Annotated in this window: 220 protein-coding genes, 5 tRNA genes and 2 pseudogenes (2 of these 227 running past the window's edge); 118 read left to right on the top strand and 109 right to left on the bottom strand. The window is 60.7% G+C overall.

The window, feature by feature from the left end:
• From R5M92_RS15620 to R5M92_RS15590, 7 genes are all read right to left on the bottom strand, one after another.
• Positions 1 to 113, bottom strand: the start of a protein-coding gene (locus R5M92_RS15620) for a copper chaperone PCu(A)C (protein ID WP_346796887.1). 364 nt of this gene lie to the left of the window's left edge; the window shows 113 of its 477 coding nt (coding positions 1-113); it begins with the start codon at positions 111 to 113; its stop codon lies off the left edge, out of view.
• A gap of 93 nt (positions 114 to 206) precedes the next feature.
• The gene (gene cysZ / locus R5M92_RS15615) at positions 207 to 944 is read right to left on the bottom strand and encodes a sulfate transporter CysZ (RefSeq protein WP_346796886.1); all 738 of its coding nucleotides are present in this window, start codon (positions 942 to 944) and stop codon (positions 207 to 209) included.
• A 100-nt stretch (positions 945 to 1044) separates the two neighbouring features.
• On the bottom strand, positions 1045 to 1770 hold the full coding sequence (gene phoU, locus R5M92_RS15610) for a phosphate signaling complex protein PhoU (RefSeq protein ID WP_346796885.1): 726 nt from the start codon (positions 1768 to 1770) through the stop codon (positions 1045 to 1047).
• A 43-nt stretch (positions 1771 to 1813) separates the two neighbouring features.
• Positions 1814 to 2587 (bottom strand): phosphate ABC transporter ATP-binding protein PstB, encoded by a 774-nt coding sequence (pstB, locus tag R5M92_RS15605; RefSeq protein WP_346796884.1) that lies wholly within the window; start codon positions 2585 to 2587, stop codon positions 1814 to 1816.
• Positions 2588 to 2652: 65 nt separating this feature from the next.
• The gene (pstA, locus tag R5M92_RS15600; protein ID WP_346796883.1) at positions 2653 to 4056 is read right to left on the bottom strand and encodes a phosphate ABC transporter permease PstA; all 1404 of its coding nucleotides are present in this window, start codon (positions 4054 to 4056) and stop codon (positions 2653 to 2655) included.
• On the bottom strand, positions 4053 to 5183 hold the full coding sequence (locus R5M92_RS15595) for an ABC transporter permease subunit (RefSeq protein WP_346796882.1): 1131 nt from the start codon (positions 5181 to 5183) through the stop codon (positions 4053 to 4055). The genes pstA and R5M92_RS15595 overlap by 4 nt, the downstream gene beginning before the upstream one ends.
• A 56-nt stretch (positions 5184 to 5239) precedes the next feature.
• Positions 5240 to 6148 (bottom strand): phosphate ABC transporter substrate-binding protein, encoded by a 909-nt coding sequence (locus R5M92_RS15590; RefSeq protein ID WP_346799404.1) that lies wholly within the window; start codon positions 6146 to 6148, stop codon positions 5240 to 5242.
• A gap of 157 nt (positions 6149 to 6305) precedes the next feature.
• Between R5M92_RS15590 and R5M92_RS15585 the strand changes: the two genes are divergently transcribed.
• Positions 6306 to 6725, top strand: coding sequence for an acyl-CoA thioesterase (locus R5M92_RS15585; protein WP_346796881.1), 420 nt, complete (start codon positions 6306 to 6308; stop codon positions 6723 to 6725).
• 49 nt (positions 6726 to 6774) lie between these two features.
• On the opposite strand, the gene R5M92_RS15580 is transcribed toward R5M92_RS15585, so the two are convergent.
• Both R5M92_RS15580 and R5M92_RS15575 read right to left on the bottom strand, forming a co-directional pair.
• Complete coding sequence (locus R5M92_RS15580; protein WP_346796880.1) at positions 6775 to 7185, bottom strand: rhodanese-like domain-containing protein; 411 nt, start codon at positions 7183 to 7185, stop codon at positions 6775 to 6777.
• Between the two features lie 152 nt (positions 7186 to 7337).
• The gene (locus tag R5M92_RS15575) at positions 7338 to 7682 is read right to left on the bottom strand and encodes a DsrE/DsrF/TusD sulfur relay family protein (RefSeq protein ID WP_346796879.1); all 345 of its coding nucleotides are present in this window, start codon (positions 7680 to 7682) and stop codon (positions 7338 to 7340) included.
• A gap of 114 nt (positions 7683 to 7796) precedes the next feature.
• On the opposite strand from R5M92_RS15575, the gene R5M92_RS15570 reads away from it, so the two are divergent.
• The gene (locus R5M92_RS15570; RefSeq protein ID WP_346796878.1) at positions 7797 to 8453 is read left to right on the top strand and encodes a metalloregulator ArsR/SmtB family transcription factor; all 657 of its coding nucleotides are present in this window, start codon (positions 7797 to 7799) and stop codon (positions 8451 to 8453) included.
• Positions 8454 to 8634: 181 nt separating this feature from the next.
• Here R5M92_RS15570 and R5M92_RS15565 read toward each other — a convergent pair whose 3' ends face one another.
• From R5M92_RS15565 to hexR, 3 genes are all read right to left on the bottom strand, one after another.
• Entirely contained in the window at positions 8635 to 9723 is a 1089-nt protein-coding gene (locus R5M92_RS15565; protein WP_346796877.1) for a TRAP transporter substrate-binding protein, read from the bottom strand.
• A 124-nt stretch (positions 9724 to 9847) separates the two neighbouring features.
• Positions 9848 to 12046, bottom strand: a complete 2199-nt coding sequence (gene uvrD / locus R5M92_RS15560) for a DNA helicase II (protein ID WP_346796876.1) — start codon at positions 12044 to 12046, stop codon at positions 9848 to 9850.
• 80 nt (positions 12047 to 12126) lie between these two features.
• Positions 12127 to 12981 carry a transcriptional regulator HexR gene (hexR, locus tag R5M92_RS15555; RefSeq protein WP_346796875.1) on the bottom strand — a complete coding sequence of 285 codons (855 nt, stop codon included), beginning with the start codon at positions 12979 to 12981 and terminating at the stop codon, positions 12127 to 12129.
• Positions 12982 to 13229: 248 nt separating this feature from the next.
• Between hexR and R5M92_RS15550 the strand changes: the two genes are divergently transcribed.
• Positions 13230 to 13451 carry a PA3496 family putative envelope integrity protein gene (locus R5M92_RS15550; protein ID WP_346796874.1) on the top strand — a complete coding sequence of 74 codons (222 nt, stop codon included), beginning with the start codon at positions 13230 to 13232 and terminating at the stop codon, positions 13449 to 13451.
• 132 nt (positions 13452 to 13583) lie between these two features.
• On the opposite strand, the gene R5M92_RS15545 is transcribed toward R5M92_RS15550, so the two are convergent.
• Entirely contained in the window at positions 13584 to 14927 is a 1344-nt protein-coding gene (locus R5M92_RS15545) for a sodium-dependent transporter (RefSeq protein WP_346796873.1), read from the bottom strand.
• 195 nt (positions 14928 to 15122) lie between these two features.
• Positions 15123 to 15977, bottom strand: coding sequence for a DUF72 domain-containing protein (locus R5M92_RS15540; protein WP_346796872.1), 855 nt, complete (start codon positions 15975 to 15977; stop codon positions 15123 to 15125).
• Positions 15978 to 16075: 98 nt separating this feature from the next.
• Between R5M92_RS15540 and R5M92_RS15535 the strand changes: the two genes are divergently transcribed.
• Genes R5M92_RS15535 through aroQ form a run of 3 tightly spaced genes read left to right on the top strand, consistent with a single transcriptional unit; the run spans position 16076 to position 17390 of the window.
• A complete protein-coding gene (locus R5M92_RS15535; protein WP_346796871.1) occupies positions 16076 to 16465 on the top strand; it encodes a fluoride efflux transporter FluC in 390 nt (129 codons plus the stop codon).
• Positions 16466 to 16518: 53 nt separating this feature from the next.
• Complete coding sequence (gene crcB / locus R5M92_RS15530) at positions 16519 to 16938, top strand: fluoride efflux transporter CrcB (RefSeq protein WP_346796870.1); 420 nt, start codon at positions 16519 to 16521, stop codon at positions 16936 to 16938.
• Complete coding sequence (aroQ, locus tag R5M92_RS15525) at positions 16938 to 17390, top strand: type II 3-dehydroquinate dehydratase (RefSeq protein ID WP_346796869.1); 453 nt, start codon at positions 16938 to 16940, stop codon at positions 17388 to 17390. The genes crcB and aroQ overlap by 1 nt, the downstream gene beginning before the upstream one ends.
• A gap of 58 nt (positions 17391 to 17448) precedes the next feature.
• Here aroQ and R5M92_RS15520 read toward each other — a convergent pair whose 3' ends face one another.
• Positions 17449 to 18228, bottom strand: coding sequence for an IclR family transcriptional regulator domain-containing protein (locus tag R5M92_RS15520; protein ID WP_346796868.1), 780 nt, complete (start codon positions 18226 to 18228; stop codon positions 17449 to 17451).
• A gap of 249 nt (positions 18229 to 18477) precedes the next feature.
• Between R5M92_RS15520 and R5M92_RS15515 the strand changes: the two genes are divergently transcribed.
• From R5M92_RS15515 to R5M92_RS15500, 4 genes are all read left to right on the top strand, one after another.
• Positions 18478 to 19464, top strand: a complete 987-nt coding sequence (locus R5M92_RS15515; RefSeq protein WP_346796867.1) for a tripartite tricarboxylate transporter substrate binding protein — start codon at positions 18478 to 18480, stop codon at positions 19462 to 19464.
• A gap of 77 nt (positions 19465 to 19541) precedes the next feature.
• On the top strand, positions 19542 to 20048 hold the full coding sequence (locus R5M92_RS15510) for a tripartite tricarboxylate transporter TctB family protein (protein WP_346796866.1): 507 nt from the start codon (positions 19542 to 19544) through the stop codon (positions 20046 to 20048).
• A gap of 67 nt (positions 20049 to 20115) precedes the next feature.
• Entirely contained in the window at positions 20116 to 21618 is a 1503-nt protein-coding gene (locus tag R5M92_RS15505) for a tripartite tricarboxylate transporter permease (protein ID WP_346796865.1), read from the top strand.
• A 19-nt stretch (positions 21619 to 21637) separates the two neighbouring features.
• Positions 21638 to 22864 carry a CaiB/BaiF CoA-transferase family protein gene (locus R5M92_RS15500; RefSeq protein WP_346796864.1) on the top strand — a complete coding sequence of 409 codons (1227 nt, stop codon included), beginning with the start codon at positions 21638 to 21640 and terminating at the stop codon, positions 22862 to 22864.
• A gap of 49 nt (positions 22865 to 22913) precedes the next feature.
• Here R5M92_RS15500 and R5M92_RS15495 read toward each other — a convergent pair whose 3' ends face one another.
• The 4 genes from R5M92_RS15495 to R5M92_RS15480 form a co-directional block, all read right to left on the bottom strand.
• Positions 22914 to 23672, bottom strand: coding sequence for an SDR family NAD(P)-dependent oxidoreductase (locus R5M92_RS15495; protein ID WP_346796863.1), 759 nt, complete (start codon positions 23670 to 23672; stop codon positions 22914 to 22916).
• An 87-nt stretch (positions 23673 to 23759) separates the two neighbouring features.
• On the bottom strand, positions 23760 to 24050 hold the full coding sequence (catC, locus tag R5M92_RS15490; protein WP_346796862.1) for a muconolactone Delta-isomerase: 291 nt from the start codon (positions 24048 to 24050) through the stop codon (positions 23760 to 23762).
• Positions 24051 to 24071: 21 nt separating this feature from the next.
• Complete coding sequence (locus R5M92_RS15485) at positions 24072 to 24368, bottom strand: YciI family protein (protein ID WP_346796861.1); 297 nt, start codon at positions 24366 to 24368, stop codon at positions 24072 to 24074.
• A 27-nt stretch (positions 24369 to 24395) separates the two neighbouring features.
• A complete protein-coding gene (locus tag R5M92_RS15480; protein WP_346796860.1) occupies positions 24396 to 25730 on the bottom strand; it encodes a short-chain fatty acid transporter in 1335 nt (444 codons plus the stop codon).
• A 172-nt stretch (positions 25731 to 25902) separates the two neighbouring features.
• Between R5M92_RS15480 and R5M92_RS15475 the strand changes: the two genes are divergently transcribed.
• The 6 genes from R5M92_RS15475 (at position 25903) to R5M92_RS15450 (ending at position 31775) form a co-directional block, all read left to right on the top strand.
• The gene (locus R5M92_RS15475; RefSeq protein ID WP_346796859.1) at positions 25903 to 26808 is read left to right on the top strand and encodes a 3-hydroxyacyl-CoA dehydrogenase NAD-binding domain-containing protein; all 906 of its coding nucleotides are present in this window, start codon (positions 25903 to 25905) and stop codon (positions 26806 to 26808) included.
• Complete coding sequence (locus tag R5M92_RS15470) at positions 26805 to 27833, top strand: cyclase family protein (RefSeq protein WP_346796858.1); 1029 nt, start codon at positions 26805 to 26807, stop codon at positions 27831 to 27833. The genes R5M92_RS15475 and R5M92_RS15470 overlap by 4 nt, the downstream gene beginning before the upstream one ends.
• A 280-nt stretch (positions 27834 to 28113) precedes the next feature.
• The gene (locus tag R5M92_RS15465; protein WP_346796857.1) at positions 28114 to 28932 is read left to right on the top strand and encodes a CoA transferase subunit A; all 819 of its coding nucleotides are present in this window, start codon (positions 28114 to 28116) and stop codon (positions 28930 to 28932) included.
• 5 nt (positions 28933 to 28937) lie between these two features.
• Positions 28938 to 29705 carry a CoA-transferase subunit beta gene (locus R5M92_RS15460; protein WP_346799403.1) on the top strand — a complete coding sequence of 256 codons (768 nt, stop codon included), beginning with the start codon at positions 28938 to 28940 and terminating at the stop codon, positions 29703 to 29705.
• A gap of 11 nt (positions 29706 to 29716) precedes the next feature.
• Positions 29717 to 30934 (top strand): 3-oxoadipyl-CoA thiolase, encoded by a 1218-nt coding sequence (gene pcaF, locus R5M92_RS15455; protein ID WP_346796856.1) that lies wholly within the window; start codon positions 29717 to 29719, stop codon positions 30932 to 30934.
• 13 nt (positions 30935 to 30947) lie between these two features.
• Positions 30948 to 31775, top strand: a complete 828-nt coding sequence (locus tag R5M92_RS15450; RefSeq protein ID WP_346796855.1) for an alpha/beta fold hydrolase — start codon at positions 30948 to 30950, stop codon at positions 31773 to 31775.
• Positions 31776 to 31822: 47 nt separating this feature from the next.
• On the opposite strand, the gene R5M92_RS15445 is transcribed toward R5M92_RS15450, so the two are convergent.
• A complete protein-coding gene (locus R5M92_RS15445; RefSeq protein ID WP_346796854.1) occupies positions 31823 to 33523 on the bottom strand; it encodes a methyl-accepting chemotaxis protein in 1701 nt (566 codons plus the stop codon).
• 376 nt (positions 33524 to 33899) lie between these two features.
• Here R5M92_RS15445 and mscL point away from each other — a divergent pair, with 376 nt between their 5' ends.
• Positions 33900 to 34388 carry a large-conductance mechanosensitive channel protein MscL gene (gene mscL, locus R5M92_RS15440; RefSeq protein ID WP_346796853.1) on the top strand — a complete coding sequence of 163 codons (489 nt, stop codon included), beginning with the start codon at positions 33900 to 33902 and terminating at the stop codon, positions 34386 to 34388.
• A 4-nt stretch (positions 34389 to 34392) separates the two neighbouring features.
• Here the strand turns inward: mscL and R5M92_RS15435 are convergent, their stop codons facing one another.
• The 11 genes from R5M92_RS15435 to hemC form a co-directional block, all read right to left on the bottom strand.
• Complete coding sequence (locus tag R5M92_RS15435) at positions 34393 to 35058, bottom strand: nitroreductase (protein WP_346796852.1); 666 nt, start codon at positions 35056 to 35058, stop codon at positions 34393 to 34395.
• 73 nt (positions 35059 to 35131) lie between these two features.
• Complete coding sequence (locus R5M92_RS15430; RefSeq protein ID WP_346796851.1) at positions 35132 to 36352, bottom strand: ABC transporter substrate-binding protein; 1221 nt, start codon at positions 36350 to 36352, stop codon at positions 35132 to 35134.
• 94 nt (positions 36353 to 36446) lie between these two features.
• Entirely contained in the window at positions 36447 to 36926 is a 480-nt protein-coding gene (locus R5M92_RS15425) for a MarR family transcriptional regulator (RefSeq protein ID WP_346796850.1), read from the bottom strand.
• Positions 36927 to 36997: 71 nt separating this feature from the next.
• Complete coding sequence (gene aliB / locus R5M92_RS15420; protein WP_346796849.1) at positions 36998 to 38137, bottom strand: cyclohexanecarboxyl-CoA dehydrogenase; 1140 nt, start codon at positions 38135 to 38137, stop codon at positions 36998 to 37000.
• Between the two features lie 23 nt (positions 38138 to 38160).
• A complete protein-coding gene (locus R5M92_RS15415) occupies positions 38161 to 38943 on the bottom strand; it encodes an enoyl-CoA hydratase-related protein (RefSeq protein WP_346796848.1) in 783 nt (260 codons plus the stop codon).
• Between the two features lie 48 nt (positions 38944 to 38991).
• Positions 38992 to 39759, bottom strand: a complete 768-nt coding sequence (locus R5M92_RS15410) for a glucose 1-dehydrogenase (protein WP_346796847.1) — start codon at positions 39757 to 39759, stop codon at positions 38992 to 38994.
• Between the two features lie 35 nt (positions 39760 to 39794).
• Entirely contained in the window at positions 39795 to 41444 is a 1650-nt protein-coding gene (locus tag R5M92_RS15405; protein ID WP_346796846.1) for an AMP-binding protein, read from the bottom strand.
• 294 nt (positions 41445 to 41738) lie between these two features.
• Entirely contained in the window at positions 41739 to 43001 is a 1263-nt protein-coding gene (locus tag R5M92_RS15400; RefSeq protein WP_346796845.1) for a heme biosynthesis HemY N-terminal domain-containing protein, read from the bottom strand.
• Entirely contained in the window at positions 42998 to 44542 is a 1545-nt protein-coding gene (locus tag R5M92_RS15395; protein WP_346796844.1) for a uroporphyrinogen-III C-methyltransferase, read from the bottom strand. The genes R5M92_RS15400 and R5M92_RS15395 overlap by 4 nt, the downstream gene beginning before the upstream one ends.
• A 16-nt stretch (positions 44543 to 44558) precedes the next feature.
• Complete coding sequence (locus R5M92_RS15390; protein WP_346796843.1) at positions 44559 to 45335, bottom strand: uroporphyrinogen-III synthase; 777 nt, start codon at positions 45333 to 45335, stop codon at positions 44559 to 44561.
• Positions 45332 to 46276 (bottom strand): hydroxymethylbilane synthase, encoded by a 945-nt coding sequence (gene hemC, locus R5M92_RS15385; RefSeq protein WP_346796842.1) that lies wholly within the window; start codon positions 46274 to 46276, stop codon positions 45332 to 45334. Before hemC ends, R5M92_RS15390 begins: the two co-directional genes overlap by 4 nt.
• A 213-nt stretch (positions 46277 to 46489) precedes the next feature.
• Between hemC and argH the strand changes: the two genes are divergently transcribed.
• The 7 genes from argH (at position 46490) to R5M92_RS15350 (ending at position 52586) form a co-directional block, all read left to right on the top strand.
• Entirely contained in the window at positions 46490 to 47893 is a 1404-nt protein-coding gene (gene argH, locus R5M92_RS15380) for an argininosuccinate lyase (protein WP_346796841.1), read from the top strand.
• A 38-nt stretch (positions 47894 to 47931) separates the two neighbouring features.
• A complete protein-coding gene (gene lptM, locus R5M92_RS15375; protein ID WP_417339173.1) occupies positions 47932 to 48033 on the top strand; it encodes an LPS translocon maturation chaperone LptM in 102 nt (33 codons plus the stop codon).
• On the top strand, positions 48034 to 49305 hold the full coding sequence (gene lysA, locus R5M92_RS15370; protein WP_346796839.1) for a diaminopimelate decarboxylase: 1272 nt from the start codon (positions 48034 to 48036) through the stop codon (positions 49303 to 49305). It begins immediately after the preceding gene.
• A complete protein-coding gene (dapF, locus tag R5M92_RS15365; protein WP_346796838.1) occupies positions 49305 to 50138 on the top strand; it encodes a diaminopimelate epimerase in 834 nt (277 codons plus the stop codon). The genes lysA and dapF overlap by 1 nt, the downstream gene beginning before the upstream one ends.
• 63 nt (positions 50139 to 50201) lie before the next feature.
• Positions 50202 to 50912 carry a DUF484 family protein gene (locus tag R5M92_RS15360; protein WP_346796837.1) on the top strand — a complete coding sequence of 237 codons (711 nt, stop codon included), beginning with the start codon at positions 50202 to 50204 and terminating at the stop codon, positions 50910 to 50912.
• Positions 50905 to 51819 (top strand): tyrosine recombinase XerC, encoded by a 915-nt coding sequence (locus tag R5M92_RS15355; protein ID WP_346796836.1) that lies wholly within the window; start codon positions 50905 to 50907, stop codon positions 51817 to 51819. The genes R5M92_RS15360 and R5M92_RS15355 overlap by 8 nt, the downstream gene beginning before the upstream one ends.
• A complete protein-coding gene (locus R5M92_RS15350) occupies positions 51819 to 52586 on the top strand; it encodes an HAD family hydrolase (protein ID WP_346796835.1) in 768 nt (255 codons plus the stop codon). The genes R5M92_RS15355 and R5M92_RS15350 overlap by 1 nt, the downstream gene beginning before the upstream one ends.
• Here R5M92_RS15350 and yihA read toward each other — a convergent pair.
• Entirely contained in the window at positions 52559 to 53203 is a 645-nt protein-coding gene (yihA, locus tag R5M92_RS15345) for a ribosome biogenesis GTP-binding protein YihA/YsxC (protein ID WP_346796834.1), read from the bottom strand. The genes R5M92_RS15350 and yihA overlap by 28 nt on opposite strands.
• Positions 53204 to 53574: 371 nt before the next feature.
• On the opposite strand from yihA, the gene R5M92_RS15340 reads away from it, so the two are divergent.
• The 8 genes from R5M92_RS15340 to dtd all read left to right on the top strand — a co-directional run bounded on the left by R5M92_RS15340 (position 53575) and on the right by dtd (position 60346).
• Entirely contained in the window at positions 53575 to 54195 is a 621-nt protein-coding gene (locus R5M92_RS15340; protein ID WP_346796833.1) for a c-type cytochrome, read from the top strand.
• Positions 54196 to 54355: 160 nt separating this feature from the next.
• Complete coding sequence (locus R5M92_RS15335; protein ID WP_346796832.1) at positions 54356 to 54985, top strand: thiol:disulfide interchange protein DsbA/DsbL; 630 nt, start codon at positions 54356 to 54358, stop codon at positions 54983 to 54985.
• Positions 54986 to 55094: 109 nt separating this feature from the next.
• On the top strand, positions 55095 to 55919 hold the full coding sequence (locus R5M92_RS15330; protein WP_346796831.1) for an endonuclease/exonuclease/phosphatase family protein: 825 nt from the start codon (positions 55095 to 55097) through the stop codon (positions 55917 to 55919).
• Between the two features lie 101 nt (positions 55920 to 56020).
• Positions 56021 to 56569, top strand: a complete 549-nt coding sequence (locus tag R5M92_RS15325; protein WP_346796830.1) for a TRAP transporter small permease subunit — start codon at positions 56021 to 56023, stop codon at positions 56567 to 56569.
• A complete protein-coding gene (locus R5M92_RS15320; RefSeq protein WP_346796829.1) occupies positions 56569 to 57984 on the top strand; it encodes a TRAP transporter large permease subunit in 1416 nt (471 codons plus the stop codon). Before R5M92_RS15325 ends, R5M92_RS15320 begins: the two co-directional genes overlap by 1 nt.
• A gap of 55 nt (positions 57985 to 58039) precedes the next feature.
• Positions 58040 to 58864, top strand: coding sequence for a bifunctional hydroxymethylpyrimidine kinase/phosphomethylpyrimidine kinase (thiD, locus tag R5M92_RS15315; RefSeq protein ID WP_346796828.1), 825 nt, complete (start codon positions 58040 to 58042; stop codon positions 58862 to 58864).
• 124 nt (positions 58865 to 58988) lie between these two features.
• Positions 58989 to 59834, top strand: a complete 846-nt coding sequence (locus R5M92_RS15310; RefSeq protein ID WP_346796827.1) for a universal stress protein — start codon at positions 58989 to 58991, stop codon at positions 59832 to 59834.
• Positions 59835 to 59908: 74 nt separating this feature from the next.
• Positions 59909 to 60346 carry a D-aminoacyl-tRNA deacylase gene (gene dtd, locus R5M92_RS15305; RefSeq protein WP_346796826.1) on the top strand — a complete coding sequence of 146 codons (438 nt, stop codon included), beginning with the start codon at positions 59909 to 59911 and terminating at the stop codon, positions 60344 to 60346.
• A 9-nt stretch (positions 60347 to 60355) separates the two neighbouring features.
• On the opposite strand, the gene R5M92_RS15300 is transcribed toward dtd, so the two are convergent.
• Positions 60356 to 62311: an ATP-binding cassette domain-containing protein gene (locus tag R5M92_RS15300; RefSeq protein WP_346796825.1), complete on the bottom strand. Its 1956-nt coding sequence runs from the start codon at positions 62309 to 62311 to the stop codon at positions 60356 to 60358.
• Between the two features lie 26 nt (positions 62312 to 62337).
• Between R5M92_RS15300 and R5M92_RS15295 the strand changes: the two genes are divergently transcribed.
• The 7 genes from R5M92_RS15295 (at position 62338) to R5M92_RS15265 (ending at position 68491) form a co-directional block, all read left to right on the top strand.
• Positions 62338 to 62910: a TIGR02444 family protein gene (locus tag R5M92_RS15295; RefSeq protein ID WP_346796824.1), complete on the top strand. Its 573-nt coding sequence runs from the start codon at positions 62338 to 62340 to the stop codon at positions 62908 to 62910.
• 206 nt (positions 62911 to 63116) lie between these two features.
• Positions 63117 to 64133 carry a TRAP transporter substrate-binding protein DctP gene (gene dctP / locus R5M92_RS15290; RefSeq protein WP_346796823.1) on the top strand — a complete coding sequence of 339 codons (1017 nt, stop codon included), beginning with the start codon at positions 63117 to 63119 and terminating at the stop codon, positions 64131 to 64133.
• A 98-nt stretch (positions 64134 to 64231) separates the two neighbouring features.
• Entirely contained in the window at positions 64232 to 64810 is a 579-nt protein-coding gene (locus R5M92_RS15285; protein WP_346796822.1) for a TRAP transporter small permease, read from the top strand.
• Between the two features lie 30 nt (positions 64811 to 64840).
• Positions 64841 to 66124 carry a TRAP transporter large permease gene (locus tag R5M92_RS15280; RefSeq protein WP_346796821.1) on the top strand — a complete coding sequence of 428 codons (1284 nt, stop codon included), beginning with the start codon at positions 64841 to 64843 and terminating at the stop codon, positions 66122 to 66124.
• A gap of 20 nt (positions 66125 to 66144) precedes the next feature.
• Complete coding sequence (locus R5M92_RS15275) at positions 66145 to 66588, top strand: universal stress protein (RefSeq protein ID WP_346796820.1); 444 nt, start codon at positions 66145 to 66147, stop codon at positions 66586 to 66588.
• A 164-nt stretch (positions 66589 to 66752) separates the two neighbouring features.
• The gene (locus R5M92_RS15270; protein ID WP_346796819.1) at positions 66753 to 67433 is read left to right on the top strand and encodes an FKBP-type peptidyl-prolyl cis-trans isomerase; all 681 of its coding nucleotides are present in this window, start codon (positions 66753 to 66755) and stop codon (positions 67431 to 67433) included.
• Positions 67434 to 67438: 5 nt separating this feature from the next.
• Positions 67439 to 68491, top strand: a complete 1053-nt coding sequence (locus R5M92_RS15265; RefSeq protein WP_346796818.1) for a PHB depolymerase family esterase — start codon at positions 67439 to 67441, stop codon at positions 68489 to 68491.
• A 22-nt stretch (positions 68492 to 68513) separates the two neighbouring features.
• Here R5M92_RS15265 and R5M92_RS15260 read toward each other — a convergent pair whose 3' ends face one another.
• Both R5M92_RS15260 and R5M92_RS15255 read right to left on the bottom strand, forming a co-directional pair.
• A complete protein-coding gene (locus R5M92_RS15260) occupies positions 68514 to 69104 on the bottom strand; it encodes an SCO family protein (RefSeq protein WP_346796817.1) in 591 nt (196 codons plus the stop codon).
• Positions 69105 to 69106: 2 nt separating this feature from the next.
• Positions 69107 to 69613 carry a hypothetical protein gene (locus R5M92_RS15255; RefSeq protein ID WP_346796816.1) on the bottom strand — a complete coding sequence of 169 codons (507 nt, stop codon included), beginning with the start codon at positions 69611 to 69613 and terminating at the stop codon, positions 69107 to 69109.
• A gap of 102 nt (positions 69614 to 69715) precedes the next feature.
• On the opposite strand from R5M92_RS15255, the gene R5M92_RS15250 reads away from it, so the two are divergent.
• Positions 69716 to 70633 (top strand): AEC family transporter, encoded by a 918-nt coding sequence (locus R5M92_RS15250; protein ID WP_346796815.1) that lies wholly within the window; start codon positions 69716 to 69718, stop codon positions 70631 to 70633.
• Positions 70634 to 70856: 223 nt separating this feature from the next.
• Here R5M92_RS15250 and R5M92_RS15245 read toward each other — a convergent pair whose 3' ends face one another.
• From R5M92_RS15245 to R5M92_RS15235, 3 genes are all read right to left on the bottom strand, one after another.
• A complete protein-coding gene (locus R5M92_RS15245) occupies positions 70857 to 72692 on the bottom strand; it encodes a hypothetical protein (RefSeq protein WP_346796814.1) in 1836 nt (611 codons plus the stop codon).
• Positions 72676 to 73953 carry a hypothetical protein gene (locus R5M92_RS15240; protein ID WP_346796813.1) on the bottom strand — a complete coding sequence of 426 codons (1278 nt, stop codon included), beginning with the start codon at positions 73951 to 73953 and terminating at the stop codon, positions 72676 to 72678. Before R5M92_RS15240 ends, R5M92_RS15245 begins: the two co-directional genes overlap by 17 nt.
• Before the next feature lie 161 nt (positions 73954 to 74114).
• Complete coding sequence (locus tag R5M92_RS15235) at positions 74115 to 75014, bottom strand: LysR family transcriptional regulator (protein WP_346796812.1); 900 nt, start codon at positions 75012 to 75014, stop codon at positions 74115 to 74117.
• A gap of 64 nt (positions 75015 to 75078) precedes the next feature.
• Between R5M92_RS15235 and R5M92_RS15230 the strand changes: the two are divergent.
• Positions 75079 to 75933: pseudogene (locus R5M92_RS15230) on the top strand (DMT family transporter); the annotation flags it as partial.
• A 58-nt stretch (positions 75934 to 75991) separates the two neighbouring features.
• On the opposite strand, the gene trmB reads toward R5M92_RS15230, so the two are convergent.
• Genes trmB through thiS form a run of 3 tightly spaced genes read right to left on the bottom strand, consistent with a single transcriptional unit; the run spans position 75992 to position 77776 of the window.
• On the bottom strand, positions 75992 to 76735 hold the full coding sequence (trmB, locus tag R5M92_RS15225; RefSeq protein ID WP_346796811.1) for a tRNA (guanosine(46)-N7)-methyltransferase TrmB: 744 nt from the start codon (positions 76733 to 76735) through the stop codon (positions 75992 to 75994).
• 15 nt (positions 76736 to 76750) lie between these two features.
• A complete protein-coding gene (locus tag R5M92_RS15220; RefSeq protein WP_346796810.1) occupies positions 76751 to 77548 on the bottom strand; it encodes a thiazole synthase in 798 nt (265 codons plus the stop codon).
• A 27-nt stretch (positions 77549 to 77575) separates the two neighbouring features.
• Complete coding sequence (gene thiS, locus R5M92_RS15215) at positions 77576 to 77776, bottom strand: sulfur carrier protein ThiS (RefSeq protein ID WP_346796808.1); 201 nt, start codon at positions 77774 to 77776, stop codon at positions 77576 to 77578.
• 138 nt (positions 77777 to 77914) lie between these two features.
• Between thiS and R5M92_RS15210 the strand changes: the two genes are divergently transcribed.
• Positions 77915 to 78286 carry a DUF423 domain-containing protein gene (locus tag R5M92_RS15210; protein WP_346796807.1) on the top strand — a complete coding sequence of 124 codons (372 nt, stop codon included), beginning with the start codon at positions 77915 to 77917 and terminating at the stop codon, positions 78284 to 78286.
• A 34-nt stretch (positions 78287 to 78320) separates the two neighbouring features.
• Here R5M92_RS15210 and R5M92_RS15205 read toward each other — a convergent pair whose 3' ends face one another.
• The 3 genes from R5M92_RS15205 to R5M92_RS15195 all read right to left on the bottom strand — a co-directional run bounded on the left by R5M92_RS15205 (position 78321) and on the right by R5M92_RS15195 (position 80567).
• Positions 78321 to 79316 carry a serine hydrolase gene (locus tag R5M92_RS15205; protein ID WP_346796806.1) on the bottom strand — a complete coding sequence of 332 codons (996 nt, stop codon included), beginning with the start codon at positions 79314 to 79316 and terminating at the stop codon, positions 78321 to 78323.
• An 89-nt stretch (positions 79317 to 79405) separates the two neighbouring features.
• On the bottom strand, positions 79406 to 80161 hold the full coding sequence (locus tag R5M92_RS15200; RefSeq protein ID WP_346796805.1) for a glutaredoxin: 756 nt from the start codon (positions 80159 to 80161) through the stop codon (positions 79406 to 79408).
• Positions 80162 to 80261: 100 nt separating this feature from the next.
• Positions 80262 to 80567, bottom strand: a complete 306-nt coding sequence (locus tag R5M92_RS15195; protein WP_346796804.1) for a hypothetical protein — start codon at positions 80565 to 80567, stop codon at positions 80262 to 80264.
• Between the two features lie 35 nt (positions 80568 to 80602).
• Here R5M92_RS15195 and tnpA point away from each other — a divergent pair, with 35 nt between their 5' ends.
• From tnpA to tnpC, 3 genes are all read left to right on the top strand, one after another.
• Positions 80603 to 80971 (top strand): IS66-like element accessory protein TnpA, encoded by a 369-nt coding sequence (gene tnpA / locus R5M92_RS15190; protein ID WP_346796483.1) that lies wholly within the window; start codon positions 80603 to 80605, stop codon positions 80969 to 80971.
• The gene (tnpB, locus tag R5M92_RS15185; RefSeq protein ID WP_346796484.1) at positions 80938 to 81303 is read left to right on the top strand and encodes an IS66 family insertion sequence element accessory protein TnpB; all 366 of its coding nucleotides are present in this window, start codon (positions 80938 to 80940) and stop codon (positions 81301 to 81303) included. The genes tnpA and tnpB overlap by 34 nt, the downstream gene beginning before the upstream one ends.
• 80 nt (positions 81304 to 81383) lie before the next feature.
• Entirely contained in the window at positions 81384 to 82934 is a 1551-nt protein-coding gene (tnpC, locus tag R5M92_RS15180; RefSeq protein ID WP_346799379.1) for an IS66 family transposase, read from the top strand.
• A gap of 252 nt (positions 82935 to 83186) precedes the next feature.
• Here tnpC and R5M92_RS15175 read toward each other — a convergent pair whose 3' ends face one another.
• The gene (locus tag R5M92_RS15175) at positions 83187 to 84311 is read right to left on the bottom strand and encodes a glycosyltransferase family 9 protein (RefSeq protein WP_346796803.1); all 1125 of its coding nucleotides are present in this window, start codon (positions 84309 to 84311) and stop codon (positions 83187 to 83189) included.
• Positions 84312 to 84541: 230 nt separating this feature from the next.
• Between R5M92_RS15175 and R5M92_RS15170 the strand changes: the two genes are divergently transcribed.
• From R5M92_RS15170 to R5M92_RS15150, 5 genes are all read left to right on the top strand, one after another.
• Entirely contained in the window at positions 84542 to 85204 is a 663-nt protein-coding gene (locus tag R5M92_RS15170) for a response regulator transcription factor (RefSeq protein ID WP_346796802.1), read from the top strand.
• Positions 85201 to 86607, top strand: coding sequence for an ATP-binding protein (locus R5M92_RS15165; protein WP_346796801.1), 1407 nt, complete (start codon positions 85201 to 85203; stop codon positions 86605 to 86607). Before R5M92_RS15170 ends, R5M92_RS15165 begins: the two co-directional genes overlap by 4 nt.
• 265 nt (positions 86608 to 86872) lie before the next feature.
• Positions 86873 to 87487, top strand: coding sequence for a Spy/CpxP family protein refolding chaperone (locus tag R5M92_RS15160; protein WP_346796800.1), 615 nt, complete (start codon positions 86873 to 86875; stop codon positions 87485 to 87487).
• 71 nt (positions 87488 to 87558) lie between these two features.
• On the top strand, positions 87559 to 90072 hold the full coding sequence (locus R5M92_RS15155; protein WP_346796799.1) for a heavy metal translocating P-type ATPase: 2514 nt from the start codon (positions 87559 to 87561) through the stop codon (positions 90070 to 90072).
• On the top strand, positions 90069 to 90314 hold the full coding sequence (locus tag R5M92_RS15150) for a hypothetical protein (RefSeq protein ID WP_346796798.1): 246 nt from the start codon (positions 90069 to 90071) through the stop codon (positions 90312 to 90314). The genes R5M92_RS15155 and R5M92_RS15150 overlap by 4 nt, the downstream gene beginning before the upstream one ends.
• A 56-nt stretch (positions 90315 to 90370) precedes the next feature.
• Here R5M92_RS15150 and R5M92_RS15145 read toward each other — a convergent pair whose 3' ends face one another.
• The 7 genes from R5M92_RS15145 to R5M92_RS15115 form a co-directional block, all read right to left on the bottom strand.
• The gene (locus tag R5M92_RS15145) at positions 90371 to 90739 is read right to left on the bottom strand and encodes a cation transporter (RefSeq protein ID WP_346796797.1); all 369 of its coding nucleotides are present in this window, start codon (positions 90737 to 90739) and stop codon (positions 90371 to 90373) included.
• Positions 90740 to 90820: 81 nt separating this feature from the next.
• On the bottom strand, positions 90821 to 91642 hold the full coding sequence (gene lgt / locus R5M92_RS15140; protein WP_346796796.1) for a prolipoprotein diacylglyceryl transferase: 822 nt from the start codon (positions 91640 to 91642) through the stop codon (positions 90821 to 90823).
• 183 nt (positions 91643 to 91825) lie between these two features.
• A complete protein-coding gene (locus R5M92_RS15135; protein WP_346796795.1) occupies positions 91826 to 92596 on the bottom strand; it encodes a copper resistance protein B in 771 nt (256 codons plus the stop codon).
• A gap of 9 nt (positions 92597 to 92605) precedes the next feature.
• Positions 92606 to 94450, bottom strand: a complete 1845-nt coding sequence (locus tag R5M92_RS15130) for a copper resistance system multicopper oxidase (RefSeq protein WP_346796794.1) — start codon at positions 94448 to 94450, stop codon at positions 92606 to 92608.
• A 66-nt stretch (positions 94451 to 94516) separates the two neighbouring features.
• On the bottom strand, positions 94517 to 95824 hold the full coding sequence (locus R5M92_RS15125) for an ATP-binding protein (RefSeq protein ID WP_346796793.1): 1308 nt from the start codon (positions 95822 to 95824) through the stop codon (positions 94517 to 94519).
• Between the two features lie 10 nt (positions 95825 to 95834).
• Positions 95835 to 96500 (bottom strand): response regulator transcription factor, encoded by a 666-nt coding sequence (locus R5M92_RS15120; RefSeq protein WP_346796792.1) that lies wholly within the window; start codon positions 96498 to 96500, stop codon positions 95835 to 95837.
• Between the two features lie 9 nt (positions 96501 to 96509).
• Positions 96510 to 97001 (bottom strand): copper-binding protein, encoded by a 492-nt coding sequence (locus tag R5M92_RS15115; protein ID WP_346796791.1) that lies wholly within the window; start codon positions 96999 to 97001, stop codon positions 96510 to 96512.
• 256 nt (positions 97002 to 97257) lie between these two features.
• Here R5M92_RS15115 and R5M92_RS15110 point away from each other — a divergent pair.
• Positions 97258 to 98432, top strand: a protein-coding gene (locus R5M92_RS15110) for an IS3 family transposase (RefSeq protein ID WP_346795833.1) whose coding sequence is annotated in 2 segments (ribosomal slippage) — positions 97258 to 97513 and positions 97513 to 98432 — 1176 coding nt in all. Because the reading frame shifts where the segments join, the coding sequence is not laid out codon by codon here.
• The gene (locus R5M92_RS15105) at positions 98429 to 99799 is read left to right on the top strand and encodes a heavy metal sensor histidine kinase (RefSeq protein WP_346796790.1); all 1371 of its coding nucleotides are present in this window, start codon (positions 98429 to 98431) and stop codon (positions 99797 to 99799) included. The genes R5M92_RS15110 and R5M92_RS15105 overlap by 4 nt, the downstream gene beginning before the upstream one ends.
• A 2-nt stretch (positions 99800 to 99801) precedes the next feature.
• Here R5M92_RS15105 and R5M92_RS15100 read toward each other — a convergent pair whose 3' ends face one another.
• On the bottom strand, positions 99802 to 100476 hold the full coding sequence (locus tag R5M92_RS15100; protein ID WP_346799401.1) for a heavy metal response regulator transcription factor: 675 nt from the start codon (positions 100474 to 100476) through the stop codon (positions 99802 to 99804).
• A gap of 336 nt (positions 100477 to 100812) precedes the next feature.
• Here R5M92_RS15100 and R5M92_RS15095 point away from each other — a divergent pair, with 336 nt between their 5' ends.
• From R5M92_RS15095 to R5M92_RS15075, 5 genes are all read left to right on the top strand, one after another.
• Positions 100813 to 101358 carry a cytochrome c gene (locus R5M92_RS15095; RefSeq protein ID WP_346796789.1) on the top strand — a complete coding sequence of 182 codons (546 nt, stop codon included), beginning with the start codon at positions 100813 to 100815 and terminating at the stop codon, positions 101356 to 101358.
• 12 nt (positions 101359 to 101370) lie between these two features.
• Positions 101371 to 101826 (top strand): DUF305 domain-containing protein, encoded by a 456-nt coding sequence (locus tag R5M92_RS15090; protein ID WP_346796788.1) that lies wholly within the window; start codon positions 101371 to 101373, stop codon positions 101824 to 101826.
• Positions 101826 to 102380 (top strand): hypothetical protein, encoded by a 555-nt coding sequence (locus R5M92_RS15085; RefSeq protein WP_346796787.1) that lies wholly within the window; start codon positions 101826 to 101828, stop codon positions 102378 to 102380. The genes R5M92_RS15090 and R5M92_RS15085 overlap by 1 nt, the downstream gene beginning before the upstream one ends.
• A gap of 224 nt (positions 102381 to 102604) precedes the next feature.
• A complete protein-coding gene (locus tag R5M92_RS15080; RefSeq protein ID WP_346796786.1) occupies positions 102605 to 102754 on the top strand; it encodes a hypothetical protein in 150 nt (49 codons plus the stop codon).
• Complete coding sequence (locus R5M92_RS15075; RefSeq protein WP_346796785.1) at positions 102751 to 103188, top strand: DUF411 domain-containing protein; 438 nt, start codon at positions 102751 to 102753, stop codon at positions 103186 to 103188. The genes R5M92_RS15080 and R5M92_RS15075 overlap by 4 nt, the downstream gene beginning before the upstream one ends.
• Positions 103189 to 103252: 64 nt before the next feature.
• Here the strand turns inward: R5M92_RS15075 and R5M92_RS15070 are convergent, their stop codons facing one another.
• The 3 genes from R5M92_RS15070 to R5M92_RS15060 all read right to left on the bottom strand — a co-directional run bounded on the left by R5M92_RS15070 (position 103253) and on the right by R5M92_RS15060 (position 105406).
• The gene (locus R5M92_RS15070; RefSeq protein ID WP_346796784.1) at positions 103253 to 103669 is read right to left on the bottom strand and encodes a PaaI family thioesterase; all 417 of its coding nucleotides are present in this window, start codon (positions 103667 to 103669) and stop codon (positions 103253 to 103255) included.
• A 198-nt stretch (positions 103670 to 103867) separates the two neighbouring features.
• Entirely contained in the window at positions 103868 to 104668 is an 801-nt protein-coding gene (locus R5M92_RS15065) for a hypothetical protein (RefSeq protein ID WP_346796783.1), read from the bottom strand.
• A gap of 72 nt (positions 104669 to 104740) precedes the next feature.
• Complete coding sequence (locus R5M92_RS15060) at positions 104741 to 105406, bottom strand: hypothetical protein (protein WP_346796782.1); 666 nt, start codon at positions 105404 to 105406, stop codon at positions 104741 to 104743.
• A gap of 378 nt (positions 105407 to 105784) precedes the next feature.
• Between R5M92_RS15060 and R5M92_RS15055 the strand changes: the two genes are divergently transcribed.
• Entirely contained in the window at positions 105785 to 107086 is a 1302-nt protein-coding gene (locus tag R5M92_RS15055) for a carbohydrate porin (RefSeq protein WP_346796781.1), read from the top strand.
• 116 nt (positions 107087 to 107202) lie between these two features.
• On the opposite strand, the gene R5M92_RS15050 is transcribed toward R5M92_RS15055, so the two are convergent.
• Both R5M92_RS15050 and R5M92_RS15045 read right to left on the bottom strand, forming a co-directional pair.
• The gene (locus tag R5M92_RS15050; protein WP_346796779.1) at positions 107203 to 109377 is read right to left on the bottom strand and encodes a malate synthase G; all 2175 of its coding nucleotides are present in this window, start codon (positions 109375 to 109377) and stop codon (positions 107203 to 107205) included.
• A gap of 205 nt (positions 109378 to 109582) precedes the next feature.
• Positions 109583 to 110119 (bottom strand): DUF4142 domain-containing protein, encoded by a 537-nt coding sequence (locus tag R5M92_RS15045; RefSeq protein ID WP_346796778.1) that lies wholly within the window; start codon positions 110117 to 110119, stop codon positions 109583 to 109585.
• Positions 110120 to 110250: 131 nt separating this feature from the next.
• Here R5M92_RS15045 and R5M92_RS15040 point away from each other — a divergent pair, with 131 nt between their 5' ends.
• The 8 genes from R5M92_RS15040 to R5M92_RS15005 all read left to right on the top strand — a co-directional run bounded on the left by R5M92_RS15040 (position 110251) and on the right by R5M92_RS15005 (position 116670).
• Positions 110251 to 110427, top strand: coding sequence for a periplasmic nitrate reductase, NapE protein (locus R5M92_RS15040; RefSeq protein ID WP_346796777.1), 177 nt, complete (start codon positions 110251 to 110253; stop codon positions 110425 to 110427).
• Positions 110428 to 110438: 11 nt separating this feature from the next.
• On the top strand, positions 110439 to 110948 hold the full coding sequence (napF, locus tag R5M92_RS15035) for a ferredoxin-type protein NapF (protein WP_346796776.1): 510 nt from the start codon (positions 110439 to 110441) through the stop codon (positions 110946 to 110948).
• Positions 110949 to 111018: 70 nt separating this feature from the next.
• Positions 111019 to 111366 (top strand): chaperone NapD, encoded by a 348-nt coding sequence (locus R5M92_RS15030; RefSeq protein ID WP_346796775.1) that lies wholly within the window; start codon positions 111019 to 111021, stop codon positions 111364 to 111366.
• Positions 111347 to 113842, top strand: a complete 2496-nt coding sequence (napA, locus tag R5M92_RS15025) for a nitrate reductase catalytic subunit NapA (protein WP_346796774.1) — start codon at positions 111347 to 111349, stop codon at positions 113840 to 113842. Before R5M92_RS15030 ends, napA begins: the two co-directional genes overlap by 20 nt.
• 12 nt (positions 113843 to 113854) lie before the next feature.
• A complete protein-coding gene (locus R5M92_RS15020) occupies positions 113855 to 114355 on the top strand; it encodes a nitrate reductase cytochrome c-type subunit (protein WP_346796773.1) in 501 nt (166 codons plus the stop codon).
• A gap of 8 nt (positions 114356 to 114363) precedes the next feature.
• On the top strand, positions 114364 to 114966 hold the full coding sequence (locus R5M92_RS15015) for a NapC/NirT family cytochrome c (RefSeq protein WP_346796772.1): 603 nt from the start codon (positions 114364 to 114366) through the stop codon (positions 114964 to 114966).
• A gap of 49 nt (positions 114967 to 115015) precedes the next feature.
• Positions 115016 to 115342 (top strand): hypothetical protein, encoded by a 327-nt coding sequence (locus tag R5M92_RS15010; protein WP_346796771.1) that lies wholly within the window; start codon positions 115016 to 115018, stop codon positions 115340 to 115342.
• Between the two features lie 281 nt (positions 115343 to 115623).
• Entirely contained in the window at positions 115624 to 116670 is a 1047-nt protein-coding gene (locus R5M92_RS15005) for an alpha/beta hydrolase (protein ID WP_346796770.1), read from the top strand.
• Here the strand turns inward: R5M92_RS15005 and R5M92_RS15000 are convergent.
• Positions 116570 to 118078, bottom strand: a complete 1509-nt coding sequence (locus R5M92_RS15000; protein ID WP_346796769.1) for a YifB family Mg chelatase-like AAA ATPase — start codon at positions 118076 to 118078, stop codon at positions 116570 to 116572. The two genes, R5M92_RS15005 and R5M92_RS15000, sit on opposite strands and share 101 nt — an antisense overlap.
• Before the next feature lie 234 nt (positions 118079 to 118312).
• On the opposite strand from R5M92_RS15000, the gene R5M92_RS14995 reads away from it, so the two are divergent.
• On the top strand, positions 118313 to 120334 hold the full coding sequence (locus R5M92_RS14995) for a TonB-dependent siderophore receptor (protein WP_346796768.1): 2022 nt from the start codon (positions 118313 to 118315) through the stop codon (positions 120332 to 120334).
• 28 nt (positions 120335 to 120362) lie between these two features.
• Here R5M92_RS14995 and R5M92_RS14990 read toward each other — a convergent pair whose 3' ends face one another.
• From R5M92_RS14990 to R5M92_RS14970, 5 genes are all read right to left on the bottom strand, one after another.
• Complete coding sequence (locus tag R5M92_RS14990; RefSeq protein ID WP_346796767.1) at positions 120363 to 121244, bottom strand: ABC transporter substrate-binding protein; 882 nt, start codon at positions 121242 to 121244, stop codon at positions 120363 to 120365.
• A 143-nt stretch (positions 121245 to 121387) separates the two neighbouring features.
• Complete coding sequence (locus R5M92_RS14985; RefSeq protein ID WP_346796766.1) at positions 121388 to 123487, bottom strand: TonB-dependent siderophore receptor; 2100 nt, start codon at positions 123485 to 123487, stop codon at positions 121388 to 121390.
• A 225-nt stretch (positions 123488 to 123712) separates the two neighbouring features.
• Positions 123713 to 124687 carry an AraC family transcriptional regulator gene (locus tag R5M92_RS14980; RefSeq protein WP_346796765.1) on the bottom strand — a complete coding sequence of 325 codons (975 nt, stop codon included), beginning with the start codon at positions 124685 to 124687 and terminating at the stop codon, positions 123713 to 123715.
• 44 nt (positions 124688 to 124731) lie between these two features.
• On the bottom strand, positions 124732 to 126867 hold the full coding sequence (locus R5M92_RS14975; protein ID WP_417339012.1) for a TonB-dependent receptor: 2136 nt from the start codon (positions 126865 to 126867) through the stop codon (positions 124732 to 124734).
• Between the two features lie 144 nt (positions 126868 to 127011).
• Complete coding sequence (locus tag R5M92_RS14970) at positions 127012 to 127335, bottom strand: accessory factor UbiK family protein (RefSeq protein WP_346796763.1); 324 nt, start codon at positions 127333 to 127335, stop codon at positions 127012 to 127014.
• A gap of 434 nt (positions 127336 to 127769) precedes the next feature.
• Between R5M92_RS14970 and R5M92_RS14965 the strand changes: the two genes are divergently transcribed.
• Positions 127770 to 128108: a P-II family nitrogen regulator gene (locus tag R5M92_RS14965; protein ID WP_346796762.1), complete on the top strand. Its 339-nt coding sequence runs from the start codon at positions 127770 to 127772 to the stop codon at positions 128106 to 128108.
• 48 nt (positions 128109 to 128156) lie between these two features.
• Positions 128157 to 129407 (top strand): ammonium transporter, encoded by a 1251-nt coding sequence (locus R5M92_RS14960; protein ID WP_346796760.1) that lies wholly within the window; start codon positions 128157 to 128159, stop codon positions 129405 to 129407.
• A 73-nt stretch (positions 129408 to 129480) separates the two neighbouring features.
• Here R5M92_RS14960 and R5M92_RS14955 read toward each other — a convergent pair whose 3' ends face one another.
• Entirely contained in the window at positions 129481 to 130362 is an 882-nt protein-coding gene (locus R5M92_RS14955) for a DMT family transporter (protein ID WP_346796759.1), read from the bottom strand.
• A gap of 192 nt (positions 130363 to 130554) precedes the next feature.
• Here R5M92_RS14955 and glnK point away from each other — a divergent pair, with 192 nt between their 5' ends.
• Positions 130555 to 130893, top strand: coding sequence for a P-II family nitrogen regulator (glnK, locus tag R5M92_RS14950; RefSeq protein WP_346796758.1), 339 nt, complete (start codon positions 130555 to 130557; stop codon positions 130891 to 130893).
• Between the two features lie 80 nt (positions 130894 to 130973).
• Here glnK and R5M92_RS14945 read toward each other — a convergent pair whose 3' ends face one another.
• The gene (locus R5M92_RS14945) at positions 130974 to 131750 is read right to left on the bottom strand and encodes a ferredoxin--NADP reductase (RefSeq protein ID WP_346796757.1); all 777 of its coding nucleotides are present in this window, start codon (positions 131748 to 131750) and stop codon (positions 130974 to 130976) included.
• Between the two features lie 206 nt (positions 131751 to 131956).
• Here R5M92_RS14945 and R5M92_RS14940 point away from each other — a divergent pair, with 206 nt between their 5' ends.
• Positions 131957 to 132883, top strand: coding sequence for a LysR family transcriptional regulator (locus R5M92_RS14940; RefSeq protein ID WP_346796756.1), 927 nt, complete (start codon positions 131957 to 131959; stop codon positions 132881 to 132883).
• Between the two features lie 40 nt (positions 132884 to 132923).
• On the opposite strand, the gene R5M92_RS14935 is transcribed toward R5M92_RS14940, so the two are convergent.
• The 6 genes from R5M92_RS14935 to phnD form a co-directional block, all read right to left on the bottom strand.
• Entirely contained in the window at positions 132924 to 134807 is a 1884-nt protein-coding gene (locus R5M92_RS14935; protein ID WP_346796754.1) for a methyl-accepting chemotaxis protein, read from the bottom strand.
• 108 nt (positions 134808 to 134915) lie between these two features.
• Entirely contained in the window at positions 134916 to 135344 is a 429-nt protein-coding gene (locus R5M92_RS14930) for a host attachment protein (protein WP_346796753.1), read from the bottom strand.
• A 76-nt stretch (positions 135345 to 135420) separates the two neighbouring features.
• A complete protein-coding gene (phnE, locus tag R5M92_RS14925; protein ID WP_346796752.1) occupies positions 135421 to 136230 on the bottom strand; it encodes a phosphonate ABC transporter, permease protein PhnE in 810 nt (269 codons plus the stop codon).
• The gene (gene phnE / locus R5M92_RS14920) at positions 136224 to 137036 is read right to left on the bottom strand and encodes a phosphonate ABC transporter, permease protein PhnE (protein ID WP_346796750.1); all 813 of its coding nucleotides are present in this window, start codon (positions 137034 to 137036) and stop codon (positions 136224 to 136226) included. The genes phnE (R5M92_RS14925) and phnE (R5M92_RS14920) overlap by 7 nt, the downstream gene beginning before the upstream one ends.
• Entirely contained in the window at positions 137023 to 137829 is an 807-nt protein-coding gene (gene phnC, locus R5M92_RS14915) for a phosphonate ABC transporter ATP-binding protein (RefSeq protein WP_346796749.1), read from the bottom strand. Before phnC ends, phnE (R5M92_RS14920) begins: the two co-directional genes overlap by 14 nt.
• 67 nt (positions 137830 to 137896) lie before the next feature.
• Positions 137897 to 138898: a phosphate/phosphite/phosphonate ABC transporter substrate-binding protein gene (phnD, locus tag R5M92_RS14910; RefSeq protein ID WP_346796748.1), complete on the bottom strand. Its 1002-nt coding sequence runs from the start codon at positions 138896 to 138898 to the stop codon at positions 137897 to 137899.
• A 179-nt stretch (positions 138899 to 139077) separates the two neighbouring features.
• On the opposite strand from phnD, the gene R5M92_RS14905 reads away from it, so the two are divergent.
• The gene (locus R5M92_RS14905) at positions 139078 to 139686 is read left to right on the top strand and encodes a histidine phosphatase family protein (protein ID WP_346796747.1); all 609 of its coding nucleotides are present in this window, start codon (positions 139078 to 139080) and stop codon (positions 139684 to 139686) included.
• 81 nt (positions 139687 to 139767) lie between these two features.
• On the opposite strand, the gene R5M92_RS14900 is transcribed toward R5M92_RS14905, so the two are convergent.
• The 7 genes from R5M92_RS14900 to hemE all read right to left on the bottom strand — a co-directional run bounded on the left by R5M92_RS14900 (position 139768) and on the right by hemE (position 147355).
• Positions 139768 to 140496, bottom strand: coding sequence for an amino acid ABC transporter ATP-binding protein (locus tag R5M92_RS14900; protein WP_346799400.1), 729 nt, complete (start codon positions 140494 to 140496; stop codon positions 139768 to 139770).
• A gap of 60 nt (positions 140497 to 140556) precedes the next feature.
• Positions 140557 to 141657 carry an amino acid ABC transporter permease gene (locus tag R5M92_RS14895; RefSeq protein ID WP_346796746.1) on the bottom strand — a complete coding sequence of 367 codons (1101 nt, stop codon included), beginning with the start codon at positions 141655 to 141657 and terminating at the stop codon, positions 140557 to 140559.
• Between the two features lie 25 nt (positions 141658 to 141682).
• On the bottom strand, positions 141683 to 142873 hold the full coding sequence (locus R5M92_RS14890; RefSeq protein WP_346796745.1) for an amino acid ABC transporter permease: 1191 nt from the start codon (positions 142871 to 142873) through the stop codon (positions 141683 to 141685).
• Between the two features lie 85 nt (positions 142874 to 142958).
• Positions 142959 to 143987: an amino acid ABC transporter substrate-binding protein gene (locus R5M92_RS14885; protein ID WP_346796744.1), complete on the bottom strand. Its 1029-nt coding sequence runs from the start codon at positions 143985 to 143987 to the stop codon at positions 142959 to 142961.
• Between the two features lie 288 nt (positions 143988 to 144275).
• On the bottom strand, positions 144276 to 145289 hold the full coding sequence (locus tag R5M92_RS14880; RefSeq protein ID WP_346796743.1) for an amino acid ABC transporter substrate-binding protein: 1014 nt from the start codon (positions 145287 to 145289) through the stop codon (positions 144276 to 144278).
• Between the two features lie 90 nt (positions 145290 to 145379).
• The gene (gene speE / locus R5M92_RS14875) at positions 145380 to 146243 is read right to left on the bottom strand and encodes a polyamine aminopropyltransferase (RefSeq protein WP_346796742.1); all 864 of its coding nucleotides are present in this window, start codon (positions 146241 to 146243) and stop codon (positions 145380 to 145382) included.
• The gene (gene hemE, locus R5M92_RS14870; protein ID WP_346796741.1) at positions 146240 to 147355 is read right to left on the bottom strand and encodes a uroporphyrinogen decarboxylase; all 1116 of its coding nucleotides are present in this window, start codon (positions 147353 to 147355) and stop codon (positions 146240 to 146242) included. The genes speE and hemE overlap by 4 nt, the downstream gene beginning before the upstream one ends.
• 288 nt (positions 147356 to 147643) lie before the next feature.
• On the opposite strand from hemE, the gene ribA reads away from it, so the two are divergent.
• The 4 genes from ribA to trhA all read left to right on the top strand — a co-directional run bounded on the left by ribA (position 147644) and on the right by trhA (position 150844).
• Complete coding sequence (ribA, locus tag R5M92_RS14865) at positions 147644 to 148222, top strand: GTP cyclohydrolase II (protein WP_417339171.1); 579 nt, start codon at positions 147644 to 147646, stop codon at positions 148220 to 148222.
• A gap of 171 nt (positions 148223 to 148393) precedes the next feature.
• Positions 148394 to 149563, top strand: a complete 1170-nt coding sequence (locus R5M92_RS14860) for a zinc-dependent alcohol dehydrogenase (RefSeq protein WP_346796739.1) — start codon at positions 148394 to 148396, stop codon at positions 149561 to 149563.
• Positions 149564 to 149586: 23 nt separating this feature from the next.
• Positions 149587 to 150126: a hypothetical protein gene (locus R5M92_RS14855; RefSeq protein ID WP_346796738.1), complete on the top strand. Its 540-nt coding sequence runs from the start codon at positions 149587 to 149589 to the stop codon at positions 150124 to 150126.
• A gap of 40 nt (positions 150127 to 150166) precedes the next feature.
• Positions 150167 to 150844, top strand: a complete 678-nt coding sequence (gene trhA / locus R5M92_RS14850) for a PAQR family membrane homeostasis protein TrhA (protein WP_346796737.1) — start codon at positions 150167 to 150169, stop codon at positions 150842 to 150844.
• A 37-nt stretch (positions 150845 to 150881) separates the two neighbouring features.
• On the opposite strand, the gene djlA is transcribed toward trhA, so the two are convergent.
• The 4 genes from djlA to R5M92_RS14830 all read right to left on the bottom strand — a co-directional run bounded on the left by djlA (position 150882) and on the right by R5M92_RS14830 (position 154839).
• On the bottom strand, positions 150882 to 151643 hold the full coding sequence (gene djlA, locus R5M92_RS14845) for a co-chaperone DjlA (protein ID WP_346796736.1): 762 nt from the start codon (positions 151641 to 151643) through the stop codon (positions 150882 to 150884).
• Positions 151644 to 151706: 63 nt separating this feature from the next.
• A complete protein-coding gene (dxs, locus tag R5M92_RS14840; protein WP_346796735.1) occupies positions 151707 to 153632 on the bottom strand; it encodes a 1-deoxy-D-xylulose-5-phosphate synthase in 1926 nt (641 codons plus the stop codon).
• A gap of 11 nt (positions 153633 to 153643) precedes the next feature.
• Positions 153644 to 154540: a (2E,6E)-farnesyl diphosphate synthase gene (gene ispA, locus R5M92_RS14835; protein WP_346796734.1), complete on the bottom strand. Its 897-nt coding sequence runs from the start codon at positions 154538 to 154540 to the stop codon at positions 153644 to 153646.
• Entirely contained in the window at positions 154534 to 154839 is a 306-nt protein-coding gene (locus tag R5M92_RS14830) for an exodeoxyribonuclease VII small subunit (protein ID WP_346796733.1), read from the bottom strand. Before R5M92_RS14830 ends, ispA begins: the two co-directional genes overlap by 7 nt.
• Positions 154840 to 155102: 263 nt before the next feature.
• Between R5M92_RS14830 and serA the strand changes: the two genes are divergently transcribed.
• The 5 genes from serA to ybiO all read left to right on the top strand — a co-directional run bounded on the left by serA (position 155103) and on the right by ybiO (position 161202).
• Positions 155103 to 156347, top strand: coding sequence for a phosphoglycerate dehydrogenase (gene serA, locus R5M92_RS14825; protein WP_346796732.1), 1245 nt, complete (start codon positions 155103 to 155105; stop codon positions 156345 to 156347).
• Positions 156348 to 156505: 158 nt separating this feature from the next.
• A complete protein-coding gene (locus R5M92_RS14820; protein WP_346796731.1) occupies positions 156506 to 157306 on the top strand; it encodes an enoyl-CoA hydratase in 801 nt (266 codons plus the stop codon).
• A 96-nt stretch (positions 157307 to 157402) separates the two neighbouring features.
• Entirely contained in the window at positions 157403 to 158233 is an 831-nt protein-coding gene (locus R5M92_RS14815; RefSeq protein WP_346796730.1) for an IclR family transcriptional regulator, read from the top strand.
• A 6-nt stretch (positions 158234 to 158239) separates the two neighbouring features.
• Positions 158240 to 158671: a YqaA family protein gene (locus tag R5M92_RS14810; protein ID WP_346796729.1), complete on the top strand. Its 432-nt coding sequence runs from the start codon at positions 158240 to 158242 to the stop codon at positions 158669 to 158671.
• Between the two features lie 131 nt (positions 158672 to 158802).
• The gene (ybiO, locus tag R5M92_RS14805; protein WP_346796728.1) at positions 158803 to 161202 is read left to right on the top strand and encodes a mechanosensitive channel protein; all 2400 of its coding nucleotides are present in this window, start codon (positions 158803 to 158805) and stop codon (positions 161200 to 161202) included.
• Between the two features lie 207 nt (positions 161203 to 161409).
• Here the strand turns inward: ybiO and R5M92_RS14800 are convergent, their stop codons facing one another.
• Positions 161410 to 162408 (bottom strand): IS5 family transposase, encoded by a 999-nt coding sequence (locus R5M92_RS14800; protein WP_346795917.1) that lies wholly within the window; start codon positions 162406 to 162408, stop codon positions 161410 to 161412.
• Positions 162409 to 162634: 226 nt separating this feature from the next.
• On the opposite strand from R5M92_RS14800, the gene R5M92_RS14795 reads away from it, so the two are divergent.
• Positions 162635 to 163759, top strand: a complete 1125-nt coding sequence (locus R5M92_RS14795; RefSeq protein WP_346796727.1) for a methyl-accepting chemotaxis protein — start codon at positions 162635 to 162637, stop codon at positions 163757 to 163759.
• On the opposite strand, the gene R5M92_RS14790 is transcribed toward R5M92_RS14795, so the two are convergent.
• Complete coding sequence (locus R5M92_RS14790; protein WP_346796726.1) at positions 163698 to 164465, bottom strand: SDR family oxidoreductase; 768 nt, start codon at positions 164463 to 164465, stop codon at positions 163698 to 163700. The two genes, R5M92_RS14795 and R5M92_RS14790, sit on opposite strands and share 62 nt — an antisense overlap.
• A 155-nt stretch (positions 164466 to 164620) precedes the next feature.
• On the opposite strand from R5M92_RS14790, the gene folK reads away from it, so the two are divergent.
• The 19 genes and pseudogenes from folK to ureG all read left to right on the top strand — a co-directional run bounded on the left by folK (position 164621) and on the right by ureG (position 181992).
• Positions 164621 to 165091, top strand: coding sequence for a 2-amino-4-hydroxy-6-hydroxymethyldihydropteridine diphosphokinase (folK, locus tag R5M92_RS14785; protein ID WP_346796725.1), 471 nt, complete (start codon positions 164621 to 164623; stop codon positions 165089 to 165091).
• 249 nt (positions 165092 to 165340) lie between these two features.
• Positions 165341 to 165688 (top strand): annotated as a pseudogene (locus R5M92_RS14780) (ABC transporter substrate-binding protein); the annotation flags it as partial.
• A complete protein-coding gene (locus R5M92_RS14775; RefSeq protein ID WP_346799398.1) occupies positions 165643 to 166404 on the top strand; it encodes an ABC transporter substrate-binding protein in 762 nt (253 codons plus the stop codon). The pseudogene R5M92_RS14780 and the gene R5M92_RS14775, both read left to right, overlap by 46 nt.
• A gap of 2 nt (positions 166405 to 166406) precedes the next feature.
• Positions 166407 to 167189: an ABC transporter ATP-binding protein gene (locus R5M92_RS14770; protein WP_346799396.1), complete on the top strand. Its 783-nt coding sequence runs from the start codon at positions 166407 to 166409 to the stop codon at positions 167187 to 167189.
• Between the two features lie 43 nt (positions 167190 to 167232).
• Positions 167233 to 168003, top strand: a complete 771-nt coding sequence (locus tag R5M92_RS14765) for an ABC transporter permease (protein WP_346796724.1) — start codon at positions 167233 to 167235, stop codon at positions 168001 to 168003.
• Between the two features lie 106 nt (positions 168004 to 168109).
• On the top strand, positions 168110 to 168862 hold the full coding sequence (locus R5M92_RS14760) for an outer membrane protein OmpK (RefSeq protein ID WP_346796723.1): 753 nt from the start codon (positions 168110 to 168112) through the stop codon (positions 168860 to 168862).
• A gap of 332 nt (positions 168863 to 169194) precedes the next feature.
• The gene (urtA, locus tag R5M92_RS14755) at positions 169195 to 170562 is read left to right on the top strand and encodes an urea ABC transporter substrate-binding protein (protein WP_417339004.1); all 1368 of its coding nucleotides are present in this window, start codon (positions 169195 to 169197) and stop codon (positions 170560 to 170562) included.
• A 72-nt stretch (positions 170563 to 170634) separates the two neighbouring features.
• Positions 170635 to 172239, top strand: a complete 1605-nt coding sequence (gene urtB / locus R5M92_RS14750) for an urea ABC transporter permease subunit UrtB (protein WP_346796722.1) — start codon at positions 170635 to 170637, stop codon at positions 172237 to 172239.
• Between the two features lie 3 nt (positions 172240 to 172242).
• On the top strand, positions 172243 to 173388 hold the full coding sequence (gene urtC / locus R5M92_RS14745) for an urea ABC transporter permease subunit UrtC (protein WP_346796721.1): 1146 nt from the start codon (positions 172243 to 172245) through the stop codon (positions 173386 to 173388).
• Positions 173385 to 174221: an urea ABC transporter ATP-binding protein UrtD gene (gene urtD / locus R5M92_RS14740; RefSeq protein WP_346796720.1), complete on the top strand. Its 837-nt coding sequence runs from the start codon at positions 173385 to 173387 to the stop codon at positions 174219 to 174221. The genes urtC and urtD overlap by 4 nt, the downstream gene beginning before the upstream one ends.
• Positions 174221 to 174919: an urea ABC transporter ATP-binding subunit UrtE gene (gene urtE, locus R5M92_RS14735; RefSeq protein ID WP_346796719.1), complete on the top strand. Its 699-nt coding sequence runs from the start codon at positions 174221 to 174223 to the stop codon at positions 174917 to 174919. Before urtD ends, urtE begins: the two co-directional genes overlap by 1 nt.
• A 151-nt stretch (positions 174920 to 175070) precedes the next feature.
• Positions 175071 to 176438: a diguanylate cyclase gene (locus R5M92_RS14730; protein WP_346796718.1), complete on the top strand. Its 1368-nt coding sequence runs from the start codon at positions 175071 to 175073 to the stop codon at positions 176436 to 176438.
• Positions 176439 to 176630: 192 nt separating this feature from the next.
• A complete protein-coding gene (locus R5M92_RS14725; RefSeq protein ID WP_346796717.1) occupies positions 176631 to 177515 on the top strand; it encodes an urease accessory protein UreD in 885 nt (294 codons plus the stop codon).
• Positions 177516 to 177540: 25 nt separating this feature from the next.
• Positions 177541 to 177843, top strand: a complete 303-nt coding sequence (locus R5M92_RS14720) for an urease subunit gamma (RefSeq protein ID WP_346796716.1) — start codon at positions 177541 to 177543, stop codon at positions 177841 to 177843.
• Between the two features lie 12 nt (positions 177844 to 177855).
• The gene (locus R5M92_RS14715; RefSeq protein WP_346796715.1) at positions 177856 to 178176 is read left to right on the top strand and encodes an urease subunit beta; all 321 of its coding nucleotides are present in this window, start codon (positions 177856 to 177858) and stop codon (positions 178174 to 178176) included.
• Positions 178173 to 179900, top strand: coding sequence for an urease subunit alpha (ureC, locus tag R5M92_RS14710; RefSeq protein ID WP_346796714.1), 1728 nt, complete (start codon positions 178173 to 178175; stop codon positions 179898 to 179900). Before R5M92_RS14715 ends, ureC begins: the two co-directional genes overlap by 4 nt.
• A gap of 210 nt (positions 179901 to 180110) precedes the next feature.
• Positions 180111 to 180635, top strand: a complete 525-nt coding sequence (gene ureE, locus R5M92_RS14705) for an urease accessory protein UreE (RefSeq protein WP_346796713.1) — start codon at positions 180111 to 180113, stop codon at positions 180633 to 180635.
• A complete protein-coding gene (locus R5M92_RS14700) occupies positions 180625 to 181326 on the top strand; it encodes an urease accessory protein UreF (protein ID WP_346796712.1) in 702 nt (233 codons plus the stop codon). The genes ureE and R5M92_RS14700 overlap by 11 nt, the downstream gene beginning before the upstream one ends.
• Positions 181327 to 181353: 27 nt before the next feature.
• On the top strand, positions 181354 to 181992 hold the full coding sequence (ureG, locus tag R5M92_RS14695) for an urease accessory protein UreG (RefSeq protein WP_346796711.1): 639 nt from the start codon (positions 181354 to 181356) through the stop codon (positions 181990 to 181992).
• A 23-nt stretch (positions 181993 to 182015) separates the two neighbouring features.
• Here the strand turns inward: ureG and R5M92_RS14690 are convergent, their stop codons facing one another.
• Entirely contained in the window at positions 182016 to 182942 is a 927-nt protein-coding gene (locus tag R5M92_RS14690; RefSeq protein WP_346796710.1) for a YihY/virulence factor BrkB family protein, read from the bottom strand.
• Between the two features lie 417 nt (positions 182943 to 183359).
• Here R5M92_RS14690 and R5M92_RS14685 point away from each other — a divergent pair, with 417 nt between their 5' ends.
• Complete coding sequence (locus tag R5M92_RS14685) at positions 183360 to 185138, top strand: methyl-accepting chemotaxis protein (RefSeq protein ID WP_346796709.1); 1779 nt, start codon at positions 183360 to 183362, stop codon at positions 185136 to 185138.
• A gap of 83 nt (positions 185139 to 185221) precedes the next feature.
• Here R5M92_RS14685 and R5M92_RS14680 read toward each other — a convergent pair whose 3' ends face one another.
• From R5M92_RS14680 to R5M92_RS14670, 3 genes are read right to left on the bottom strand one after another with little or no spacing between them, the layout of a single operon-like run.
• Positions 185222 to 186484, bottom strand: a complete 1263-nt coding sequence (locus R5M92_RS14680; protein ID WP_346796708.1) for a TRAP transporter large permease — start codon at positions 186482 to 186484, stop codon at positions 185222 to 185224.
• Complete coding sequence (locus R5M92_RS14675) at positions 186481 to 186981, bottom strand: TRAP transporter small permease (RefSeq protein WP_346799393.1); 501 nt, start codon at positions 186979 to 186981, stop codon at positions 186481 to 186483. The genes R5M92_RS14680 and R5M92_RS14675 overlap by 4 nt, the downstream gene beginning before the upstream one ends.
• Positions 186982 to 187002: 21 nt before the next feature.
• Positions 187003 to 188031 (bottom strand): TRAP transporter substrate-binding protein, encoded by a 1029-nt coding sequence (locus R5M92_RS14670; RefSeq protein WP_346796707.1) that lies wholly within the window; start codon positions 188029 to 188031, stop codon positions 187003 to 187005.
• Between the two features lie 292 nt (positions 188032 to 188323).
• Here R5M92_RS14670 and R5M92_RS14665 point away from each other — a divergent pair, with 292 nt between their 5' ends.
• Complete coding sequence (locus R5M92_RS14665; RefSeq protein WP_346796706.1) at positions 188324 to 189709, top strand: FAD-binding oxidoreductase; 1386 nt, start codon at positions 188324 to 188326, stop codon at positions 189707 to 189709.
• Between the two features lie 45 nt (positions 189710 to 189754).
• Here the strand turns inward: R5M92_RS14665 and R5M92_RS14660 are convergent, their stop codons facing one another.
• A complete protein-coding gene (locus R5M92_RS14660; RefSeq protein WP_417338999.1) occupies positions 189755 to 190618 on the bottom strand; it encodes a LysR family transcriptional regulator in 864 nt (287 codons plus the stop codon).
• A gap of 197 nt (positions 190619 to 190815) precedes the next feature.
• A complete protein-coding gene (locus R5M92_RS14655) occupies positions 190816 to 191811 on the bottom strand; it encodes a TRAP transporter substrate-binding protein (protein ID WP_346796704.1) in 996 nt (331 codons plus the stop codon).
• A gap of 153 nt (positions 191812 to 191964) precedes the next feature.
• Here R5M92_RS14655 and R5M92_RS14650 point away from each other — a divergent pair.
• Positions 191965 to 192041, top strand: a tRNA-Arg gene (locus R5M92_RS14650).
• 162 nt (positions 192042 to 192203) lie between these two features.
• Here the strand turns inward: R5M92_RS14650 and R5M92_RS14645 are convergent.
• The 5 genes from R5M92_RS14645 to R5M92_RS14625 form a co-directional block, all read right to left on the bottom strand.
• Complete coding sequence (locus R5M92_RS14645; protein ID WP_346796703.1) at positions 192204 to 192905, bottom strand: SprT family zinc-dependent metalloprotease; 702 nt, start codon at positions 192903 to 192905, stop codon at positions 192204 to 192206.
• Positions 192902 to 196276: a type I restriction endonuclease subunit R gene (locus R5M92_RS14640; protein WP_346796702.1), complete on the bottom strand. Its 3375-nt coding sequence runs from the start codon at positions 196274 to 196276 to the stop codon at positions 192902 to 192904. Before R5M92_RS14640 ends, R5M92_RS14645 begins: the two co-directional genes overlap by 4 nt.
• Positions 196277 to 196536: 260 nt before the next feature.
• A complete protein-coding gene (locus R5M92_RS14635) occupies positions 196537 to 197499 on the bottom strand; it encodes a hypothetical protein (RefSeq protein WP_346796701.1) in 963 nt (320 codons plus the stop codon).
• Positions 197496 to 198182, bottom strand: coding sequence for a hypothetical protein (locus tag R5M92_RS14630; RefSeq protein ID WP_346796700.1), 687 nt, complete (start codon positions 198180 to 198182; stop codon positions 197496 to 197498). Before R5M92_RS14630 ends, R5M92_RS14635 begins: the two co-directional genes overlap by 4 nt.
• Positions 198183 to 198489: 307 nt before the next feature.
• Positions 198490 to 198786, bottom strand: a complete 297-nt coding sequence (locus R5M92_RS14625; RefSeq protein ID WP_346796699.1) for a DUF262 domain-containing protein — start codon at positions 198784 to 198786, stop codon at positions 198490 to 198492.
• A 474-nt stretch (positions 198787 to 199260) separates the two neighbouring features.
• Here R5M92_RS14625 and R5M92_RS14620 point away from each other — a divergent pair, with 474 nt between their 5' ends.
• From R5M92_RS14620 to R5M92_RS14610, 3 genes are all read left to right on the top strand, one after another.
• On the top strand, positions 199261 to 200259 hold the full coding sequence (locus tag R5M92_RS14620) for an IS5 family transposase (RefSeq protein WP_346795917.1): 999 nt from the start codon (positions 199261 to 199263) through the stop codon (positions 200257 to 200259).
• Positions 200260 to 201047: 788 nt separating this feature from the next.
• The gene (locus R5M92_RS14615; RefSeq protein ID WP_346796698.1) at positions 201048 to 201953 is read left to right on the top strand and encodes a sugar nucleotide-binding protein; all 906 of its coding nucleotides are present in this window, start codon (positions 201048 to 201050) and stop codon (positions 201951 to 201953) included.
• Complete coding sequence (locus R5M92_RS14610; RefSeq protein WP_346796697.1) at positions 201950 to 202684, top strand: lysophospholipid acyltransferase family protein; 735 nt, start codon at positions 201950 to 201952, stop codon at positions 202682 to 202684. The genes R5M92_RS14615 and R5M92_RS14610 overlap by 4 nt, the downstream gene beginning before the upstream one ends.
• Positions 202685 to 202790: 106 nt before the next feature.
• On the opposite strand, the gene fabB is transcribed toward R5M92_RS14610, so the two are convergent.
• Together fabB and fabA are read right to left on the bottom strand one after the other, a co-directional pair.
• The gene (fabB, locus tag R5M92_RS14605; RefSeq protein WP_346796696.1) at positions 202791 to 204014 is read right to left on the bottom strand and encodes a beta-ketoacyl-ACP synthase I; all 1224 of its coding nucleotides are present in this window, start codon (positions 204012 to 204014) and stop codon (positions 202791 to 202793) included.
• Positions 204015 to 204026: 12 nt separating this feature from the next.
• Complete coding sequence (gene fabA, locus R5M92_RS14600; protein WP_346799392.1) at positions 204027 to 204542, bottom strand: 3-hydroxyacyl-[acyl-carrier-protein] dehydratase FabA; 516 nt, start codon at positions 204540 to 204542, stop codon at positions 204027 to 204029.
• Between the two features lie 328 nt (positions 204543 to 204870).
• On the opposite strand from fabA, the gene R5M92_RS14595 reads away from it, so the two are divergent.
• Positions 204871 to 206721, top strand: a complete 1851-nt coding sequence (locus R5M92_RS14595) for a putative bifunctional diguanylate cyclase/phosphodiesterase (RefSeq protein ID WP_346796695.1) — start codon at positions 204871 to 204873, stop codon at positions 206719 to 206721.
• A gap of 53 nt (positions 206722 to 206774) precedes the next feature.
• On the opposite strand, the gene phrB is transcribed toward R5M92_RS14595, so the two are convergent.
• From phrB to R5M92_RS14580, 3 genes are all read right to left on the bottom strand, one after another.
• Positions 206775 to 208181 (bottom strand): deoxyribodipyrimidine photo-lyase, encoded by a 1407-nt coding sequence (gene phrB, locus R5M92_RS14590; RefSeq protein ID WP_346796694.1) that lies wholly within the window; start codon positions 208179 to 208181, stop codon positions 206775 to 206777.
• 11 nt (positions 208182 to 208192) lie between these two features.
• On the bottom strand, positions 208193 to 209110 hold the full coding sequence (locus R5M92_RS14585) for a MerR family transcriptional regulator (RefSeq protein ID WP_346796693.1): 918 nt from the start codon (positions 209108 to 209110) through the stop codon (positions 208193 to 208195).
• A gap of 127 nt (positions 209111 to 209237) precedes the next feature.
• Positions 209238 to 209624, bottom strand: coding sequence for a CbiX/SirB N-terminal domain-containing protein (locus tag R5M92_RS14580; protein WP_346796692.1), 387 nt, complete (start codon positions 209622 to 209624; stop codon positions 209238 to 209240).
• Positions 209625 to 209990: 366 nt separating this feature from the next.
• On the opposite strand from R5M92_RS14580, the gene R5M92_RS14575 reads away from it, so the two are divergent.
• Positions 209991 to 210896, top strand: a complete 906-nt coding sequence (locus R5M92_RS14575) for a TIGR01777 family oxidoreductase (RefSeq protein WP_346796691.1) — start codon at positions 209991 to 209993, stop codon at positions 210894 to 210896.
• Positions 210897 to 210927: 31 nt separating this feature from the next.
• Here R5M92_RS14575 and rapA read toward each other — a convergent pair whose 3' ends face one another.
• Together rapA and R5M92_RS14565 are read right to left on the bottom strand one after the other, a co-directional pair.
• Positions 210928 to 213876, bottom strand: a complete 2949-nt coding sequence (rapA, locus tag R5M92_RS14570; protein WP_346796690.1) for an RNA polymerase-associated protein RapA — start codon at positions 213874 to 213876, stop codon at positions 210928 to 210930.
• A 113-nt stretch (positions 213877 to 213989) separates the two neighbouring features.
• Positions 213990 to 214796 carry a TlpA disulfide reductase family protein gene (locus R5M92_RS14565; RefSeq protein WP_346796689.1) on the bottom strand — a complete coding sequence of 269 codons (807 nt, stop codon included), beginning with the start codon at positions 214794 to 214796 and terminating at the stop codon, positions 213990 to 213992.
• A 167-nt stretch (positions 214797 to 214963) separates the two neighbouring features.
• Here R5M92_RS14565 and R5M92_RS14560 point away from each other — a divergent pair, with 167 nt between their 5' ends.
• Together R5M92_RS14560 and R5M92_RS14555 are read left to right on the top strand one after the other, a co-directional pair.
• Positions 214964 to 215206 carry a hypothetical protein gene (locus R5M92_RS14560; protein WP_346796688.1) on the top strand — a complete coding sequence of 81 codons (243 nt, stop codon included), beginning with the start codon at positions 214964 to 214966 and terminating at the stop codon, positions 215204 to 215206.
• 148 nt (positions 215207 to 215354) lie between these two features.
• On the top strand, positions 215355 to 216563 hold the full coding sequence (locus R5M92_RS14555) for an ABC transporter substrate-binding protein (protein WP_346796687.1): 1209 nt from the start codon (positions 215355 to 215357) through the stop codon (positions 216561 to 216563).
• Between the two features lie 97 nt (positions 216564 to 216660).
• Here the strand turns inward: R5M92_RS14555 and R5M92_RS14550 are convergent, their stop codons facing one another.
• From R5M92_RS14550 to typA, 6 genes are all read right to left on the bottom strand, one after another.
• A complete protein-coding gene (locus tag R5M92_RS14550; protein WP_346796686.1) occupies positions 216661 to 217977 on the bottom strand; it encodes a branched-chain amino acid ABC transporter permease in 1317 nt (438 codons plus the stop codon).
• Positions 217977 to 218981, bottom strand: coding sequence for a branched-chain amino acid ABC transporter permease (locus R5M92_RS14545; protein ID WP_346796685.1), 1005 nt, complete (start codon positions 218979 to 218981; stop codon positions 217977 to 217979). The genes R5M92_RS14550 and R5M92_RS14545 overlap by 1 nt, the downstream gene beginning before the upstream one ends.
• A 16-nt stretch (positions 218982 to 218997) precedes the next feature.
• Positions 218998 to 219702 carry an ABC transporter ATP-binding protein gene (locus R5M92_RS14540; RefSeq protein WP_346796684.1) on the bottom strand — a complete coding sequence of 235 codons (705 nt, stop codon included), beginning with the start codon at positions 219700 to 219702 and terminating at the stop codon, positions 218998 to 219000.
• A 36-nt stretch (positions 219703 to 219738) separates the two neighbouring features.
• On the bottom strand, positions 219739 to 220509 hold the full coding sequence (locus tag R5M92_RS14535) for an ABC transporter ATP-binding protein (RefSeq protein WP_346796683.1): 771 nt from the start codon (positions 220507 to 220509) through the stop codon (positions 219739 to 219741).
• A 38-nt stretch (positions 220510 to 220547) separates the two neighbouring features.
• A complete protein-coding gene (locus R5M92_RS14530; RefSeq protein WP_346796682.1) occupies positions 220548 to 221987 on the bottom strand; it encodes a sodium-dependent transporter in 1440 nt (479 codons plus the stop codon).
• A gap of 269 nt (positions 221988 to 222256) precedes the next feature.
• Positions 222257 to 224107: a translational GTPase TypA gene (gene typA, locus R5M92_RS14525; protein ID WP_346796681.1), complete on the bottom strand. Its 1851-nt coding sequence runs from the start codon at positions 224105 to 224107 to the stop codon at positions 222257 to 222259.
• A gap of 314 nt (positions 224108 to 224421) precedes the next feature.
• Here typA and R5M92_RS14520 point away from each other — a divergent pair, with 314 nt between their 5' ends.
• The 7 genes from R5M92_RS14520 to secE all read left to right on the top strand — a co-directional run.
• Positions 224422 to 225405, top strand: coding sequence for a biotin--[acetyl-CoA-carboxylase] ligase (locus tag R5M92_RS14520; RefSeq protein ID WP_346796680.1), 984 nt, complete (start codon positions 224422 to 224424; stop codon positions 225403 to 225405).
• Positions 225402 to 226241, top strand: a complete 840-nt coding sequence (locus R5M92_RS14515; RefSeq protein WP_346796679.1) for a type III pantothenate kinase — start codon at positions 225402 to 225404, stop codon at positions 226239 to 226241. Before R5M92_RS14520 ends, R5M92_RS14515 begins: the two co-directional genes overlap by 4 nt.
• Before the next feature lie 120 nt (positions 226242 to 226361).
• Positions 226362 to 226445 (top strand) — tRNA-Tyr (locus R5M92_RS14510).
• 96 nt (positions 226446 to 226541) lie between these two features.
• Positions 226542 to 226615, top strand: a tRNA-Gly gene (locus tag R5M92_RS14505).
• Positions 226616 to 226669: 54 nt separating this feature from the next.
• Positions 226670 to 226744: transfer RNA gene (locus R5M92_RS14500), tRNA-Thr, on the top strand.
• A gap of 175 nt (positions 226745 to 226919) precedes the next feature.
• A tRNA-Trp gene (locus tag R5M92_RS14495) sits at positions 226920 to 226995 on the top strand.
• 86 nt (positions 226996 to 227081) lie between these two features.
• Positions 227082 to 227159: the 5' end (the start) of a preprotein translocase subunit SecE gene (gene secE / locus R5M92_RS14490; protein ID WP_346796678.1), read on the top strand. The gene runs 291 nt beyond the window's last position; the window shows 78 of its 369 coding nt (coding positions 1-78); it begins with the start codon at positions 227082 to 227084; its stop codon lies beyond the right edge, outside the window.

The raw sequence follows: 227159 nt of genomic DNA, 5'->3' as shown, positions 1-227159 counted from the left end.
GTGGCAAAGGGGTGGGCCAGGTGAAGACCGGCATGGTTGACCTCATGGGCCAGGGCCGCTCCGCTGGCGAGCAGGCAGAGCGTCAGGGGCAGGGCGACGAATGGAAATCGCATGGAGGCATCCTTATAGGGTCAAGCAATCAATTGACGGGCAGGAAGAGTTCTGCCGCAGTATAGCGCTGGCGTACGCAGCCACGTGTCACTGAGTCATGATGCCACGCTGACCGCGCCGCGTTGGCCACGATAATGGCGATCCCACATCAGCACCGACCCCGCCACGGCCCCCGGCAACAGGAACAGGTTGGCCAGGGGAATCCAGGTGGCCACGGTTATCACCCCGCCATAACTCAAGCTCTGCCACCAGCGAGCGGAGAGCCTGGATCGCATGTCGGAAAAGCTGACCTTGTTGTTGTCCATGGGGTAATCGAGATAGGTGATAGCCATCACCCAGGCGGAAAACAGCGCCCACAGTACGGGCGCCATCAGGTTAAGGCCGGGTATCCAGCTGATCACGAACAGCAGGGCGGCGCGCGGCAGGATGTAAGCAAGCTTGATCAGCTCCCGGCCGATGGCATCGATAGCCGTCTTGGCCAGCCCACGGTCATCCAGGGGCTCGCGTCCGGTTGCCTGCACTTCCACCTTGGCGGCCAGAAAGCCATAGAAGGGCGCCGCCACTATGTGCGTCACCAGAGTGAAGGTGAAGAACACCACCAGTACCAGGCTGGCCACGAACAGCGGCCAGATCAACCACTCCAGCCAAGCGAGCCAGCTGGGCACCATGGCCATCCACCCGTCCAGCCAGCCGCCGAAATAGGTGAACACTACTTTCAGCATGATGGCGTAGACCAGAGCGTTGACCACGATCGGGAGGAAGACGTAGCGGCGCAGGCCGCGACCATAGACGAGGCGAGTACCCTGGCTCAGGGCGGTAAAGGCATCCAGCACGGTTTTCTCCGCAAAAGCACTTAATCACTTGAAGAACATGAACACGAAAATCAGGCTGCCGGGGACAGCCTGAGCATTGCAGTGCGATTGCGTTGCCGGGTCAAGATTTTTTCAGCGCATTTTGTTCGATTTCGTCGAGATCGGTATGACGAATATCCAGGCCCTTGACCAGGTAGACGACATGCTCGGCGAGATTGTCGGCATGGTCGCCGACCCGCTCCAGGGCGCGCAGTATCCACATAACGCTGAGAACGGAACTGATCGAGCGCGTATCCTCCATCATGAAGGTCATCAGCGAGCGCATGGCGCTGCCGTACTCGTCATCCACCGCTTCGTCCTCGCGCACCACCTGCATGGCAAGCTCGGTATCGAAACGGGCGAAGGCGGTCAGGGCGTCGCGCAGCATCTTGCGCACGTGCTCGCTGATGTGACGCACTTCGACCAGGCCGCGTATGGAGCTGCCGCTTTCGCTCAAGCTGAGGGCATTGCGCGCGATCTTGCTGGCTTCATCGCCGATCCGCTCGAGGTCGGAAGTAGCGCGAATCACCGCCAGCACCAGGCGCAGATCGGAGGCGGCGGGCTGTCGGCGCGCCAGCACCCGGGTGCATTCATCGTCGATCTGCAACTGCAGGTCGTTGACCTGTCGGTCGTTGTCGCGAACGTGCTCGGCCAGCCGGGTATCGCCTTCCAGCAGGGCGTGAACGGCGTCCTGCACCTGTTTTTCCACCAGCCCGCCCATGGCCATGAGGTGGGTCTTGAGCTCCTCGAGCTCCTGGTTGAACTGGCGGGAAATATGCTGGCTGTGAGTATCGCTGGTGATATCCATGAAGTTCTCCTCGGGCTTGGCCCGTTGTAAACGGTGGTGGCGTTCAGGCCAGGCGACCGGTGATGTAGTTTTCCGTGCGCTGTAGACGCGGGTTGGTGAACACGCTGTCCGTGGGTCCATGCTCCACCAGCTCGCCCGCCTGCAGGAAGGCCGTGTAGTCCGACACGCGAGCCGCCTGCTGCATGTTGTGGGTGACCAGTACCAGGGTCAGTTGCGACTTGAGATTGCGGATCAGCTCTTCGATCTTCAGTGTCGAGATCGGGTCCAGGGCCGACGCCGGCTCGTCGAGCAGCAGCACGTCGGGCTGTACGGCCAACGTCCGGGCAATTACCAGACGCTGCTGCTGCCCTCCCGAGAGCGACCAGGCGGAGCTGTGCAGGCGATCCTTGACCTCGTGCCACAAGGCCGCCGACTCCAGCGCCCATTCGACGATATCGTCGCGCTTGCGCTTGGGCAGCCGGCCCTGCAAGCGCAAGCCGAAGGCCACGTTCTCGTAGATCGACATGGGGAACGGATTGGGTGTCTGAAACACCATGCCTACCCGCCGACGCAGTTCGGCCACCTCCAGATACGGTGCATGAATATCCTCTCCCTCCAGCCGGATACAACCCTGTTGGGTCACGCTCTCATTGAGATCGTGCAGCCGGTTGATCGCCCGCAACAGGGTCGACTTGCCGCAGCCGGACGGGCCGATGAAGGCGGTTACCCGGTGACGCGGAACCTGCAGGCTCAGCTTGCGCAGGGCCGGCTTGCCGTCGTAGGCCAGGCTGAGATCACTGATTTCCAGACAGCACTTGGCACTGGAAAATCGCGTCATCGGCACTCCGTGAAGGGCGGAATCGACAGGTGGTGCTGGAGATGGTACTGGAAATGGTGCTCGCATCAGGTACCTCGCTGGCGCAACTTGAGATGATGACGCAGAAATATTGCAGTCAGGTTAAGCACCACCACAATCGTCACCAGCAGCAGCGCCGTGGCGTAAACCAGAGGAAGCGCGGCCTGGACGTCGCCACCATGAAAGGCGGTATCGAAAATATGGTAACCAAGGTGCATGAACTTGCGCTCGAGATGGAGATAGGGAAATTCGCCGTCCAGCGGCATCTGCGGGGCGAGCTTGGCCACGCCGACCAGCATCAGGGGCGCGACTTCCCCCGCGGCGCGAGCGACGGCGAGAATCATCCCGGTGAGCATGGCGGGCGCCGCCATGGGCAGCACGATCCGGGTCAGCATCTCCAGGCGCGTGGCGCCGAGTGCCAGGGCGCCTTCGCGCTGAGCGTCGGGAATCCGTGCCAGGCCCTCCTCGGTGGCCACGATCACCACCGGCAGGGTGAGCAGCGCCAGGGTCAGCGAGGCCCAGAGCAGCCCGCCGGTGCCGAATGTAGGCGAGGGCAGGGTGTCGCTGAAGAACCACTCGTCAAGCTGCCCGCCGATGCCGTAGACGAACACTCCCAGGCCGAACACGCCGTAGACGATGGAGGGGACTCCCGCCAGATTGCGCACGGCGATGCGCACCAGGTGGGTCAGCCGCCCCTGGTTGGCGATTTCATTGAGGTAGATGGCGGCCAGCACCCCGCAAGGCGTCACCAGCACCGACATCACCAGCACCATCAGGATGGTGCCGAAGATCGCCGGCCATACGCCGCCGCGAGTGTTGGCGGCGCGGGGCCCCTGGCTGAGAAAGCGCCACACGTCCCGGCTCCACACGGCTGTCTTCTCCCAGAGTGACATGGCGTTGGGACGCAGCGCCTGGTGGATACCTTGAACGGGCTGCGCAATCCGCGTGCCGTCAGCGCTTTCCAGTATGGCGACAGCGGCGCTCGGTGCGGCCTCTGCTGCCGCCAGATGTTCCTCGAGTGCCTGCCAGGCCGCTTCGCCCTCCAGGCGCTCCCCGGGGGTTTCCAGGGCCACCACCCGGCCGATGAAATCGCCCCACGGGGTGCGGTCGAGCAGGACCAGATCCTGCGGGGTGGAACGCCGGGCGATGTTCGCCACCGCCACCCAATTCCATAACGCTCCGTCGATGTCACGATTGGCGCTGTAATAGAGGCGCTCCTGGCCGGCTTCGGCGGGTAGTGCTACCTCGCGGACGGCCTGCCCCGCCAGTACCCGGCCGTCATGCAGGGTGACCTGCTCGATTGGTGCAGGCCAAAAATGGCCCAGCCCGCGTCCGGCCAGCAGTACCAGCAACGCACCCAGCATCAGCAGGCTGAGGGCTACGCCGGCGGCGCTCAGCCATGGCCATACCCCTTCCGTGCGGTGATGCTTGCCCCGGCTAGCCGATATCATGGCCGGCCCTCCAGACGTCGGTAGCGCCGCCGCAAGCGTTGCCGCACGACTTCCGCCAGCGTATTGACCAGAAAGGTGAACACGAACAGGAGCAGGGCGGCGAGGATCAGCAGGTGATAGGTCACGCCGCCGGGAGCAGCCTCGGGCAGCTCGATGGCGATGGCCGCCGCCATGGAGCGCATTCCCTCGAAGGGGCTGGCGCTGAGCAGCGCGGTATTGCCGCTGGCCATCAGGACGATCATGGTTTCTCCCACCGCCCGTCCGGCGCTGATCATCACCGCAGAGAAAAGCCCTGGTCCGGCGGCGGCAATAGCCACTTTCCACAGTGCCTGCCAGCGAGTGGCACCCAGGGCCTGAGCGCCCTCCATCAAGTGCGCTGGCACGTCGGCCAGGGCATCTTCCGCCAGAGCATAGAGCCCCGGAATGACGGCGAACCCCATGGCCACGCCGACAATCATGGCATTGCGGGTGGCGTAGTCGATGCCCCAGCGCTGATCGAGCCAGAAGCGCAGGTCCTCCACTCCGAGAAACGATGCCAGTAGCGGCGCCGCCCACAGCGCCAGCGCCAGCATGGCGGCGAGCCAGGCGACAAGCCACAGCCCCGCGCCGCTCAAGGGCAGCCGCCGCCGCCAACCGGGCGGCAGGCGATACCAGACGAAGGCGAGCAGCAGCACACTGCACGGCAGCCATATCGCGACACCCAGGGCACTGACCAGGTGACGCTCCACCCAGGGAGCCAGCACCAGCCCGGCGATAAAGCCGATCACCACACCGGGGACCGCTTCCATGAGTTCCAGCACCGGCTTGATGCGGCTGCGCAGATGCGCGGACATGAACATCGCCGAGTACATGGCGGCGCCCAGCGCCACCGGTACCGCGAAAAGCAGGGCAAAGAGAGCGGCTTTCAGCGTGCCCCACGCCAGCGGGGTCAGCTGGGCGAGTACGGACAACTCCCCGAGGCGTAAAAGCGGCAGTGTCTCCCACAGCAGAAACAGGCCGAGAGCCAGCAAGGCCACGAGCACGCCGATGCCACCCGCGGTGATCAAGCCGGTGGCGAAGCGATCGCGAGCCGAGCGTAGACGCCGGGCACGCAAGGTTGGGCGAGAAGCGCGGGTATCGGGTGACATGGGCCGCCTGGATGAACGGGGAAAGCTATATAGCGTCACACTAAGACATTTTTATGTCATTCCGGTGACAATAATTCAGGTAAACGCTGCGTGTCGCGCATGGCGTCGGTCAAGGGCACGAAGCCGGCCGCCTGGGCGATACGTTGCCCCTGGGGAGACAGTATCAATTCCAGCAGGGCGTTTTCCACGGCGGGCAGCGATTCGTCGGGGGGCAGGTTGACGTACAGATACAGAAAGCGTGTCAGCGGATAGGCGCCGCTCTGGATCGTCTGTGGCGTGGGGGGGATCGCCCGACCCGCCGCATCCTCCACCGCCAGGGCGCGAACCGCGGGAGTCAGGTGGTTATAGCCGGTATAGCCCATGGCGCCGGGGGATTCCCCTACCGCGGCAACGACCGCCGAGGAGCCGGGATGTTCGCTGATATCGGCGCGAAACCGCCCTTCGCAAAGCCCCTCCTGGCGGAACAGCCCGTGAGTGCCGGACGCCAGGTTGCGCCCATGCAAGGCCACCTTGCCATAGGGCCACGGGTGCTTGAGCGGCAACTGCTCCCAACGTGTCAGCGCGGTATCGGCGCCGCAGCGTCGCGTGGTGGAGAACAGTGCATCGATCTGTTCCAGGGTGAGCCGGTCGAGCGGGGCGTGACGGTGGACCACCACGGTCAGGGCGTCCTGAGCCACCTTGAGTGCCAGTGGGGGATAACCGTAGCGTGCCACGAAGGCATCGTGCTCCTCGGCGGTCATGCGCCGCGACATCGGTCCCAGTCGGGTAGTGCCCGCCAGCAGCGCGGTAGGTGCCTCGGCGGAACCTCCCGCCTTGAACTGCAGGCGAATTCCGGGATGGCGGGCGTTAAGCGCCTCTCCCCAGCGCAGCATCAGTTCCGCCATGGTGTCCGAGCCCACCGCGCCCAGGGTACCGCTGATGGAGTCGTCAGCGTGGCTGCCAAAAGGCAGGCAGAGCAGGACCAGGCTGAACGCCCAGCATCGCCACCCAGCCGTGCGGGGTGGAAAAAACGCGACGCGGTTATTCAAACGTTTCCCCTCCTATGGTTTACTGCGCTGCGATCAACGATAGGTATTGCACTGCAACCTTTAGCCACAACAATAACTTGCAAAGCGAAAAAACATGAGCGTACTTGATACCGACCTGGACGATGTTCCTACCCCGCGCGGTCAGCTTACCTTGAAATTACTGGCTTCCCGTCAGGATGCCAATCTTTACGGCGATATTTCCGGGGGGTGGCTGGTCAATCACATGGACCAGGCCGCTGAATTGGCGGCGGGACGTGAGGCGGGGGGGCGTACCGCCACGGTGGCGATCGAAGCGATGGACTTTCTCAGTCCGGTCCGCGTGGGCTCGATGGTCAGCGTGTTTACCGATGTGCGTGAAATCGGCCATAGCTCGATCAAGATCGACGTGGAAGTCTGGGTGCGTCCGCCGCTCGGTCGCTCTCTGGACGATCGCCAGAAGGTCACCGAGGCGCGCTTCGTGATGGTGGCCCTGGACGACAACGGCCGCATACGCGCGGTACGCGGCGAGGGGTAAAGTCTGAAGTCGCTAGCTACGTTTGGTCAATCTGCCCGTACCGCGAACGCTATACTGTCTCGGTCTCTATTCCGGCATCGATAAGCTCCTCGAATCCACCCATGTTGAACACGGGTCCAAACCCCATGTCGAGGAGCGTCTTGCCGGCGAGCGCCGAGCGGATGCCCACGACACAGTAAACCAGAATCGTCTTGCCCTTCTGGAATCTGGGGTCGTAGTGAGGCCCCTCTGGATCGACGCTCAACTCCAGCATTCCGCGCGAGACGTTCACTGCGCCTTTGATCTTGCCGCTCTTCTCCACCTCGGACAGATCACGCACGTCCACCACGAGCACGTCTTTGGAGCGAAGCTTTTCTGCTGCTTCGGCGGGCGAGAGCTTCGGTACCGCGATATCGGCCTCAGTCAGCAGGTCCTTGAAACGAACCGGCTCGGCTTTGTGAGACTGGATATGGTCGTTCATGTTTCACCTCCAATTATCGTTCCGATCAGGTGGCCACCACACCGCCGGCCATGACGAAGGAAATGGCCCGGCTGCGAAAGTCGGGGCTGGCCACGTTGCGCTTTTCCATTCGGGCAAGCTCCATGGGCTATCGCCTCGGAGGGTGAGTTGGTTCAGAACACCAAGACCTTATCGGCCAGTTCGGTGGCTTCCGCCAAGGCATCCATGGTGCTGCGCTCAGCCCCTTCGACGAGCTCCGCATCAGTGAGCCCGCGTGCCTCCATGCAGGTGCCGCACAGCAATACTTTTCCTTTGGTAATGACCCGCTTGATCATGCGCTCGGTGTTGTAGAAGCCATCCGGTGTCTTCTGTCCCGCCTTAGCACCTGACACGGCATCTCCCATCAGAAATACTGTCACTTCGCCATCCTGCTTCAGCAGGGCGTGAGTAAGGCGCAAGCCGTTGTAGAGCCTTTCAGTGCCATAGGGAGGATCGTTAATGATGATAAGTGTATGCATATGCTAACCTTAATATCATTCTATTGATTGATAGAATGATTAAAGTAAGCATAGTGATTTGTCAAGCGGCACAATAGGCGCAATATCCAGCTTTCGTCCCTTAGAGGTGAATCGATGACGTCGCAACAGGATCTTCTCGATACTCTGGCTCAGGTCGCCCGAGCCCTGGGTAACGGCCATCGCCTGGCATTGCTGGAGCGTCTGGCCCAGGCCGATGCCTCGGTAGAGACATTGGCCGGGGTCACCAGCCTCACGGTAGGCAACGCCTCCCAGCACCTTCAGCATCTGCGGCGAGCGGGTCTTGTCACTGCCAGCCGTTCCGGCAAGCAGATGATCTACCAGTTGACCGATGAGCGGATCGTTACCCTGATGGAATTGCTCAGACAGGTCGCCGAAACCAACCTGGCCGAGATGGAGCGTCTGGTGAGCCGGCTATTTGCCGACGACGATGCGGGCGGGGCACTGGAGGCGGTATCCAGGGACACATTGCTGACTGGGCTGAAAAGCGGCAAGGTCGCGCTGCTGGACGTACGTCCTGAAGATGAGTTCGAGGCCGGCCACCTGCCCGAGGCGATCAACATTCCTCTGACGCAGTTGGAAGACATGCTGGATAAGCTTCCTCGTGACAAGGAAATCGTCGCCTACTGTCGGGGCCGTTATTGCACCTTATCGCATGAGGCTGTTCGGCGTCTGGGGCAACTCGGCTATCGGATCAGACGCTTCGAGGAAGGTTATCCAGAGTGGAAAGCCGCCGGCCTGCCAGTGATATGACAGGAGGTACCGTCATGCAAATGTTCGTGGCTATCGAGCTGTTGAGTCAGGACATCTCCTTCGCTCTTGCTCTGCTTTCAGCGACAACGTGACTAAAGAGCGTGATTAAAGGACGGGAATGCAAAAGGGCGCCGAAGCGCCCTTTTGCGGTACTAGCCGGGAAAACCGGCAAGCGGCTCTATCAGGCGCCGACGTTGGCGCGGCTCTTCAGGTAAGTGAATTCACCGCTATCCGTTGAAGTGCGGACCAGTTCCTGGAAGGCACGATAGGAGTCGTACACTTTCTTGGAATCGGCATCGCTTTCGGTCTGCTCGCGAATGACCTCTTTAGATGCTTCGAAAAGCGCCTGCATCACGTCTTCCGGGAAGGTGCGCAGCTTGACGTCATGCTCGTTGACCAGGGTGTCCAGCGCCTGCGCGTTACGGTAGGTGAACTCGCTGATCATGGACAGGTTGGAGGCACGCGCGGCTTCGGTAACCACGATTTTCAGGTCGTCGGGCAGTGAGTTCCACGCATCCAGGTTGATGGTGCCTTCGAGGATGGCGCTCGGCTCGTTCCATGCCGAGGTGTAGTAGTAGTCGGCCACCTGGTGCAGGCCGAACGCCAGATCATTGTACGGGCTCACCCAGTCGGCGGCGTCGAGCGCGCCGGTCTGCATCGAGGTGAAGATCTCGGAGCCCGGCATGTTGACGGTGGTGACGCCGATGCGATTCATCGCTTCTCCCGCCAGCCCCGGCAGGCGCAGTTTGAGGCCCTGGAGATCGTCGAGCGAGTTGATCTCTTTCTTGAACCAGCCGCCCGGCTGGGTCGTGGTGTTGCCCACCGGGAACGGCTTGAGGTTGTGCTTGGCATAGACCTCGTCCCACAGTTCCTGACCACCGCCGTGATACAGCCAGGCATTGGTTTCGCGGGTATTCATGCCGAAGGGTACGGCAGTGAAGAATTGCGAGGCGGCTACCTTGCCACGCCAGTAGTAGGACGCGGAGTGACCCATCTCGGCGGTGCCGGCGGCCACGGCATCGAACACTTCCATGGCGGGTACCAGTTCACCGGCGCCGTGCACACGGATGCGCATGCGGCCGTTGGAGAGCTGTTCGACGCGCTGGGCGAAATCGTTGGCACCCGTGCCCAGGGCGGGGAAGTTCTTCGGCCACGAGGTGACCATGTCCCAGCTGTAGGTTTCCTGAGCCTTGGCGGTGGAAACGAAAGGAGCGGCGACGGCACCGGCGGCGCCGAGGCCGACGGTCTTGAGGAAGTTGCGGCGTTGCATGCGGGCAAGTCTCCGGAATTGTGTTTTTTTATAAATGCACAGGGGATGTGCAAGTGTCCGCCAAGCAGTATGCGTCAAGCCGCTTTTGTTGGGCAAGTTGCGTTTGGACTCAAGCAATGCGCCATCAAAGCGGGGTGAGCTTGGCAAAGCCCAGCACCAGCCACTTGTCTCCCTCGCCTTCGAAACTCACGTGTACGCGGGCCCGGACCCCCTGGCCTTCGGCATTGAGTATCACGCCTTCGCCGAATACCGGGTGCGATACCCGCTGGCCGACGTGCAGGCTGGGCAGGTCATCGCCGCCTTCGACCTGCTGCTGGGTCAGGGTGGGGCGTGAGGCGGTCATCGGGCGCGATACCTGGCCACGCAGGCGGACCTCTTCCAGCAGGGCCTCGGGTAGCTCGCGCAGAAAACGCGAGGGACGCGGAAACACTTCCTTGCCGTGCAAACGCCGGGTCTCGGCGTGGGTCAGGTAGAGCTTGTGCATGGCCCGGGTCACGCCGACATAGCATAACCGCCGCTCCTCCTCGAGGCGCCCGGGCTCCTCCAGCGACATCTTGTGGGGAAACAGGCCCTCCTCGACCCCGGCGATGAAAACGATCGGGAATTCCAGCCCCTTGGCGGAGTGCAGGGTCATCAACTGGACGCTGTCCTCGAACTCGTCGGCTTCGTGATCGCCGGCATTGAGTGCGGCTTCCGAGAGAAACGCCTCAAGCGCGGCCAGGCCTTCGCCGGCCTCGGGAGTCTCGAAGGCATCGGCCTGGGTGAAGGCGCGGGCGGCGGTTACCAGCTCCTCCAGGTTTTCCACCCGGGCCTGGCCCTTTTCGCCCCGCTCGCTCTTGTGATGTTCGATCAGACCGGTGTGGACCAGCACGTGATCGACGATTTCATGCAGGGTCAGGCCGGCGCAGTCGTTGTCGAGGCGCTCGATCAGGTTGGCGAACGCTTGCAGCGAGTTGGCCGCGCGCCCCTTCAGGGTGCCGTCCGAGCTGGCGTTCTGCAGCGCCTGCCACAGCGGAATATTTTCCTCGCGAGCGTGGTGGCGCAGAATCTCCACGGTGCGGGTGCCGATTCCCCGGGTGGGCACGTTGATCACACGCTCCAGCGAGGCATCGTCGTCACGGTTGAGCAACAGGCGCAGATAGGCCAGGGCATTCTTGATTTCCAGGCGCTCGTAGAAGCGGTGGCCGCCATAGATGCGATAGGGCATGCCCTGACGGATCAGGGTCTCTTCCAGCAGGCGTGACTGGGCGTTCGAACGGTAGAGAATCGCCACATCCCGCCGCAGGCTGCCTTCGGCCACCTTCTCCTTGATGGTATCGACGATGAAGCGGGCTTCTTCCAGGTCATTGAAGCCGGCGTAGACGGAAATCGGCTCGCCCCGCGCTCCAGCCGTCCACAATTCCTTGCCCATGCGCTCGCTGTTGTGGCTGATCAGGGCGTTGGCGGCATCCAGAATGGCGCTGGTGGAGCGGTAGTTCTGTTCCAGGCGAACGGTCCGGGTGTCGGGAAATTCCTGCTCGAAGCGGCGGATGTTTTCCACCTTGGCGCCGCGCCAGCCGTAGATCGACTGGTCGTCGTCGCCGACCACGGTCATCGGCGTGCGCTGGCCGGTCAACAGCTTCAGCCAGGCATACTGCAGGGTATTGGTGTCCTGAAATTCGTCGACCAGCACATGGCCGAAGCGCGACTGATAGTGGGTCAGCAGCGCCGGGTTATCGCGCAGTAGTTCCAGGCTGCGCAGCAGCAGTTCGCCGAAATCGACCAGGCCGCCGCGCTCGCAGGTCAACTGGTAGCGCTCATAAAGCTCGGCCATCTGCCCCAGGTAGGCGTCGCCGTGGACATCCACCTGGGACGGGCGCAGCCCCTCCTCCTTGCAGCCGGAGATGAACGCCTGCACCTGCCGCGGCGGGAAGCGCTCGTCGTCGATCGAGTGATCCTTCAGCAGCCGCTTGACCAGGCGCAGCTGGTCGTCGGAATCGATGATCTGGAAGTGCTGCGGAAGGCGCGCATCCTGCCAGTGAGTGCGCAGCAGGCGGTGGGCAATGGAGTGGAAGGTGCCCACCCACACATGGCGCAGCGAGAGACCCAGCAAGGCTTCCAGGCGGGTGCGCATCTCGCGGGCGGCCTTGTTGGTGAAGGTGACCGCCAGCAGGGCATAGGGCGAGAGGCCCTCCGACTGCATCAGCCAGGCGATGCGGTGTACCAGTACCCGCGTCTTGCCCGAGCCGGCGCCGGCCAGGACCAGCAGGTTGCCCTGGGGTGCGCTGACCGCTTCGCGCTGGTCGGAATTTAACGAATCTAGGATCGCCGTGACGTCATCCATGCAAGCCGCTGCCGGGTCGAAAATGGGCGCCCATTCTAGCATAGACAGGAGCTAGCATAGACGGCCTGCGGCTTCGGCCTTCATCCTTCTTCGGGAAAGCGCAGCGGCGTCAGGCTCTTCTTCACCGCCTTGAGCTGCTCGGCCAGGTGCGGACCGCGGGTCTTGGCCACGCCGACGGCCAGCACGTCGACCAGGACCAGGTGGGCAATGCGCGAACTCATGGGGGTATAGATCTCGGTGTCCTCGTGCACGTCGATATACAGCGGCAGAGTGACTTCCTCGGCCAGCGGCGAACCACTGGGGCAGAGCCCGATCACCGTGGCCCCGGCCTCGCGCGCCAGGCGGACGCTTGCGACCAATGCCTTGGTGCGCCCGGTCTGGGAGATTGCCACCACTACGTCGCCCGGCTTGAGCGTCACTGCCGACATGTTCTGCATGTGCGGGTCGGCGTAGGCGGAGGTGGAAATCTGCAGGCGAAAGAACTTGTGCTGGGCATCGAAGGCCACCGCGCCGGAGGCGCCGAAACCGTAGAATTCGACCCGGTTGGCCATGGCCAGAGCATTGACCGCCCGACCCAGCGCCTCGTTGTCGAGCCGGTCGCGTACCGACAGCAGGGTGCCGACGGTGGAGTCGAAGATACTGTGCGAGAACTCCGCCACCGAGTCGCTATCGTTCATCGAGAACTGGGCGAACTGGCTGCCGGTGGCCAGCATCTGGGCCAGTTGGAGCTTGAAGTCCTGGAAGCCGTTGCAACCCAGCGCACGGCAGAAACGCACCACGGTGGGCTCGCTGACCTTGGCTTCGGTCGCCAGGTCGACGATACGCATATGGATCACTTCATCGGGGTTGCGCAGCACAAAGCGCGCCACCTTTTGCTCGGAGCGGCGAAAGTGCTCCATGCGGCGTCTCATTTCATCGAACAGGGCGCGACTCACGTTCAGCTCCTTGGTAATGATTCATGCGGCGCCGGCAAGGCGCCCGGCACAGTATGCCTGAGTCATCGACTAAATGGGCAAGTCGAGAGAGAAGCGTTGAAAGGCCGTTGTCGAAAACGCCACGCGAGCGTCATCATTTTGTCAACTAAGTTATAGTAAGAAATGAAGTGCCGCACTGCATCATGAGTAAAACTCGATGACTGCAGGCAGAACCAAGTAGGCATATTCTGCTGGAGGAAACGTCGATCATGCGAAACGTCGAACGAATCACTTCATTCAAGAGCGAGCTACTGGACATCTTCATGAGCATGGAAGTGGATGAGCACGCCCAGCGCAGGCGTAGCGCCGCGCAGCGTAGCCTGCGGGCCCGCCGGGGGATCGAGCTGCATCGGGAGTTTCAACAGTTGTCCCGGGCCATCTCTGCGTTGCCGGAGGAAGAGGAAGATAAGCTGGAAGGCGAACTGCACTGACCTTCACGCTCACTATCCACCGACTGTCGACTCGTACTTAAGTTGACTCGTGCTTAAGTTATAGGCGATTCGCATTGAACAAAGGGTCCCGCCACCGAATGGCGAGACCCTGTCTTGACGCGCAGTCGCGGCTTAGATCAAGCCGGCGACGAACACGGCTACTACCCCGATGGGGGCCACGAAACGAGCGATTACGTTCCATACACTGACGCCAGTGGCGGACAGGCCCAGCTCGGCTTCCACGCTTTCGCGCTTGAGACACCAGGCCACGAAGACGATAGCGCCCAGGCCGGTCAACGGCAGCAGGATCTTGCTGGTAAAGGTATCCAGCAGGTCGAAGATGTTGAGACCGACGATCGTGAAGTCAGCCCACACATTGAACGACAGCAAGGCGGCCACCCCCAGCAGCCAGACCGTGATCCCGCTCACCACGGTAGCCGTGACGCGAGGCATCGAGGTGCGCTCCTCCATCATTTCCACCACCGGTTCGAGCAGCGAGATGGCCGAGGTCAGGGCGGCGAATGTCAGCAGCAGGAAGAACATCAGGCCGAGCAGCGTGCCGCCGGTCATGTTGCCGAACGCCAGTGGCAGGGTGACGAAGATCAACCCCGGTCCTTCGCCGGCGCTCAAACCGTTGGCGAAGACGATGGGGAAGATCGCCAGGCCCGCCAGCAAGGCGATTGCGGTATCCAGAATGATGACCGTGCGTGCCGTACTCAGTAGGTTGACGTCTTCACCGAGGTAGGAGCCGTAGGCCATCATGATGCCCATGCCCAGCGACAGGGTGAAGAACGCCTGGCCCATGGCCGCCAGCACTACGCCGCCATTCAACGCGCTCCAGTCGGGCTGGAACATGAAGGCCAGCGCCTCGCCGAAGTGGCCGCTGGCAACGCCGTAACCGACCAGAATCAACAGCAGGATGATCAGGGCCGGCATCATCGAGCGTGCCGCGCTCTCCAGCCCCTTGGTCACGCCACGCGCCACGATGCCGATCACCAGCAGCATGAAGGCGCTATGCCACAGCAGCAGTGTAGTGGGGTCGCCCAGCATGCCGCCGAACAATTCGCTGACGCCATCGGCGTCTTGGCCGCTGAAGGTACCGATGACCGAACCCAGGGTGTAGTTGAGCGACCAGCCGCCGATCACACTGTAGAACGACAGGATCAGGAAGGCCGCCAGTACCCCGCTGGCGCCTACCAGGGCCCAAGCTGGGCTCTTGCCGTGCTGTCTTGCCAGATCCACCATGCTATTGATGGGGTTTTTCTGTCCTCTGCGGCCGATCATCCACTCCGCAACCAGTACCGGCATCCCGACCAGAGCCACACACGCCAGGTAGACCAGGACGAACGCTGCGCCCCCGCTATCCCCCACCAGGTAGGAAAAACGCCAGATATTCCCCAGTCCCACTGCCGAACCGGCAGCGGCCAGCACAAAGGTCATTCGTGAAGACCATTGCGCATGCGCTAGTTTCGCCATACATCACCTTTTTATTGGATAGACGTGTCGAGTTGAATTGTTTTGATTCATTGCGTGCCCTATACCGGCGACTTGCCCGGCAATGTTTGGGTCGTCGCTATTCGGAAAAGTGTCCACATGCTTACTATTTCCGAAGAGGAGGCAATTTATCCGATCAAAGGCGAGCATGCCAGCAGGTCGCACTGAAACAGTGCATTAAAACAGTTCGGATTGCTGCTCATCGGCGAAGGGGGGTAATGATGGCAGGTCAGCCGCCTTTGCCAGCGGTGGATAAAGGCTACGAGCCATGCGCGGAGCATCCCGGTTATCTGCGGTATGCACAAACAAGAAAGGGGTTTTCCCCTGATTTATCCACAGGTTTAGACGCGCTACCCACGGCTGGAAGTAGCGTTGATTAACGTCTTTGTCAATATGGCCAATGAAACGAATGATCGGCTGGTCTCCCGTGGAAAGCACGTGTAGCGGGAGTTTCGGCTTTTCCTGCTGAGCCTTGGCCATGCCCGGGTGGCCCTGGGGATCGGTGGAAAACAGTGGCCGTACATCCAACATGACGCGGTTGGCCCGATAAGTTATCAACAATCGGTTGAGAGCGGTTTCTGCCGTGCCCTTGTGGAAAAACTCGGGATGGCGTACCTCCACGGCACAGGGCAGCGCCTTCGGCCAGCTTGCCAGTAACGCTTCCAGCCTGGGTAGCTCGCGAGGGCCGAAATCCCGAGGCAGTTGCACCATGGTTGGCCCCAGGCGATCATGCAGCGGAGCCAGGGCGTCGAGGAAGCCCCAGGCGTCCTCCAATCGAGAGAGGCGCTGTTCGTGAGTGATTCGACTCGGCAGCTTGAAGCAGAAACGAAACTCAGACGGTGCCTGTCGTGCCCAGGATTGTAGGGTCTCCATGCGTGGAGCCCCGCTATAGAACGTCGTATTGCCTTCAACGGCGGTAAAGATGTGGGCGTACTCGCCCAGCAGATCGTGCCCCGCATGGGGCGGATACAGGCTACCGGCCCACTCCTGGTTGGCCCACATGGCCAGGCCGAGATACAGCGGCAAGGGCATTGCCCGGCTCCTTTCGTGTCGGTAACGATGCAATGTAGCACGCCGGTAACTTGCGGCGAGCATGGCGGGCCAAGAGCGAACACGGCAAGAGGGAAGTGATGATTGTAGCGAGCGGGTTGGGCTGGGTCATGCTGGGAGGTGCACTGGGCGGGGTGGCACGGGTGGCCGTCTCCAATACATTGGCAAGGTGGATCGGCACGGCCTTTCCCTGGGGCACACTTGTGGTCAATCTATCCGCCGCCTTCCTGATCGGTCTGGCGGCGGGAATTTTGCTGTCGCCGGACCTTTCCACCACTCCCCAGGCCTGGACACTGTTGGCCGCCGGCCTGCTGGGCGGTTATTCCACCGTCTCGTCGCTGAGCCTGCAGACGCTTTCACTGTGGCAAGAGGGGCGCCTCCTGGCGGCGATAAGCAACATGACGATTTCCTGCCTCGGTGGTATCGCCCTGGCTGCGGCGGGATGGTGGTTAGGTGGCCGGCTAGGGTGAGAACGAAAGGGTCAATGGCAGAGCGACATGGGAAGCGGGCCGGTGAATCGAAAGTGAATCGAGAAACAGTGGCGAACTATCTGGGGGTGGCGCTAGGCAGCGGCCTGGGCACGGGGGCACGTTATCTTGTCTCGCTTATCAGTCTGAGTGTCTTTGGACCCGCTTTCCCGTGGGGAACCTTGGCCGTCAACCTGGTGGGGTCGGCATTGATCGCCTGGTTTGCCACGCGTGCGTCGGCACTGCAATCGAGCTGGATCGCCCGCTGGCAACCATTTCTGATCGCCGGGTTTTGCGGCGGTTTTACCACCTTTTCCCTGTTCAGCCTTGAGACCCTACAATTGTGGCAGCAAAGCAATGGCTTGACGGCATTGGTGTATGCCGTCGGCAGCCCCTTGCTGTGGTTGGCGGCGGCATGGGCCGGCCAGCGCCTGGCCCGGCGCCAGATGACGTCAACGAGACTAGGAGAGAGTTAGTGGAAACGCGCAAGATACTCGTACTCAACGGCCCCAATCTCAATCTCTTGGGTACCCGACAACCGGAGCTCTACGGCCATGCCACCCTGGCCGATATCAACCAGCGCCTGGAAGAGAAAGCCACGGTGGCCGGCTGGGAGCTGGCCTGCTTGCAGAGCAACCATGAAGGTGAATTGATCGATGCCATTCATGCCGCGCGGCTCGACGGTACCCGGGCGATCATCATCAATCCCGCCGCCTACACCCATACGTCAGTGGCGTTGCTGGATGCCTTGCATACCTTCGAAGGCACCGTGTACGAAGTCCACATCTCCAACGTGCACAAGCGTGAAAGTTTCCGCCATCACTCCTATGTCTCGTTGCGTGCCGACGGAGTAATCGCCGGCCTGGGTGTCCAGGGCTATCAGGCCGCCCTGGACGCGATTCTTGCCGCCGGCCAGGGAAAGCCGTAGCGAATTGCCCACCATTAATACACCAATGAACGGATAATACATCAATGAACGTATCTGACTAATGCACCAATGAACGGATCTGACGGCTTTTGCGCTGCAATACCGGAAGGTAATCGCGCAATAGGGTCTCGAGGTCCACGCGAGCGGCGTTGGTGCTGATATTGATGGCGCCAAGCAACTTGCCGCTCGCATCGAAGGCGGGTACCGCCAGGGAGCGTAACCCGGGGTCCAGCTCCTGGTCGACCAGGGCATAGCCCTGCTGTCGCGCCGCCAGAATATGACGGCGCAACTCATCGGCCGACGTCACGGCCTTGTTGGTGTGACGCTCGAGGGTTACTTGGGCAAGGTACTGCTCCAGCTCCGCATCGGGCAGTTGTGCCAGCAGTACCCGCCCCATGGAGGTGTGGGCGGCCGGCAGGCGTGTGCCGACGGAGAGGGAAATCGCCATCAGGCGGTGCTTTGCCGCCGAACGTGCCACGTATATCACATCATTTCCATCCAATACTCCCAGCGACGAGGATTCGCCGATCTCGACGGTTATATCCTCAAGACATTGCTGGATGACGCCCTGATAGTTATTGGCCGACAGGAAGGCATAGCCGAGTTGCAGGACTCGCGGAGCGAGTTCGAATTGGCGTTGCTGCTTTCGGATGTAGCCGAGTGCATGCAAGGTCAGCAGAAAACGCCGTGCCTTGGCCCGGTTCATGCCCGTACGCGCCGCCACTTCGCTTAGCGTTAGCCGGGGGTGTGCATCGTCAAACGCCCTGATGACTTCGAGTCCGCTGGCCAGAGCCGTGACGAAATCACGGCTCTCGGGGCTTAGAACGTCGTCCTGCATGGTGACGTAACCTCTTCCTTTAAGTGCTATAAATAAGATGATAAAAACAATAACGCAGATTTGTTCGTTATGCGAACATTTGGTTGCTTGTTCAAGCGGATCTTCGCTTGGCGCAAGGCCATTTTTACCTGGGTACGACTAAAGTTGGGTTTTTGCCCAAGGGAAGATCACAGTAACCTGCTTCCATGTTTTGCGAATACATGTACGCATCGCGAACAAAGACCACAAAATACAACAGGATTCGATCTGATGAAAAAACTTCTCAACGCAACATGCATGGCCGCCTGCGGCAGCGCCCTGGCACTCGGCCTGACCGTTTCCTCCGCCAGCGCCGATGAATGGCCGACCGATGACGTTCGCCTGGTAGTTCCCTACGCACCGGGTGGCACCACCGATGTGCTGTCGCGTCGCGTCGCCGATCTTCTCCAGCAGGAGCTCGATGCCAACGTGGTCGTGGAAAATCGCCCGGGTGCGGGTTCCACCGTGGGTACCGGCCGTCTCGCTCGTGGTGGTCGCGATGCCGATCATACTGTTCTGATGGCATCACCAGGTCACACCATCGGTGCCGCGATCTACCCTGACCTGAGCTACGATCCGGTCGAGGATTTCGTCTTCCTGCAGAACATGATCGACATTCCCAACGTCATGGTGGTACCGGCGGACAGCCCTTACGAAAACGTCACTGAATTCGTCGAAGCGGCGAAAGAAGAGAACATGACGTTCAGCCACAGTGGCGTGGGCAGCTCCATCCACATGTCCGGCGAGCTGTTCAAGACATTGACCGACACCAACATGACGGCGGTACCATTTGCCGGCAGCGGCGCGGCGCTTCCTGCCCTGCTGGGTGGCGACGTGGATGTCTCGTTCGAGAACATGCCGACCGTGCTTTCGCATATCCGCTCGGGTGACCTGCGTGCCTTGGCCGTTACCTCCGCCGAGCGCTCCGAGTATCTGCCCGACGTTCCCACTCTGTCGGAAATCGGTGAGTACAATCTCGACCAGTTCGTCACCACCGCATGGTTCGGCCTGATTGCGCACAACTCCTTCCCGGAAGAAGCGCAAAGCGTCATGAAGGATGCCTTGGACAAGGTCATGGAGCGTGAAGAGTTCCTGGACTTCGCCGAGCAGCTGGGCGCCGAGCCGGGCCAAGTCGAAGGTGAAGAGTTCAAGCAATTCATCGCCGACGAAGTCGAGCGTTGGGAAGAAGTCGCCCAGCAGGCTGGCATCAGCCAGTGAGCTAGGTAGTCTCCCCATCAAGCACTGAGGCGAGGGCTTGCGCCCTCGCCTCTCTTGTTTTTCTGGAGAAGGCAGTAATGACTACCTCGGAATCCAAACGTAGGTTGAAGATTAAGGATACCGGCGACGTGATCGCGGGAATCGTCCTGCTGGGCTTTTCCCTTGTGCTGGTTTTTTACCTGGTGCCCAACTTCATAAACGAGCCGCCGATTCTGCAAAATCCGATGATGTCACCGCGGTGGCTGCCGGAGATCGTTGGTTGGTTGATCCTGCTGTTTTCCGTTCTCCTTATCTTCCAAGGGTTGCTGGTGGAAGGCGATACCGAGGCGGATGAACGAACCATCGAAAAAGGGTCGCCCCAGCGTTTCGTGATGATGGTGGTGGCGCTGGTGATCTATGTCGCCCTGTTCGAGACCTTGGGCGCTATAATCTGCGGAATTCTGGCAACGCTGGTGCTCTTCGTGGCACACCCCGTTCGCACGTGGTGGGTCTATAGTCTGGCGTTCCTGTTTCCCATCGTCGTGTCGCTCTTGTTTGTAGAGATCATGAACGTGCCGCTTCCGATGATGCCGTTCTGGTTCTGAATCGCTAACCACTGCTCTGGGTGAACCATTATTGGTTCGGGTGAACGACTCCTGTTCTGGGTGAACTATGGAAAACTTTTCGGAAGTCATACAGATATTCTTTAGCCTGGATAACTTCCTGGCGATCGCCATAGGTGTGGTAATCGGCGTGGTCGTCGGCTCCATCCCCGGGTTGACGGCGACCATGGCGGTGGCGCTGGCGCTGCCGTTCACCTTTTCCATGCAGCCGATTGCCGCTATTCTGCTGCTGGTGGGGATCTACAAGGGGGGAATGTATGGCGGTTCGATCACGGCCATACTGATACGGACCCCGGGCTCTCCCGCGTCTGCTTGCACGTTGCTGGACGGCTATCCCATGGCCCAGCAAGGTCATGCCAAGAAAGCACTGAAAACCGCGCTTTATTCCTCGGTTATCGCCGATTTCATCTCCAATATCGCGTTGATCTTCTTTGCCGCCTACCTGGCCAAGATCGCCCTAAACTTCGGGGCGCCGGAATTTTTCTGGCTGATCTGCTTCTCGCTCACCATCATCATTTCCCTGGCCAGCGGCTCCATGATCAAGGGCTTGATGGCCGCCTTGCTGGGTATACTGCTGTCCATGGTGGGGCTTGATGACGTCTTTGGCTCCCAGCGTCTCACCTTCGGCAACTACAACCTGATGGATAGCATTTCCTTCATCCCGTTGCTGATCGGCCTTTTCGCTATTCCTGAAATCATCGAGTTCTATCGCAAGAAGGCGGTTCCCCACTTCCAGACCAAGGCGAGTGGGGCGGGACTGGCCTTTTCCGAGCTCAAGCGTTGCTTGAAAAGCATTGTGCGCGGCAGCTTGATCGGGGTCATCATCGGCGCGATCCCGGGTACCGGGGCCACCGCCGCCGCGTTCATCTCCTACAGCGATGCTCGCCGGCGCTCGCCCAACAAGGCGAACTTCGGCAAGGGCGAAGTGGAGGGTGTGGCCGCCGCCGAGGCCGGCAACAATGGGGTGGCCGGGGCGACGATGATTCCCCTGCTCTCCCTGGGTATTCCGGGTGATGTCATCACGGCGATCATCCTCGGGGCGTTCATGGTGCATGGGCTGACGCCCGGTCCGGTCATGTTCCAGGAAAACCTGTCACTGATCTATGCGCTGTTCATGGGCATCATGTTCAGTTCCGTGGTGCTGCTGGTAGTGGGCAATGCGGCGATCAAGTATTTCTCGTTGATCGCCGATATTCCCAAGTCGATTCTTTTTCCCATCGTACTGATGTTCTGCGTCTACGGCGCTTATGCGGTCAACAACGACACCTTTGATATATGGGTGATGCTGGCTTTCGGGGTGCTGGGCTATGTCTTCAATCGTGCCGCCATTCCGGCAGCGCCGTTCTTGATCGGTTTCATCCTCGGCCCGATGTTCGAAGACAACCTGCGCCGCTCCCTGCTGATCGGTTCCAATGATCTGTCGATTTTCGTGCGCGGACCCATCACCTGGTTCTTCATCGCCCTGACGGTAGGCTCCATCGCCCTGGCGATTTACCGCTTTGTGTCATCGCGGCGTGAAGCGCGCAACGCTGACGAATCACAGCAAGTGTGACGACTACCGGAGAATTGCAATGGCGGGACCGCTGACAGGATTACGGGTGCTGGACTTGAGTCGCGTAATGGCAGGCCCGTGGTGTACGCAGATACTGGCCGACATGGGTGCCGAGGTGATCAAGATCGAGCACCCAACTCTTGGCGACGATACGCGCCACTGGGGTCCCCCTTGGTTGAAGGATAAGGAGGGCAAGGACACCCGGGAATCGGCCTACTACCTTTCCGCCAATCGCGGCAAGCACTCGGTGACGGTGGATATCGGCCAGCCGGAAGGGCAGGCGCTGGTTCGCGAGCTGGCGGCGGACAGTGACATTCTGGTGGAAAATTTCAAGAGCGGCGGCCTGGCGCGCAAGGGGCTCGATTACGCCACGCTGGAAGCTATCAACCCCGGCTTGATCTACTGCTCAATCACCGGTTTCGGCCAGACCGGGCCCATGGCCTCGATGGCCGGCTACGACTACCTGATCCAGGCGCAAGCGGGCTTGATGAGCATCACCGGGGCGGCAGACGGTGAGCCTGGCGCCGGGCCGCAGCGGGTGGGCATGGCGGTATCCGACCTGACCACCGGGATGAACGCCACCATCGCCATCCTCGGTGCGCTGCATCACCGCCACAGCACCGGGGAAGGGCAGTATATCGATATGGCCCTGCTCGACGTTCAGGTCAGCTGGCTGGCCAATCAGGCGCTCAACTATTTCTGCAGCGGCTCGCCACCGACCCGTACCGGTGAATACCATCCCAACCTGGTGCCGTACCAGCCGTTCCCGACGGCGGATGGAGAGAAAGTGATCATCGCCATCGGCAACGATGGCCAGTTCCAGCGCTTTTGCGAGGCGGTGGGACGCCCCGAGCTCGCGGCCGACCCTCGTTTCAGTACCAATCCCGAGCGGGTCAGACATCGGCTCGACCTGGTGCCGATCATGGTGGAGATCACCCGCACCCGTACCAGCCGCGAATGGATCGAGATGCTGGGCGCCATCAGCGTTCCCTGCGGGCCGATCCAGAATATCGCACAGGTATTCGACGACCCCCAAGTGCGGGCCCGGGGCATGAAAGTGGAACTGGAGACGGATAGTGGTGTGGTGCCCGGCGTGGCCAATCCTACCAAGTTCTCACGGACGCCCTTGGAGTACCGCAAGCCGCCCCCGCGCCTGGGCGAGGATACCGATAGCGTGCTGGAGCGCCTGCTTCACAAGGACGCTGCACAGATCAGCGCCCTGCGGCAAAAAGGTGTGGTGAAGTAAAAGCCTCGGCTAGGCGCCCCCGGCTAGGCGCCCCCGGCTAGGCATCCGCCTAGCCGACCGTGACACCGCCGCAGACGAAAAGAGTCTGTCCGGTGATGAAGCCGCTACGCTCATCGCAGAAGAAACTGATCGCCTGGGCCACGTCCTCGGGCTGGCCCATGCGCTTTAGCGGGATGTTGTCGATGATGCGCCGGGCGCGTTCGGAATCCGGTGGGTTGTTCTGCCAGAAGGCGCTGGTGGCGATGGGCCCGGGGGCGACGCAATTGACGGTAATGCCGTGTTGCGCCAGCTCCAGTGCCCAGGTCCTCGCCATGGACTGCAGCGCGCCCTTGGTGGCGCTGTAGATGGTGCGCGCTTCCTTGCCCAGTACCACGCGGCTGGTATTCAGCACGATACGCCCCATGCCGGAAGCTTTCATGGAGGGCAACAGAGCCTGGGTGCAGACCAGCGCCGAACGTACGTTCAGGTGCATCAACTTGTCGAAATCCTCGAGCTGCGCTTCTTCGATCAACGCCGGAGCGACGATGCCCACGTTATTGATCAACCGAGTCACCGTATGGTGCGCGGCGATCTCCTCCATCGCCCGCCGGGTGGCGTCGGCATCGGCCAGGTCGACCAGTCGCGCCTCCGCTTTTAGTGAGTCCGCTTCCGGCTCGACGATATCCACCACGATGACATGATAGCCATCCTGCTGCAGGCGCAGGGCGATGGCCTGGCCGATGTTTCTTGCACCACCGGTCACGACGGCACAATGGTCTTGAGTGCGGTGGTCTTGAGTACCGTTACTTTGAGCAGCGTCTTGGCTCATTCAGGTGTCCTCGTCATAGGCATATCAATTCACAGGGAACTGCAGAGAAGCGCCTCGCCGGTAAACGGCGAGGCGCTAGAGGCCGCTTTAGGTATCGTCATCGCGTACCGAGGAGGGGTGACGGCAGAGCGGTTTCACCTGGATATCCATGTAGGGGAACAGGGGTAAGCCGCTGATGAGTTCCTGGAGCTCGGCGTTGTCACTGACGTCGAAGATACTGACGTTGGCGTAGCTACCGGCGACCCGCCAGAGATGACGCCATTTGCCCTGACGTTGCAGCTCCTGCGAGTAGGCTTTTTCCTTCGCTTTAATTTCAGCGGCCTGCTCGGCCGGCATGTCCGGGGGCAGCTTCACCACCATTTCCACATGAAACAACATCGCGTTTCTCCATTGTGCTTGCTACAGGGTGTTCTTCCGGTTCAGGTAGGCCTGCCGCCAGCGCACGATCTTGACCTCGGCGAACAACGCCGCCTGGTGGAAGGGGTCGGCCTCGATGAAACGCTCGGCCTCCTCGCGGCTATCCAGATCGACCAGATAGATGCCGCCGGACGCCGTTTCGCCGTCATCGGAGAGTTTGGCGCCACAGGCCAGCAGGAGATGGACGTTGGCATCCAGGTACTCAAGGTGAGCTTGGCGTACCTCCAGGCGCAGGGCCTGACGGTCGGGCTTGTCGAAGGTCTCGATCAGAAAAGGCATGGGCAAATCTCCTGTTGATAAGCGTAATTAGGCGCCGAGGTAGCCCCAGATCAGCATGGCACTGCCGTAGATGATTCCCAGATAGATGAGGATCAGCACCATGTAGCCCATCACGTCGCGCAACTTCAAGCCCGAGATGGCCAGCACCGGGAGGATCCAGAACGGTTGGATCATGTTGCTCCACTGGTCGCCGATTTGAACCGCGAGCGCCGTGGCCGCCTGGGACGCGCCGATTTCCGTGGCGGCTTGCACCATGACCGGCCCTTGGACCGCCCACTGGCCGCCGCCGGACGGTGCCAGCAGGTTGATGATGGCGCCGCTGATGAACGACCAGATAGGCAGGGTTTGCGCACTGGAAATATCGACGAAGGTGTTGGCGAAGGACACCACCAGGCCCGAGCTCACCAGAATCCCCATGATCCCGGCGTAGAAAGGGTATTGCACGATGATACCGGAGACGATACGAATCCCGTCCGCCAATGCGGCCAGGTAATTGGCCGGCGAGGCAAACAGCAGTACCCCTAGGAACAGAAAGGCGAAATTGACGGTATTGAGGTTCAGCGAACCGCCATCCACGGCATATAGCGCGATATATAACATGCCCAGCAAGCCGATGCCGATGCCGACAACCCGGCTACGGTTCAAGCGCTCGGCGATGGTGATCTTGTCACCGCTGCCAAGGGGAGGTGCGGAAGGTTTTGCGACTGAGGACGGGTCGATTTCGACGACATCCTTGATGTCTTTGGGATGCAGCCAGGCATTGAAGAAGGGGAGAGTCAGAAGAATAAGCGCACTGGTGATCAACAGGATGGGCGAGAAAATCGTTTCGCTCAGCGGGATCAGTCCGATAGCGTCCTGAAGGAAATGCCCTTCAGTGGCGATCAGCAACGGCACACTTCCGGACAGGCCGATACCGTAGAGCGCGAAGCCCGAATACGCCGCGGCGATCACCAGCGGGTAGTGCAAGCCCTTCACGTTGAGCGCCAGCTTCTGAGCGACGATGCCGCCGATCACCAGACCGAACCCCCAGTTCAACCAGCTGCCGATTCCGCCCACCAGGGTAGCGACGACGATAGCCACGAACGGTGTCTTGACCCGCGCGGCGAGGCGATTGAGGGCGCCATCCACCAATGGCGTCTTGGCCAGGATGTAGCCCGCCAGGAGGATGACCGTCATCTGCATGCTGAAGGCCAGCAGGTCCCAGAACCCATCGCCCCAGTAGCGCACCGCATCCAACGGGCTGGTGCCTTGCATGAGCACCGCCAGAAGCATGGTGAGTACGGTCAGGAGAATGGCGATGACCAGCGGGTCGGGCATGTAGCGGTTGACTAACCGGGTGAAGAAATTTGCCAGCGCATTCATGGAAAGCGGCCTCATATTGTCGGCGTGTTTGTCGTTGTCTACTATGTACGCATAGCGTACATAAGTTCGTTTTATTGAGCCGATGGTTGACCCGCGAATGATTTTATTCAATGCGACATTTGTCTAGGTCCGCTTGAATAGAGCCCGGGCTAGGCGAAGGGAAGGAGAGCTAATGCAGGACGATTCATTGCAGGCCGTCGTGGTGGGTGCCGGCACCATGGGCACTACCCTGGCCAAGTTGATGGCGGCGCATAATGTCCAAGTCACCGTGGTGGATACCAATCCGCAGGTGCTGGATGCCAGCCGCCTGAGTATAGGAACCCATGCGGCCGCGATTCGCTTCACCACGGATTTGCAGTCGGCGGGGGCCCCTGATTTCGTCATCGAGAGCGTGACCGAGAACGTCGCGGTCAAGCGGAAGGTGGTGGCGCAAATCGAAGCCAGCGTGGCCGATACCACCGTCATCATGACCAATACTTCCGGTATTCCGATCGACGACATCGGCAGCGCTATGCGCCTGCCGCAGCGCTTTGTGGGAACGCATTTCTTCAACCCGGCGGATATCGTTCCCGCCGTGGAAGTGGTGCCCGGCAGCCACACCGAAGCGGCGGTAGTGGAAGAGGCGTGCCGCTGGCTCAAGCGGTTGGGGAAACGTCCGGCGGTACTCAATACCTGTGTGCCCGGTTTCGTCGCCAATCGGATCCAGCATGCGGTGATGCGCGAATGCCTCTCCCTGCTGGAAAAAGGGGTAGTCGAGGCCGAGGCGCTGGACGATATCGTGCAGTACTCCATCGGCATACGCATGGCGCTCAACGGCCCCTTGTGCCAGCGTGATCTCAACGGGCTGGATACTCACTTGAATATCGCCCGCTACCTCTATCCGGATCTCGAGGCACGCCAGGAGCCCGCGGCGCTTCTCGAAGAGTACGTCGCTCAAGGGCGTCTGGGGGCCAAGGCGGGACAAGGTTTCTACCGCTGGAGTGACGAGTCCCGTACGCAGCACCAGGCCAGGGAGCGGGAAAACCTGCAACGCATCATCGAAATCGCCGCGCAACACTCAAGGAGAGACGAGCCATGAACCAGCCGCGCTGGAAGAAACGTCCCGAGGGCAGCAACTGGGGTGAATTCGGTCCTGATGACCAGCTGGGTCGTGTCAACCTGATCGGGCCGGAACAGGTACTCAAGGGCGTCAAGGAAGTACATGAGGGAGTAACGTTCTGCTTGTCGCTACCCCTGGATATACCTGGCGGCAAGGTGCTGAATCCGCGCCGTTCACCGCCGAAGCTGACCCCGACGGCCCTGGGCGACGATCAGTACATCAACTTTCCCCTGGCCACTCATACTCCCGCGCTGCGTGACGTCATCAGTGATGATCAGGTCCAGCTGTCTTTGCAGTACTCCACCCAGTGGGACTCCCTGGCTCATGTGGGGGCTCTGTTCGATGGCGATGATGACGGTACGCCGGAGCGCCGCTATTACAACGGCTACCTGGCGGAGCAGGATGTGCTCGACCTGAGTGCGGAGACGGCCCAGCGACACGACTCCTATGCCGGGCGCCTGGGGATCGAGACGTTGGCGGCACATGGCATGCAGGGCCGGGCCGTATTGGTGGACCTGGTCCGGGTCTTCGGCGCGGGGAGAACGCTGATAGGTTACAAGGAGTTGATGGAGGCGCTGGAACAACTGAACGTGGTGGTGGAGCGTGGCGATATGCTGGTGTTGCGCACGGGGTTTGCCGAAGCACTACTGGACATGCAGGGCACGCCGCAGCCGGACGTGCTGAAAAACACCGGGGCGGTACTCGATGGCAGCGATCCGGCCCTGCTGGAGTGGATCACCGAGAGCGGTATCGCAGCGATCTGTGCCGATAACTACGCGGTGGAAAACCTGGATCGCGAGCTGGACGCGGACTGTTGCTCCAAGCTGCCCTTGCATCACCACTGCCTGTTCAAACTGGGATTGCCGCTGGCGGAGCTATGGTATCTGAAAGACCTGGCGGAGTGGCTGCATGACCGTGAGCGCAACCGGTTCTTGCTGACGGCACCGCCGCTGCGCCTGCCGGGGGCGATTGGTTCGCCGGTGACGCCGGTGGCGACGGTATAGCCTTCAAGACTTATACTTTCGTGGAAAGCTGTCTTCGCCCGTATCGTGGTCGTTCGGGATTTTACAAAGCAAATTACTGTTTTTAAAAGATTATTAATACTTTTTGTGTCTAGCTTCGCAGACGCCTGGCGATTTTGCTGATTTGACGGCTGGAAGCTTGAGGATTAGTTTGTTCGCATTACAAATCTATGTTCACTTTGCGAACAAAATCTTTCCCATAGCGTCATCGCCTATGGGAAGCCTGATCACAGTACGCTGCAACACCAGGAGACGAACCCCTATGGCCGAGTTCCTCAGCCTGCATGACGCCGTGGCGCGCTACGTCGAAGACGGCGCCACCGTGGCCATGGAAGGCTTTACCCACCTAATTCCGTTTGCCGCGGGTCACGAAGTGATCCGGCAGAAAAAGCGCGACCTGACGCTGATCCGTATGACTCCGGATATCATCTACGATCAAATGATCGGTGCGGGCTGCGCCAAGAAAGTGATCTTTTCCTGGGGTGGCAACCCCGGTGTCGGCTCGCTGCACCGTCTGCGCGATGCCGTCGAGAAAGGCTGGCCGCACAAGGTCGAAATTCTCGAGCATAGCCACGCGGCCATGGCCTGCGCCTTTGAAGCCGGGGCGGCGGGCTTGCCGCTGGCGGTGCTGCGCGGCTACGTGGGTAGCGAACTGCCCAGCGTCAATGACCAGATCAAGTTCATCGAATGCCCGTTCACCGGCGAGCGCCTTGCCGCGGTGCCGTCGGTTCGCCCGGATGTCTCGATCATTCACGCCCAACGGGCGGACCGCCAGGGCAACGTGCTGGTGGAAGGCATTGTCGGTGTGCAGAAAGAGGCGGTGCTGGCGGCCAAGCACAGCATCGTCACGGTGGAAGAGATCGTCGATGACCTCAATGCCCACCCCAACGCCTGCGTGATTCCCGGCTGGGCGATAAGCACCATTGCCGTGGCGGAGAAGGGCGCGCTGCCCTCCTACACTCATGGGTACTACGGCCGCAGCAACCGTTTCTATAAAGAATGGGACGCCATTGCCCGCGACCGTGACACGTTCACGGCCTGGCTCGACGAAAACATCTACAACGCAGGGGGGCAGTCCTGATGAGTATCGAATATACCTCCGCTGAAATGATGACCGTCACCGCGGCGCGGGCACTGGAAAACGGCACCACCTGCTTCGTGGGCATTGGCCTGCCGTCGGAGGCCGCCAACTTGGCGCGTCTGACTCACGCACCCGACGTGGTGCTGATCTATGAGTCCGGCACACTGCAGACCAAGCCCGAGATTCTGCCGCTCTCAATCGGCGATGGCGAACTGTGTGAATCGGCGCTGACCACCGTGGCGGTACCGGAAATGTTCCGCTACTGGCTGCAGGGCGGCAAGGTGGATGTGGGCTTTTTGGGGACCGCGCAGATCGACCGCTTCGCCAACCTCAACACTACGCTGATCGGCGATTACAAGGCCCCCAAGGTTCGCCTGCCGGGCGGCGGCGGGGCGCCGGAAATCGCCACCAACGCCGGTGAAGTGTTCATCACCCTGAAGCACTCCAAGCGGGCGTTCGTGAAAGACGTCGATTTCGTCACTACGCTAGGGTTCGGGCGCGACGGCAAAGGGCGCGATAACGTGCCCAATATCGGCAAGGGCCCCACGCGGGTGATCACCGACCTGTGCGTGATGAAGCCCGACCCCGAGACCAAGGAACTGGTCGTAGTATCGCTGCACCCCGGCGTCAGCCGTGAGGACGTGATTGATGCGACCGGTTGGGACATCCGTTTCGCCGAGCAACTGGAGAGTACTCCCGAGCCCAGCGAGAAGGAGCTGACAATCCTGCGCGAGTTGAAAGACCGCACCGAACGCGCCCACGCCGGCGAATAAGGAGTCATGTAATGAACGATGTCTATCTATGTCACCCGGTCCGTTCGGCGGTCGGCAAGTTCGGCGGCACGCTTGCGGGCATGCGCCCCGACGATCTCGCCGCGCGCATCTTCGAAGCGCTGCTGGCCCGCGCCCCGGGTCTCGATCCGGCCGGCATCGACGACGTGATCATGGGCTGCGCCAACCAGGCCGGCGAGGACAACCGCAACGTGGCGCGCATGTCGGCTTTACTTGCGGGCCTGCCGACCAGCGTGCCCGGCACCACCATCAACCGTCTGTGCGGTTCGAGCATGGACGCCATCGGCACCGCGGCGCGTGCGATACGCGCCGGTGAAGCCGAGTTAATGATCGCCGGCGGCGTGGAGTCGATGTCGCGGGCGCCCTACGTGCTGGGCAAGGCCGAGACCGCCTTCTCGCGTACCCAGACCCTGGAAGACACCACCATCGGCTGGCGTTTCATCAATCCCTTGCTGAGAAAGCAGTACGGGGTCGACTCGATGCCGGAAACGGCCGAGAACGTCGCCGAGCAGTTCAAGGTCTCCCGCGAAGACCAGGACCAGTTCGCTTTTGATTCGCAGGTCAAGACCAAGCGCGCCCAGGAAAGCGGCCGCCTGGCCCGCGAGATCGTGCCCATCGAGATTCCGCGTCGCAAACAGGAGCCGCTGGTTTTCGATACCGACGAGCATCCGCGGGAAACCACAATCGAAAAGCTCTCCAGCCTGCCTACACCATTCCGCGCTGCCGGTTCCAGCGTGATGGGCTCGGTGACCGCGGGTAATGCGTCCGGCGTCAACGACGGCGCGGCGGCGGTGATCGTCGCCAGCGAAGCGGCGGTGAAGCGCTATAACCTCACACCTATGGCGCGCATTCACGGTATGGCCACCGCCGGGGTCGAGCCGCGCATCATGGGCATCGGCCCGGTGCCGGCCTCGCAGAAGCTGCTCAAGCGTCTCGGCATAAGCCTCGACCAGCTCGACCATATCGAGCTCAACGAAGCCTTCGCCGCCCAGGCCCTGGCCTGCCTGCGCGAACTGGGTATCGACGACAACGACCCGCGGGTTAACCCCAACGGCGGTGCTATCGCCCTCGGCCATCCGCTGGGCATGTCGGGGGCGCGCATCATCACCAGCGCCATGCATGAGCTTGAGATCAAGCAGGGTCGCTATGCGCTGTGCACCATGTGTATCGGCGTCGGCCAAGGCATCGCCACGCTGATCGAACGGGTCTGACGGGAGAGTCTTTATGGCATTTCACTCGATCGGCGGCCGCAGCGTGGCCTACCGGCTACTCGGCGCGGAAGCTAACCCGCTGGTGATGCTGGCGCATCCGCTGGGCATGACCCAGGCGGTGTGGGATGACCTCCTCCCCGCGCTGTTGCCCCATTATCGGGTGCTGACCTGGGACCTACCCGGCCACGGTGCCAGCCAGGCGGTGAGCGGTGAACAGATCACACCCGCCGACTTGGCTCTCGAGGCCTTGGCGTTGGTGGGGCTTGCCGGTGCCGAGCGCTTTCACTTCGCCGGTACTTCGATTGGCGGCGTGGTCGGTCAGCAGTTGATTGCCGAGCATGGCGAGCGACTGCTTTCCGCCACGCTGACCAATACCGGCGCGGTGATCGGCAACCCGGACCTGTGGAATACCCGTGCCGACCGCGTGCGCCAGGAAGGGCTCGCGGCGATGGCGCAAGAGATCGTGCCGCGCTGGTTTGCCCCGGCGGCGTTTGAGCAAAGCCCCGCGCTCAAGCCCGGTTGGTGCATCCAAATGGGTCGTGGAGATGATGAATCCTACGCCCAGCTGTGTGAAATGCTCGGCCGCGATACCTTCACCGGCAAGCTCTCGGACAAGCGCGTCAACGTGCAGCTCCTCGGCGGCAGCAAGGATATGGCGACCCCGCCCGCGACGCTTGAAGCGCTCTCCGCCGAGCTTGATGGCGCGCCGCTGGAGATCCTCGACGGCGTGGGCCACGTGCCTTCGGTGGAGGCACCGACGCTATTCGCGCAAAAATTGTTGCAGGTAATAAGCGCAAGCGTGACCGGTAGGGTTAAAGAATCCGAGAGGTATAAGCCATAAAAATGGGGCGCATAAGCGCCCCATGATCGAACACTATGGTCAAGTGCTCAGAACTCGGCCCACTCCGCCTCGGCTTCCCTCTGAGGGGGTGAACGTTCCACGGTGGTCTTGGTGGTCAAAGGCGGAGACGCCTGGCGATTGGGTAATATCCCTGCTAAGGGTGCCGCCAGTGTATGGGACTGCTCATGCGATGAGAGCTTGAAGGTGGCCACGGCTGCTTCGAGCTGTGCAGCCTGTCCTTCGAGCGAAGCCGCCGCCGCCGAGGCCTGCTCGACCAGGGCGGAGTTCTGCTGAGTGACCTCGTCCATCTGCGATACGGCGGTATTGATCTGTTCGATACCCGAGCTCTGCTCCTGCGAGGCGGCGGAAATCTCGTCCATGATGTCGGTCACGCGATGCACCGAGGAGAGTATTTCCTGCATCGTGGCGCCAGCACTTTCAACCAGCGTCGAACCCTTGGCAATTTGCTCGCCCGAGGCTTCGATCAGGCGCTTGATCTCGCCCGCGGCTTCAGCACTTCGACTGGCCAGAGTGCGCACTTCGCTGGCGACGACCGCAAAGCCGCGCCCCTGCTCGCCGGCACGAGCCGCTTCGACCGAAGCATTGAGCGCCAGGATGTTGGTCTGGAAGGCGATGGAGTCAATGACGCTGATGATCTCGGTGACCTTGCGCGAGCTCTCCGTAATCCCGCCCATGGTATCGATGACCTCATTCACCACTTCGCCGCCCCGGCTGGCCGTGCTCGAGGCTTCCTTGGCCAGGCTACTGCCCTGGCGGGCATTCTCGGCATTCTGGCGCACGGTGGCGGTCAGTTGCTCCATGCTCGCGGCTGTCTCCTGCAGGGATGCCGCCTGCTCTTCGGTGCGCGAGGAAAGATCATTATTGCCGCTGGCAATTTCGCTGGCGCCGATATGGATCGAACCGCTGCTGTCACGCACGGAGGACACCGTCTGGGAAAGTCCGGACTGCATGTGCTGCATGGCGGTATACAGCTGGCCAATCTCGTTACGCCCGCGCTCAGCGATCGTGCGTGAGAGATCGCCCTTGGCAATCCGCTCGAAATGTTCCACTGCTTCTTGAAGCGGACGGATGATCAATCGCACCATACCCATCCGGACTGCGATAACGCAGGCGACGACCAGCAGCAGTACCGCCAGGCCGATGACGCTATAGCGTGCTATGGTATCGCGAAAACTCGCCATCAGGTCGACTCCGCGCTCGCTCGCGTAGGCCACGAAGGCCTGGTTGGCCTGGATGAATTCCTGATTGATTGCGTCACCTTCACGCTTGGCGGCTCGGTAAGCCCGCTCGTCACCCCGTTGCAACGCTGCCAGTTGAGGCTCGAGTCCCTGGGTCATCAAGCGCGAGAACACCGATTCGAGCGTATCGGCATAGGGCTGCCCCTGAGCTGACTTGGGCACGGCGGCGAACGCCGCAAAGCGCTGCTGGGCGGTAGCCAGGAACTGCTTGCTGGCTTCCAGGTACTGCCCGGCCAAGGCGGTATTTCCTTCATTAAGGGCATCGAGGTGATTGAGAAAGCCCAACTGCGTATCGGCAACGTTTACCTGGGCACGGTTGAGCTCACTCAACTGGCGAACGTTGATGGTATTAAGCTCATCGATGGCGTCGGCGGCCATGGTGCTCGACTGGTATCCCAGAAAAGCTACCACTGCGATCAGGACCGAGAAGATTCCTAATATAGTGGTCAAGCTGGCCTTGACCGACAAATTTTCAAGCAGACGTTTCATAGCGACCCTCTCTCAATCGGTGTACCTGTAGCCATTGATATTGTTATAGGCCAGGCGCTTGCCGGAACGACACGTCCGACAAATTAGTTATCGGCCGCGCGCCATCATGGAGGAGGGTGTGATCACAATAAAATAAGAAAATCTGATCCAGATCGTGTTGAAGGAAGTTAATTAGTAATTGGCTTGACTTTAATATGCAATAAAAAAGCCGGTCCACCTCTGCCTTGCGGGCTCCGCTGACATATGTCATGCATTCAACTGCGATAACTTTATATAACAACTAGTCATTTGCCCCAACGAGCTCTAACCCATGCTCGGATTGGATAATGGCGCCAAGAGCATGGCTTAAACAAATCGACGAGACTGAGAGTGATATATGACAAAGTTCTTCAAGGAATTTCGTGAGTTTGCGGTGAAAGGCAATGTCGTCGATATGGCGGTGGGCATCATTATCGGCGGTGCGTTCACGCTTATCGTGCAACGCCTGGTGGCTGACGTGATGAACCCGGTCATCGGCTTGCTGGTTGGCGGTGTTGATTTCTCCAACCTGTTTATCGTGCTTCGTCAAGGGACCGCGCCGGCCCCTTACGCAACGTTGGCCGAAGCCCAGAGCGTGGGGGCCGTCACGCTGAATATCGGCCTGTTTCTCAATGCCGTGGTGAGCTTTTTCATCGTCGCGTTCGCTGTGTTCTTGCTGGTGCGTACCATCAATCGGCTGAAGCGGGAAGAAACGGAGGAGCCCAAGAGCCCCGTCGAAAAAGCCTGCCCTTTCTGTTTGATGACCGTGCCGATCAAGGCGACTCGCTGTGGCCACTGCACTTCCGAATTACCTACCTCTTCTGGAGTGGAAAAGCCACAAAGCTAAGTGCCTAACCGTAAAAGCTGGCGAATCCGCTCACCGGTTCACGCTGCGTAATAAAATGATTTTCGGGCGCGTCCGGGTCTTCATGCCCCAGCGCGATGCCGCAGAGCAGTAGCGCGTTTTCATCTAGCTTGAGTTCATCACGGATAAGGGTGTGGTACCAGGCAAAAGCTGCCTGTGGGCAGGTGTGCAGCCCCTGGCCGCGGGCGGCCAGCATCACGCTTTGGATAAACATGCCGCAGTCCATGAAACTACCCGCTTCCAGGCGGCGATCCATGGTGATGAAGAGCCCCACGGGGGCATCGAACAGGTGGAAATTCCGCCGCGCCTGCGCTTCGCGTTCGGCTTTGTCTCCACGACCGATGCCAAGGGTCTCGTAGAGACCAAAGCCGCATCGTCGGCGGCGCTCCAGGTAGGGCTCGAACCAGTTCTGCGGATAGTAGTGGTATTCAGGTGTATCGCTTCGGCCGTGGTCGACGGCATCCAGCAGGCGTTGGCAGAGTCGGTCTTTGGCGGCACCCGCCACGACATGTACGTTCCAGGGTTGGATGTTACTGCCGCTTGGGGCGCGGCTTGCCACCGCTAGTATATGTTCCACCATGGCCCGATCCACTGGCGTGGGCAGAAATCGCCGCACGGACTTCCGGGTTTGAATCGCTTCATCGACATGCATGTTCGGCTCCAGGTCAAAGCGTCGACGAGAAGGACGGACCTCCTTCTCGTCGACGGCAGTCTTGTTACCCGAATCAGGGATTGATCAGGTGGCAACGGCTTTCCGCCAGGGGCTGGAAGGCTTCATCACCGGGGATGTTGCGCAGAATACGGTAAAGATCCCACTCGTCTTTCGATTCCGCCGGTGACTTGACCTCCGCCAGGTACATATCATGCACCATGCGTCCGTCGTCGCGAATATAGCCATCGGTGGCGAACATGTCGTTGACCGGCGTTTCCTGCATCTTGGCACGTACGCTTGCGGTATCGTCCGTGCCGCTCGCCTCGACCGCATTCAGGTAGTGCATGGTGCTGGAGTAGACGCCGGCCTGGACCATGGTCGGCATGCTACCGGTGCGTTGCTGGTAGCGTTCGGCCCATGCCCTGGCCTGATCGTTCATGTCCCAGTACCAGCCGGTGGTGAGCTGCATGCCCTGAGTGTTCTCCAGGCCGAGCGCCTTGATGTCATTGAGGAACACCATCAATCCCGCCAGTGACTGGTCGGACTGCGCCAGGCCGAACTGACCAGCGGTCTTGATGGCGTTCACCGTATCGGCTCCGGCATTGGCCAGGCCGATTATCTTGGCGCCGGAGTTCTGGGCCTGCAGCACATAGGAAGAGAAGTCATTGGTGTTGAGCGGATGGCGCACGCTTCCCACCACCTCGCCGCCGTGTTCTGTGACCACGTCGGATACATCATTCTCCAGCGAGTGGCCGAAAGCGTAATCGGCGGTGATCATGAACCAGCTGTCGCCTCCCTCCTCCAGGATGGCCTTGGCCGCGCCGTTGGACATGGCGTAGGTATCATAGACCCATTGGATGTGGTTGGGTGTGCAGTGCTCGTTGGTAATGCCCAGCGCGGCGGCACCCGATACCATGCCGAGCTTGTCATGCTCGTTCAGCAGCTGCGTGGCGGCAATGGTGACGGACGAGGCGACGAGCCCCGCGACCATGTCGACGTTGCGCTGGTCGATCCATTCGCGCACCGTGTTGGCGCCGACATCGGCGCTGTTACGGTCATCGCCGCTGAACACCACGATCGGTGCGCCGTTGATTTTGCCGCCGTGATCCTCGACGGCCATGTTGAGCGCCTCCAGGCCGCCGGGACCGGCCAGGTCACGGTAGGGCCCGGACATGTCGGCAAGGTAGCCGATACGAATCTCGTCATCGCTGATATTCGCTTGGGCACTGCCGGCGGCGGTAGCAAGAGCGACGCTCAAGGCGATCGCCACTGGTTGCTTGTGTAGAACGGACATAGAACCCCCAACCCCGCGTAAAACGAGGCAATTGTTGTTGTCGATATGGGTGGTAAGGCTGATTTTGCCGCCAAGGCGGCGTTACTTTGACTGGTTAGGGTGTATCGGTGGTTCCCCCCTTGGCGTTTAACGCCGTACTCTCCAGATCGTGCTGAAACTTGTTGAGGTAGTGCAGCAGGCTGACCGTTTCATCGAAAGAAAAGCTGGCGAGCCCTTCCCGGTAGAACTCGTGAATGAGCGGTTGCAGGCTCTCCCAGTAGGCGCGACCCTGCTGAGTGAGCAGAATGATGCGAGCCCGCTTGTCATCCGGATGCGGGATGCGCTGGATATGCGAGTCACGCTCCAGGCGCTTGAGTACACCGTCCAGACTCTGGCGGCTGACCACGAGGTACTCGGTAAGCGCATTGAATGACACTCCCTCTTCGTAGCCCTTGCGCGACAGTGCCCCGAGTACCGCCCACTGCACGGTAGTCAACCCCACTTCACTGACGGTCTGCTTCTGCAGGATATTGCTGACCTGAAAAAGCCGAAAAAATAGCCGGTTGGCCACGCTCTTGTCGTCTTCGATCGCCATCGGAACTTCCTTGACTAAGGCATTGGAAATAGCGTCCAGGCGATCGAATGAACCGAGCGGAAAGCGGGCGTTCACGCAGGGACCGACTGGCGCGCAATGATATTTTTCATGATCTGGGCGGTGCCGTCGCCGATTTGCAGTCCCAGCACGTCGCGCATGCGTTGGGAGAAGGGCAGATCCTCGCCCCATCCGGTGTGGCCGTGGGCCAGCATGCACTGCTTGATCACATCGAAGGCCAGCTTCGGCCCCCACCACTTGTTCATCGCCGCTTCGGCGGTGTGTGGTTGCTGGTTATCTTTTAACCATAGTGCGTAGTAACACTGCAGCCTGGCCGCTTGCACGTAAGTCTGGTACTCGGCAAGCGGATGCGTCAGGCCCTGGAAGGCGGCGAGTGGCTGGCCGAAGGCTTCACGTTCGGTCAGCCATTGCCAGGTTTCGTCCAGCGACTGTTGCGCAACGGCCAGACACTGCAAGCCAATCAGCGCACGGCTGTAATCGAACCCTTGCATGACCTGCTTGAAGCCCTGGCCTTCGCTGCCCAGCATGTGATCGGCGGGCACGCGCACATTGTCGAAGAAAATCGAGCCGCGGCCAATGGCCCGTTGGCCGGAGTCCTCGAAACGGCTGGTGGAAATGCCGGGGCTGTCCATGGGTACCAGGAAGGCGCTGATCCCGCCAGCACGCTGCTCCTGGGTACCCGTGCGGGCAAACACGACCGCCACGTCGGCCTGGTCCGCCATCGAGATGGAGGTCTTTTCGCCTGTGAGCAGAAAGTCGTCGCCGTCGCGACTGGCCTTGAGCTTGAGGTTGGCAGCATCCGAGCCGCCGTGGGGCTCGGTGAGGGCGATACAGCATATCTTGCGACCGGCGGTGATGCCGGCAAGCCACTCCCTGGCCAGTTCGGGCCGGGCGTGATGGGCGATGATCTGGCCGTTTAACGAGGCGAGAAGCGGCAGGTAGCCGACATTGAAGTCGCCCCGGGAAATCTCCTCGACGATGATGCCGCTGGTGACGCAGTCCAGGCCGCTGCCGCCGTACTCCTCGGGCAGCTCACCACCGAGACACCCCATTTCGCCCAGCTCGGCGACCAGTTCACGTTCGATGCAAGCATCCTTTTCACGCTGGCGGTAACGGGGCGCCAGGCGCTCGCCGGCGAGACGGGCGACGCTATCGCGAATCGCCTCTTGTTGTTCGCTGAATGCAAAATTCATGCAGCAGTCCTCACGGTAGGGCGTTATTGGGCGTACTTGCGGAACTCGGGCTTGCGCTTCTCCTTGAATGCCGCGACGCCTTCCCTGGATTCGTCGGTGTCGTAATAGAGGCTCAAGGCCTGCATGCCGAGCGCCCCGATACCGGCGATGTTTTCGCTATCCGCATTGAACGAGCGTTTGGCGATGGAGAGGGCGGTGGGGCTTTTCTCGAGGATCTCGTCGCACCACTTGCGCACCTCCTCGTCGAGCTGCTCGGGTGGCACCACGGCATTGACCAGTCCCCAATCCAGCGCCTGCTGGGCGGTGTACTTGCGGCATAGGTACCAGATCTCCCGGGCGCGTTTCTCGCCAACTACACGGGCCAGGTAAGCGGTGCCGAAGCCGGGGTCCACCGAGCCGACCTTGGGACCCACCTGGCCGAAGATTGCCGTTTCCGAGGCGATACTGAGATCACAGATCACATGCAGGACATGGCCGCCGCCGATGGCGAAGCCGTTGACCCGAGCAATGACCGGTTTGGGCACCTGGCGAATCAGCGTCTGTAGTTCCTCGACGGGAAGGCCGATGATGCCGCGACCATCGTATTGGCCTTCATGAGCTCCTTGGTCACCGCCGGTACAGAACGCCTTTTCACCCGCGCCGGTGAGTACGATCACGCCGATCGATTTGTTCCAACCGGCGCGATTGAAGGCATCGAGCAGCTCCATGCATGTTTGCCCACGGAAAGCGTTGTAGCGATCCGGCCGGTTGATAGTGATGGTGGCGACGCCATCATCTTCGCTGTAGAGAATATCTTCGTAGTGCATGTCGGGCTCCAGAAGCCGAATGAGATAAAAGCAGGAAATCAGCGTGCGCTAGCCAGCCATCGTCAGTCCGCCGGAAACACTGATGACCTGTCCGGTGATGAAGCTGGCTTCATCGCTGGCGAGCATGACGATAATGCCCGGGTAGTCCTCCGGTTGCCCGATGCGGCGCATGGGCACGGCATTGCGGAATGCCTCCAACAGCTTTTCCGGGTCACGGGAGGTATCGGCCACGCTTTGTAGCAGCGCGGTATCGGTAGGCCCCGGACAAACCACGTTCAGCGTGATGTTCTTGGTGGCAAGTTCCCGGGCGAGAGTCTTGCTCAAGCCCAGCAGGCCCGCCTTGCAGGCGGCGTAGACGGCTTCGCCGGAAGATCCCACGCGGGCGGCGTCGGAGGCGATATTGATCACCTTGCCGCCCCCGGCCTCGACCATCTTCGGCAGCACCACATGGTGCATGTTGAGCGCCCCGGTGAGGTTCACCGCAATCAGGGCCTCCCACATGGAAGGTTCGGTTTTCAGAAACGGCATGAAGCGGTCGAAACCGGCGTTGTTGACCAGCACGGAAGGGGTGCCGAGTTCCGTTTCGATGCGGGCGACCGTGGCTTCGATGGCCGCATAGTCGGTGATATCCGCGGCATAGGCGCGCGCCTTGCCTCCCAGTTCGACAATGGCATCGACGCTGGCTTGAGCGGCCTGTTCGTCACGATCCAGCACAGCGACCAACGCGCCTTCCTCGGCAAAACGCCGGCTTACCGCACGGCCTATTCCACCACCACCGCCGGTCACGATGACCGTTTTTCCGTTCAGTCCTTGCATGGGTAGCTCTCTTATCGTGAGTAAAATCTGGGGATTCAAGCGTTGGGTGCCGTAGTGGCTTGTTCTCGCAGCTTGAACTTCTGAATCTTGCCCGAGGGGGTGCGTGGCAGTTCCTCTAGTACTTGCAGGAATTCCGGCTGGTACTGGCGGGTCATCTGACGCTCGGTGAGAAAGCGTGAAACTTCCTCCAGCGTGAGCTCGTCATGACCCTCCTTGAGGGTGACATAGGCACACAGGCGTTCGCCGAGACGCTCATCTGGCTGACCCACCAGGGCAACGGCCTGGATAGCAGGGTGTTGATAGAGCGTGTTTTCAATATCGACGATGGGAATATTTTCGCCGCCGCGTATCACCACATCCTTGGAACGGCCGGTGATGCGAACGTAACCTTGCTCATCCAGGCGCGCCAAGTCGCCGGTGGGGAACCAGCCTTCGTCATCCACGCCGTAGAGGTCGGGTTGCTTGAAGTAACCCACGAACAGGCTGGCGCCGCGTACCCAGAGGCTGCCTTCCTGCCCGGGTGGTAGGGGGCGGCCCTCGATATCGGTGACCTTGAGTTCCATGTACGGCAGCGGGCGGCCATCGCTTTCCACCGCACGAGAGGGGTCGTCTTCCAGACAGGTAGTGGTCACCGCACCGTTTTCGGTCATGCCCCAGGCGGAAATGATGCGGGTAGGCAGGTTGCGAGCCGCCTTTTCCACCAGAGGGCTGGGAATTGGCGCGCCGGCACACAAAAATAGCTTCAGCGACTGCAGGTCCGGGCCGTGGTCGATAGCTTGTTCAGCAATATCGGCCAGGAAGGGGGTGGAACCGAGCATCAGGCTGGGCCGCTCGGCACGAATGATCTTGACCGCCTCTTGCGGTAGCCACGTGTCCTGGAGTATGGCGGTGGCTTGCAGGTAGATCGGCATCATCAAGCCGTAGAGAAAGCCCAGCTGATGCGCCAAGGGCGAGGGCATCAGCGTGGTGTCGTCGGCACCCAGCGCCAAGCGTTCGGCCAGGGGACGAATATGGCTCATCAAGGTATTGGATGTATGCATTACCCCCTTGGGCTTGCCGGTCGTGCCCGAGGTGTATAGCAGCTGCACCACGTCATCGCCCGAGGGGCGGCGTTCATCGAAGAGCCTGGCCACATCCAACGTTTGGTCATGCTCGTGACCGAGCAGGCACGCATCAAAGCTGCTGTCTCCTTCACCGCCAATCACCAGTACATGCGCCAGACTGCCAAGCTCTTTCTTCAGTCCCGCCGCCATGGCGCCATGATCGAAACCGCGAAATACCGTCGGTACGACCAGTACCTTGCTCTCCGCCTGGGCCAGCATGAAACGCAGTTCATGTTCACGGAAAATAGGCATCAAGGGATTGAGGATGGCGCCGATGCGTACACAAGCCAGGTGCAGCGCGGTCATTTGCCACCAGTTGGGTAACTGGCAGGAAACGACATCATCGCGCTCGACTCCCAATGAAACGAGCCCCACCGCAATCCGGGCGACACGCTCGGCGAGTTCGCGATAGCTAAGTGTCGAATGCTCACCAGAGGCCATGGTGTAGGTGATGATAGCAGTCTTGTCGGGAACCCGGGAAACCGCTTCATCAAGATAATCGGTAATGAGCATGTCATTCCATGCGCCGCTATCCTTCATGGCAATGCAACGTTCGGGCGTCAGGTTTGTTGTCATTTTCATACCTAAGCTCCAGTTTTTATTTAATATTTGGCGATTATTTGGGTTTTTAAAGAGGCTCTTCACTTTGGGTGTTTTAAGTTTAAAATAGGGATCACGGAAATTTATGTCAAGTAGTTGTCTTTATTTTTGCGTTATCTGTTTTGTGTGGCGAGTGTCTGCATGCCATTCACTCAAGCATCATGCGTAGGGGCGAGTTATGGCGGCACCGAGGGAAGCTATAAGCGGCTGTTTTCTAGACAAAAAAAGGGTGCCGCTAGGGGCACCCGTGGGTTCTGCTGGTCAAATGTCAAGGTGTCATGCCGACTTCTTGGCGTCCTTTTCTTGCGGAGTCTTGCCTTCGTTGGCGTCGCTGGGCTGGGGTAGCGAGGGTAGCGACTTGGCCAGCATTTCCACGCTTTGGCGGTAGTAGAGCTGGCTCTTGTTGTGCTCGCCGAGGCTGGCGAAAAGACGGGCAAGCTCGGCGCATACCACGCCGTTGGGACGTTGGCGCTGGCTGGCTTCGAAATACTCCTGGGCCTTGCCCCACTGGCCGGTACGCAGCGACAGACGACCCAACGCCAGCAACAGTTCCGGTTCGTTGGGCCGTTGCTGCAGCCACTTCTCCGCCTTGGCCAACTGCCGCGCGGCATCGACGTTGATCAGCCCGTAGCGCTTGACCAGGCGATTATCCCAGTGCTGGTCCAGCGAGTGGCTGAGCAGCCGCTCGGCGATCGGTTCCTCCCCGGCGCGAACCAGGGCTTCGGTGTAGAGCACGATCAGGTCGGTATTGGCGCGCAGGTAATCGGGCATGTCGGCCCACAAGCCGCGTACGCGTTCGATATCGCTGGGATTCTGTGCCTCGAACACGATCAGCTCGCGGTAGGCCTTGAACTCCAGCTGCTCGCGCTCCTGGGCGGAAATCAGCCTCTGGGCGGCGAGGCGGGGAATCAGCCGGCGCAGGCCCTCCCAGTCGCTGACGCTGAGGTAGACCTGCTTGAGCAGCTTGAGCACCTGAGGATGATTGTTCAATTGCTTGTCGAGACGGGTGAGGATGGCCAGCGCCTCTTCCGGTTGCTGGCGGTCGATCATCAACTGCGCCTGCATCAATCCCACGGCGGTATCGGCACCTTCCGTGGTCAGTTGTGCCTGGTTGAGATGCGCCTGTGCCTTGTCGTAGTGGCCTTGGTAGTGCGAGGCCAGTGCGGCGGACAGGTAGTTGACCAGCGGCGTGCTGGAGTCGTCGGCGGCCTTGACCAGGGTCTTTTCCGCCCGCTTCCAGCGGCCTTCGGTCAGCGCCACCAGGCCGCGTACGGTCTGTTTCATGGCCTTGCGATTGCGAGCCCGGCTGTTCCAGCGCCGGAAACGCCCCATGGGGCGAATCAGCCCTGCCAGCAGGCGCAGGGCGAAGTGAATGATGAAGAACGCGGCGAGCAGCAGCACCAGACCGAACCAGAATGAGGTCTGGAAGGAGGTATCGCCGACACGGATCAGCCAGTATCCCGGCACGGACATCATCAGATGCCCGAACAGTGCCCCCACGGCAAGCCCGAGGACGATCAGTAGCAGCAGTTTCCTCATGCTTCACCTCCATCGTCGCTGCGCGACTGGAACCGGTGCTCGATGAAATCGGACAGCGTCTGCTGGGACTCGCTGATATCGGGCAGCTCCGGCTGAATGCGTGTCTGCTTGAGTTCCTCGAGCCGTTCGATAACAGCCTGTGTCTCGCTGCGGCTGGTGTCGTAATACCCTTCCAGCAGGTTCACCGCCTTGTCGAGGCTGGCTTCGAACAGTTCCTGCTCCTCCTTGAGTAGCGCCAGCTGCGACTGCTCGAGTATCAGGCGCAGGCTCTGGCGCAGGTAGCTTTCCTGTTCGGGTGTGATCAACGCTTCCAGGGCTTCGTCGTGATGACGCACCACCACAAGGTCTCTCAGCTCGGCGCCGAAGCGGGCGAGCTGACGCTCGAAGGCGCCGCTGGGGGGCTGTTCGATTCCCGAGGTGATGGCACGCTCTTCGATCTCCTGGGAGAGACGCAGGTTGGCGATGCGCTCCTGCTGGGCATTGAGGGCGAGATAGAGGCCGGTACGGTCCAGCTCGGGTACGCCTTCGAGTGCGGCCAGCTCATTGGCGATGGCGCGGCGCACCGGGGTCAACGCGGGGTTGTCGGCTTCCGCCAGGCGCTCGTCGGCGGTTTCCAGCAGGGCGATGGCGCCTTCGACGTCGCGTTCGAGCTGCAGGCGCTGATTGGCCAGGCGCAGCAGGTAAGCGGCTTCGGCATGCAGCCATTCGCGATCGTCGGTCTCCTGCTCGCTGGAAAGCTCGGCCAGCACTTCATCGAGGGTCTCGTCGACTTCGCTACGGTAGCTTTCGAATTCGCTGCGCAGCTCCTCGAGGGCGGAATCCAGTGCCTCGTTGCGCTCTGTTTCGCCGCTGTCCAGGCGCGATTCCAGAGCCTGCAGCTCTTCCTGTGACGCACTCTCCTGGCTGCTGGCGGCAATATCGTCAAGACGCTGTTGCTGGGAATCGAGGCGCTGCCAGCCTTGCCAGCCGAACAGCAGTACGGCAATCGCCAATATCACCACCAGGGCCAATGCCAGCAGGCCGGCCTTGCCGCCACCGCTGGATTTACCGCCACCTGTCGTGGTGCCCGAGGGAGGCGGGGGCGTCGTGGCCTTGGCTGACGGGGTGCTGCTCGTCCTCGTACTGGAAGAGTCTGTACTGGAAGAGCCTGTACTGGAAGAGCCTGTACTGGAAGAGTTCGTATTAGCAGAGCTGGCATTGGAGGCGCTGGTCGCCGTCGCCGAGGTTTCCGGCTTGGAGGTCGGTGGGACGGTCTTGTCGTCCTGGCCGTTGACGGCACCGGAACCTGGAGTTGCAGAAGCGCTGGACGGCTTGGCGGAAGCGTCCGGCGGGTTGCCCTTGCCCCCGGCTTCCTGTGATCCATTGGCAGCGTTCTTGCGATTGTTGTAGCGGCGCGACTTGCGCTGCTGACCGGATGCGTTACCGGGCGCGGGACCTGTCGATGAGGCCGCTTTCGTCTCTTCACTGGACGCCGAGCGATCGCTGTTCGTGTCGGCGGACGGCTTTTGGGTGTCGTCCTGATCGTATGGTTGTTTGCTCATCTGTCGCTAGCCCTTGTTAAGTTCCTTGATCGACATCGGCATCCTTCGGGTTGCAGGCCCGAGCCAACGCGGCTGTCAGTGCTGCCGGGGTGGCTCCCGATGCCACCATGGGAGTACGAAAGCCCAGTGTGCCGGCCAGTGTAGCCAAACGGCGACTGGAAACGATTAGCAGTTGGTTCAAGGCTGCCTGATCGCACCAGTTTGCCAGATGTTCGAGTAATTCGCCGCTGGTGACGATCAACGCCCGGTAATCTCCTCTGGCCAGGCGCTCCCGCATGCCACTTGCGGGGGCGTCCAACTGGCGGCGATATGTCGCGGCACGTGTGATGCGCGCCCCTCGGCTGGAAAGCGTATCGTCCAGCAGGGGGCGGCCGCCTTCGCCGGTTACCAGCAGTATGCGCTGTCCTGCGACCTCGTGCAGTGACGCCAGCTCGAGCAGCGCTTCGCTGGTATCTTCCCGAGTCGAGCTGGGAAGGTGAACACGGATTCCCAGCAACTGATGCAGGGCGGCAGCGGTGGCCGCACCTACAGCGTAGTAGGCAATGCCCAATGGCAACTGGGGCCAATAACGGTCCAGTGCCTCGGCCAGGCATTGGGCGGCGAAGGGGCTGACCACCACTACCTTTTGAAACTGGTCGATGTTCAGCCAGGTATCACGCAGTGCGGCACTCTCTTTCAGGGGAACCAGCTGCATGACATCGAGCCTCTCGACAGGCCACCCCTGGCTGCGGATGGCCTCGGCCAGTACTTCGCCGCGCTCACCCGGTCGGCATATGAGTACCGGGGATGTCATCTCTGGTTGCCGTATACCTCGGCGAGGATATCGCCGGCACCCTGATCGAGCAGCTCCTCGGCGATGCGAATACCCAGTGCCTCGGGTTCGTCCAGGGAGCCGCGCCCTTCGGCGCGCAGTACCTGGCTGCCATCGGGATTTCCCACCAGGCCGCGTAGCCACAGGGTCTTGCGGTCGGCTTCGATAATGGCATGACCGCCGATGGGAACCTGGCAGCCGCCTTCCAGGCGAGTGTTCATGGCCCGCTCGGCGCGCACGCGGGTCGCGGTGTCCGGGTCGTCCAGCGGCGCCAGCAGGGAAATCAGCTCCGGGTCGTGCAGACGGCACTCGATGCCCAGCGCACCCTGACCGCAAGCCGGCAGGCAGACTTCCGGCGGCAGCGCCTTGGCGATGCGGTCTCCCAGGCCCAGGCGCTTGAGCCCGGAGGTGGCCAGGATGATGGCATCGAACTCACCATCGTCAAGCTTGCCCAGGCGGGTCTGGACGTTACCGCGCAGGTTGAGGATCTCCAGGTCCGGCCGCGCTTCGCGTAGCTGCAGGCCGCGGCGCAGGCTGGCAGTACCGATGCGCGCCCCTTGCGGCAGCTCGTCGATATCGGCGTAGTGGTTGGAGACGAAGGCATCGGTGGGATCGGCTCCCGCCAGGATGACCGAAAGCCCCAGGCCTTCGGGAAAGTGCATGGGCACGTCCTTCATCGAATGCACGGCGATGTCCGCGCGGCCATCCAGCATGGCTTCTTCCAGCTCCTTGACGAACAGCGCCTTGCCGCCGATCTTGGAGAGCGGCGTATCGAGAATCTTGTCGCCCCGGGTGGAGAGAGGCACCAGTTCGACCTCCAGGCCGGGGTTGGCCGCCATCAGCCGATCGCGGACGTGTTCGGCCTGCCACATGGCGAGTTGGCTCTTGCGTGTGGCAATGCGCAGCTTGGTAATGGATTGCACGTGTTACTCCCTTTGCCGGATACGTTCCGGAACCCTGTGCGCGGCATTACCGCCGACACGGCGAGTCAATGATTGTGTCCTCTCATCATAAAGCACCCGGCCACGCTGTAAAATCTCCAGCGAAACCGCCTGCCGCGAGCCGAGAGGACTCTGGTACACTTTCCGTCAACTATTCGTCTTGTTTTTGACCCTTGTTTTCAGGATACCCGTCTGATGAGCCAAGCCACTAACCAGTCCTGGGGCGGTCGTTTCAGCGAGCCCACCGATGCCTTCGTCGAGCGCTTCACCGCTTCCGTCAGCTTTGACCAGCGCCTGGCGCGCCAGGATATCCAGGGTTCCATCGCCCACGCCACCATGCTGGCGCGGGTGGGCGTGCTGACGGATGACGAACGCGACGCCATCGTCGGCGGGCTTGGCGAGATTCGCGACGAGATCGAGCGCGGCGAGTTCGAGTGGTCGGTGCCGCTGGAAGACGTACACATGAATATCGAGGCGCGGCTGACCGACAAGATCGGCATCACCGGCAAGAAGCTGCACACCGGCCGCTCGCGCAACGACCAGGTGGCGACCGATATTCGCCTGTTCCTGCGTGACGAGATCGATGTCATCGAGGTCGAGCTTGCGCGCCTGCGCGACGGCATGATCGAGCTTGCCGACCGCGAAGCCGACACCATCATGCCGGGCTTCACCCACCTGCAGACCGCCCAGCCGGTCACCTTCGGCCACCACCTGCTGGCCTGGCAGGAGATGCTCGCCCGCGACCACGAGCGGCTTTTGGACTGTCGCAAGCGTGTCAACGTGCTGCCGCTGGGCGCTGCCGCCCTGGCCGGCACCACCTATCCCATCGACCGCCATGTCACCGCCGAGCTGCTGGGTTTCGAGCGCCCCGCCGAGAACTCGCTGGATGCGGTGAGCGATCGCGATTTCGCCATCGAATTCACCTCCTTCGCCAGTATCCTGCTGATGCATCTGTCGCGCATGAGCGAGGAGCTGGTGCTGTGGACCAGCGCCCAGTTCGACTTCATCGACCTGCCCGACCGCTTCTGCACCGGCTCATCGATCATGCCGCAGAAGAAGAATCCCGACGTGCCCGAGCTGGTGCGCGGCAAGACCGGGCGGGTCTACGGCCACCTGATGGGGCTTTTGACGCTGATGAAGTCCCAGCCGCTGGCCTACAACAAGGACAATCAGGAAGACAAGGAGCCGCTGTTCGACGCCATCGATACGGTGCGCGACTGCCTCAAGGCGTTCGCCGACATGGTGCCCGCCATCGAACCCAAGAAGGCCAGCATGTACGAAGCCGCGCGGCGTGGTTTCTCTACCGCCACCGACCTCGCCGATTACCTGGTGCGCAAGGGTGTGGCCTTCCGCGATGCCCACGAGATCGTCGGCCAGTCCGTGGCGTTCGGCCTGCGCGAGAAGAAGGACCTTTCGGAAATGACGCTCGATGAGCTCAAACAGTTCTCCTCGATCATCGAACAGGACGTGTTCGAGGTGCTGACCCTGGAGGGCTCCGTGGCCGCGCGCAATCATATCGGCGGTACCGCGCCCGATCAGGTGCGGGCTGCGGCGCAGCGTGCCCGTGAGGCGCTGAATGTGCTGAAGGAGGCGATGTGATGCCGAGACGCGCCTGGCTGAGGGTGGCGCCGCTAGCGATGGCGGTCATGTTGCTGGCGGCCTGTGGCCAGAAGGGGCCGCTTTACCTTCCCGACCCGGAGCCAGCCGATCAACGCCCAGCCGCCGAGCAGGAGACCTGAATGGATCATTTCAACTATCGCGATGGCGTCCTCTATGCGGAGGATGTGCCGCTTCCCCGCATCGCCGCCGACCACGGGACGCCGTGCTATGTCTATTCCAAGGCTACCCTGGCGCGCCACTTTCGCGCCTACACCGAGGCCTTGGGCGGCCATCCTCACCTGATCTGCTACGCGGTCAAGGCCAACTCCAACCTGGCGGTGCTGGGGTTACTGGCGCGCCTGGGGGCGGGCTTCGATATCGTTTCCGTGGGTGAGCTGGAGCGTGTGCTCAAGGCGGGCGGCGATCCCGCCAAGGTGGTGTTCTCCGGCGTGGCCAAACAGGAAGCTGAGATGGCGCGGGCGCTCGAGGTCGGCATCAAGTGCTTCAACGTGGAATCGCGCTCGGAACTCGAGCGGCTGAACCGGGTGGCCGAGCGTCTGGGGCGGGTGGCGCCAGTGTCGTTGCGGGTCAACCCCGACGTGGATGCCGGTACCCATCCGTATATTTCCACCGGCCTCAAGGACAACAAGTTCGGGATCGCGGTGGACGAGGCCCTCGAGGTGTACGCCCTGGCGGCGCGGCTGCCGCACTTGAAGGTGGTGGGCCTGGATTGTCATATCGGCTCCCAGTTGACCGAGACCGCCCCGTTCCTGGATGCCCTGGAGCGGCTGTTGGCGCTACTCGATCGCCTGCGTGAGCAGGGAATCGTCGTCGAGCACCTGGATCTCGGTGGCGGTCTGGGGGTGACCTACCGCGACGAGCGCCCACCGCAGCCGTTCGATTACGCCACCGCACTGCTGGAGCGTCTCTCCCGTTGGGAGGGCAGCGAACGCTTGACGTTGCTGTTCGAACCGGGCCGCTCGATCGCCGCCAATGCCGGTGTGCTGCTGACCCGGGTGGAATTCCTCAAGCCCGGCGAAACCAAGAATTTCGCCATCGTCGACGCGGGGATGAACGACCTGATCCGGCCTTCGCTCTACCAGGCGTGGCAGGCCATCGTGCCGGTGGATACCCGTAACGCGCGGCAAACGGGCCTTTACGATGTGGTCGGCCCGGTATGCGAGACCGGCGATTTCCTGGGCAAGGACCGCGAACTGGCGATCGGCGAGGGGGACCTGCTGGCCGTGCGTTCCGCCGGTGCCTACGGCTTCGTGATGGCGTCGAACTACAACAGCCGACCGCGTCCGGCGGAGCTGATGGTGGATGGCGACCGGGTGCATGTGGTGCGAAGGCGGGAACGCCTGGAAGAGCTGTGGACCGGTGAAGCGCTGCTGCCGGCGGGAGCGCTCTGATGCTGTTGCACTTCACCAAGATGCACGGGCTGGGCAACGATTTCGTGGTAGTGGATCTCGTCACCCAGCGGGCTCGTCTGCGCGAAGAGCAGATTCGCGCCCTGGCCGATCGGCGTTTCGGCATCGGTTTCGACCAGCTGCTGATCGTCGAGCCACCCCGCGACCCGGAGATGGATTTCCGTTATCGCATCTTTAACGCGGACGGCAGTGAAGTGGAGAACTGCGGCAACGGTGCGCGCTGTTTCGCCCGCTTCGTGCGCGACCAGCGACTGACCCACAAGCTCGATATCCGTGTCGAAACCGCCGGTGGTCCGTTGACGCTCACGGTACAGCACGACGGCCAGGTGCGTGTGGATATGGGCAGTCCCCGCTTTACTCCCTCGGCACTGCCTTTCGAGGCGCCCGGTGATCAGCCCCTGCACAAGCTTGACGTAGACGGTGAGACGCTGGAAGTCGGTGTGGTCTCCATGGGCAACCCGCACGCGGTGCTGCAAGTGGATGACGTGGAAACGGCGCCGGTAGCACGTCTGGGTGCGGCTATCGAGGCGCACCCGCGTTTTCCAGCGCGGGTCAACGTGGGCTTCATGCAGATCGTCTCGCCCAATGCCATTCGCTTGCGCGTCTTCGAGCGTGGCAGTGGAGAAACCCTGGCCTGCGGCACCGGCGCTTGCGCGGCGGTTGCCAGCGGCATTCGTCAGGGATTACTCAAGAGCCCGGTCAACGTTCAGCTGCCCGGCGGTGAGCTGGTGATCGAATGGCCCGATCCGGAAGCGGCGTTGATCATGGTGGGGCCGGCAACGCGTGTGTTCGATGGGCGCATCGCGTTAAGCTGATAGGCCTAGTGGAATATAAGACCACGTGGTAAACAGGCCTAAGTGGAAAACAGGAGTAAGGCAATGTCTTCGGTCCCCGAGCCACGCAAGACCTTGGATCCCGATCAAGTGGCCTTCTGGCTGGCCCGACATCCCGATTTCTTTGTCGGGCGTGAAGGCTTGCTGCAGCAGTTGGCGGTGCCGCATCCGGAAACCCAAGGGGCGATATCGCTGCTGGAGCGCCTGGTGATCGACCTGCGCCAGCGCGCCGAAACCGCCGAAAGCCGGCTGGAGCATCTGCTGGAGTCCGCTCGCCACAACGAAGCCCAGTACCGGCGGCTTCGTGAGACGCTGCTGGCGCTGGTGGCGGCTCCCGACCGCGATGCCCTGGCTCAGGCACTCGCCACCCAGCTCAGCGAACATTTCGGCACATCGGCGGTAGCGCTGTGGTGCCCGGCGTCGTTGAGCGATAGCGAGCCGACCCCACCGCAGCCGCCGCGCCAGGTGCTGGATCAGCATGCCAGCGCCCGCTTGGGCGCCTTGCTGGATGGGCGCACCAGCCGCTGCGTGAAGCTCAGCGTCAGCGACTGGAAGTGCCTGTTGCCTCATGTGAAAGCGCCACGCAAGGCGGGCTCCTGTGCCATCACGCGCCTTGCCGAAGGTGAGCCGCTGGGATTTTTACTGTTGGCGAGCCCCGACCCCGAGACATACCGTGCCAGCATGGATACGCTGTTTACCGAATATCTGGGAGATGTGGTGGCACGCCTGCTGACACGTCTTGGCGGCCATGAGTGAGACGGCGCTGAGCGCTGCCATCGAGGCGTTCCTCAAGCAGCTGGGCGGCTATGCCAGTCCCGCCACGGTGATAGCCTATCGCCAGGACCTGCAGGCGCTGAGCGCCTTTGCCGAAAGCCGCGACGTGACGCAGCCCGAGGCGCTGGATACCCCATTGCTGCGTGCGTTCCTCGGCGCCCAGCGCAGCAAGGGCCTGGCCCCGCGCAGCCTGGCGCGCCGCCGAGCCGCGCTTTCCCGCTTCGCCGATTACCTGGTGAAGCGAGAGAGCCTGCCCCATAATCCGGTGTCGCTGCTGCGTACCCCACGTCAGCCAAGCCATCTTCCTCGCCCGCTGGATATCGACCAGCTCAACCAGTTTCTGGATACCCCTCATGACGGTTCGCCCCTGGCGATCCGTGATCAGGCCATGCTGGAGTTGCTCTACTCCAGCGGCCTGCGCCTGGCTGAGCTCGCCTCGCTGGACATTCATGCCGTTCACCACCAGCAGGTACGCGTGATAGGCAAGGGTGCCAAGCCGCGCCAGGTCCCTGTGGGCCGTCGGGCTCAGGCGGCACTGGCGCAGTGGCAGGCGGTACGGGGTCAACTGGCCGCGGCCGATGAAACCGCGCTGTTCGTCGGCGCGCGGGGGAATCGCCTGGGCCATCGGGCGATCCAGAAGCGCCTGGCGCAACTGGCGGTGGTACGTGGCTTGCCGGAACATCTGCATCCGCACCGCCTGCGCCACTCGTTTGCCAGCCATTTGCTGGAGTCGAGCCAGGATCTACGTGCGGTTCAGGAGCTGCTGGGCCATGCCAACCTGGCCACCACGCAGGTTTATACCCGGCTCGACTGGCAGCACCTGGCGACCAGCTACGATAGCGCCCACCCTCGTGCCAAACGACAATCCCGAGAAAACCGAGAGCCGTGATGTCCCGTCTGCAAGCCTTGACCTTCGATCTGGACGATACGCTGTGGGACAACAGCGGCGTCATGCTGCGCACCGAAGAGGGGCACTATGCCTGGCTGCTGGAGGCGCTGGGCGCCTGGCGCTCGACACGCCGGGAGCCGCCGCTGGCGCTTGGCCAGGCCGAGGGGATGGCGGATTACCTGCAGCGTCGCCAGCGAATTGCCGTGGAAGTACCCGAGCGGCGCGGCGACTTCACCTGGCTGCGGCTGCGCGCACTCGAAGCCCAACTGGAAGCGTATGGCCTGCCGCGCAGCGCCGCGATTCTCTGGGCCGCTGCGGCAATGAACGAGTTCCACCGCCTGCGCGTTCAGGTCACTCCTCATCCCGAAGCGGCCGGATTGCTGGCAGCCCTGGGGGAGCGTTACCGGCTGGCGGCCATCACCAACGGCAACATTCACCTCGGGCGTCAGCCGCTGGCTGCCTATTTTTCGGTGGCTATCGCCGCTGGCGAGATACTCGCGCCCAAGCCCGACCCCAAGGCATTTCTCACCGCGCTATCACGACTTGACGTGGCACCGGAGCGCGCCATGCACGTGGGAGATTCCTGGCATGAGGATATTCTTCCTGCCCAGCAGTTGGGTATGCAGGCGGTATGGATCGCCCCGGAAGACGTGGCACCTCGGGCCTTGCCGGCGGGGGTTCATCGGCTGGCGCATATACGCCAGCTACCCGCTCTGCTCGAGCGAGTCACTGAGACGAGTCACTCGATTGGCGGAGCAAACCACTGATCGAGACGCCGGGAGAGTGTATCCACGCCGTCACGCTTGAGTGAGGAAAATAGCTGCACGGAAACCAGATCTTCCCATTCGCGCAGACGACTGCGTACCTGTTGCAGGGCGTTCTTGGCGGCTCCGTTTTTAAGTTTGTCGGCCTTGGTGAGCAGAATATGCACCGGCATGTTACGTTGGTCGGCGAAACCCAGCATCATCTGGTCGAATTCGGTCAGCGGATGTCGAACATCCATCAGCAGGACGAGGCCACGCAGGCTGTAACGCTCGCGCAGATATTCGGAGAGGTGGTGCTGCCACTCCAGCTTCACCGCTTCGGGTACCTTGGCATAGCCGTAGCCGGGAAGATCGACTAACCGCAGAGCCGAATCGTTGGCGACAGTGAAGAAGTTGATCAACTGGGTACGCCCCGGGGTCCGGGAAGTCCGTGCCAGGCTGTTCTGCTGTGTCAGCGCGTTGATGGCACTGGACTTTCCCGCGTTGGAACGGCCGGCGAAGGCGATTTCGGCGCCGGTATCCTCAGGGCACAGAGCGAGCGTAGGTGCGCTGATCAGAAAACGCGCGGTAGGGTAGTTCAATCGTGGTATCGATGTGTCGGCGGGTGTGTTTGACGGCATGAAACGATCCTGGAAGTGATGAAACCAAAGGGTATAGACCCACAAACCGGCTTCTGGTGCGGCGTTTTGTGGCAGGGAGTATAGCGCTCATCACGAAAGCAGGCCGGGAGTTGCATTCCCGCCGCCGTGCTGATTCGTTATAATGCAAGGGTTTTATATCTGCGACCTGGGGCGCTAGTGTACCATCGCGCTCTGGCCGACAGCGAACACCCGTAAGGGGTCGCCTGTTCGGCGGTGCCAACCCAGCCTTGATAGTTTAGTGAACCGATGGCTTGGTGAACCGATAGCTTGGTGAGCCGATAATTTGCTTAACATTGGGCGGCGCCCGGGATGCGTACCAGTCAATAACCAAACGGCATAGTGGACTAGCAATGAGAAAGTTACTGGCAAGCCTGGCAATTACCATGGGTGCCGTTGGCACCGCCCACGCTGACCTCGAAGCCGATGCGGATGCAGCGGCGGGGCAGGAGAAAGCTCAAGTCTGTTCGGCCTGTCACGGCCAGCAAGGCATCAGCCCCTCGCCGGCGTTTCCGCACATCGCCGGCCAGCAGATGTCCTATATCGCCAAGCAGTTGATAGAGATTCGCGACGGTGAGCGCGTCGTGCCGGAAATGACCGCCATCGTGTCCGATTACAGCGACCAGGATGCCTGGGACGTGGCGGCCTATTTCGCCAACCAGGATGCCAACCTGGGGCAGGCCGAGGATGACGCCGAGCTGTTGGCGCGTGGCGAGACGCTCTTTCGCGCCGGCGACATGAGCAAGGGCATTCCGGCCTGCTCCGCCTGCCACACGCCCACGGGCCAGGGTATCGGGACCGCCGTGTATCCGGCACTATCCGGTCAGTATGTGGATTACACCGTGGCCACGCTGCAAGATTTTGCCGCCGGGGAGCGCGCCAATGATCCCAACAGTATCATGCGCGATATCGCCTCTCAGATGAGCGATGCGGATATGCAGGCCGTAGCCAACTATTTGTTGGGGCTGCACTGAGTTGTCGGAGCCGCACTGAGCCTCCGGACCGCAGCGTGGCGTGATAGGCCGTGTCTGGACCTGCAGGCCGGAGAGGCGAAAGCCGACCCCGGCCTGCGTATTCATGGAACCTTGCCCGGCGAGGAGTGTCCCAAGCTCGCTTCCCATGGAGAATCGATTTATGTTCAAGACGTTAATGATAGCGATTGCCGGTCTGAGCCTATCTACCCTGGCCGGGGCCACGGAACTGGTCGAGGGCGAGCACTACACGCTGCTCAAGGAACCGGTGGAAACTCAGGTCGAGGATGGCAAGATCGAGGTTACCGAAGCCTTCTGGTACGGCTGCCCGCACTGCTACAACCTGGAAGAGCCGCTTAACGCCTGGGTGGCCGAGCAGCCCGACGACGTCGCTTTCCAGCGTCTTCCGGCCACCATGGGTGGCGACTGGAACAAGCACGCCGGCGCCTTCTACGCTGCCAAGGAGCTGGGTATCCTCGACGAGTTGCACGCCGACTTCTTCCACGCCATTCACGAAGAGGGCCGCTCGCTGACCCAAGAGGATGAGCTGGCGGAATTCTTCAGCAACTACGGCGTCAGCGAAGAGCAAGCGCAGGAAGCCTTGGGAGCGTTCAATGTACGCAGCCAGGTCAACCAGGCCAACAGCCGCATGCGTGACATGCGCCTGATGGGCGTGCCCGCCCTGATCGTCGATGGTCGTTACGTGGTGACGCCGAGCAGCGCCGGTAGTCTGGACAACATGCCGCGTATTGCCGAAACGCTGGTCGAACGCGTGCGCAGCGAACGTGAGTAATGAATAGCCTATTTTAAATAACCGCTTGAAATAAGTCGGTTGAAATAAGTCGTTTGAAATAGCTCGTATAGATAAATGAAACGGCTGGATAACGAGGTGGTTTGAAACAATGAGTCGTCTGGATGCCAAAGTGCCGTTGCTGGATAGCGGTCATTTGCGGCTGTTGACCTTCAACCTGCAGGTCGGCATCCAGACTTCCGCCTACCATCATTATCTGACCCGCAGCTGGCAGCACTTTCTGCCGCACCCACGACGGCTCCAGCGCCTGGACATGATGGGTGAGGTGCTCGGCAGGTTCGATATCGTCGGCCTTCAGGAAGTGGATGGCGGGAGCTTTCGTTCCAGCCGCGTCAACCAGGTCGAATACCTGGCCACCCGAGCCGGGTTTCCCCACCATTTTCAGCAGCTCAACCGCAATCTGGGGCGAGTCGCCCAGCACAGCAACGGCCTGCTTTCACGTCTCTCTCCCACCCGTATCGAGGAGTATCGCCTGCCGGGAACGCTTCCCGGTCGCGGTGCCATTCATGCGTGTTATGGGGAAGGCCCCGACGCCCTGCATATTTTTGTGGCTCACCTGGCGCTAAGCCATCGAGGCCGGGTGAGGCAGTTGAACTACCTCAGCGAGATCATCCAGCCGCTGCGCCATGTCGTGGTGATGGGGGATCTCAACTGTACGCAGGATCAATTGCATGCTCATGAGCGTTTCAGCACGTCACTGCCCCTGCATCCGGTCAAGCCCTTGCTGAGCTATCCATCCTGGCAGCCGCGACGGGCACTGGATCACATCCTGCTGTCGGAATCACTGCATGCCGATAACGTACGCGTACTCGACCATCTGTTTTCCGACCACTTGCCCATCGCCATCGATGTCAAGTTGCCCCAGGCGTGTCTGGCGAACCTGGCCTCGCCTCTTGCCGTTAAGGAAAAAGGCTGACTTTTTACCTCTCTCTTTCCTGTCGGTGCGGGGATGGGGGATGACGTTCGGCCCGGAATCGGCGATGATTCGGGGCCGTTTTTCTTTTGCAGGTAAGTCTCATGCATGCCAACCCACGCGAACCCCGCCTGCTGAGGTGGCTGGACCGAGTGACTGAACTCGTTGGTCGCGCCATTTCCTGGCTGGTACTGGTCATGATGGTAGTGCAATTCGCTATTGTGGTGATGCGCTATGTGATTGGAATCAATAGCATTGTGATGCAGGAGTCGGTGATGTACATGCACGCGGCGGTGTTCATGCTGGGTGCCGCCTGGACGCTGCGTCATGACGGGCATGTGCGAGTGGATATCTTTTACCGGCGCCTGTCGGACAAGGGACGAGCCTGGATCGACCTGCTGGGCACGCTGTTTCTGCTACTGCCGGTGATGCTCTTCATCGGCGTTTCCAGCTTTGCCTATGTGATGACCAGCTGGCATATCCAGGAGCGTTCGCCGGACGGCGGTATTCCCGGCGTGTTCGTGCTGAAAAGCTTGATTTTGGCCATGGTAGTGCTGTTGCTGATCCAGGCCGTTGCGCAGCTGATACGCCAGGTGATGCGTATACGCGGACTGGTACCGGGTAACGAGCCCGCCCACGAGGAGATGGTCTAGTGTTGGCAACGCTGCTTGAATTCATGCCCCTGGCTCTCTTCCTGACCGTTTGCGCAGTACTGATTCTGGGCTATCCGGTAGCCCTGTCACTGGCGGGCACGGCACTGGCATTTGCCGGTCTCGGGTTGTTGTTGCAGTCGATGGGTGTGGTCGTGCCCTTCGAGCCGCGCATGATGAGTGCCATGCCTAATCGGCTCTACGGCATCATGACCAACCAGACCCTTCTGGCGGTGCCCCTTTTCGTGCTGATGGGGGTGCTGCTTGAGAAGTCGCGGGTGGCGGAGACGCTGCTGGACGCCATGGCGCTGGTTTTCGGCGCTCTGCGCGGCGGTCTGGGAATCGCGGTGATACTGGTGGGCATGCTGCTGGCGGCCTCCACTGGTATCGTCGGCGCCACCGTGGTCACCATGGGGTTGCTTTCGCTGCCGACCATGCTCAAGCGGGGCTACTCCCCCGCGCTGGCGACCGGCACCATTTGCGCCACCGGCACCCTGGGCCAGATCATTCCGCCCTCCATTGCTCTGGTGCTGCTGGGGGATGTACTGTCCAGCGCCTATCAGCAGGCGCAACTCTCCATGGGTGTCTGGAGCCCCAAGACACTGTCCGTCGGTGATCTTTTCATCGGCGCCCTGGTGCCCGGCATCCTGCTGGTGGTCGCCTACATCATCTATGTGCTGATAGTGGCCTGGCTCAAGCCCAGCCTGGCGCCTCCCGCCGACCGCGAGGCGTTGATGGCCGAGCTGGGGCATAGCGGCAGCCTGTGGCCGCTGTTGTTGAAAGGGCTGTTACCACCGGTGTTGCTGATCGTTGCGGTGCTGGGTTCCATTCTGGGTGGTTTTGCCACACCGACCGAAGCCTCGGCGGTAGGTGCCTTCGGCGCCCTGGTGCTGGCTGCCGCCAATCGACGCATGAGTGTCGCCATGTTGCGCGATGCCGTACGTTCCACCGCTCAGGTGACCAGCATGGTCTTTCTGATCCTGATCGGGGCGGCGCTGTTCTCGCTGGTATTTCGCGCCTATGGCGGCGAGGAGCTGGTGACCGAGCTGTTCGAAGCCATGCCCGGCGGCGTGGTGGGCGCGACCCTGATCGTGATGCTGGTGATCTTCCTGCTCGGCTTCATCCTCGACTTCATCGAGATCACCTTCGTGGTGGTGCCGATCGTGGGTCCAGTGCTGCTGGCGATGGGTATCGATCCGATCTGGCTCGGCATCATGATCGCCGTGAACCTGCAGACCTCGTTTTTGACCCCACCGTTCGGTTTTGCGCTGTTCTATCTGCGCGGGGTAACGCCGGAGTCGGTGCCTACCACGGCCATCTACAAGGGAGTCATTCCATACATCCTGCTGCAGTTGGCCATGCTGCTGGCGCTGGCACTGTTTCCTGCGTTGGCCACTTGGTTGCCCTCGGTCATCTAAGGGCTCGGTCATCCAGGATTCGGTCATCTAGAGCTCAGTTATCTAGGAGATTGTCATGTCGCGTATTGCCAAGGTACTGACCATTGCCGGCTCCGACCCGTCGGGCGGCGCCGGCCTGCAGGGCGATCTGAAGACGTTTTCCGCGCTCGGTGTGTATGGCACCAATGTCATTACCGCGGTGATCGCGCAAAATACCTGCAGCGTTGCCAGCGTGTATCCGGTGGCGCCGCAAGCCATCCGCGAGCAGCTCGAGCACTTGCTGGATGATGTCAGCCTCGATGCGGTGAAGATCGGCATGGTGGCCAGCCGCGAGGTGGCGGATGTGATCGCCGAGGTACTCAAGGCTCGCCGTCCCCGCTGGATCGTGCTGGACCCGGTGATGGTAGCCAAGAGCGGCGATATTCTGGTGGACGATGCCGGTATCCGTGCCGTGCGCGATGTACTGGTCCCGCTGGCGGACGTGATCACGCCCAACCTGCCGGAGGCGGCGGTTTTGCTGGATAGTCCCTCGCCGACGTCTCTCGATCAGATGGAGTCCATGCTACCGGGCCTGACGGCGTTGGGCGCTCCCTATGTGGTGTTGAAGGGTGGCCATTTACGCGGCACCACCTGTCCCGATCTGTTGGCGACTCCCGCCGGTTACGAGTGGCTGCCGGCGTCACGGATCGACACCAACAACCTGCATGGCACCGGTTGCGCGCTCTCCTCGGCGATCGCCGCCATCCTGGCTCGGCTCCCCAACGATGCCCAATCCCAATCCGACGTGTACGAGTCGATTCGCACGGCCAAGCAGTGGCTGCACGCCGCGCTTGAAGGCGGGCAGCGGCTGGACGTGGGCAAGGGGCGCGGCCCGGTCCACCATTTTCATGGTTGGTGGTAGTAACCCCGCGCTATCGTCGTGGAAACGGCACGGCGGGAAACCTTGCGCACTTTCCTCACGCCCACCATGCTGAAGGACACCGGTGCCGTGGGTGCCTGGAGAATTCGTTCAGGAGCGCTTCGCCATGTCTCGTGCCGTTCTGTTTGCCACCGATTTGTCCGCCGAAAACCGTGTCGCCTTTGCCCGAGCCGTGCGTCTGGCCCATGAAGGTGGCGTCCAGTTGGATGCATTGCATGTGCTGGACGAACACCTGCCGCGCCGGGTGCTGCATACGCTGGAAACCGCCGTGGTGGAAGATATTGCCGCCATCCTCACGGATCTACGCGAAGACTACGCCTTGCCGGAACCCAAGACCCTGCTGAAGACGGTGGCGGGGTCCGCCTACGCTGAAATCATCCGCGAGGCTCACGAGCGTGATGCGCAACTGATCGTGCTCGGGGTGCATCGTAAACGGGGCCAGCCGGACCTGGTGGCCGGCACCACATTGATGCGCGTGCTGCGCGGTGCGCCGTGTCCGGTGGTGGTGGCATCGCAGCTGCCGACGCAAGACTGGAACAATATCCTGGTGCCGATAGATTTCTCGCTGACCGCCAGGCATACGCTGCGTGAAGCCCTGACACGCTTTCCCGATGCCAAGCTCACCTTGTTGCACGCCTGGAACCTGCCGGGCGAGCGGGAACTGGGCTCCTTCTCCCATTATGCGAAATGGCGCGAACACGAAGTGGCCAGGTTACGCAGCCATCTGGAGCACGAAGTGAATCTCTTGATGGAGGAGCTGGCTGGGGTGCCGGAAGTCGAGTTGTTGCTGGAGCAGGGCGAGCCCTGCGAAGTTTTGATGCGCCATATACGCCGCGACACGCCGGATCTGGTGATAATGGGAAGCCGCAGTCAGCTCAACCACCATAGTCACATTACCGCCACGCTCCTGGCCGAGCCGCATTGCGACCTCATGCTGTGCCGCGCCTGGTAAATACTTCAACCCTGCCCGGGGCTCACTTCACTTCCTGCATGCTACTCTGAGGCGATTTGCTAGGGAGAACAGCTGTGAAGGCGCTTATTCAACGGGTGAGCCATGCGGAAGTCACGGTCGCGGGACGGACGGTGGGAGTCATCGACCATGGCTTGCTGGCACTGGTCGGGGTGGAACGGGGTGACGATACGCAAAAAGCCGACAAGCTGCTGCACAAGTTATTGCACTACCGGCTATTCAGCGACGACGAGGGCAAGATGAATCTCGACCTCCAGCAGGTGGGAGGAGGCTTGTTACTGGTGTCTCAGTTCACTCTGGCGGCAGAGACCCACAAGGGGTTGCGACCGGGGTTCTCCAGCGCTGCTGCTCCGGAAGAGGGCGAGCGACTGTTCGCTTACCTGGTGCGGCAGGCCACCGATGCCTGGCCGCATGTCGCCCAAGGCGAATTCGGCGCCAATATGCAGGTATCGCTGACCAACGACGGCCCGGTGACGTTCATGCTGCAGACGTGAGACGGTTCACTACTGCTCCTGGCTCTCTTCGGCCTGCATGGTCTCGAGAGCCTCTTCCGCCGCCAGCCACTGCTGTTCGACTGCTTCCAGGCGGGTTTTCAATTCTCCCTGACGGCCAAGCTCTCGGGTCATCTCCTCCTTGCGCGCCGGGTCGGTATAGAGCTCGGCGTCGGCCAGGCGCTCTTCCACCTCGGCCAGTGCCTGCTGGGTTTTCTCCATCTCGCGCTCGGCCTTGTCGCGCTCCCGCTTCAGCGGGCGCAGCTTTTCGCGCAGCTCGGCCGCGGCCCGTCGCGCCGCCTTGCGGGTATCGCGGTTATCGCCTCCCTCCTGCCGCGATTGGCGTTCGGCCTTCTCGCTGCGATTCTCGCGGCGTTCGCTTTCCAGACGGGCTTTCAGCCAGGCGCGGTAATCCTCCAGGTCGCCATCGAAGGGTTCCACGCGGTGGTCGGCCACGCGCCAGAATTCATCCACCGTGGCGCGCAGCAGGTGGCGGTCGTGCGATACCAGGATCACGGTGCCTTCGAAGCTGGCCAAGGCTTCCGTCAGGGCTTCGCGCATTTCCAGGTCGAGGTGGTTGGTAGGCTCGTCCAGCAGCAACAGGTTGGGCTTCAGCCAGGCTACCAGCGCCAGGGCCAGGCGGGCCTTCTCTCCCCCTGAAAAGGTTGCCACCTGGCCGAAGGCGTCGTCGCCGTAAAAGCCGAAGCCGCCCAGGAAGTTGCGGATTTCCTGGTCGCTGGCGGCCGGCGAGAGCCGCTGCACATGGACGAAAGGGGTCGTGGTCAGGTCCAGGCTTTCGAGTTGGTGCTGGGCGAAGTAGCCGATGCGCAGGTGTTCGCCGGGAACTCGCTTGCCGTCGAGCAGCGCCAGGTCGCCGGTCAACGACTTGATCAAGGTGGACTTGCCCGCGCCATTGGGACCCAGCAGGCCGATACGCTGGCCGGGGAGCAGAGTGAGCTTGACGTTTTCCAGCTGGGGTCGTGGTTCGCCTGTGTCGTTGTGGTAGCCGAGGCGGGCATTATCCAGCACCAGCAGGGGATGCGAGGTCTTGTCCGAGGTGGGCAGGGTGAAGTGAAAGGGAGAATCGACATGGGCCACGGCGATGGTGCCCATGCGTTCTAGCATCTTGATCCGACTTTGTGCCTGGCGCGCCTTGGTCGCCTGGGCCTTGAAGCGTGCCACGAAACGTTCGATCTCCTCGCGCCGGGCCTGCTGCTTGGCGGCTTCCGCCTGTTGCAGGGCGAGCTTTTCCGCCCGGGTGCGTTCGAAACGCGAATAATTGCCGCGATACAGCGTGAGCTGGCGCTGATGAACATGGACGATGTGATCGCACACCGCATCGAGGAAGTCGCGGTCGTGGGAAATCAGCAGCAAGGTTCCGGGATAGCGGGTCAGCCACTGCTCGAGCCAGAGCAGGGCATCCAGGTCCAGGTGGTTGGTGGGTTCGTCCAGCAGCAGCAGGTCAGACGGCATGAACAGGGTGCGGGCCAGGTTGACCCGCATGCGCCAACCGCCGGAAAAATCGGAAAGCGGCCGCGTCAGGTCGGCCTGGACGAAACCCAGCCCGACCAGCAGCTGGGCGGCACGGGACCGGGCGCGATAGCCGTCCAGGGTTTCTATCAGCCCGTGCAGCTCGGCTTCGCGATGGGCATCATGGTTATCACGCGCCTGCTCGAGGGCGGTCTCCGCCTCGCGCAGCGCTTGGTCGCCATCCAGCACGTAGTCGATGATGGCGCGCTCGAGAGACTCCACTTCCTGCGCCATATGGGCGATGCGCTGCCCGCCGCTAAGTTCCACATCGCCACGGTCAGGGCCGATCTCGCCCAGCAGCAGCTTGAACAAGCTGGACTTGCCGGTGCCGTTGGCACCGATGATGCCGGTCTTGACGCCATCGTGCAGGGTAAGGTCGGCGGCGTCCAGTAACGGCTGAGTGCCGCGTTGCAGGGCGACTTGACGCAGTGCGATCATGCAGGCTCCCGAAAAAAGGTAATACGATGCTGGATTCTACCCGATTGGCGTATTTGAAGCAGAGACCGCTATGGGATTTCGCGCTGGGTTTCTATGCTAGCCCCGGCGTCGAGACGGCTTGCTTGCGGTTGCAGGAAGAACAGGAGGTCGATGTATGCGAACTGCTCTTCCATTGCTGGCTCTTTGGCCATGGATTGGCGGCACGTCAGGAGGCCTTGTCGGCAATACGCGAGTCGCAGAACGCGTGGCAGCGTGACGTGACCCAAATGGTGAGGACCCTGCGCCGACAACTCAAGGAGCTGGCGCAACGCGATGCTGATGTGGGCAGGTTGCGCAGCACCTTGAAGGATGCCGAACTGCAAGCCGAGCGTGTAACGCTTCAACGTTGGCAAGCGTGGGTCTGGGAGTCGAAAGAGCCAGCATCGCGGCTGATGGACATTGCCGTTACCCAACAGAACGCGTCGTATTGGCTGCAAAATCAGCTATTTTCGCCGCAACTTCCTGGGTCTGTGGGTCACCAGAGAACCCTTGATCGTACCGCTAATTCCGCTTGGGACGCTTTGGTGCGCCAGCTTGACCCCTTGAAATTACCGCGCTAGCCTGAAAATCACCTGCTTTTTGAAATGACTCACGGTTTCTTCCGTACAGGTTGCTGGGCGAATGAGCGTTTAGCGTTTCCATGCTGCTTGAGCTTCATGTACAGAAGAGTCGGTACGAAAGAGTCGGTCAGGCGTTGCGACAACGCTGGTTTCAGTTGGCGATTGCGTCCTTGATGACGCGTTTACTACTGCAAGGGGAACAACGCATGAAGGCAAGCAAGTTACTGACAGGCGCTAGTATCGGCGCACTCATGGTGGGTATGTCGGCTGCCGCTCAAGCGGACAACTGGCGCTATGCCCACGAAGAATACGAAGGCGACGTACAGGACGTGTTCGCCATCGCCTTCAAGGATTACATCGAAGAAAATTCCGATCACACGGTTCAGGTCTACCGCTTCGGTGAGCTGGGTGAGTCCGACGACATCATGGAGCAGACCCAGAACGGCATTCTTCAGTTCGTCAACCAGTCGCCCGGTTTCACCGGCTCGCTGATTCCCGAAGCGCAGATCTTCTTCATTCCCTACCTGCTTCCCACTGACGAAGAGACCGTTCTCAAGTTCTTCGACGAGAGCAAGGCCATCAACGAGATGTTCCCCGAGCTCTACGCCGAGCAAGGGCTGGAACTGCTGAAGATGTACCCCGAAGGCGAGATGGTTATCACCACCGATGAGCCGATCAGCTCACCGGAGGATCTGAACAACAAGAAGATCCGCACCATGACCAACCCGCTGCTGTCGGAAACCTACGACGCCTTCGGCGCGACGCCGACACCGCTGCCGTGGGGCGAAGTGTACGGTGGCTTGCAGACCGGCATCATCGATGGCCAGGAAAACCCGATCTTCTGGATCGAATCCGGCGGTCTGTACGAAGTTTCACCGCACCTGACCTTTACCGGTCATGGCTGGTTCACCACCGCGATGATGGCTAACCAGGACTTCTACGAAGGCCTTTCCGACGAAGACCAGGAGCTGGTCAAGGAAGCGTCCGAAGCCGCTTACGATCACACCATCGAGCACATCAAGGGTCTGGCCGAGGAATCCCTCGAGAAGATCCAGGAAGCTTCCGATGAAGTGACCGTGACGCGTCTTGACGAAGAACAGATTCAGGCCTTCCGCGATCGTGCTCCGCAGGTCGAAGAGAGGTTCCTTGAAATGACCGGAGACCGCGGCAAGGAACTGCTCGAGCAGTTCAAGGATGATCTGGAAGCCGTGACCAACGAGTGATAATCGGCTTGTGTACCGTTATCGGTGCATTTGATTGATCACCCAAGGGGGCAGCCAGGCTGCCCCCTTATTTGTTGGTTATGACTGGGGGTTCGAACATGAGTGAAGAAGAGTCCGAAAAGAATTACCGCTCCGGGTTGCCGGGGATTCTGGGAGTGATCGACACCGCCATCAGCAAGCTCGAATCGGTGATCCTGGCGGTGGGCGTGTTGTTGATGGCGTTCAACACGGTGCTCAACGTGATTGCGCGCTTCGTATTCGGTAACAGCATCATGTTCTCGGGAGAACTCAATCGCATTCTGATCATCATGATCACATTCGCCGGGATCGGCTATGCCGCACGCCATGGGCGCCACATTCGCATGTCGGCCATCTACGATGCCCTACCAACCGGTGGTCGCAAGGCATTGATGATCGTAATTGCCTTGTTCACCTCACTGGTGATGTTCTTTCTGCTTTACTACTCGATCATTTACATCCTCGATCTATACAGCAAGGGACGCGTATTGCCGTCACTCGGCCTGCCTATCTGGATCATCTACCTGTGGGTTCCGCTGGGTTTTCTGATCACGGCCATCCAGTACCTGCTGACGGCGGTCAAGAACTTCACATCGAGGGATGTCTACCTCTCGACCGGTGTGGTGGATGGTTACAAGGACACGGAAACAGAAGTCTGACGTAGGGCGCGGTGCCCAAGGGGAACGTACATGACCACAATAATGGTAGTGACCATGATAGCCCTGCTGCTGCTGGGCTTTCCGATGATGATTCCGCTCATTACCGCGGCGGTCATCGGCTTCTACATGATGTTCAACGGCTTCGGCCAGATGGATACCTTGATCCAGCAGATGATGGCGGGGATCCGCCCGGCCTCGCTGATTGCGGTGCCGATGTTTATCCTGGCGGCGGACATCATGACGCGCGGGCAGTCCGCCGAGCGCCTGATCAACATGGTGATGTCCTTCATCGGCCATGTGAAAGGCGGCCTGGCAGTGAGCACCGCGGCATCGTGTACGCTGTTCGGGGCGGTGTCCGGTTCCACCCAGGCGACGGTGGTAGCGGTGGGTTCGCCGCTGCGCCCGCGCATGCTCAAGGCGGGATATTCCGACTCTTTCACACTGGCACTCATCATCAATGCAAGCGACATTGCATTCTTGATTCCACCCAGTATCGGCATGATCATCTACGGGGTCATCTCGGGCACCTCGATCGGCGAGTTGTTCATCGCCGGTATCGGGCCGGGCCTGTTGATCCTGCTGATGTTCTCCACCTATTGCGTGCTCTACGCCGTGATTCGCGATGTGCCCACCGAAGCCAAGGCGAGCTGGAAGGAGCGCATGAGCGCGGTTCGCTTGGCGTTATGGCCGCTGGGTTTCCCGGTAATCATTGTCGGCGGTATCTACGGCGGTATCTTCAGCCCTACCGAGGCCGCCGCCGCCTGCGTGTTGTATGCGATCCTGCTCGAGTTCGTGGTGTTCCGCTCTTTGAAGGTCAACCACATCTACGCCATCGCCAAGTCGACAGGGTTGATCACTGCTGTGGTCTTCATCCTGGTGGCCGTGGGTAACGGCTTCTCGTGGATCATCTCCTTCGCCCAGATTCCACAGGCAATACTGGAGGCGGTCGGGGTCAACGAAGCCGGCCCCACTGGCGTTTTGATCGCCATCTGCATCTCGTTTTTCGTGGCGTGCATGTTCGTCGACCCGATCGTGGTGATACTGGTACTGACGCCGATCTTCGCGCCGGCCATCGCCGCCACCGGCCTCGACCCGGTCCTGGTGGGTATCCTGATTACCCTGCAGGTGGCGATTGGCTCGGCAACGCCGCCGTTCGGCTGTGACATCTTCACGGCGATCGCCATCTTCAAGCGGCCCTACTGGGAAATCATCAGGGGAACACCTCCCTTTATCTTCATGTTGATCCTGGCGGCTGCGCTGCTGATCATGTTCCCGCAGATTGCGCTTTTCCTGCGTGATGTGGCCTTCCGCTAAGCGTCTGCAAGGAGAGAGTTATGTTTCATCGCATACTGGTGCCGGTAGATGGTTCCAAGGGCGCCCTCAAGGCGTTGGAAAAGGCCGTGGGACTGCATCTGCTGACCGGTGCCGAGCTTTACCTGCTGTGTGTGTTCAAGCATCACAGCCTACTCGAGGCCTCGTTATCGATGGTTCGACCCGACAGGCTCGACCTGCCGGACGATGCCTTGAAAGAGTACGCCACGGAAATCGCCGTCCATGCCAAGTCCAACGCCATCGAGCTGGGGATGGATTCCAGCTGCGTGAGAGCGTTCGTCAAGGGAGGGCGGCCATCGCGGACCATCGTTCGTTTTGCGCGCAAGCGTGAATGCGACTTGATCGTGATCGGCGCCCAGGGCACCAACGGCGAAAAAAGCCTGCTGTTGGGGAGTGTCGCTCAGCGCGTGGCTGGTGCGGCGCACTGCCCGACCTTAGTGGTATGACTTGGCAGCGAGGCTAAACTATTACGCTGTCTGTATTGTCGTAAATCACACCGGCGGGCCGAGGCGGATGCAGCCTCGGCCCGCCGGTGTTAGGCTTCTTTGAAAGCATGTATCACGTTTTACCCATTTACCGGCGCTTGGCGCCTTCTGGTTAAGGTTCAGCAATGAAAAGATTACTGACGACTTCGGCAATGGCCAGCTTGCTAGTTGTAGCACCCTGGGTAGTGGCGGCACCGGAAACCGAGCAGGAGCGTCTTGCCTACAGCCTTGGGGTGACCCTTGGCGAGAGCATGAAGGCGGACATGGACGATCTGGATATCGATACCTTCACCCAAGGCATGCGCGACGTCTTCGAAGACAATGAGATCGCACTCGACGAAGAGCAGATGACCGAAGCGCTGATGGCCTTCCAGCAACGCTCGATGGAAGCCCAGCAGGCGCAAGCACAAGAGCAGGCCCAGGCCAATCAGCGAGAGGGCGAAGCCTTTCTGGCCGAGAATGCCGAGCGTGACGAAGTGACCGAGACCGAATCGGGGCTGCAGTACGAAGTCATCGAATCCGGCGATGGCGCAACGCCGGGTGCGGAAGATACCGTCGAGGTCAATTACGAAGGCATGCTGCTTGACGGTACCGTCTTCGACAGCTCCTTCGAGCGCGGCAAGCCGGTCAGCTTCCAGGTCAGTCAAGTCATCGAAGGCTGGCAGGAAGCTCTGCAACTGATGAGCGTGGGTGACAGCTGGATGATCTATATCCCGGCGGACCTGGCTTACGGCGAGCGAGGCCAAGGCCCCATCGGACCCAACGAGACTCTGACGTTCCGGGTGGAACTGCTGGACGTCGAGTAACGCTCATGAAGCACTCATCAAAGGTGATGCTGGGTATCGGCATGAGCTTGGGGGTAGTGCTGCAGGCAAGCGCCGAGGATGCCGAGGCAGAAGCCGTCGCCTTGCCGACCCTGGCGGCGTCCACCGAGCAGGTGAGCGTGGTGGGTGTCTCCTCGGGGGGATACATGGCGGCGCAGCTCGCCGTGGCCTGGCCGGAACACTTCCAGGGGCTGGGCATTGTTGCCGCCGGCCCCTGGGGATGCGCTCAGGGAGCGCTTAGCCTGGCCTTGAACCAGTGCATGATGACCCGGCGTGGGCTTCCCGAACTCGATGAGCTGGAATCGCGCCGCCGGGATTACCTGAAGCGCGACCAGGTCGGCAGTACCGAAGCGCTGGGTGATCTGCGCGTCTTTACCTGGCACGGCCAGGAGGATGAGGTCATCGATCCGGCGCTCGGCGAGCGACTCGCTGAGCAGTTCCTTCGTTGGCTGGACGACCCTGAGCAGCTCAAGGCGACAACCTCCGAGGAAGCGGGACATGGATGGCCGGTCAATCTGACCCGAAGCGCCGCTACGTCGCCGCAGGACCTGGCGGATTGCCGACAGGGGGGCGATAGCCATGTTCTGGCTTGCGATCTGGAACTGGCGCAGGAGATGCTGGACTGGCTGCATCCCGACGCCGAAACAGCCGCAACCGATGCGCCCGCCGAGGGTGAGCTGGTGCGGTTCGACCAGAGCGATTTCGATGCCAAGGGACTGGCCGACGAGGGTTATCTCTACGTCCCGCAAGGATGCGCGGAGGGCGGTTGCGGTGTCACGCTGGCGCTGCACGGCTGCCAGATGAGCCATGACCAGATCGGCGATACCTTTATTCGCCATAGCGGTATCAACCGCTGGGCCGATCGCCACCAGCAGCTGGTGCTGTACCCTCAAGCAACCAGTAGCATGGCCAACCCCCAGGGATGCTGGGACTGGTGGGGGTTTGCCGAGAGCTCCTGGCAGCTCAATCCGTTACACGATACACGGGACGGCACCCAGACAGGCGCCCTGATGCAGATGCTCCAGCGGCTCCAGGACTAGTAACACTTCCAGTCCAGAGGATCTAGAGCACTTCTTGCAGGGCGGAAGTCAGGGCATGGGGTGTAGGGGAGTAAAGGACTCGTTGCAGGATATTCCCCTCCCGGTCGACCAGATAGAGCGACGAGCTGTGATCGATGGTGTACTCCATGGCGGAATCGGGATTCTCCACTCGCCGCCAGATCACGCCGTAGCGCTCGGCAAGTTCTTCTAGCTGGGTGGAGGTGCCGGTGACAGCGATGAATTCGTCACCGAAGAATCCCATATACTGCTTGAGGCGCTCCAGCGTATCGCGTTGCGGGTCGACCGAGACCATTACCGGCACCACGCGTCGGCGCTGGCGCGCATCGAGTTGCTGCAAGGCTTGCCGCTTGACTCCCTGAGTCATGGGGCAGACATCGGGGCAATGAGTGTAGCCGAACGAGAGGATGGCGATCTGGTCTTCCTCCAGCTGGCTCAGTGAAAACTCGCCCTGAGTGGAGGGCAGCTCCACCGGCCCCCCGGCAATGGCATCGCGGGATGAGCCGGCTGCCTGGTACTGGTACCAGACGATGGCGCTGAGCACGGTGAGCACCAGCACGATGGCGACGCCGATCCCTAGCATTTTTCGTGACATCGTCAGCTCCGGGTTACGTCAAAGTCGAACCAGCTTCCCATCTTGCCTTGTGGCGTATCAATAATCACCCTCGCCCGCCACGGCATCACCTCCTGAGTGCAGATTCCCACCTGGCCGATACCGGCAAACGTCTGGCTGGAACGAGCCGTCAACGGGAACCGGTGCAGGCCCATATCCATTTCGCGGCCGATGAAATCCACTTCTGCCGAGTCGGCCTCGATACCGTCCAGGTGGACGTTCAAGGGGAGCAGCTGCAACGCCTCGATATGCCCTCTCACGTCGATACCGAGTGTGACACGGCCATGTTCGCCGAGTGCGGCCGAGCAGGGCGCTTCATGCAGGTTGCAGTCTGCCGGAGCGGCAAACCAGGTCACTTCCTCATCGCCGCGTACCAGATGAGAAAGCAAGTACCAGCCGCAAGCGGCGAGCGCGATGCAGGTCATCAGGGTCAACACCCGCAGGATGGGGAAGCCTGAAGAGGGATCGGCGGATTCCGAAGTCGAGTTCATGGCAGAATGTCATCTATCACTTAGACGGAAGGATACGGCCATGGTAACAGCATTCGATGGCGTGCCCCTGTGGAGGGTTGTCGCAGGTAGAGGAGAAATAAAATGGCGGAGGTGACCGGCGCGCTGGGGCCATTGTTCCTGTTGATCCTGTTGGGAGCGGCCCTGGGGTATTGGCGCCAGCCGGGAGATGATTTCTGGCCACAGATGGAGCGCCTGATCTATTTCCTGCTGTTTCCCGCCATGTTGGTGGCCACCCTCGCCGAGGCCGATGTTACCCAGGTGCCGGTAGGCCGCCTGGCTCTGGTGATGCTGGGAGCGATGACAATATTCAGTATCGTCCTGTGGCGTTCGCGTCGCTGGTTGCGCCTGGAAGCCGCTGCGTTCACCTCGGTATTCCAGGGGGCGGTACGCTTCAACACCTATGTGGGCGTCGCGGGGGCGGCGGCCCTGCATGGTAGCCTTGGCGCCACGACGGCGGCAGTCGCGGTGGCGCTGATGGTCCCGGTGGTGAATGTCCTGTGCGTTGCCAGTTTCATCGCGGCGGGAACTTTGGGTAGCTCGAGCCTGGGCAAGAGCGTCGCCGCACTATTACGCAACCCACTGATCCTGGCGTGTATCGCCGGGATCGTCTTGAATCTTTCCGGTATCGGCTTGCCCGGCTGGAGTGGCAGTACGGTGGAGCTGCTGGGGCGTGCCGCGTTGCCACTGGGCCTGGTGGCGGTGGGCGTGGCCTTGCGCCCGATGGCGCTATTGCGGGTGGACCGCGGAGTATGGGCGGCCAACATGATCAAGCTGGTGCTGATGCCGGCGCTGGTGCTGGGGGCGGCGTGGTTGGTGGGGCTGGATAGTGTATCGCGCGATGTAGCGCTGCTATTCGCGGCGCTGCCCACGGCCACTTCCGCTTACATATTGGCGCGTCAGTTGGGTGGCGATGCGGAAATGATGGCGGCACTGATTACCGGGCAGACGCTACTGGCGATGCTCAGCCTGCCGTTATGGCTGCGGCTGGCAGGGGGATAAGACTCCCAAGGAAGATGATACATGGAATCAAATAAAAAATATTCGCATTAGTATTGACGAGGTAAATGAGAATGATTACATTGGGGGTGTGGCGTTGATGAGGCGCCACATGACCAGGATGGAAATCGCTAGTTTCTGTCATGGTTTCTCCCTCTCATTGCTAGTCACGGTCTTTTGCCGCCTCCACTCGGGGCGGCTTTCTTTTTTAGCCCGCCATTCATTGCTACGGGATCAACCCCCCGCTGACCGCGGAGAGCGGGTTTCGACAGACTCGTTGCTCGACATCGCTGGCCGACTGGAAGGCCGCGTTGACCTCTGAATAGGCAAGCGATACAGGCAGTGGCGTGGGTGCATTCATCCGGCTGGACGCGAGATCCACGAGGCAGCCACAGGCGTTATGGGACGCTGCAAGCTCGTATCCCCAGCACAGCTCGCTGTGCAGGCGGTACTCACCCGCGCCTTGGGGTCTATCGCTCACCCATGCCGCTCCGGCAATCGCGGCGTCGCCTGTCTCGGCGGGCAAGGAGGCACCGTCGGCCAGCAGGAAGATACCCTGGGACATCTGCCGCGCGGTCGGGCTGTCGCAACCGACCAATTGGAAGAACCGATCAAAATCGTCCAGTGCATATAGGTAGGGTTCAATCGTCCCGCCGGCCATACCCGCGAGGGCACTGCGACCGCCGCGCACGATTTCCCCGAGCATCTGCCATTGATTGTTCTGCAACTGGCTCGCCTGGTTTGCGCGCATGGCGTCACGGGACGCGACGTACGGCCGCATCAGGCCCGGCTGGAAACGCAGCACATCGGTACTGGTGACCCGGGTCATGCGGCGGAAATACGGGCCATTCGTTTCCAGGTATTCCGTTCTCAACGTGTCGGGATTATTCGGCAGCCGTTCACCGCAATGGGCATCATAAGTGCGGACCCAGGCTGTCAGGATGGCGACTTGCGCAGCGGTACCACGCGCCAGGGGATAGCCGAAGTGAAAGTAGACTACCTCGTCTGGATTGGTGGGCGCAGGCACGCGGTTGCCGTCAAAGACGATGCGCATGTCTTTCGGGTTGCGAAACTGGCTCCAGAACCAGAGTGCCCGGTAGACACGCCCTTCCCGTTGCGCCCTGTCGGCGAGTGCCGCTTCGAGCTTGGCGATTCGCTCGTCACGCACTTCATCGCGGGCCTGCGAATGGCTCCGTTGGGCCGATATCGCCGGCATCGACACGTCGCGCAAAATTCCTTCGATGTTGCCGGCCACCTCCCGGCGTGACTGGGCAAGCGCCGCCAAGTGCCGTTGTCGCTCGGCAACGGCCTCTTGCCTCGCAAGTTCCGCCATCTTTTCTTCACCGTGCGCGAGAACGGCGTTGATGCGGCCGACTCCCAGGTCGAGTTGCTCCGAGATGCACGCCTTGTCGTTACGACAGGGATAGAGCGTGGTGTGCCAGTAATGGTCCGCGAGAACCGTACGATCCTCTGGCGCCAGTTGCCTGGTATCCACTGCCTTGGTAACGCTCTCCACGAGGTCGAGCATGTCCCGATATTTATCGGCGAGCGATGGATCGCGGCAGATGACCTGTTTCGCCTCTATCTGTCGAGTGGTGCAATCGTAGCCAGGGTCGTAAAAGGCGGCGACGGGGTCGGGATCGACCGCCGTGTTACGAGCATTCCACGCGGCGGTGTACTCGTCCAGCAGCCTGGCGACACATGGCCTGTCATCCCGGCAACCAACGATATTGCTGGAAAATGCCCAAAATCCCTTGGGTTGGATATCCCGCCGTCCTGAAATGTCCGGCATCCGTGCGATTGCCGCCGCCGCTGCTTCGATAAGACGTTCGCGACGCAGGATCAGCGCCGGATCGGTGCAATAGGCCGAGGTGTCGCGGGCTTGGCAGTGGAATTCGTAGACATGCTTTCTCGCCTCGGCCAGGTCGCTCGGCGAGAAGGTGCCCATGAAGTCAACCGGTGGCGGCAGCTCCTGAGCGGTCGCCATGGACGCGAGCAATATGCCCCCGGCAGCCATCGTGCCGAGCCAGCGCGGGCGTGTGGTATCACGATGGGGGAGCATCACTTTCCTCCTCGGCATTGGTGATCGAAACACCAGCGCCCTGCAAGCTGTCTTCCTTCATGATCGTGCGCAGAAGGTTCTGTTCGAACTGGCTGCTGGTTGCGCTGTTACAGCCGGCCTTCAGCATGAGGCGCGCGGCATCCAGTTCTGCGGCGATGAAACGGGTCCGGGTGGCGTCATGCGCCAGGATCTGGTTGACCAGTGGTTCCGACAGAAGCGGTGCATCAGTCACGATCTCGAAGACCGCCAAGAGCTCAGGGGGTACGCTCAGCCGGGTTTCAGCCGGGAAAATTTCCGCATGCGGATCGTCCGCTGCAATCCGGCGAAAATGCGGTCCGTCCGGCCACTCGACCTGACTGGCATCATCGCTACCGCCGCACGTTCGGGCGCGTGCGGGAACCCAGCCCGTCAAGAAACGTAGCGCCAGTGCCGGCGGGACCCCTTCGCCGGTGAAGATCCGGCGAAGGTCGGCGGAATAGGTGAACTCGCTCCAGAATTCGGGCGCTCGATAGACGAGTCCCAGGCGGCGTGCCTGACGCTCTCGCCCTTGCTCTTGCTCGACCATCGAGGCGTGATGTTGGGCGTGAAGCTCATCGATAGCGGCCCGTTGCTGCTTGGCGTAAGGAGTGGCGTCATACGCACGCTGCGCGGCTTCTCGCACGACGTCTTCGACCGATGCCGGCGCGGAACTCGAGACCGCCACCGCCCCCAGCCCCTGTGCGTTGCCATGTCGGCTGGGTGGCAGTGGCGCGATGTTGGCCTGGGCAATGCCCGTGATACCGGAGGCCGACCAGGCGGACAAAGGCAACGGATGGTCGAGCACGATGTGATAAATACGTGATCCGGCTTCAGGTGGGGCGTGGCGCCAGACAATATCGACCATCCCGAGCAGGGTCTCGTCATCCGCCGCAGTTATCACTGTCGTTGGCTCGATCTCGTTGATGACGATCGTGGCGGTCTCCGAGCCGCCGGTGGCCGTGACGAAGAGCTTGTTGCCGCCACCGCCCAGTACGCTGCCGCCGGTGAGGCCATGGCGAGACAGTTCCTGCTCGAGCGCGCTCGGGTCAAGCAATGCTTCCAGGGCTGGCGAGAGGGGAACATCAGTCAGTTCCTGCCTCGGCGGAGATTGGTCCAGCGCCTCCCTATAGGGCGGGCTCACGCCGCGTGTCACGACACCCGACAAATCCTGAGCCAGGGTAAGGTGGCTGAGCATCCATAAAGACAGCGAGAGGCATGATCCCTTGATCGGTGACAATGGCATCTTCGCCTCTCATTCCGCATGCAAGTGGTTGCCATCTGCGGGGCGGATAGGGTTATTTATGTTTGTTATCGTAATTTATATATGCAGAGAGAAACTCATTGTCAATTCAAGAATAGCTAGGGAAAAGGAGGTTCGCTTCAAGCCTTTCATTTGCTTCACGTTCAGACGTTTCGCCATGGTCCGCGCACGCTCAAATGCTCGCGCAGCAGGGTGGCGAGGGCTTCCACCGCCGCCCGGGACCCGGGCTCTATATGCCGGGCAAAAAAGAGTTTTGCTACACACGGCTTGAGCGGCGGCAGGCCTTCCGCCTCTCCCAGTTCGCGCATGGCCGGTGTCAAGCGCTCACGATCCAGCACGCTGATCGCTAGTCCCATCTCCACCGCCTTTTCGATGGCATGAATGCTGGTACTGGTGAATACCGCATGCCAGGGCTTGCCCATCGCTTGCAAAGCATCCATCGCCAGGGCGCGGTAAGGGCAGTCCACCTCATGAAGTGCCAGGGGCAGGTAGGCGCGGGCGGTGATCTCGCCCACTTTCGGGCCGGCCCATACTGGGGTCGTCTCCCACAGCTTTTCGCCGTCGGGCAGGGCATGGGGGCGATCCAGCATGACGCTCAGCGCCAGCTGGGAGCGACTCATCTGGCGGGCCAGTTCGCCGCTGGTCGCCGTGACTACTTCAAGCAGCACGTCGGGGTGATAGGCCATGAAATCCGTCAGCACGTTTCCCAGCATTTCCCGGGCGTAATCTTCGGGCAGGCCAAGACGTACCTTGCCGACCAGGGCGCGACCGCTGAAGCGGGAGAGCATGCCGTCGTGAATACGCAGAAGCTCGCGTGATTCCTGGAGCAGTGCCTCGCCCACGGCGGTGGGCGTCACGCCGCGGGAACCCCGTTCCAGCAGTTGGGTGTCGAGAGCGTCTTCCAGGCGCTTGATCTGCATGCTGATGGCGCTGAGGGTGCGGTGTCGCTCGCGTGCTGCCGCGGCCAGCGAGCCGTGCTGGGCCGCCGCCTGAAAACTGCGCAGCAGTTCGAGATCCAGCGTTGGGGCTGTTGGTTCAGACATAAGGGCTTAAATAAGTGGGTTCAGTCATATTGTAGGCTGCCTACTTTTAATATCGATTCATTGAATGCTCTTTCTGCTTCAGACTCAAGGCCAGAAACAAGCGGGAGAGAAAATCATGGTCGTGCAACTAGGCTCGCTGGGGATAGCGATAGGGTTCGTGTTGTGCTGGAGTTCAGGATTCGTCGGCGGGCGATTGGCCACGCAGGCTGCAACGTCGGTATGGGAGCTTTTCGCCTGGCGCTTCATCGTGGCCGCCATTATCGTCAGCGCATGGTGGTACATGACCCAGCGCCAACGCCTGGGCCGGACCCCTTTTCTTCAGGAACTGGGTATCGGCTCCTTGACCATGGGAGGATACCTGCTGGGCGTGATGCTGGCGCTGGAGCTGGGTGTCAGCACCAGCGTGACGGCGTTGATCACCGCCCTCCAGCCGCTACTTGCCGCCGCGCTGGCGGGCCCTCTGCTGGGTGAGCGGCTCTCGCCGCGTGGCTGGTTGGGCATGGCGCTGGCAACGGCTGGCGTGACGATCTGCGTGCTGGACGACATGGGGCAAGGCAGCGCCCCGGGATGGGCTTATCTTCTACCCTTGCTGGCGGTGACGTCGGTTACTCTGGGAAGTGTGCTCAGCCAGCGGTGGCAAAGCCGCATGACGCTGTCGGCTACCCTGATGACGCAGCTATGGGCGGCGGCGGGAGTCTTCGTGATGGTATCTCTGATCATGGCGGAAGGCACCCTGACACCGCCGCGTTTCGACGGCCCCAGCCTGAGTGCAATCGCCTGGTTGGTCATGCTCTCGAGCCTGGGAGGGTACGGCTTTTTTACCGCCAGCTTGCGCCGCTTCGGCGTGACCCGGGCCTCGGCCCTGATCTATCTCACGCCGGCGGTTACGGCGCTGTGGGCGGCGGCGATGTTTGCCGAGTATCCCGGCCCTTATGGCTGGGCCGGGATGGCGGTGGTGATGATGGGCGTGGGACTGACTATCGGCTGCGTGCGTAAATCAGATCCCACACGCCGTGCCCCAGGCGCTCGCCACGTGCTTCGAACTTGGTCAGCGGGCGAAATTCCGGACGCGGCACATACGGGGCACTCTCGGCGGGCGCCGTATTGGTATAGCCGGGAGAGGCGTCCAGAATCTCCGCCATCCATTCGGCGTAGGCCTGCCAATCAGTGGCCAGGTGGAAGGTCCCACCGGGCTTGAGCCGGGTGCGAATCAGTTCCACGAACGCGGGCTGTACGATACGCCGCTTATGGTGCTTCTTCTTCGGCCAGGGGTCGGGGAAGAACAGCTGCAGCGTATCGATCGAGCCTTCCGGCAGGCACTGCTCGAGCACCGCCAAGGCATCCTCGCGATAGACGCGCAGGTTGGTCAGGCCGCGTTTGTCGGCTTCATCCAACAGCTTACCGACACCCGGGGCGTGGACTTCGATGCCGATGAAGTCGGTATCCGGGTGGGTCTCGGCCTGCTCGATCAACGAGTTGCCCATGCCGAAACCGATCTCGACCACGCGAGGCGCCTGGCGGCCAAACAACGAATCAAGGTCCTGGCGGCCATCGGCGAGCGTAAGACCCAGGCGCGGCCATACGTCTTCCAGGCCGCGGCTTTGTGCCTGGGTCATGCGGCCCGCGCGGATCACATAGCTCTTGATGCCGCGCCGATGCAGCGGCGCATCCGGGCCTTCCGGGCCGGTGGTGGCGCCACCGGCGTTGTGTGGTTCAGTCATGATGTCTCGAATCGATTAACCGTTGATACGGCCAGCAAAGGGGGAGGAGGGGTCGGCGGATTGGCGGCGTGGCATGCGGCCCGCCAGAAACGCATCGCGACCGGCTTCCACGGCGAGCTTCATGGCGTTGGCCATGCGCAGTGGCTCGCGGGCGTGGGCGATCGCGGAGTTGAGCAGCACCCCGTCGCAGCCCAGCTCCATGGCCATGGCGGCGTCGGAGGCGGTACCGATACCGGCGTCCACCAGCACGGGGACGCGGCTCTGCTCGACGATCAGGCGCACATTGTGCGGATTCTGAATGCCATGACCGGAACCGATCAGCGAGCCCAGCGGCATGATGGCGCAACAGCCCATGGCTTCGAGCTCGCGTGCCACAATGGGGTCATCGCTGGTGTAGACCATCACGTCGAAGCCGTCGGCGAGCAGCGTCTCGGCGGCTTTCAGCGTCTCGACCACGTTGGGGTAGAGCGTATGGTCGTCACCCAGCACTTCCAGCTTGACCAGGTTGTGTCCATCGAGCAGTTCCCGGGCCAGGCGGCAGGTACGCACCGCGTCCTTGGCGTTGTAGCACCCGGCGGTGTTGGGCAGCAGCGTATAGCGGCTGGGCGAGACGGCATCCAGCAGGTTGGGCGCATCGGCGTCCTGGCCGAGATTGGTCCGGCGCACGGCGAACGTCACGATTTCGGCGCCGCTCTGGGCGATGGCCTCGCCGGTTTCGGTAAAGTCCTTGTATTTGCCGGTGCCGACCAGCAGGCGCGACGTAAAGCTGCGGCCGGCCAGGATCAGCGGGGTATCGTTGGTTGGATGAGTCATGAAAACGGGTCCTCGGTGACGCGACGGTTAACCACCGCCGATAGCGTGGACGATCTCCACCTGGTCGCCGTCGGCAAGGCGTGTTTCTGCCAGCTGGCTGCGTGGCACGATCTGTTCGTTGATCTCCACCGCGATACGTCGACCCGCCAGCCCCAGCTGGGCGACAAGATCGGCAGCGGTAATGGTGGAGTTCAATGCATGCGGTTCGCCGTTGAGTTGAATCTGCATGGCATCCTCGCAAGTGAAATAAAAAACGTCCTTATTGTAGCGGCTACGGCCGAGGCAAGGTATGGCGAGGGCGAATATAAGCATGAATCGATGAAAGTAATAACGACGTAATAGTGATGACGACGACGGGAGCAGGCGATGCGGGACAGAGTGTGGTGGGTGGGAGTAGCGCTTTCCGGCGCCATGGTAGTGATGCTGGGCGCCTACGCCGCCCACGGCCTGGCGGCGCGGACTAGCGCCGCCATGGTCAGCGCGGTGGAAACCGGTGTGCGCTACCAGGCGTGGCACACCCTTGCCATGATGGTAATGCTGGTTTGGCGCAGCGTGCAGCCACTGGCCGGTCAACGCTGGGTGCTGGCGCTGTGGATGCTGGGTGTCACGGCATTTGCGGGCTCGCTCTACCTGATGGCGCTGGCGGGGCTCAACCTGGGGATCGTGACGCCGATAGGCGGCGTGCTGTTGATAGCTGGCTGGCTGGCGCTTGGTGTGGTCGCGATAAAAGCGCCGTAGACACTCTCCAAGTAATACCGCTGCGATGATCAAGTTACACCGCTTCGACGATCCGCTCGGCCAGCCGTTGTAAATCGAGGAAATATCCATCGCTGCTGGCTGGCTTGGTGGGGTCCGAGGTAATGGCGATGGACAGGTGGCGACTGGGCACCACCGCCAGCATCTGCCCGCCATAGCCCCGCGCGTAGGCGACTTGTTGGCCGGCATAGGTGGTCAGGAACCAGCCATAGCCATACTGATCGCCCGAATACGGCGAGCGGGTCCGCGGCTGCCAGGAGGTCTCGATCCAGCTTTCGCTGACGACATGCTGGCCATCGACCTGGCCGCCATTGAGGACCATGTCGCCGGTTCGCGCTAGCCCCAGCGGGCTGATCGCCATGTTATTGCCGCCGAAATAGCGTCCCTGCGGATCGGTAGTCCAGGGGGGAATCACGATGTCCAGCGGATCGCCCAGCCAGTCTTGAGCAAGCCGATGCAGACTCTGCCCGGTTACTTGAGAAAGCACTGCTCCCAGAATATGCCAGCCGCCGGTGGAATAGATGAAGCCGCTGCCTGGTTGGTCTTCCAGCGGGCGATTCAGCGCATAATCGACCCAATCATTGCTCGCTATCCACGCGCCGTAATTGCCGCGCGAGGTGCTGCCGAGGCCCGCCTGCATGCTCAACAGGTGGCCGATAGTCAGCTCATCGCGGGCGTCTCCCGCCGGCGCACGACCCAACAGCGGCAGTACGCGCTGATCGGGGCCTTCAAGAATGTCCCGGTCGATGGCGATACCGGTCAGCAACGCGACAAGCGTCTTGGACACCGATTTCACGTTCGCAGGCTGGTCCAGCGCCGGGCCCCGAAATGCCTCGGCAAAAAGGCGCTCGCCCTGCCGATGGATCACCAGCGAGTGGAGTTGATCCAGCCGCTCGGCCTCGGCGGCGATGTCGTCGAACCGGCCCTGGGCCAGCACACGGCCACCGAGCATGGTCGTGGCCATCATCGCCGCGCCAACGCTCAGTAGCTGTCGTCGGGTCAGGCCTGGCATGGGCGAGCTCCTTGGCTAGGCTTGGTACGAACTGCCTGCACTCATACGGCGTTTAAAGGCCAAGCGTTATCCGCCACAGCAACGCGGGATCACGTGAGCATGCGCAGTGGCATCCACAGCCCCATGGCGATCATCACCAGGTTTTCGGTAAGCGACACGAAGCCCAGCGGGACATTGCTGTTGCCGCCCACGCAGGCGCACTTGAGTTCGCGTTTGTCGATATACACGGCCTTGAATACCGACACGGCGCCGATGGTACCGACGAAGAGTGCCAACGGTGCGGCAAGCCAGATAAGCGTGCCGGCGAGCATCAACAGGCCAGCGAGGGTCTCGGCATAGGGGTAAACGTAGCTGTAGGGAACGTAGCGCTGAGCGAGCAGATCGTAGTTGAGAAACATGCTGCTGAAGCTTTCCACGTCCTGCAGCTTCTGCAGGCCCAGCAGTACCATCGCCGTAGCGACGGCGTGCTCCGGCATACGCGCTGAAAACAACGTGCCCTGGGCAGCCCAGCTAATCGCCAGGCCGATCAGCAGCGCGGTGACAAAAATGGCAATGACCGGACGGTAGGTGGTGCCCTTGGCGTTAGGCACGCTCATCCCCAGGTATTCACGCAGTTCCTCGTAGCCGCCGATGCGCTTGTCGCCAATGTACGCCTGGGGTGTGGTATCGACGTTCTCCCGGGCTTTGAAGGCATCGACTTCATCCCGGGAAGTCAAGGTGTGATCATCGACATCGAAGCCCTTGCGTTTGAGCAGATCGACGGTCTTCAAGCCGAACGGGCACATGTGCTCGGCGGTTTTCATCCGGTAGACATGGGCAGTCTGATGCGTGGACGTTGACGCCATGGTTCAGCCTCCTTGAAAAGTGTTCGATTCGTCTTCCGTGACTCCTAAGCCTAGAGCTTGGTGTAGCCTACAGGTCAAGGATTTTGCAGTGCTATATTCGCTAAGCCAGTAAATATAAAACAACTAATGTTCCTACTCCTGCGGTGCCCATTGCTTCCAGCCCCATTATCAGCTCACTTGCTGCACGTTCCTGTCCGTTGCCAGTATGAAACAGTATAAACAACCGAGCTATGCCGCTTGCCGCGACACTCAATACGGCGATGATTATCTCTATCACGCTTATTGCCACGAACCCCAGCAATCCTGTCAATAACACGGTTAAAACGAGACTGACTCTTAAGGCAAGCCATTTGTCAGTAAGCGTCCGGTGAACACGCCTTCCGCGTAAGCCCTTGGCCAGTGACATTAGGTGCCCACGTAACAATAGATGGGCACCTATTCATGACGTCCCCAAGCACCGAGCGTGAGATCCGTCGCCGCCGTCGCTACGCCCCGTCGTTCAAGGCCAAGATCGTCGCGGCATGCCTGCAGGGCGATACCTCCATTGCCCAGGTCGCCCTTCAGCATGGGCTCAACACCAACCTCGTCCAGACCTGGATCCGCAAGGCCAAGCGGCAGAGCCAGCTACCGGCCGTGCCGGACTTCGTGCCCCTGCCGGTGCCGCCAGCAGAGGCCAGCCTGCCAACACCACCCACCACCGCTGGCGAGATTTGCATCGAGCTGCCCTCCTCACGGGGCACGATCACCGTGCGCTGGCCGGTGAGTGAGGCCGCTCAGTGTGGCCACTGGCTGAAAGGGCTGCTGGGATGATCCGCATCGACGAGATCTGGCTGGCCACCGAGCCGCTGGATATGCGCGCCGGCCCGGATACCGCGTTGGCCCGGGTGGTGAAGGTGTTCGGCGCGGCTCGCCCGCACTGTGCCTACCTGTTCGCCAACCGCCGCGGCAACCGCATGAAGGTGCTGATTCACGACGGCCTGGGCGTCTGGCTGTGCGCCCGGCGCCTGAACCAGGGCAAGTTCCACTGGGCGGGTAACTGGCACGGTGATCGCGTCGCGCTTTGCCCCGAGCAGGTGGCGGCGCTGGTACAAGGTCTGCCCTGGCAACGTCTCGGCACCGACGGGGTAATCTCGGTCGTGTGATGTGCAGCACAGACGCAGCGGCCCGGCTATTCGCGGATGCGCCAATCCCGTTCTCGCCAGCGGGCTGGCATACTCGGCGGATGAACACGCCGCCCGATCTGTCCCAGCTCACCCCCGATCAGCTCCGCCACCTGGCGGCAACGCTGATGACGCAGGTCGAGCAGCAGGAACAGGCACTGGCACAGAGCCAGAAAACGCTGCGGCATACCGAGCAGGTCAACCAGAAGCTGACCTATGAACTGGCGCTGCTCAAGCGCCACGCCTTCGGCAAGCGCAGCGAGCAGCTCAACGTCCTGCAGATCAGCCTGCTGGAGGAAGTGGTCGATGCCGATATCGCCGCCATCGAGACTGAGCTGGCAGATCTGACCACACCCGATACGCCACCGGCGGCCAAGAAAACGCCCAAGCGCGCCCCCCTACCTCCTGAGCTGCCGCGCACCGAGATTCGCCACGACCCGGAAAGCGAGCACTGCACCTGTGGCTGCCAGCTGCGGCGGATCGGCGAGGAGATCAGCGAGAAGCTCGACTACACGCCAGGCGTGTTTCACGTCGAGCGCCATATCCGTGGCAAGTGGGTCTGCGATCAGTGTGAGACGCTGACCCAGGCGCCGATGCCGGCGCAGATCATCGACAAGGGCATCCCCACCGCCGGCCTGCTGGCCCAGGTACTGATCGCCAAGTATGCCGACCACCTACCGCTCTATCGCCAGGAGCAGATTTTTGCCCGTGCCGGCGTGGCGATTCCGCGCTCCACCCTGGCCGAGTGGGTCGGCATCTGTGGCGTGCGGCTCCAACCGCTGATCGATGCGCTGCGCGACCTGCTGCTCGACGAGCCAGTGCTGCATGCCGATGAGACCCCGGTGCCGATGCTGGCCCCCGGTAAGAAGAAGACCCACAGGGCCTACCTCTGGGCCTACGCCGCCACGTCCTACGCCGGATTGAAGGTGGTGGTCTACGACTTCAGTGAGACGCGTGGCGGCCAGCATGCCCGTGACTTCCTCGGCGAGTGGCGGGGCAAGCTGGTCTGCGACGATTACAGCGGCTATAAGCAGAGCTTCGCCAACGGCGTCACCGAAATCGGCTGCATGGCCCACGCGCGTCGCAAGTTCGTCGACCTGCACGTGGCCGGCAAGAGCCAGATCGCCGGGCAGGCCATCGAGCTGATTGGTCAGCTCTACCAGGTGGAGCGAGAGGCCCAGTCACTCAGCGCTGAAGAACGCCAACGACTCCGAGAGACACGGGCGAGGCCCATTTCTGATGCGCTGCACCGCTGGATGCTGGCTCACCGAGAGAAGGTGCCGAACGGCTCGGCAACGGCGAAAGCGCTGGATTACAGCCTGAAGCGTTGGGCGGCGCTGACGCGCTACCTCAACGACGGCGGGTTGCCCATCGACAACAACCGGGTCGAGAACCTGATCCGTCCCTGGGCGCTGGGCCGCAGCAACTGGCTGTTCGCCGGGTCACTGCGCAGCGGCCAGCGCGCTGCCACCATCATGAGCTTGATCCAGTGCGCCAAGCTGAACGGCCACGAGCCGTATGCCTACCTGAAGGATGTGCTGGAACGGCTGCCGACCCAGAAGGCCAGCCAGCTCCACGAACTACTGCCTCACCACTGGCAGCACACCGCCTGATCACTGACAAGCGGTGTTGCCCGTTCGCTTACATTTGTCAGAATGAATGGAGACAATAAGCACGTCATCCAGGTTGTTAAAATCCGGACGATAATCCAAGCGCGATAAGATCATGCGGGTATCCCTGTTTGTTATCTGAACATCGATAACATGCCGCTCCAGACTTAACGGTCGCTTAAGCACTGTTGAATAAGCGGGAGTGGCACGGCTGACCAAGAGATCCCCCGCTATTGGCGTAGCGCTTTTTTCCGCTCAGCCTGCCAGTGGGTAGGTATAGGCTGGTTCGCGCGCGAGTGTTGACTGAATGGCGTTCAGTACATCGTGGTGACTTGGTTGCCAGAGAGGAGTGTCTGCCGAGTCCTTGGGAGCAAACCCGAGCGATTTTTTCTCCCGCAGCAGCGCTATGCTGGGTACGTCCAGTGCGGCCGCCAGGTGCATCGGGCCGGAATCGGGCGTAATCAGCAGTTGGGCGCGGTCTAGCATGGCGGCGAATTCGCGCAGCGGTCGTGGGTAGCAGAGCGAGCCGAAGGCGGCGCTGGCCATGTACTGTTCAAGCTCGGGCGCCAGTCTTGCTTCCTCTGGTCCCAAAAACACCACATACGCCAGCGAGCGGGCTTCCAGGGCGCTTAGTAGCGGTAGCCAAAAACTCAATGGCCAACGCTTGTTCTGGTGTCCACCCACGAACACCGCCAAAAAGGGCGCGCCATTGCCGTCGGCTTTAATCGGCACAGTCAGTTGATGAAGATGTCTCAGTGCTTGCTGACGTTCAGCGGGGGTAAGCGTAAGCCGTGGTCGATTATGGCAAACGGCGCCGAACGGCCGCGCTAAATCAGCGATTTCATCGTAGGCGTGAGATGCGCGGCCTTCCACTTCAATGTGGTAGCAACGCGAGGCACCGCGACGGCGCCCCATGCTGTAGCGGGGTTGGATCAGCCGAGTGACGATCAGGCCGGTGGTGGAGCCTGAGCTGACCTGTACGGCCAGGTCGTAACGTTCCGCGCGCAGGCGGCGCAATAGCGACAAGCACTGCCAGGGGCGTAGGATCGCCGTGCGTGATAGTACATGAAAACGATCCACGGGCTGTTGCGCCAGCAGGGGCAGCGTTTTATCGGTGGCCAGGTAATCGAGGCGCGCCGCCGGGAAGCGCTGACGAACGGCATCGATCACCGGTGTGCTGATCAGTGCATTGCCCAGACGAAAATTGGGGCGAACGATCAGAATACGCGTCACCCCCTCGAGGCTTTCGATGGTTTCCGGTGTGGGCGGAGGTAATACTCGCTGCAAGGCCGCCACCAGTGCGCGTTTTAGGCGCTTTTCCAATCCGCGCGCCAGGGTCTTTAGTTGAGGGTTGGTTCTAATACGCGTGAGCAACAGCATGCGCGAGCACTCCGTTAGAGCCTGCAACGTTTTGGTCGTCGTCGCGGCGGCTTGGGTAAGGACTCGGGCAGCATGTCGCGGTAGACTTAAGATCGACTTAAACGCTTGGCATTGGCGAATGGAAGCGAGAAGAGTGTTTCGGGCGGATAAGTAACGGGCGGGGATACGCCCATTAAGAAAGGCTTAAGGGATTATCGTGATAATGGTGGCTTTGTGCTTGAGGGCGTGCCATGCGGCTGCTGCTAATCGAAGACGACCCACTATTGGGAGACGGCATCAAAACCGCTCTGGAACGCGAGGGTTATACCGTCGACTGGTTTACCCAAGGCCGCGAGGCCTTGAGCGCCGTCTGCAACGAAGCGTTCACCGTCATGATTCTGGACCTGGGCTTGCCGGACATGGACGGTATGCAGGTGCTGCACCAATTGAGAAAACAATCCGCGCTGCCGCTGTTGATACTGACTGCCCGCGATGCCATTGAGGAGCGAGTCCGTGGGCTGGATGCCGGTGCCGATGATTACGTGCTCAAGCCATTCGATCTCAAGGAGTTGCTGGCACGCCTGCGCGTGCTGACGCGCCGCGCCGAAGGTCGCGCCTCGCAGGTGATTAGCCTGGGTGCGCTCACGATCGACGAAGCCCAGCACTGCGTTCGGTGGCGGGGCCAGGAGGTCAAGTTGGGGCGGCGAGAATACGCCTTGCTGCTGGAACTTGCGCGTCACCCCGATAAAGTGCTTTCGCGCCCCCGGTTGGAGAACTTGCTTTATGGCTGGGGCGAAGAGGTCGAGTCCAACGCCGTGGAAGTCCACATTCATCATCTGCGAAAAAAGCTTGAGAAACGCCTGATCGTTAACGTGCGCGGTATCGGTTATCGGCTGGACAGCCAAGTGTTATGACCTCGATTCGGCGTTATCTGCTTCGCACGCTGGCGCTGGTCGTGGTGATCGCGGTTGGCTTGGCCGCTATCGCCGCCTATCTGATCACCGACCACGAGTTGGAGGAAATTCTCGATACCCAGCTCAGTCTGCATAGCCGTATCGTGGCGAGCCAGCTAACTGCCGATGCCAGCGAGGCAGATTACGCGCGCCTTGCCGCGCGCATGAGCATTCCCGGGCATCCCGCTCGGCAGTATCGCAACGGCATCGCCGTTGACGTAGCCCAGGACATTCCGGCAGCGCTCTACCATGAAGAAGAACGCAAGCTCGTGCTGGGCTTTTGGCATGCGCAAGGCTCACCCAACGTACTCGGTGGCATGTGGAACGAGGCGGGGCCTTTTCCCGCGCCTCGTGAAGAGGGATTTCGCTGGGAAAACTACAACGGTCACCGCTGGCGGGTTTTCAGCATGTTCGACCCGGCGAGCGATTCCTGGATCAGCATGGGGCTGCGAAGCACCTTTCATGAAGAAGTGGTGGAGCGGATTACCTGGAATAACCTATGGCCGATGCTGCTATTGCTGCCCCTGCTTTTATGGCTGATGAACCGTATTATCCGGCGGGGCATTGCCCCGATACAGGAGCTTTCCAACCAGGTGCAAGGGCGTAGCGCCGAGGATTTACGCCGGATCGACCACCCCGTTCCTCGAGAGCTGGTCGGATTACGCCAATCACTCAACGATTTTATCGTCCGGCTGGAAGAAACATTAAAACGCGAACGGCGCTTTACCGCCGACGCGGCCCACGAATTACGTACGCCGCTGGCAGCGTTGAGGATTCACCTGGATAACGCCAAGGCAGGCGGCGAGCAATCCTTGCAAAAAGCCTATATAGGGGTCGAAAGGCTTCAGCGGGTGGTCGAGCAACTGCTCGTGCTGGCGCGCCTGGACCAGGTAGCCACGAAGTCTCCCAAGGCGATCGATCTTTACCCGATCATCGCCGAATTGATGGCAGAGCTCTGGCCGCTGGCGGAAAGTCAGGGACAACACCTTGCGCTAAACGGACTTAGTCGCCTGAAGGTGTATGTCGATGAAGTCGAGGTGGGCATCCTATTTCGCAACCTGCTGGATAACGCCTTGCGCTATACGCCGCAAGGCGGTCGCGTGGAAGTCGAACTGACGCGCTGGCAAGGTTTGCCGCAGTTGATAGTGCGCGACACCGGCCCCGGCCTTCCCGATGCGCTGCTGGGTAAAGTCACCGAGCGCTTTCGGCGCGCCTCGGGCCAGGAAACTACCGGTAGCGGGTTGGGCTTGTCGATCGTCGCGGAACTGGCCCAGCGCCAACAGGCGCGCCTCAAGCTGGCCAACCGCGAACCTCATGGGCTGGAGGTCAGCGTGACGTGGAACCAGAATAAGCAAGACTTGTAATATCAGTCAGGCCGACCACTTTCATCATGCCATATCTATAAATCTGCACTGTCTCCTTCAAGATAGCTACGAGAGAGTTTGGCAAGCAAGTCTTGCGCACACGTTCCCGACGTCTGCAAATCTGATGTAGATCAATGGGCAAGCAACATTACCGGGCTGAGGTCCAGATGTTGTCGCATAGCATTTGACCTATGTGCAGCACGTAGTCGGAATAATGCAGGTATAGGTCCTTGAAAGGGACCAATACCCCGCAAGGAGAACGGTCATGAAGATTCGCAAGCATACTCTCGCCCTCGGACTCGTCCTGGTACTCGGTGCCAATGGTACCGGTGTCGCTCTCGCCCAAGGTATGCCGGACAGTCAGCCCGGCCAAGGAATGATGAACAGCCAGGGCGGCATGGGCTCCGGCATGATGAGTGGAATGATGAACGGCCAGGGTGGCATGGGCTCCGGCATGATGGATGAAATGATGGGTGGCATGGGCCCTGGCATGATGAAGGGCATGATGGGTGGCGAAATGATGCCCTGCCCCATGATGGGCGGTTCCGGCATGGGCATGATGCAGGAGATGCTCGACCCGGAGCAGCGTGAGCAATTGCGCGAGCTGATGCAGGAACACCGCCCGGCCCAGTTGGAGCGCCTGGGCCGGATGATGAACCAGCGCGAAGACCTGATGGCCGAGATGCAAAGCGATCGTCCTGACCCGGACGAGGTAAAGACGCTGCATGGCCGGCTGGCCGAACTACGCGGGGAAATGCTCGTCGAGCATGTTCGCCACCACAACGCCATGAACGACCTGCTCAGCGACGAGCAGCGCCAACAGTTGGAAGAGGCAGTACCCAGCGCCACCGATCCTGACGACCACGACGCGCACCACTGATCGTTCGTCTGTGCCCGAGCGAGGCGGCTCCTGACTGACCGCCTCGCTCGCACCCCATAAGGAGGATTGTGATGGCCGTTGCAACTCGTGACAGGATTACCCTGACGGTACCCGGCATGGGCAGTGACCACTGTGCCGGCATCGTGCGCAAGACGCTCGAACGCCTGGATGGCGTAGATGAGATCCAGACCAATATCGCCAACCATCATGTCAACGTGGAGGTGGCCAGCGATGGCCCCGACGGCGATGCCTTGAAGAAGGCCGTGGAAGGGGCCGGCTATGATGTGGCTGCCGTCAGTGGCGGTAATTCCAAGCAACAGATCCGTCTGACGGTGCCGGGCATGGGCTCGGACCACTGCGCCGGCATCATCCGCAGCACCCTGGAGCGGCTCGAAGGGGTCGAGTCCATCGACACCAATATCGCCAGCCATCGGGTGTCGGTCGCGGTTGCCACGGATGGCCCCGATGGTGAAGCACTCAAGAGCGCCGTGGAAGGTGCCGGCTATGATGTGGCCGCCGTGCAGACTAGCGAGGCGGAAGACGCCGACAGCGACGCCAAGATTGAGGAAGCCTACCTCAGCCAGGCCCGCAAGCGGCTGATCATCGCCGCGGTTCCCACTACCCTGATCATGCTGCTGATGATACCGCACATGTTCTGGCAGCCGATTCCGGGGTATCTGGCGATCATCGCCGTACTGGCCTTCCCGGTGGTGTTCCTCCATGGCGGTATCGCCACCCATAAGTCGACCTTGCGCTCGCTGAAGAACCGCACATTCAACATGGATGTGCTGATCTCCATGGGCAGCCTGCCGCCCTATCTGATCGGCCTGGTCGGCTTCGTCTATCCCATGACCTCGTTCATCGAGATGGCCGCCACCATCATGACCTTCCACCTGGTCGGCCGTTACCTGGAGGCACTGGCCAAGGGGCGCGCCTCCCAGGCCATTCGCCGCTTGATGACACTGGGCGCCAAGACGGCGCGTGTGGAGCGCAACGGCGAAGAAGTCGAGGTGCCGGTCAAGGAGCTTGCTCCCGGCGACATCATGATCGTGCGGCCCGGCGACAAGATCCCCACCGACGGTGAAGTGGTCGAGGGCGAGAGCCATCTCGACGAGTCCATCGCCACCGGCGAGTCGATACCGGTCTACAAGAGCAATGGGGACAGCGTGATCGGTGCCACCATCAACAAGGAGGGGCGCCTGCGAGTGAAGGCGACACGGGTCGGCGGCGATACCTTCCTCTCCCAGGTGGTACGCCTGATCGATCAGGCTCAGGGCTCGCGGGTACCGATCCAGGAATTCGCCGATCGCATGACCGGCCGATTCGTGCCGGTGGTGCTGGCCATTGCTCTGGTCAGCCTCGCGGCCTGGGCACTGTTCCCGGATGCCCTGCGGCCGATCCTCGAGTGGGGCGCCACCTTCCTGCCCTGGGTGAATCCCGAGGCCGCGACGCCGGTACTGGCGATACTCGCCGCCATTGCCGTGCTGGTCATCGCCTGTCCCTGTGCGCTGGGTCTGGCCACCCCCACCGCGCTGATGGTGGGTTCGGGAATCGGCGCCGAGCGCGGCATCTTGATCCGCTCCGGTGAGGCGATCCAGACCTTCAAGGACATCAAGGTCATAGTGCTCGACAAGACCGGTACCATCACACGAGGTGAGCCCAAACTGACTGACGTCGCCGCCGCCGAGGGGGTCGATGAAGCCGATTTGCTGCGACTCGCCGCCAGTATCGAGAACGCCTCGGAGCACCCCATCGCGCGAGCCATTGTCGACGGCGCCCGCGAGCGTGAGGTCCCACCCGAGGAGGTCAGCGGGTTCCGCTCCACCGGGGCACGCGGTGTCTCGGGCAAGGTCGGCGAGCAAAGCGTGCTGATCGGCAATCGCCGCCTGCTAGAAGAAGAGGGTGTGAGCGGCCTCGAGGCCTTGGACGAGGCCATGCGAGACCTCGAAAACAATGGGCGCACCGTCGTCATCGTCGCTGCCGACGGCAAGGCTCTGGGGCTAGTTGCTGTGGCCGATACCCTCAAGCAGGAGTCGGTCGAGGCCATTCGCGGCATGCACGAGCTCGGCCTGCACGTGGTGATGATCACCGGTGACAACGAACGCGCCGCCCGCGCCGTGGCTGACGAGGTGGGCATCGACGAGGTCCAGGCAGGCGTGCTGCCGGAAGGCAAGGTCGACGCCATCCGCGCGCTGCAGGAAAAGCATGGCAACCATGTGGCCATGGTCGGCGACGGCATCAACGACGCCGCGGCGCTGAAGCAGGCCAATGTGGGTATCGCCATCGGCGCCGGTGCCGATGTGGCTATCGAAGCGGCGGATGTGACTCTGGTGCGCGGCGAGCTGACCGGCGTGGTGGACGCCATGCTCCTCTCTCGCGCCACCTTCGGCAAGATCGTACAGAACCTGATCTGGGCCAGCGCCTACAACGTCGCCGCCATTCCCATCGCCGCCATCGGCCTGTTGCATCCGATGATTGGCGTTATCGCCATGACCACCAGTTCCCTCTCGGTGATCGGCAATTCTCTGCTGCTCAAGCGGCGTTATGCTCGGGCGCAATCCCAACCCAGTGGAGAATCCTCATGAAGCACTTCGACCCTACCCAGGAGAACCAGGAACGCTCCTCTACGGGGAATCGCGGCCACAGCGGCCACGGTTTGATGATGCTGGTCTGCGTAGCCTTGATGGGCGCCGCCGCCGTGCTACTGCTCTGGCGTGGCGAATCATTTGGCGGCAGCGCCTGGCTGCTGCTGCCTATGGTGCTATGTTTGGGCATGCACGTTTTCATGCATCGCCATCTCGGGTCTCAGCGTGATCGAGAGGAGTAACGTAGCTGAACGGGCAATAATGTGGTGCCCCCAACGGCAATAGGGGCACCTTTCTGTTAACGCTTGCGCCCCGTGCCTGGAGGAGTCTGATGACAGCTCCATGGCTCATGCTTGGCGTTGTCTTTTACATTCTGGTCGATAAACCGGTAATGCTCTTCCTTGAAGCGTGTCCACCAGTCATGGCTAAGCTCAATTGCATGCTTTTCGAGAATTTCCTCAACACAATCGAGACAGAGGCGCGTGGCATCGTAGGCCAGGTGCAGCTTTCGTTTCTTGTCATCGAATGAAACGTTGTCCAGTCCAAAGAGCTTATCGATATCCGCAACCGCAGCATGCACCCCTTCCAGGTCGCTGGCATCAAGCTTCAGATGGCGGGTCACCAGGTTGATCTCGGATACGCCCAAACGGTGTTCTTTATTGCTCATTACCATCCTCCGTCAACAATTCGGGTTACCTATCAGCGCTAATAACTTCAGCTATGGCAACCCTTGCGGGTGAGGTGCAGGTCAAGCGCCCGAACGGCTCTTGGCGAGCCCTGCCCGTTCTGTTTCCTCTTTAGCCTTGCGCCGCGACCAGATGACCAGTGCCGCACCGGAGAGGATCATCGGCAGTGTCAACACCATTCCCATGGTTACCCAACCAAAGGCAAGGAAGCCAATGTGTTCATCGGGCAAGCGAACGAACTCCACAGCAAAGCGGAAGAGGCCATAGAGCAACAGGAAAAGACCCGAGACCATTCCTCTACGACGCGGCTGACTCGAGAGCCACCACAGCACCACGAATAACACCACCCCTTCCAAGGCGAACTCGTAGAGCGCGGAGGGATGCCGTGGTTCTGGTCCCATGTGCGGGAATGGCATGGCCCAGGGAAGCTCACTGACCCTACCCGGCAACTCATGATTGATGAAATTGCCCAGACGCCCAGCGCCGAGCCCGATGGGGACCAACGGCGCAATGAAATCGGTTAGCTGGAAGAAGGTTAGACAGTGACGGCGAGCAAACAGCCAGGCGGCTACCAGCACCCCGGCAAGGCCTCCATGGAAACTCATGCCCCCTTCCCAAAGCTTGAAAAGCCACAAGGGATTAGCCAGTAGCTGATTGAGCCCGTAGAACAACGCATAGCCTAAGCGGCCACCGATGATGACACCCAAAGCGCCATAGAAGATCAGGTCACCGATATCGTCATGGTTCAGACCGAGGCGTTGGGCTCGCCGTCGCCCCAGCCACCACGCAGCCGTCAGCCCCACCACATACATCAGGCCATACCAATGAAGCTGTATCGGACCGAGGGAGAAGGCCACTGGATTGATTTGTGGGTACGGGATCATGGCAACTTCCTCGCGTCTTCAAGCTTCCACGAACCGTTTGGCGTTACGCCAACGAGTTAGCGCGCAGGCCAAACGGGTTCTCTTGTGATCCAGCTTAGCGCCAAGGCCTGAATAGAAGCTGAATACGGGCTGATGAATAAGCAAGGGTTCGTCGCAGGTATCCTTTACAGCCCGCCTAGGGATTTAAAACATCAACCTGACCCCCGCCACTACGCCGGTATCTTCGCTGCTGTCGCCGCTGGCACGGGAGAGATCCGCGGTGTCGCCGTACTCTTTCTCCCAGTAGGCGCCCACGTAGGGGGCAACGCGGCGTGTCACTTCATAGCCCAGCCGCAGGCCGACACGCACCGAGTTGAGCCCCTCGCCGACACCGAACTCCTTCACTTCACTTGCGGCCACGGCAATTTCGGTGCGTGGCTGCAGGTAGAGCCGTTGGGTCAGGCGCAGGTCGTATTCGCCTTCAAAGCTTGCGGCCAAGTCGCCCTCGTCGCTGACTTGTACGGCAGCGTCGGTCTCGATGCCATAAGGCATCACGCCTAGCAGGCTGATGACCCCATAGGTGCGCTCGTTATGATCATCCGAGAAGACGCCACCTTGATAACCTATCCCGCCCTGCAGCTCCCAAAAATCGGCGATCAGGCGGCTGTAGAGCAGCTCCAGGGATTCAAACTCGGCGTCTTCGCCGTCGCCCTGGACGTTTTCGCCTTCCGACTTGAGATATACGCGGTTGACGTCGCCGCCGTACCAGCCCTGGAAGTCCCATACCATGGCGTCCTGGCCTTTATCGGGCACGCTGTATTCAAGCCGGTCAAACAGGGCCATGCCCATCTTGTGCTCGGTCATGGGGGGCGGCCAGTCGTCGGGAGCCGCGTAGCCGTCTTCGGCCTGGGCCGTGGTGGCAACGGCCATGGCAAGCATCGCGCTGGTGTAGGCTAAGTAGCGCTTGATTTTCATACTGCCTCCTTAAGAAACCTGAACAACGCGGAACATGCCGGCATCCATGTGATAGAGAAGATGGCAGTGGAAGGCCCAGCTGCCCTCGGCATCCGCGGTGATCAGCGCCGATACCCGCTCCCCGGGCTTAACGTTCAGTGTGTGCTTGCGGGGTATCAGCTCTCCCTGGCCGTTCTCCAGTTCCATCCACATGCCATGAAGGTGAATGGGATGCTCCATCATGGTGTCGTTGATCAGGATCAGGCGTAGCCGCTCGTCCTTCTCGAAGTGGATGGGGCCGGACACTTCACTGAACTTCTTGCCATCGAACGACCACATGTAGCGTTCCATGTTGCCGGTCAAGTGCAGCTCAAGTTCGCGGCCGGGTTCACGCCGGTCTGGCCATGGAGTAAAGGCTTTCAGGTCGCGGTACACTAGCACGCGGCGCGCATCGGGATCGATGCCAATACCTGCCTGGTCATAGCGCGAGCCGGGTTGAGCTTCACCGGCAACCAGCATGCCGTTTTCGCGGGTCTTGGCGCTTTCTTTTTCCATGCCGCTGCCATGGTCCATGCCTTCCATATCACCAAGGTCCATGTTCTCCATCTCACTGTCCGCCATATTGGAGTGGTCCATTCCTTCTATGCCATCTTCGGACATATTTGAGTGATCCATGTCTTGTATGTCACTGCCGGACATACCGGAATGATCCATACCGCCCATGTCGTGGGCACCCATGGCTTCCATGCCGCGGTCGGCAATTTGGCGGCGCTCAGGGATTTCGGCCTGCATGCCTTCGCGCGGGGCCAGAGTGGCGCGGGCATAGCCGCTGCGGTCCATGGATTCGGCAAAGATGGTGTAGGCCTGGTCGTCTTCGGGAGACACCAGCACATCGTAGGTTTCGGCCACGCCAATACGGAATTCATCGACAGGAACGGGCTGTACCGGCTGGCCATCGGCGGCGACCACGGTCATTTTCAGACCGGGTATGCGCACGTCGAAATACGACATCGCCGAGCCATTGATCACCCGCAATCGCACGCGCTCACCGGTCTTGAACAGCGCCGTCCAGTTCTCCTGGGGTGAATGGCCGTTGAGCAGGTAGGTGTAGGTGCTGCCGGTAACGTCGGCGATATCCCGCGAGCTCATGCGCATCTTGGCCCACATGCTGCGCATTTGGACAGTATGGGAGAAACCGTTTTGGCGTACGTCGGCGAAGAAATCAGCCACCGTACGCTCCTGGAAGTTGTAATAGCCTTCCATGGTTTTCAGGTTGCGAAACACCGACATCGGATCTTCGAACGTCCAATCGGTGAGCAGCAACACATGCTCACGGTCGTAGCGAAAAGGTTCACGCCCGGCAGCGTCGATAATCAATGGCCCGGCGTGGCCAAGCTGCTCCTGAACGCCTGAGTGGCTGTGGTACCAGTAGGTACCGTTCTGGCGGACGGGGAAGCGATAGGTAAAGGTCTCGCCCGGCTCAATACCGGGAAAGCTCACCCCCGGCACGCCGTCCATCTCGGGCGGCAGGATCAGGCCATGCCAGTGAACCGAGGTGGGCTCATCCAAGAGATTGGTCACCCTCAGCACGGCATCCTGGCCTTCCTTGAGTCGGATCATCGGCCCGGGGCTGGTGCCGTTGATACTGATGGGGCGCGCGTCCTTGCCGTCGATCGGTAATGATTCACGACGAATTGCCAACGCAACATTGGGGCCTTCTTCACTACCATGAGGGTAGGTGTTGGTTCTGCCCCAGGGAGACGCCCAGGCGGGAGTTAACCCCATGGCCGCGGCGGAGCCTAGCCCAAGGGCGGCACCGCCTTTCAACACCTGACGGCGTGAGAGCGGGTGAGAAATGATACGTGAGCGTGACATGCATAACTCCATCAAAGGCAATTAGCACATCTTGATGGAAGAAGCTGAATCAAAGCTGAACAGCGACTAATGCTCGCTGAAAAGGTCCAAGGGCAAGATGATCACCACGCGCAAACCGCCCAGCGGGCTGCGTTCAAAGCGTGAAGAACCGGCATAACGCGTTACCAGCTGAGTCAGAATCGCCAGCCCCAAGCCGTATCCAGGGTGGCATTCGTCGAGTCGTGTACCACGCTCGCCTAGCTTGGCAAGGTCGCTCTCGGCCACGCCTTGCCCGTCATCATCAATGATAACGGTCAGCGAGTCGGCCAGTGCCAGATGGCAACGTACCTGCGAACGGCTCCATTTGCCCGCATTATCAAGCACGATCCCGAGCATTTCGGCAAAGTCGTGGGCCTCAATGGGGACCTGCTCTTGGCCGTGACCGCTATCGGTGAGTTGAAATTCACGCTCGGGATAGAGGGTGCGGAACATCTCGATCAAGCGTTGGCTATCCCGTGAAAGGTGCGCCATGCGTCCTGCATTGGGGCCCGCGATGCGTGCGCGGCGCAGCTCAGCATCCAGTTGAGTATTGATATCTTCTATTCGACTGAGAAGTTTATGTCGGCGGTTTTCGTCAATTGGTCGGTTTCCTCGAAGCACTTGTGTGACAGCCGCAAGCGGGGTTTTCAGCGCATGGGAAAGATTGGCGACCGACTCCCGTGAGCGCTGAAGGCGCAAGTCGATGTCATCCATAAAGCGGTTGAGCTGGGCGACCAAGGCGTCGAGCTCGGCCGGGGCGTCAAGCGAAAGACGCCGGCGCTCGCCTGCTTGCAGTGCTGCCAGTTGTCCACGTAGCTGCGATAACGGTGTTAGACTCCGGCTAACGGCCAGCATGTTAAGCGTGATTAGCATCACCAGCAGTCCTGCGGCAATGCCGGCTATCCACCAGTGCAGAGTGGCCAATCCTTCTTCTACTTGAGAAAAATCTTCCCCCACCAGCAGCACGCCGTCTACGTCCTGCCACTGAAAATGGCGACGGTAGACCAGCAGGTGCTGCTCGCCGTGTTTAACGTCCAGCAGCGTATCGCCAATTTCCTCGAGTAGTGGGGCAAGTTGACGCTGCCATTCGGGGGCGGAGGCGCTCACCGTATCGTTGAGGCGCAGTACATATAAGTGATGAAAGATTTGGTAGCCGTGGCTGACCGAGGCGAGCGAGGTGGGCACGGTGGTTTGGTCTTGCTGGAGCTGTGCTACCGCGTGGTCGGCTTCGCGCTGTAAGCGTTCGCCCAAAAAATCTCGAGCGAGGCTCTGCAAGAAAATCCCGTGAAGCAGCCAAGTAAGCACGACTACCAGCAACGCCACGCCGCCCAGCCATGTCAGAAGACGAAAGCGCAAACTACGTCGATTAATCCGCAATGAACACATACCCTTGGCCACGGCGGGTTTGAATCAGCGGCTTGCCCACATAGCGGCGTAAGCGGGCAATATAGACTTCTATCAGATTAGAAGCGGCTGCGTCCTGCTCAAGTGCGTAAAGTTGATCTAACAAGTGCTCTTTGGAATGAACACGATTCGGATGATGCATCAAATAGCGCAGCAGGCGGAACTCGGTAGCCGTCAACGGCTGTTCGGGCTTGCCATCCACGTTAACGCATTGGCTGGCTTCGTCCAGAACCACGCCACCAAGCGATAGCCGCGCAGAAAGTTGCCCCGAACGCCGTCGCCGCAAGGCTTTCAAGCGTGCCATGAGTTCGGCTTCGTGAAAGGGTTTGGTGAGATAGTCGTCCGCGCCTTTCTCCAAGCCGACCACCTTATCCTCCCAGGTATCCCGCGCGGTGAGAATCAAGATGGAATTGTCCTGCTTTTGCTGCCGCCAATGGGTGAGTAGCTCAAGCCCCGAGCCATCGGGTAAGCCAATATCGATAATGGCAAGCTCGTACTTCTCGGTTGCCATAAGCGACTTAGCCGCCCTCACCGAGGCGGCCAAATCGACCAGGTAACCGTTGTCTTTAAGACTCTCTGCTAGGCTTTCCGCCAACAGGTCATCGTCTTCCAATAGCAACAGTTTCATGCGACGGGATCACCCCTGAGTATCAAAGTTACCGTACATTCCAGCTTCATAGTGCCCCGGAATGTTGCAAGCATATTCCAGACCGTCGATATTCTCTGGGGCGGTCCAGACGAGGTCTGCTGTGTCACCCGGCGCAATGGTCACAGAGGGCATATAGCTGCCATGCTCTCCCTCAACCATAGCATGACCTCCATGTCCTCCATTACCATGGCTGCCTCCCATTTCCAGCATCAACTTGCGATGCTCCTCCTGGGCCTCGGCATCGCCGATCACGAATTCATGTTCGAGATTGCCGGTATTGATTATCTCAAACCTTATGGTCTCCCTGGGGACTATATCGAGCCCCACAGGATCGAACCACATGTCACCAGCCTCGAAACGGATGGTACGATCAACTTCGGCATCGCTCACCGATGTATGTAAATCACCGTGCTCACCGGCTGCAAAGGCAGCTGACGTAGTGATACCTAGGACCAGCGTCAGTAATAAAACCTTACGCATGGGATTACCTCATTGATTTAGTCAGGGAGGCTCACTTGTAACGCACCAACCTGAAGATAGGCTGAATTCAGCCAAAAATACTGTCAATCCATCTCGCACCTGGGCATTGGTAGTGTTTTGTTCGTTTCAATGACCGAGGAGAGCGAAATGAACAAGTTGTCGCTAAGGGGACGGATGGCTCTTTGTAGTGGCACAGTGAATCTGGCCACCTGATTTTGAGTGTATGATCACTCACATAGACAGTCAGGTGCAGATGATGACGAAGAAGAGAGCGTTCAGTCCGGAATTTCGCTTGGAGGCGGCCCAGCTCGTGGTCGATCAGGGTTACTCGCTGAAGGCGGCGTGTGAGGCCATGGGCGTTGGCAAATCCACCATGGAGTATTGGGTACGCAGGCTTCGTGCTGAGCGGGCAGGCAAGACTCCGCTGAAAGGTGAGGCTCTGACGCCGGAACAGCGTGAGATTCAGGAACTGAAGCGCAAGCTGCGGCGGGTGGAGGAAGAGAAGGAAATATTAAAAAAGGCTACTGCTCTCTTGATGTCGGACTCCCTGAACAATTCTCGATAATCGAGCGACTTGAAGAGAGCTATGCGGTGCAGCACTTGTGCCAGGTGTTTGGGGTGCATCGCAGTAGCTACCGGGCCTGGCGTGACCGGGACAGAAGGCCCTGTGAGACTGAGCAGAAGCTGCTGGACCAGGTTGTCGAGGCGCATACCGTCAGTAACGGCTCTGCCGGCGCTCGCAGCATCGCCAAAATGGTCACGCAGGCTGGAACATCGCTGAGTCGTTACCGGGCCAGCAGACGGATGAAGCAGTTGGGGCTGGTGAGCACACAGCCGCCAAGCCACGCCTACAAGAAGGCGGATCAGCCGCACCTGGATATCCCGAATTTTCTCGATCGGGAATTCGACGTAAAGGAGCCCAATCAGGTATGGACCGGCGACATTACCTATATTTGGACAGGGGCACGCTGGGCTTATCTGGCGGTGGTCATCGATTTGTATGCCCGTAAACCCGTGGGCTGGGCATTGTCCTTGTCTCCGAATACGGAGCTGGTGAAGAAGGCACTGACCATGGCCTACGAATCGCGTCGAGAGCCACCGGACATTCTGTTTCATTCGGATCAGGGTTGCCAGTACACCAGCCTGGCATTCCGACAGATGCTCTGGCGCTACCGGATGACGCAGAGTCTCAGTCGCCGTGGCAATTGCTGGGATAATGCCCCGACAGAGCGCTTCTTCAGGAGTCTGAAAACGGAATGGATGCCAGAGATTGGCTACCCCAATGTTGCGGCGGCGAAGCAATCTGTCACTGATTATATGATCGGTTACTACAGCAGCCTCAGGCCGCACAAGCATAACGGTGGCCTACCGCCGAATGTGGCAGAAAAGAACTACTGGAATACTCAAAATTCGGTGGCCAAAAACACTTGACCACTACACTTCTTTTCGTAATGGTCGTGACCGCTGTGCTCACGCTCGCGGCTGTCAGCTTTAACTATTTTTCTCGACTTCATTTCGAAAGACAGGACGCCCAGGCTCTCGATTCCAAAGTCTCTGCCCTGAGGGCGATAATAACGCGAGAAGATGATTTCGACCCGGGGATGGTCTCGGATATCCAACGCTTGTTCGACACTTCGTTTGGCTTTGCGGCTGCTATCATGTCGGGCGATCGGATCATGTACTCACACCACAATCTGTCCGAGGAGTTGTCTACATTGCTAAGCCCCTCGCAAGACAGCCGATGGGTAGTCCAGTTAGGGGAAAAGCGTTACAGCGGTATAACCGAGTGGATCGAGGAGTGGGCCGGTGGAGAGGGAGGAACGGTCCAACTGGCCATGGACGTGACACACCGCGCTCAATTCTTCGAAATGATCCGGCGATGGTTCATCTACACCCTCATCGCCAGCGCCATTCTCAGTGGCGCGCTCGGCTTCGTCTTCATCCGCCGCGGCCTCAAGCCGATATCCCGGCTCTCGAAGACGTCTTCCATGATCACGGCACACTGCCTGGATACGCGTATTTCAACTGCGTCTGTGCCAGCCGAGCTGCATGAGCTCGTTGCTAACTTCAATGCAATGCTCGAGCGACTGGACCAATCCTTTCTACGGTTATCGAATTTTTCCGCCGATATCGCCCACGAGCTGCGCAATCCTCTCAACAGCATGCTGACGCAGACAGAAGTGGCGTTAATCCAGGATCGTGAAAATGCCGACTACAAGGAGGTTCTTTATTCTACCCTCGAAGAGCTACGCCGGATGTCACGCATGGTTGACGATATGCTTTTCCTGGCGAAAGCCGACAATGGCATGATCACTCCAGACTTCGACGATCAAGACCTGGCCAGGATAACTTCGAGCGTGCTGGAGTACTACGAGTATGCCGCTGACGAGAAAGGCATCAAGCTCATCATGCATCGTCAGGGTGCGGCACGGGTGCGAGGCGACAATCTCATGCTGCGCAGGGCGGTTTCGAACATCATGTCCAACGCAGTTCGCTACGGCGACGCAGGCACCACGATCGATGTTCAGCTATCTCGGGTTGGTCAGTGGGTGAGTTTTGAAGTAAGCAATCACGGGCCAACGATCCCGCCCGAGCACATCGACAATTTGTTCGATCGTTTTTACCGTATCGATACGGCCAGACGTGAGGGAAGCACATTGAATGCCGGTTTGGGGATGGCTATCACTCGCTCCATCGTCGAGGCACACAGCGGAGCGATTTACTGTCAATCCGCTGACGGTATTACCACGTTCGGGATGAAGTTACCCGTAGCGCGGGAGCCATCAATTCCAGCGTAAGCCTAGCGAGATCCTGGCTCGTCGATAAGGTAACCCATGCCGCGTACGGTATGGATCAGCTTTATCGGGAAATCATCATCGATTTTCGCTCGCAGCCGTCGAATAGCGACTTCGATGATGTTGGTATCGCTATCGAAATCGATACCCCAGACTTTTGATGCAATAAACGATTTGGATAGCACTTCACCACAGTGGCGAAGCAGTAGCTCCAACAACATGAATTCTTTAGCGGTCAGGTCGATACGTCTGCCGCCGCGCGCTGCTCGCCGCTTGATTAGGTCCAGCTGGAGATCTTCAATGATCAAGGTTGGCTGGAAGGCGGTGCCATTTCCTCGGCGAAGCAGCGATTTCACCCGGGCAAGCAACTCGGAAAAGGCAAACGGTTTGATTAGATAGTCGTCCGCTCCGAGTTCGAGTCCCTTCACGCGGTCCTCGACCCGATCGCGCGCAGTCAGAAATAAGGTTGGCGTCTGCCGTCCGGCCGCACGAACGTTTTCAAGCACTTGCCAACCATCCATATCAGGCATCATTACATCGAGCACTAGCAGGCCATAAGGCTCGTTGACGGCTTGCTGGAACGCGTCGGCACCATTAGTCACGAGATCAACGACAAACCCTGCCTCAGTCAATCCCTGTTTCAAGTACACGCCGGTTTTGGGCTCATCTTCTGCAACCATGATTTTTAATGGCAGCTTTTTCACAGGCGGCTCCTGGCAGTAGCTCATTGTGCAGCTCGAGGCGGCAAATCGGACGGACGGACCGAAGCTTTGTGCGACTGAAAGTCTACCGAAAGAATACCATTGCAAGTGAAACCCGGCCTAAACCGCCCTTTCGACGAGTATGAACTGCCCGGCTCCCTTCTTGCCCGGATAGCATTAACCGAAGCAAGGCCAGAAAAAATGTAACATTACAATTCTGTAAGCTTAGTGTATTGGTCGAAACTTCACTGTTCGGATCCGGTCACGTAGACAAGGACGAGCTTAACTCGCCCTGGCTAAACGTGAGGTGACGTTATGCAGACGAAAACGCGGCAACTCGCGATAGGTGCAGCCGTTGCGTTAGCAGCGGTGGTTCTGATTGCGTTCGTTGTCGGTATTTGGGTAGCGTATTCGGGTGCCTATAACGTGGCCGCGACCGAAGATCACCAACCCGTCGTTCGGTGGGCGCTCGAAACCACGATGAAAAACTCGATTTCGGATCGGGCCGAAGACATTGAGGTGCCGTTGCTCGATGACGCAATGGTTGCTCCTGGCGCAACTCGCTACAAATCAATGTGCCAACACTGTCACGGCGGCCCGGGGGAAGAAAAGAGTGAATGGGCCCAGGGTATGCTGCCTCAACCGCCGCATCTTCCCGACGTGGTTTCAGAATGGGAACCCAACGAGGTGTTCTGGTTGGTAGAGCACGGCGTTCGCATGAGTGGGATGCCTGCGTTCGGTCCAACGCACAGCGATGATGAACTCTGGGAAATCGTTGCCTTCGTCATGCGTCTTCCCGGCATGACGGCAGATGAGTTTGCTGATTTCGATACGGAAAATTCAACAGCCCACGGACATTAAAAGGAAAAAGCGATGAACATGTCTTACTGGCGTTTCGGCGCGATGGTTACGACGTCCACGATAATCATGTATGGGGTGATGTACCTCAATACCTATGCCTTCGAGCACGTGTTTTGGAGCGAAACCAGAGCCTGGATGGCCTTGGTCATGGGTGCTGTGATGGCTGTTGTGATGCTGAGTTTCATGCTCAACATGTACCAGAAGAAAATGATGAATATCGCGATTTACGTGGGAAGTGCTCTGCTCTTTATCGCTGCGTTATGGCTCGTCCGTAGCCAAGCGACGGTTGACGACACGGCGTACATGAAGGCGATGATTCCTCACCATTCGATCGCGATCATGACAAGCGAACGCGCGCAGATTACAGATCCTCGCGTTCGTAAGTTGGCCGACGATATCATTGCTGCGCAGCGTCGCGAAATTGCCGAGATGAAGTACCTTATCCGCGACCTTGAGAGGGCAGAATAATGTTGACTCGTTTACCAAGCCACGCTCGAAAGACGTTTCTCTTCTCTGCTGTCGTGTCAGGCATCGCTTTGTTCGGCGGCTATGGTGATTCCGCGACTGCTGATACGAAAAATTCGACAATGCAAGGTCCGTCTCCTGAAGTGGTCGGTGCGCAGGAAGCTGTTCAGTCGCCTGATATACCGGCCATTGATCCGCAGACGATGGAAGACGCCGAGATCGCGAAGGTGTTGGGCGACGTTTCGTATTGCGCCTACCGTTATACCGCCGAAAGCCTGCCGATCCTGGCGATAAGCAACGCTGATCATAGCGAAGAACCGCTTGGCGTGACCAAGATCCATGGTCGGCTGGTGGAGCTTTCAGCAGACAAGGCGCCGGGCTATGAAAGCCTGGAGGAGGGCTTGAAACTCTCTGCTGAAGGTTTGGAAATGCGGGTGGCTTCTGACAGCGAGGAGAAGCCTGAATCAGGAGAACTCATTGAGGCGGAGCTGCACTTTTCGCTGGAGCAGGGACTGACCGTCGGATATCTCGGCTGGTATGAGTGCCAGTCGAAGTGAGCATTGCTCCCGACTTGGCCTGAGTAGTATTCATCATCTCTAATGTTGTGGTGGCAAGTACGGCCTTAAGCTGAAGCACGCCTGAACCCAACGGGAAAAAAATGATCTGTAACAACCAATATGTTGAATGCGCTATCTGTCACTTGACCTTGGGGTAACCCCAGGGTTGTAAGCTTCATACATTGTTAGGCCATGTTGCTTTGGTTGCTGCGCGGAGGCTTGCCATGATGAATGCCGATTGCTTTGCTTTGATGGGTTCCATGGGCTGGTTTGGTTGGCTCATGCCTTTAGCGTTTCTACTGTTGATCGGGTTAGGTATCGCCTCGCTCACTAAATACCTGTTTAGCCGTGCCCCACTAGGAGATCGCATATGAACCGTTTAACCGCTTCTGTAATTTCGAGTGCCCTGTTGCTGGGGGCCGCCTCGGTTCAGGCAGCGCTACCCGACGAAGCCACGATGTACAAGAACCCGCAGTGTGGCTGCTGTGATGGCTATGCCCGCCATCTGGAAGAGTTGGGTGTGGAAGTCAAGATTGTTGATGATGTCGAGTTAGGTGATATCAAGCTCCAGGCAGGCGTGCCTTACGGCCTGGGGTCGTGCCATACCATCCAAATCGGCGAGTACTGGATCGAAGGTCATGTACCGATGGAGGCGGTCGAAGCGCTATTCGAACAGCAGCCCGACGTAGACGGCATTGGCCTGGCCGGCATGCCGATTGGAACGCCGGGAATGCCGGGACCTCAAAAAGAGCCCTACGAGGTGTACACGTTTACCGATCAGAAAGACTCACCCTTCATGACGCTTTGAAGGGACTCGAGACAGCACGCCAGAGCAACTGGGAGCGCCACTGGGTAGCTGTGGCGCTCTTGCTTTACTCCTTGTCGGGCAGTGCGTAGCTCGCGGTCACATGGACGACCGGGCGTGTTTCATCGCTTGCGGAGAAAATCTGCACTTCCCCTACCGCCAGGCGACGGCCGAGCTTGATCAGCTTGGCATGGGCGATAATATCGTGCTCGCCGGAGGCGGCGCGTAGGAAGTGGCAATTCAGATCGCAGGTGACCGCCATCGCTTCGGGGCCGATCTGAGCCAGTATCGCGACATATAACGCGACATCGGCAAAGCCCATCATGGTGGGGCCGGAAACCCGAGGCCCCGGGCGTAGATGCTCATTACCTATGGTCAAGCGCATGGTAGCGCTCATATCGCCCACGCTTTCGATTCTGCCCATACGCTGGGGAAATACCTCATCCAGAAAATGCTCGATCTGCTCGGCAGTCATCACTGTCATTATTGTTTTCCTGTCTTTGGCCCATGGCGGGACTAGAGGTGAACTGGGTTTCGAAATGCTTGCCTCGGAAAAAGAATAACTTCTGACAGTCTCCGGGTCATCAGAGTCTGTCGATAAGGTGGTGAGCATCGAGCGGGCACAAAAAAAGGTGCATGAAAACATGCACCTTTTAGACTTGCCTTCTAGCGTCCAGCGTTTTTAATCTTCATCGGAATCCGAATCGTTGGAATTCGAGCCATTTGAATTCGAACCATTGTTATCCGAATTATTTTGAGCTTCCGACCTCAGCGTGTCGGCTGGTCCCTCTGAGTCTTCTGAACCCACGGGAGTCGGCGGGGTCTGGCTTTCTGCCCCCATGCGGCGCTGAGTTCCTGAGTTCCCCATGCCGCTCTGACTGTTAGAGCCTTGGCCAGTAGAACCCTGGTTTGTGGAACCTTGCTGATTGCTGCCTTGGCTACCGCTTGTGTTCTGGCTGCGAGCGGCATCATGCATACCCTGCATGTAGCCCTGTCGATAACCTCTCACCAGACCCTGCTCAAGACCTTCTTCCTTACCTTCGATGTAACCTTGCAGGAAGATATAGGAGCTCCGCTGATCGGAGCCTTGAGATTGGTCATTGCGACGGCTTTGCTGATTTCTCTGCTCGTCGCCATACCCATAGCTATCGCCGCGATACTGCTGACGATCTTGCTGATCCCGCGACTGGCTGCGTTGGCGGTCTTCGCGGTCGTAACCATAGTCATAGTCATCGCTTTGATATTGACGACGCTGATCTTCCCATCCCTGGTTACGCTGACGATCTCTTTGGTCGTAATCGCTGCTGTAGCGATTATTCTGGTATTGCTGACGATCCTGGTTATCTCGTGATTGATAGCTTTGCTGGTTTCTTTGGGAATTATCGTAGCCGTAGCTACCGCTGCGGTTGTCTTGCTGTGCTACCGCCACGTTTGTCGCGAGCGCGGTCGATACGGCAGTCGCAATAATCAGTCGCTTGAACATGATGCCTCCGGTAAAACGAATGTTTACATGATTCATGGCAGCCCATGCTTATTCATAGGCTGCCAAGCCGGCTTAGTTGCGGTTCTGGTTATAACGATTGCTGTCTTGATCGCGCCACTGATTGTCCTGATTGTAGCGGTTCTGATCGTCGCGCCACTGGTTATCGTTGCCGCGGTTGTCGTCGCGCCATTGGTTATTGTCGCGGCCCCGGTTGTCATCGCGCCATTGGTTATTGTCGCGGCCCCGGTTGTCGTCGCGCCACTGGTTATCGTTGCCGCGGTTGTCGTCGCGCCATTGGTTATCGCGGCCCCGATTGTCGTCGCGCCACTGGTTATCGCGGCCCCGGTTGTCGTCGCGCCATTGGTTGTCCTGGCGGCCCCGGTTGTCGTCGCGCCACTGGTTGTCCTGACGGCCCCGGTTGTCGTCGCGCCACTGGTTATCCTGACGGTTCTGATCGTCGCGCCAGCGGTTGTCCTGATTGTAGCGGTCCCGGTCGTCGCGCCACTGATTGTCCTGACGGTTCTGATCGTCGCGCCAGCGGTTGTCCTGATTGAAGCGGTCCTGATCGTCGCGCCACTGATTGTCCTGGCGGTTCTGATCATCGTTCCAGCGGTTATCCTGGCTGTAGCGATCCCGATCCTGCCATTGATTGTCCTGGTCCCACTGCTGTGCCATAGCGGACCCGGAAGTTGCCAGTGCGGTTGAGATGGCTGTTGTGATTAAAAGCTTCTTGAACATGACTATGCTCCTTTAGTCATTAAACGAAACTGAAGCCTGGCCGTTGGCTGGTCATGACCAAGCCATACAACACACAAGCTAGCCACCATTTCTGAAAATTAAAAATCATCGCGCGGTATTTTTTTAAAACAATTTGGGCACATGAAATAGTGTTAGGTTTAACAGGTCGTAGACTTGACGAATTTAATCCAATAACACGGTTTTTATTAGAAAGTTAATAGGAGTACTGGCTGCTCGAAGCCAGCGACATGGGCTACCCTTCTATCACCGCTTGGCTTCGAGGCCTTCGGTTACGTGTTTCTCGACGCCGGGATCGTATATCGCAGCCATGCGCTTGACGCTCGGGAGACAGGACGACTGGTGAGTTGGGGGATAGTTATGGCAAGCAACGGGCTTCGTTATGGGGTGATGACGCTTGGCTTATGGGCCGTCTTTAGTCCGGTTCAGGCGAATTCCATTTTCGATTCGAGCTCGGCCTGGATGCTCGGCGACTGGAACGGCAAACGCAGCAGCCTTGAGCAACAGGGTGTGGAATTCAACCTTGGCTATATTTCGGAGTCGGCATGGAATGCTCATGGTGGCTATAACCGTGATCGAACGGTGCGCTATAGCGACCAGTGGACGACCGGCATTTCATTTGACCTCGATACGTTGTTCGGCCTGCCGAATGCCAGCTTTCAATTCACCCTGACCAATCGCAACGGAGACAATCTCACTACGGATCGTCTGGTCTATCCGGAGAGCGGTAGCGTCTCGTCGGTTCAGGAGGTCTATGGTCGCGGCAACGTCACTCGTATTACCCAGCTCTGGTATCGGCAGCAGTTTTTCGACGAGGCGCTGGACGTCAAGCTCGGGCGTATTCCGGTCAGCGACGACTTCGCCACGTTCGACAGCCGCTTCCAGAATCTTTATCTGGGCAGCGCCCAGCCGGGCAACCAGGCGGGTTCCATCTGGTACAACTGGCCGGTCAGCCAGTGGGCAACACGTGTCAGGTGGAACGCCACCGGCGAGCATTACGTGCAGATGGGTCTGTTCGACCTCAACCCCTCCAATCTCGATCCCGATAATGGTCTGGACCTCAAGCACAGCGGTACCACCGGCGCCTTGATTCCCGTGGAGTTCGGCTGGACACCCGAACTGGGCAGCGATTCACTACCTGGACAGTACAAGATCGGGGGTTACTACAGCACGGCCGGTGCCACGGATTACACGGCTGACCGGGAAGATGCCACGCAGAGCTATCGCATGGGGCTTTACTACGTGGTGGACCAGCAGATCACTACTCGTGACGATGATGTCTCGCGGGGATTGTCGCTGTTTTCCATGAGCACGTGGAACGATCGGGACACGGCCTATATCGACAAGTACGTTTCGATCGGGATGCAGTACAAAGGACCTTTCGATGCCCGCCCCAAAGATGATTTCGGCATCGGTCTGGCCTGGGCCAACGTCAACGAGCACTACGATACCTACATGCGCCGCGATGCGTCAGGCGGTCAAGCCTCTCCGGGTCCGCGTCCGGCACAGAGCGAGGAGTACAACGCCGAGATCTATTACGGATTTCATGTGGCCGACTGGCTGGTGTTGCGCCCCAATCTGCAGTACGTCATCCACCCGGGCGGTGTGAACGATACCGACAATGCGCTGGTGGGTGGGTTGATGGTAGAGGCCAATTTATAGCTATCTTCTCTTCTACCGGCTCCAAACCCATCAATAACTGAGTTTGCAGCCGGTAGTCGATTTGCCTCATGAGCACCCTAGGCCCCTAGCATCGCCTAGCGTGGTCGATTCAAGACTTACTTCGCCTTGTGTACCTGGCGCCACTCGTGGAGCAGCGGCTCGGTGTAGCCAGACGGCTGAACGCGGCCCTTGAAGATCAGGTCGGATGCCGCCTTGAACGCCGTGGAGGCGGAGAAGTCCGCGCTCATGGCAGTATAGGTCGGATCGCCTGCGTTCTGCTCGTCGACCACCTTGGCCATGCGCTTGAGGGTCTCTTCGACACGCGGCGTGTCGACGATGCCATGGTGCAGCCAGTTGGCAATGTGCTGGCTGGAGATACGCAGCGTGGCGCGGTCTTCCATCAGGCCGATATCGTGAATATCCGGTACCTTGGAACAACCCACTCCGTGCTCCACCCAACGAACCACGTAGCCGAGGATGCCCTGGCAGTTGTTATCCAGCTCCTGCTGAATTTCCTCATCAGACCAGTTGGTGTCTTCGGCCACCGGCACGGTGAGCAGATCGTCCAGCAGGTCCACTTCACCCTGGCTTTCCAGCTCGCGCTGGATGTCGCCGACATTGACCTGATGGTAGTGCAGCGCATGCAGGGTGGCGGCGGTAGGCGAGGGCACCCAGGCGGTATTGGCGCCGGCCTTCGGGTGGCCGATTTTCTGCTCCAGCATGTTGTGCATCAGGTCCGGCATGGCCCACATGCCCTTGCCGATCTGGGCGCGACCGCGTAACCCGCAATCCAGGCCGACGAGAACGTTATTGCGCTCGTAGGCGCCGATCCAGGCAGCGCCCTTCATGTCACCCTTGCGGATCATCGCGCCGGCTTCCATGGCGGTGTGCATCTCGTCACCGGTACGGTCGAGGAAGCCGGTGTTGATGAACACCACGCGAGAAGCCGCCTCGCTGATACACGCCTTGAGGTTGACCGTGGTGCGGCGCTCCTCGTCCATGATGCCCATCTTCAGCGTGTCGCGGGTCATGCCTAGCAGGTCTTCCACGCGGGAGAAGAGCTCGTTGGAGAAGGCGACTTCTTCCGGGCCGTGCATCTTGGGCTTGACGATGTAGACCGAACCGGTGCGCGAATTGCGCGGCTGGTCGGCATCCTTTTTCAGGTCGTGCAGGGCCAGAAGCGAGGTCATCAAGCAGTCGAGAATGCCTTCCGGCAGCTCGTTACCGTCGGCGTCCAGCACTGCCGGCGTGGTCATCAGGTGGCCGACGTTACGCACGAACATCAACGAACGCCCCGGCAGGGTGATGGCGTTGCCATCGGTGGTCTGCCAGGTACGGTCGGCGTGTAGCTGGCGCGTGATGGTCTTGCCGCCCTTGTCGATCCGCTCTTCAAGATCGCCTTTCATCAGGCCCATCCAGTTGCTGTAAACGCCCACTTTATCTTCGGCGTCCACGGCGGCGACGGAGTCTTCGCAGTCCATGATGGTGGTCAGCGCAGCTTCCACCACCAGATCCTTGACGCCCGCCGGATCGGTCTTGCCGATGGGGTGGGTCGGATCGATCTGGATTTCCAGATGCAGACCGTTATTGGTCAGCAGGATGGACTCGGGCTTGGCGGCATCGCCGGTAAAGCCGATCAGCTTGCCGGAATCCTTCAGCCCGGTTTCGCGGCCGCCTTCCAGCGTGACGATCAGATGGCCGTCACGTAGCAGGTATTTCACTGCATCACGGTGCGAGCCGGTGGCCAGAGGAGCGGCACGATCGAGCACGCCACGGGCGTAGGCGATGACCTTTTCGCCGCGCTTGGGATTGTACTCGCTGCTCTTTTCCGCGCCGTCTTCCTCGGAAATGGCGTCGGTGCCGTAGAGGGCATCGTACAGGCTGCCCCAACGGGCATTGGCGGCGTTCAGCGCATAGCGGGCGTTGCTTACCGGCACTACCAGCTGCGGGCCGGCCTGGATGGCGATCTCGCGGTCGACATTGGCGGTGGTGGTAGTAACGCTACTCGGCGCTTCCACCAGGTAACCGATCTCCTTGAGGAAACCGCGATAAGCCGACATATCCCTGACCGGGCCGGGATTTTCCCGGTGCCAGCTATCCAGTTTCTGCTGCAGCTCCTCGCGCTTTTCCAACAGGCTGCGGTTGCGGGGAGTCAAGTCATGAAACAGGGCATCGACTCCGGCCCAGAAAGCATCCGCATCGACTCCGGTGCCCGGCAGGGCTTGCTCGGTAATGAAGCGGTCCAGCTCAGCGGCCATCTGCAGGCGATGGCGAGAGATACGTTGGGACATAGAGGGCTCCTCATGTTCGTCGGCGGTCGGCTTGTGCCGGGCGCAAGATAAGCGGGAGTGGCATCACTCAACCAGCATGTCACGATTTTGTGGAAAATACTTCCACATGTAAACCCGAAGAACCGATCCCTTCACTAGACATAAGGTTAATCCAGCGTCATGAGTATTGATTCAGAGCCCAGGATGGCTTGGCGCCCGGCTGGAGTCACTCATCTGACGATGGGTTATCGCCTTCCTGGCGCTGGTTCTGCAGCATCCCAAGATGCCGGCGCAATGTTTCATGGGTCACTTTCAGATGATTCGCCTGCTCGGACTGCTCGATGCTTTCGGGGCGGTTTTTCTCCAGATACTCCAGCGCCTGGCGGTGGATATCCTCCTGATAGGCGAGAAACTGGCTGTCGAACTCGGCTCCCTGCTGTCTCTGCAGTGTCGTATAGGCCTCGTTCTCTCCCGCGCTGTAGCCTGTCGAGCTTTCATCAGACGGGGGCGACGAATGCCCGGCCTCGTTCAGCCACTCTTCGAGAATCCCATGATCCACGGCGAACTCTTCCGCCAGCTCGCTGATTTCATCGGCGTCGGCCCGCTCTTGGGCCAGTAAACCCAAGGTTTGCTGATGCTGATGAAATTGGCTGAGCCGACTCATGGGATCGGATGATGCGCTCTCGTCAGCCGTGGCAAATGTCGCTGCCGCGAACGTCAGTGTGCCCAGCAAGATCCCGACAGGTTGGTAAACCATTCTCATTGCAAGCTCCTGGTCATCGTTTGACAGAATTTGTCAGAAAAAGAAGCGAAACACTGGCAAAAAACGAGGTTGTCAGCGGCGCTGATGATTCCTAAGGTAGTACAAGGAGTCGCGTTGCGGTGAGTTTACTTATGCAAAGAACTGAGGAAAGAACCGAGGATAAACGAGAGAAAAGACGTGAGCTGCTCGTCTTCCTTTTTCTGGCCGGGATCCTGTTTCCGATCCTCGCCGTGCTGGTGGTGTCCGGTTATGGTTTTCTGGTGTGGATCTTCCAGATCTTCACCGGGCCTCCCGGCCCACCGGGATAGCGGGGGCCGCCATGATGAAAACAGCCAACTCGACGCCGGTGAACCGCTCGAAGCGGGCTCTGCTGTTTGGCCGCCGGGCCGACCACCCGCCGGCGTTGCGGCCACCCTGGTCGCTTGAGGAGAAGCACTTCATCGCCCGTTGCACCCAGTGTGGTGACTGCGGGAGTGCCTGTGAAACCGGCATCATCGTTCGTGGTGATGGCGGCTTTCCCGAAATCGATTTCAATCGCGGTGAATGCACCTTTTGCGGTGCCTGCGAGCAGGCTTGCGAGGCCGGAGCCTTTGACCATACCCGGGAACCAGCGTGGGATTACGTCGCCACGATCGGTCAAGGCTGCCTGGGGCTGGAAGGTGTCTACTGCCGTAACTGCGGCGAGAGTTGCGAGGTCGGGGCGATCCGCTTTCATTTCAACACCCATCGGGTGCCCGAACCCACGGTGGAAACCGAAGCCTGTACGGGGTGCGGTGCCTGCGTCGAGAACTGTCCTACCCAGGCCGTGACGGTAGGTCACCGAGCCTAGTGCAGGCCAAAAAAGCCTTGAGAATGAGACTGCAAGACCTGACCGTGGAACTAGTAAGCAAGGATGGATCATGAATGATAACAACGTACATATCTCCAGCTTGTTGGTACAGCTGCAGCCAGAGCGGATCGCCACGATAAGCGAGCGCTGCCAGGATTTCGCGGATGTCGAAGTCCATGCCACCGACCCGCGCGGCAAGATGGTGCTAGTGCTCGAAACGCCTAGCCAGCACGAGATCGTCGCGTTCATCGACTGGCTGCAGAACGAGAAGGGCGTGCTTTCGGTGAGCCTGGTCTATCACCATGTGGAGAGCGCGCAGGCATTGGAGCAGGAGATCGAAGCCGGTGAACAGGACAACCACGTATCGGCCAGCCAGATAACGGACAGAGGGATGAGCTATGAAGCTGACGCGACGTAATTTCATCAAGAGCTCGGCGGCCGGTACGGCGGCTGCCGCCGCAGGCATCAGTCTGCCGGGCCAGGCGCAGAACATCGTTACCGACGCCAGCCAGACCCAGTTGAAGTGGTCCAAGGCGCCGTGCCGCTTCTGCGGGGTGGGCTGCGGGGTCAACGTGGCGACCCGCAACAACCAGGTGGTCGCCACCCACGCCGACATCAACGCGCCGGTCAACCGGGGCGTCAACTGCATCAAGGGCTACTTCCTGTCCAAGATCATGTACGGCCAGGACCGCCTGACCCAGCCGCTGCTGCGCAAGACCAACGGTGAGTACGACAAGAACGGCGAGTTCACGCCGGTGAGCTGGGACGAGGCTTTCGATGTCATGGCCGACAAGTTCAAGACGGCGATGCGCGAGAAAGGTCCCGAGGCGGTGGGCATGTTCGGCTCCGGCCAGTGGACGGTCTGGGAGGGCTATGCGGCCAACAAGCTGATGAAGGCCGGCTTTCGTTCCAACAACATCGATCCCAATGCCCGTCACTGCATGGCTTCGGCGGTGTTCGGCTTCATGCGTACCTTCGGTATGGACGAGCCGATGGGCTGCTATGACGATATCGAGGCCGCCGACGCTTTCGTGCTGTGGGGCTCCAACATGGCCGAGATGCACCCCATCCTGTGGACTCGGGTGACCGACCGGCGCCTCTCGGCACCGCACGTGAAGGTGGCGGTGCTCTCCACCTACGAGCATCGCTCCTTCGAGCTCGCCGATATGCCGATGATCTTCACGCCTCAGGCCGATCTGGCGATCCTCAACTATATCGCCCGTTACATCATCGAGAACGACCGGGTCGACTGGGACTTCGTCAACGAACACGTGCGCTTCATGGAGGGCAACGTCGATATCGGCTACGGCCTGCGCCCCGAGCATCGTCTGGAGCTGGCAGCGGAGAATGCCGCGGACGTGGCCGGCGCCCGCAACATCGACTTCGAAGGTTACCGTGAATTCCTGCAGCAGTACGATGCCGAGACCGTCACGCGGATTTCCGGTGTGCCCAAGCGCCGCCTCGATGAGCTTGCCGAGCTCTACGCCGACCCCAACACCCGGGTGATGTCGTTCTGGACCATGGGCTTCAACCAGCATACCCGCGGGGTCTGGGCGAACAACATGATCTACAACATCCATCTGCTCACCGGCAAGATATCCACGCCGGGCAACAGCCCCTTCTCGCTGACAGGGCAACCCTCGGCTTGCGGCACCGCGCGGGAAGTGGGCACGTTCTCGCATCGCCTGCCGGCGGACATGGTGGTGACCAACGACGACCATCGCGCCTTTGCCGAGAAGGTATGGCGTGTCCCGGCGGGTACCGTCCAGAAGCAGCCGGGCGCCCATGCCGTCCTGCAGAACCGCATGCTCAAGGATGGCGAGATCAACGCTTACTGGGTGCAGTGCAACAACAACGTCCAGGCGGCGGCCAACCTGGTCGAGGAGACCTACCCCGGCTACCGCAACCCGGATAATTTCATCGTGGTCTCGGATGCCTACCCCACCGTCACCACCGAGCTTGCCGACTTGATCCTGCCCACCGCCATGTGGGTAGAAAAGGAAGGTGCCTACGGCAACGCCGAACGGCGCACCCAGTTCTGGCATCAGATGGTGGATGCCCCGGGCGAGTCGCGCTCCGACCTGTGGCAACTGATGGAGTTTTCCAAGCGCTTTCAGATCGAAGAGGTATGGCCTCAGGAGCTGGTCGACGCCAATCCCGACTTGCGGGGCAAATCGATGTTCGACGTGCTGTATCGTAACGGCAATGTCGATGCCTTCGGTCTCGATGAAGTCGACAAGGAGTATCCCAATCAAGAGGCGGAACATTTCGGTTTCTATGTGCAGAAGGGGCTGTTCGAGGAGTACGCGCAGTTCACTCGCGGCAAGGCACACGACTTGGCGCCCTTTGACGTTTACCACGAGGTAACGGGCCTGCGCTGGCCGGTGGTCGACGGGCAGGAGACACGCTGGCGCTATAATGGCGAGTATGATTCCTACGTGGAGCCGGGACGAAAATTCCAGTTCTACGGCCACAAGGACAACCGGGCCGTGATCTATGCCGTGCCCTACGAGCCACCGGCCGAATCGCCCTCCGAGGAGTTCCCGCTGTGGCTGGTGACCGGCCGCGTACTCGAACATTGGCACTCCGGGTCGATGACCCGACGGGTGCCCGAGCTGCACCGTGCCTTTCCCCAGGCGGTGGTCTACCTCCACCCGCAAGACGCTCGCGAGATGGGTGTCAGGCGGGGCAGCGAGGTGCGCATCATCAGCCCGCGTGGAGAGATGAACAGCCGCGTCGAGACGCGGGGACGCAATCGCATGCCCCGAGGCCTGGTGTTCGTGCCCTGGTTCGACGCCAGCCAGCTGATCAACAAGGTGACGCTGGATGCCACCGATCCCATTTCCAAGCAGACGGACTTCAAGAAGTGCGCCTGTCGGATCGAACCGGTCTAAAGGGGATTAACGATGCGACATTTCTTTATCGCCATAACCATCACCATAGCCATGCTGGGTCTCAGCATGGCGGCCTCCGCCGCGGAAGGAGAGCTCGATGCGCTGCGCGGCAACGTGCCTCTGTTGGAAGAACGCACGCCGGAGCCGCTCTATCCGGTCGAGAACCAGGACCTGAGAAGAGCCCGCGCCTATCCCATGCAGCCGCCCACGATTCCACACAAGATCGACAACTATCAGGTGGATCTCAACGCCAACCGCTGCATGAGCTGCCATAGCCGGCAGCAGGTGGAGCAGAGCCAGGCGCCCATGGTCAGTGTCACCCACTACATGGACCGCGACGGCAACTTTCTGGCCGAACTATCGCCACGACGCTACTTCTGCACTCAGTGCCATGCTACGCAGACTACTGCCCCCCTCGCGGTCGAGAACGACTTTCTCGATATCAACGAGATCATGCGCGGCTGGCCGCAGAGTGGTAACGACCAGACGACCGATAGCGGCGATGACCATTAGGGGGCCAAATGTTTAAGAAAGCGATCCGCGGCATCAAGGGGTTCTGGCAGACGTTCAGCACGCCGAGCAAGTACCTCAGCCTGGGCTTTTTGACGGTTGGCGGCTTTATCGGTGGCGTGCTCTTCTGGGGTGGGTTCAATACCGCCATGGAAGCGACCAATACCGAGCAGTTCTGCATCAGTTGCCATGAGATGCGGGCCAACGTTTACGAGGAGATCCAGCCGACCATCCACTTCTCGAACCGCTCGGGGGTGCGGGCCGTCTGTTCGGACTGCCACGTGCCTCATAACTGGACCGACAAGATGGCGCGCAAGATGCAAGCCTCGAAGGAAGTCTGGGGCAAGATCTTCGGCACCATCAATACGCGCGAGAAGTTTCTGGATCATCGCCTGGAGATGGCTTCCCGCGAGTGGCGGCGCTTCGAGTCCAACGATTCGCTGGAGTGCCGCAACTGTCACGACGAGGGTGCCATGGATTTCACGCGCCAGAGTCCCAGGGCCGCCGCGGCTCACCGGCGCGGGCTCGTCGAGGGCGACGATACCTGCATTACCTGCCACAAGGGCATCGCCCACGAGCTTCCCGACATGGCGGGTGTCGAAGGCTGGGACTGAGGGCCTGCGATGCTGACGTCAGGCAGATACGACACAGGAGATCGACGACATGGATTATCGCAACGCTTTAGGGCTTGTTCTGGCGGGTATATTCAGTGCGGCTTCGCCGAGTGCGTTTTCCGCTGATCAGTCAGACCCGGCCAACGAGCAGACGAACCCCACCCAACATGGCAGTGCCGTGATCGATGCGGACGGACGGGACGCGGATGCCTCCTTCGACGAGGCTCGGGGTGACTTCGATGAGGGCCTGGACGACACCGAGCAGCCCATCCGGCCCGGACAGATGGAGCAGGACGCCGATCTCGACGAAGAGGACTTCGCCAAAGACGACCTGGACGAAGAGGGCTCGAACGAAAGGGGCACGAACGAGAAGTAGAGCGCCCTTGTATTGTCGCTACCCATTGCCATCCATCGCGATCGGCCCGTAGCCGTCAGGCCCCGCCCCAGGCGGGGCTTTTCCTTGTGGCCTCCCTTCCGGCGACGTCTACCAAGCGCTGTCGCTTTTCGTCCTGGTCTCCTATTCCCATATCCCGTTCGCACTTTCTGCGGTCGTGGTCCGCCATCTGGTATGGTGAGGTTGCGCTGCGCGCTAGCTTTGCGTTTGCCTCGGTATGAACGATGCGCGGAAAGTCCCTGTCCTACCTGTTGGAGGCTACGATGACCGACTTTACCCCCCTGCAGGCTTTGGGACCGATCGCCCCTTTAGACGAGAAGGGCGGCCAGCCAATGACCGATTACCTGGAGCATTATGGCCTGGCGCCGCTACTCAGCGAACACGTGGGACTGTACGTCGGCTATCTCGACACCGGACGTTTCCAGTTGTGGTGCCAGGTGTGGAGCCCGCCGGAGCCGGTAGGCACGGCCTTTGTAGTACACGGGTATTTCGATCACCTAGGGCTCTATTGCCACCTGCTCGAACACTTGCTGGCGGGTGGTTGGCGGGTGGTCTTGTGGGACTTGCCCGGGCATGGCCTTTCCAGCGGGCCGCGCGCGGCGATCGAGGATTTCGACGACTACCAGCACTGTCTGAGCTTTCTTCAGGAACATCTCAGCTCCCGGGATCTGGCGCCCAAGCCCTGGCTGGGTGTGGGCCAGAGCACCGGCGCCGCTATCCTGGCGACCGATGCGCTGAGCCGCCGCGAAACGGCGGGTTGGGCGGGTATCGTGCTGCTCGCTCCGCTGGTACGCCCCTGGCGCTGGAACCAGGCCAGTTGGCTGCATCTGGTGGCCAGCCCCTTCGTGAAGACGATTCCGCGCAAGTACCGCCCCAATTCCACCGATGAGCACTTTACCGAGTTCCTGCGTGAGCGCGACCCTTTGCAGCCCGAACAATTGAGCGTGACCTGGATCAGCGCCATGCGCCGCTGGATGCCGCGCTTGCTGGCGCTTCCCCCCAACCCGGTGCCGACGTTGATCCTCCAGGGCGAACAGGACCTTACCGTCGATTGGGAGTGGAATCTCGATGTGCTGGAAAAGAAATTTCCTGAAGCGCAGATAGTTCGACATCCCGAGGCGCGCCACCATCTGGTCAACGAAGCCGAACCGATTCGCCGCGGCTTGTTCTCCGCCCTGGATGATTTCATCGATGGGCTACAGGGGAACGCTAGCCACGCTTCAACAAACGATCCAGTTGGCGATAGCCGATCGCCTCCATCAGCTGCGGCTGGGCGGGGCGCGCCTCACCCTGAAGATCCGCCAGCGTGAGCGCCACTCGCAGTACCCGGTGGTAGGCGCGTGCCGACAATTTGAGTTTTTCCAGCACCTCGGCAAGCCATGTGCGCTCGGCGGCTTGCAGGGCGCATGCGGCTTCCAATTCACGGCCGCCGAGATAGGCATTGAGGGCGCCGCGCGCCAATTGCCGCTCGCGGGCGGCCATCACCCGCTGGCGTACCGCTGCCGAGCTTTCTCCCACCTCCTGGGAGGTAAGCTGCTCGGGCGGCAAGGCGGGAACCTCCACCTGCAGGTCGATGCGGTCGAGCAGCGGACCGGAAAGCCGGGCCTGGTAGCGCTGGATCTGGCTTGTGCTGCATTGACAGCGTTGGCGCGGGTCGCCCAGGTGGCCGCAAGGACAGGGGTTCATTGCCGCTACCAACTGGAATTGAGCGGGGTAGCGGCGTTCATGGCTGGCCCGCGCCAGGTGAATGGTTCCCGATTCCAGGGGCTGACGAAGTACCTCGAGGACGTGGCGGGAAAATTCCGGTAGCTCGTCGAGAAACAGCACGCCGTGGTGGGCCAGGGATATCTCGCCGGGCTTGGGCTTCGAGCCACCACCCACCAGCGCTGCCGCGCTGGCACTATGATGGGGCTGGCGAAAGGGGCGCCGCCCCCAATCTTGCTCCAGCGGTAGCCCGCACACCGAACGTACCGCCGCCACTTCCAGCGCTTCATCATCGCTCAGCGGCGGAAGAATGCCCGGTAGACGGCTGGCGAGCATGGTCTTGCCGGTACCGGGCGGGCCGGCAAACAAGAGATTATGGCCGCCGGCGGCGGCGACTTCCAGGGCCCGACGAGCCTGGTGCTGGCCGCGAATCTCGGCAAGATCCGCCGGTGGCTGCCCCGGTTGCGGTTGAAATGCCAACTGGTGGGCGGGAATCTTTTCCTGGCCCAGCAAGTGGGCCACCACCTGCCACAAGGTATCTGCGGGGAGGACTTTCAGGGAGCCGGCCAGTGCCGCCTCGTCGGCGCAATCACGAGGCACGATCAAGGCGCGACCAGCCTGACGAGTAGCCAGGGCGAATGGCAATACACCGGGAACCGCGCGCAGCTTGCCGTCGAGTGCCAGCTCGCCGGTACACTCCACGCCTTCCAGCGCTTCCACAGGAATCTGGCCCGAGGCGGCAAGAATCCCCAGGGCAATGGGCAGATCGAAACGCCCACCCTCCTTGGGCAGGTCGGCAGGGGCCAGGTTAAGAGTAATGCGCCGTGTATTGGGAAAATCGAACCCGGCATTGACCAGGGCGCTGCGCACCCGCTCGCGGCTCTCTTTCACCGCCGTTTCCGGCAGGCCCACCAGCGTCAAGCCGGGCAGGCCGTTGGCCAGATGGACTTCGACTTGCACTTCAGGCGCCTCGAGCCCCAGACCGGCCCGGGTGGCGACGATAGCCAGCGTCATGTAATTACCTCGCGATTTTTACCCCAACCTAGCGAATTGCCTCTGCCTTTACAGTGACATGGCGCAGGTAAATTCCATATAGGTTGTTAATGCAAATAATAACTCTTATCATATTTATGATTGGACTTCTTGACGGTCTTAAGCTTCCCATTCTCTGGCTTTGGAATCCTTTTCATGCGCGCTCTCCCTTGTTCGCTCCCACGACGGCCGTTATCCGCCGCGATTCGATTCTCCATGCAAGCCACTGCGGCCGGATTGTGCCTGGCCGCTCTTCCCCTAGCAGCCTCCGCGGCGACGGCGGACGCTGAAACCGACACTATGGTAGTAGTGGGAACGGCCTTGAAGGTCGATACCCCGCTGGTCGAGACACCACGGCCGGTGTCGAGCGTCAATCGGGAAGAGCTCGATAACCGCAATGTTCAGCAGCTTGACGAGGCGTTTCGTTACCGTGCCGGTGTTCTCTCGGGCCACTACGGCAGCGATAACAATACCGATTGGTTCAAGGTGCGCGGGTTCGATCAGTCGACCTACCAGGATGGGCTGCGTATCTACCGCGAAGGCTTCTACCAGTGGCTGCCCGAGCCCTACGGCCTGGAGCGGGTCGAGGTGTTCAAGGGGCCGTCTTCGATTCTCTACGGCGAGGCGCCTCCCGGCGGCTTGATCAATGCCGTGAGCAAGCGGCCCACCGCCGAGCGCCAGGGCAACGTCGAGCTGCAAGTGGGCAATCGCTATCACCGCCAGGTCGGTGTCGACACTTCGGGGCCGCTGACCGAGTCCGGCGACGTGCGCTACCGCATGGTGGGCCTGTACAAGGAGCGTGATGGCGACCTGGATGCTACCGACAACGAGCGCTATTACTTCGCCCCGAGCCTGGCGGTGGACTTCAGCGAAGACACCACGGTGACCTTCCTGGCCAGCGTGCAGAAGGATGACGGCGTCCCGGTCAACGGCTTCAAGTTGCCTTACGGCACCGTCGAAAGTACCCCGTTCGGCAAGGTAGACCGGGACACCAACCTGAGCGAGCCAGGCTACGATCAGGATAAACGCACCCAGTGGGCGTTAGGTTACGAGCTGAGGCATACCCTCAATGATACCTGGGCGTTCGAACAGGACCTGCGCTACAGCGAGCTCGATCTCGACCTGCGCAGCACCTATGCCCTCTCCATGGTGGATGACCGTCGCGCCTCCCGGGGCCACGTTTACCGCGATGGCGGCATCGATAGCTGGACGGTGGATAACCGTGTTGTCGGCACGTGGTACACGGATCGCACCGAGAACACCTTGTTGCTGGGTGTCGATTATCAGAATCTCGCCTTGAGTGGTCGGGAAGCGGATGATTATGCGTTCGGCGAGCCGATCGATATTTTCAATCCCAGTTATGGCAACTACACCCCGATCGGTTCCGACGATTTGCTGTCGCGGGAGATCGATAAGGAACAGACCGGCATCTATGCGCAGAACCAACTGCGACTCGACGACCGCTGGGTGTTGCTGGGCGGTGTGCGCTATGACCAGGCGGAAACGGAGAACAGCAACCTGACCGCGGGCACCACGGAGCGCTCGGATGACGACCAGGTGTCGTGGTCGGGAGGTGCCATGTACTTGGGCGATAATGGCGTCAATCCTTACATCAGCTACACCGAGTCGTTCGACCCCGTGGGCCGCGTGGACAGTGCCGGCGAGTTGTACGAGCCCCGGGAAGGTCGCCAGTGGGAATTGGGCGTCAAGGTGGCGCCGTTTGACTGGGACGGCTACGTGACGGCGGCTGTCTTCGATCTGGAAGAGAGCAACACGTTCGTCAATTCCCCGGCAGGCTTTCAGGTCCAGGAAGGCGAGCGCACCTCGCAAGGCTTCGAGCTGGAAGGCGTGGGTTACGTGACCGATGACCTCAAGGTCACCGCTGCCTACACCTACAATGATTCACGCCTGGAAGATGACCGGCGCGCCAGCCTGATTCCACGTCACCAGGCCTCCGCATGGCTGGATTATGCGCTCACCGGCGGGGTGCTCGACGGTGTCACCCTGGGCGGCGGCGTGCGCTATGTGGGTAGCAGTGTGGATGCCGACAACAGCAGTGCCGATGTGGACAGCTATACGCTGGTCGATGCCATGGTGGGTTACGAGTTTGCCGATGGTTGGCAGGCCCAGCTCAACGTCAACAATCTCACCGATGAAGAGTATGTCGCCAGCTGCGAGTACTGGTGCTACTACGGCGAGTCGCGCAGCGTGATCGGTAGCGTGAACTACCGCTGGTAAGCTGTCTGGCCAGCAAGCTGTTTACTGGTCAATCGTTCGACTGGTCGCTGTCTGGGGAAGCTTCCAACGCAGCGACCAGTTCCCGCGCGAAGCGCTGTGCCGAAGGCAGCGCACCGAAGCTCCATACCGGCGGCAGGCGCAGCAGATTGTTGTTTTTGACGCTGAGTAATTGCTGCCAGAGTCCGCTTCCTGCAAGGCGCTCCTCCACCCCTGCCGGCAGCGGGTCGATGATGACGAGCGTCGCCTCTGGATAACGTGCCAAGGCTTCGATGCCTATGAGAGAAAACCCCCAGGCATTGGTGGCTTGATCCCATGCATTGGAAAGGTCCAGTTGCTCAAGCACGGTGTCGTACAGGCTGTTTTCCCCGAACACGCGCACGTGACGCGCATCCATGAACTGCACCATCAACAGGGGTGCGGTATCGGGTCTCGCTGCGCGCAGCTCGGCCATTAGCGCCTGGGTTTCACCGATCAGCCGTTCTGCCTGGGCTCCGCGGTCCGTCAAATCACCCAGCTGGCGGGTCAGCGTCTGCATTTCCTGCCAGGTATCGGTGCCCGGCGAGTAGAGAGTGAATGACGTGACCGGAGCGATGCGCTCCAGGCGCGGCGTCAATCCGGCGAACATCGGCGAAATCAGTATCCGTTCGGGCGGAACTTGCGCCAGCAGTTCCAGGTTGGGCTGGGTACGCAGGCCCATGTCCGTGGCAGTGTCGGGAATTCGTGGCTCGCCTACCCAGTCGTGGTAGGCATCCTGCTGGGCGACGCTACTGACAGGCGCGTCGATGGCCAACAGTGTTTCGGCAATCGTCCAGTCGACCGTGGCCCACTGTGCCTTGGCGGTAGCGGCGGTCAGCAAGCAAGCGGTGAACAGTCCGCAGCGAGCGAGTGATGGAAGGGAAGTGCAGCGCATGGGAGTGAACGGTCATCCAGTCAATAAGAGATGTATTTAAACGATAATGTTTATTGTTTTGCAAACCTGATATCAGGCAAGCAACGCCCAGGCGAATATCGACCTGGGCGTATCGGTGCAAGAAGGTATCGCGGCTGAGGGTGCTAAAAACGATAGTTGACGCTGGCGGTTACGCTACGCTCGGCGCCGAAATAGCAGTATTCCAGCGAGTTGCACGACGCCACGTACTCCTTGTCCAGCAGGTTGCTTACATTCACCCGCGCCTGGAGGCCTTCAAGGCCTACCTGGCTCAGGTCGTAACCCAAGGTGGCATCCAGCAGGGTGTAGTCGGGAACGGTTTCGGTATTGGCCCTGTCAGCCTGAATGTCGGCATGATAGCGCACGCCTAGACCCGCATCCAGGCCGCTCAGGACACCCTCGGTGACGGCGTAATGCCCCCATACGCTGGCCAGATGGCGGGGCGAATAGATGGCCTGATTGCCTTCATTACCGTCGTCGCTTTTGGCATAGGTGATATCGGTGTAGCTGTAGCCGGCCTGGAGCCGCAGGTTGTCGGTGATCTGCGTATGCGCTTCCAGCTCGACCCCCTGGGATTCGATCTCGCCGATGGCGCGGTACGGGTCGGTGGGTTGCTCCTTGGTGGCCACGTTTTCTTGATTGATGCGGAACAGGGCGACACTGTAACGATCCTCGGTTCCTGGTGGCTGGTACTTCATGCCGGTTTCCAGCTGCTCCCCCTCCATCGGCTGCAGCAGGTCACCCTCGGCATCGACGAAACTGGTGGGAGTGAAGGCGGTGGAGTAGCTGACATAGGGCGCCACGCCGTTATCGAACAGGTAGAGCAGCCCGGCCCGGCCGCTGAACTGGGTGTCGTCGAGTTCACTGCGGCTTTCGGCATCGAGGTTGGTATTGCGGATATCGACCCAGTCGTAGCGGCCGCCGAGAGTCAGGCGCCAGTTGTCGAGGGCGATCTGATCCTGCAGGTAGACGCCGACCTGCTCGAGTTCATGCTTCTCGCGAGTGGGCGGATACATCGCCGTGGGGTCGGCGCCGTACTGCGGATTGAAGGCATCGATATTGGGGAACGCGCCCGAGGGCCACTCGATATCGTTATCGCGCTGCTGGTAATCGGCACCCAGCAGCAGCGTATGCTCCAGGAAACCGTCGTCCAGCGTCGCTTCGAGCTGGTTGTCCACCGTCCAGGCCTGCAGTGATTCGTCACCGCCGGCGTAGTAGCGCACCAGTTCACTATCCGAGCCCGGTGCCCAGCCGAAGCCGTAGACCTGGTCCAACTCGACGTCGGCATCCAGATAGCGCAAGTGCTGCCTTGCGGTCCAGTCGTCATTGAAGCGGTGCTCGAGCGCATAGCCGAACATGCGCTGGGTACGCTCGAACTTATCGTAGTCTTCCTCGCCATCGAAGAAGTCGTTGGCAATCTTGCGCCCATTGCGCGGGACCACGGCGCCCTCGAACGGAACGCCGGAGTGGTATCCCCCTTCCGGGTCCTGCTGCAGATAAGCTTCCAGTGTCAGGCTGGTGTCATCGCTTACGTCCCAGGTGAGCGAGGGGGCCAGGGCGTAGCGCTGCTCCTCCACCGGGCCGAACTGGGTATCGGCGGCGCTGGCGAGTCCGGTCAGGCGAAACGCGACACGATTCTGCTCGCCGAGCGGCCCGGTCAGGTCGAATGCCGCGCTGCGCTGGTTGTTGTTGCCTACGCTCAGGCGCAGTTCGCCGCCCGGCTGGAATTCCGGGCGCTTGCTGTTCAGGGCCACGACGCCGCCAGGGGAGGCGCGCCCGTAAAGTACCGAGGCCGGCCCCTTGACCACCTCGATGCTATCCAGAAACCACGGGTCGATCGTCATCGAGCTATAGGAGTTGGTGTCCCCCATCACCTTCAGGCCGTCGAGGAAGGTGTTGCTCAAGCTGCCATCGGAAAAGCCTCGCAGGACCAGGTAATCGTAGCGATTGGAGGCGCCCACTTGATTGGTGTAGACCCCGGGAGTGTAATCGGCGGCGCGCTGTACGCTGCGTACACCACGCTCTTCCATCTCGTCACGGGTAATCAAGGACGTCGCCTGGGGGGTCTCGATGAAAGGCGTGGCGACCTTGGTGGCGGCTTGTTGCGCGGTTACCGTGACGGTATCCAGGTTGGCCGCCGGCTCTTGCGCCCAGGCCGCATGGCCGATACTGCCGGCAATGCAGGCAATGGCCAGGGAGAGTCGATTTCTTGGAAGGGGTGACATGGGCATGATTCTCTTGTCCTGCGGAAGAATTTACAGTAATGAGAATTATTGCGCTTTAAGGCGTTGCTGAGGTATGCCGAATGCCAGAAGAGCTATGCATAGGAACAAGAGCTATGCATAGGAACAAGAGCTATGCATAGGAACAAGAGCTATGCATAGGAACAAGAGCTATGCGCAGGAACAGAGAGCTAGGCGCGGCGAGACAGACACCGGGATTGGCCACGCCTAGGTGAGGCTGCCGGGAGAGACGCCGAACTGGCGGCGAAAAGCGGTAGCGAAGTTGGTGGCATGGCGATAGCCGCAGGCATGGGCGGCTTGTTGCACGCTATAGCCCTGACGCAAGTACTCCTGAGCCTGCGTCAGGCGGCAACGCCGCAGGTAATCGAATACCGAGCAGCCATAGCAACGCTGGAACTTGTCACGCAGGCTGCTGGGGCTCATGGCGGCGTCCCGTGCCAACTGCGCCAATCGGTACTCATGGTGGGGATGATGTTCAAGCCGATGGCGCAATTGCTCCAGGCGTTGGTGATCACGCCGGGAAAGGCCCGCCGGGATGCGTTGCCCTGTCCTTTCGTCGCTGGGCCCGAGGCCGCTGGAAGGCAACCCATGCGCCAGCAATTGCAGTGCCAGGCCCTGCCACAGCAGGCGTTGCCGTGACAGCGGCCAGGTCGAGGTCAATGCCGCTTCCAGGCTATGGTACAGGAAATGCGGCACCCGCCAGGTATGCAGCATCGGCGTTGCCGGCGGCGCGAGGGGGATGGGCGAGGAGGCGAGGGGGCCGGAACAGGCCAACACCGAGACGTTGAGGATACGTAACCGTTGTGGCGCGGGCTGGAAGACCTCGAGCCCGGTCTGCTCGCTGAAATGCGTGCTGAAAGCCTCTCCGGCCTGCAACTGGTACGACTGACGGCCGAGCCCCACACGGATGTTGCCTTCCAGAATCACGCTGAGAAACCAGGGTACGGCACGGCGTGACGTGGAGGCATAGGCGTGCAGGACATCGAGATCCGAAAGCGTCACGCGCAGGGTGGGGTCGATCTCGACTTCCGTTACCCGCCCCCGGGCCACACAAGGGCTGGGCTGGGAGCGAGGGGGCGCATCGGGAAAGCGATAGTCGATCCCGAAGCGCTGGCCGAGGTCGAGCAGGTCACAGGTGGTGAGCGGAACCGAACATGGTGTTTGCCTATCGAGTGAAACCATTCCCCTTGCCTCGCCCAGGTACTGTGGCCGATGTGCGCCGGTGCTCAGTAGGCCATCGACCAGTTCAGGGTGTAGGTACGACCGCGCCCCTGGTAGTCGTAGAGATATTCCGGGCCGTAATAGGGCGAGTAGAACATGGCGGCCCGCTGGCCCCAGACGGTGGAGTACTGGTCGTCGAGCAGGTTCTGCACACCCAGGCTCACGGTGCCGAAGTCGGTCTCCTGGCTGAGCGACAGGTCGAGAGTGGTATTGCCGTCGATCTCGCGATCCGCATCGTCTTCCAGGTCGAAGGCGTGATTGGCTTGCAGGCGCGCCGAGCGCACGTAGTCGGTCCAGCCGACGAAGGCGGTGGCGGAGGAGAGCGAGGCGTAGCGGGCGTCACGCTTCTCCCATGAGCCCTGATCGTTCTCCTGCTCCGAACGTACCAGGTGCAGGGTGCCCCCTACCTCCAGGCCATTGTCGAAGTAACGGGTCACCGCGCTTTCCAGGCCGAAATCGCGTTTCTTTTCGTCGACCACGCTGACGCTCAGGTCCTGGGCGTTCTCCACGGCCTTGTCCGACCAGGCATAGTAAAGCGCTGTCTGCGCCGTCCAGTTGCCCCCTTGGTAACGCCAGCCAAGCTCCACCTGATCCGTCTCGATGGCGGACAGGGGATTGTTGTCGACGCTCACCTCCGGGCTCTTGCCGTAGTACTTGGCGGGGTCGGGCAGCTCGAAGCCCTGGCTGAACTGCAGCCAGTTCTGGTGGCCGTTACCGAAATCATAAAGGGCGCTGGCATTGAACAAGGTGGCTTCGTAGTCGTTCTCGCCCCCGGGGATTCCCTGGAACTCATCCACTTCGACGTCCATGTGCTGCTGGCGTAATCCGGCGGAGAACTTGAGTGCCTGGGTGGCTTGCCAGTCGCCCTGGGCGAAGCCCGACAGCCCGTCTACCTGATAGCCTGGATAGCGGGGCTCGAGCCCTGCCTGCTGCTGCACCAGGCCACCGGTGGCATCTGATACGCCGGTATCGAACAGCATCTGGCTGGCATCGAATTTCTCCCGATCCAGGTCGAGGCCGTAGGTCAGGGAAACGTCATCGCCCAGGCGCGACTCGAACAGTGCCTTGATGCCGCTCAGGTCGGTATTCTGCTTCGAGGCTCGGAACTCCAGGCCATCCGAGACGGGATAGGGAAAGGCCTGGAAGCTGGACTCCTCCTCCCGGTGGAAGGCCTGTAGGTAGAAATTCTGCCCCCAAAGATCGGCATGATGATAGTTGACGTTGACGAGCTTGCGGTCGGTTTCGGGGTCGCGATCGGAGCGGTAGCCATCGCGAATCTCGGCATCGTTCAGATTGGGTACGGAGGCGTCGAGGTTGGGAAAGTAGACGCCCCGGTCGCCCTCGAAGCCGGAGCGGTATAGCTGAGCTCCCACTTCCAGGGTCTGCTCGTCGGTCAGGTGGAAAGAGAGATTGCCCAGGACATCGACGCTGCGGTTGTCCTGCAGGTCGGTCTGGGCGATATCGGGGAAGATCTCCTCGCCACTGGCGTCGTAGTGGCGGCCGTTATCGCCGATGGCAGTACCCAGGTAGCCCTGTACCCGTTCGTTGCCGCCGCTGACGGATTGCGACAGGCGTCGGTCCTGGTCGTCGCTGTCGTTGAAGCCTGTGGTGATGCCGGCTTCCGTACGCCAGTTCAGACCTTCTTCGCCCTTGCGCGTGATGATATTGATCAAACCGCCGGTAGCGCCACCGCCATAAAGGCTGCTGGCCCCGGAGAGCACTTCCACACGTTCGATATTGAACGGATCGATGGCATCGAACTGGCGCGAGAGCCCCCGCGAGCTATTCAGCGATACACCGTCGATGAGTACCTGCACGCCCCGGCCGCGCATGTTCTGCCCATAATTGGTGCGTCCTTGCGGCGCCAGGTCTAGCCCAGGTACCAGGCGCCCCAGTGCCGTCTTGAGATCTGCACCATTGCGGGTCTGCTGCTGCAGCATCTCCCTGTCGATCACCCACACGGCACCGGGGATCTGGCTAATCTGGGTAGGCGTACGCGAACCGACGACCACCAAGGTGTCCTGGGCGTCCGTTTGGACCCCTGCCGCAGTTGCAGTTTGAGCGAAAGCGCCGTTTGAGAGACAGCCCAGGAGCAGGCCGGTGCCGACAAGCCTAAAAGCAGGAGTGCTGAAAGCGTGCATGATGAACAATCCGCAAACAATAAGAAAATGAGAAACGGAGCGTAACATCACAATGAAAAATGTCAATGATATTGATTTGTATTTACTATATAGAGGCTTGGGTCCCGTCCGGCGTTACCCATGCCGGACGGCAGGTCTCCGAGGTCAGGAATCCGTGGGCTTGGGTGGAGCCTTGGGGTCAGGCGTTACCGCGTGCGTCTCGGCCTTGACCACCGGCTTGGCCTGGGTATCCACGGCGGCCTCGAGTGCGGCCACCTGGCTTTCCAGGGCCTCCACCCGGGCGCGAGTGCGTTGGAGGACGTCCATCAGGATGTCGAAATCCTCGCGGGACACCAGTTCCAGGCGGTCGAACGCACCACGCACGACATGCTGGACACTCTTCTGAATATCCTCGGGGGCTTGTGAAGCATTTTGCAGACGCTCGCCGATCTGTTGTGCGAGGCGGCTGATACGGTCTTGGGGCTGCATGACGGCTCTCCTGAATGATTAAGACAAGTATTCCCTGGATCGGAATAGAGCTTGTGGAACGGGTTACGGTTTCTCGTGGATTAGAACTCAATTAAGAGATTCATGGTAACTGCCCTACAGGATACGCAACCCACGCCAGACACGCATACCTCGATTTAGTGCCCCAGCGCAAACCGTCTGCGAGCCGACGTCGCCGCCATGCATCGAAATGATGCGAAGGTGAAGCGGCGGTGTTCATTTATGGTGCATTGGCAAGTCGAGGGGATTACGTCAGTGCTCGTTCCATGGTGTAGGCCGGCTTTCTGAATAGAGCAAATACAAGAAATAAAAGAAAAATTTTTCTGATGGCATGGTATGCGCATTAACGGTTCAGACACGCTGCGGCAGCGCCGTTGCTAATCCAAGCACGACTTATCCAGCAGGGGAGATCCGGGATGAAACTCATCACCGCCATCATCAAGCCATTCAAGCTCGACGACGTGCGCGAGGCCCTGGCCGACAACGGCGTCCAGGGCATCACCGTCACCGAAGTCAAGGGCTTCGGCCGCCAGAAAGGCCACACCGAACTTTATCGCGGCGCGGAATACGTGGTGGATTTCCTGCCCAAGGTCAAGGTCGAGGTCGCCGTTGACGATGCGCGCCTGGACGGCGTGCTCGACGCCATCTGCAGCGCGGCCAACAGCGGCAAGATCGGCGATGGCAAGGTTTTCGTGACACCTCTGGAAGACGTGATTCGTATCCGCACCGGGGAGCGCGGCGCTGACGCCGTTTGATACCCACGTACAGCGATTGCGTCACAACAAGCCTAAGGGGACATTCCAATGACAGAGTTTACAGAGCTGAGTTATGCGCTCGATACGTTCTACTTCCTGATTTGCGGCGTGCTGGTGATGTGGATGGCCGCGGGTTTCTCCATGCTGGAGGCCGGTCTTGTCCGTTCCAAGAACACCGCTGAGATCCTGACCAAGAACATCGCCCTGTTCGCCATTGCCTGCACCATGTACCTGCTGGTTGGCTACTACATCATGTACTCCAGCGACGGCGGCGGTTTCCTGCCCAACCTGGGCTTCTTGATCGGCGCCGAAAACAGCCTTGATGCGGTGACCGCCGGTGGCGAGGATGCTCCCTACTACTCCATGCGTTCCGACTTCTTCTTCCAGGTGGTGTTCGTTGCCACGGCGATGTCGATCGTCTCCGGTGCCGTGGCCGAGCGCATGAAACTGTGGGCCTTCCTCGCCTTCGCCGTGGTGATGACCGCGTTCATCTACCCGGTATCCGGTTACTGGACATGGGGTGGCGGCTGGTTGGCCGAAGTCGGCTACTCCGACTATGCCGGCTCCGGGATCGTCCACCTGGCGGGTGCCGCCGCGGCACTGGCCGGCGTACTGGTACTCGGGCCGCGTAAAGGCAAGTACGGCAAGGACGGCGCCATCTACGCCATCCCCGGTGCCAACCTGCCGCTGGCGACCCTGGGTACCTTCATCCTGTGGATGGGCTGGTTCGGGTTCAACGGTGGTTCCGAGTTGAAGATGTCCGACGTCGGTTCGGCAAACAACGTGGCCCAGGTATTCGTCAACACCAACGCCGCCGCCGCGGGTGGTGTCATCGCCGCCCTGATCCTGGCCAAGCTGTGGTTCCGCAAGGCGGACCTGACCATGGCGCTCAACGGCGCGATTGCCGGCCTGGTGTCGATCACTGCCGACCCGCTATCGCCAACGGCGCTGGGTGCCTGTCTGATCGGTGCCGTGGGCGGTGTTCTCGTGGTGGCGTCGATCGTGACTCTGGACAAGCTGAAGCTCGATGACCCGGTGGGTGCCATCTCTGCTCACGGGGTAGTGGGTATCTGGGGTGTTCTGGCGGTGCCGCTGTCCAACGGCGATGCCAGCTTCGGTGCCCAGATCATCGGTATCCTCGGTATCTTCATCTGGGTGTTCGTGGCCAGCTTGATCGTCTGGTTCATCATCAAGGCCATCATGGGTATCCGGGTCAGCGAAGAAGAAGAGTATGAAGGGGTCGATATCGCCGAGTGTGGCCTGGAAGCCTATCCTGAATTCAGCTCCTCCAAGAAATAAGGAGAAGCTTACCCTGTGAGCTGGCGTGCTCCACCTGGCCTCCCTTCGGGGAGGCTTTTTTTGATATCGCGAGTTAGCTTGAAGGACGGCTCTGCAGCACACTCAGCCCGGTTACCGCACTCAGAATCAGCACCATGCCCGCTACTTGTGGCAGATCCAGCGCTTCGCTCAATACGAACAGGCCGAAGAGAGCCGCGGTGACCGGCTCCACCATGGCCACGATCGAAGCCGTAGTGGGCAAGGTGTGACGCAGGCCGGTGATATAGCAGTAGAACGACAAGCCCGCGCCCAGCAGACCCAGCAGGATGAACCATGCCACATCGGCGGAGACGGTTACGGCCACCGCCTGGCCGAGGTCGATCAACGGCAACAAGATCAATGTGCCGGTGGCAAAGGCAATCGCCAGTACACTCGGCGCCGGGCCGTAACTGCCGGCATACTTGAAGCCGAAGATGAACAGAGCGTAGGAAAGCCCCGAAAGCAGGCCGGTGGCGATGCCCAGCGTCGAGACGGCGCCCGCCTGGGTGCGGTAGATGCCGGTCAGCAGCACGACCCCTCCGATCACCAGCGCGATGCTGACCAGTTTCACCGGTGTGGGACGCTCCACTCCGGCAATAAAGGAGACCAGGTAGACGAAGACCGGTGCGCTGTACATCAGCGTGACGGCCACCGCCACGCTGCCCTCGCTGATGCTGATGAAATAGAAGGTGAAGTTGCCGGCGACCCCGAGCCCCGCGATTAATGACCACAGCACCAGCCGGCGGTTGAATGAGAAGCCCCGCCCTTGAAGACGGATGATGGCCAGCCAGATCGCCATGCATCCCAGCCCCACCAGGATGCGCCAGAAGGAAATCACCTCGGGCGACCAGCCCCGGGACATGAGCAGGCTGGCAAGACCGCCGGCCAAGCCCCATTGAAAGGCGGCTGCTATGACAAGCGCGGTAGCTGAAAACAATCCCAAATCTCCCGATGACTCAATGATGATCGAGTATGCGCAAGCACGCATAGCGGTGAACTCATGCTCATCCTAGTCCTCGTCGTGCAGCCTTTCACGCGATCCACGGGGAGGCTTTTTATTCTCGGCCCACGGCGGTGTATGCTTGGCACAGGTGGTTCACATGAATGAGATAAGGATAGGGGAAGCGCGATGAAACTGGTGACAGCAATTATCAAGCCGTTCAAGCTTGACGACGTACGTGAATCGCTTTCCGAGATCGGCGTCCAGGGCATTACCGTCACCGAGGTGAAGGGCTTCGGTCGGCAGAAGGGCCATACCGAGCTGTATCGCGGTGCGGAGTATGTGGTCGACTTCTTGCCCAAGGTCAAGCTGGAAGTCGCCGTGGACGACGACATGGCCGAGCAGGTCATCGAAGCGATCACCCAGGTCGCCAATACCGGCAAGATTGGGGATGGCAAGATCTTCGTCATGCCGCTGGAGCAGGTGATTCGTATCCGTACCGGCGAGACCGGCAAGGATGCGGTTTAAGCACAAGCGCTAGACGCAAAAAGCCCGAGACGTGTGATGGCACGCCTCGGGCTTTTTTAATGACGACTTATATTGATTGATTACTTCTCGACGAAAGCGCGCTCGATGACATAGTCGCCGGGTTCGCCCATGCGCGGCGAGATGTTCATTCCCAACTCGTCCAGCAGGGCGCTGGTATCGTCGAGCATCGCCGGGCTGCCGCAGATCATCGCCCGATCCTGGCGCGGGTCGATGGGCGGCAGGCCGGTATCCTCGAATAACTTGCCGCTGCGGATATGGTCGGTCAAGCGGCCCATGGTGTGAAACTGCTCGCGAGTGACGGTGGGGTAGTAGACCAGTTTCTCCGCGACATCTTCGCCCAGGTACTCGTGGGCCGGCAGCTCCTTGGTGATGAAGTCGGCGTAGGCCAGCTCGGAAACCTCGCGTACCCCATGTACCAGCACTACCTTTTCATAGCGCTCGTAGACTTCAGGGTCCTGGATCAGGCTCAAAAACGGCGCCAGGCCAGTACCGGTGGAGAGCATGTAGAGATTGCGCCCCGGCAGAAGGTCGTCGGTCACCAAGGTGCCGGTGGGCTTGCGGCTGACCATGATCTGGTCACCGACCTTCAGGTGCTGCAGACGCGAGGTCAGCGGGCCATCGGGCACCTTGATGCTGAAGAACTCCAGATGATCCTCATAGTTGGGGCTGGCAATCGAGTAGGCGCGCATCAAGGGCTTGCCGTTCACTTCAAGACCGATCATGACGAATTGGCCAGTCTTGAAACGCAGGCTGCGCTCGCGGGTGGTGCGAAAGCTGAACAGGGTGTCGTTCCAGTGGTGAACACTCAGGACGTCTTCCAGGGCGAACTTGCTCATGATGGTTCCTTGGTCAGGCCGGAAGGTCTTGCGCCAACCGACTTCTATGCGGTTATGGAATAAAAATTGTTTCTAGAGTTGCCGACAAGTCTAAGAAAACATGACATATCTGTTAAACAGATTATTTGAATAACGCTTATCTACTTTTCCGATATAATTTTGAAAATCACTCTCGCCAGCGTGAATACTGGACTCGAGGTAACGTCATGCACTATACCCTGCGGCAACTGGAAGTCTTCGTGGCCGTTGCCCAGCACGAAAGCGTTTCCCATGCGGCACGTGTGCTGGCGCTCTCCCAGTCTGCCACGAGTACGGCACTGGCGGAGCTGGAGCGACAATTTGACTGCCAGTTGCTGGATCGAATCGGCAAGCGGCTGAAGCTGAACGCGCTGGGGTTCCAGTTGCTGCCCAAGGCGGTGGCGTTACTCGACCGGGCGGAGGAAGTCGAGGAGCTGCTGCGGGGTCAGCAGGGCGTGGGCTCGCTGGACGTCGGGGCGACGTTGACCATCGGCAACTACCTGGCCACGCTTCTGATCAGCGATTTCATGCAGCGCTATCCGGGAAGCCGAGTACGCCTGTCGGTACGCAATACGCGCAATATCATCGACGGGGTACGTCAGCACTCGCTGGACCTGGGGTTGATCGAGGGTCAATGCGATGACGAGGCGATCATCAGCCAGCCCTGGGTGGAGGATGAATTGTGCGTGTTCTGCTCACCGCGGCACCCGCTAGCAGGCAGTACGGGGCTCGAACTGGAGCGCCTGTTGCGCGAGGACTGGATCATGCGCGAGCAGGGCTCGGGTACCCGCATGACCCTGGAACAGGCGACTCGTCATCGCCGCAGCCGTTTCAACACCCTGCTCGAGCTTGAGCATACCGAAGGTATCAAGCGTGCGGTGGAATCGGGTCTGGGAATCGGCTGCGTCTCCAAGCTGGCGCTACGCGACGCCTTTCGTCGCGGCAGCCTAGTGCCGCTACCCACGCCGGAGCTGGATCTCAAGCGCCAGTTCACCTTCATCTGGCATCGCCACAAGTACTTGACCACCGGCGTACGCGAATTCCTGCGTCTGTGTCGTGAAATGACCGCCGGGGCCAAGCGCAGCGACGAGATTCCGCTGCCCCCGATCCCTTAGGCGTTTAGCGCCCATGCGCTTGCGGCTCGGGCAGTCTGTGTTAGACACGAGGCCGGCTTTCGGCCAGGCGTTCAGCTGATCGGTAGGCTGTAGGCGCGTTGAGTGCTGGTGCAGCGCCGTCCTGAGACAATTTGAAGCGGCTGATGGCATCCGTCAGGTGGTCCGCCTGGTCCTTGAGCTGCTCGGCAGCGGTGGTCGACTCTTCCACCATGGCGGCGTTCTCCTGGGTCATGCGGTCGAGCTCGGCAACGGCTATGTTCACCTGGCCGATACCATCGCTTTGCTCGCTGGCAGCGGAGGTGATTTCTCCGAGCACGTCGGTGACACGGGTAATGTGATTGACGATGTCGTCCATGGTCTCGCCGGCGCTGTGCACCAGCTGGGTACCGTTTGACACCTTTCCTTGGGAATCTTCGATCAGGTTCTTGATGTCGTTGGCGGCGTCGTTGCTGCGGCTGGCCAGTTTACGAACTTCTTCCGCCACCACCGCGAACCCGCGTCCGTGCTCTCCGGCGCGCGCCGCTTCCACCGAGGCATTGAGCGCCAGCAGGTTGGTCTGGAAGGCGATATTGTTCATCAGCGAGACGATGTCACCGATTTTCCCCGACGACTGGGCGATATCTTCCATCGTCGAGATGACCTGCGCCACCGCCTGTCCGCCGCGACCGGCGACGTCGGATGCCGCCTGGGCGAGATGATTGGCTTCCTTGGCGGACGACGAGGTGTGCTCGACCGTGCTGGTGATTTCCTCTATCGAGGCGGAGGTCTGTTGCAGGCTGGAGGCGGTATTTTCGGTGCGTCGCGATAGGTCCTGGCCGCCGTTGGCAATTTCCGTGGCGGCGTTGTGGACGGCTTCACTGCTGGTGCGAACATCCAGCAGCACGGCATTCATGGTGGCGACAAAGCGGTTGAAGGCGGCGGCAATCTGGGTGATTTCGTCGTTACCTTCTTCGGACAAGCGCTGGGTCAAGTCACCTTCGCCGGAGGCGATATCGTTCATGGCATCGCGGGCAGCAAGCAGACGACGCAGCAGCCACTTGAGCAGCAGGCTCAAGAATATCGCCGCCGCCAAGGCGACTATCACCAGCGTCACAAGCGAAGACTTGATGATACCGCGCAGCCCGGCGGTAGCTTCATGCTCATCGAGTACGACACCCAGCGTCCAGGGGCTGCCGTCGATGGGTGTGAGCGAGAGCAGGGCATCGCGGCCGTTGATGGTCACGGCCTGGCCTCCTTCACGCTGGCTCAGTTCGGCCATGGCGGCGGGATTCAACTCCTCGCTGAGCTGGGTGAGCGGTGCCAGGATAAGCTCGCTGTCGGGGTGGGCAATAAGCGTCTCCCCCTCGCTGCTCAGGAAGGCAAAGCTTGCGGGGGAGGGGGAGATGGCGGCGATATTGTCGATGATGGCGTCCATTACCACGTCACCGCCGATCACGCCGTAAAGCGAACCGTTGCGCATGACCGGGGTGGCGAATGTCACCACCATCTGGCCACTGTTGGCGTCGACGTAGGGCAATGAAACGATGCTGTGGCCCTGGGCCGCGGCGCTCTGGTACCAGTCGCGCTGGCGCGGGTTGTAATCGTCCGGCGGTACCCAGCCATCCGCAGTGGTCAGGCTGCCATCGGCCCTGCCCAGATAGGTGGAGAGAAAGCCTCCCGATTCGGCCGCCTGGAGTAGGGCGGGTACCGGGTCGGCGCCGGTGGTGACAGGCCCGCGTACCGCTTCGATCATCCCGCTTCTGGCACCCAGCCAGGCGGCGACAGCCTGGGAGTGGCCCTCGGCAATGGCGGCAAGCTCATGGTCGACCTGGTCGGCGTTATGGGATTTGACGGTGAAATAGCTGGCAGCGCTATTGAGCAGCAGGGCAAGAACTATCACCGCGAGCGCGGTGAGGACGATACGGATTCGCAAGGAGGATAGCATGGACGCTCTCTGTGATAAGTGACCTGTTCAGTTAGGGGCTTATCGGCAAGAGCGTCCGTGGCTTTAGTTGTAAGTTATTTCTTACAAAGAGATCAACTTAAAGAGATATCAGCGCAAGTCGCTTACCGCCTCCTGAATGTTTTCCACTGAGGCCTTGCTCAAGTCCTTCGACAGGGTATGAATGACCAATTTGCGGGTAGGGGCGTCGAGCTTGTCCTTGAGCAGACCCAGGAATTTGGCCGGCGCTACCAGGATCAGCTTGTCCATGCTGTTGTCGACCCTGGCATCGTACAGCCGCCCCGCAACCTGCTTGGCAAATATCTCCGCCTCGTGGTCCTGCGCCACGTTGTCACTTCGACTGTCACGTCGTGCATTGGCGGTCGACTCATCCATGGATCCTGTGGAGCCGGTGATCAAGTCGCCCTCGTGCAGACGGCCCTCTGCATGCACCAAGCTCTCCTTTTCCGCCAACGTCTTGGTATCGCGTACGAAGATACGCGCTCGGGCGGCGTCGGCTACCACGATATAGGTTGTCATCGTTACACGTCCTCCTTGTCGTTGCTGTGAGTTAACCATGGCAATCGTTGACGGTGTGGTCAAATGACGTCTGAACTTAAAGCACCCTGCGCCGCAGCAGGCTGGTCAATGCCTCGCCGATCAACACCAGTATCACGATGGCGATCAGTATCGTCGCCACGGTGGGCCAGGCGAAGGTGTCGATGGCGCCCTGCAGGATCACGCCGATGCCGCCGGCGCCGACCAGCCCCAGCACGGTGGATTCACGGATATTGATGTCCCAGCGCAGGATGACGATGGCGAAGAAGGCCGGCATCACCTGGGGCACGATGGCATAGGCAATGACCTTGGCCTTGCCGGCGCCGGTGGCCTGCATGGCCTCCACCGGTCGCTTGTCGATCTCCTCGATCGCCTCGCCCATCAACTTGCCGATGAACCCCACCGAGCGGCACATGATCGCCAGGATACCGGCGAGCACACCGGGACCGAAGATGGCGACGAACAGCAACGCCCATATGATGGTATTCACCGATCGGCTGGCGACCAGGATGAAACGCCCGAGCCATAGGCAGGCGCGGTTGGGCGTGGTGTTCTGCGCGGCAATATAGGAAACGGGCAGGGCGATGAATATCGTCAGCATGGTCGCCAGGGTGGCGATGTGCACGGTTTCGATCAATGCGGAGACGATTTCACCGAGCCGCGAGGGATCGGGCGGCCACATGCGCCCGCCAAGGTTGGATATCTGGTTGGGAGCGTCCCAAACCCAGGGCCAGAAGATATCGATATCGCGAACCGCCCAAACCACCAGCATCACGGTGATCAGGAGCAGTGCATAGCGAACCAGCCGCTCCTTGCGATCGTAACGCTGCCAGACACGGTCGGCGAGGTGTTGCGCATGATCTACCATATCTTCTTCCTCACCCACCCGCTGAAGCCTTCGCTGAGCAGGATCACCGCAATGATGACCAGCAAAATGGCGAAGGCGAAATCATAGTCGTAGCGTCCGAACGCGTTCATCAGGGTACCGCCGATGCCGCCGGCCCCGACGATACCCACCACCGCCGAAGCGCGCAGGTTGCTGTCGAGCTGGTACATCGAGAGCCCCACCTGACGCGGCAGGATCTGGGGAAAAACGGCATAGAACAGCGTGGCGAGGAACCCGGCCCCGGCGGCGCGCATGGCTTCCACCTGGCCCCAGTCGATCTCCTCGATCTCCTCGGCGAGCAGCTTGCCGACGAAGCCGATGGAGTAGAGCGTGAGAGTCAGTATGCCCGCCAGCGGCCCGAACCCCACGGCGGCGACGAACAGGATGGCGACGATCACCGGGTGAAAGCTGCGCGAGACGATGATCACCGCGCGGCCGAACAGGTAGACCGGCAAAGGGGCGATATTGCGTGCGGCCATGACGGCAAAGGGAATCGAGAGCAGCACGCCGAGCAAGGTTGCCAGGATGGCGATCTGGAAGCTCTCCTTGAATCCGGTCAGCATCAACTCCATGCGCTGGAAGCTCGGCGGAAAGCCGCCGCCGAAGATGCTTGCCGCCCGGGGCAGGCCCTCGGCGATGCGCTGCCAGTTGAAGGGCAGGGTGCCGAAGGCCCAGACAAGATAGACCACCAGTAGCGCCAACAAACCGTAGCGTACCAGGGGGTTGGCGATGAACGGCGGCTTGCGCCAGGTGCGTGGAAGCGGAGAGGAGGACTCAGGCGGAGCCATGGCTTGCTTCCTCCTGGCGCTTCGCGGGATCGTCGGTAATCTCGTCGTCGGGGGCCTCGATGCCGCCGTAAATGGCATCCAAGGCCTCCTTGTTGAAGTCGGCGGGAACGCCGTCGAAGATCATCTTGCCGTGGCGCAGGCCGACGATGCGCTCGGTGTAGGTCTTGGCCTGGGCGACGTTATGGATGTTGATCAGCACCGGTAGCGACAGCTCGCTGGCCAGACTCTGCAGCAGGATCATGATCTGCTCGGAGGTGCGCGGGTCCAGCGAGGCCGTTGGTTCGTCGGCCAGCAACACTTCCGGTTCCTGCATCAAGGCGCGTACGACGCCCACGCGTTGACGCTCGCCGCCCGATAGCGCATCGGCGCGCTTGTTGGCGTAATGGGCGATGCCCACCCGCTCCATCAGGGTGAAGGCGCGTTCGATGTCTTCCTGGGGGTAACGGCGGGAGATGGCCTGGTAGAGGCTGACGTATCCCAGCCGGCCCGCCAGTACGTTCTCCATCACCGTGAGGCGGTCGACCAGGTTGAAGCCCTGGAAGACCATGCCGATCTTGCGCCGGGCACGACGCAGCGCCCCGCCCTTGAGGTTGACCAGCTCCGTGCCGTTGAGTTTGATCGAGCCCGAGGTGGGCTCCACCAGGCGGTTGATACAGCGCAACATGGTGCTTTTACCCGCACCCGAGGCGCCCACGATGGAGACGACACTGTTGCCTTCCACTACCAGGTCCAGCCCCTTGAGCACAGCCTCATCGTGGCCATAGCGTTTGACCAGATTCGAAATTTCCAGCATTCATCCATACCATCATCGAAGGGAAAGGCGAGTCGACTACGCGCCGCCGAAGCGGCGCGAGGCGGATTCATTCCAGGTTGTCGCGGGTATAGCTCACGCCATTGGCCGACTGGATGGTACGGATGACCTTCCAATTGTCCTGATAGTTGATGGGAATGAATTTCTCGACCCCCTCGAACTCTTCGCCCAGTTCGGTACCAGCGAATTCGAAGGTGAAGAAGGCTTCTTCGATCTTCTCGACCAGGTCGGGATGCAGGTTGTGGGCGTAATTGTAGGAAGTCGTGGGGAAACGGTCGGATTCGTACAGAATCTTGACGTCGTCTTCGTCATACAGCCCGCGTGCCGCCATGCGCTCCACCACTTCCGAGGCGACCGGCGCGGCATCGTAGTCCTGAGCGACCACGCCGAGCATGGACTGGTCGTGGCTGCCTGAGTAGACCACTTCATAATCCTCGTCCGGGACGATGCCTTCTTCGGGGAAGAGGGCACGCGGCGCCTGGTTGCCCGAGTTGGAGGTCGGCGAAGTGTGCGCCACGCGCTTGCCCTTGAGGTCCTCGATGGAATCGATACCCGAGTCGACATGGGTATAAAGCTGCAGGGTATAGCCGAACTGGCCGTCATCGGAGCCCATCAGGGCGAAGGGTACGGCACCGGCGAGGTTGACCGCGAAAGGGGTCGGTCCGGTGGAGAACCCGGCGATATGCAGGCGGCCGCTGCGCATGGCCTCGACCTGGGCCGAGTTGGACTGTACGGCGAAGAAGCGCACGTCGCGCTCGGTGACTTCCTCCAGATGATCGATGAAGGGCTGCCAGATATCGGAATAGATAGCGGGATCTTCCACCGGCGTATAGGCGAAGATCAGGGTGTCGGGATCGGCCCAATCGCTTTCGTCTTCGGGGCGGTCGGCTACCATGTCGCCGTTTTCGTCGCAGTAGATCTCGGCAAGGTCGCCGCGCTCGCAATCCTGTTGGGCGAAAGCGGGGGTTGCGGCAAGCAGCGCCAACGGCAGTGCGGCCGATAACGCCAGAGTGGCGAGCGGGTACTTGAAGGTAACGCGTGTGGCTTGCATGGCAAGAATCCTTTGGTTTGTTTTTATAAGTCGACCTGGCGCTGTCGCTACGATCCGGTCGGGCTTCGAGGCCGGGTCTGTGTTGCAAAATCTTTAAGCGGTTTTTCGAAACTGGACATTCTTTGTGCAAAATGATTATTTTCGAAAGTATTCCTCAATCTAGAATTTGTGACGATCCCATGTCAAACACTTTCCTCTCGGCTGGCCAAGGCTGGTGCAATCGGTATCTGCTCATGCGTCATGGCCATAGCCAGGCCAATCAGGAAGGGCGGATCATCAGCACTCCTGAGCGTGGCCTGGACGCCTTCGGCTTGTCGCCCGATGGGCATCGCCAACTCGATACGTTGCTGCCGCAATGGCAGTGGCCGACACCGACACGCATCGTTCATTCCGACTTTCTGCGCACGACCGAAACCGCCCTCCGAGTGGCCGACCACTTCGGCTTGACCGTGCAGGCGGAGCCACGTTTGCGCGAACGCAACTTCGGCATATTCGAAGGCGGGCCGGACAGCCGCTATCCCGACGTCTGGGCGCGCGATGCCGAGGATGCCGAGCACGGCGATAACGGGGTGGAATCCGTCAGTTCGGTAGCCAGGCGTATGAGTGGCGTGGTGGCCGAGCTGGAACGTACCCGGCAGGGCGAAACGATCCTGCTGGTGAGCCATGGCGACCCCTTGCAGATTCTCCTAACCGCTCTCGATGGGCGTGGTCTGAGTCGCCACCGGGAACAGATCGCCCTCGCCCCGGCAAGCGTTACACCGTTGTCCCGCAACGTCTCACCGCCTTGAATTACCGGCCACCAGCGCGATGTTCGCTAGCCAGCCGGTACGATAAGCCGTTGCTGCAACAACGCGCGGGTTCGAGCAGCGTCAGTGGCCGAGAATCTGGCTGAGGAACAGCTGGGTACGCTCGGATTGCGGGTTGTTGAAGAACGGCTCGGGGGCGTTCTCCTCGATGATCTGACCCTGGTCCATGAAGATTACCCGGTCCGCCACGGTCTTGGCGAAGCCCATCTCGTGGGTCACGCAGAGCATGGTCATGCCTTCGTTGGCCAGCTCGATCATGACATCCAGCACCTCCTTGATCATCTCGGGGTCGAGCGCCGAGGTGGGCTCGTCGAACAGCATGATGTCGGGGTTCATGCACAGCGAGCGGGCGATCGCCACACGCTGCTGCTGACCCCCGGAAAGCTGACCGGGATACTTCCTCGCCTGCTCGGCGATCTGCACGCGCTCCAGGTACCGCATGGCTTGGGCTTCCGCCTCCTTGCGCGGTTTCTTCTGCACCCACATGGGCGCGATGCAGCAGTTCTCCAGCACCGTCAAATGGGGGAACAGGTTGAAGTGCTGGAAGACCATGCCCACGCTGCGGCGAATCTGCTCGATGCGCTTCACGTCCTGGGTCATGTGGACTCCACCCACCACGATTTCCCCCTTCTGGTGCTCTTCGAGGTGGTTGATGCAGCGAATCAGAGTGGACTTGCCCGAGCCCGAAGGCCCGCATATCACGATGCGCTCGCCGCGTTTCACTTCAAAATAGATATCACGCAGAACATGAAAATCGCCATACCACTTGTTGACGTTGCGCATCTCGACCATCAGGTCTGCTGATTGTGTAGCTGTTTGATTCATGATGATTTCCTAACGGTTCCCGAGAGATCAGCGCTTATGACCGGTGTGGAGTTTGCGTTCCAGATACTGACTGTAGCGCGACATGCTGAAACAGAAGATCCAGAACACGAAAGCAGCGAACACATAACCTTCCAGCGAGAACCCCAGCCAGCGCGAGTCGGACAGCGCTGCCTGGACGATGCCCAGCAGGTCGAACAGGCCGATGATCATCACCAGTGTGGTGTCCTTGAACAGGGAAATGAACGTATTGACGATACCGGGGATCATCATCTTCAACGCCTGGGGCAGCACGATCAGGCCCATGCGTTTCCAGTAGGTCATGCCCAGCGCGGCGGCGGCTTCGTCCTGGCCCTTGGGAATGGCCTGCAGTCCGCCCCGAATCACTTCCGCCATGTAGGCGCTCTGGAACAGGGTGATGCCGATCAAGGCGCGTACCAGGCGGTCGACGCTGATTTCCGACGGCAGAAACAGCGGCAGCATCACCGAGGCCATGAACAGTACCGTAATCAGCGGTACGCCACGCCAGAACTCGATGAACACCACACAGAAACTCTTGACGATAGGCATGTTCGAGCGCCGCCCCAGCGCCAGCACGATACCGATAGGCAGAGCGCCCACCATGCCCACTACCGCCAGCAGCAGGGTCAGCATCAGCCCGCCCCAGCGGTGCGTCGGGACTCGCGGCAAGTCGAAGTAGCCACCATGAAGCAGTACGTAGGCGGTAACGGGAAAGACCGTCAAGGCGAAGATGGCCACCCAGCGCTTGCCGGGAAGGCGCGGGATCGCCAGCCAGGCAATCAGCACGGCGAAGCCGGCGAACACGATGTTCGCTCGCCATGTCTCGTCGCTGGGGTACAGCCCGTAGATGAACTGGGAAAAACGTGCGTTGATGAATACCCAGCAGGCACCTTCGCGGGAACAGTCGTCGCGCGAGGTGCCGATCCAGTCGGCATTGATGAATGCCCACTGGATGGTGGGAACCAGCAGCAGATACAGCACATACAGCCCGATCAGCGTGAACACGGTGTTGATCGGTCCGCTGAACAGATTGGCGCGCATCCAGGCAAGCGGGCCGATGGTATTGCTCGGCGCCGGCTGCTGGGGAATCATTTCTTGGTTATGAATCATGCTTGTCTCCTGATCTCGCCCGGGCCTAGCGTTCCACCAGTGCAACGCGTGCGTTGAACCAGTTCATGAACATTGAGACCAAAAGACTGATGGTCAGGTACACCGCCATGGTCATGGCGATAACTTCGATTGCCTGGCCGGTCTGGTTCAGCGTCGTGCCGGCGAATACCGATACCAGATCCGGATAGCCGATGGCGGTGGCCAGCGAGGAGTTCTTGATCAAGTTCAGGTACTGGCTGGTCAACGGCGGGATGATCACGCGCAATGCCTGGGGAATGATGACCAGGCGCAATACCAGTTTCTGCGGCAGACTCAGCGCCTGGGCCGCCTCGGTCTGGCCATGGGGGATCGCCTGGATGCCCGAACGCACGATTTCGGCAATGAACGACGCGGTGTAGATCGAAAGCGCCAACCACAGGGCGAGAAATTCCGGAATCACGGTGACGCCGCCGCGAAAGTTGAAGCCGCGAAGCTCGGGCACGTTCCAGGTGACGGGCACCCCGGTTGCCACCAGGCCCAGCAGCGGCAGGCCGAGAATCAACGCCAGAGCGATCCAGCCGGCGGGGAAACGCTTGCCCGTGGCCTCGTGGCGGCGCTTGTTCCACACCATCAAGGCAATGCTGACGACAATCGCCACGATGAAGGCCGCCGGTATGATGCCGAAGCCGGACTCGAACAGGGGCTGCGGCAGGTACAGCCCGCGCACGTTGAGGAACAGCACCTCACCGAACGCCAGGCTGTCGCGGGCGCTGGGCAAGGTGCGCAGCACGGCGAAGTACCAGAAGAATATCTGCAGCAGCAGCGGGATATTACGAAAGGTCTCGATGTAGGCATTGGCCAGACGAGCCAGCAACCAATTGGGCGATAGTCGGGCGATACCCACGGTAAAGCCGATGATGGTCGCGGCCAGAACCCCGAGAGCCCCCACCAGCAATGTGTTGAGCAGGCCGACTAGGAAAGTGCGGCCATAGGTGCTTTGCGAGGAGTAATCCACCAGGGTCTGGACGATGCCGAAGCCCGCGGTATTGGTAAGAAAACCAAAACCGGTGGTTATTCCGCGTGCCTCCAGGTTGGCCTGGGCATTGCCGACGATGTAAAGCAGGAAAGCCGCCACGGCGGCGACTAACAGCAGCTGAAAAATGAGGGCGCGCTTGGCGCGGTCTCGCCAGAAAGGGGGCTTTTGGCCCACCGGGCGAGCATTGGGTCTAACGGACATGGGTTGCGTCTCCGCCACACGGAAGGTCATTCAAAAGGCCCGCCATGCTCCTGAAAGAGCGGCGGGCCAAGGTCAAGCGAGACGCTTAGCGAATCGGGGGAGCGTACATGATGCCACCCTCTGTCCACAGAGCGTTGACTCCACGCTCGATTTCCAGCGGTGAATTCGGACCTACGTTACGGTCGAAGATTTCGCCGTAGTTACCCACCTGCTTGATGATCTGGTAAGCCCAGTCAGCATCAAGGCCCATAGCCTCGCCGTAATTGTCATCCTGGCCGAGGATACGCGCGATATTGGGATCTTCCGACTCCATCATCTCGTCGACGTTGTCGCTGTTGATGCCGTATTCCTCGGCATTGATCATGGCGAACAGCGACCACTTGACGATGTTGAACCAGGTATCGTCGCCTTGGCGTACCACCGGACCCAGCGGTTCCTTGGAAATGATTTCCGGCAGGATCATGGAGCCTTCCGGATTATCGAGCTGGATGCGCAGCGCGGCCAGCTGGGAAGTGTCCGAGGTCAGCACGTCACAACGGCCGGCCTGGTAGCCGCCCACGGTCTGTTCGGAGGTGTCGAAGACGATCGGGTCGAATTCCATGTTCTTGGCCCGGAAGTAATCGGCCACATTGAGTTCGGTGGTGGTGCCGGATTGAACGCAGATGGCGGCTCCGTCGAGCTCCTCGGCACTGCTAATTCCCAGGTCCCGGTTGATCATGAAACCGATACCGTCATAGAACGTTACACCAGTGAAGTTCAACCCCAGGGTGGTGTCGCGGGTGGTGGTCCAGGTGGTATTGCGCGACAGTACGTCGACTTCACCGGACTGCAGCGCGGTGAAGCGTTCGACGGCGTTCAGCGAGATGTAGTCCACCGCGTCGGCATCGCCGAGTACGGCAGCGGCCACGGCGCGGCAGACATCGACATCCAGTCCTTGCCAGTTGCCTTCATCGTCCGGCGCGGAAAAACCCGGCAAGCCGTCACTGACGCCGCACTGAACCGAGCCCTGTTCCCGGGTGTCTTCCAGTGTGTCAGCTTGGGCTGTCGTGGCCATGCCCGTCAGGGTCAAGGCACCGGCGGAAGCCAGCATTACTAGGTGTTTCTTGTTCAGCATGAGAGTCCCCTCACTTGGATTGGTATCGTTGTGCATGCCGTAGCATGTGTCTAAAACCTAGCAAGGAAGATGCCAGCGACGGTATGGCGCGAATTCATCGCTTTTCAACGCAAGCGACTTTTGTTGCGACGAAAGTTTGAGGTGCAAAAAAGCCACCACCCGTCTCGTGTCGCACCAAAACAGTACTCAACGGCGGGCGGTGGCCTTTAATGCGCCGCTTGGCGCGGGTCGTGACTCTTGGTTTCTGAGTACGCTTAGTTCCTCAGTGCTCCTGGTCTCTCAGTACTCTCAGCGGATTGGCGGGGCGTACTGGATGCCGCCATCCACCCACAAGGCGTTCAAGCCCCGGGCAATATTGAAATCGGAGCCTTCCCCGACATTGCGGTCGTAGACTTCGGCATAATTACCGACTTGCTTGATGATGTTGTAAGCCCAGTCTGCCTCCAGCCCCATGCCTTCGCCGTAATTGTCGTCCTTGCCCAGAATGCGAGCCACATTGGGATCGTCGGAGCCCCGCATGTCGTCGACATTGGCGCTGGTGATGCCGTACTCCTCGGCATTGAGCATGGCGAACAGCGACCATTTGACGATATTGAACCACTGGTCGTCACCCTGGAGAACGGCCGGGCCGAGGGGCTCCTTGGAGATGATCTCCGGCAGCACCACGGCCGAATCGGGATTATCCAGGTGCATTCGCTGGCCATACAGCTGGGAAGCATCCGAACTCAGTACATCACAGCGGCCTGCCTCGAAGCCGGCAATCGACTGCTCGGGGGAGTCGAACACCACCGCTTCGTATTCCATGTCATTGACCTGGAAATAGTCCGCCAGATTCAGTTCGCTGGTGGTGCCGGACTGGGTGCATACCGCCGCTCCGTCGAGCTCAGTGGCACTCTGCACGCCCAGGTCGCTGGCTACCATGAAGGCCTGGCCATCGTAATAGCTGACCCCGGTGAAATTGACTCCCATGGTGGTGTCGCGATGGGAGGTCCAGGTAGTGGTACGCGAGAGCAGGTCCACTTCGCCGGACTGCAGCGCGGTAAAGCGCTCCACCGAATCCAGCGGCACGAACTGTACCTTTTCGGCGTCACCGAGCGCGGCGGCGGCCACGGCGCGGCAGACATCGGTATCCAGGCCGCGATACTGGTCGTCGTCATCCAGCGAGGAGAAACCCGGTTGTGCCGCGTTCACGCCGCAGCGTAGCGAGTCGCGCTCGCGCACATCGTCCAGCGTCGCCGCCTGGGCAATGACCGGCCCCAGCAGCAGGGCGGCACCCGTTCCCATCAATAACTTGGCAGACATGAGATTTCCTTTATTGGTGTCTTGTTGAATCGCTTCACGGCAGCGTTGCCGCCTGTGTCTTTGTAAGCCGTTATGTCGGGTTATACAACGTCAGACATCGAAGGCCTGGCGCATGAACGGAGGTAGGGTCAGGGCGCCTCGGTGAGCCTCGGGGGTGTAGTAGAGTAGTGCCATCGCGCTTTCTGCCGCTGCCTGCTCGCGGAAATCGCAGACATCGCAATCCTTGCCCGCCAGCGTCACGCTCCACCAGCCCGAAGGGTAGACTGGCTGCGGGAAGGGCAGCGTTGCCACGCTGTCGAAGCCGGCTGCCTGCATGTCGCGGCGCAGCTCGCGAATGATCGAGCCGCTGTGGTAGAGCGGAGATTCGCTCTGCTGCACCATCACGCCGCCCGGTTTGAGAATGCGGTGGCAGCGCTTGAGGAAGTCGGTCTTGAACAAGCCTTCCGCTGGCCCCACCGGGTCGGTGGAATCGATGATCAGCACGTCGATACTGGCATCGTCGGCCTCGTCCACCCACTTCACCCCATCGGCGAACAAGAGCTCCGCACGCGGGTCGTCGTTCGACTCGGTGAGCGCCGGGAAGAAGCGTTCGGCGGCCTTGGTCACTTCCTCGTCGATATCGATCTGGGTCACTTTCTCCACGCCGGGATGACGCAGCACTTCTTTCAGCGTGCCGCAGTCGCCACCACCGATGATCACCACGCGCCTGGGGTTCTGATGAGTGAAAAGCGCAGGATGGGCGATCATCTCATGATAGAGAAAGTTGTCGCGATCAGTAAGCATCACGCAGCCATCCAGCACCATCAGGTTACCAAAGGTCTGGGTCGCGTAGACTTCCAGATGCTGATAGGGGCTCTGCACGTCGAGCAGTTTCTCGTTCACCTTGAGCGAGAAGGCGCTGCCTTGGCTATCGAAGACTTCGGTGAACCACGTTTCATCGAGGGGACGGTTCATGACGGGGCTCCCGGGCAAGTGTCGCTGGGGGTCGAGGGAATATTGCGGTGGTAGCGAGGGCTCAGCTCGTGCAAGGCGTCCATGAAGGCAGTGACGTTATCCGGATTGGTGAACTGGCTGATGCCGTGGCCCAGGTTGAACACATGGCCCGGCCCCGCACCGTAGCTGTCCAGCACCCGGGCGACTTCGGCACGAATGGCCGAGGGCCGGGCGAACAGCACATTGGGGTCCAGGTTGCCCTGCAGCGCCACCTTATGGCCGACCCGCTCGCGGGCGTCGGAGAGTTCGGTCGACCAGTCCAGGCCCAGGGCGTCACTGCCGGCCGCGGCGATGTGCTCAAGCCACTGGCCGCCGTTCTTGGTGAACAGGATGACCGGCACGCGGCGTCCGTCGTGCTCGCGGATCAGGCCGGCGACGATCTGCTCCATGTAGCGCAGCGAGAATTCCAGGTAGGCCGGGGTGGAAAGCGCGCCGCCCCAGGTATCGAATATCTGCACCGCCTGAGCGCCGGCGCGAATCTGCGCATTCAGGTAATCGGTCACCGCTTGCGCCAGCGTATCCAGCAATTGGTGCATGGTATCCGGCGTATCGTAGAGCATGGTCTTGATGTGGCGGAAATCCTTGCTCGACCCGCCCTCGACCATGTAGGTCGCCAGGGTCCAGGGGCTGCCGGAGAAGCCGATCAGCGGCACGCGACCGTTGAGTTCGCGGCGGATGGTGGAAACGGCGCGCATCACGTAGTCCAGGTCGCGCTCGGCGTCGGGCGGGGTGAGCGCCGCGACCTCGTCGGGGGTGCGCACGGTCTTGCGGAATTTGGGTCCTTCGCCGGTCTCGAAGTAGAGGCCGAGCCCCATGGCATCGGGGATGGTGAGAATGTCCGAAAACAGGATGGCGGCATCCAGCGGATAGCGCTCCAGCGGCTGCAGGGTGACTTCACAGGCCAGGTCATGGTTGCGGCACAGATCCATGAAACTGCCGGCATCGGCACGTGAGGCACGGTATTCCGGCAGGTAGCGCCCTGCCTGGCGCATCATCCATACCGGCGTACGGTCCACGGGCTGGCGCGCCAGGGCGCGTAGGAAGCGGTCGTTGTGAAGCTCTTGGCTGGACATAGTAGTCTTGCTCTCGGGAAGTTTGCCGGCATTGTACTTAACAACACTGTTCTTAACAGCAATGCGCTTATCGTACTGCAGGATTGTACTGGAAAAGCCAGTCGTACTTGAAAACCCGTCGGCATGCACATAAAGACGCAATTCGTGAGGCAAGCAACGGTTCCTGCTAGAATGGCTCTCCTTTGACTCAACATGCTGCCAAGTTGTCGTGGCTGATCTTCGAGGTACCCTGTGACGATTCGCTTCATCGCCGCCTCCCGGCTGCCCACTCCCTGGGCGACATTCAATATGCATGGCTTCGAGGACGATGCCACCGGCAAGGACCACATCGCCTTGACCCTGGGCGATATCGCCGATGGCGAGCCGGTGCTCGGCCGTGTACATTCCGAATGCCTCACCGGCGATGCGCTGTTTTCCATGCGTTGCGATTGCGGCTATCAGTTGCAGGAAGCGCTCAAGCGAATCGCCGATGAAGGGCGGGGCGTGCTGCTCTACCTGCGCCAGGAGGGCCGCGGGATCGGCCTGCTCAACAAGATCCGCGCCTACCACCTGCAGGACGAGGGCGCCGACACCGTGGAAGCCAACGAGCGGCTGGGGTTCGGTGCCGACATGCGCCGTTACGATTTGTGCGTGCCGATGCTCGACCACCTCGGTGTCAGCGCCCTCAAGCTGATGACCAACAATCCGCGCAAGGTGGATGCCCTGACCCGCGACGGCGTGATCATCAGCGAGCGCCTGCCGATCACTACCGGATTGAATCCGCACAATGAGCACTATCTTTCCACCAAGGCGGGTAAACTCGGCCACATGATGGTATTGGGAGATTTTACCCAGGCCAGCGATATCGACATCGAACGCAAGGGGTGAGCCAGCCTTGGCAAGCCCGATGAGCAATCTGGTCCCATAAAATAGTTACTCTTTCTTACCTGACGTCCACCAGCCTTGAACTATGTTGATACCTAGTTAATACCGGTTGATACACGTATCCAAGACATAGCTCGGTTGTTTCAGGACGCAACAGTACAGGGAGAAGTGACCATGAAAGCACTTTGCTGGCACGGCAAGAACGACGTTCGCTACGATACGGTTCCAGACCCGGAAATCGAGCATCCCCGCGATGCCATCGTCAACGTCAGCAGCTGTGCAATCTGCGGCTCCGATCTTCACCTCTACGATCACTTCATCCCCGGCATGGAATCCGGGGACGTGCTCGGTCATGAGTTCATGGGCGAGGTGATGGAGGTCGGCAGCGAAACGAAGAACCTTAAAGTCGGCGACCGGGTCGTGGTGCCCTTTACCATCTTCTGCGGCGAATGCGAGCAGTGTCGGCGGGGCAACTATTCGGTGTGCGAACGCTCGAACCGCAACAAGTCGTTGGCCGACAAGGTGTTCGGCCATGGCGGCGCGGGGCTTTTCGGTTACTCCCACCTCACCGGGGGTTATGCCGGCGGTCAGGCGGAATACGTGCGGGTGCCTTTCGCCGACACCACCCATATCAAGGTACCGGATACCCTGACCGACGAGCAGGTCCTGTTTCTCGGCGACATCTTTCCCACCGGCTGGCAGGCGGCGGTGCAGTGCGATATCCAGCCCACCGATACGGTGGTGATCTGGGGTGCCGGCCCCGTGGGCCAGTTCTGCATTCGCAGCGCCGTCCTGCTGGGGGCGCGCCAGGTGGTCGTGATCGATAACGTGCCCGAACGCCTTTCCATGGCCGAGGCGGGCGGCGCCATCACCATCAACTTTGACCACGAAAGCGTACTCGGCCGCTTGCAGGATTTGACCAACGGCAAGGGGCCGGAGAAGTGCATCGATGCGGTCGGCCTCGAGGCTCATGTGACGCGCACCCCGGATTCCGTCTACGACCGCGTCAAGCAGGCCATGATGATGGAGAGTGATAGGGCGCACGTGCTGCGCGAGATGATTTATGTCTGCCGTCCCGCAGGCGTGCTGTCGATCCCCGGTGTCTACGGCGGTCTCGTCGACAAGATTCCCATGGGCGCATTGATGAACAAGGGGTTGACGGTGCGTACCGGTCAGACCCACGTCAACCGCTGGACCGACGATCTGCTGCGGCGCATCGATGAAGGTCAGATCGATCCCTCGTTTGTCATCACGCACTCCGTCGGTCTCGACCAGGGGCCAGAAATGTACAAGACATTCCGCGAAAAACAGGATGGTTGCGTCAAGGTGATTCTCAAGCCTTGAACGATTCGGACAAGGAGGTAATCATGCGTACTAGCTTGGACACGCAATCGACGGACATGACCCGCTCGCTGGGCACGTCGGACAGAATGGCTCGAGGGCTTGGTTGGCTGAGCCTGGGAATGGGCTTGTGCAAAGTGCTGGCGCCACAGAAGCTGACCAGCGCGCTGGGTATCGAAGGGTCCGAGAATATGGTGCGCGCCTGCGGTGCGCGGGAACTGCTGAGTGGTGTCGGTGCCCTGACGGACAACCCCACGCCGGCGATATGGAGCCGCGTGGGCGGCGACGTATTGGACTTCGCCGGGCTGACCTTCGCCCTCCGCGACGAGTACAATCCCAAGAAAGAGAACGTTTATCTGGCGCTAGCCGTGGTGGGAACGCTGACGGCGGTCGACTTCTATTGTGCAGAAAAGCTGAGCAAGCGCCACGCCTATCAAGGCGGCGTTACCCCGGATTACAGCCAGCGCAGCGGTTTTCCTCTTGGGCTGCAACGTTCGCGCGGTGCCGCCAGTGACTTTGCCGTACCCGACGACATGAAGGCCGCCTTGCCCTCGCCAACACTGTAAGATGACTGGAAAAGCGGGAGAGCGTCTCGAGGAGGGTGCCATGGGCGATGCGTACAATGACATGCCGGGTGAATTCAGCGTCAGCGAAGAGCGCCTGCATAGCATTTCCCATGGCATCGGTGCGGTGCTGAGTTTGCTGGGAATGGCCGCGCTATTGGTGGCGGCGAGCTTGGCAGCCCATATTGATCCCTGGAAGCTCCTCAGCTTCAGCTTGTATAGCGCCACGCTGGTACTGTTATATACCGTCTCGACGCTATACCACGGTATACGCCACCCGCGTTGGAAGCGGTTTTTTCAGCACTTCGATCACTGCGCCATTTATTTGCTGATTGCGGGCACCTATACCCCTTTCCTGCTGGTCAATATGCGCGGACCAACCGGTTGGACACTGTTCGCCGTCGTCTGGACGATGGCGCTGGCGGGTATCGCGTGCAAGTTGCTCTGGCCTCAGCGTCTGGCGGTCCTGCGCGTGGTGATTTACCTGGCAATGGGGTGGCTGATCGTCCTGGCCTCGGGAGAGTTGGCGGCCAGTCTGCCAGCGACCGGCATCGTTCTGCTCGTCGCCGGCGGCCTTACCTATACGGTTGGCGTCATCTTCTACGCGGTGCGCGCCATTCCGTATAACCATGCCATCTGGCACGTATTCGTCATTGCCGGCAGCGTCTGTCACTACTTTGCCGTTTATAGCGCCGTGTTGCCGCACACGGCTTCTGCGTAGGCTGTAAACAAGAGCATGCAGTCGGTTGCTGACATGCTCAATTGCCCCGCGCCTGGCGGATGCGCTCGTAGGCATTGCCGATTTCGCTGGTGCGCGCCTGGGCCACCTCGCGCATGCTTTCGGGAAGGCCCTTGCCGGCGAGCTTGTCGGGGTGGTTCTGGCTCATCAGGCGGCGGTAGGCCTTCTTGAGTTCGGCATCGCTGGCGTCTTCCGAGACCCCCAGCACGCGGTAGGCATCCTTGAGCGCCTCCTCGCTGGCGCCCTGGGAGTTGGCGGCGCCGCCGTGGAGCATCGCTTCGATCTGCTGCACTTCCGCTTCGCTGCAACCCACGCCGCGGGCCACGCGCAGGATCATCTCGTGCTCGGCGGGATGGAGTACGCCGTCGGCGGCGATGGCGGAAAGCTGAACCTGGAGAAAGACCTGGCGCATCACCGGTTGGTGCCGGGTCAGGCGATTGACGCTGGCGAGTTCCGCGTCGAGATCGAAATTGTCGGCGCGGCCACGCTCGAAAGCGGCTCGCGCCTTGGCGCGCTGCTCGCCTTGCAGGCGCATCTGATCGAAGAGTTTCTCGGCCACGCTCAGCTCGCCGTCGGTCACCTTGCCGTCGGCCTGGCACAGGCAGCCCATCACGGAGAAGATCGAATCGAGGAAACCTTCCTGGATGCGCATCCGCGCGCTATTGAGGCGCAGGCGGATGCGCCGCCCCAGCCACCAGCCCAGGCCGCCGCCAATCAAGAGCCCCAGCGGGCCGCCGACGGCAAGGCCGATCAGGCCGAACAGGATAATCAGAAACAACATGGCAGCCTCGAAAGTGGTGTGAGTCAAAGTGGTTAAAAGTAAACGTTGAAACTGAACGTCAGGTCATGGCAGTCGGAGCCGAATGGCGCGTTCGATACCGTCCGCGTCCAGGCCGCAGTCGGCAAGCAGTTGTGCCGGAGTGCCGTGCTCGACGAAGACATCGGGCAGGCCGAGGTTGAGGGTTTCCACCTGGCTGCCTTCGGCGGCCAGCAGTTCGTTGACGGCACTGCCGGCGCCCCCCGCCACGACGTTCTCCTCCAGGGTGACGATCAGCTCGTGCTCGTCGGCGGCGGCGAGTACGGCCTCGCGATCCAGGGGTTTGATCGAGCGCATGTTGATATGAGCGGCGTCCAGGCGCTCGGCCACGTCCGCCGCTGCATCGTTCATGCTGCCGAAGGCGAGCAGGGCGATGCGCGGCCCGTCCTGTCCGTTTTGTCCGGCAAGCCGACGCGGCGGCTCGGCCTTGCCGATCGCCAGCGGCGCCAGACTTTCCGGGATGACCACACCCGGGCCGGTACCGCGAGGGTAGCGTACCGCGGCGGGACCGGGATGATGGTAGGCAGCGCTGAGCATGGCACGGCATTCGGCTTCATCGGCCGGGGCCAGAATCACCATGCCGGGTATGCAGCGCAGGTAGGAGAGGTCCATGCTGCCGTGGTGCGTGGGACCGTCTTCGCCGACCACACCGGCGCGGTCGATGGCAAAGGTGACATCGAGGTGCTGTACGGCGACATCATGGATCAACTGATCGTAGCCGCGCTGCAGGAAGGTCGAATAGATCGCCACCACCGGCTTCATGCCCTCGCAGGCCATCCCGGCGGCAAGCGTCACCGCGTGCTGCTCGGCGATGGCCACGTCGAAATAACGCTCGGCATACTCCTGGGAGAAGCGAATCAGGTCGGAGCCTTCGCGCATCGCCGGGGTAATGCCGATCAGGCGCTCGTCGACGGCGGCCATGTCGCACAGCCAATCACCGAAGACGTTGCAGTATTTCTTGGGCTTAGGCTTGGGCTTGAGCGTAGCCGTCGGCTTGAGCGGTGCCGTTTCGCTACTCTTTTCCAGTTTGGTGATCGCGTGGTAGCCGATCTGGTCGGCCTCGGCGGGCAGGAAGCCTTTGCCCTTGACGGTCTTGATATGCAGAAACTGAGGGCCGTCCAGGTCACGAAGGTTGTGCAGCGTCTGGGTCAGGGTTTCCAGGTCGTGGCCGTCGATGGGGCCGATATAATGAAAGCCCATCTCCTCGAACAGCGTGGCCGGGCTGACCATGCCCTTCATGTGCTCTTCGGTGCGCCGGGCCAGTTCCAGGGCGCCGGGCAGGTGCGAGAGCACGCGTTTGCCCTCCTCGCGGATTTTCAGATACGGCTTGCTGGATAGCACCCGGGCCAGATAGGTGGCCATGCCGCCGACGTTCTCGGAAATCGACATCTCGTTGTCGTTGAGCACCACCAGCAGGTTGGCGTTGACATGCCCGGCATGGGCCAAGGCTTCGAACGCCATGCCGGCGGTGAGGGCGCCATCGCCGATCACCGCGCAGACCCGCCGCTGGCGGCCCTGGGCCTTGGCCGCCAGGGCCATACCCAGCGCCGCCGAGATCGAGGTGCTGGAGTGGCCCACGCCGAAGGTGTCGTATTCGGACTCGGTTCGCCGGGGGAAGGCGGCCAGGCCGCCGTACTGGCGGATTCCCGGCATCGCGTCGCGGCGCCCGGTGAGGATCTTGTGCGGATAGGCCTGATGACCGACGTCCCACACCAGCCGGTCCTCGGGGGTGTGGAAGGCGTGGTGCAGCGCCACGGTAAGCTCCACCACGCCAAGCCCGGCGCCGAAGTGGCCGCCGCTCTGGCCGACACTGTAGAGCAGGTAGGCGCGCAGCTCATCGGCCAGTTGGGCCAGCTGCTTGTCGTTCATCGCCCGCAGCGCGGCGGGGTGGTCGAAGGTATCGAGCAACGGCGTGGCCGGGCGCTCGCGGGGAATCTCGTCGAACAGCTTCATGGGCATCTTCGTCAGTGGTCGCGCTCGATCATGTAACGGGCCAGTTCGGCCAGTGGCGTAGCGGCATCGCCCAGCGGTGCCAGGGCGGTCACGGCCTCGTCTACCAGGGCCTGTGCCTTGTTGCGGGCGCCTTCCAGGCCCAGCAGGCCGGGATAGGTCGGTTTGGCGCGGGCGGCGTCGGCGCCGGAGGTCTTGCCCAGGGTGGCGGTATCGCCGGTCACATCCAGCACGTCGTCGTGGATCTGAAAGGCCAGGCCGATGGCGCGGGCATAGCGGCCGAGCGCGTCCAGGCGCGGGTCGCTCTCGTCTACCGCCACCAGGGCGCCGAGGCGTACGGCGGCGGCGATCAATGCGCCCGTCTTGTGCGCGTGCATGCGCGCCAGGGCGTCGACATCCGGGTGGCCGCCCACCGCTTCCAGGTCGAGTACCTGGCCCGCAACCATGCCGTCGCGTCCGGCGGCATGGGCCAGGGTCATGATCAAACTGCCCAGGCGGGGGTGAGCGGACGCGGCAAGCACCTCGAAGGCCAGCGTCTGCAGCGCGTCTCCCGCCAGTATCGCGGTGGCTTCATCGAAGGCCTTGTGTACCGTGGGCTGGCCTCGGCGCAGGTCGTCGTCGTCCATCGCCGGCAGGTCATCGTGCACCAGCGAGTAGGCGTGAATCAGTTCGATGGCGGCGGCGGGAGCGTCGAGGTCGCGCTCGTCGGCGCCCAGCGCCTGGCCGGCAAGATAGACCAGCAGCGGACGCAGCCGCTTGCCACCGCCCAGCAGGCCGTGGCGCATGGCGGCTTCCAGGCGTGGTGGCGTGGTGGCATCGCGGGCGAATAGTGCCTCGAGCGTGGCGTCCACGCGGCTGCGCGACGCAGCCAGGGCGGCGGGTACCGGCGCCTCGCGGGTGGCGGCTACCATGGCGGCGTCTCCTCTTGCGGGCCTTCCGCGCTTTCATTGGACGAAGTGTCGGGCACGGCCGGGGCGGCAAAGGGGCTGACCTGCAGTGACCCGTCGGCGCCTTCGGTCAGCGCACGAACCTTGAGCTCGGCGTCATCCAGGCGCTGCTGGGCGTCACGCGTCAGACGTACACCCTGCTCGAAGGCGGCCAGAGAGTCCTCCAGCGTCAGCTCGCCGGATTCCAGCCGTTCGACCAGCGTTTCCAACTGCTCGACGGTAGCCGCGAAGTCCCGCTGGGGTTGGTTGCTTGTTTCGCTCATCTACCCATGCCCGTTTGCCGATGTGCCACGCCCCCCTGTGCGGCAGGGGATCAAAACGCACAGTATACACCTTCCCCCGGGGGGGGCGTCTGCCCACCATGGGGCGAATGTCGCGAGGAGCGCCAAAATGCATCCCGCTCATGCACGCGACGCGGCATTTTCATCTTTGTCGAACCGCTTCAGCCCTGGTGGCTGTGCTACCATATTCGCCTTCCACGAACCGATACACGGCGCATGCCGCCGACCAAGGGGTTGATTCAGTCATGGCCAAAACGTCCCTGGACAAGAGCAAGATCAAGATCCTGCTGCTCGAGGGCGTCCACCAGAGTGCGGTGGACAATTTCCATAATGCGGGTTACACCAACATCGAGCATTTGCCGACCTCGTTGGGCGAGGAGTCGCTGATCGAGAAGATCCGCGATGTGCATTTCATCGGTATCCGCTCGCGCACCCAGCTCAACGAGCGCGTGTTCGAAGCGGCCGAGAAGCTGGTGGCGGTGGGCTGTTTCTGCATCGGTACCAACCAGGTGGACTTGGGCGCCGCGCTCAAGCGCGGCATCCCGGTATTCAACGCGCCTTACTCCAATACCCGCTCGGTGGCCGAGCTGGTACTGGCCGAAGCGATCATGCTGCTGCGCGGCATCCCGGAGAAGAATGCCCGCGCCCATCAGGGCGGCTGGCTGAAATCGGCCAAGAACTCCCACGAAGCCCGCGGCAAGACCCTCGGTATCGTCGGCTACGGCAGCATCGGCGCGCAGCTTTCCGTCCTGGCCGAATCGCTGGGCTTCAACGTCATTTTCTATGACGTGATCGCCAAGCTGGGCATGGGCAACGCCTCTCAGGTGGCGAGTCTCGGCGAACTGCTGGAGCGCTCTGATGTGGTCAGTCTGCACGTGCCCGATCTGCCCTCGACACGCTGGATGATCGGGGAGCGTGAGATCGCCGCGATGAAGCCGGGGGCGATTCTGATCAACGCGTCGCGCGGTAGCGTGGTGGAGATCGAGCCGCTGGCGGTGGCGATCAAGGAAGGCCGGCTCAACGGCGCAGCGGTCGATGTCTTCCCGGTGGAGCCGAAAGGCAACGACGAGGAGTTCGAAAGCCCCTTGCGCGGCCTGGAAAACGTCATCCTGACGCCCCACATCGGCGGCTCGACCCTGGAAGCCCAGGAGAATATCGGCATCGAGGTGTCCGAGAAGCTGATCACTTATTCCGACAACGGCACCACCGTCACCTCGGTCAACTTCCCCGAAGTGGCGCTGCCCGCCCACCCGGACAAGCACCGCCTGCTGCACATTCACGACAACGTGCCGGGGGTGCTGTCCGAGATCAACCGGGTGCTGTCGGAGAACGGCATCAATATCTCGGGCCAGTACCTGCAGACCAACGAGAAGGTCGGCTACGTAGTGATCGATGTCGACAAGGCCTACGGTCCCCCGGCGCTGGAAGCCTTGAAGCAGGTCGAGCACACGCTGAAGATTCGTGCCTTGTACTCGGCTCAGAACAGCTGACGGCCGCCGTTCTGACGCGAGCCATGGTAATCGATGCCGCCGCCCCTAGGGCGGCGGCATTTTTTTGCCGGATGTTTCTCGCCCCTTGTACCCTCATTCAGGTCGTAACATTCTATGACTGAGATTTGAGGTTGGCCATCTATCAGGAGAACAACAATATGAATCATCCCATCGAGTCCCGAGACGAGCTTCTTCTGCAACAGCGCGACGCCGACGGCGTGGTCACGCTTACGCTCAATGATCCGCGCAGCTTCAATGCGCTTTCCGAGGAGATGCTGACAGCACTTGACGGGGCCTTCGCCGCTATCGCCGAAGACGATGCCGTGCGTTGCGTGGTCCTGGCGGCAAACGGCAAGGCCTTCTGCGCCGGTCACGATCTCAAGCAGATGCGCGCCACACCGGAAAAAGACTACTACCAACAGCTTTTTGCCCGTTGTAGCCGGGTCATGCAGGCCATCAACGACCTGCCGGTACCGGTAATCGCCCAGGTTCAGGGCATCGCCACGGCAGCGGGCTGTCAACTGGTGGCGAGCTGCGACCTGGCCGTGGCGGCAAGCTCGGCCCGGTTCGCCGTGTCGGGTATCAACGTGGGCCTGTTCTGCTCGACCCCGGCGGTGGCGCTCAGCCGCAATATCGTCCGCAAGCGGGCCATGGAAATGCTCATGACCGGCGAGTTCATCGACGCCGAGCAAGCGCTGGACTGGGGGCTGGTCAACCGTGTGGCGGAGGACGAGCGGCTGACGCAGACGGTGGCCGAGCTGACCGACTCCATCTGCGCCAAGAGTGCGGTGGCGGTACGCACCGGCAAGGCGATGTTCGCCCGCCAACTGGCCATGCCACTGACGGATGCCTACGCCTTCGCCGGCGAAACCATGGCGTGCAACATGATGAGCGAGGATACCGCCGAGGGCATCGACGCCTTCATGGCCAAGCGAAAGCCGGTATGGCGGCACCGCTGACGCTGGGCGTTTATGGAAGGCATTTCCGTATCAGGCGACAGCGCTTGGCTTGCACGGTATCCTGAGGCCTTTGGATTGATCAGGCAGGAGAGCAAGGTGAGTGAAGTCAAGCGCAGGGCGGCCGGACGTCCGGCCGGTAGCGCCAAGCCCAGCGGTGGGCATAGCCAGTCGCTGGTACGCGGCTTGAAGCTACTGGAATACCTGGCGGCAAGTCCCGGCGGCATGGCCCTGTCAGAGCTTGCCGAAACGGCTGAGCTGGCGCCTTCCACTACGCACCGCCTGCTCCAGGCGCTGCAGAGCCAGGGGTTCGTCACCCAGGATGGCGAGCTGGGCCTGTGGCGGATCGACGTCAAGACGTTCCGTATCGGCAATAGCTTTCTCGAAGCGCGTGACTTCATCGCCACCGGCCGGCCCTTCCTGCGCCGCTTGACGGCCGAAACCGGAGAGACCGCCAACCTGGGGATCCGCGACGGCGACACGGCGGTATTTCTCGCCCAGCATGAATCTCCGCAGATGATGCGCATGATCACCCGCCTGGGCTCGCGGGCGCCGCTGCACGCCTCGGGCGTAGGCAAGGCGCTACTGGCATGGATGCCCGACGATGAGCGGGCACGGTTGCTCAAGGGGCGCGAGCTGACCCGGGTTACCCGCAATACCCTGAACGACAGCGATGAACTGCTCGACGATCTGGCCCATATTCGTGACCAAGGCTTTGCCTGTGATCGTGAGGAACATGCCATCGGCCTGCACTGCGTGGCGGCCTGCGTGCATGATGAACTCGGGGTACCGTTGGCGGCGATCTCCGTCTCCGGCCCGGTGGCGCGTATTCCCGAAGCTCGGTTGCTGGAGCTGGGCGAACTGGTGCGCGATGTGGCTGCCGAGATCACTACCCAACTGGGGGGGCGGCTTCCCTCGAGCGTTTCCTGATTCGTCGTGCTGAGCCTGTTTCTGGTGGCGCTGGCCAGCGCCACGCTGTTGCCCGGCGGGTCGGAGGTGTGGCTGGCACGGCAGTGGTGCCTGGGCCAACCGGTCGGCATGCTGTGGCTGGTGGCCACCGCCGGCAATTCCCTGGGCAGCATGATCAACGTGGGGCTGGGGCGTTACGCGCGGCGCTTCCAGCATCGGCGCTGGTTTCCGGCGTCTTCGCAGGGTCTGGCTCGCGCCGAGCGCTGGTATCGACGTTTCGGCGAATATAGCCTGTTGCTTGCCTGGGCGCCGGTCATCGGCGACCCGTTGACCGTTCTTGCCGGGGTGTTTCGCCTGCCCTGGTGGCGGGCGCTGCTCTGGGTAGTCGTCGCCAAGGGAGGACGTTACGCTATGGTGTTGTACCTGGCGCATCAGTGGCTGGCCCCTTTATGTGCGTGAGTGCGGCCCGCCTGCCGTAGCCATCTGCAAAATTGTACAATAATACTATACGGTACTTATGCAAGATGTGAGGTAGCTTGTGGGGCAGCAGTCCCTGACTTACTTTCGATCATATGAATGGAGACTATGGTGTGACGCCACAACGATTACTCCCCTGGCTAGGCGTCTGGCTGCTGACCGCATGGGCCATGCTGGCGGCGCCCGCTCTGGCACAAACGACCCTGGTAGCGAATCCGGATAGCGACACGGGGCAAGAAACGACACCTGCCGATGAGCCTCCCGCCTATTCCACCCTCGCGGACCTGCTGGAAAACGAGCAGGCCCGGGCGCAGATGATTGCCCAGCTACGCGAGCTGGCGGCTCAGGAGACAGGCGAAGCCTCTCCCGAGCTCGATCCGCAGCAGGCCGCCCAAGGCAGCGACATGGAGGCCGAGGATGTCTCGCTGCCGCGGCAACTGGCGGAAGCCACCAGCGGTGTGGTCAGCGATGTCGGCGGCCAGCTGGAGCAAGTGGTCTCCCTGGTGGGAGCCATGTTCACCAGCCAGGGCGGCAGTACCTTCGATATGGACGCATTCACCACGGCGGCGATCAACCTGGGGCTGGTGATTCTCGCCACGGTGATCATGTTCATGGTGCTGCGTCGCCTGGCCAGGCCAGGGTTCGCCAAGCTCAGTAGCTGGTCGCTGAACGGTGCGGGGATGACGCCGGTGCTGCGCCTGGTACTTTGCGTGATCCTGTCGGCAGTGCTCGATGTACTGCTGGTCGGCCTGGCGTATGTGGGCGGCAACCTGATCGCGACCTTCGCCGTAGGCGAAGCCGGGGAACTCTCCACGCGGGCGTCGCTGTTTCTCAACGCTTTCTTCATAATCGAGTTGATCAAAGCGGGGGTACGGATGCTGTTCTCCTCGCGTTATGAAGGGTTGCGCCTGCTGCCCATTTCCACCCTCGAAGCTGCCTACTGGAACCGCTGGCTGGCACGACTGATCAGTATGGTTGGTTACGGGCTGATGGTGGTGGTGCCCCTGGTCAATTTCTATATGGCGGCTTCGCTGGGGCAGGCGCTGGGCACCTTGATCATGCTGTTTGCCTTCATTTACGCCGTGGTCGTGGTATTGAAGAACCGCGTGCGCCTGCGTAACAACCTGCACCGGATGGGAGCGAATTCAAGCTTTACCGCCACACGTGTATCGCTGCAGCTGTTCGCCCGCACCTGGCATCTGTTCGCCTTGCTGTATTTCCTGATGGTGCTGGTCCTGACCCTGACCCGTCCCGCCGATGCCTTGCCTTTCGTCCTGTTCGCCACCCTGAAGACCCTGGCGGCGATCGTGGTGGGGCTGTTGGTCTCCTCCTTCCTGACCCAGACCATCGGCCGGCGGATCCGGCTCTCCGACGACTTGCGCCGCCGGCTGCCGCTGCTCGAACCGCGGCTGAACAGCTACGTGCCCAATGCCTTACGCGTGTTGCGTACGCTGATTCTTATCGTCGTGGTCATGATGGTGCTGGATGCCTGGGGCGCATTCGACCTGGCCGGGTGGTACGCCTCGGAGCGTGGCGCCAATATAGTCGGCAAATTGCTCGGCGTGGCGATTATCCTGATCGTCGCCCTGGCGGTATGGCTGGGGCTGGCCAGTTTGATCGAGCACAAGCTCAATCCGGAAACCGGCCACGGCGAGCCTTCCGCGCGGGCCAAGACGTTGCTGTCGCTATTTCGCAACGCCTTGGCGATCGCCATGGTCACCATTACCTCGATGATCGTACTGGCGGAGATCGGCATCAATATCGGGCCGCTGATCGCGGGTGCCGGGGTGCTGGGCCTGGCGATCGGTTTCGGGGCGCAAAAGCTGGTCCAGGACGTGATTACCGGTATCTTCATCCAGATCGAGAATGCCATGAATACCGGCGATGTGGTCTCCGTGGGCGGCGTCACCGGTACCGCCGAGCGCTTGAGCATCCGTTCGGTGGGCATTCGCGATCTCAGCGGCACCTATCATATCGTGCCGTTTTCCAGCGTGGACACCGTTTCCAACTTCATGCGCGAGTTCGGTTACCACGTCGGCGAATACGGTATCGCCTATCGCGAGAGCATCGACGAAGCCATCGTGGCCCTACGTGACGCCTTCGATGAGCTGACGGCCGACGAAGAGCACAAGATGAGTATCCTGGCGCCACTCGAAGTGGCGGGGGTGATTGCCCTGGCGGATAGCTCGGTCAATATCCGGGTGCGCATCAAGACCACACCGGGCACTCAGTGGGGCGTGGGACGCGCCTACAATCGCCTGGTCAAGTTGCACTTCGACGCTGCCGGTATCGAGATTCCGTTCCCGCATACCACGCTCTACTTCGGGCAGGATAAGACGGGCTCCGCGCCGCCCGGCAACCTGCGTGTCATGCAGCAGAGCTTCACTATTGACGGCAGCCCGGCAGGACAGCCTAAAGCGGGCGAAAGTGCAGTGGATGACCGCTTCGATCCAAGGGCCCGGCCCAACCCCAAGTTCAAGGGCGACTTCGACGACGAAGAGGATGTCACCTGAAGCGAGTGACTTGAGAAAACAACTGAGGCATGAGCCTCGCTTGCAAGGGCTGCTTCGGCAGCCCTTTTTAAGGAACCGCTGATCAATTAGCCTCTGAGCGACTGAAGGACTCAGAGTAGCAAAATCACCGAGTCAGCGATCATTTTCTAACCACCTTAGGTGGTCTGTTTTTCCTGCCAGCCGGACTATCCGGCTGACAGGGCAGATTCAAGGCGCACTGGCCCCGTCAACTCGGCCTTCGCATCGTGTCGCCAGTACCAAATTGGCCAGTCCGAACAGGCTGAATAGCTGCGCTTGGTTCTTGGCCAACCCCTTGTAGCGCACCTTGCGGTAGCCGAAGAGGTTCTTGATGACATGAAACGGATGCTCGACCTTGGAGCGGATGCTGGCCTTGGCCTTCTCGATTGCCAGCAGCAGCGTTTTCATGGGGCTGTCTTCCATCTTCTTGATGGGGCTGCGCTTGGCGGCAACACAGCAGCGGGAGGCCGGGGCATCCTTCTCTTCGTCCAGATACTTCCACATGCCGGTGTAACCCGCGTCGCCGTATACCTGCTTGTCATCGTCTCGGACCAGCTGGTTCACCATGGTGACATCGGCGACATTGGCCGAGGTGGCAGTGACACTGTGAGCCAGCCCGGTGACGGCATCAACGCCGATATGAGCCTTCATGCCAAAGTAATACTGCTTGCCCTTCCTGGTCTGCTTCATCTCCGGATCGCGTTGCTTGGCCTTGTTCTTGGTGGAAGGCGCCGCCGCCACGATGGTGGCATCGACAATGGTGCCCTCGCGCATGAACAGGCCCTTCTCGGTCAGATGGGCATTGATTTCCTCGAAGATCCGCTGGGTCAGCGCATGCTTCTCCAACAAGTGGCGGAAACGCAGCAGCGTGGTCGCGTCCGGCACACTCTCGATGGCCAGGTCGATACCAATGAAGTCACGCATGGCCTGGCTATCGTAGATGGCATCTTCGAGCGCCTCATCGGCAAGCGCGTACCACTGCTGCAGGAAGTAGATCCGCAGCATGCGCTCCAGGCCGATGGGGGGCCGGCCGCGCTTGCCTGCCGCGTTGGGAAAGTAGGACGGCGACAGTGCATCGATCAGCCGTTGCCAAGGCACTAGCGCCTCCATCTGGGCCAGGAACCGCTCGCGGCGGGTGACTTTTTTCTTGTTCTGGTGCTCGGCTTGGGCAAACGAGATCTGCTTCATCGGGTGGCTCTGTCAGACGGTGGCAGGAAGGTCAGATTATACCCCGCCGGTACCAATCAGGCAGCTGCGGTGGGATTTGTGCAGCGTTTCCTTAATGGTCGACGGCTGCATATATTGAGCGAACTCAAACTTTAGTGAGTTACCGCTCTCATAGGCGCGCCCCCCGGCTACGCGGCGAGTGGTCTATGGCAAACTGAGATATCACGACTTGCCACCGGAGGCTGCAATGCCGACCTCGTCCATGAATCCTGCACCCCGCCGCCTGTTGATACTCGATGGCGCCGTCGCCCTGGCCGCGCTGATGGTGCTGGTGGCCCTGGCCTATACCGTCTCTCCGGCCATGAGCCGACTGCTGGGGCTACCGGAGATGGCCTGGACGATCGTCTGGGCCCTGCTGCTGGGAGGCGCGGTAAGCGCGATGACCTGGGGAGCGGAGGACGAAGGGACCGACCACCATGGGCATGACGACCTCGCTCGCGGCAATCCCGATGCATGTACGCGGGCCAAGCTGGTGAAACACGACCGGCTGATAGTTCAGCATCTGGAGGAGGCAGGAATGCAGAGCCGGGAGGCCCGTCAGGCACTACTTGACGATCTGGCGAGGGCTACGGCCCTGGTCGAACAGATCGAGGCCCATCTCGCCCCTGGCGATTCAACGCCTGTGCTGGGTAGCCCTGTAGCCGATTTTGGCGTCATCACCGAGCTGAGACGTGTTATCCACACCCTGCCGGAGAAAATCGATGCACAGCGCGAGGATTTTCGCCGCCTGGGCGAGCGTATCGGGGAGCTCAACAAGCGCGTCGAGGCCATCGATTCGATCAGCCGTCAGACCAGCCTGCTGTCGTTCAACGCCGCGATTGAAGCGGCGCGTGCCGGCGAGGCTGGCCGCGGCTTTGCGGTAGTGGCGACGGAAGTGCGTAACCTGGCGGCCAATGCAGCCTCCGCGGCGGCGTCGATTGCCGAGGGCATCGAGGAAGTGCAGATGTCGGTCAAGGGCTCGTTCGACTCAGACAAGGAAGCAAGTCTCCAGCACGATATCCAGGCCCTACAGGCGCTGGTCGAGCAACTGGGACACGCCGGTGCCAGGGATAGCATGGCCGGCGAAGAAGCCACCTGGCCGCACGACGCGCTCGTCCAGTGCCAGCGAGACCTGGGCGAAGTACTGCGTCAGGTCGAATCCCGCATTCAAGAGGAGCTCGACGAGCCTCTTCACCGCATCAGCCGGCGCCTGGAGGCGAGCTGCGACAAGCGCGAACGGACCTTGGAAACGGTGCCGGAAGCGCCCGGCGCTAGCCGTTATCGCGCGGCAAGTCCTGTGAATAATTCTCCGAGTGGCGTCCTTCAAGATTGATCGATTCGCCGCCATCCACGAATAGTATCTGGCCCGCCACGAAGGGGTTGTCGAGCAAGTAGTGCAGCGCCTGGATCAATTGCGCCGGGTCGCCCTGGCGTGCCAGCGGGATGCCCTCGATGCGCCACTGGATATAGTCGCTGGTACGCTGGGAGGCGGGCAGCACCACACCGGGAGCAATGCCGTTGATGCGGATACGCGGGGCGAACTCCAGCGCTGCCATCCGGGTCAGGTCCGCCAGGGACTTCTTGGATAGCAGGTAGGCGGCATAGGGATACTGATGATAGGCCACCTTGTTGTCGATGATATTGACCACTCGGCCTTCTTCCACCGCTGCGGCAAAATGGCGGATCAACAGTAGGGGAGTGAACAGGTTGACCCGAAACTGGGTTTCGAGCATCGCCATGTCGGTCTCGGCCAGCGGAGCCGGTTGATAGGCCGAGGCGCTGTTGACCAGCACACTCAGTCGGGGAAAGCGCTGCACGACTCGCGCGATCAACTCACCGACATCCTCCTGCAGGAAATCACAGCAGAAAATCTCGCACTCGCGGCCCTGGCCACGGATAACCTCGGCTACCTCTTCCGCCTCCTTCTGCGAGCTGTTGACGTGAAGGGCGATATCATACCCCGCCTCGGCCAAGGCTTCGGCGAACTGTCGACCCAGGCGTGTCGCGCCGCCGGTCACCAATGCAACTTGAGTACTCATCGTCTTGTCCTTACTGTGATTTCACGCGGCGGTAACGCTGCGTGTAGGTAGCGTTTATCTCTGTTCTGTACAGTACTTGCACCCAAGGCACAACGCGATAGGCTGGTTATCAACGCCAATCCGCCTTCCAGTGGTACAGCAGAAAGGATGCCGCTATGCCCGACACTTCGCCCCCCACTTCTGCCCGACACGAGTGCTTGATCTCCGTCGGTTCCAATATCGAGCCACAGCGGCACGTCACCCAGGCGACGCGGATACTCAGCGAGGAATGCGAGCTGATCTGTGCCTCCCGGCTCATCCGTACCACGCCGGTAGGATTGCAGGAGCAGCCTGACTTCATCAACGCCGCCTTTCTGGTCAGAACGACCCTCGATCACGCGGCGTTTCGTTGTTACCTCAAGGAGGTCGAGGATCGACTGGGGCGTGTTCGCGGGCCGATAAAATCCGGGCCGCGAACGATGGATCTGGATATCATCGCCTGGGACGGAAACGTAGTGGATGATGGCTACTACCGGCACGCCTATGTTCGCGAGCCGGTGGACGAAGTCCTCCTGGCGAGCGGACGCAGCCTGGTAACGGGAACCGGGGCTGACACGATCATTTCCCAAGCCGGCAAGTGTTCCTGACCGCCTTACTTCGCTGCGCACAGCATTAGCCGGCGGCCGCCCCGCCCGGTCGCCCAGGTGCGTTGCACCAATCTGGTCTTCGATTATATTGCCGCACCAACAAGGGGAGATAAAAAAGCGGCGTTATGATCCTCTTGCCCGATCCTGGCGGGTGGAAAACAGAAAGCTTTTGAAAGAAAAGCATTTTCTGAGTTTTGGCAGATTAACTGCAAGGCCACCTTGTTATTTTGTATACAAGGTGAAGCCTTCATGAATTCAATGTTTTCACGCCCATTCCCTTCCGGGCGTTCGCTAGCGGCTGGTGGCGCGGCGCTTGTCGCCTTGCTGACAGCCTCCTCCGCTCAGGCCGACGATACCCAGATCCGCTTCCAGCTCGACTGGCGTTTCGAAGGTCCTTCCGCTCCCTTCCTGATGGCCGCTGAAAAAGGGTATTTCAAGGAAGAAGGGCTGGACGTTCAGATCGATTCCGGTAGCGGCTCCGCCGGGGCGATCAATCGGGTCGCGTCGGGAGCCTACGAGATGGGCTTCGGTGATCTCAATGCACTGGTGGAATTCCTCGCCGAGAATCCCGATGGCCCGGTATTCAGGGGGTATATGTCGTATACGACGGCACCCCGGCAGCGGTTTTCGCCCGCAAGGATAGCGATATCGAGACCCCGGCGGACCTGGTCGGGAAAACGATTGCCGCCCCCACCTTCGATACCGGTTATCGCGCCTGGGGCATCTTTGCCGATGCCAACGATATCGAGGCGGACTCTGTCGAGTGGCAGAACGTCGATCCCACCCTGCGTGAAACCCTGCTGACCCGTGGCGACGTCGATGCCATTACCGGCTTTTACTTCACCAGCCTGCTCAATCTAGAAGAGCGTGGCGTCAGCGAAGACGATCTAACCATCATGTCGTTTGCCGATTACGGGGTACCGCTTTACGGCAACGCCATCATCGCCGGGGAGGAGTTCGCCGAGGAGAATCCCGAAGCCGTACAAGGCTTCTTGCGCGCCTTCAACCGCGCTCTGGAAGAGACCTTGGAAGACCCCGAAGCCGCCATCGAGTATGTGCGTGCCCGGGATGGCTTGATCGATGTGGAGATGGAAACCCGGCGGCTGAAACTGGCCATCGATAGCGTGATCGATACCCCGGATGCGCGGGCCAATGGCGTGGGCGGTGTCGATGACGAGCGCCTGATCCAAGCCATTCGCCTTGTCGCCGATGCCTACGATCTACCCGGCGTGCCCTCGCCGGGCCAGGTATTCGATTCTCGCTACCTCCCGCCGCTGGAAGACCGCATGATCCTTCCCCAGGAGGCGGAGTGAGCATGGGAGAAGCGTTCGTCAGCTTCGATGATGTCAGCCTGGCCTACGACGCCACGGGTAACGCCATCGAAGACATCAATCTGGATATTCACGAAGGCGAGTTCGTCGCCTTCGTGGGGCCCTCGGGCTGCGGTAAATCGACCTTCATGAAGCTTTGTACCGGCTTGCATGCCCCTACCGGCGGCAGCATCAGAGTGGATGGCGAGCCGGTCAGCGGCCCGTTGAAAATTTCCGGCATGGCGTTCCAGAACGCCAATCTGCTGCCCTGGCGCACCACGCTGGACAACGTACTGCTGCCTCTGGAAATCGTCCAGCCCTACCGCAAGCAGTTTCGCCAGCGCCGCGAGGAGTTCGTGGGCTGGGCGCGGGACCTGCTGCGTACGGTGGGGCTGCAGGATTACGAAGACCAGTATCCCTGGCAGCTTTCCGGGGGGATGCAGCAGCGCGCCTCGATCTGCCGGGCGCTGATCCATCGTCCCCGTCTGCTGATGCTGGATGAGCCCTTCGGCGCCCTCGATGCCTTTACCCGTGAGGAGCTGTGGTGCGTATTGCGCGACTTGTGGGAGGCACAGCGCTTTACCGTGGTGCTGGTAACCCACGACCTGCGTGAAGCGGCGTTCCTGGCCGACACCGTTTACGTCATGAGCCGTCGTCCCGGGCGGGTCATTGAACAGCGCACCATCGACTTGCCTCGTCCTCGCGCCCTGGAAACCACCTATGGCAAACCGTTCATCGACCTGGTGCAGGAACTGCGCGGGCAGATCGGCGAGATCCGCAATACCTGAAACCGGCGGTTCGCGTCACGACATCGTGTAGGGGATACCTCATATGACGGCAAATGAAAAACTCCGTGAGCGGCTGGCGCCGTGGATCGCGGTGATCGCCCTGGTGATCATCTGGGAAGTCACCGTGCGGCTATTCGACGTGCCCAGCTTCATCTTTCCCAGTGCCTGGGATACCGCTCAGGCGCTGGTGACCTACGCCGGGCCGATCGGCGTGCACTCCTGGCAGACCTTCTGGACCACCATGGCGGGCTTTGCCCTGGGTATCGTGGTGGGCTTGAGTCTCGGCATGGTAGTGGGGTCGTCGCGCTTTCTCTATCACGCCTGCTACCCGCTGCTGGTGGGCTTCAACGCCATTCCCAAGGTGGCGTTCGTGCCCATCCTGGTGGTGTGGTTCGGCATCGGGTCGGTGCCGGCGATTCTCACCGCCTTTTTGATCTGCTTCTTTCCCATCGTGGTCAACGTCGCCACCGGCCTCGCCACGCTGGAGCCGGAATTGGAGGACGTGCTGCGCGTTCTCGGCGCAAGGCGTCTGGACGTGCTGTTCAAGGTCGGCTTGCCGCGCTCGCTGCCCTACTTCTTCGCCTCGCTCAAGGTTGCGATCACCCTGGCCTTCGTCGGCACGGTGGTATCGGAAACCGTCGCCTCCAACCAGGGCATCGGCTACCTGATGATGAGCGCGGGCTCGCAGATGCGCATGGGGCTGGTATTCGCCGGACTACTGGTGATCAGCGTCATGGCGATGGTGATGTACGAGCTGTTTGCACTGCTCGAAAAACGCATGACGGCCTGGGCGCATCGCGGCCAGAACCGCTAGTGCCGTAATTCATTAGTACCGTGACCACCCGTCGCCTTGGCGGCGCAAAAAAGCAAAAAAGCAAAAAAACCACATGAAAATTGGGATATCGAAAAAGGGGAACCCCATGAAGCACCTAGGCAAGACAGCACTGCTCGCTCTGGCGGCGGTGAGTATTTCACCACTGGCATCCGCCGAAAAGTTCTTTTCCGACTCTAGCATCTCGTTGCTGTACAGCGATCAGTACGAAGCCTTCGGCAATACGCAGCGGACCGATACCTACGTCACGTTCGAGAACGTCACCGGGCACGACTGGGGCGGAACCTTCCTCTTTGTCGACCGTAACCAGGGACGGGGCAATGCGGATGGCGACGACGATCTCTACGGTGAGTTCTCGCCGGCGCTCAGCCTGAGCTGGCTGACGGGTCAGGATCTCGGCCGTGGCTTTCTCAAGGATGTCTCGCTGGCCGGTACCTACGAGTTCGGCGGCGGCACCGATGCTACCAACATCCTGACCGGTATCAGCTTTGCCTGGGATGTGCCGGGCCTGCAGTATTTCAACAGCACCTTCTATTACGTCAACAATAGCGAGATCGCCGATGATCTCCAGTTGACGCTGACCTGGGGCGCGCCGTTCGAGCTGGGAGCGTCACGCTTTCTGTTCGACGGCTATATCGATTACTCCTCGGCGGCGTCCGACCACAAGGCCGACTTCCACTTCAATCCCCAGCTGAAACTCGACCTGGGCCACTACTATGGTCACTCGGGCGTGCTTTACGCGGGTATCGAATACTCCTACTGGGACAACAAGTACGGCCTCGACGATGCCGTCATGGATACGGAAAGCGCCGTCAGCGCACTGGTCAAGTTCCACTTTTGATGCGGCCTGTACTCGGGCCGGTTAACCTGCGGGGTGCCTTCGGGCGCCCCGTTTTTCGTCATATTGGTGCGCATGAGCGATATTGGTGCGCCACTAGGTCGAAGTCATGAAGAAATGGCCCATTACCTGCACTCGTCAGGTGCGCGGGGAAAACTTCCACCGTCTGTGTTTTTATCTAACCGTTTGATAATAAACTGCTAAATATTATTTGAAGCAAAATGGCGCATTGCTTGCAGGATACCTTGTGTTGTTCCCCGTGACATCGCGTCAGACGATGACACGCGACCACCATAACGAGCCCCTTCCTCAAAAGGGCGCAGGAGGTTTCGCAAGTGACTTTATTCCAACGCAAGACGCACCCGACATTCCAACGCAAGACACAGCCGAGCCATTTTGCCTCCGCATTACTGGCCGCTGCTGTCATGGGCGCCGGTTCCCAGGCCATGGCCCAGGATGAAGACCCCATCAAGGTAGGCATCCTGCACTCGCTCTCCGGCACCATGGCGATCAGCGAGACGGTCCTCAAGGATACCGTCGAAATGTTGATCGAAAAGCAGAACGAAGAGGGCGGCCTGTTGGGGCGCCAGATCGAGGCGGTGGTCGTCGATCCGGCTTCCAACTGGCCGCTGTTCGCCGAGCGTGCCCGTGAGCTGCTGGCCCAGGAAGAAGTGGACGTGATCTTCGGCAATTGGACCTCGGTCTCGCGCAAGGCGGTGCTGCCGGTGGTCGAGGAGCTCAACGGCCTGCTGTTCTACCCGGTGCAGTACGAAGGCGAGGAGTCGTCGGAAAACGTCTTCTACACTGGCGCGGCGCCCAACCAACAGGCGATTCCCGCCGTCAACTACCTGCACGACCAAGTCGGCGTGGAGCGCTGGGTGCTGGCCGGCACCGACTACGTCTACCCGCGCACCACCAACCGTATCCTCGAAGCCTACCTGCAGGAGGAGTTCGGGGTGGCGGAAGCGGACATCATGGTCAGCTACACGCCGTTCGGCCACTCCGACTGGCAGAACATCGTCTCCGATATCCGCCGCTTCGGCAGCGAAGGCAAGAAGACCGCCGTGGTCTCGACCATCAATGGTGACGCCAACGTACCGTTCTACCGCGAGCTGGCCAACCAAGGCATCGATGCCGCCGATATCCCCGTGGTGGCGTTCTCGGTAGGCGAGCAGGAACTCTCGGGTATCGACACCGCGCCGCTGGTTGGTCACTTGGCAGCCTGGAACTACTTCATGAGCGTCGATACCGACACCAACTACGACTTCATCGACGCCTGGATCGAGCATACCGACGACGAGATGTCGGTGACCAACGACCCCATGGAAGCCCACTACATCGGCTTCAACATGTGGGCCGAGGCGGTGCGCAAGGCCGGTACCGTCGAGGTCGACGCAGTGAAGGACGCCATCATCGGCGTCAGCGTGCCCAACCTTTCCGGCGGCTATGCGGCGATGATGCCCAACCACCACATCACCAAGCCGGTGCTGATCGGTGAGATCCAGGACAACGGCCAGTTCGATGTGGTCTGGCAAACGCCCTCCACCGTGGCCGGCGACGCCTGGTCCGACTACCTGCCCGGTTCGCGTGACTTGATCAGCGACTGGCGCGCGCCGATGCGCTGCGGCAATTTCAACGTAGCCAACGGCTCCTGCGGAGGCAGCACAGCGGCCGAAGAAGCCGAAGCAGCCCTCGCCGAGTAATCCAACCCGCGCCCCGCTGCCATCCGGTAGCGGGGCCGCACGCCACTCTACCGATACTGAAGGGAAGAACCCATGCGGCGTTTCCTTTATCTCTGGCTGCCTCTGGTGCTGGCCTTGCTGTTGCCGCTGACGGCACAGGCGCAGGGCGACACCCGAGACGATGACGCAGCCATGCAACTGCTCGAGGCGCTGGACACCGACTCCTACGCCGACAAGGGCGAAGCGATTACCGCCATCGTACAGAGCGACGACGAACGCGCCCGTGGCTGGCTGGAAGCCTTGCTCGAGGGCCGCCTGCAGCGCAGCGACGACGGGCGTTTCGTGATCGTACTCGAAAACCGTGGACGCGACTGGCCGGTCGCGGATGCCCTGACCGGCGACGACCTGGGCGAAATGTCACGCCGCGAGCTGGACCGCATCGGCATCAACAACGCCCTGCGCAATCAATTGCGTAGCGCCATCGCCGTGGCGGACCTGTACTCGCCCGACCTGGAAAAGCGGCGTGCTTCCGCCGAACGCCTGCTGGGCGACGTGAATGGGGATCTGGTCCAGCCGTTAGGCGAGCTGATCGAACAGGAAGAAGACGCCCAGGTAAAGCGTCGTCTCAGCCAGGCATTGGCGATCTATCAGGCCGAACAGGGTGAGATGGCGGGAGTCGAGGCGCTGCACGGCAGCTTGCACCCCCGCGCTCGGGTCGCCTTGAGCCGTGCAGCGCAAGGCGATGATCCGGTCGTCGCCGATGCCGCCCAGGCGGCCCTGGCCAGCATCGAACAGAATCTCAAGATCAATCGCGGCCTGGAAACCCTGTATTTCGGGCTTTCTCTGGGCTCGGTGCTGGTACTGGCGGCGATCGGTTTGGCGATCACCTTCGGCGTCATGGGGGTGATCAACATGGCCCATGGCGAGTTGATCATGCTGGGCGCCTACACCACCTGGGGTATGCAGCAGTTGTTACCGGGGCAACCCGGCCTGGCGCTGATCCTGTCGATTCCCGCCGGTTTTCTGGTGGCGGCACTCGCGGGCGTCGCCATCGAGCGCGGCGTGATCCAGTTCCTCAAGGGGCGCCCGCTGGAGACGCTGCTGGCCACCTTCGGTATCAGCCTGATCCTGCAGCAACTGGTGCGTACCGTGATTTCGCCGCTGAACCGCACGGTTATCACCCCCGAATGGATGAGTGGCTCGCTGGTGGTCAACGATGCGCTGTCGCTCACGCTTAACCGCATGTTCGTGCTGGGCTTCGCCCTGGTGGTATTCGCCGGGCTGATGCTGATCATGCGCCGCACCCGGCTGGGTCTTGAAGTGCGCGCTGTGACTCAGAATCGCGCCATGGCCCGCTCGATGGGCATCCGTGCCACCCGGGTGGATATCATGACCTTCGCCCTCGGCTCCGGGGTGGCGGGGCTCGCCGGTGTCGCGCTCTCCCAGCTGACCAACGTGGGCCCCAACCTGGGCCAGAACTACATCATCGATTCGTTCATGGTGGTGGTGTTCGGCGGCGTGGGCAACCTGTGGGGCACGCTGGTGGCGGGTCTTTCGCTGGGGGTGATGAATCAGCTCATCGAGCCTTGGGCCGGGGCGGTACTGGCCAAGATCATCGTGCTGGTATTCATCATTCTGTTCATTCAAAAACGCCCGCGCGGACTGTTTCCGCAAAAGGGCCGGGCAGCGGAGGGCTAAGTCATGCAAGCTTCACGATCGTGGCTGGCGCGGCCTTTCACCGAGCGCTCAACCCAGCTATTCCTGGCGGTACTTCTCGCCGCCCTGGCAGCGGTGACCCTGTTGCATGTCGCGGTGCCGCAAGGCCATCCGCTGCACGTCAGCGCCTATACGGTGAATCTGTTCGGCAAGTACTTGAGCTACGCTTTGCTCGCCGTGGCGGTGGATCTGGTATGGGGTTATCTGGGGATTCTCAGCCTGGGCCATGGCGCCTTCTTTGCCCTGGGCGGCTACGCCATGGGCATGTATCTGATGCGCCAGATTGGCGATAGGGGAACCTACGGCCATCCGGAACTACCGGATTTCATGGTGTTCCTCAATTGGGACAGCCTGCCGTGGTATTGGCAAGGCTTCGACATGGCCTGGTTCGCCTTTCTCATGGTGCTGCTGGCGCCGGGACTTCTGGCGCTGGTGTTCGGCTTCCTGGCTTTTCGATCAAGGGTCACCGGGGTCTATCTGTCGATTATCACCCAGGCGCTGACCTTTGCATTGATGCTGGCCTTCTTCCGTAACGAGATGGGCTTCGGCGGCAACAACGGCCTGACCGACTTCCGCGATATTCTCGGCTTCAGCCTGCGCAGCGATGCCACCCGGCTGGGGTTGTTCATCGCCACGGGAGTCGCGCTGGCGCTGGGTTATATCCTGTGCCGGGCGATTGTCGGCAGCAAGCTGGGCCGGGTTAGTGTCGCGACCCGCGATGCCGAGGCCCGCACGCGCTTTCTGGGCTATCGGGTCGAGCGGTTCCAGCTGTTCGTGTTCGTCGTCTCGGCGATGCTCGCCGGGGTGGCGGGAGCGCTCTACGTGCCCCAGGTGGGGATCATCAATCCCAGCGAGTTCTCGCCGATCTTCTCCATCGAGATCGTGCTGTGGGTGGCGCTGGGCGGCCGGGCTACGCTGTACGGCGCGGTGATCGGGGCGATCCTGGTCAACTACGCCAAAACCGTCTTCACCGGGGTGATGCCGGATGCCTGGCTGTTCGCCCTCGGTGCGCTGTTCGTGCTGGTCACGGTGTTTCTGCCCAAGGGCGTGGCCGGGTTGCTGGCCTACCGTATCAAGCGGCGGACAACGACGTCCGACACCAACACCGACGCCAAGGAGGCCACGCTATGAGCCTGTTACGCGCGCTGGCGGATCGCGACCGGGTCTTCGATTTCATGACGCCCCGGGCGACCACGGTGGATGTTCGCCATGGACCGATCCTCTATCTCGAGGATGTCACCGTCAGCTTTGACGGCTTCAAGGCGATCAATAACCTCAACCTGACCATCGACGATGGTGAGCTACGTTGCATCATCGGCCCCAATGGCGCGGGCAAGACCACGATGATGGATATCATCACCGGCAAGACCCGGCCGACTCAGGGCAGCGTCTGGTTCGGCAGTCGGCACAACCTGCTCAACATGAACGAGCCGGAAATCGCCAGCCTGGGGATCGGCCGCAAGTTCCAGAAGCCCACGGTGTTCGAGGCGCTGTCGATATTCGAGAATCTGGAACTGGCCATGGCCGCCGACAAGCGTATCCTGCCGACACTGACCGCGCGCATGAGCGGCGAGATCCAGGACCGGATCGAGGAAGTGCTGGCGACTATCGGCCTGACCGAGCTGCGCCATCGCCCGGCGGGCATCCTCTCCCACGGCCAGAAGCAGTGGCTGGAGATCGGCATGCTGCTGATGCAAAAGCCGCGCCTGCTACTGGTCGACGAGCCCGTAGCGGGAATGACCGAGCAGGAGATGGAGCGCACCGCCGAGCTGCTCACTAGCCTCGCCGGCAAACAATCGGTGGTGGTGGTGGAGCACGACATGGGGTTCGTGCGCTCGATTGCGCGCACCGTGACCGTGCTCCACCAGGGCAGCGTGCTGGCCGAAGGCAGCATGGACCAGGTGGCGAGCGACCCGAAGGTGGTCGAGGTCTACCTGGGAGCCGACGAAAAGGAGCTTGCCTGATGCTGAGTATCGACAAACTCAACCAGTTCTACGGTGAAAGCCATACCTTGTGGGATCTCGACCTGGAGGTGCCCCAGGGGCAATGCACCTGCGTGATGGGACGTAACGGTGTCGGCAAGACCACCCTGATGAAGGCCATCATGGGCGAGGAGGCGGTGGAAAGCGGTAGCATCCGCTACGCCGACGGCGTGGAGCTGACACGTCAGCCCATCGAGGCGCGTTCGCGCCAGGGGGTGGGCTACGTGCCCCAGGGGCGGCAGATATTCCCCCTGCTCACCGTGGAGGAGAATCTGCGCACCGGCCTTGCCGCTCGCCGCGATGGGCTGAAAAAAATCCCGGAGCGTATCTACGAGCTGTTTCCGGTGCTCAAAGAGATGAAGCACCGCCGTGGCGGTGACCTATCCGGCGGCCAGCAACAGCAACTGGCGATCGGCCGCGCCCTGGTCATCGAACCCAAGGTATTGATTCTGGACGAACCGGGGGAGGGCATTCAGCCCAATATCGTCGCCCAGATCGGCCAGGTAATCCGGCGGTTAATTGCCGAGGACGGCCTGACCGTACTGCTGGTCGAGCAGAAGCTGCCCTTTGCGCGCAAGTACGCCGACCGCTTCGTGATCATGGACCGCGGCCGCCCCGTGGCCAAAGGCGAAATCAGCGAACTCTCCGATGAGCTGATCAAGCAGCATCTGACGGTATAGGTCGTTAAGCTCTCACCATTCCTTCTCTTTCTGCGCCCGCCAAACAAGGCGGGCGCAGTGGTTGTTGCCGTTCCGTAAGCATGTTGGCCGCGTTATTTGGGTGTACCATGGCTAACTTTAATAAGCTTTCGCAAAAAATATGGGATGGGCCATGCGCTATAAAGACAAACATCAGCTCGCCGCCGAATGGCAAACGCTTCAGGAGCATACTCCCGAGCCGCTGCGCCAAGCGGTGGCGGCACTAGTGGAGCAGCATTGTGCCCTCTTTGCCGACCACTTCTATACGGTGATGCTGGAAGACCCCCATGCCACGCTGTTTCTCTCCAACGAGCAAGTGCAGCAGCGCTTGAACCCCTCCATGCGGCGCTGGCTAAGTACCATGTTCGCTGTGGAACATAGCGACTTTGTCGCGCTTGTCGAACAGCAGGAGAAAGTGGGGCAAGTGCATGCCCGTATCGATATTCCCGTCAACCTGGTGCTTAACGGGGCAAGGCAGTTGAAGCAGGCGTTTTACGCCCAGATCAATGCTGCTTTCGAGCGTCCGCTGGCGCCGGGCGCCGCTTGCATTTATGTATCGGATCATATCGACATGGCCATGGAGATCATGAGCCATGCGTACTCAGTCGCCAATGATCGCAATACACGTACAGAAGAGGCGTACAAGCTTTTCTCCCTGACCCAGAGCATCGGCGACGAGCGCGAGCGCCAACGCTCGGCACTGTTGAACTGGGAAAACACGCTGATGTTCGCCGTAGCCGCCCAACGGGAAACCGGTGCGCTTCCCAGGCTCGCCAATTCCGAGTTCGGGCTGTGGTACTTCCATAAGGCGTGCCATGCATTCGAGGGGTCGCGGGAAATCGCCGTCATCTCTCGGCATATTAACCGGGTGGATCAGGAGTGGCTGCCTGCTCTGGGCTATGAGGATGTCAACGAGAAGTTACAGGCGTTGAATGAGATCCGTGACGCCGTGCGCACCATCCTGATGCTGTTGAACGATATGCTGGAACGTGCCTCCGGCCTGGAAGCGGGGCGCGACAGCTTGACCCGGTTGCTCAACCGCAAATTCCTGCCGGTGGTGCTCAACCGGGAAATCGAGATATCCCGCCACTCCGATAAGCGCTTCGCATTGCTCATGGTCGATATCGACCACTTCAAGTCGATCAACGATACCCATGGGCACGATGCGGGGGATAGCGTACTTCAGCAGGTGGCGAGCATTCTGGATCGCTCCACCCGTGGCGGTGATTACGTATTCCGCATGGGCGGCGAGGAGTTCTTGATCGTCCTGGTGGATACCGATCAGCACGGCAGCCGGCTGTTCGCCGAGCGGCTGCGCCAGACGGTAGCCAAGGAGCCAATGCTCGCCGCCGCCGATACGCTACTCAACGTGACCGTCAGCGTGGGGGTAACGCTGCACGACGGCCACCCCGACTATCAGCGCTCTATGCAGCGGGCGGACCGGGCGCTGTATCAGGCGAAACGCAGCGGACGAGACTGTGTCGTTGTGCAGAGCGCGTGACCCTTCCATGTATTTCTATGGTGCAGAAGCGCTATTTTTCGCACTCTTTTAGTGCGTGTGACGGGTGAGCGAAAGAGTCATTTTCGCCTTCAAAATGCTGATGATTCCTTTTGGCCTCCCATTTTCACCATTTTGGCGCATTCCTTGCATTTGAAAGAAACGAATGACTTTCAAAGGACGTGACTGCTGCCCATGCCCCTGTGTGTTCCCGCTGACCCCACCCGCGATTCCGGCCACCGTTTCGACAAGGGCCGCCACTGGGCGGCTTCGCTGACGCTGACGTTTGCTCGCCGCGCTGACGCGACACGCATGCTCCATGCCCGTCATCAGGGGCCGCTGCGAGTGCAGCGGCCGTTCTACCCGGAGGGTCGCGGCGGTGCCTGCCATGTCTACCTGCTGCATCCGCCCGGCGGGCTGGTCAGTGGTGATTCCCTGTCGATTACCGCCAGCGTGGAGAGCAGCGCTCATGCCCTGCTGACCACACCGGCGGCCAACAAGCTCTACAAGGCGGATAGCCATGGCGTGGCCTGGCAGCAGGAGACCCGCCTTAACATCGCCGCCGGAGCGGTGCTGGAATGGCTGCCCCAGGAAACCATCGCCTTCGATGGCTCCCGTGGGCGGCAAACCACTCACATAGCCCTGGAAGGCGATGCCCGTTGCCTGGGGTGGGAAGTGCTGGCCTTGGGGCGACCGGCAAGCGATCTGCCCTATATCTCCGGCCAGCTGGACCAGCGTTTCCGGCTGACCCATGACGGCAAGCCGCTGTGGCTGGAGCGCCAGACGCTTGATCCGCAACACCCGCGTTTCAGCGGATGCTGGGGCCAGGGCGGCGCCACGGTACAGGCTACCCTCTGGGCGGTGGGTCTGAGCGATGCAGTTGAAGCTATCGAAGCGCTGCGCGAAACCCTGCCGGATTCGCCTCGCTGGGCCGTGACCCAACGCCACGGCGTACTGCTGCTGCGCTACCTGGGCAACTCGCGCAATGAAGCCTGGACGCTATGCGAGCGGGCCTGGCACCTGCTGCGCCCACGCTTGATCGAGCGTGATGCCCATACGCCGCGTATCTGGCTTACCTGAACATGACCCCATATGGAGACGCCTCATGGAACTGACCCCGAGAGACAAGGACAAGCTGCTGCTGTTTTCCGCCGCCCAGCTTGCCGAGCGGCGCAAAGCGCGCGGTCTTAAGCTCAACTACCCCGAAGCTGTGGCGCTGATCAGTTTCGAGATCATGGAGGGCGCTCGCGACGGCAGGAGCGTGGCCGATTTGATGAGCTATGGCCGCGAGATTCTCTCCCGTGACGACGTGATGGAGGGCGTGGCCGAGATGGTCGACGAGGTCCAGGTCGAGGCCACCTTTCCGGATGGTACGAAATTGGTCACCGTCCATTCACCCATTGTTTGAGGGAGCTGTGCAATGATTCCCGGTGAGTATCAGTTGAAAGAGGACGATATCGAGCTGTGCGCGGGGCGTGAGCGGATCACCGTCGAGGTGGCCAACACCGGCGACCGGCCGATCCAGATCGGATCGCATTACCACTTCGCCGAAGCCAACCCGGCGCTGACCTTCGACCGCGCCAAGGCGCGTGGCTATCGGCTCGATGTGGCGGCGGGCACGGCGATTCGCTTCGAACCCGGCCAGAGCCGTGAAGTCACGCTGATTCCCTATGTCGGCAAGCGCGAAATTTACGGCTTTCGCGGCGATGTGATGGGGCCGCTAGCGGGAGGAAAATCATGAAGCCAGTCAACAGCTCTTCCAATAAAATCGGCCGCCAGGCTTACGCCGATATGTACGGCCCCACCGTGGGTGACCGCGTGCGCCTGGGCGATACCGAGCTGTGGATCGAGGTCGAGAAAGACGCCACCCACTACGGCGACGAAGTGAAATTCGGTGGTGGCAAGGTCATTCGCGATGGCATGGGCCAGAGCCAGCGCGCCGATGATGCGGTGATGGACACCGTGATCACCAATGCGCTGATTCTTGACTGGTGGGGTATCGTCAAGGCGGATGTGGGCATCCAGGCGGGGCGCATCGCCGCGATCGGCAAGGCGGGCAATCCGGATGTACAGCCGGAGGTGGATATCGTCATCGGCCCCGGCACCGAGATTATCTCCGGCGAAGGCAAGATCCTTACCGCAGGCGGCATCGATGCGCATATTCACTTCATCTGCCCCCAGCAGGTGGAAGAGGCGTTAATGAGTGGCATCACCACCATGCTGGGGGGCGGTACGGGGCCGGCGACCGGTTCGAACGCAACGACCTGTACGCCAGGGGCCTGGCATATCGGCAAGATGCTTCAGGCGGTCGATGACCTACCCATGAACATCGGCTTTCTGGGCAAGGGCAACGCCAGCCTGCCGGAAGCGCTGGAAGCTCAGCTTGACGCTGGCGCCATGGGGCTCAAGCTGCACGAAGACTGGGGCACCACGCCCGCTTCCATCGACAACTGCCTGAGCGTGGCGGATGCCTACGACGTGCAGGTGGCGATCCACACCGATACCCTGAACGAATCGGGTTTCGTCGAGGATACCTTGGCCGCGTTCAAGGGGCGCTGCATCCACACCTATCACACCGAAGGCGCTGGTGGCGGCCATGCCCCGGATATCCTCACTGCCTGCTCGAAGGCTTATGTGCTGCCGTCGTCGACCAATCCGACGCGGCCCTATACGGTGAACACCATCGACGAGCATCTCGACATGCTGATGGTGTGCCACCATCTCGACCCCAACATTCCCGAGGATGTGGCCTTCGCCGATTCGCGTATCCGCCGCGAGACCATCGCCGCCGAGGATATCCTGCATGATCTCGGCGTGATCTCGATGATCGCCTCGGATTCGCAAGCCATGGGCCGGGTCGGCGAAGTGGTCTGCCGTACCTGGCAAACCGCCCACAAGATGAAGTTGCAGCGCGGCCTGCTGCCGGAAGACGAAGCGCTGGGCGCCGACAATCTGCGCGCCAAGCGCTATATCGCCAAGTACACTATCAACCCGGCGATCACCCACGGCATCGCCCACGAAGTCGGCTCTGTCGAAGTAGGCAAGCTGGCGGACCTGGTGCTGTGGAAACCGGCCTTCTTCGGCGTGAAACCGGCAATGATATTGAAGGGCGGCATGATCGCGGCCGCACCCATGGGCGATCCCAACGCCTCGATCCCCACCCCGCAACCGGTGCATTACCGTTACATGTTCGGTGCCCTTGGCCGCGCGGCGAGCCAGACGCGGCTGTCGTTCGTCAGCCGCGCAGCACTGGAGAGCGGCTTGAAAGACAAGCTGGGATTGAACAGCGAGTTGACGGCGTGTCGCAACGTGCGCGCTGTACGCAAGCGTGACATGAAGCTCAACGACGCCTGCCCGGAACTCACCGTCGACCCGCAGACCTACGAAGTACGCTGCGATGGCGAAATTCTGACCTGCGAGCCGGCGACCGAACTGCCCTTGGCCCAACGCTACCACCTGTTCTGAGCAACAGGGTACGACCACAAAGGCGAGCGGCGCCGGGGGCAGGTATAGCGAGGGTCTTTTGCCATGGCCGGAAAATGTTCCCGACATTTCCGGCATTTCCTCCATCCATGGAGGTCAGATGGCAAAAGTAGCGTACAGGGAAGTATTTACAGCGCCCTCGCGCAGGCTGTCCCCGGAGCAGCCGCGGGTAATTTCAAAGAGGCGATACCAATGCTGAAACTGATCGAACGCCTGGGACCCATCGAGGCGAGCCAGGCTAACGACACCCTGACGCTGCCCTTTGAGCTGCGCATTCGCGGGCGCCTGAAAGCGCAAAGCGATAGCGGCTGCGAGCTTGGGCTATTTCTGGATCGTGGCCCGGTGCTGCGCAGCGGCGAGGGGCTGAAAGCCGAAAGCGGCGAGGTCATCCGCGTGTGTGCGGCGGTCGAGCCGGTGGTGACGGCAAGAGTGAGTGCCGGCTTACCGCTGGCACGGCTGGCTTATCATCTAGGCAATCGCCACGTTCAGCTAGCGCTGGGTGAGGATGAAAAGGGCGGCTGGGTGCGTTTCCCGCCGGACCATGTGCTGGAAGAGCTCGCCGAGCTGCTGGGGGCAACACTCGAGCACCACGAGGCGACATTCGATCCGGAGCCGGGGGCCTATAACCAGGTGGGCGGGCACTCACACAGGCATGGTCACTCACACAGCCATTCCCACGACCACGACCACTCGCATGAGCATCACCATGCCCATTGAGCCTGCCGCTTCTGCCAGCCCGCAAGACGATCTGGCGCTGCTGGGCTTGCTGCAACTGGTGAGTCCGGCATTGCCGATCGGCGCCTTTGCCTTTTCGCAAGGACTGGAAAGCGCCTTCGAGCTTGGCTGGGTGACGGATGAAACGAGTCTCGCCGAGTGGCTCAGCGGTGTGCTGGAAGACGGCCTGACCCGCTGCGAGCTGCCGGTGCTGGCGCGGTTGCACGAAGCAATCGGTCAAGCCGACAGTGAATCAATCGCGGTGTGGGAAGAGTGGCTCGCCGCCACCCGCGAAACCGCCGAGCTCGCCGCCGAGGATAGCCGCCTGGGGGTTTCGCTCAAGCGCCTGCTGGGCAGCCTTGACTTGCTGCCTGACGAGGGCCTGCTTCCGTCCCAGGCGGGCTACGTCACGCTGTTTGCCTTTGCCGCCCATCGCCGTGGCGTGTCTGTGCGGCAAACGCTGCTCGGCTTTGCCTGGGCATGGCTGGAAAACCAGCTGGCGGTGGCCTGCAAGGCCTTGCCGCTGGGCCACACCGCCGCCCAGCGGGTAATCGAGACATTGCGCCCCGCGCTGGTTGCCGCCGTCGACCAGGCGCTGAGCCTGGATGATGACGAGCTCGGCCCCGTGCTGCCCGGGCTGGCGCTGGCAAGCGCCCTGCACGAAACCCAATACTCACGATTGTTTAGAAGCTAAGGCTATTCAGACTTTAGGAGAGAAATCATGAACCATTGTTTACGCATCGGCGTCGGCGGTCCGGTGGGCTCGGGTAAAACCGCACTGCTCAAGCAGCTATGCCTGGCGCTGCGCGATTATTACGACATCGCCGTGGTGACCAACGACATCTACACCCGCGAAGATGCCGATTTCCTGCTCAAGCACGACGCGCTACCGGCGGATCGTATTCTCGGGGTGGAGACCGGCGGTTGCCCGCATACCGCGATCCGTGAGGACGCCTCGATGAACCTCGCGGCCATCGACGAGCTGCAGGAGCGCCATCCTGGCCTTGAGCTGGTGCTGGTGGAATCCGGAGGCGACAACCTTTCGGCGACCTTCAGTCCCGAGCTTTCCGACCTCACGCTCTACGTGATCGATGTTTCCGCCGGGGACAAGATTCCGCGCAAGGGCGGGCCGGGCATCACCAAGTCGGATCTACTGATCATCAACAAGATCGACATCGCCGAGCAGGTCCACGCCTCACTCGAAGTGATGGAGCGCGACTCGAAGAAGATGCGCGGCGAGCGGCCCTTCGTGTTCACCAATCTCTACGACGGGGTAGGCCTGGAAGAGATCATCCGCTTCATCCTCGACAAGGGAATGCTCGACGAGCGGCGTACGCAAGCCAAGGAAACGGTAGTCTGAAGCGACTCCCGCAGCGCCGTTGTTCAATCGACGTGGGTGATCGCCTGGCGGCTGGGGTCGACATGCCACGGCAGGCCGAGGCGTGAATTACGCTCCAGCTCGGCAATGACCTGGGCGCCCAGTAACAGGATGACGGCGCCCACTTCCAGGCTGATCAATACGATCACCAGTGTTGCCAACGAGCCATAGATGGCGTTGACGAACGACAGATTGGCGAAATAGTAGACCAGTAATAGCCGCACACCCTCCCACAGCAGCGCCGCCACGAACCCCCCCACGACCGCTCGATGTAACGCGATACGCACAACGGGAAGCACCTTATAGATGGCGCTGAACAACAGGAAGACCCCGACGAAACTGGCCAGATTGAGCACCGGCTCGGAGAAACCGGCCAACGGCAGTTCGCGTTCGAAAATCGCCAGCACCAGTGTATTGAGCGAACTGGCCAGGGTGACCACTAGGGTCAGCGCCATCAACCCCGCCCCCAGCACAAGCATGAAGGCATAAGGCAGCATCACGGAAACCCAGACGCTACGCCTGATGTGGGGGCTATCCGGAGCATGGAAGATAATCGCCAGGGCATCTTCCAGCATGCGAAAGGCGAATGAACTGAAGAGCAGCAAGATAGGAAAGCTCAGGATGCCGATCACATCGCGGGAATCCAGCAGGCCGCGAACGGCTTCCAGCAGAACCTCGGCGTGAGCCGGCGCCAGGTGGCGCACTTGCACGGTCAGTACATTGAGAAGATGCTCTTGGTCCACCACCCGGGTCAACAGCACGACCAGCACGGCAAATAGCGGCACGATGGAAAGCAGGATATTGTAGCCGACCCCACCGGCAAGCAGGATGCCTCGGTTTTTCATGAAATTGCGTAATACGCGCCAGGCAAAGCGAGCCAGCCGAGGGAGGGCGAGCAGGATGGCACTGCGTAACGTGTGGTGTCGACCCATGCTTGCTCTTCTCCTTGTGCGCCAGACCCGTGGCCATGATACGCCGAGAGCGGTGCCCAGCAACAAGGATGACAAACAATGACTGGTCGATTTTGGCGCCGGCAGATATCCGGCAGGAGAGAAAAAGCGGGGATAAAAAATTGTCCTGACCTGGCGGCTTAAGGGTCAGGACAATGGAAATGATGTGGCTGGTCTCCAACCAAAACGGGCCATCCCTGGCCACCACACGACTACAGTGGACTGCCTGAGATGAGGTCGCCTTAACTTATGTTATGAATTGTTTCCAGAGTGTCCAAGCCTGCGATAAAAAAGCAAGAAACCGTGCTAAAAGACTAAAGTCCAACGTCCTGAGGCCGATATGGGTACGTCGGTAATGCCGAGATATTCCCTACTCATCACGCTGGAAATTCATACCTAATGGCTACTTCTTCTGACCCTCGCCGAGGCAGGGCCTCTGGTTTGCAAACCAAAGTACTCACGCTGGTACTGCTCCCGCTTTTCCTGGTGACTCTCATGCTCGTCGGCTATGACGCCTACAGCAGCACCCAACAGACCCAGGACGCACTAGCCGAGCAGCGCCAGCTGATGATTGAGAAACGCCGCGAAGCGGTACGCGATATCGTCCAGGCGGCTACCACGGCCATCGCGCCGATCTATAACGAGGTCCGCGACGATAACCGTCTGGCCAAGGTACGTGCCGCCGAGATACTGCGCTCGATACGTTTCGAAGGTGAAAACTACATCTTCGTCTACGAGTACGACGGCACCAATGTGGTGCTGCCCCACGCCCGTGAGCGCGAAGGTCGGGACCTGAGCGGACTGCAGGCGCCCGATGGCGCGTATATCATCCAGGACATGCTGGATATCGCCCAGGACGGTGGCGGCTTTTACCAATACCCCTGGGAGTATCCCGGTACCGACGAACCGCAGCCCAAGCACTCCTATGTCGTTAGCCTGGAAAAGTGGGGCTGGATGCTGGGAGCGGGAGTATACGTAACCGACGTCGATGAGGCGATGGCCGAGCTGGAAGCCGCTGCCGCTGCCGACCTGCACCGATCCATTCTGGTTTCATCCCTGTTGGCGCTGATCTTGTTCGTTGTCATTGCCCTGGTGGCGTTTGCGTTTGTTCGCCGCACTGTCGGGCCGATCAAGCGTACTGCGATGGCGATGCACGATATCGCTCAAGGGAAAGGCGACTTGACCCGTCGCCTGGCGGTGGAGAGCCACGACGAGATCGGCAACCTGGCGGTGCAGTTCAACGCTTTTGTTGCCCGCATGCAGGACACACTGCGCGATGTGCGCCGCAGTACCGCCAGTGTGTATGAGTCGGCGGGAGAGATATCCACCGCCAGTGATGAGCTGGCCACGCGCACCGAGCAGGCGGCAGCGAATCTGCAGCAGACCTCCGCCTCGATGGAAGAGATCACCTCGACCGTCAACCACAGCGCCGACAACGCTCAGCAGGCCAACCAGCTGGTCCAGTCGACGGCGGAGGTCGCCCACCAGGGCGAAGAGGCGATGGGCCAGGTCGAGCGCACCATGCAGGATATCAATGACTCGGCGAGCCGCATCAGCGACATCATCACCATGATCGATGCCATCGCTTTCCAGACCAATATTCTGGCTCTCAACGCTTCTGTCGAAGCGGCGCGGGCAGGCGAGCATGGTCGCGGGTTTGCGGTGGTCGCCCAGGAGGTCCGCACTCTGGCCAGCCGTTCCAGCGAGGCCTCGAAAGAGATTCGTGCCTTGATCGATACCTCGGTTCAACACACCCATTCAGGCGCGACACTGGTCCGCAATGCCGGGGAGACCATGCGCAAGATCGTCGAAAGCGTGACCAAGGTGACCGACGTGATCAGCGAGATCAGCGCCGGGGCCAAGGAGCAGAGCAGCGGGATCGGCCAGATCAATACCGCCGTGGCGGAAATGGACACCATGACCCAGCAGAATGCGGCCATGGTGCAGGAGTCCACCACCGCCGCGACGAACATGCGCCGCCACGCGGAGCACCTGAACCAGCTGATCAACTCCTTTGTGCTGGGCGACGATTCCGCCTCCGGCCGACCGGCCGCGCTGGTATCGCCAGCGGCGCAAACCGCATCGAGTCACACGCTGAAAAGACCGGCGCTATCTTCCTCGCGGACTGCGGCGCCGAGTACGGCAGACAGCAACAACGATGATTGGGAAGCGTTTTAACCTCCCGGCACGCTATTGTTCATCTCGCACATGAAAACGGGGCTTGCCAGTGGCAAGCCCCGTTGCGTTAGCGCGAACAGTGGCTAAGTACCCGACCAGCCCAGGAGTATGGGCACGTAGACCACCAGCAGCAGCACACTGATGAGCCCCAGGAGGTAGGGGATGATCGCTCGGGTGATGCGCTCCAGCGGCAGCTGTGTCACCGATGACGCCACATAGAGGTTGATCGCCACCGGCGGTGTGATCATGCCGATCGCCAGCCCCACCACGATGATCAAGCCGAAGTGGATCGGATCGATGCCCAGCTGCATGACCAGTGGCAGCAGCACGGGGGTCAGGATAATCAAGGCGCTGGCGGTTTCGATGAAGACCCCGGTCAGCAGGATCACCGCCACGACCAGTAGCATGATCACGTAGGGGTTGGTCGATAGCGACAATACCGATTGCGCGATGGCGCCGGGTACCTGCCAGCTGGAGAGTGTCCAGCTCAGAATCGCCGAGGTGGCGATCACCAGCATGATTACCGCCGTGGTCATCGCCGAACGGATCAGGATGCGATAGACATCGGGCAGGGTGAGGTCGCGGTACACGTACAGCGATACCAGCAGGGCATAGTTCACCGCCACTACCGCCGCCTCGGAGGGCGTGAAAATTCCCGAGAAGATGCCGCCGAGTATGATTACCGGCGTCATCAAGCCCCAACTGGCTTCCTTGAACGTATGCCAGATGGTAGCCAGGGAGAGTGCCGTACCCTTGGGGTAGCGGCGGCGGTAGGCCTGGACGATGGCAATGGTCATCAGTCCCAGGCCCATGGCCAGCCCCGGCAGAAAGCCGCTCAAGAACAGCTTGGATACCGATTGCTGGGCCATGACCGCATAGATGATCATGGGCACCGATGGCGGAATCACCACGCCGATCGTCCCGCTGGCGGCGATCAGGCTGGCCGCCGAGGCGGGTTCATAGCCTTTCTTGCGTAGCTCGGGCACCAGGCTCGAGCCCACCGCCGCGGTGGTCGCCGCTCCCGAGCCGGAAATGGCGGCGAAGAACATGCCCGCCATCACCGAAACCACCGAAAGCCCGCCGCGCATGAAGCCCACCAGCGAATCGGCAAAGCTCACCAGCTTCTCGCTGACCTTGCCCTGGGCCATCAAATCACCGGCAAGGATGAACATGGGGATGGCGACCAGGGCGAACGAATTGATGCCCTGAAACATCTGCTGGGTGACCACCATCAACGGTACGCCCGACTGGTGCAATGCCACCAGGGTGCTGGCACCGATCGTCAGGGCGATGGGTACGCCGAGAAGCATGAACAGTAGAAACAGCGCGAATAGCAGCAGCGTCATGGTTGCGTCTCCTCGTGGCGTGGCGCCCCGGTGAGTATCACTTCAACCAGATCCACCACGGCATACCACGCCATCAGCGCCGCGCTGATGGGAATCACGGCGTAGACATACGTCATGGAGAGCCGCAACGACGCGGATTTCTGAAAGCTCTGAACCTGCATGTAGCGGTAGCCGACCACCATCAACGCGACCATGAAGGCCACGACCACCAAGGTGGCGGCGATTCGTGCCAGCTGCCGAGGCCGCCCGGGCAGGGCGTCCACGGCAAAGGTCACGGCGATATGTCGGCCGCGCTGAAAGGCGAGAGCGGCGCCGAGGAAGGTAATCCATACCAGCAGGAAACGGGCCACTTCCTCGGTCCAGCCGACTGCGGTAAACAGCACCCGCGAGACGATCTGCAGGGTGATGACACCGATCAGGGCCGCCATCCCCAGGAACACGATGGGCTGGAGAATGGCGTCCAGAACACGCTCAGTACGCTGTAGCACAAGTACCATTGGGTGCGTATGAGTGGGCACTTACTTTACTTCCTCCTGGATGCGCTGCAGGTAATTGCCGAACTGGTCGCCGTACTTATCGTACACCGGCGCAACGGCTTCCTGGAACGCGGCGATATCGGGCGACTCGTTGATCTCCATGCCCGCTTCGCGCAGTTCGGCCAGCTGTTCGGCCTCCATGACGGCGTTCTGTTCCCTGGCGTAGGCGGAGGCTTGCTGTGCGGCGTCCAGCACGATTTCCTGCACTTCTTCCTGAAGACCGTTCCAGGCCGGCAGGCTCATGATGAACAGTGCCGGGGCATAGATGTGCCGCGTCATGGTCAGGTAATCCTGGGTTTCCGCCAGGTTGAAGGCATGGATGGCGTTCACCGGGTTTTCCTGGCCGTCGATAGTGCCTTGCTGTAGCGCGGTAAGCGCTTCTGTCCAGGCCATGGGCACGGCGTTGGCGCCGAGTTCGCGGAAGGTGTCGACGTAGACTTCGTTCTCGATGACACGCAGGGTCAAGCCGTCGAGGTCGGCGGGCTCGTTGATCGCGTTCTGGCTATTGGTGATATTGCGAAATCCGCGTTCGGCGTAGGCCAGCCCCTTGAGATTGACTTCCTCCAGCTTGCGCAGGATCTCCTGGCCGATCTCGCCATCCAGCACCGAATAGGCGGCCTCGGCGGTGGGAAACAGGAACGGCAGTTCGAAGACGGAAAACGCGTCGACGAAGTTCGCCACCGGCCCGTTGGTGATCACGCCCATGTCGACGGTACCGATCTGCATGCCTTCCAGCAGGGTGCGCTCATCGCCAAGGGTGGCATTGGGGTAGATCTCGATGGTCACTGCACCATCGCTCTCTTCACTGACCAGCTGCTGAAAGCGCTCGGCGGCGATATGGTAGGTGTCTTCCGTATTCACCACGGTGGCAAGGCGCAGGGTGGTGGGGGCGATCTCCTCGGCGTGAGCGGTCAGAGGAAGACCGAGCAGCCCCGCGCAGGCAACGCTAACGGTTAACTGCTGGAGTCGGCTGGAAGACGCGGAAGCGGCGTGACGGGCGAGGTTTCTCACATGTTCTCCTGAGTGTCAGCAAATCTTGTTGTGTTATATGGCGTTTTTAGTGTTTAACGGGCTTCATCTATACCACATCGTCCTTGCGGGACAAATTACTTATTGTTATTCCCCTATTCATCGTATTGATGCAAAAAATCTTTATAGAACTTGGGCTTGAGCGAGATACCGGTTGGCGCTAGCCTGCAAGCCTCTATCCATGTTTGAAATGCCCTTGGAGAAGATTGCAAAGGCTGGCGAGGCTGCCGGGCCCTTCTACCAATGGCCTAGCCAGCTGAAACAGGAATAACAAATGGACAAGTTGCTGAACGACCTGATGGCGATCGTCGGTACCGAGGGTATGCTGCTCGGTGAAGACGTCTCGCAGCGTAGCGTGGACTGGTTTACGGGCGCCCCTTGCCGTGCCAAGGCGATCGTCAGACCCCGCAGCACCGAACAGCTAAGCCAGGTGCTGGCCTTGTGTTATCAGGCCGACCAGCCCGTGGTGACCCACGGCGGCATGACCGGCATCGTCCATGGCGGCGAAGCAGCTCCGGATGAGCTGGTGATATCGCTGGAACGGATGAACCGGATCGAGGAGGTCGACCCCGTCGGCTCGACGATCCAGGTTCAGGCCGGTGTGACCCTTCAGCATGTGCAGGAGGCCGCGGAAGAGATCGACATGCAGTTTCCTCTCGACCTCGGCGCCAGGGGCTCCTGCACCATCGGCGGCAATATCGCCACCAATGCGGGGGGAATTCGAGTCATACGCTACGGCATGATGCGCCAGCAAGTGCTGGGACTGGAAGCCGTGCTCAGCGACGGCACCGTGGTCAGCTCGCTGAACAAGATGCTGAAGAACAACGCCGGCTACGACCTGAAACAGCTATTCATCGGCAGCGAAGGCACGCTGGGTATCGTCACCCGAGCCGTGCTCAGGCTGCAGCCGCGCATGCCCAGCGAACAGACGGCCCTGGTCGCGGTGCCCTCCTTCGATGCCTTGACCCAATTGCTGGGTCTGGTCTCCCATGAGCTTGGACTCAGCGCCTTCGAGGCGTTGTGGAACAACCACTACAAGCTGATGACCACCGAGAGCGGCAAGCATATGCCTTTGTTGGCCGACGACTCGCCCTTCTACGCCATCATCGAAACCCTGGGCCTGGATGAAACCCGTGATGCCGAGTACTTCTCGCAGATCCTGCAGAAAGCGCTGGAAGCGGGCTTGATCACCGACGCCGTGCTGGCCAATTCCAGCTCCCAGCGCCAGGGCATCTGGGCGATCCGGGAAGATATCGAAGTGCTGGTGAAAGAGCTCAAGCCGATGTTCTCCTACGATGTCAGCCTGCCGATTCCCCATATGGAGGCCTACGTCGAAACGCTGGAGCAAGATCTCGAGGCGCAGTGGCCCGAGACAGGAAAGATGGTGGTGTTCGGCCATCTCGGCGATGGCAACCTGCACATCATGATCACCGTGCGTGACGATAGCCCCGAAAGCCGCCGCCAAGTCGAGCAACTGGTCTATTCCCCGCTGAAAGAGTACGGCGGCTCCGTTTCCGCCGAACACGGCATCGGCCTGGAAAAGCGCGATTATCTGAACATTTCCCGCTCCAGCGAGGAGATTGCCCTGATGAAGCGCATGAAAATCGCGCTCGACCCCAAGGGCCTGTTGAACCCTGGCAAGGTCGTGGCACTCGATTGAAGTGAAAACCGGGTCGAGTTGATGCGAGCCCGCGTGTCTTCCCGTTCAAGAACCACTGGAGGGAGCTGGTGCTATCAGTTCCCTGACCAGTTTTCGCAACCAGTGTATGCCCGAGTCGTGATCCTTCCTTTCATCCCAGCAGAGGCATACCTTGAACGCCGGCACGTCCAGAGGCAGCGAGTAGAACTTCAAGGTGTTGTTGCGGCATATCACTCGGGCGGCGCTCTCCGTGACCACGCAGAGCAGATTGGTCGATGCCAGTATTTCCTGTAGCGGATTGATGTAGGAGGTCTTGGCCACGATTCGTCGCTCCAGCCCCAGTTTCTGCAATCGTTCATTGATCAGCGATGGGCTGTCCTCGCGATGGGATAGCGCCACTTGCGGAGTATCGAGAAACGTCTCGAGGGGGATGTGACTGCTCTCGCCATGCAGTATGGCATCGCCGACACAACCAATCGCATCGTCGAACAGATACTCATGATGGGAGGTGAGCGGCAGGGTTTCTAGCTGCACCACGGCAAGGTCGATATCGTGCGCCTGCAGGACCTGCTGGGCTCCTTCGGCGCTGGCGATGCGCGTCGACAGCAGGTTGAAACACAAGCCCGGTGCGTGCTCCAGGCAGTGCTGGATAAGCTTGGGTTGCAGCTGCTGGCTAACATAATCCGCCAGGCTGACGCGAAACTCCCGTTTCGAGGTGGCGGGTGAGAACTCGCTATTGCTGTGAACCGCCTGGTCGAAATAGAACAACCCCTTTGCCACGGCAGAATCCATACGCCGGGCAAGTGGCGTCGGCTGCATGCCGTCCACGCCCTTGATGAATAGCGGGTCACCCATCAACAAGCGGAGCTTCTTCAGTGAGTGGCTGACAGCGGGTTGACTCAGGCAGAGCGATTCCGCAGTAAGCGTCAAACTTCTTTTCCGGTAGAGCGTATGAAACACCAATAATAAATTGAGGTTTATCTTGTTGAGCCTCGTCGCCAGTTTTATATCGGTTGTTTCCGCCATCAGGCACGTCTCTTGATCGCCAAGGCTGTTCACGCGAGTCCATTAATACCGCGTGAACAGCCGTCAGTCCTTCCTTTTACCAGCCCGGCAAGCCCAAGCCGTTACTGCAGCGTGGCCCGGATACGCTCCAGGTAATCCCCGAACTGGTCGCCGTACTTCTCGTAAACGGGCACCACGGCTGACTGGAAGGCTTCAAGGTCGGGAGAATCGTTGATTTCCATGCCCGCCTCGCGCAGTTCGGCCAGTTGCTCGCTTTCCATTTCGGCATTGACCTGACGCTCATGCTCAGCGGCTTCTTGGGCGGCCTCGGTCAAGACCTCTTGAGCCGCTGGCGGCAGCTGGTTCCAGGCCGGCATGCCCATGACGAAAATCGCCGGCGCATAGGTGTGGCGGGTGAGAGTCATGTAGCTCTGGGTCTCGTCCAGGTTGAACGAGTGAATCACATTTACCGGGTTTTCCTGACCATCGATGGTGCCCTGCTGCATCGCGGTAAGCGCTTCGGTCCAGGCCATCGGGACCGCATTGGCGCCCAACTCGCGGAAGGTATCGGTGTAGACCGGGTTCTCCATCACACGAATGCGCAGGCCGTCGAGATCTTCCGGCGTGTTCACCGCGCGTTCGCTATTGGTCAGGTTGCGAAAGCCACGCTCGGCATAGGCCAGGCCCTTGAGGTTGACCTCGGCAAGCTTGTCCAGCAGCTCCTGGCCGATCTCCCCATCGAGTACTTCATAGGCGGCTTCCGGAGAGGGGAACAGAAACGGCAGTTCAAATACCGCCATCTCCTCGACGAAGTTGGCCACCGGACCGTTGGTGATCACGCCCATGTCGACGGTGCCGATCTGCATGCCTTCCAGTAGCGTGCGCTCGTCACCCAATGAGGCATTGGGGTAGATCTCGATATCCACCTTGCCGTCGGTGCGCGCCTCAACGAGCTCCTCGAACTTGGTGGCGGCAACATGAAAGCCATCCTGCTCGTTGACCACATGGGCCAGGCGCAATGTAACCGGCTCCATATCGGTGAAATCATTGGCGAAAGCCATACCGGCCGCAGCCAGGGGAAGGGTGAGCGTCAGCGTGGTAAAAGCGAGTTTTTTCATTATGGTTTTCCTGTAAAGGTAGAGCGATACTGCCGGGAAAGCATGCACCAGCCCGGCGAGAGCGGTCAATCGACTTTCTGGCCGCCGGCCGGCCCCGTGGCTGGACACACACCGCCTGTACGGTTACGATACGCACGCGTTTTAGGACGCAATGCGCCCGTAGCTCAGTTGGATAGAGTATCGGCCTCCGAAGCCGAGGGTCGCAGGTTCAAATCCTGCCGGGCGCGCCAAGAATATCAAGGGCTTACGTTAACGCGTAGGCCCTTATTTTTTGTCTGTGACCATCCTGTGACCAAATCGTGACCACGCCTTCCATATCGCATCTCTTGTTCTCTTTTTTGGATATGACCACTGGCTTTTTGTGGTCACAACATTGGTCACAAGTAAGAAACCTAAACCCCTTCCACTTCGATGCCGCGCCGGGCAAGCCAGCCCTTGCGCTGCTCATAGTCTGGCATGGCGCGCTCCAGGCGGCGCCAGAAGGCGGGGGTGTGGTGGGGCTCGTGCAAGTGGACCAGCTCGTGGGCAACCACGTACTCGGCGATATGGCGGGGCAGCAGGATGGTCTTCCAGTGGAAGTAGACCCGGTTGCTCTTGCCGCAGGAGCCCCAGCGGTAGCCCAGGTCCTGGACCTTCACACCGGCGGGCTCTACCGCCATCCGGCGAGCGTGCTCCTTCACCCTGGTGGTGAGCCAGTCGCTTGCGCGGGCGCTGTACCAGCGAACGAAGTGTTCCCGGGCGTCAGCCAGGGCGTCCTCGCGCAAATGGAAACGTCCGGCAACGAGCTTGAGCGGGGCGTCCTGGGTCTCTGAAGGCACACGCTTGAGCCGGTAGCTGCGGCCCAGGTAGAGGAAACCCTCGCCGTTGACGTATTCCTTGTGAGGGAGTTGGCGGCGGCGCTCGGCCTTCTCGGCCAATTTCTGGTAGATCCACAGCCGCTTCTCGATCACGAAGTCGCGCAGGAGCCGTTCATCGGTGCCGGTGGGGGCGGCTATTACCAGCTCGCCGTTGCGGTCCACGGTGATCTCAAGGGTCTTGCGGCGCGAGCTCACGCGCACCTCCAGGGTAAGATCGTCAACGGCGAGTTGGATCATGCGTTCACCAGCTTGTCGTAATTGCTGCGGGCGAGATCGAGCAGCCGCTGGGCTAACTCGCTGGCCTGGTCGAAGGGCACGAGGCGCTTCATCGCCACGGTGGTAAAGAGGTGCTGGTGCAAGGCCTGCTGGTCCGGGATGTGGGAAGGCTTCCAGAAGTCGGGAATGGCAATCTCCTGCTGGATCAGCCCGACAAGCTCCTCGGTGGCCTCGAGCAACTTCTGGGCGCTGGCTTCGTCCAGCTCCTCCACTGTCAGGCCGCTGCTGGCCACCAGCTCCCGCCAGAAGGGCTCGGCGTGGACTGGCATCTCGGGGATCTCCTCCCCCTCCACCTGGGCGCCATCGCGCAGCTGCTGGATCAGTGTCTTGAGGGCTTCTACCTGCTTGGCCCACTGGCCATCGAGCTGCTCCAGTAGCTCCTCCAGGCGCTGGCTGAGCCGGCCGTATTTCACCGGGTCCTCGTCCAGGTGCTTGCGGACGTGGGAGCGCACCGCGTGCTCCATCTCCGAGGCCTTGGCGCGATCCCCCACCTGGCGGCCGAGGTGCGCGTCGAACTCGGCGTCGGTGAGCTGCACCGGCGGGATGCGCGGGTCGATGCCGAGCGAGATTACGTAGTCGTCGATCAGCTTGCGCACCTTGTTGCCGATGTCACGGCCAAGCTCCGGGGTGTCTTTGTAGCGGTTGCGGGCCAAGGCCTGGATGTAAGCGAGCCGCTTGGCATCGTTGACGAACTCCAGCCCTTCGGGGCGCGGCAGCACGTCATCCAGGCCGCGGTTGAACTCCTTGAGCTTGACCACGAACTCGGCGCGCAACCGCTCGTCGGCCAGCGCTTGCACCGCCTCCTCGGTGTCATCCAGGTCGTCCACGCCCTGAGCGCGCAGCACGTCGATCACCCGCAGGTGGCGATCGCGAAGCAGCGGGATCTCATCCTTGAGGCTCTGCAAGGCGCCCTCGATGTCCTCCTCGCTGTAGGCGGCCAGTGCCTCTTTGAGGTGGTTGGCCACGCCGAAGTAGTCCACCACGATGCCGTGGGTCTTGCCGTAGCCGGTGCGGTTGACCCGGGCGATGGCCTGCAGCAGCTCCGCCTCGCGCAGGGAGCGGTCCAGGTACATCACCCCCTCGATAGGGGCGTCGAAGCCAGTTAGCAGCATGCTCTTGACGATCAGGAAGGCCAGCGGGTCGTGCTTGGCCGGGTCCTTGGGGGTGGCCCCGTCGTCCAGCAGCGGCAGCGGCTTCTTGAAGCGATTGATATGGCTCTCGACGGCACCGTGATCGCTCCATTTGGCCCAGGTGGCGTCGTCGTTGTTGCCGCTGCTGAACACCACCGCGAACTCGAGCTCGCCCAGCACCTTGCGGTAGCGCCAGGCCTGGATCGCCGCCTTGACACGGGGTGGGCGCGTCAGTAGCTGGGTGTCGTCCAGCGCCTTGTCCTTGGGGGCGAGCGCCAGCGCCTCCTCCAGCAGCTCGGCGCGGGCCGTCTCCAGGGCCTCGTAATAGCGCAGGGCCGCCCGGCGGCTGTAGGCCACCAGCTGGGCCTTGTAGCCGTTGGGCAGGATATGGGTGACGTAGTGGCGCAGGATGTCCTGGGCCTTCTCCTGGATCAGCTGCGGCGCCTCGAAGATCTGCCCCTTGGTGGCGTACTTCTTCTTGATCGCCTCCAGCTCATCCTTGCTGTGTTCGCGGAACAGATCCTCGAACAGCCCGTCGAGGCTGGCGCCGTCCTTGATCGCCCCCTTGGCGGTGCGCCCCTCATAGAGGATCGGTACCGTAGCGCCGTCCTGCTCCGCTTCCTTGATGGTGTAGCGGTCGATGTACTCGCCGAAGATGTCGTGGGTGCGCTTCTTGTCGCCCATGATGATCGGTGTACCCGTGAAGCCGATGCGGGCGGCGTTGGGCAGGGCGCGCATCATGTTGGCATGCAGGTCACCGGCCTGTGTACGGTGGGCCTCGTCCACCAGGACCAGGATATCCTCGCTGGTGTTGAGCACCTCGAAGGGGTCGCTGAGAGAGGGCTTCTTCGGTGTGCTTGACGAAGCTGAGGTACTCCGTTCGGCAACGTCACGGCGACCGCTATCGAGTCCATTATCGTAGCGAACATACGTCTCATCGGCTTCGCTCTCATTTTCGGCGTCTGGATCGCGGTACTTCTGGATGGTGCCGAACACCAAGCCGGGGCCGTCGCGGCCCAGCAGCTTCTTGAGTTGGGCGGTATTGCCGGCCTTCTCGACGCTCTCGCCGGTGAGCTCGGCGGTGGCGGAGAGCTGGGCCTGGAGGTCCTTGCGGTCGGTGATTACCACCACCTTGAAGGGGCGCAGCGTCGGGTCAGTGCGCAGCTTGCGCACCAGGAACACCATGGAGAGGCTCTTGCCGCTGCCCTGGGTGTGCCAGACGATGCCACCACGGCGGTCGGCCTCGCCGTCCTGGCGGCGGGTCTTGCCGCTCTTCAGGCGCTCGACAGCCCGGGTGACGCCGCGGAACTGCTGGTAGCGGCACATCAGCTTGATCGTCTGGCCGCCTACGTTCATGAACAGCGTGTAGTGGCGCACGATGTCGAGCAGGTTGCTCTTGGTGAGCATGCCCGCCACAAGGCGCTGCTGGGCCGAAAGGTTGGCCACGCCCAAGCCGATGGCCACCTCCGCTTCGTGCAAAGGCGTCACCGTCTTCCAGCTCAGGTAGTGGGCGAAGCGGGCACCGATGGTGCCGACACGGGCCTCATCGAAGTTGCTGGCCACCAGGAACTGGCTGGTGGCGAAAAGCGCAGGGGCGCCCTCGTGCTCGCCGACCTCGCCCTCCAGGAAGCGCTGGTCGTGGTAGCGGCGCAGTTGGTCCACCGCCTGGCTGATCCCCTCTGGCACGCTGCGGCTCTTGCACTCCACCACCACCAGCGGGATGCCGTTGACGAACAACACCAAGTCCGGGATCACGTGGCACTTGGCGGTATCGTGGCCGGGCGGGCACTTCACCTTGAACTGATTGACCACCGTGAAGACGTTATTGGCGGGCTCGTCCCAGTCGATATAGCGCAGGGTCTGGCCACGGCCGCCGTCCCAGCCCTCCAGCCCCTCCACCGGAAGGCCACCCAGCAGTAGCGCGGTAGCGATCTGGTTGGCCTCTAGCACCTTGTTGGCAGGCAGGCGGGTGATTGCTGCTACCGCCTGATCCAGGCGCGCATCGTCTAGCCAGGGCTCGCCGTCGCGAAGGTTGATCCTGTGCAGCCGTTCACGCAGCAGGGGCTCCATGACCACCTGGGCGAAGCTCTCGCGGTGGGAGGTGGCCGGATCATCCAGCGAGCCGACCAGGTACTCCCAGCCCTGACCCACCAGCTGGTCAATGAAGGGTTTCTCAACCTCAGTATACTCGGGACCTATCACGCAGTGGCTCCAAAGTGCGTTGAATACCTTCGATGGTAGCGAATCCGAGACCAGACGGATATTAGCGATAGCTATAGAAGTAAACATGGGGGCATAGACTTTGGGTCAGTGCTAAATGTTCGACAGTGTAACTAGTTCGCACACCTGAGCTAGCAGGCACGCGAGGAAGGTGGAACAGAAACCGGGTTTGCGGGAGCTGGGAGGACGAACTGGCAGTTTGGGCTCAGATTGTGTCCACTCTGGCTTGGCCAGAATACGAGTTATGGCAGCAAAAGCTGACAAAGCTTGGTAAGCGTGTCGACAACTGGTTTAGCGAGTTCACCCACGGCTTTGGCGGCTTCTATGAGGCCTTGTAGAGATACTTGGTATTGTATTTGACGCGGCTGGGGCCGTGCTGCCTCTTTGCTCAACGTTTCAACATCGTCACCCATCTGCTTAGCTTTTTCAGGCGGCAAGTTCTCGGCAATGTCGGCGATTTGTTTTGTAAGTTGCTTAATCAGTCTCTTTGCCTCGTCGGGCTCAGCTGATTGTGAGACATTCTGGTTAACTGAGTTAGATATATCTTTCATATATTTGGCAACAGTGACGTTGTTGCCGTGACCAATAGTGATTGTATTATTCACTGTTTTTTCCAATATTTTGTAGACGATTGAGGGGGGCTGCTCATTATTCTCAAGTACGTATTGAGCCAAAAGTTCTCGTACTCTTTCCAGTTCGTTGTGATGCAAGTCAGTGCATCTGCTCAGGAGATCAAGCAAACTTTCTCGAAATCCAGGTTCGGCAGCATGCATAGTCCCACAAACGACATCTAAAAGGTCTGGTGTCAGGATTACTTGTTGATAAGGTCCTACCTTACGATCGATAGGTCCAAGAAGTCGTCGTGCAGTTTTAATCAAAAAGCTTTGTAATAGTCTAGTTTCACTCGATTTTTCATTTAGAATGATTCGCTTTTCATCTTTTCTGTATAGCAGGCTTAGAACTGTATGCAATGCTTCCTGGTCACAATGCAAACGCATTAGAAACATTCGGACCAAACGGACGACATGTTGATCAGCACCCGGTTCGTAACGTAATCGCCACAATCTCGCCTCGGCTTTACCCTTCCACTCAATCCAAGCGTGCGATATGTCGATTCTGTGGCAACTCGATGAATTTAGAGATACGTGTTGCCACTGAAAGTCCGGCTCAAAGTGTTCGATGCTGCTTTCCTGAATCAAAATCATAGGCATAGCAGCTGAGACACACCAGCTGAACTCTTTATTATCGGGAATCTGCTGTCGTTTGTCGTGGCAAGAAAGAAAAGAGACGCAACGTGGTCTGGTAATTGATTAAGTTCGATTATGGTTCTTGGTGTCTTCGGTTCTCCCGGTAAAAGTTGCTTTGTACTAGCACTCGTGATTTCACAGGAAATTATCGATTTCAATAATGAAACTGCGCTTTCTCCATTTAGTTGGAATGGCTTCTTTTTTTCCGGAGCTAGGCCAACTTCCAACTTTGCAACGCAACGGCCATCGAAGAAGAGACGTCGAAATCTGGGAGAAAAACGAATTTGATTGTTTTCATCAATGTCGACCTCTGGGAAACGAGGAAAACGAACGCTACCGTAGGCATCGCAAACATTCCCTTCACCTATCTCCTTCGCTCCTCCCTTGGGGCGACGGCGTATAGGCCCGAATGCGCGCACAAATTTTTGCTCAGGTGGATGTGCATCTGGCCAGTTGGGGGTACGTAAACGCCCTGGTGCACCGCAGACAAAGTCGCGGACGTCAACAATCGGGAAAGCAATGCTGATTAACATTAATAATCGACACCAGAGTGACAGATCTGAAGCCGTACGGCTAAGCCAATCTATTCCAGTTAATACCAGAAAAATCAGGCTTGTAAACCGCATAGCTGCGGCTGCCATGGTTTGAGCTGCGCTGGACGCAATGCCAGCGTCAACTTACTTAAACCGTAGATCAGAGGCTTCGAAATTTCAATAATTCATCAACGGAAGCCGCGGCTAAGACTGACCCCCAATATTACTGAGTGACATCAATATTTCTGAGTTGAAAGCGTTATCTATGCCGGAGCGTTGTAGAACGGCAATAGTGGTTCAGAGCGCTCCCTGGCGGCACCGCGACCTCGCGCGTTGGTCGACCACATTCTAGTTCCTGAGGTGGATAATCCGGAAGCTCGGGAGCTGACCGAAAGAAGAGATGATACTCAAGCAATCACGACAAGTTGAGTTCAGGCTTCGAGAGAGTCAGTGGCCAATGATCCGGCTCCTTGGTCACGCTGTTCGGGTCGATGCCCTCCACCGGGCGGGTCTCGAAGCGCACCTCGCCACCGGTCTCCATCAGCATCACCGCGCCGACGGGGAAGGAGCGAGCGATGCTCACCAGCAGGCTCTGCACGTGGTCATCGTCCCACACCCAGCCGCGCTGGAAGTCGGGGAGCTGGATCTTGCCGGTGGTGATGTCCTTGAGCAGCTCGGGCAGCGAACGCTTGGTGCTGTCGAAAGTGGTCATGGCGGTTCCCTGTGCGATGTGGTCCTGATGTTGCGATGTTGTTGTAAAGAGCCCGGTCTACGCCGGGCTGGTGGTCTAGGCCTTTTCGAGAAGCGGGGTGACGCGGACGCGGCCGGTAAGGAGGTCGTCCATTAGGCCTGCTTTTTGGGTGTTAAGTTTTCCTAGATAGGCTTTCTCACGCTCAACTCTAGTAGCCATTGCCCTTAGCTCTGCCACGATGAGCTCTTGCTCTGCACCGGAGGGTAGTGGAACTTGGAACGCTTTCAGTTGAGTTGAGTTTATTGAGGCCAGGTTGGTGCTCTGCTTTGATGACCTAATGAAGTAACGCTTCCCAGGGGTTGATGCTGAGAAAGCAGTGAGGAAGTGTGGGCTCAGTACACTAGGGAAACGCTGCACAAATCCCACCGCAGCTGCCTGATTGGTACCGGCGGGGTATAATCTGACCTTCCTGCCACCGTCTGACAGAGCCACCCGATGAAGCAGATCTCGTTTGCCCAAGCCGAGCACCAGAACAAGAAAAAAGTCACCCGCCGCGAGCGGTTCCTGGCCCAGATGGAGGCGCTAGTGCCTTGGCAACGGCTGATCGATGCACTGTCGCCGTCCTACTTTCCCAACGCGGCAGGCAAGCGCGGCCGGCCCCCCATCGGCCTGGAGCGCATGCTGCGGATCTACTTCCTGCAGCAGTGGTACGCGCTTGCCGATGAGGCGCTCGAAGATGCCATCTACGATAGCCAGGCCATGCGTGACTTCATTGGTATCGACCTGGCCATCGAGAGTGTGCCGGACGCGACCACGCTGCTGCGTTTCCGCCACTTGTTGGAGAAGCATGCGCTGACCCAGCGGATCTTCGAGGAAATCAATGCCCATCTGACCGAGAAGGGCCTGTTCATGCGCGAGGGCACCATTGTCGATGCCACCATCGTGGCGGCGGCGCCTTCCACCAAGAACAAGGCCAAGCAACGCGATCCGGAGATGAAGCAGACCAGGAAGGGCAAGCAGTATTACTTTGGCATGAAGGCTCATATCGGCGTTGATGCCGTCACCGGGCTGGCTCACAGTGTCACTGCCACCTCGGCCAATGTCGCCGATGTCACCATGGTGAACCAGCTGGTCCGAGACGATGACAAGCAGGTATACGGCGACGCGGGTTACACCGGCATGTGGAAGTATCTGGACGAAGAGAAGGATGCCCCGGCCTCCCGCTGCTGTGTTGCCGCCAAGCGCAGCCCCATCAAGAAGATGGAAGACAGCCCCATGAAAACGCTGCTGCTGGCAATCGAGAAGGCCAAGGCCAGCATCCGCTCCAAGGTCGAGCATCCGTTTCATGTCATCAAGAACCTCTTCGGCTACCGCAAGGTGCGCTACAAGGGGTTGGCCAAGAACCAAGCGCAGCTATTCAGCCTGTTCGGACTGGCCAATTTGGTACTGGCGACACGATGCGAAGGCCGAGTTGACGGGGCCAGTGCGCCTTGAATCTGCCCTGTCAGCCGGATAGTCCGGCTGGCAGGAAAAACAGACCACCTAAGGTGGTTAGAAAATGATCGCTGACTCGGTGATTTTGCTACTCTGAGTCCTTCAGTCGCTCAGAGGCTAATTGATCAGCGGTTCCTTAAAGACGCCTGTACGAGAACAGCGAGACGACAACTAGAAGTACAAGCGCCTAGCCCCTGTTCACAAACAATTACCATAGTTAACAAGGGGTGGCACTGAGGATTTAGGTTTTTCTGAAGATGGGGATAAATAAGCAATATGGGAAAATTTGTAAGGGTTTAGATATATTTTATATATAACAGCATCTTGCAATTTTAACTATTAAGGCTATCTAATTTACTGATTTTTAAGTATGAAAAAAATGACTAGTCGGGTTTGTTTTTAACAATTATTGAGTTCAAGAAGTTAATAAAATACTGGTTTTATTTAATGGGAAAAATAATTGACAGATATCTACCTGATCATGTTTTTACTATTATCACTAAGAGGTTTTGCTTGGCTTCCAGGTTGAGTCGAAACCTGCCCACAGAGCATCGTCAGGCCGTGACGCTGGCTCCGGGGTAAGAGCCGTACGCTTCCTCCAGCAAGCGAGAACCAGTAAAGTGTAGCGTTTCGGGACTCGGCAGAGCTGGCGCTCGACATGGCCTGTCTTGATGCCTGCTCTTGCTGTCCTGTCTCGTAGCGAAGGGGCTAAGCTGGTGCTTTGCTCTATCGGCGCGTCTTGTCATGCTTCTGTGTAAAGATTTGTACAAATTTTATTGAGGATGGCCGTGAAACTGCTGATTCTGGATGCGGGCCACTGTCTGAGTCTGGCCCTGGCGCGTGAGGCCAGTCGACGCTCGGACACCGAGCTGGTGATTGAGCCTACCATTCATGTGGAAAGGGAAAGACTGCGGGCGGTAGCTCCCGATGCGGTCATCATACCGCCCTTGGCGCATCCCTTGAGCATGGCGCCTGCAGACGTAAAGGCGCACGCGGACGCCGTCGATGCCTGTCTGGATGCGTGTCTTACTCAAGGTATTGCCCTGGTGTGGTGTGTATCCGACCAGCTTTATGAAGAGGGATTCGATACTGCGATCGATGAACATGTGGTGCCTGCGCCCCGGGACGAGTGCCTGCGTCGCCTGGTGCAGGTGGGTGATCGCATTCGTGCCGAATACCAGCGTCATCTGATTGTGCGCCTGGGGCCTCTTTTCGCCCTGGAAGGCAGTCATGCCTGGCTGAATGAAGTCATCGACACACTCGTTCTCGGCGAGGAGGTGCGAGCTGCCGAGGACGTCATCTTTTGTCCGACTTCTGCCGATGCGGTGGCCATGGCATTGGTCGGCGTATTGCAGCAGCAGCATTGCGGCGCCGCGGCCTGGGGAGCCTACCACCTGGCCGGTACCGAGCCGGTAAGCGCGTTCACTTTCACGTCGATGGTTCGTACCCAGCTGTCGACCCGTCTGGAAGGCCGGGGCGAGAAAGTGGCCCTGGGGGAAGTCAAGGCGTTGAACCATCATCATGACCAGAAGCTGCGCCGGGTATTGAATTGCCGCCGCGTGATGGATGTCTTCGGTGTCCATCAGAAACCATGGCGGCTGGAGGTGGGGCGATTACTGGATACCTGGTTCCTGGCCCGAGGAGAGCTGCCGGAGGCGAGCAATGACGTAGGCAGGGGAGCGGCGTCGTCTTGATCAATGTTTTACGTAGTTTATTGTTTTATGCAGGTTATTTCCTGGCCATGTTGCTCAGCGGAATATTTCTCCTGCCGGTGGCGCCGTTTCTGCCATTGGCGGGGCGCTATCGCCTGTTGAACTTGTACAACTATTTTCTGTTGGTGTGGTTTCGCTGGGCCTGTGGCGTTCGTTACGACATTCAGGGGCAAGCAAACCTGCCTGAGGGTCCCTGCGTGATCCAGGCGAACCATCAATGTGAATGGGAAACGGTCTTTCTGCAGGTAATGAAGCAGCCGGTCTGCACGGTGCTCAAGCAGGAACTGTTGCGCCTGCCGATCTTCGGTTGGGCGCTGCGCCTGTTACGACCGATCAGTCTGGACCGCTCACGCCCTGCCCGGGCGATGAGGCAAGTACTGTCTCAGGGCGTGCAGCGCTTGCAGGGAGGATTGTCGGTTCTGATCTTTCCCGAAGGCACACGGGTCGAGCCGGGCCAGCGAAAACGCTACAACAAGAGCGGTACTGTCATCGCCTGCCGCGCCGGGGTTCCAGTGTTGCCGGTGGCGCACAATGCCGGGGAGTGCTGGCCCGGGCGCAACTGGATCAAGAAGCCTGGGTTGATCAGGGTGCGTATCGGCGCGCCGATCTCCACCGAGGGCCGCACGCCTGATGAGGTGCTAGAGGAGGTCGAGGCTTGGATCGAGGCGCGGTTGAGCGAGATTTCCGACGTGCCCAGGCCGCCGGCTCCCTGAATTCCGAGCGAGATGGAGAGGCAAACCTCGCATCTAGTGTAGATATGCTTGAAACGATAACGGCGCCGTCAAGGCGCCGTTATCGTGACCGGACAAGACGAATCGATTATTGCTGGTCCTGGTAACGCTGGAAGACCAGACAGGAATTGGTGCCACCAAAGCCAAAGCTATTGGACAGCACACGCTCGAGCCGAACGTCATCACGGCGCTGGGTGACGATATCGAACCCATCCGCTTGTTCGTCCAGCTGCTCGATATTGGCGGAAGCCGCGACAAAGCCGTGCTGCATCATCAACAGCGAGTAGATCGCTTCCTGAACGCCGGTAGCACCGAGCGAATGCCCGGTCAGCGACTTGGTCGAACTCATCGCCGGCGTTGTATCGCCGAAGACCTCGCGAATGGCCTTGAGCTCGGCGACATCGCCTACCGGTGTGGAGGTGCCGTGGGTGTTGATGTAATCGATATCGCCTTCCACCGTGGCCATGGCTTGCCGCATGCAGCGAACGGCGCCTTCACCGGAGGGCGCGACCATGTCGTGGCCATCGGAGGTGGCGCCATAGCCGACCAGCTCGGCATAGATCTTGGCGCCGCGTGCCTTGGCGTGCTCCAGCTCCTCGAGCACCAGCATGCCGCCGCCACCGGCGATGACGAACCCGTCGCGCTCCTGGTCATAGGGGCGCGAAGCCTTCTCGGGGGTGTCGTTGTAATGGGTCGACAAGGCGCCCATGGCATCGAACAGACACGATAGGGTCCAGTGCTCCTCTTCACCACCACCGGCGAACACCACGTCCTGCTTGCCCATCTGAATCTGTTCCATGGCGCTGCCGATACAGTGGGCGGAAGTGGCGCAAGCGGAGGAGATCGAATAGTTGACCCCCTTGATCTGGAACGGTGTAGCCAGACACGCTGAGACCGTGCTGCCCATGGTGCGGGTGACGCGATAGGGACCAACGCGGCGCAGGCCCTTTTCACGCAAGACATCGGCTGCCTCGACCTGGTTGGCACTGGACGCCCCGCCCGAACCGGCAATCAAACCGGTGCGCTCGCTGGAGATATGCTCGGGTGCCAGATTGGCATCCTCGATGGCCTGGGCCATGGAGACATAGGCATAAGCGGCGGCTTCACCCATGAAGCGCCGCAACTTGCGGTCGATCAGCTCGTCCAGATCGATTTCGGGGGTGCCGGCTACATGGCTGCGGAAGCCGCGATCAGCATACTCCTGCTTGAATCGAATGCCGCTACGTCCGCTCTTGAGGGCTTCAAGAACCTGGTGCTGGTCATTGCCCAGGCAGGAAACGATGCCGAGGCCGGTGACTACCACTCGTCGCATGGGAGCCTCCTGTTAAAAATTCGCAGTGGAGGTGAATAGGCCAACGCGCAGGTCGTTTGCCTGGTAAATATCGCGTCCGTCTACTGAAACAGTGCCGTCGGCGATGCCAAGAATCAAGCGCCGGGTGATGATTCGTTTTAAATTAATACGATAGGTCACCTTGTCTGCTTCGGGGAGGATCTGACCCGAAAACTTGACTTCGCCGCAGCCAAGAGCACGACCCCGGCCGGGATGGCCGAGCCAGCCCAGGTAGAATCCGACCAGCTGCCACATGGCATCGAGGCCCAGGCAGCCAGGCATCACCGGATCGCCGGGGAAATGGCAACCGAAAAACCACAAGTCGGGCGTGATATCCAGCTCAGCAATCAGCTCGCCTTTGCCATGCTCACCGCCTTCTTCGTGAATGTGCGTGATGCGATCGAGCATCAGCATGTTGGGTGCCGGAAGCTGGGCGTTTCCGGGGCCGAACAGCTCGCCACGCGAGCATGCCAGCAATTCTTCGCGATCAAAGGAATGTTGCTTGGTCACTGAATCGTTCCGAGAGTCGAGATTGTTGTGTGCCGCGCGCGACACGCTGCTGCCCGGGCGGAGCGCCCTAGGCACGGCCCGCGAGGCCAAGCCTAGTCTACTTCCCGTAACCGGGGATTGCACGTGAACAGCCTATTTAACCTTAACAAGGCTACAGATCATGGTGTTCTGGTCGATAAGACATTATGGCACTGATAAGTTTTATAATCTGACGCCTGACAGCATAATCGATGTTATATGGACGTTTCATCTTCGTTAGCGATTGTTTTCACGCCAGGCGACGGCGAAACCAACTGTTTATTTTTTGTCATGGAATGAATCGACCCTGATGTGGCCCACAATTTCATTGAATCGTCCGACCGTCTGGCTGGGGTTGATCGCCTTGCCGGCATGCATCTGGTCGCCTGATATCATGCTGCGTATGGTCGCCGCCGCTCTGGTGGTTGTAGGTGGCGGTGACCTCTGGTTACAGCTGCGTCAGCAGCGCCTGAGGTTACGTCTGACTCAGGATGCCGTGGCGCTGGCCAGCGATGCGATCGTAATCAGCGACGCCCAGCATCGCGTGATTTCGGTAAACCCGGCGTTCACCGAAATCACCGGCTATGACGCCGTCGAGATGGAGGGCCGCAACATGGAAACCCTGGCAGCCGCGCGTCACGACAAGAGATTCTTCCAGCAGTACTGGAGCTCCCTGAAGGCAACCGGACGCTGGGAGGGGGAAATGTGGAATCGGCGCAAGCATGGCGATGAATATCCCGAATGGTTGAAGGTGCGCGCCATTACCGACAGGAAAGGCCGAATCACCCACTTCATCAGTTTGTTTGCCGATATTTCCGCACAGAAGGCGCGTGAGCGTGACCTGCGCCGCATCGGTTACGAAGACCCCTTGACCGGCTTGCCCAACCGGCGTCGCCTGCATGACTTGCTGGCATCGCGCTTGCGCCATTTTCGGGCGGGAGAAAGCCTGGACATGGCATTGATCGATATCGACGGTCTCAAGTCCATCAACGATAGCCTGGGACTGGAGCAAGGGGATCGGCTCTTGGCGCGATTCGGTCATCGTCTGGCCGGCTATGTGGCTGGCGGGGTCGTCGGCCGGCTGGGTGGCGATGAGTTCATGGTGATACGTACCACCACCTACGATGACCATGACGAGTGGGTCGCGGGACTGCGCGAACACCTGAGCACACCATTCGACATCGAAGGCCAGCCGTTGCGCCTGGGATTGACCATCGGCAGCTGTCGGGCTCCCGAGGATGGACGTGACTCGGGTGTGCTGTTCCAGCGCCTGGAGTCGGCGCTCTACAGCGCCAAGCGGCAAGGCCGTAACCATAGCCTGCGCTTTCGTCCCGCCCTGGATAAACAGGATAACCCGCAACTTGCACTGCTAAGCGATCTGCGCGAAGCCCTGGTCGCTGGGGATCAGCTCGAACTGCATTATCAGACTCAGCATCATCCGCAAAGCGGCGAGCTGATGGGAATGGAAGCCTTGCTGCGTTGGCGTCATCCCCGCGACGGCATGATCTCGCCGGGAGACTTCATTCCCTTGGCCGAACGTCACGGCGTGATGGCGGAACTTGGCGGGTGGGTGATCGAAAAAGCCTGTGCCCAGCAGGCCCACTGGTTGAACAGCGGCATGCCCGAGGTGACGATCTGGGTCAACATCTCCGCTCTGCAGTTGTTCCAGGGCGATCTGGAGTCCAAGTTGTCAGGCTGCTTGAAACGCTATCGCCTGAAGCCGGAACAGATAGGGCTTGAGCTCACCGAGTCCGTGCTTCTGGATGAGCGAGCCGGCGACATGGAACCGCGGCTCGAAGCGCTGCGGGCCCAGGGTCACCCCATCGCCATCGATGATTTCGGCACCGGGTACTCCTCGCTGGGTTATCTCAAACGCCTGGCGGTGGACAAGATCAAGCTGGATCGCGCCTTCATTCGCGCCCTGCCCGACGATCGGGCCGATGCCGCCATCGTCACGGCAGTATTGGCCATGGCGGAGGGCATGGGCCTGCAAGTCATCGCCGAAGGAGTGGAAACCCAGGAGCAGCGAAAGTTCCTCGCCCAGGTGGGGTGCACCATGGTGCAGGGCTTCCTGTTTGCCCGTCCTCTACCCGCCGATGAGCTTGAGAAGCGCTGGATGGGGAAGGGATCTCAGCAGAGCGTGCTCGAGAACATTGCCTAGGCGAATGGCGACGACAATGCTTGCCTGGTGGCATCGGGTTTACCACGCACCGTTCAATCGAGTGACTTGAAGGCTTCCAAAGCGCGCAGGCGAGCCGCCTTGTGATCGACGATCGGCGCCGGATAGGCGTCGCCGCGCTGCTCGGCCGTCGGTGCATGGCGGGCCTTGGACGGCAGGTGCGCAAGTTCCGGAACCCAGCGGGCGATGAACTCTCCATCACCATCGAAGCGCGTCGACTGTGTCGTCGGGTTGAAGATACGAAAGTAGGGCGCGGCATCGGTACCGGTGGAGGCCGCCCATTGCCAGCCACCGTTATTGGCGGCGAACTCTCCGTCGACCTGGTGGTGCAGGAAAAACGCCTCTCCCCGGCGCCAGTCGATCAACAGGTGCTTGGAAAGAAACATTGCGGTGACCATGCGCAGGCGATTGTGCATCCAGCCCGTCGCCACCAGCTGACGCATGCCCGCATCCACCAGCGGATAGCCGGTGCGTCCCTCGCACCACGCCTTGAAGCCGGCTTCATCGTCGCGCCAGGGCAAGGCCCCGGTATGCTCCTGAAACGGCTGGTAACGGCATACTCGGGGAAAGCCGACGACGATGTGCTGATAGAATTCACGCCATACCAGCTCGTTGACCCAGGCGACCAACCCGGCATCGCCTTCGGCGAGTGTGCCGCCGTTCTCGCTCAGTACCGCCTGCAGGCACTGCCGATGGGAAAGCATTCCCAGGGCCAGGTAGGGCGAGAGTTCGCTGGTGCCGTGCAATGCCGGAAAGTCTCGCTGGGTCCGGTAATGGCGAGCCCGAAAGCGCAGAAAACGTGCCAGGCGATCGGCGGCGGCATCCTCTCCCGCCGGCCATGAATCGATCGCCACGGCGATTTCTTGTTGGGGCGAGACGGCGGGAAGCGGGTCGCTTGCCAGCGGCAGTCGAGCCTGCGGGGGCGGTGGGTCGCGCAGCTCAAGCTGGCCGTCGCCGAGCTGCTTGTGCCAGGCCTTGGCGAAAGGGGTGAAGACCGTATAGAAACTGCCCTTGCCGGTACGCAAGCTGCCGGGAGCAAACGCCACACTGTCGTGATACCCATCGACCGCGAGACCCGCCTGCTCGAAGGCGTCGATGACGGCCTGGTCGCGGCGGGCTTCATTGAGAGGATATTCGCGATTGAAGTGCAGTCGCTCGATGGAATGCCGCCGGGCGATTTCCAGCAATACCCGTGGGGCCTGGTCGTAGGTATCGATATCGCAGTACAACAGGGGAATATTCAAGCCTTCCAGCGATTGCTTCAGAGCGCTGACGCCTCGCGCCCAGAAGTCCAGTTTGTTGGGACCGTGCCCATGGGCTCGCCATTGCTCGGGGCTGTGCAAAAACACCGCCACTACGGGTCCCTTGGCGGCAGCCGCTGCCAGGGCCGAGTTGTCGTGGATACGCAGGTCACTACGAAACCAGACCAGTTGTCGTGCCATGCAGTCTCCTGTCAGGTGCCGGTTTCGCGAAGCAGGGAGCGCAATCGGGCAATGGCTTGTGGCAGGTCATCGCCCAGCACATGCACCGGTGAGTGTTTCAATTCGTCGGCGCGCAAGCGGGCGACAGGGCCGCAGACTCCCAGCGGAACGCCTATTGCTTGGGTTGCCTGGGGGAGCCGATGAGCAATGAAGTCGCGGCTTTCCGCCTGACCGCTGACCAGAAGCACCACCGCGGGGTGCAGTCGTTCCGCCGCCAGCGTCAGTTCCTCCAGGGGGAGCGGGGTATCCAGCAGTTGCACCCGGTATCCCTGCTCGCTGGCCATCAAGGCCACCATCAGTACCCACAAGGGGCCGGGGTCGTCGGGCATGGCGCTGATCAAGACCAGGGGGCCACGAGTGGCCTGATTGGCGAAATGCAGCCGTATCCCCACCTGGCTGCGCAAGAAAGTCTCGAGCAGGCGCCGCTGGACGAGATCCGGCTGGACGGCCCAATTAGCCTCGAGGGCCTCGATTACCGGCTGCCATAATTCAGTGATACTGGTGCCTAACGGATACAGAGCAAGGCTTTGATGGTAGAACGCTTCCAGCCTGGCCATATCCAGCGTTTCGATCAACACCTGCAACTGCTGGCGTTGGCTCGGCCAGTCGCTGGAGCTCTGCGTGGGGACTTCCACGCTTTCCGGCTGGTCCAGCAGGTCGCCCACCTGGCTGACCGATATCCCGCGGTTGAGCCATTGCAGAATGTGCTCGATACGCTGGATATCGTCATGGGCATAGAGGCGATGTCCCTTGGGTGTACGCTGGGGGCGAATCAAGCCGTAGCGGCGCTCCCAGGCACGCAGGGTGACCGAGTTCACCCCCGTCAAGCGAGAAACCTCCCGAATGGGATAGAGCGGTGTGTCGGGTGGGTGGGTCGCCTTGGGGCTCATGAGCGCCGATGCCTCTTGGTTGGCTGTGGTTGGACGGAGGGTGGGCGAAACTCATACGCCCAACGAGTACGTATTATAGTGTTGTACAACATGGCTTTGTACATCCTGCCGAGTGCAGCAACAACCCTCATCCCCCCAAGTGAGAGCTCTCGCCCGCCTGTTCCGCAATGACCGTCGCCAGGGCATCGACGAACGCCGGATGTTCACCCACCGGGGGGAGTAGGGTGAGGGAGACATGCGGATGCTTGTGTCTCAAGGCGTCTATCTGCGCGGGCACATCCTTGCGCAAGTGACGGCCGGCGGCGAAGAACAGCGGCAGCACTTCAAGCTCGGCCGCTCCCTCGTCGGCGAGTCCGGCCACGGTCGACTCCAGCGACGGCTCGCTCAGCTCCATGTAGGCCAGGTGAACCGGCGTTGCCAGACGCTGGCGCAGCGTCCGATGGAAAGTCTCGAAAGGCTCGCGCCACTGGGGGTCGCTTGAGCCGTGCGCCAGAAGAATCAGATGGTAAGCCATGGGCTTCTCCTTGCCGAAATACTGAAAGAGTCTCTAATGAAGGGTAGCCAATATGGACGTGGTATTACGTCAGGAACCTCTCGAGAATGGCGTAGTCCTTGAGGTAGTCCTAAAAACAGTACCGCCCTTTAGGCGTTTCTTTATGGCAGACGCAAGCCCGCACTACCGGATAGAGAAGTTCTACTAGTCTAGCAGCTTTGTGCAATTTTTGTATAATATTTAAGCTCGGATTGACATCAGTCGGCCACCGGTTCCACTTGGCACCGGTTCTCCGTTCTAGCCACGTACTGGCGGGTGAGGGATGGCGAAGAAAAACGATAAGACCGGAACATTTTCCGGCGCTCGATTTATCTCAAGGAGAGCGAAATGCGCATATTGATCACGGGAGGAAGCGGGTTCGTCGGCAGGTATCTATGCCGAAGCCTGGTTGAAGCGGGGCATCGGGTCATGGTGGTATCGCGCTCTCCCGAAAAGGCGCAGCAGCAACTACCGCCGGAGTGCGATATCCGCGAGGATGTGCTGGCGTTTACCGACGCCGCGCCCGAGGCGATCGTCAACCTGGCGGGCGAGCCGATTGTCGCCAAACGCTGGAGCGAAGAACAGAAGGCCCGCTTGATCGAGTCGCGGGTGGCGATCACCCATGACCTGGTGGCCTTGTGCGGTCATCTGCATGAGCAGGGCCGGGCTCCCCAAGTGATGATTTCCGCCTCGGCCATGGGTTACTACGGTGCCCAGGGGGACAACGAGGTAACCGAGGAAACCCCGCCGCACGATGAGTTTGCCCACCGGCTTTGCCAGCGCTGGGAAGGTGCCGCCGAGGAGGTCCGGCCGTATGGAGTTCGTCTGGTGATCCTGCGTCTCGGCCTGGTTCTCGACAGCGGTGGCGGCATGCTGCAGAAAATGCTGACACCCTTCAAGCTGGGCCTGGGCGGCAAGCTGGGGGATGGCAAGCAGTATATGCCGTGGATTCATCGCCACGATCTGGTGCGCGCCGTGCATTTTCTGCTCGAACGCAGCGATCTGGAGGGAGTCTTCAACGCCGGTGCGCCTCACCCGGTACGCAACGAGGAATTCACCCGGACGTTGTCGCATCAGCTCAAACGCCCGGCATTATTCCAGGTGCCGGCTTTCGTGCTGGAAACGGCGCTGGGTGAGATGTCACGGCTGTTGCTGACCGGCGCCGCCATGTACCCGCGGCGCCTGGAGCAGGAAGGGTTCAGCTTCGACTACCCCACCCTGGACCAGGCGTTGGCGCAAATCCTGCGGGAATAGAGGGACGCAGGAGAGAGGCAATAGCGAGTTCCTAACGCTCTTCGCTGTCTACGGTAATGATCACCCGCACCGAATCCAGGCGTAGGCGCGTTCCCTCGATAGCCTCGCTGAGCGCTAAGCGCTCTTGTCTGAGGGCATCGAGTTCCGTATCACGTACGGCGGGGTTATGCTCCGCCAATGCCTTGAGCCTGGCCAGTTCGCCATCGAGTGTCGTACGCATGCGCGTTTCGGCGGCTTCGACGATACTGGGCAGCTCGCGCTCGGCTTCGCTTTCCCCCTGAATCAGCAGTTGACGCAGTTGGTCGTGACGGCTCTTGATCAGGTCCCGCGCCAGCGACTTGTTCACCTTCTGCAGGTTCTTGGAGAGCCCGGTGAAGGAGATCTTGTCGGTCAGGGTGGCGCCGGACTCGTCCAGCAGCACGCGTATTGCCGTGGGAGGCAGGAAGCGGTTGAGATGCAGCGATTTCGGCGCCGGACAGTGGGTGCGAAATACCAGCTCCGCCATCAGCCGCCCGCCGCCAATCGCCGGGTGGCGCAACAGGGCCAAGGCGGTATTGCCCATGGTGCCGTCGAGGATACGGCCCATCATTTCGCGGATCAGCGGGTGTTCCCAGGAGAGCCGCTGCACATCGTCCCGGGCCAGGGCGCGAGCCCGGTCGAAGGTGGCCGAGAAGCCCTCTTCGCCCTTGACCAGACCGGGCAGGCCATCGAGCATGTGCGGGCTGGGCTGCAGATGGGTAATACCGCCGCCCAGTTCCTGGCTGTCTACGCCGAAGATATCCAGCGCGCGTTCCACGTAGCGGGGCAGGGCCGGGTCGGCGTCCAGTTCGCCGATGGCGGCGATGACGGTTTCGGCTCGCGCCGGCCGGCAGGCGTTGAGCTCCAGCAGGCGGTTGCGCCCGGCATCCTGTTCGGCCAGCTTGGCGGTGAACATTTCCCGCGTTTCGGCGACGAGTTCGTCGAGGCTCTCGTCATCGAGCAGGGCGTCTGCCAGGGCGTCGCCGAAGGCATCGAACAGGTCGCTGCCCACCCCGTGAGGGGCGCTGAACGCATCCATGCCTTCATGATACCAGCGTAACAGGCGCTCGCCGGGGCTGCCTTCGAAGGTGGGGGCGTGAATCTCGATGGCGTGCTTCTGGCCGATACGGTCCAGGCGCCCGATACGCTGTTCCAGCTGGTCGGGGTGCTGCGGCAGATCGAACATCACCAAGTGGCGACAGAACTGAAAGTTGCGCCCTTCCGAGCCGATCTCCGAACACACCAGTACCTGACAGCCATCCTCGTCGTCGGCGAAGGCGGCGGCGGCCCGGTCGCGCTCGAGCAGCGAAAGGCCTTCATGGAAGACCGGGGCGTGATAGCCGCCCAGAACCCGCAACCCTTCGGCGATACCCTCGGCGGTTTCCCGCTGGTGGGCGATCACCAGTACCTTCTCGTCGGCGAAGCCGCCTTCGCCGTCATCACTCAGGCGCTCCAGTAGCCAGTTGATGCGGGGGTCGATATGCCACCATGGCTCGGCATTGAGCGGATCGTCGGAAAGCGCCCGGTACATGGCATCGAGATAGATCAGTACATCGGGATGATCCATTCCGGTTTCGATCAACAGCTCGTCGAGGTAATCCTCGTCCCGTTCCAGCTTACGTACCACCCGGCGATACGCCGAGGGCAGCGCCAGCGGGGCGAGATGAAAACGCCGTTCAGGGAATCCGCCGACGTGGCGGCGGCTATTGCGGAACATGACCCGGCCGGTACCGTGGCGATCGAGCAGCGCTTCGCTCAGTTGGCTGCGTGCGGCCTCTTGCTGAGTGCTGCTGGCTTCCGGGTTGGCGAGTGTGGCGAGCAGTGCCTGGCTGTCGTGGTCGTCGATCACTCGGGCCACGCTGGCTTCGGCCTGCTCATCGCCCGGCAGTTGCTCCAGGGCATCGATGGCCGCCGCTACCTCGCCGTAGTGGCGCTCCTCCTCCTTGAAGCGCGCCAGATCGTGGTAACGCTCGGGGTCGAGCAGGCGAAGGCGGGCGAAATGGCTCTCCAGGCCCATCTGCTCGGGGGTGGCGGTAAGCAGCAGCATGCCGGGAATCTCCCGGCTCAGGCGCTCGACACACTGATAACCGGTGCCCGGGGCGTCTTCCGCCCAGGCGAGGTGGTGGGCTTCATCGACGATCAGCAGGTCGAACTGGCTGTTCTCGGCTTGTTCGAAACGCTGGGGATTGGCGAACAGCCAATCCTGGCTGGCCAGCACCAGCTGGGCGGACTCGAACGGATTGCGGCCGCCGTGGGCCTGGCTCTGGTTCTCGTCGAGCAGGCTCACTTCGAGGGAGAAGCGACGCAGCAGCTCCACCAGCCACTGGTGGGTCAGGCTGTCCGGTGCCAGGATCAGGGCGCGCTCGATACGTCCGGTCAGTAACAGGCGATGCAGAATCAAGCCGGCCTCGATGGTCTTGCCCAGGCCCACTTCATCGGCAAGCAGCACCCGCGGCGCGTGACGCCGGGACACCTCATCGGCGATATACAGCTGATGCGGTATCAGGTCGATACGCGGTCCCGAGAGCCCCAGGGCGGAATGCTGTTCGATACGCTGGTAATGGTGCAGGGTGCGAAAACGCAGGTCGAACCAGTCGTTGCGGTCGACCTGGCCGGTGAGCAGGCGATCGCGCGCCTGGTCGAACTGCATGGTGTCGGCGAGCTTGGCTTCCGGCAGCTCGCGCCGGGTGCCGTGGGCGTCTTCACCGAAATAGGTGATCAAGCCGCCGCGTTCATTGGTGTCAGCGACCGTGATTCGCCAGCCGTCGGCGGAAACAACACGGTCGCCGCTACCGAACGCCACGCGGGTCAAGGGCGCCTGGCGGCTGCTGTAGGTGCGGGTCTCCTGACTGGCACCGAACAGAATAGTGACGCTGCGGGCGTCGCAATTAAGCACGGTGCCGAGCCCAAGCTCGGCCTCGCCGTCGCTGATCCAGCGCTGGCCGGGGGAAAAATCGCTCATGATGCCTCGGAGGATGCTGAAAACGGGCGCACGCCGCCGAATTCATTTCTTCGGCGGCAACAGGGCGGGGGATTCTAACGCAAAGCGCGGAAGGGATTAAGGTAATCTGCGCTTCAATCCTGTTTCAGCCAGCCATCGAGCTGAGCACGGGTGAGTTCGCCGATGTGCTGGTCGATGGCACGCCCCTGGGAATCGAATACCACCGTGGTGGGCAAGCCCGGGGACTGGGTCAGCGCGGTCAGCTGTTGGCGGGGGTCCATCAGGGCGTAGCGGAAGTCCAATTGCTGCTCATCGAGGTAGCGCACCACGGGCAGAAGATCCTCGCCCTGATTGGCGACCACCACGGTGACGCCCTCCTGACGGGCCGCCTGTTCCAGAAGCGGCATCTCGCGCAGGCAGGGCGGGCACCAGGTCGCCCATAGATTGACGATGACGATATCGCTTTCCGTCACAAGGTCCGGCAGGAAGACGTCTTCGCCGTCGATATCCTCCAGAGTCAGCTCGGGCAACTGGCGAAGACCCGGTGAACCGCCCAGCGGTGCCAGGGTCACCAGCACCAGCCACAGGCTGGAAGTCCCGATTATCAGGGCCATCGCCCCGCCCATGGCGATCAGGCGCGAACGCAGTAACCAGGCACTCCAGACCAGGGCGAACAGCATGCCCCACAGGCCGTGATAGCCGGGCTGCCACAGCTTGACGATTTCCAGCGGCGTTTCGGCGTAGCTTTCCCAGTGGGTCAGCACATGGCCAAGACGCGCGCCGAGTAGCCAGGCCAGCACCAGGCCGTTGAACCACTTGCCATGCAGGGAACGGGGCAGCCCCAGGAGATATCGTCCGGCAAGCAGCAACACCAGGGCACAGGCAATGGCGTAGAGGCGGGGTAGTGCAATCAGCACGGGGCCAAGGGCAATGGCATTCATGGCGTGGGAAAGCTCCTGATCCTGATTAACGTGCGCAAAGCAAGGTCGGCGCTGATGAGCACAGCGAGTACACTGATTGCATGTGAATGATCATAATGCTCGGCCAAGATTACTGGCGCCGGCTGGCGCTGTCATTAATCGGGGCTTGGCGAGAGACAGGTAGACGCATGGCGAAACAGAATTTTGACACCTTACGAGCGATGGCCATCGCCTCGCAGGCGGTGGGCCTGGTGACGATCATCACCCTGGAGACCATCATGCGGGATGCCGCCAGGCCGTGGCAGGGCGCGGTGCTGCTGGCCATGGTCGCTTCGGCGCTGGCGATAGCCATGGTTCGCCTGTATCGGCGCAACAAGTTGCGCAAGCAACGCGATACGCGCCTGCAGGAAACCAAGGGTCGAGGCCGCTAGCGGAATAGACGGGAGAGCCAAGTGCAATTGTCGGCCTGGCCTAGCGTTGGAAAGCGTGACTTGTTTTTTTGACGCGAGAGTTCCAGATTAACAAGACACGGGGGGGCGGCTGGAGGCTCCTTTTTCTCACTGGCACGAGCAATCAATAATGATGAAAAAACGCACATTGGCCACGGCGGTGGCGGTTTCTACCTTGGCTTTCTCGGCGCTGGCCCAAGCGGAAGTCAAGATAGGGTTTCTGGGTGGGTTCACCGGCGGTATCGAGAGCTTGACGCCGCCCATTTTCGATGGTGCCCAGTTGGCGGTAAAGCAGGTGAACGAGCAAGGCGGTATTCTGGATGGTCAGGAGCTTGTCATGCCCAGTGGCGACACCACCTGTTCCGATGCGTCGGCCGCCTCCAACGCTGCCGACCGCATGGTCAACAGTGAAGACGTCACGGCCATCGTCGGCGCACTGTGCACCGGTGCCACCATCGCAGCGGCCAACAATGCCGCTATTCCCGGCGGCGTGACCATGGTCTCGCCGGCGTCCACCGCGCCTGCCGTGACCGACCTGGACGATAACGACCTGGTCTTCCGCACCGTACCGTCAGATGCCTACCAGGGCGAGATGCTGGCCAAGTTGCTGCTGGAAAAGGGCATCGAGGAAGTGGCGGTCACCTACGTCAACAATGATTATGGCCGCGGTCTCTCGGAAGCCTTTGTCGCTGCCTTTGAAAACGGCGGCGGTTACGTGGGTGAGAATCTGGCCCACGAAGACAACCGGGCCGATTATCGCTCCGAACTGGGCTCGCTTTCCGCCACCGGCGTCGAAACCCTGGTGGTGCTGGCGTACGCCGACACCTCCGGCCAGACGGTGCTGCGCCAGGCGTATGAAAGCGGCATGTTCACCCAGTATGTCGGCGCCGACGGCATGGTCGGCGACAGCCTGGTCGAAGCGATCGGCGCGGACGTGCTCGACGGTATGATCGCCACCCGTCCCGGCAGCCCCGACCTTCCCGGCACCGCGATGTTCGAGGAGCAGGCGCGCGAAGCCGACTTCGACCCCGAGGCGGTCTTCGCCGCCCAGGCTTACGACGCCGCCTTCCTGCTGGCGCTGGCCATCGAGCAGAATGGCAATGCCGAGCGCGAAGGGCTTTCAGAGGCGCTGCGCAGCGTGGCCTCGGCGCCCGGCGAGGAGATCCTCCCTGGCGAGTGGGAGAAGGCCAAGCAGCTGATTGCCGACGGCCAGGAGATCAACTACGAAGGCGCCTCCGGCCGTCACGAGTTCGACGACGCCGGCGACGTGCCCGGCATCGTGGTCGAGATGGTGGTCGAGGACGGCAAGTTCACGCGCAAGGGTGAAGTCGACCTCTAAACACCGACACTGCGCCCGGCACTGTCGGGCACACCACGCAAAGGCCCCGGCGAGTTATCTCGCCGGGGCCTTCTGCGGTCTGGGTCCATGTTGACGATCAGTCGTGGTACTTGACCTTTTCGGGCAACAACCCCTTGGGGGCAAAGCGCAGCACCAGGGTAATCAACAAGCCGATCACCAGGACCCGGGCCTGCAGCGCACGGCTATCCATGTTGCCGGGGGCATCCCAGCCAAAGGCGTTTTCGCCGAAGGCAACGGCCAGCTGCATCAGGAACAGCGCCAGCGGTTCGGACATGATCCAGATGATATACACCGCCACAGCGCCGAAGATGGTGCCGAGGTTGTTGCCCGGCCCGCCCAGTATCACCATCACCAGTACCAGAAAGGTATGGTTCAGCGGCAGGTAACCCTGGGGGTCGAACAGGCTGTTGAAGGTGCCCAGCACGCCGCCGCCGATTCCCATCAGGATGCAGCCGAAGACGAAGATCTCCAGCCGCCTGCGGTTGATGTTCTTGCCCATGGCGGCGCTGGAGATTTCGTTATCGCGAATGGCTCGGATCATGCGACCCCAGGGAGCGTGGTAGGCGCGGTGCAGCAGGAAGAACATCACCGCGATGATCACCGCCGTCAGCGACAGATAAATGGCTCGGGAGAGTGTGAACCCCAGTTCGCTCGGCCCCGGAGTGGGCCAGGGAAGCGGCGACACAGTCGCGGTACCACGGGTCAGCCAGTCGGAATTCTTGAGAAAGGCCTTGATGATCTCGGCGATGCCCAGGGTGGCGATGGCCAGATAGTCGCTGCGCAGGCCCAGGCAGACACGGCCGATGAAATACCCCACGCCGCCGGCCAGAGCGCCACCGACGATCCAGCCGGTCCAGGGCGGCAGGCCCAGGCCGCCGACAAAGCCGGCCCGGGATTCGATCTCCGCGGTCACGTCGCGCAGCAGGCTGATCACCACCAGGTAGAGCACCACGGCGAGCAGTACCGCAATGACACTGCGCAGCTTTTTCGGTATACCCACCCTGTCCAGCTTGGTGGCGGCGTAGACCAGCGCCACCGCCACGATGCCGTACACCAATACAAGGCCGAGCTCGCCGGGGAGTTCGCTTCCCCAGAAGGCCTCGTTGACCGGGATGCTGAAGAACATGGCGCAGAAGCCGCCGAGTGCGACGAAGCCCATCACCCCGGCATTGAACTGGCCGGCATAGCCCCACTGGATGGTCAGCCCCAGCGCCAGGATGGCGTAGCAGGCCGCCTCCACCAGCATGCGCGTGCTGTAGGCGGCTCCCATCAGGCCGTAGACGCCAAGTACCGCCACCAGCAGTATGCCGAACAGAATCACCGGGCGCAGGGGAAAGCGCCGCGTGTCGCCGCTCATGTCACGATTGTCACTGTGGGTGCGTGTCATGTTCATCAGATCACCTTGCCCTTGAAGATACCGGTGGGACGCCACACCAGAATGGCGACAAGAATGAAGAACGGCACCACGATCTTGTACTCGGTCCCCACGAATGCCAGGTTGCCGGGTAGCGCCAGCCACTCAGGGATACTGTCGCGGAAAGGCCGCAGCAGAACGCCCCAGTTGAACACCGCCAAGGTCTCGGCGAAGCCGACCACGAACCCACCGGCGATGGCCCCAAAAGGATGGCCCACCCCGCCGACGATGGCCGCGGCGAAGATCGGCAGCAGCAGAAAGAAACTCAGGTCCGGCTTGAAGGTGACGTCCAGCGAGAGCAGGGTGCCGGCAACCGCCGCCAGCGCCCCGGCGATGACCCAGGTAACGGCGACGATGGTGTTGGTGTTGATTCCCGAGGCCTGGGCCAGGTCGGGATTGTCGGACATGGCGCGCATGGCCTTGCCCAGCCGCGAGCGGCTGAGAAACAGATGCAGGGCGATGACCGCCGCCACGGTAATCACGAACAGGTAGATCTGGGGCTCGGTGATCACGATCGGCATGCGCACTCCTTCGAAGGGCAGGGCGATACGAAAGATCTCCTTGCGCTCATCGACATAGAGACTCTGCCCGCCGGTGCCGGAAAACAGCCGGATCAATCCCTGCAACATCAGAGTGACGCCCAGCGAACCGATGACCAGGACGATCGGCTTGACCCCATGGGCGCGCAGCGGCTTGTAGAATGCCTTGTCGATTCCCACCGCCAGCACGGCGGTCAAGAGCATCGCCAGCGGCAGCATGACGATGGCGGTGGGTACGCCGATGGCGGCGCCGGCAGCGGGAAACGCGGTGGTCAACAGCAGCACCATGAAGGCGCCGAAAGTCATCATGTCGGCGTGGGCGAAGTGGGCAAAGCGCATGATGCTGAACACCAGGGTGACCCCGACCGCGCCGATGGCGTAGATCGAGCCGGTGACGCTTCCCGCGATCACGACGTTATTGATAAAGAAAACAAGCTCGTTCACGGCTCTCTCCAAAGGGCTAGCCGCCCAGAAAACTCTTGGCGACTTCGGGGTCGGCGAGCAGCGCCGCGCCGGTATCGGTGAATCGGTTCTGCCCGGCGGCGAGGACGAAGCCCTTGTCGGCGATCGCCAGTGCCTGCTTGGCGTTCTGTTCCACCATCAATATGCCCACTCCCGCCGAGTTGATCTGCTGGACCCGTTCGAATATCTCGTTCATGTACAGCGGCGAGAGCCCGGCGGTAGGCTCATCCAGCAGCAGCAGGCTGGGCTCCGCCATCAACGCGCGCCCCATGGCCACCATCTGGCGCTGGCCACCGGAAAGCTCACCGGCCTGCTGGTGGCGCTTATCAAAAAGTGGCGGAAAGAAGTCGTATACCTGGCGCAACATGCGCTTGATGTTGTCGGGCTTGAGAAACGCGCCCATTTCCAGGTTCTCCTTGACCGTCAGGCTGGGGAAGACGTTCTTCTCCTGAGGTACGAAGCCCATCCCTTTTTGCACAAGCTTGTTGGGCGGCAGGTTGTGGATAGGTTCGCCGCGCAGCAGGATATCGCCCTGGTTGACATGCAGAAGGCCAAAGACCGCCTTCAGCATGGTCGACTTGCCGGCCCCGTTGGGGCCGACGATCACCCCGATTTCATCGGCTTCGATGGTCATGTTCACCCCGTTGAGGATGTTCATGCCGCCGTAGCCGCCGTACACGTCCCGTGCTTCTAGTAGTGGCATTGTCAGGTCTCTTGGTGCCCGGCTCGATCGAGCGCCTCAAGCGGCGCCCGAGCCGAAATAGGCTTCTATAACGGCGGGATTGTTCTGTATATCATGAATGTTGCCTTCCACCATGACGCTGCCTTGCGCCAGCACGATCACCGGGTCGCACAAGCGAGCGATCATCTCCATATCGTGCTCGATCACCAGGAAGGTGTATCCCATCTCGCGGTTGAGACGTTCGATATTGCCGATCAAGTCCCCCAGCAGGGTACGGTTGACCCCGGCGGCGATCTCGTCGAGCAGCACAACCCTGGCATCGGTCATCATGGTGCGGCCGAGTTCCAGCAGTTTCTTCTGACCGCCGGAAAGATTGCCCGCCAGTTCGTTGCGGACATGGTGCAGGCCGACGAAATCGATCACTTCCAGCGCTCGGCGGCGCACCTCGGCTTCCTCGCGGCGCACCAGGGAGGGCTTGAACCAGGTGTTGAACAGGCTCTCTCCGGCCTGGTGCGGCGGCACCATCATCAGGTTCTCCAGGGCGCTCATGTGGCCGAATTCATGGGCGATCTGGAAGGTACGCAACAGGCCCTTGTGGAAGCGCTCATCGGCGCTGAGGGCAGTGATGTCCTCCCCTTCGAGCAGCACCCGGCCGCTGTCCGGCGTCAAGGCGCCGGCGATGATGTTGAATAGCGTCGACTTGCCGGCACCGTTGGGGCCGATCATGCCGGTGATGGAGCCGGTTTCGACCGTGATGGAGCAGTCGTCGATCACCCGCAGGCCACCGAATGACTTGTTGATGTGCTGGACATCGATGATGGCTGCCATGCACTTTCCTCGTGGATGATAGGCTCGTGGTGAAGGAACTAGCGGGTTGACCTGGCCAGGGTGGCGCGCCCGGCGGCGAAGGCGATCACGATCGCGAGCGCCCCCACCGCGGGAAGCAAGTAGCCTTCCACGTGGGGGATGCTGCGCAGGAAGACGAAGGCCACCGCCGCCGGGGCAATGAATCGCACCAGGAAGCGCCAAACGGAGAACCAGGTCTCGGTGGTGTGCATCTCCTTCATCACTTCAGCGTGGGTCAGCGACCAACCGGCAAATAACGCGATCATCAGGCCGCCCAGCGGCATGAAGATGTTGGTCAGCAGTTCGATGAAGTCGAAGGCGCTACGCCCGAAGAGGGTGTGAAAAATGGTGCCTTCGGCGTAAATATTGAAACTTATCACCGTCAACAGTCCCATCGCCCAGCTGGCAATGACCATCAGCATGACCGCCTGGGGGCGGGTCATGTCGAAGCGCTCGACGAGAAATGCCGCCACCGGCTCGATCAGGGAGATCGAGGAACTGATCGCCGCGCCCAGGACCAGAATGAAGAACACGCCTCCCACCAGGGCACCGAAGGGCATCTCGGCGAAGGCCAGCGGCAGGGTGACGAACATCAGCCCGGGGCCCTGGCCGGTTTCCAGCCCGGCGCCGAAGACCAGGGCGAAGATCGCCAGCCCCGCGACCATGGCCACGGCGGTGTCGACGAAAGCGATGGCGAAGGCGGTACGGGTCAGCGAGGCATCACTGGCCATGTAGGCGCCGTATGCCATGATCGCGCCCATCCCCAGGCTGAGCGTGAAAAACGATTGCCCCATCGCCTGCAGCCAGCCTTCCAGACTCAGGTCGGCGATATTGAAGGTGAACAGGAAGCTCGCCGCCGCGCCGATATCGCCATGCACCACGCTGTAGCCCAGCACGACCAGTAAAATGATGAACAGCGCCGGCATGATGATGCGCAGCCCCGACTCGATACCCTTGTGAATGCCGAGTCCCACGATCAGCCCCGAGGCGATGATGAACAGGGTGTGGTAGAGAGTCAGCAGTGCCGGTGAGGCGAGCAGGGCATCGAAACCGGCGCCGATGGTCCCGGCATCGGCGCCGATCAACGAGCCGGTCAGCATCTGCCAGGTGTAATGAATCGCCCAGCCGGCGATGACGGAATAGAAGCTCAGAATCAGGAACGCCGAAGCCGCCCCCAGCCAGCCGATGGATTCCCAGGCCCGTGAGCTGCCATGGGTCTTGGTCAGATGACGCATGCCCATGATCGGGCTTTGCCGGCTCGACCGGCCGAGCATGGTCTCGGCGATCAGGATGGGAATCCCCACGGCGAAGATGGTGAGGGCATAAATCAGAATAAAGGCGCCGCCACCATTTTCGCCGGTAAGATAGGGAAAGCGCCAAAGGTTGCCAAGGCCCACCGCCGAACCGACCGCCGCCAGCAGGAAGGTGCCTTTATGGGTCCACACGTTATGGCTGCTCATCGGTTTCGTTCCGTATCCGGTTGTATGCTTGCAGGGCAAGGCGTCATTCAACATCTTGATGAATGGCGAGTAAAAACAAGCTTGCCACTTTGCGCCACGCAGGGACAGCTTTCCAGTAGCTGAGCGTTAAGGCTGCGTTGGGGGAGGGGGTAGCAGGTTGCGGTGGGATGCGGTTGGCGAAGCGAAGATTCACGGTGCCCAAACGGCATCAGGCCCGCACTGGGCGGGCCTGATGGTGATACGCGTTTGCCGTGTTACTTCTTGACTTCTTACTTCTTGCTGGCGCGCTTACGCTCGTTTTCGGTCAGGTGCTTCTTGCGCAAGCGGATGTGGTTGGGCGTGACTTCGACCAGTTCATCCGAATCCAGGAACTCGATGGCCTGCTCCAGGGTGAACTTGATCGGCGGCGTCAACACGATGTTCTCGTCGTTGCCGGTGGAGCGCATGTTGTCGAGCTTCTTGCCCTTGGTGGGGTTGACCACCATGTCGTTGGCGCGGTTGTTGATACCCACCAGCATGCCTTCGTAGACCTCGGTGGCGTGGTCGATGATCAGCTTGCCGCGCTCCTGCAGGGCATACAGCGCATAGGCCAGTGCCTTGCCGGGTACCATCGAGACCAGCACGCCGTTGCGGCGCTCGATAGCGGCGTCGGGCTTGAGCGGACCGTAATGGTCGAAGCGGCTGGTGAGAATGCCGGTGCCGGAGGTCAGGGTCAGGAACTGACCACGAAAGCCGATCAACCCGCGCGCCGGAATGATGAAGTCCAGGCGTACCCGGCCCTTGCCGTCGGGGTTCATGTTGGTCATCTCGCCCTTGCGGTAGCCGAGCTCCTCCATGATCGCGCCCTGATGCTGCTCTTCGCAGTCGATGATCACCTCTTCGTACGGCTCCTGCTTGACGCCGTCAATCTCCTTGATGATCACTTCCGGGCGGCCCACGGCCAGCTCGAACCCTTCGCGGCGCATGGTCTCGATCAGCACCGAAAGGTGCAGCTCGCCGCGCCCGGAAACCTTGAACTTCTCCGGCGTCTCGCCCTGTTCGACACGCAGCGCCACGTTGTGGATCAGCTCCTGGTCGAGACGATCCTTGATGTTGCGGCTGGTGACGAACTTGCCATCCTTGCCGGCGAACGGCGAGTCGTTGACCTGAAAGGTCATGGAAACGGTGGGTTCGTCCACCGACAGCGGCGGCAGCGCCTCCACGGCATTCGGGTCGCACAGAGTGTCGGAGATCGCCAGGTTGTCGATACCGGTCACGCAGACAATGTCGCCGGCGGTGGCTTCGTCGGTCTGGACTCGCTCCAGCCCCAGGTGTGTCATGACCTGGCCGATCTTGCCCTTGCGGGTCTCGCCTTCCTTGGTGATGACGGAGACCTGCTGGTTGGGCTTGACGCTGCCGCGGGTGATGCGGCCCAGGCCGATGACGCCGACATAGCTTGAATAGTCGAGCGCCGAAATCTGCATCTGGAACGGGCCGTCGAGTTCGACCTTGGGTGGTTCGACGATGTCGACGATGGCCTGGAACATCGGGCTCATGTCCTCGGCCAGCTCTTCCGGCTCGGGGCCGGCGATGCCGTTGAGCGCCGAGCAGTAGATGATCGGGAAGTCGAGCTGCTCGTCGGAAGCGCCGAGGTTGTCGAACAGATCGAAAATCTGGTCGATCACCCAGTCGGGCCGGGCGCCGGGGCGGTCGATCTTGTTGACCACCACGATCGGGCGCAAGCCTTGGTCGAATGCCTTCTGGGTGACGAAGCGAGTCTGCGGCATGGGGCCGTCGACGGCATCCACCAGCAGCAGCACCGAATCGACCATGGACATGACGCGTTCGACCTCGCCACCGAAATCGGCGTGTCCCGGGGTGTCGACGATATTGATGTGGTACTCCTCACCCGCGCCGTCACGCCACTGTATAGCGGTATTCTTGGCCAGGATGGTGATGCCGCGTTCCTTCTCCTGGTCGTTGGAGTCCATGACACGTTCCTGCCCCTCGGCCTTGCGGTCCAGTGTGCCGGACTGACTGAGAAGCTTGTCGACCAGAGTGGTCTTGCCATGGTCAACGTGGGCGATGATGGCTACGTTGCGCAGGTTATTGACCGCGCTGGAGTTTTGCTGGTTTTGCATGCTGAGAGATAGCTCTTGTGAACACCCGTTCGTCCACGGGTCGGAAAATGCGGGGCGCAAGGGCTGGCAGATACCGACCGCCTTGGCTCGGGGCTTGCGCAGCGCGCATCCTATCATGACCTGGCCCCCGCTGATATTGCTCTGCGCGGAATACTCATGGCGACCTGTATTCCTGGCGCACTGGCGAAAGGGCCGGATAGCGACAGGAGTTAGTGGTAGTCCACCAGTGGCTTAGACACATGTGGCAGGCAGGAAAGTTTTCGGTGCCAGGCGGCATCCGCTAGAATGGCGTTTTTCCCAGGCGGGGCAAGAGCATGACCATCGGTAATCTGATGCGCTTGTTAAGCGATGGCAAGGTCCATTCCGGCGAGCAGCTCGGTGAGGCACTGGGTGTGTCGCGGGCGGCGGTATGGAAACAGCTGAAGAAACTCGAGGCGCTGGGTGTCGAAGTGGAAGCGGTCAAGGGACGCGGATACCGCCTGTCGCGGCCGTTCGAACCGCTCGACGGTGCCACCGTCGTGGCCGGCTTGCCCCATGATGCGCGTCGCCACCTGGCCCGCCTGTTCGTCGAGGATCAACTGCCTTCGAGCAACGAATACATTCGCCAGCGCTTTACCCAGGGTGCGGGACATGCCGAGGTGTGCCTGGCGGAGCTGCAGACCGCCGGGCGTGGGCGCCGGGGCCGGCAGTGGACGACTCCCTGGGGGCAGAGCTTGATGCTGTCGATCGGCTGGCGCTTCGAAGGGGGCGTCGGCGTGCTGGAAGGGCTCAGCCTGGCGGTGGCGGTAGCGCTAACGCAGGTGCTGGAGCACCACGGTGTCGTGCCACGACTGAAGTGGCCCAACGATGTGCTGCTGGCGGATGCCGAGGGAAAGCTGGGCAAGCTCGCCGGCATTCTCATCGAGGTTACCGGTGACGCCGCGGGGCCCTGCGAGGTGGTGGTGGGCATGGGTATGAACTTGTGGCTCCCCAATACCTTGCGTGCTTCTCTGGACCAACCGGTGGCGGCCCTTTTCGATCAGTTGCATGACCTTTCGCGTAACCAGCTGGCCGCCGAGACCGTGGCTGCGCTATTGAAGCTGCTGGCAAGCTTCGAGAAGGAGGGTTTCGAAGCGTGGCACGAGGAGTGGAACCGGCGCCACGCCTATGCCGGCATGCCGGTGCGGGTGATCGAGGGTCAGCGCGAGCAGCAGGCCGTGGCCGGCGAGGTCGATGCGGCGGGCAACCTGTGGGTGTCCGAGGAGGGCCGCGAGCGACGCCTGGCCGGTGGGGAAATCAGCGTGCGTAGGTCTGTATGATACTCGATCTGGATATCGGCAATACCTTGTCGAAGTGGCGCCTCAAGGATGTCGAAAGCAGCGAGATTCGTTCTCGGGGCGCGGTGTGGACCCGAGAAGAGTGGCGTCCCGGTGCGGATATCCCCGATCTCGATGTCGTCGAGGCTGTGCGCATCTCCAGCGTCGCCCGGGCGGCGGTGCTCAACGATACCGTCCAGCTGCTGCGCCATCAGGTTCGACAGGTTTACGTGGCTCACTCCACCGCCGAGGCCCTTGGCGTGGTCAATGGCTATGAAGAGCCGGGTCGGCTGGGCGTGGATCGTTGGATGGGTGCCCTGGCCGGCTACCAGTTGGCGGGTGGGTGCTGCGCGGTGGATTGCGGTAGTGCCATTACCGTGGATTTCGTGCTGCCGGGAGGGCGACATCTGGGCGGCTATATCCTGCCGGGCCTGCGGTTGATGAAAGAGAGCTTGAAGCTGGGAACGCGCAATGTCGCCATCGACCCCGATAGCGAGGCGGATGAGTTGCTCATGCCGGGGCGGCGTACGGTAGAGGCGGTGAACCATGGCATCTACATGGCGGCGGTGAGCGCCGTCAACCGTATCTATAGCGAGGTGTGTGACCAGCAGGGCGTGGCCTTGCCCATGCTGTTGACCGGAGGAGATGCCCGGGTTATCTCTCGTGGCGTGCAGATTCCGCATTCGGTCTGGCCCGACATGGTGTACGGAGGACTTGAGGCCTGCTTCCCGCTTACCCTGGCAGAGCGTGCCGGAAAGATGGCGGGTGCGCCGCGCATTGCCGAGCCCGCGTCGTTGGAAAAAATTAGAGCGGGCCTTGCATTTTCCATGCTGCTTTGACAGAATGCAGCGCGTTCCAGGGCGAACGGCATGGCGTTGAGAGAGTTAATGCCGAGCCAAGTCAAGCAGATAAGTCGCTTGACAGCAGTTCAGGAGCTGGCACAATGTGCCGCCACAGTTGGAGGGGTTCCCGAGTGGCCAAAGGGAGCAGACTGTAAATCTGCCGCGAAAGCTTCGAAGGTTCGAATCCTTCCCCCTCCACCAGATTCAAGACGGCCTGACATTGGTTGGGTTGTGCAGGGCAGATGGTTGACAGGTGTGGTCCTTGATTGGTGTATTCCCTGATAGGTCTCTTCCTTAGCGGGCATAGTTCAATGGTAGAACCTCAGCCTTCCAAGCTGATGATGCGGGTTCGATCCCCGCTGCCCGCTCCAGTTGCTTGAAGAGTCGGCGGAACCGTCAGGTTGCTGTCGATAGGTGTGAAGTTTGCTCATGTAGCTCAGGGGTAGAGCACACCCTTGGTAAGGGTGAGGTCGACGGTTCAAATCCGTCCATGAGCTCCATGTTTACAAAAAAAGGCGAGCCAAGCTCGCCTTTTTTTGTTTGTTCTTTTTGCCTTCTCGGTGATGGTCGGGAAGAAAAACGCAGGGCGGGGTTGCCAGGCGAGGCATGTTTCGCTATAGTGGCGCCCGCTGTTGTGCAGGGTGGTCGCAAAGACTTGCTGCATACACATGTTAAAGGCCAGTAGCTCAATTGGCAGAGCAGCGGTCTCCAAAACCGCAGGTTGGGGGTTCGATTCCCTCCTGGCCTGCCAATCTTCCCCAGATTGGCGGGTCTTTACTATCTGGACCATCAGGAATTCTTTAATTCGATTGCCGCACCCTGAGGAGTCTCGTTTTCATGAAACATAACGCCGAGGTGCAACAGTCGCGCCACGACGGGCTCAAGTGGGCGGTGGTCGCGACACTTCTTGTAGCC

Source organism: Halomonas sp. Bachu 37, assembly GCF_039691755.1.
In the GTDB taxonomy this organism is placed as follows: Bacteria; Pseudomonadota; Gammaproteobacteria; order Pseudomonadales; family Halomonadaceae; genus Vreelandella; species Vreelandella kashgarensis.
Note: the sequence above shows the minus strand (reverse complement) of the source record. Positions and strands in the feature narration are given on the sequence as shown.

Coding starts and splice junctions, on each gene's coding strand:
- phoU (WP_346796885.1), bottom strand. CDS start 1,770: ATGGATATCACCAGCGATACTCACAGCCAGCATATTTCCCGCCAGTTC.
- pstB (WP_346796884.1), bottom strand. CDS start 2,587: ATGACGCGATTTTCCAGTGCCAAGTGCTGTCTGGAAATCAGTGATCTC.
- pstA (WP_346796883.1), bottom strand. CDS start 4,056: ATGATATCGGCTAGCCGGGGCAAGCATCACCGCACGGAAGGGGTATGG.
- R5M92_RS15595 (WP_346796882.1), bottom strand. CDS start 5,183: ATGTCACCCGATACCCGCGCTTCTCGCCCAACCTTGCGTGCCCGGCGT.
- R5M92_RS15585 (WP_346796881.1), top strand. CDS start 6,306: ATGAGCGTACTTGATACCGACCTGGACGATGTTCCTACCCCGCGCGGT.
- R5M92_RS15580 (WP_346796880.1), bottom strand. CDS start 7,185: ATGAACGACCATATCCAGTCTCACAAAGCCGAGCCGGTTCGTTTCAAG.
- R5M92_RS15575 (WP_346796879.1), bottom strand. CDS start 7,682: ATGCATACACTTATCATCATTAACGATCCTCCCTATGGCACTGAAAGG.
- R5M92_RS15570 (WP_346796878.1), top strand. CDS start 7,797: ATGACGTCGCAACAGGATCTTCTCGATACTCTGGCTCAGGTCGCCCGA.
- R5M92_RS15565 (WP_346796877.1), bottom strand. CDS start 9,723: ATGCAACGCCGCAACTTCCTCAAGACCGTCGGCCTCGGCGCCGCCGGT.
- uvrD (WP_346796876.1), bottom strand. CDS start 12,046: ATGGATGACGTCACGGCGATCCTAGATTCGTTAAATTCCGACCAGCGC.
- R5M92_RS15550 (WP_346796874.1), top strand. CDS start 13,230: ATGCGAAACGTCGAACGAATCACTTCATTCAAGAGCGAGCTACTGGAC.
- R5M92_RS15545 (WP_346796873.1), bottom strand. CDS start 14,927: ATGGCGAAACTAGCGCATGCGCAATGGTCTTCACGAATGACCTTTGTG.
- R5M92_RS15540 (WP_346796872.1), bottom strand. CDS start 15,977: ATGCCCTTGCCGCTGTATCTCGGCCTGGCCATGTGGGCCAACCAGGAG.
- R5M92_RS15535 (WP_346796871.1), top strand. CDS start 16,076: ATGATTGTAGCGAGCGGGTTGGGCTGGGTCATGCTGGGAGGTGCACTG.
- R5M92_RS15520 (WP_346796868.1), bottom strand. CDS start 18,228: ATGCAGGACGACGTTCTAAGCCCCGAGAGCCGTGATTTCGTCACGGCT.
- R5M92_RS15515 (WP_346796867.1), top strand. CDS start 18,478: ATGAAAAAACTTCTCAACGCAACATGCATGGCCGCCTGCGGCAGCGCC.
- R5M92_RS15510 (WP_346796866.1), top strand. CDS start 19,542: ATGACTACCTCGGAATCCAAACGTAGGTTGAAGATTAAGGATACCGGC.
- R5M92_RS15505 (WP_346796865.1), top strand. CDS start 20,116: ATGGAAAACTTTTCGGAAGTCATACAGATATTCTTTAGCCTGGATAAC.
- R5M92_RS15500 (WP_346796864.1), top strand. CDS start 21,638: ATGGCGGGACCGCTGACAGGATTACGGGTGCTGGACTTGAGTCGCGTA.
- R5M92_RS15495 (WP_346796863.1), bottom strand. CDS start 23,672: ATGAGCCAAGACGCTGCTCAAAGTAACGGTACTCAAGACCACCGCACT.
- catC (WP_346796862.1), bottom strand. CDS start 24,050: ATGTTGTTTCATGTGGAAATGGTGGTGAAGCTGCCCCCGGACATGCCG.
- R5M92_RS15485 (WP_346796861.1), bottom strand. CDS start 24,368: ATGCCTTTTCTGATCGAGACCTTCGACAAGCCCGACCGTCAGGCCCTG.
- R5M92_RS15480 (WP_346796860.1), bottom strand. CDS start 25,730: ATGAATGCGCTGGCAAATTTCTTCACCCGGTTAGTCAACCGCTACATG.
- R5M92_RS15475 (WP_346796859.1), top strand. CDS start 25,903: ATGCAGGACGATTCATTGCAGGCCGTCGTGGTGGGTGCCGGCACCATG.
- R5M92_RS15470 (WP_346796858.1), top strand. CDS start 26,805: ATGAACCAGCCGCGCTGGAAGAAACGTCCCGAGGGCAGCAACTGGGGT.
- R5M92_RS15465 (WP_346796857.1), top strand. CDS start 28,114: ATGGCCGAGTTCCTCAGCCTGCATGACGCCGTGGCGCGCTACGTCGAA.
- pcaF (WP_346796856.1), top strand. CDS start 29,717: ATGAACGATGTCTATCTATGTCACCCGGTCCGTTCGGCGGTCGGCAAG.
- R5M92_RS15450 (WP_346796855.1), top strand. CDS start 30,948: ATGGCATTTCACTCGATCGGCGGCCGCAGCGTGGCCTACCGGCTACTC.
- R5M92_RS15445 (WP_346796854.1), bottom strand. CDS start 33,523: ATGAAACGTCTGCTTGAAAATTTGTCGGTCAAGGCCAGCTTGACCACT.
- mscL (WP_346796853.1), top strand. CDS start 33,900: ATGACAAAGTTCTTCAAGGAATTTCGTGAGTTTGCGGTGAAAGGCAAT.
- R5M92_RS15435 (WP_346796852.1), bottom strand. CDS start 35,058: ATGCATGTCGATGAAGCGATTCAAACCCGGAAGTCCGTGCGGCGATTT.
- R5M92_RS15430 (WP_346796851.1), bottom strand. CDS start 36,352: ATGTCCGTTCTACACAAGCAACCAGTGGCGATCGCCTTGAGCGTCGCT.
- R5M92_RS15425 (WP_346796850.1), bottom strand. CDS start 36,926: ATGGCGATCGAAGACGACAAGAGCGTGGCCAACCGGCTATTTTTTCGG.
- aliB (WP_346796849.1), bottom strand. CDS start 38,137: ATGAATTTTGCATTCAGCGAACAACAAGAGGCGATTCGCGATAGCGTC.
- R5M92_RS15415 (WP_346796848.1), bottom strand. CDS start 38,943: ATGCACTACGAAGATATTCTCTACAGCGAAGATGATGGCGTCGCCACC.
- R5M92_RS15410 (WP_346796847.1), bottom strand. CDS start 39,759: ATGCAAGGACTGAACGGAAAAACGGTCATCGTGACCGGCGGTGGTGGT.
- R5M92_RS15405 (WP_346796846.1), bottom strand. CDS start 41,444: ATGAAAATGACAACAAACCTGACGCCCGAACGTTGCATTGCCATGAAG.
- R5M92_RS15400 (WP_346796845.1), bottom strand. CDS start 43,001: ATGAGGAAACTGCTGCTACTGATCGTCCTCGGGCTTGCCGTGGGGGCA.
- R5M92_RS15395 (WP_346796844.1), bottom strand. CDS start 44,542: ATGAGCAAACAACCATACGATCAGGACGACACCCAAAAGCCGTCCGCC.
- R5M92_RS15390 (WP_346796843.1), bottom strand. CDS start 45,335: ATGACATCCCCGGTACTCATATGCCGACCGGGTGAGCGCGGCGAAGTA.
- argH (WP_346796841.1), top strand. CDS start 46,490: ATGAGCCAAGCCACTAACCAGTCCTGGGGCGGTCGTTTCAGCGAGCCC.
- lptM (WP_417339173.1), top strand. CDS start 47,932: ATGGCGGTCATGTTGCTGGCGGCCTGTGGCCAGAAGGGGCCGCTTTAC.
- lysA (WP_346796839.1), top strand. CDS start 48,034: ATGGATCATTTCAACTATCGCGATGGCGTCCTCTATGCGGAGGATGTG.
- dapF (WP_346796838.1), top strand. CDS start 49,305: ATGCTGTTGCACTTCACCAAGATGCACGGGCTGGGCAACGATTTCGTG.
- R5M92_RS15360 (WP_346796837.1), top strand. CDS start 50,202: ATGTCTTCGGTCCCCGAGCCACGCAAGACCTTGGATCCCGATCAAGTG.
- R5M92_RS15355 (WP_346796836.1), top strand. CDS start 50,905: ATGAGTGAGACGGCGCTGAGCGCTGCCATCGAGGCGTTCCTCAAGCAG.
- R5M92_RS15350 (WP_346796835.1), top strand. CDS start 51,819: ATGTCCCGTCTGCAAGCCTTGACCTTCGATCTGGACGATACGCTGTGG.
- yihA (WP_346796834.1), bottom strand. CDS start 53,203: ATGCCGTCAAACACACCCGCCGACACATCGATACCACGATTGAACTAC.
- R5M92_RS15340 (WP_346796833.1), top strand. CDS start 53,575: ATGAGAAAGTTACTGGCAAGCCTGGCAATTACCATGGGTGCCGTTGGC.
- R5M92_RS15335 (WP_346796832.1), top strand. CDS start 54,356: ATGTTCAAGACGTTAATGATAGCGATTGCCGGTCTGAGCCTATCTACC.
- R5M92_RS15330 (WP_346796831.1), top strand. CDS start 55,095: ATGAGTCGTCTGGATGCCAAAGTGCCGTTGCTGGATAGCGGTCATTTG.
- R5M92_RS15325 (WP_346796830.1), top strand. CDS start 56,021: ATGCATGCCAACCCACGCGAACCCCGCCTGCTGAGGTGGCTGGACCGA.
- thiD (WP_346796828.1), top strand. CDS start 58,040: ATGTCGCGTATTGCCAAGGTACTGACCATTGCCGGCTCCGACCCGTCG.
- R5M92_RS15310 (WP_346796827.1), top strand. CDS start 58,989: ATGTCTCGTGCCGTTCTGTTTGCCACCGATTTGTCCGCCGAAAACCGT.
- R5M92_RS15300 (WP_346796825.1), bottom strand. CDS start 62,311: ATGATCGCACTGCGTCAAGTCGCCCTGCAACGCGGCACTCAGCCGTTA.
- R5M92_RS15295 (WP_346796824.1), top strand. CDS start 62,338: ATGCTGGATTCTACCCGATTGGCGTATTTGAAGCAGAGACCGCTATGG.
- dctP (WP_346796823.1), top strand. CDS start 63,117: ATGAAGGCAAGCAAGTTACTGACAGGCGCTAGTATCGGCGCACTCATG.
- R5M92_RS15285 (WP_346796822.1), top strand. CDS start 64,232: ATGAGTGAAGAAGAGTCCGAAAAGAATTACCGCTCCGGGTTGCCGGGG.
- R5M92_RS15280 (WP_346796821.1), top strand. CDS start 64,841: ATGACCACAATAATGGTAGTGACCATGATAGCCCTGCTGCTGCTGGGC.
- R5M92_RS15275 (WP_346796820.1), top strand. CDS start 66,145: ATGTTTCATCGCATACTGGTGCCGGTAGATGGTTCCAAGGGCGCCCTC.
- R5M92_RS15270 (WP_346796819.1), top strand. CDS start 66,753: ATGAAAAGATTACTGACGACTTCGGCAATGGCCAGCTTGCTAGTTGTA.
- R5M92_RS15265 (WP_346796818.1), top strand. CDS start 67,439: ATGAAGCACTCATCAAAGGTGATGCTGGGTATCGGCATGAGCTTGGGG.
- R5M92_RS15260 (WP_346796817.1), bottom strand. CDS start 69,104: ATGTCACGAAAAATGCTAGGGATCGGCGTCGCCATCGTGCTGGTGCTC.
- R5M92_RS15255 (WP_346796816.1), bottom strand. CDS start 69,613: ATGAACTCGACTTCGGAATCCGCCGATCCCTCTTCAGGCTTCCCCATC.
- R5M92_RS15250 (WP_346796815.1), top strand. CDS start 69,716: ATGGCGGAGGTGACCGGCGCGCTGGGGCCATTGTTCCTGTTGATCCTG.
- R5M92_RS15245 (WP_346796814.1), bottom strand. CDS start 72,692: ATGCTCCCCCATCGTGATACCACACGCCCGCGCTGGCTCGGCACGATG.
- R5M92_RS15240 (WP_346796813.1), bottom strand. CDS start 73,953: ATGCCATTGTCACCGATCAAGGGATCATGCCTCTCGCTGTCTTTATGG.
- R5M92_RS15235 (WP_346796812.1), bottom strand. CDS start 75,014: ATGTCTGAACCAACAGCCCCAACGCTGGATCTCGAACTGCTGCGCAGT.
- trmB (WP_346796811.1), bottom strand. CDS start 76,735: ATGACTGAACCACACAACGCCGGTGGCGCCACCACCGGCCCGGAAGGC.
- R5M92_RS15220 (WP_346796810.1), bottom strand. CDS start 77,548: ATGACTCATCCAACCAACGATACCCCGCTGATCCTGGCCGGCCGCAGC.
- thiS (WP_346796808.1), bottom strand. CDS start 77,776: ATGCAGATTCAACTCAACGGCGAACCGCATGCATTGAACTCCACCATT.
- R5M92_RS15210 (WP_346796807.1), top strand. CDS start 77,915: ATGCGGGACAGAGTGTGGTGGGTGGGAGTAGCGCTTTCCGGCGCCATG.
- R5M92_RS15205 (WP_346796806.1), bottom strand. CDS start 79,316: ATGCCAGGCCTGACCCGACGACAGCTACTGAGCGTTGGCGCGGCGATG.
- R5M92_RS15200 (WP_346796805.1), bottom strand. CDS start 80,161: ATGGCGTCAACGTCCACGCATCAGACTGCCCATGTCTACCGGATGAAA.
- R5M92_RS15195 (WP_346796804.1), bottom strand. CDS start 80,567: ATGTCACTGGCCAAGGGCTTACGCGGAAGGCGTGTTCACCGGACGCTT.
- tnpA (WP_346796483.1), top strand. CDS start 80,603: ATGACGTCCCCAAGCACCGAGCGTGAGATCCGTCGCCGCCGTCGCTAC.
- tnpC (WP_346799379.1), top strand. CDS start 81,384: ATGAACACGCCGCCCGATCTGTCCCAGCTCACCCCCGATCAGCTCCGC.
- R5M92_RS15175 (WP_346796803.1), bottom strand. CDS start 84,311: ATGCTGTTGCTCACGCGTATTAGAACCAACCCTCAACTAAAGACCCTG.
- R5M92_RS15170 (WP_346796802.1), top strand. CDS start 84,542: ATGCGGCTGCTGCTAATCGAAGACGACCCACTATTGGGAGACGGCATC.
- R5M92_RS15165 (WP_346796801.1), top strand. CDS start 85,201: ATGACCTCGATTCGGCGTTATCTGCTTCGCACGCTGGCGCTGGTCGTG.
- R5M92_RS15160 (WP_346796800.1), top strand. CDS start 86,873: ATGAAGATTCGCAAGCATACTCTCGCCCTCGGACTCGTCCTGGTACTC.
- R5M92_RS15155 (WP_346796799.1), top strand. CDS start 87,559: ATGGCCGTTGCAACTCGTGACAGGATTACCCTGACGGTACCCGGCATG.
- R5M92_RS15150 (WP_346796798.1), top strand. CDS start 90,069: ATGAAGCACTTCGACCCTACCCAGGAGAACCAGGAACGCTCCTCTACG.
- R5M92_RS15145 (WP_346796797.1), bottom strand. CDS start 90,739: ATGAGCAATAAAGAACACCGTTTGGGCGTATCCGAGATCAACCTGGTG.
- lgt (WP_346796796.1), bottom strand. CDS start 91,642: ATGATCCCGTACCCACAAATCAATCCAGTGGCCTTCTCCCTCGGTCCG.
- R5M92_RS15135 (WP_346796795.1), bottom strand. CDS start 92,596: ATGAAAATCAAGCGCTACTTAGCCTACACCAGCGCGATGCTTGCCATG.
- R5M92_RS15130 (WP_346796794.1), bottom strand. CDS start 94,450: ATGTCACGCTCACGTATCATTTCTCACCCGCTCTCACGCCGTCAGGTG.
- R5M92_RS15120 (WP_346796792.1), bottom strand. CDS start 96,500: ATGAAACTGTTGCTATTGGAAGACGATGACCTGTTGGCGGAAAGCCTA.
- R5M92_RS15115 (WP_346796791.1), bottom strand. CDS start 97,001: ATGCGTAAGGTTTTATTACTGACGCTGGTCCTAGGTATCACTACGTCA.
- R5M92_RS15100 (WP_346799401.1), bottom strand. CDS start 100,476: ATGGTTGCAGAAGATGAGCCCAAAACCGGCGTGTACTTGAAACAGGGA.
- R5M92_RS15095 (WP_346796789.1), top strand. CDS start 100,813: ATGCAGACGAAAACGCGGCAACTCGCGATAGGTGCAGCCGTTGCGTTA.
- R5M92_RS15090 (WP_346796788.1), top strand. CDS start 101,371: ATGAACATGTCTTACTGGCGTTTCGGCGCGATGGTTACGACGTCCACG.
- R5M92_RS15085 (WP_346796787.1), top strand. CDS start 101,826: ATGTTGACTCGTTTACCAAGCCACGCTCGAAAGACGTTTCTCTTCTCT.
- R5M92_RS15080 (WP_346796786.1), top strand. CDS start 102,605: ATGATGAATGCCGATTGCTTTGCTTTGATGGGTTCCATGGGCTGGTTT.
- R5M92_RS15075 (WP_346796785.1), top strand. CDS start 102,751: ATGAACCGTTTAACCGCTTCTGTAATTTCGAGTGCCCTGTTGCTGGGG.
- R5M92_RS15070 (WP_346796784.1), bottom strand. CDS start 103,669: ATGACAGTGATGACTGCCGAGCAGATCGAGCATTTTCTGGATGAGGTA.
- R5M92_RS15065 (WP_346796783.1), bottom strand. CDS start 104,668: ATGTTCAAGCGACTGATTATTGCGACTGCCGTATCGACCGCGCTCGCG.
- R5M92_RS15060 (WP_346796782.1), bottom strand. CDS start 105,406: ATGTTCAAGAAGCTTTTAATCACAACAGCCATCTCAACCGCACTGGCA.
- R5M92_RS15055 (WP_346796781.1), top strand. CDS start 105,785: ATGGCAAGCAACGGGCTTCGTTATGGGGTGATGACGCTTGGCTTATGG.
- R5M92_RS15050 (WP_346796779.1), bottom strand. CDS start 109,377: ATGTCCCAACGTATCTCTCGCCATCGCCTGCAGATGGCCGCTGAGCTG.
- R5M92_RS15045 (WP_346796778.1), bottom strand. CDS start 110,119: ATGAGAATGGTTTACCAACCTGTCGGGATCTTGCTGGGCACACTGACG.
- R5M92_RS15040 (WP_346796777.1), top strand. CDS start 110,251: ATGCAAAGAACTGAGGAAAGAACCGAGGATAAACGAGAGAAAAGACGT.
- napF (WP_346796776.1), top strand. CDS start 110,439: ATGATGAAAACAGCCAACTCGACGCCGGTGAACCGCTCGAAGCGGGCT.
- R5M92_RS15030 (WP_346796775.1), top strand. CDS start 111,019: ATGAATGATAACAACGTACATATCTCCAGCTTGTTGGTACAGCTGCAG.
- napA (WP_346796774.1), top strand. CDS start 111,347: ATGAAGCTGACGCGACGTAATTTCATCAAGAGCTCGGCGGCCGGTACG.
- R5M92_RS15020 (WP_346796773.1), top strand. CDS start 113,855: ATGCGACATTTCTTTATCGCCATAACCATCACCATAGCCATGCTGGGT.
- R5M92_RS15015 (WP_346796772.1), top strand. CDS start 114,364: ATGTTTAAGAAAGCGATCCGCGGCATCAAGGGGTTCTGGCAGACGTTC.
- R5M92_RS15010 (WP_346796771.1), top strand. CDS start 115,016: ATGGATTATCGCAACGCTTTAGGGCTTGTTCTGGCGGGTATATTCAGT.
- R5M92_RS15005 (WP_346796770.1), top strand. CDS start 115,624: ATGACCGACTTTACCCCCCTGCAGGCTTTGGGACCGATCGCCCCTTTA.
- R5M92_RS15000 (WP_346796769.1), bottom strand. CDS start 118,078: ATGACGCTGGCTATCGTCGCCACCCGGGCCGGTCTGGGGCTCGAGGCG.
- R5M92_RS14995 (WP_346796768.1), top strand. CDS start 118,313: ATGCAAGCCACTGCGGCCGGATTGTGCCTGGCCGCTCTTCCCCTAGCA.
- R5M92_RS14990 (WP_346796767.1), bottom strand. CDS start 121,244: ATGCGCTGCACTTCCCTTCCATCACTCGCTCGCTGCGGACTGTTCACC.
- R5M92_RS14985 (WP_346796766.1), bottom strand. CDS start 123,487: ATGTCACCCCTTCCAAGAAATCGACTCTCCCTGGCCATTGCCTGCATT.
- R5M92_RS14980 (WP_346796765.1), bottom strand. CDS start 124,687: ATGGTTTCACTCGATAGGCAAACACCATGTTCGGTTCCGCTCACCACC.
- R5M92_RS14975 (WP_417339012.1), bottom strand. CDS start 126,867: ATGCACGCTTTCAGCACTCCTGCTTTTAGGCTTGTCGGCACCGGCCTG.
- R5M92_RS14970 (WP_346796763.1), bottom strand. CDS start 127,335: ATGCAGCCCCAAGACCGTATCAGCCGCCTCGCACAACAGATCGGCGAG.
- R5M92_RS14965 (WP_346796762.1), top strand. CDS start 127,770: ATGAAACTCATCACCGCCATCATCAAGCCATTCAAGCTCGACGACGTG.
- R5M92_RS14960 (WP_346796760.1), top strand. CDS start 128,157: ATGACAGAGTTTACAGAGCTGAGTTATGCGCTCGATACGTTCTACTTC.
- glnK (WP_346796758.1), top strand. CDS start 130,555: ATGAAACTGGTGACAGCAATTATCAAGCCGTTCAAGCTTGACGACGTA.
- R5M92_RS14945 (WP_346796757.1), bottom strand. CDS start 131,750: ATGAGCAAGTTCGCCCTGGAAGACGTCCTGAGTGTTCACCACTGGAAC.
- R5M92_RS14940 (WP_346796756.1), top strand. CDS start 131,957: ATGCACTATACCCTGCGGCAACTGGAAGTCTTCGTGGCCGTTGCCCAG.
- R5M92_RS14935 (WP_346796754.1), bottom strand. CDS start 134,807: ATGCTATCCTCCTTGCGAATCCGTATCGTCCTCACCGCGCTCGCGGTG.
- R5M92_RS14930 (WP_346796753.1), bottom strand. CDS start 135,344: ATGACAACCTATATCGTGGTAGCCGACGCCGCCCGAGCGCGTATCTTC.
- phnE (WP_346796752.1), bottom strand. CDS start 136,230: ATGGTAGATCATGCGCAACACCTCGCCGACCGTGTCTGGCAGCGTTAC.
- phnE (WP_346796750.1), bottom strand. CDS start 137,036: ATGGCTCCGCCTGAGTCCTCCTCTCCGCTTCCACGCACCTGGCGCAAG.
- phnC (WP_346796749.1), bottom strand. CDS start 137,829: ATGCTGGAAATTTCGAATCTGGTCAAACGCTATGGCCACGATGAGGCT.
- phnD (WP_346796748.1), bottom strand. CDS start 138,898: ATGCAAGCCACACGCGTTACCTTCAAGTACCCGCTCGCCACTCTGGCG.
- R5M92_RS14905 (WP_346796747.1), top strand. CDS start 139,078: ATGTCAAACACTTTCCTCTCGGCTGGCCAAGGCTGGTGCAATCGGTAT.
- R5M92_RS14900 (WP_346799400.1), bottom strand. CDS start 140,496: ATGGTCGAGATGCGCAACGTCAACAAGTGGTATGGCGATTTTCATGTT.
- R5M92_RS14895 (WP_346796746.1), bottom strand. CDS start 141,657: ATGATTCATAACCAAGAAATGATTCCCCAGCAGCCGGCGCCGAGCAAT.
- R5M92_RS14890 (WP_346796745.1), bottom strand. CDS start 142,873: ATGTCCGTTAGACCCAATGCTCGCCCGGTGGGCCAAAAGCCCCCTTTC.
- R5M92_RS14885 (WP_346796744.1), bottom strand. CDS start 143,987: ATGCTGAACAAGAAACACCTAGTAATGCTGGCTTCCGCCGGTGCCTTG.
- R5M92_RS14880 (WP_346796743.1), bottom strand. CDS start 145,289: ATGTCTGCCAAGTTATTGATGGGAACGGGTGCCGCCCTGCTGCTGGGG.
- speE (WP_346796742.1), bottom strand. CDS start 146,243: ATGAACCGTCCCCTCGATGAAACGTGGTTCACCGAAGTCTTCGATAGC.
- hemE (WP_346796741.1), bottom strand. CDS start 147,355: ATGTCCAGCCAAGAGCTTCACAACGACCGCTTCCTACGCGCCCTGGCG.
- ribA (WP_417339171.1), top strand. CDS start 147,644: ATGCATGGCTTCGAGGACGATGCCACCGGCAAGGACCACATCGCCTTG.
- R5M92_RS14860 (WP_346796739.1), top strand. CDS start 148,394: ATGAAAGCACTTTGCTGGCACGGCAAGAACGACGTTCGCTACGATACG.
- R5M92_RS14855 (WP_346796738.1), top strand. CDS start 149,587: ATGCGTACTAGCTTGGACACGCAATCGACGGACATGACCCGCTCGCTG.
- trhA (WP_346796737.1), top strand. CDS start 150,167: ATGGGCGATGCGTACAATGACATGCCGGGTGAATTCAGCGTCAGCGAA.
- djlA (WP_346796736.1), bottom strand. CDS start 151,643: ATGTTGTTTCTGATTATCCTGTTCGGCCTGATCGGCCTTGCCGTCGGC.
- dxs (WP_346796735.1), bottom strand. CDS start 153,632: ATGAAGCTGTTCGACGAGATTCCCCGCGAGCGCCCGGCCACGCCGTTG.
- ispA (WP_346796734.1), bottom strand. CDS start 154,540: ATGGTAGCCGCCACCCGCGAGGCGCCGGTACCCGCCGCCCTGGCTGCG.
- R5M92_RS14830 (WP_346796733.1), bottom strand. CDS start 154,839: ATGAGCGAAACAAGCAACCAACCCCAGCGGGACTTCGCGGCTACCGTC.
- serA (WP_346796732.1), top strand. CDS start 155,103: ATGGCCAAAACGTCCCTGGACAAGAGCAAGATCAAGATCCTGCTGCTC.
- R5M92_RS14820 (WP_346796731.1), top strand. CDS start 156,506: ATGAATCATCCCATCGAGTCCCGAGACGAGCTTCTTCTGCAACAGCGC.
- R5M92_RS14800 (WP_346795917.1), bottom strand. CDS start 162,408: ATGAAGCAGATCTCGTTTGCCCAAGCCGAGCACCAGAACAAGAAAAAA.
- R5M92_RS14795 (WP_346796727.1), top strand. CDS start 162,635: ATGCCGACCTCGTCCATGAATCCTGCACCCCGCCGCCTGTTGATACTC.
- R5M92_RS14790 (WP_346796726.1), bottom strand. CDS start 164,465: ATGAGTACTCAAGTTGCATTGGTGACCGGCGGCGCGACACGCCTGGGT.
- folK (WP_346796725.1), top strand. CDS start 164,621: ATGCCCGACACTTCGCCCCCCACTTCTGCCCGACACGAGTGCTTGATC.
- R5M92_RS14770 (WP_346799396.1), top strand. CDS start 166,407: ATGGGAGAAGCGTTCGTCAGCTTCGATGATGTCAGCCTGGCCTACGAC.
- R5M92_RS14765 (WP_346796724.1), top strand. CDS start 167,233: ATGACGGCAAATGAAAAACTCCGTGAGCGGCTGGCGCCGTGGATCGCG.
- R5M92_RS14760 (WP_346796723.1), top strand. CDS start 168,110: ATGAAGCACCTAGGCAAGACAGCACTGCTCGCTCTGGCGGCGGTGAGT.
- urtB (WP_346796722.1), top strand. CDS start 170,635: ATGCGGCGTTTCCTTTATCTCTGGCTGCCTCTGGTGCTGGCCTTGCTG.
- urtC (WP_346796721.1), top strand. CDS start 172,243: ATGCAAGCTTCACGATCGTGGCTGGCGCGGCCTTTCACCGAGCGCTCA.
- urtD (WP_346796720.1), top strand. CDS start 173,385: ATGAGCCTGTTACGCGCGCTGGCGGATCGCGACCGGGTCTTCGATTTC.
- urtE (WP_346796719.1), top strand. CDS start 174,221: ATGCTGAGTATCGACAAACTCAACCAGTTCTACGGTGAAAGCCATACC.
- R5M92_RS14730 (WP_346796718.1), top strand. CDS start 175,071: ATGCGCTATAAAGACAAACATCAGCTCGCCGCCGAATGGCAAACGCTT.
- R5M92_RS14725 (WP_346796717.1), top strand. CDS start 176,631: ATGCCCCTGTGTGTTCCCGCTGACCCCACCCGCGATTCCGGCCACCGT.
- R5M92_RS14720 (WP_346796716.1), top strand. CDS start 177,541: ATGGAACTGACCCCGAGAGACAAGGACAAGCTGCTGCTGTTTTCCGCC.
- R5M92_RS14715 (WP_346796715.1), top strand. CDS start 177,856: ATGATTCCCGGTGAGTATCAGTTGAAAGAGGACGATATCGAGCTGTGC.
- ureC (WP_346796714.1), top strand. CDS start 178,173: ATGAAGCCAGTCAACAGCTCTTCCAATAAAATCGGCCGCCAGGCTTAC.
- ureE (WP_346796713.1), top strand. CDS start 180,111: ATGCTGAAACTGATCGAACGCCTGGGACCCATCGAGGCGAGCCAGGCT.
- R5M92_RS14700 (WP_346796712.1), top strand. CDS start 180,625: ATGCCCATTGAGCCTGCCGCTTCTGCCAGCCCGCAAGACGATCTGGCG.
- ureG (WP_346796711.1), top strand. CDS start 181,354: ATGAACCATTGTTTACGCATCGGCGTCGGCGGTCCGGTGGGCTCGGGT.
- R5M92_RS14690 (WP_346796710.1), bottom strand. CDS start 182,942: ATGGGTCGACACCACACGTTACGCAGTGCCATCCTGCTCGCCCTCCCT.
- R5M92_RS14685 (WP_346796709.1), top strand. CDS start 183,360: ATGGCTACTTCTTCTGACCCTCGCCGAGGCAGGGCCTCTGGTTTGCAA.
- R5M92_RS14680 (WP_346796708.1), bottom strand. CDS start 186,484: ATGACGCTGCTGCTATTCGCGCTGTTTCTACTGTTCATGCTTCTCGGC.
- R5M92_RS14675 (WP_346799393.1), bottom strand. CDS start 186,981: ATGGTACTTGTGCTACAGCGTACTGAGCGTGTTCTGGACGCCATTCTC.
- R5M92_RS14665 (WP_346796706.1), top strand. CDS start 188,324: ATGGACAAGTTGCTGAACGACCTGATGGCGATCGTCGGTACCGAGGGT.
- R5M92_RS14655 (WP_346796704.1), bottom strand. CDS start 191,811: ATGAAAAAACTCGCTTTTACCACGCTGACGCTCACCCTTCCCCTGGCT.
- R5M92_RS14645 (WP_346796703.1), bottom strand. CDS start 192,905: ATGATCCAACTCGCCGTTGACGATCTTACCCTGGAGGTGCGCGTGAGC.
- R5M92_RS14635 (WP_346796701.1), bottom strand. CDS start 197,499: ATGATTTTGATTCAGGAAAGCAGCATCGAACACTTTGAGCCGGACTTT.
- R5M92_RS14630 (WP_346796700.1), bottom strand. CDS start 198,182: ATGGCAGCCGCAGCTATGCGGTTTACAAGCCTGATTTTTCTGGTATTA.
- R5M92_RS14625 (WP_346796699.1), bottom strand. CDS start 198,786: ATGACCACTTTCGACAGCACCAAGCGTTCGCTGCCCGAGCTGCTCAAG.
- R5M92_RS14620 (WP_346795917.1), top strand. CDS start 199,261: ATGAAGCAGATCTCGTTTGCCCAAGCCGAGCACCAGAACAAGAAAAAA.
- fabB (WP_346796696.1), bottom strand. CDS start 204,014: ATGCGACGAGTGGTAGTCACCGGCCTCGGCATCGTTTCCTGCCTGGGC.
- R5M92_RS14595 (WP_346796695.1), top strand. CDS start 204,871: ATGTGGCCCACAATTTCATTGAATCGTCCGACCGTCTGGCTGGGGTTG.
- phrB (WP_346796694.1), bottom strand. CDS start 208,181: ATGGCACGACAACTGGTCTGGTTTCGTAGTGACCTGCGTATCCACGAC.
- R5M92_RS14585 (WP_346796693.1), bottom strand. CDS start 209,110: ATGAGCCCCAAGGCGACCCACCCACCCGACACACCGCTCTATCCCATT.
- R5M92_RS14580 (WP_346796692.1), bottom strand. CDS start 209,624: ATGGCTTACCATCTGATTCTTCTGGCGCACGGCTCAAGCGACCCCCAG.
- R5M92_RS14575 (WP_346796691.1), top strand. CDS start 209,991: ATGCGCATATTGATCACGGGAGGAAGCGGGTTCGTCGGCAGGTATCTA.
- rapA (WP_346796690.1), bottom strand. CDS start 213,876: ATGAGCGATTTTTCCCCCGGCCAGCGCTGGATCAGCGACGGCGAGGCC.
- R5M92_RS14565 (WP_346796689.1), bottom strand. CDS start 214,796: ATGAATGCCATTGCCCTTGGCCCCGTGCTGATTGCACTACCCCGCCTC.
- R5M92_RS14560 (WP_346796688.1), top strand. CDS start 214,964: ATGGCGAAACAGAATTTTGACACCTTACGAGCGATGGCCATCGCCTCG.
- R5M92_RS14555 (WP_346796687.1), top strand. CDS start 215,355: ATGATGAAAAAACGCACATTGGCCACGGCGGTGGCGGTTTCTACCTTG.
- R5M92_RS14550 (WP_346796686.1), bottom strand. CDS start 217,977: ATGAACATGACACGCACCCACAGTGACAATCGTGACATGAGCGGCGAC.
- R5M92_RS14540 (WP_346796684.1), bottom strand. CDS start 219,702: ATGCCACTACTAGAAGCACGGGACGTGTACGGCGGCTACGGCGGCATG.
- R5M92_RS14535 (WP_346796683.1), bottom strand. CDS start 220,509: ATGGCAGCCATCATCGATGTCCAGCACATCAACAAGTCATTCGGTGGC.
- R5M92_RS14530 (WP_346796682.1), bottom strand. CDS start 221,987: ATGAGCAGCCATAACGTGTGGACCCATAAAGGCACCTTCCTGCTGGCG.
- typA (WP_346796681.1), bottom strand. CDS start 224,107: ATGCAAAACCAGCAAAACTCCAGCGCGGTCAATAACCTGCGCAACGTA.
- R5M92_RS14520 (WP_346796680.1), top strand. CDS start 224,422: ATGACCATCGGTAATCTGATGCGCTTGTTAAGCGATGGCAAGGTCCAT.
- R5M92_RS14515 (WP_346796679.1), top strand. CDS start 225,402: ATGATACTCGATCTGGATATCGGCAATACCTTGTCGAAGTGGCGCCTC.